General features: G+C 67.9%; 212 protein-coding genes, 1 tRNA gene and 1 riboswitch (2 of these 214 running past the window's edge). Of the genes, 95 read left to right on the forward strand and 118 right to left on the reverse strand.

What is annotated here, in order from left to right; translation table 11 throughout:
* The 6 genes from F9288_RS17810 to metE all read left to right on the forward strand — a co-directional run.
* Window positions 1–118, forward strand: the 3' end of a protein-coding gene (locus F9288_RS17810) for a hypothetical protein (protein ID WP_174838023.1). The gene continues 173 nt to the left of window position 1, outside the view; 118 of the gene's 291 nt are visible here — the last part of the coding sequence; its start codon lies off the left edge, out of view; the stop codon is at window positions 116–118.
* Complete coding sequence (gene acnD, locus F9288_RS17815; RefSeq protein ID WP_174838024.1) at window positions 115–2,736, forward strand: Fe/S-dependent 2-methylisocitrate dehydratase AcnD; 2,622 nt, start codon at window positions 115–117, stop codon at window positions 2,734–2,736. The genes F9288_RS17810 and acnD overlap by 4 nt, the downstream gene beginning before the upstream one ends.
* Window positions 2,733–3,920: a 2-methylaconitate cis-trans isomerase PrpF gene (prpF, locus tag F9288_RS17820; RefSeq protein ID WP_174838025.1), complete on the forward strand. Its 1,188-nt coding sequence runs from the start codon at window positions 2,733–2,735 to the stop codon at window positions 3,918–3,920. Before acnD ends, prpF begins: the two co-directional genes overlap by 4 nt.
* A gap of 24 nt (window positions 3,921–3,944) precedes the next feature.
* Window positions 3,945–5,105: a 2-methylcitrate synthase gene (gene prpC / locus F9288_RS17825; protein WP_174838026.1), complete on the forward strand. Its 1,161-nt coding sequence runs from the start codon at window positions 3,945–3,947 to the stop codon at window positions 5,103–5,105.
* 9 nt (window positions 5,106–5,114) lie between these two features.
* Window positions 5,115–6,035 (forward strand): methylisocitrate lyase, encoded by a 921-nt coding sequence (prpB, locus tag F9288_RS17830; protein WP_174838027.1) that lies wholly within the window; start codon window positions 5,115–5,117, stop codon window positions 6,033–6,035.
* Between the two features lie 135 nt (window positions 6,036–6,170).
* Window positions 6,171–6,394: riboswitch (cobalamin riboswitch) on the forward strand.
* Between the two features lie 134 nt (window positions 6,395–6,528).
* Window positions 6,529–8,853 (forward strand): 5-methyltetrahydropteroyltriglutamate--homocysteine S-methyltransferase, encoded by a 2,325-nt coding sequence (gene metE / locus F9288_RS17835; RefSeq protein ID WP_368076165.1) that lies wholly within the window; start codon window positions 6,529–6,531, stop codon window positions 8,851–8,853.
* Window positions 8,854–8,974: 121 nt separating this feature from the next.
* Here metE and F9288_RS17840 read toward each other — a convergent pair whose 3' ends face one another.
* Window positions 8,975–9,277 (reverse strand): hypothetical protein, encoded by a 303-nt coding sequence (locus F9288_RS17840; RefSeq protein ID WP_174838028.1) that lies wholly within the window; start codon window positions 9,275–9,277, stop codon window positions 8,975–8,977.
* A 115-nt stretch (window positions 9,278–9,392) separates the two neighbouring features.
* Window positions 9,393–11,501 (reverse strand): TonB-dependent siderophore receptor, encoded by a 2,109-nt coding sequence (locus F9288_RS17845; protein WP_174838029.1) that lies wholly within the window; start codon window positions 11,499–11,501, stop codon window positions 9,393–9,395.
* Window positions 11,502–11,606: 105 nt separating this feature from the next.
* Here F9288_RS17845 and F9288_RS17850 point away from each other — a divergent pair, with 105 nt between their 5' ends.
* Together F9288_RS17850 and F9288_RS17855 are read left to right on the forward strand one after the other, a co-directional pair.
* The gene (locus tag F9288_RS17850) at window positions 11,607–12,137 is read left to right on the forward strand and encodes a homogentisate 1,2-dioxygenase (protein ID WP_254620937.1); all 531 of its coding nucleotides are present in this window, start codon (window positions 11,607–11,609) and stop codon (window positions 12,135–12,137) included.
* 7 nt (window positions 12,138–12,144) lie between these two features.
* Window positions 12,145–13,110, forward strand: a complete 966-nt coding sequence (locus F9288_RS17855; protein WP_254620938.1) for a cytochrome-c peroxidase — start codon at window positions 12,145–12,147, stop codon at window positions 13,108–13,110.
* A gap of 54 nt (window positions 13,111–13,164) precedes the next feature.
* On the opposite strand, the gene F9288_RS17860 is transcribed toward F9288_RS17855, so the two are convergent.
* The 4 genes from F9288_RS17860 to lon form a co-directional block, all read right to left on the reverse strand.
* Window positions 13,165–13,542, reverse strand: coding sequence for a winged helix-turn-helix domain-containing protein (locus F9288_RS17860; protein ID WP_174838031.1), 378 nt, complete (start codon window positions 13,540–13,542; stop codon window positions 13,165–13,167).
* A 181-nt stretch (window positions 13,543–13,723) separates the two neighbouring features.
* A tRNA-Val gene (locus tag F9288_RS17865) sits at window positions 13,724–13,798 on the reverse strand.
* Window positions 13,799–13,870: 72 nt separating this feature from the next.
* Window positions 13,871–14,143 carry an HU family DNA-binding protein gene (locus F9288_RS17870; protein ID WP_174838032.1) on the reverse strand — a complete coding sequence of 91 codons (273 nt, stop codon included), beginning with the start codon at window positions 14,141–14,143 and terminating at the stop codon, window positions 13,871–13,873.
* Between the two features lie 169 nt (window positions 14,144–14,312).
* On the reverse strand, window positions 14,313–16,709 hold the full coding sequence (gene lon, locus F9288_RS17875) for an endopeptidase La (RefSeq protein WP_174838033.1): 2,397 nt from the start codon (window positions 16,707–16,709) through the stop codon (window positions 14,313–14,315).
* Between the two features lie 99 nt (window positions 16,710–16,808).
* On the opposite strand from lon, the gene F9288_RS17880 reads away from it, so the two are divergent.
* Entirely contained in the window at window positions 16,809–18,488 is a 1,680-nt protein-coding gene (locus F9288_RS17880) for a M1 family metallopeptidase (RefSeq protein ID WP_174839162.1), read from the forward strand.
* Between the two features lie 25 nt (window positions 18,489–18,513).
* Here the strand turns inward: F9288_RS17880 and F9288_RS17885 are convergent, their stop codons facing one another.
* The 3 genes from F9288_RS17885 to F9288_RS17895 all read right to left on the reverse strand — a co-directional run bounded on the left by F9288_RS17885 (window position 18,514) and on the right by F9288_RS17895 (window position 21,426).
* Window positions 18,514–19,101, reverse strand: coding sequence for a GNAT family N-acetyltransferase (locus tag F9288_RS17885; protein ID WP_368076166.1), 588 nt, complete (start codon window positions 19,099–19,101; stop codon window positions 18,514–18,516).
* Entirely contained in the window at window positions 19,098–20,213 is a 1,116-nt protein-coding gene (locus tag F9288_RS17890; RefSeq protein ID WP_174838034.1) for a calcium:proton antiporter, read from the reverse strand. The genes F9288_RS17885 and F9288_RS17890 overlap by 4 nt, the downstream gene beginning before the upstream one ends.
* A gap of 79 nt (window positions 20,214–20,292) precedes the next feature.
* Entirely contained in the window at window positions 20,293–21,426 is a 1,134-nt protein-coding gene (locus F9288_RS17895; RefSeq protein WP_174838035.1) for a nitronate monooxygenase family protein, read from the reverse strand.
* Between the two features lie 260 nt (window positions 21,427–21,686).
* On the opposite strand from F9288_RS17895, the gene F9288_RS17900 reads away from it, so the two are divergent.
* Window positions 21,687–22,253: a murein L,D-transpeptidase catalytic domain family protein gene (locus tag F9288_RS17900; RefSeq protein WP_254621220.1), complete on the forward strand. Its 567-nt coding sequence runs from the start codon at window positions 21,687–21,689 to the stop codon at window positions 22,251–22,253.
* On the opposite strand, the gene F9288_RS17905 is transcribed toward F9288_RS17900, so the two are convergent.
* The 3 genes from F9288_RS17905 to F9288_RS17915 all read right to left on the reverse strand — a co-directional run bounded on the left by F9288_RS17905 (window position 22,235) and on the right by F9288_RS17915 (window position 26,150).
* The gene (locus F9288_RS17905) at window positions 22,235–23,290 is read right to left on the reverse strand and encodes a glycosyltransferase family A protein (RefSeq protein ID WP_174838037.1); all 1,056 of its coding nucleotides are present in this window, start codon (window positions 23,288–23,290) and stop codon (window positions 22,235–22,237) included. The genes F9288_RS17900 and F9288_RS17905 overlap by 19 nt on opposite strands.
* On the reverse strand, window positions 23,287–25,749 hold the full coding sequence (locus F9288_RS17910; RefSeq protein WP_174838038.1) for a DegT/DnrJ/EryC1/StrS family aminotransferase: 2,463 nt from the start codon (window positions 25,747–25,749) through the stop codon (window positions 23,287–23,289). Before F9288_RS17910 ends, F9288_RS17905 begins: the two co-directional genes overlap by 4 nt.
* A 101-nt stretch (window positions 25,750–25,850) precedes the next feature.
* A complete protein-coding gene (locus F9288_RS17915) occupies window positions 25,851–26,150 on the reverse strand; it encodes a chorismate mutase (RefSeq protein ID WP_174838039.1) in 300 nt (99 codons plus the stop codon).
* 181 nt (window positions 26,151–26,331) lie between these two features.
* Here F9288_RS17915 and rpsD point away from each other — a divergent pair, with 181 nt between their 5' ends.
* Together rpsD and F9288_RS17925 are read left to right on the forward strand one after the other, a co-directional pair.
* The gene (gene rpsD, locus F9288_RS17920; protein WP_174838040.1) at window positions 26,332–26,946 is read left to right on the forward strand and encodes a 30S ribosomal protein S4; all 615 of its coding nucleotides are present in this window, start codon (window positions 26,332–26,334) and stop codon (window positions 26,944–26,946) included.
* A gap of 92 nt (window positions 26,947–27,038) precedes the next feature.
* A complete protein-coding gene (locus F9288_RS17925; protein ID WP_174838041.1) occupies window positions 27,039–27,758 on the forward strand; it encodes an NAD-dependent deacylase in 720 nt (239 codons plus the stop codon).
* Here the strand turns inward: F9288_RS17925 and era are convergent.
* Genes era through lepB form a run of 3 tightly spaced genes read right to left on the reverse strand, consistent with a single transcriptional unit; the run spans window position 27,725 to window position 30,143 of the window.
* Window positions 27,725–28,618 carry a GTPase Era gene (era, locus tag F9288_RS17930; RefSeq protein ID WP_174838042.1) on the reverse strand — a complete coding sequence of 298 codons (894 nt, stop codon included), beginning with the start codon at window positions 28,616–28,618 and terminating at the stop codon, window positions 27,725–27,727. The two genes, F9288_RS17925 and era, sit on opposite strands and share 34 nt — an antisense overlap.
* Window positions 28,615–29,334: a ribonuclease III gene (rnc, locus tag F9288_RS17935; protein ID WP_174838043.1), complete on the reverse strand. Its 720-nt coding sequence runs from the start codon at window positions 29,332–29,334 to the stop codon at window positions 28,615–28,617. Before rnc ends, era begins: the two co-directional genes overlap by 4 nt.
* The gene (lepB, locus tag F9288_RS17940; RefSeq protein WP_174838044.1) at window positions 29,289–30,143 is read right to left on the reverse strand and encodes a signal peptidase I; all 855 of its coding nucleotides are present in this window, start codon (window positions 30,141–30,143) and stop codon (window positions 29,289–29,291) included. Before lepB ends, rnc begins: the two co-directional genes overlap by 46 nt.
* Window positions 30,144–30,254: 111 nt before the next feature.
* On the opposite strand from lepB, the gene pgi reads away from it, so the two are divergent.
* From pgi to lpdA, 3 genes are all read left to right on the forward strand, one after another.
* Entirely contained in the window at window positions 30,255–31,748 is a 1,494-nt protein-coding gene (pgi, locus tag F9288_RS17945; RefSeq protein ID WP_174838045.1) for a glucose-6-phosphate isomerase, read from the forward strand.
* Between the two features lie 95 nt (window positions 31,749–31,843).
* Window positions 31,844–33,193 carry a glutathione-disulfide reductase gene (gorA, locus tag F9288_RS17950; protein WP_174838046.1) on the forward strand — a complete coding sequence of 450 codons (1,350 nt, stop codon included), beginning with the start codon at window positions 31,844–31,846 and terminating at the stop codon, window positions 33,191–33,193.
* Between the two features lie 76 nt (window positions 33,194–33,269).
* Complete coding sequence (gene lpdA / locus F9288_RS17955; protein ID WP_174838047.1) at window positions 33,270–34,664, forward strand: dihydrolipoyl dehydrogenase; 1,395 nt, start codon at window positions 33,270–33,272, stop codon at window positions 34,662–34,664.
* A 213-nt stretch (window positions 34,665–34,877) separates the two neighbouring features.
* Here lpdA and F9288_RS17960 read toward each other — a convergent pair whose 3' ends face one another.
* A complete protein-coding gene (locus F9288_RS17960; protein WP_368076167.1) occupies window positions 34,878–35,129 on the reverse strand; it encodes a hypothetical protein in 252 nt (83 codons plus the stop codon).
* Entirely contained in the window at window positions 35,126–36,118 is a 993-nt protein-coding gene (locus tag F9288_RS17965; protein ID WP_174838048.1) for a glycerophosphodiester phosphodiesterase, read from the reverse strand. The genes F9288_RS17960 and F9288_RS17965 overlap by 4 nt, the downstream gene beginning before the upstream one ends.
* Window positions 36,119–36,307: 189 nt before the next feature.
* On the opposite strand from F9288_RS17965, the gene F9288_RS17970 reads away from it, so the two are divergent.
* Complete coding sequence (locus F9288_RS17970) at window positions 36,308–36,910, forward strand: nucleotidyltransferase family protein (RefSeq protein WP_174838049.1); 603 nt, start codon at window positions 36,308–36,310, stop codon at window positions 36,908–36,910.
* Window positions 36,911–36,916: 6 nt separating this feature from the next.
* Here the strand turns inward: F9288_RS17970 and F9288_RS17975 are convergent, their stop codons facing one another.
* The 8 genes from F9288_RS17975 to F9288_RS18010 all read right to left on the reverse strand — a co-directional run bounded on the left by F9288_RS17975 (window position 36,917) and on the right by F9288_RS18010 (window position 46,701).
* Window positions 36,917–38,896 carry an acetyl/propionyl/methylcrotonyl-CoA carboxylase subunit alpha gene (locus F9288_RS17975; RefSeq protein WP_174838050.1) on the reverse strand — a complete coding sequence of 660 codons (1,980 nt, stop codon included), beginning with the start codon at window positions 38,894–38,896 and terminating at the stop codon, window positions 36,917–36,919.
* Between the two features lie 78 nt (window positions 38,897–38,974).
* Window positions 38,975–39,979 (reverse strand): biotin synthase BioB, encoded by a 1,005-nt coding sequence (gene bioB, locus F9288_RS17980; RefSeq protein WP_174838051.1) that lies wholly within the window; start codon window positions 39,977–39,979, stop codon window positions 38,975–38,977.
* On the reverse strand, window positions 39,976–41,250 hold the full coding sequence (locus tag F9288_RS17985; protein ID WP_174838052.1) for an O-acetylhomoserine aminocarboxypropyltransferase: 1,275 nt from the start codon (window positions 41,248–41,250) through the stop codon (window positions 39,976–39,978). The genes bioB and F9288_RS17985 overlap by 4 nt, the downstream gene beginning before the upstream one ends.
* A complete protein-coding gene (gene scpA, locus F9288_RS17990) occupies window positions 41,247–43,388 on the reverse strand; it encodes a methylmalonyl-CoA mutase (protein WP_174838053.1) in 2,142 nt (713 codons plus the stop codon). Before scpA ends, F9288_RS17985 begins: the two co-directional genes overlap by 4 nt.
* 20 nt (window positions 43,389–43,408) lie before the next feature.
* Window positions 43,409–44,197, reverse strand: a complete 789-nt coding sequence (locus F9288_RS17995) for an enoyl-CoA hydratase-related protein (protein WP_174838054.1) — start codon at window positions 44,195–44,197, stop codon at window positions 43,409–43,411.
* Window positions 44,198–44,336: 139 nt separating this feature from the next.
* Window positions 44,337–44,756 (reverse strand): methylmalonyl-CoA epimerase, encoded by a 420-nt coding sequence (mce, locus tag F9288_RS18000; RefSeq protein ID WP_174838055.1) that lies wholly within the window; start codon window positions 44,754–44,756, stop codon window positions 44,337–44,339.
* Window positions 44,753–45,178, reverse strand: coding sequence for a hypothetical protein (locus F9288_RS18005; protein WP_174838056.1), 426 nt, complete (start codon window positions 45,176–45,178; stop codon window positions 44,753–44,755). The genes mce and F9288_RS18005 overlap by 4 nt, the downstream gene beginning before the upstream one ends.
* Window positions 45,175–46,701, reverse strand: coding sequence for an acyl-CoA carboxylase subunit beta (locus F9288_RS18010; RefSeq protein ID WP_174838057.1), 1,527 nt, complete (start codon window positions 46,699–46,701; stop codon window positions 45,175–45,177). The genes F9288_RS18005 and F9288_RS18010 overlap by 4 nt, the downstream gene beginning before the upstream one ends.
* Window positions 46,702–46,809: 108 nt before the next feature.
* On the opposite strand from F9288_RS18010, the gene F9288_RS18015 reads away from it, so the two are divergent.
* Complete coding sequence (locus F9288_RS18015) at window positions 46,810–48,168, forward strand: short-chain fatty acyl-CoA regulator family protein (RefSeq protein WP_174838058.1); 1,359 nt, start codon at window positions 46,810–46,812, stop codon at window positions 48,166–48,168.
* A 209-nt stretch (window positions 48,169–48,377) separates the two neighbouring features.
* Window positions 48,378–48,908 carry a M23 family metallopeptidase gene (locus F9288_RS18020; protein ID WP_174838059.1) on the forward strand — a complete coding sequence of 177 codons (531 nt, stop codon included), beginning with the start codon at window positions 48,378–48,380 and terminating at the stop codon, window positions 48,906–48,908.
* Between the two features lie 15 nt (window positions 48,909–48,923).
* On the opposite strand, the gene F9288_RS18025 is transcribed toward F9288_RS18020, so the two are convergent.
* On the reverse strand, window positions 48,924–49,940 hold the full coding sequence (locus F9288_RS18025; protein WP_174838060.1) for an aldehyde reductase: 1,017 nt from the start codon (window positions 49,938–49,940) through the stop codon (window positions 48,924–48,926).
* A gap of 105 nt (window positions 49,941–50,045) precedes the next feature.
* Here F9288_RS18025 and acs point away from each other — a divergent pair, with 105 nt between their 5' ends.
* From acs to ftsH, 8 genes are all read left to right on the forward strand, one after another.
* The gene (gene acs / locus F9288_RS18030) at window positions 50,046–51,983 is read left to right on the forward strand and encodes an acetate--CoA ligase (RefSeq protein WP_174838061.1); all 1,938 of its coding nucleotides are present in this window, start codon (window positions 50,046–50,048) and stop codon (window positions 51,981–51,983) included.
* Window positions 51,984–52,117: 134 nt separating this feature from the next.
* A complete protein-coding gene (locus F9288_RS18035; RefSeq protein ID WP_174838062.1) occupies window positions 52,118–52,351 on the forward strand; it encodes a hypothetical protein in 234 nt (77 codons plus the stop codon).
* 174 nt (window positions 52,352–52,525) lie between these two features.
* Window positions 52,526–54,805 carry a phosphoenolpyruvate--protein phosphotransferase gene (gene ptsP / locus F9288_RS18040; RefSeq protein WP_174839165.1) on the forward strand — a complete coding sequence of 760 codons (2,280 nt, stop codon included), beginning with the start codon at window positions 52,526–52,528 and terminating at the stop codon, window positions 54,803–54,805.
* A 116-nt stretch (window positions 54,806–54,921) separates the two neighbouring features.
* On the forward strand, window positions 54,922–55,857 hold the full coding sequence (locus tag F9288_RS18045; RefSeq protein WP_174838063.1) for a helix-turn-helix domain-containing protein: 936 nt from the start codon (window positions 54,922–54,924) through the stop codon (window positions 55,855–55,857).
* A 66-nt stretch (window positions 55,858–55,923) separates the two neighbouring features.
* Window positions 55,924–56,847 carry a YbgF trimerization domain-containing protein gene (locus F9288_RS18050; protein ID WP_174838064.1) on the forward strand — a complete coding sequence of 308 codons (924 nt, stop codon included), beginning with the start codon at window positions 55,924–55,926 and terminating at the stop codon, window positions 56,845–56,847.
* Window positions 56,848–56,922: 75 nt separating this feature from the next.
* Window positions 56,923–57,540 carry a trimeric intracellular cation channel family protein gene (locus tag F9288_RS18055; protein WP_174838065.1) on the forward strand — a complete coding sequence of 206 codons (618 nt, stop codon included), beginning with the start codon at window positions 56,923–56,925 and terminating at the stop codon, window positions 57,538–57,540.
* A complete protein-coding gene (tilS, locus tag F9288_RS18060) occupies window positions 57,540–58,511 on the forward strand; it encodes a tRNA lysidine(34) synthetase TilS (RefSeq protein ID WP_174838066.1) in 972 nt (323 codons plus the stop codon). The genes F9288_RS18055 and tilS overlap by 1 nt, the downstream gene beginning before the upstream one ends.
* Window positions 58,512–58,572: 61 nt before the next feature.
* Window positions 58,573–60,540, forward strand: a complete 1,968-nt coding sequence (gene ftsH, locus F9288_RS18065) for an ATP-dependent zinc metalloprotease FtsH (RefSeq protein ID WP_174838067.1) — start codon at window positions 58,573–58,575, stop codon at window positions 60,538–60,540.
* 103 nt (window positions 60,541–60,643) lie between these two features.
* On the opposite strand, the gene F9288_RS18070 is transcribed toward ftsH, so the two are convergent.
* The 4 genes from F9288_RS18070 to F9288_RS18085 are packed head-to-tail and all read right to left on the reverse strand — an operon-like array spanning window position 60,644 to window position 64,703.
* On the reverse strand, window positions 60,644–61,195 hold the full coding sequence (locus F9288_RS18070) for a hypothetical protein (protein WP_174838068.1): 552 nt from the start codon (window positions 61,193–61,195) through the stop codon (window positions 60,644–60,646).
* A gap of 52 nt (window positions 61,196–61,247) precedes the next feature.
* Window positions 61,248–62,492, reverse strand: a complete 1,245-nt coding sequence (locus F9288_RS18075) for a cytochrome P450 (protein ID WP_174838069.1) — start codon at window positions 62,490–62,492, stop codon at window positions 61,248–61,250.
* Between the two features lie 49 nt (window positions 62,493–62,541).
* Entirely contained in the window at window positions 62,542–63,789 is a 1,248-nt protein-coding gene (locus F9288_RS18080) for an ABC transporter permease (RefSeq protein ID WP_174838070.1), read from the reverse strand.
* On the reverse strand, window positions 63,786–64,703 hold the full coding sequence (locus tag F9288_RS18085) for an ABC transporter ATP-binding protein (protein ID WP_174838071.1): 918 nt from the start codon (window positions 64,701–64,703) through the stop codon (window positions 63,786–63,788). Before F9288_RS18085 ends, F9288_RS18080 begins: the two co-directional genes overlap by 4 nt.
* A 41-nt stretch (window positions 64,704–64,744) precedes the next feature.
* Here F9288_RS18085 and queG point away from each other — a divergent pair, with 41 nt between their 5' ends.
* Complete coding sequence (gene queG / locus F9288_RS18090) at window positions 64,745–65,782, forward strand: tRNA epoxyqueuosine(34) reductase QueG (RefSeq protein ID WP_174838072.1); 1,038 nt, start codon at window positions 64,745–64,747, stop codon at window positions 65,780–65,782.
* Here the strand turns inward: queG and hemA are convergent.
* Genes hemA through murI form a run of 3 tightly spaced genes read right to left on the reverse strand, consistent with a single transcriptional unit; the run spans window position 65,766 to window position 69,474 of the window.
* Complete coding sequence (gene hemA, locus F9288_RS18095) at window positions 65,766–67,010, reverse strand: 5-aminolevulinate synthase (RefSeq protein ID WP_174838073.1); 1,245 nt, start codon at window positions 67,008–67,010, stop codon at window positions 65,766–65,768. The genes queG and hemA overlap by 17 nt on opposite strands.
* A gap of 44 nt (window positions 67,011–67,054) precedes the next feature.
* The gene (locus F9288_RS18100; RefSeq protein ID WP_254620939.1) at window positions 67,055–68,680 is read right to left on the reverse strand and encodes a hypothetical protein; all 1,626 of its coding nucleotides are present in this window, start codon (window positions 68,678–68,680) and stop codon (window positions 67,055–67,057) included.
* A gap of 2 nt (window positions 68,681–68,682) precedes the next feature.
* A complete protein-coding gene (gene murI / locus F9288_RS18105; RefSeq protein WP_174838074.1) occupies window positions 68,683–69,474 on the reverse strand; it encodes a glutamate racemase in 792 nt (263 codons plus the stop codon).
* Between the two features lie 175 nt (window positions 69,475–69,649).
* On the opposite strand from murI, the gene plsY reads away from it, so the two are divergent.
* The 4 genes from plsY (at window position 69,650) to topA (ending at window position 74,225) form a co-directional block, all read left to right on the forward strand.
* Entirely contained in the window at window positions 69,650–70,216 is a 567-nt protein-coding gene (gene plsY / locus F9288_RS18110) for a glycerol-3-phosphate 1-O-acyltransferase PlsY (RefSeq protein ID WP_254620940.1), read from the forward strand.
* Entirely contained in the window at window positions 70,209–71,279 is a 1,071-nt protein-coding gene (gene dprA, locus F9288_RS18115) for a DNA-processing protein DprA (RefSeq protein WP_174838075.1), read from the forward strand. Before plsY ends, dprA begins: the two co-directional genes overlap by 8 nt.
* On the forward strand, window positions 71,276–71,644 hold the full coding sequence (locus tag F9288_RS18120) for a hypothetical protein (protein WP_217482552.1): 369 nt from the start codon (window positions 71,276–71,278) through the stop codon (window positions 71,642–71,644). Before dprA ends, F9288_RS18120 begins: the two co-directional genes overlap by 4 nt.
* 61 nt (window positions 71,645–71,705) lie before the next feature.
* Window positions 71,706–74,225, forward strand: coding sequence for a type I DNA topoisomerase (gene topA / locus F9288_RS18125; protein ID WP_174838076.1), 2,520 nt, complete (start codon window positions 71,706–71,708; stop codon window positions 74,223–74,225).
* A 30-nt stretch (window positions 74,226–74,255) separates the two neighbouring features.
* Here topA and F9288_RS18130 read toward each other — a convergent pair whose 3' ends face one another.
* Together F9288_RS18130 and panC are read right to left on the reverse strand one after the other, a co-directional pair.
* The gene (locus F9288_RS18130; RefSeq protein WP_174838077.1) at window positions 74,256–74,552 is read right to left on the reverse strand and encodes a hypothetical protein; all 297 of its coding nucleotides are present in this window, start codon (window positions 74,550–74,552) and stop codon (window positions 74,256–74,258) included.
* 84 nt (window positions 74,553–74,636) lie between these two features.
* On the reverse strand, window positions 74,637–75,482 hold the full coding sequence (gene panC, locus F9288_RS18135; RefSeq protein ID WP_174838078.1) for a pantoate--beta-alanine ligase: 846 nt from the start codon (window positions 75,480–75,482) through the stop codon (window positions 74,637–74,639).
* 42 nt (window positions 75,483–75,524) lie between these two features.
* Between panC and F9288_RS18140 the strand changes: the two genes are divergently transcribed.
* The 11 genes from F9288_RS18140 (at window position 75,525) to F9288_RS18190 (ending at window position 86,752) form a co-directional block, all read left to right on the forward strand.
* Window positions 75,525–76,355 carry a division plane positioning ATPase MipZ gene (locus F9288_RS18140; RefSeq protein ID WP_174838079.1) on the forward strand — a complete coding sequence of 277 codons (831 nt, stop codon included), beginning with the start codon at window positions 75,525–75,527 and terminating at the stop codon, window positions 76,353–76,355.
* Window positions 76,355–76,624, forward strand: coding sequence for a J domain-containing protein (locus F9288_RS18145; RefSeq protein WP_174838080.1), 270 nt, complete (start codon window positions 76,355–76,357; stop codon window positions 76,622–76,624). Before F9288_RS18140 ends, F9288_RS18145 begins: the two co-directional genes overlap by 1 nt.
* Before the next feature lie 11 nt (window positions 76,625–76,635).
* Window positions 76,636–78,021, forward strand: a complete 1,386-nt coding sequence (gene pgmG, locus F9288_RS18150; RefSeq protein WP_174838081.1) for a phosphoglucomutase/phosphomannomutase PgmG — start codon at window positions 76,636–76,638, stop codon at window positions 78,019–78,021.
* Window positions 78,022–78,025: 4 nt separating this feature from the next.
* The gene (locus tag F9288_RS18155; protein WP_174838082.1) at window positions 78,026–78,784 is read left to right on the forward strand and encodes an exonuclease domain-containing protein; all 759 of its coding nucleotides are present in this window, start codon (window positions 78,026–78,028) and stop codon (window positions 78,782–78,784) included.
* A gap of 199 nt (window positions 78,785–78,983) precedes the next feature.
* On the forward strand, window positions 78,984–80,678 hold the full coding sequence (locus tag F9288_RS18160; RefSeq protein WP_174838083.1) for a hypothetical protein: 1,695 nt from the start codon (window positions 78,984–78,986) through the stop codon (window positions 80,676–80,678).
* Between the two features lie 101 nt (window positions 80,679–80,779).
* Window positions 80,780–81,814 (forward strand): phosphate ABC transporter substrate-binding protein PstS, encoded by a 1,035-nt coding sequence (pstS, locus tag F9288_RS18165; RefSeq protein ID WP_174838084.1) that lies wholly within the window; start codon window positions 80,780–80,782, stop codon window positions 81,812–81,814.
* A 68-nt stretch (window positions 81,815–81,882) separates the two neighbouring features.
* Window positions 81,883–82,818, forward strand: coding sequence for a phosphate ABC transporter permease subunit PstC (pstC, locus tag F9288_RS18170; protein WP_174838085.1), 936 nt, complete (start codon window positions 81,883–81,885; stop codon window positions 82,816–82,818).
* A complete protein-coding gene (gene pstA, locus F9288_RS18175; protein ID WP_254620941.1) occupies window positions 82,815–83,666 on the forward strand; it encodes a phosphate ABC transporter permease PstA in 852 nt (283 codons plus the stop codon). Before pstC ends, pstA begins: the two co-directional genes overlap by 4 nt.
* Window positions 83,663–84,541, forward strand: coding sequence for a phosphate ABC transporter ATP-binding protein (locus tag F9288_RS18180; protein WP_174838086.1), 879 nt, complete (start codon window positions 83,663–83,665; stop codon window positions 84,539–84,541). The genes pstA and F9288_RS18180 overlap by 4 nt, the downstream gene beginning before the upstream one ends.
* Before the next feature lie 8 nt (window positions 84,542–84,549).
* Window positions 84,550–85,275 carry a phosphate signaling complex protein PhoU gene (gene phoU, locus F9288_RS18185; protein ID WP_174838087.1) on the forward strand — a complete coding sequence of 242 codons (726 nt, stop codon included), beginning with the start codon at window positions 84,550–84,552 and terminating at the stop codon, window positions 85,273–85,275.
* Window positions 85,276–85,417: 142 nt separating this feature from the next.
* A complete protein-coding gene (locus F9288_RS18190) occupies window positions 85,418–86,752 on the forward strand; it encodes a carbohydrate porin (protein WP_254620942.1) in 1,335 nt (444 codons plus the stop codon).
* Between the two features lie 141 nt (window positions 86,753–86,893).
* On the opposite strand, the gene F9288_RS18195 is transcribed toward F9288_RS18190, so the two are convergent.
* Both F9288_RS18195 and F9288_RS18200 read right to left on the reverse strand, forming a co-directional pair.
* Window positions 86,894–88,201, reverse strand: coding sequence for a S9 family peptidase (locus F9288_RS18195; RefSeq protein ID WP_254620943.1), 1,308 nt, complete (start codon window positions 88,199–88,201; stop codon window positions 86,894–86,896).
* Complete coding sequence (locus F9288_RS18200) at window positions 88,198–88,398, reverse strand: hypothetical protein (RefSeq protein ID WP_174838088.1); 201 nt, start codon at window positions 88,396–88,398, stop codon at window positions 88,198–88,200. The genes F9288_RS18195 and F9288_RS18200 overlap by 4 nt, the downstream gene beginning before the upstream one ends.
* A gap of 33 nt (window positions 88,399–88,431) precedes the next feature.
* On the opposite strand from F9288_RS18200, the gene F9288_RS18205 reads away from it, so the two are divergent.
* Window positions 88,432–88,674 (forward strand): hypothetical protein, encoded by a 243-nt coding sequence (locus tag F9288_RS18205; protein ID WP_174838089.1) that lies wholly within the window; start codon window positions 88,432–88,434, stop codon window positions 88,672–88,674.
* A 47-nt stretch (window positions 88,675–88,721) separates the two neighbouring features.
* Here F9288_RS18205 and F9288_RS18210 read toward each other — a convergent pair whose 3' ends face one another.
* The 10 genes from F9288_RS18210 to F9288_RS18250 are packed head-to-tail and all read right to left on the reverse strand — an operon-like array spanning window position 88,722 to window position 97,781.
* Complete coding sequence (locus F9288_RS18210) at window positions 88,722–90,383, reverse strand: AMP-binding protein (RefSeq protein WP_174838090.1); 1,662 nt, start codon at window positions 90,381–90,383, stop codon at window positions 88,722–88,724.
* The gene (locus tag F9288_RS18215; RefSeq protein WP_174838091.1) at window positions 90,380–91,783 is read right to left on the reverse strand and encodes an aldehyde dehydrogenase family protein; all 1,404 of its coding nucleotides are present in this window, start codon (window positions 91,781–91,783) and stop codon (window positions 90,380–90,382) included. The genes F9288_RS18210 and F9288_RS18215 overlap by 4 nt, the downstream gene beginning before the upstream one ends.
* A gap of 20 nt (window positions 91,784–91,803) precedes the next feature.
* Entirely contained in the window at window positions 91,804–93,282 is a 1,479-nt protein-coding gene (locus tag F9288_RS18220; RefSeq protein ID WP_254620944.1) for a TonB-dependent receptor, read from the reverse strand.
* Window positions 93,283–93,306: 24 nt separating this feature from the next.
* Window positions 93,307–94,026 (reverse strand): TonB-dependent receptor plug domain-containing protein, encoded by a 720-nt coding sequence (locus F9288_RS22235; RefSeq protein ID WP_254620945.1) that lies wholly within the window; start codon window positions 94,024–94,026, stop codon window positions 93,307–93,309.
* 15 nt (window positions 94,027–94,041) lie between these two features.
* Window positions 94,042–94,521: a cytochrome C gene (locus F9288_RS18225; RefSeq protein ID WP_254620946.1), complete on the reverse strand. Its 480-nt coding sequence runs from the start codon at window positions 94,519–94,521 to the stop codon at window positions 94,042–94,044.
* Complete coding sequence (locus F9288_RS18230) at window positions 94,518–94,967, reverse strand: cytochrome c (RefSeq protein ID WP_254620947.1); 450 nt, start codon at window positions 94,965–94,967, stop codon at window positions 94,518–94,520. The genes F9288_RS18225 and F9288_RS18230 overlap by 4 nt, the downstream gene beginning before the upstream one ends.
* Entirely contained in the window at window positions 94,964–95,512 is a 549-nt protein-coding gene (locus F9288_RS18235) for a methylamine dehydrogenase light chain (protein WP_174838092.1), read from the reverse strand. The genes F9288_RS18230 and F9288_RS18235 overlap by 4 nt, the downstream gene beginning before the upstream one ends.
* A 3-nt stretch (window positions 95,513–95,515) precedes the next feature.
* Window positions 95,516–96,106: a methylamine dehydrogenase gene (locus tag F9288_RS18240; RefSeq protein WP_254620948.1), complete on the reverse strand. Its 591-nt coding sequence runs from the start codon at window positions 96,104–96,106 to the stop codon at window positions 95,516–95,518.
* Window positions 96,106–96,603 (reverse strand): MauE/DoxX family redox-associated membrane protein, encoded by a 498-nt coding sequence (locus F9288_RS18245; protein ID WP_174838094.1) that lies wholly within the window; start codon window positions 96,601–96,603, stop codon window positions 96,106–96,108. The genes F9288_RS18240 and F9288_RS18245 overlap by 1 nt, the downstream gene beginning before the upstream one ends.
* Window positions 96,600–97,781, reverse strand: a complete 1,182-nt coding sequence (locus F9288_RS18250) for an amine dehydrogenase large subunit (protein WP_174838095.1) — start codon at window positions 97,779–97,781, stop codon at window positions 96,600–96,602. Before F9288_RS18250 ends, F9288_RS18245 begins: the two co-directional genes overlap by 4 nt.
* A gap of 151 nt (window positions 97,782–97,932) precedes the next feature.
* Here F9288_RS18250 and F9288_RS18255 point away from each other — a divergent pair, with 151 nt between their 5' ends.
* Window positions 97,933–98,592: a TetR/AcrR family transcriptional regulator gene (locus F9288_RS18255; protein WP_174838096.1), complete on the forward strand. Its 660-nt coding sequence runs from the start codon at window positions 97,933–97,935 to the stop codon at window positions 98,590–98,592.
* A gap of 9 nt (window positions 98,593–98,601) precedes the next feature.
* Here F9288_RS18255 and F9288_RS18260 read toward each other — a convergent pair whose 3' ends face one another.
* Entirely contained in the window at window positions 98,602–100,221 is a 1,620-nt protein-coding gene (locus F9288_RS18260; protein WP_174838097.1) for an acyl-CoA dehydrogenase family protein, read from the reverse strand.
* 126 nt (window positions 100,222–100,347) lie between these two features.
* Between F9288_RS18260 and F9288_RS18265 the strand changes: the two genes are divergently transcribed.
* Both F9288_RS18265 and F9288_RS18270 read left to right on the forward strand, forming a co-directional pair.
* Complete coding sequence (locus F9288_RS18265) at window positions 100,348–101,013, forward strand: NAD(P)H-dependent oxidoreductase (RefSeq protein WP_174838098.1); 666 nt, start codon at window positions 100,348–100,350, stop codon at window positions 101,011–101,013.
* Window positions 101,014–101,089: 76 nt separating this feature from the next.
* Window positions 101,090–102,259, forward strand: coding sequence for an aminotransferase (locus F9288_RS18270; protein WP_174838099.1), 1,170 nt, complete (start codon window positions 101,090–101,092; stop codon window positions 102,257–102,259).
* Between the two features lie 17 nt (window positions 102,260–102,276).
* On the opposite strand, the gene F9288_RS18275 is transcribed toward F9288_RS18270, so the two are convergent.
* The 4 genes from F9288_RS18275 to F9288_RS18290 all read right to left on the reverse strand — a co-directional run bounded on the left by F9288_RS18275 (window position 102,277) and on the right by F9288_RS18290 (window position 108,353).
* A complete protein-coding gene (locus tag F9288_RS18275) occupies window positions 102,277–102,543 on the reverse strand; it encodes a hypothetical protein (protein WP_174838100.1) in 267 nt (88 codons plus the stop codon).
* Window positions 102,544–102,612: 69 nt separating this feature from the next.
* Window positions 102,613–104,013 (reverse strand): efflux transporter outer membrane subunit, encoded by a 1,401-nt coding sequence (locus F9288_RS18280; RefSeq protein WP_174839174.1) that lies wholly within the window; start codon window positions 104,011–104,013, stop codon window positions 102,613–102,615.
* A gap of 23 nt (window positions 104,014–104,036) precedes the next feature.
* Window positions 104,037–107,183: an efflux RND transporter permease subunit gene (locus F9288_RS18285; RefSeq protein ID WP_174838101.1), complete on the reverse strand. Its 3,147-nt coding sequence runs from the start codon at window positions 107,181–107,183 to the stop codon at window positions 104,037–104,039.
* A gap of 6 nt (window positions 107,184–107,189) precedes the next feature.
* On the reverse strand, window positions 107,190–108,353 hold the full coding sequence (locus tag F9288_RS18290; protein ID WP_174838102.1) for an efflux RND transporter periplasmic adaptor subunit: 1,164 nt from the start codon (window positions 108,351–108,353) through the stop codon (window positions 107,190–107,192).
* Window positions 108,354–108,467: 114 nt separating this feature from the next.
* Here F9288_RS18290 and F9288_RS18295 point away from each other — a divergent pair, with 114 nt between their 5' ends.
* Both F9288_RS18295 and F9288_RS18300 read left to right on the forward strand, forming a co-directional pair.
* Window positions 108,468–109,181: a TetR/AcrR family transcriptional regulator gene (locus F9288_RS18295; protein ID WP_174838103.1), complete on the forward strand. Its 714-nt coding sequence runs from the start codon at window positions 108,468–108,470 to the stop codon at window positions 109,179–109,181.
* 105 nt (window positions 109,182–109,286) lie between these two features.
* Window positions 109,287–111,503, forward strand: a complete 2,217-nt coding sequence (locus F9288_RS18300; protein ID WP_174838104.1) for a TonB-dependent receptor — start codon at window positions 109,287–109,289, stop codon at window positions 111,501–111,503.
* 45 nt (window positions 111,504–111,548) lie between these two features.
* On the opposite strand, the gene F9288_RS18305 is transcribed toward F9288_RS18300, so the two are convergent.
* Entirely contained in the window at window positions 111,549–113,153 is a 1,605-nt protein-coding gene (locus tag F9288_RS18305; protein WP_174838105.1) for a S10 family peptidase, read from the reverse strand.
* A gap of 198 nt (window positions 113,154–113,351) precedes the next feature.
* Here F9288_RS18305 and F9288_RS18310 point away from each other — a divergent pair, with 198 nt between their 5' ends.
* The 5 genes from F9288_RS18310 to F9288_RS18330 are packed head-to-tail and all read left to right on the forward strand — an operon-like array spanning window position 113,352 to window position 119,651.
* Window positions 113,352–114,716, forward strand: coding sequence for a TolC family protein (locus F9288_RS18310; protein ID WP_174838106.1), 1,365 nt, complete (start codon window positions 113,352–113,354; stop codon window positions 114,714–114,716).
* Window positions 114,713–115,729: an HlyD family secretion protein gene (locus F9288_RS18315; RefSeq protein WP_174838107.1), complete on the forward strand. Its 1,017-nt coding sequence runs from the start codon at window positions 114,713–114,715 to the stop codon at window positions 115,727–115,729. Before F9288_RS18310 ends, F9288_RS18315 begins: the two co-directional genes overlap by 4 nt.
* A gap of 5 nt (window positions 115,730–115,734) precedes the next feature.
* Window positions 115,735–116,901: an ABC transporter permease gene (locus tag F9288_RS18320; RefSeq protein ID WP_174838108.1), complete on the forward strand. Its 1,167-nt coding sequence runs from the start codon at window positions 115,735–115,737 to the stop codon at window positions 116,899–116,901.
* The gene (locus F9288_RS18325; protein WP_174838109.1) at window positions 116,898–117,995 is read left to right on the forward strand and encodes an ABC transporter permease; all 1,098 of its coding nucleotides are present in this window, start codon (window positions 116,898–116,900) and stop codon (window positions 117,993–117,995) included. Before F9288_RS18320 ends, F9288_RS18325 begins: the two co-directional genes overlap by 4 nt.
* A 48-nt stretch (window positions 117,996–118,043) precedes the next feature.
* Complete coding sequence (locus F9288_RS18330) at window positions 118,044–119,651, forward strand: S10 family peptidase (RefSeq protein ID WP_174838110.1); 1,608 nt, start codon at window positions 118,044–118,046, stop codon at window positions 119,649–119,651.
* A gap of 17 nt (window positions 119,652–119,668) precedes the next feature.
* Here F9288_RS18330 and F9288_RS18335 read toward each other — a convergent pair whose 3' ends face one another.
* Complete coding sequence (locus F9288_RS18335; protein WP_217482669.1) at window positions 119,669–120,847, reverse strand: MFS transporter; 1,179 nt, start codon at window positions 120,845–120,847, stop codon at window positions 119,669–119,671.
* A gap of 128 nt (window positions 120,848–120,975) precedes the next feature.
* On the opposite strand from F9288_RS18335, the gene F9288_RS18340 reads away from it, so the two are divergent.
* The 3 genes from F9288_RS18340 to acpA all read left to right on the forward strand — a co-directional run bounded on the left by F9288_RS18340 (window position 120,976) and on the right by acpA (window position 124,436).
* Complete coding sequence (locus F9288_RS18340) at window positions 120,976–121,740, forward strand: helix-turn-helix domain-containing protein (protein ID WP_174838112.1); 765 nt, start codon at window positions 120,976–120,978, stop codon at window positions 121,738–121,740.
* A 77-nt stretch (window positions 121,741–121,817) separates the two neighbouring features.
* Window positions 121,818–122,717 (forward strand): haloalkane dehalogenase, encoded by a 900-nt coding sequence (locus F9288_RS18345; RefSeq protein WP_174838113.1) that lies wholly within the window; start codon window positions 121,818–121,820, stop codon window positions 122,715–122,717.
* A gap of 45 nt (window positions 122,718–122,762) precedes the next feature.
* Window positions 122,763–124,436 carry an acid phosphatase gene (gene acpA / locus F9288_RS18350; protein WP_174838114.1) on the forward strand — a complete coding sequence of 558 codons (1,674 nt, stop codon included), beginning with the start codon at window positions 122,763–122,765 and terminating at the stop codon, window positions 124,434–124,436.
* 3 nt (window positions 124,437–124,439) lie between these two features.
* On the opposite strand, the gene F9288_RS18355 is transcribed toward acpA, so the two are convergent.
* The 18 genes from F9288_RS18355 to F9288_RS18440 form a co-directional block, all read right to left on the reverse strand.
* Complete coding sequence (locus F9288_RS18355) at window positions 124,440–125,438, reverse strand: bile acid:sodium symporter family protein (RefSeq protein ID WP_174838115.1); 999 nt, start codon at window positions 125,436–125,438, stop codon at window positions 124,440–124,442.
* 12 nt (window positions 125,439–125,450) lie between these two features.
* Entirely contained in the window at window positions 125,451–126,356 is a 906-nt protein-coding gene (locus F9288_RS18360) for a discoidin domain-containing protein (RefSeq protein WP_174838116.1), read from the reverse strand.
* An 11-nt stretch (window positions 126,357–126,367) separates the two neighbouring features.
* Window positions 126,368–128,155 (reverse strand): hypothetical protein, encoded by a 1,788-nt coding sequence (locus F9288_RS18365; RefSeq protein ID WP_217482553.1) that lies wholly within the window; start codon window positions 128,153–128,155, stop codon window positions 126,368–126,370.
* Window positions 128,152–129,513, reverse strand: coding sequence for an amidohydrolase family protein (locus F9288_RS18370; RefSeq protein WP_217482554.1), 1,362 nt, complete (start codon window positions 129,511–129,513; stop codon window positions 128,152–128,154). The genes F9288_RS18365 and F9288_RS18370 overlap by 4 nt, the downstream gene beginning before the upstream one ends.
* A gap of 72 nt (window positions 129,514–129,585) precedes the next feature.
* Window positions 129,586–131,859 carry a TonB-dependent receptor gene (locus tag F9288_RS18375; RefSeq protein ID WP_174838117.1) on the reverse strand — a complete coding sequence of 758 codons (2,274 nt, stop codon included), beginning with the start codon at window positions 131,857–131,859 and terminating at the stop codon, window positions 129,586–129,588.
* 193 nt (window positions 131,860–132,052) lie between these two features.
* Complete coding sequence (locus tag F9288_RS18380; protein WP_174838118.1) at window positions 132,053–132,598, reverse strand: 3-hydroxyanthranilate 3,4-dioxygenase; 546 nt, start codon at window positions 132,596–132,598, stop codon at window positions 132,053–132,055.
* Window positions 132,595–133,026 (reverse strand): RidA family protein, encoded by a 432-nt coding sequence (locus tag F9288_RS18385; protein ID WP_174838119.1) that lies wholly within the window; start codon window positions 133,024–133,026, stop codon window positions 132,595–132,597. Before F9288_RS18385 ends, F9288_RS18380 begins: the two co-directional genes overlap by 4 nt.
* Window positions 133,023–133,802: a 2-keto-4-pentenoate hydratase gene (locus tag F9288_RS18390; RefSeq protein ID WP_174838120.1), complete on the reverse strand. Its 780-nt coding sequence runs from the start codon at window positions 133,800–133,802 to the stop codon at window positions 133,023–133,025. The genes F9288_RS18385 and F9288_RS18390 overlap by 4 nt, the downstream gene beginning before the upstream one ends.
* Window positions 133,799–134,833 (reverse strand): 4-hydroxy-2-oxovalerate aldolase, encoded by a 1,035-nt coding sequence (dmpG, locus tag F9288_RS18395; protein ID WP_174838121.1) that lies wholly within the window; start codon window positions 134,831–134,833, stop codon window positions 133,799–133,801. Before dmpG (F9288_RS18395) ends, F9288_RS18390 begins: the two co-directional genes overlap by 4 nt.
* Window positions 134,830–135,771, reverse strand: coding sequence for an acetaldehyde dehydrogenase (acetylating) (locus F9288_RS18400; protein WP_174839176.1), 942 nt, complete (start codon window positions 135,769–135,771; stop codon window positions 134,830–134,832). Before F9288_RS18400 ends, dmpG (F9288_RS18395) begins: the two co-directional genes overlap by 4 nt.
* 12 nt (window positions 135,772–135,783) lie before the next feature.
* Window positions 135,784–136,563: a 2-keto-4-pentenoate hydratase gene (locus tag F9288_RS18405; RefSeq protein ID WP_174838122.1), complete on the reverse strand. Its 780-nt coding sequence runs from the start codon at window positions 136,561–136,563 to the stop codon at window positions 135,784–135,786.
* Window positions 136,564–136,565: 2 nt separating this feature from the next.
* Window positions 136,566–138,044 (reverse strand): 2-hydroxymuconic semialdehyde dehydrogenase, encoded by a 1,479-nt coding sequence (locus tag F9288_RS18410; protein ID WP_174838123.1) that lies wholly within the window; start codon window positions 138,042–138,044, stop codon window positions 136,566–136,568.
* Window positions 138,045–138,118: 74 nt separating this feature from the next.
* Complete coding sequence (locus F9288_RS18415) at window positions 138,119–138,943, reverse strand: alpha/beta fold hydrolase (protein WP_254620949.1); 825 nt, start codon at window positions 138,941–138,943, stop codon at window positions 138,119–138,121.
* Window positions 138,940–139,719: an ABC transporter ATP-binding protein gene (locus tag F9288_RS18420; protein WP_254620950.1), complete on the reverse strand. Its 780-nt coding sequence runs from the start codon at window positions 139,717–139,719 to the stop codon at window positions 138,940–138,942. Before F9288_RS18420 ends, F9288_RS18415 begins: the two co-directional genes overlap by 4 nt.
* Window positions 139,686–140,432, reverse strand: a complete 747-nt coding sequence (locus F9288_RS18425; protein WP_174838124.1) for an ABC transporter permease — start codon at window positions 140,430–140,432, stop codon at window positions 139,686–139,688. Before F9288_RS18425 ends, F9288_RS18420 begins: the two co-directional genes overlap by 34 nt.
* Window positions 140,429–140,992 (reverse strand): VOC family protein, encoded by a 564-nt coding sequence (locus F9288_RS18430; protein WP_174838125.1) that lies wholly within the window; start codon window positions 140,990–140,992, stop codon window positions 140,429–140,431. The genes F9288_RS18425 and F9288_RS18430 overlap by 4 nt, the downstream gene beginning before the upstream one ends.
* A complete protein-coding gene (locus tag F9288_RS18435) occupies window positions 140,989–142,023 on the reverse strand; it encodes an ABC transporter substrate-binding protein (protein WP_174838126.1) in 1,035 nt (344 codons plus the stop codon). The genes F9288_RS18430 and F9288_RS18435 overlap by 4 nt, the downstream gene beginning before the upstream one ends.
* Window positions 142,020–142,919, reverse strand: coding sequence for a fumarylacetoacetate hydrolase family protein (locus F9288_RS18440; RefSeq protein WP_174838127.1), 900 nt, complete (start codon window positions 142,917–142,919; stop codon window positions 142,020–142,022). Before F9288_RS18440 ends, F9288_RS18435 begins: the two co-directional genes overlap by 4 nt.
* A gap of 181 nt (window positions 142,920–143,100) precedes the next feature.
* Between F9288_RS18440 and F9288_RS18445 the strand changes: the two genes are divergently transcribed.
* The gene (locus F9288_RS18445; RefSeq protein WP_174838128.1) at window positions 143,101–143,901 is read left to right on the forward strand and encodes an aspartate dehydrogenase; all 801 of its coding nucleotides are present in this window, start codon (window positions 143,101–143,103) and stop codon (window positions 143,899–143,901) included.
* A 12-nt stretch (window positions 143,902–143,913) separates the two neighbouring features.
* Complete coding sequence (locus tag F9288_RS18450) at window positions 143,914–144,360, forward strand: VOC family protein (protein ID WP_174838129.1); 447 nt, start codon at window positions 143,914–143,916, stop codon at window positions 144,358–144,360.
* Window positions 144,361–144,430: 70 nt separating this feature from the next.
* Here F9288_RS18450 and F9288_RS18455 read toward each other — a convergent pair whose 3' ends face one another.
* Together F9288_RS18455 and F9288_RS18460 are read right to left on the reverse strand one after the other, a co-directional pair.
* Window positions 144,431–144,571: a hypothetical protein gene (locus tag F9288_RS18455; RefSeq protein WP_174838130.1), complete on the reverse strand. Its 141-nt coding sequence runs from the start codon at window positions 144,569–144,571 to the stop codon at window positions 144,431–144,433.
* Window positions 144,572–144,752: 181 nt separating this feature from the next.
* Window positions 144,753–145,763 carry an amidohydrolase family protein gene (locus tag F9288_RS18460; protein ID WP_174838131.1) on the reverse strand — a complete coding sequence of 337 codons (1,011 nt, stop codon included), beginning with the start codon at window positions 145,761–145,763 and terminating at the stop codon, window positions 144,753–144,755.
* 143 nt (window positions 145,764–145,906) lie between these two features.
* On the opposite strand from F9288_RS18460, the gene F9288_RS18465 reads away from it, so the two are divergent.
* Entirely contained in the window at window positions 145,907–146,866 is a 960-nt protein-coding gene (locus F9288_RS18465) for a LysR substrate-binding domain-containing protein (RefSeq protein WP_174838132.1), read from the forward strand.
* Here F9288_RS18465 and F9288_RS18470 read toward each other — a convergent pair.
* From F9288_RS18470 to F9288_RS18485, 4 genes are read right to left on the reverse strand one after another with little or no spacing between them, the layout of a single operon-like run.
* A complete protein-coding gene (locus F9288_RS18470; RefSeq protein WP_254620951.1) occupies window positions 146,846–148,255 on the reverse strand; it encodes an amino acid permease in 1,410 nt (469 codons plus the stop codon). The genes F9288_RS18465 and F9288_RS18470 overlap by 21 nt on opposite strands.
* Window positions 148,252–149,505 (reverse strand): kynureninase, encoded by a 1,254-nt coding sequence (gene kynU, locus F9288_RS18475; RefSeq protein WP_174838133.1) that lies wholly within the window; start codon window positions 149,503–149,505, stop codon window positions 148,252–148,254. Before kynU ends, F9288_RS18470 begins: the two co-directional genes overlap by 4 nt.
* Window positions 149,495–150,925, reverse strand: coding sequence for an aldehyde dehydrogenase family protein (locus F9288_RS18480; RefSeq protein WP_174839180.1), 1,431 nt, complete (start codon window positions 150,923–150,925; stop codon window positions 149,495–149,497). The genes kynU and F9288_RS18480 overlap by 11 nt, the downstream gene beginning before the upstream one ends.
* Window positions 150,926–150,930: 5 nt before the next feature.
* Complete coding sequence (locus F9288_RS18485; protein WP_174838134.1) at window positions 150,931–152,556, reverse strand: thiamine pyrophosphate-binding protein; 1,626 nt, start codon at window positions 152,554–152,556, stop codon at window positions 150,931–150,933.
* A gap of 203 nt (window positions 152,557–152,759) precedes the next feature.
* Here F9288_RS18485 and F9288_RS18490 point away from each other — a divergent pair, with 203 nt between their 5' ends.
* The 4 genes from F9288_RS18490 (at window position 152,760) to egtD (ending at window position 158,395) form a co-directional block, all read left to right on the forward strand.
* Complete coding sequence (locus F9288_RS18490) at window positions 152,760–153,623, forward strand: Ku protein (RefSeq protein WP_174838135.1); 864 nt, start codon at window positions 152,760–152,762, stop codon at window positions 153,621–153,623.
* Between the two features lies 1 nt (window position 153,624).
* Window positions 153,625–156,069 carry a DNA ligase D gene (gene ligD, locus F9288_RS18495; RefSeq protein ID WP_174838136.1) on the forward strand — a complete coding sequence of 815 codons (2,445 nt, stop codon included), beginning with the start codon at window positions 153,625–153,627 and terminating at the stop codon, window positions 156,067–156,069.
* Between the two features lie 77 nt (window positions 156,070–156,146).
* A complete protein-coding gene (egtB, locus tag F9288_RS18500) occupies window positions 156,147–157,415 on the forward strand; it encodes an ergothioneine biosynthesis protein EgtB (protein ID WP_174839181.1) in 1,269 nt (422 codons plus the stop codon).
* Complete coding sequence (egtD, locus tag F9288_RS18505; protein WP_174838137.1) at window positions 157,415–158,395, forward strand: L-histidine N(alpha)-methyltransferase; 981 nt, start codon at window positions 157,415–157,417, stop codon at window positions 158,393–158,395. Before egtB ends, egtD begins: the two co-directional genes overlap by 1 nt.
* Before the next feature lie 3 nt (window positions 158,396–158,398).
* On the opposite strand, the gene F9288_RS18510 is transcribed toward egtD, so the two are convergent.
* Both F9288_RS18510 and F9288_RS18515 read right to left on the reverse strand, forming a co-directional pair.
* A complete protein-coding gene (locus F9288_RS18510) occupies window positions 158,399–159,934 on the reverse strand; it encodes an NAD(P)/FAD-dependent oxidoreductase (RefSeq protein ID WP_254620952.1) in 1,536 nt (511 codons plus the stop codon).
* 50 nt (window positions 159,935–159,984) lie between these two features.
* Window positions 159,985–160,152, reverse strand: a complete 168-nt coding sequence (locus F9288_RS18515) for a hypothetical protein (protein ID WP_174838138.1) — start codon at window positions 160,150–160,152, stop codon at window positions 159,985–159,987.
* Between F9288_RS18515 and F9288_RS18520 the strand changes: the two genes are divergently transcribed.
* A complete protein-coding gene (locus tag F9288_RS18520) occupies window positions 160,151–161,149 on the forward strand; it encodes an AraC family transcriptional regulator (RefSeq protein WP_174838139.1) in 999 nt (332 codons plus the stop codon). The genes F9288_RS18515 and F9288_RS18520 overlap by 2 nt on opposite strands.
* A 243-nt stretch (window positions 161,150–161,392) precedes the next feature.
* Entirely contained in the window at window positions 161,393–162,157 is a 765-nt protein-coding gene (locus tag F9288_RS18525; protein ID WP_254620953.1) for an SDR family NAD(P)-dependent oxidoreductase, read from the forward strand.
* Window positions 162,158–162,198: 41 nt separating this feature from the next.
* On the opposite strand, the gene F9288_RS18530 is transcribed toward F9288_RS18525, so the two are convergent.
* On the reverse strand, window positions 162,199–163,368 hold the full coding sequence (locus F9288_RS18530) for a sulfotransferase (RefSeq protein ID WP_254620954.1): 1,170 nt from the start codon (window positions 163,366–163,368) through the stop codon (window positions 162,199–162,201).
* A gap of 93 nt (window positions 163,369–163,461) precedes the next feature.
* The gene (locus F9288_RS18535) at window positions 163,462–164,550 is read right to left on the reverse strand and encodes a helix-turn-helix transcriptional regulator (protein WP_174838141.1); all 1,089 of its coding nucleotides are present in this window, start codon (window positions 164,548–164,550) and stop codon (window positions 163,462–163,464) included.
* A 43-nt stretch (window positions 164,551–164,593) separates the two neighbouring features.
* On the opposite strand from F9288_RS18535, the gene F9288_RS18540 reads away from it, so the two are divergent.
* Entirely contained in the window at window positions 164,594–165,505 is a 912-nt protein-coding gene (locus tag F9288_RS18540) for an alpha/beta hydrolase (RefSeq protein WP_254620955.1), read from the forward strand.
* Between the two features lie 22 nt (window positions 165,506–165,527).
* Here the strand turns inward: F9288_RS18540 and F9288_RS18545 are convergent, their stop codons facing one another.
* Entirely contained in the window at window positions 165,528–166,304 is a 777-nt protein-coding gene (locus tag F9288_RS18545) for an SDR family NAD(P)-dependent oxidoreductase (RefSeq protein WP_174838142.1), read from the reverse strand.
* Window positions 166,305–166,442: 138 nt separating this feature from the next.
* Here F9288_RS18545 and F9288_RS18550 point away from each other — a divergent pair, with 138 nt between their 5' ends.
* From F9288_RS18550 to F9288_RS18570, 5 genes are read left to right on the forward strand one after another with little or no spacing between them, the layout of a single operon-like run.
* Window positions 166,443–167,231, forward strand: coding sequence for an SDR family NAD(P)-dependent oxidoreductase (locus F9288_RS18550; RefSeq protein WP_174838143.1), 789 nt, complete (start codon window positions 166,443–166,445; stop codon window positions 167,229–167,231).
* A gap of 13 nt (window positions 167,232–167,244) precedes the next feature.
* Window positions 167,245–167,712: a nuclear transport factor 2 family protein gene (locus F9288_RS18555; RefSeq protein WP_174838144.1), complete on the forward strand. Its 468-nt coding sequence runs from the start codon at window positions 167,245–167,247 to the stop codon at window positions 167,710–167,712.
* Window positions 167,702–168,481, forward strand: coding sequence for an SDR family oxidoreductase (locus F9288_RS18560; RefSeq protein WP_174838145.1), 780 nt, complete (start codon window positions 167,702–167,704; stop codon window positions 168,479–168,481). Before F9288_RS18555 ends, F9288_RS18560 begins: the two co-directional genes overlap by 11 nt.
* The gene (locus tag F9288_RS18565) at window positions 168,478–169,566 is read left to right on the forward strand and encodes a DUF1214 domain-containing protein (RefSeq protein WP_174838146.1); all 1,089 of its coding nucleotides are present in this window, start codon (window positions 168,478–168,480) and stop codon (window positions 169,564–169,566) included. Before F9288_RS18560 ends, F9288_RS18565 begins: the two co-directional genes overlap by 4 nt.
* A complete protein-coding gene (locus F9288_RS18570; protein WP_174838147.1) occupies window positions 169,563–170,030 on the forward strand; it encodes a nuclear transport factor 2 family protein in 468 nt (155 codons plus the stop codon). The genes F9288_RS18565 and F9288_RS18570 overlap by 4 nt, the downstream gene beginning before the upstream one ends.
* Window positions 170,031–170,036: 6 nt before the next feature.
* Here F9288_RS18570 and F9288_RS18575 read toward each other — a convergent pair whose 3' ends face one another.
* The 5 genes from F9288_RS18575 to F9288_RS18595 form a co-directional block, all read right to left on the reverse strand.
* The gene (locus tag F9288_RS18575; RefSeq protein WP_174838148.1) at window positions 170,037–170,504 is read right to left on the reverse strand and encodes an Lrp/AsnC family transcriptional regulator; all 468 of its coding nucleotides are present in this window, start codon (window positions 170,502–170,504) and stop codon (window positions 170,037–170,039) included.
* The gene (locus tag F9288_RS18580) at window positions 170,501–170,935 is read right to left on the reverse strand and encodes an Lrp/AsnC family transcriptional regulator (RefSeq protein ID WP_174838149.1); all 435 of its coding nucleotides are present in this window, start codon (window positions 170,933–170,935) and stop codon (window positions 170,501–170,503) included. The genes F9288_RS18575 and F9288_RS18580 overlap by 4 nt, the downstream gene beginning before the upstream one ends.
* Before the next feature lie 136 nt (window positions 170,936–171,071).
* A complete protein-coding gene (locus F9288_RS18585; protein ID WP_174838150.1) occupies window positions 171,072–171,821 on the reverse strand; it encodes a glucose 1-dehydrogenase in 750 nt (249 codons plus the stop codon).
* A gap of 11 nt (window positions 171,822–171,832) precedes the next feature.
* Window positions 171,833–173,029, reverse strand: a complete 1,197-nt coding sequence (locus F9288_RS18590) for an acetyl-CoA C-acyltransferase (RefSeq protein WP_174838151.1) — start codon at window positions 173,027–173,029, stop codon at window positions 171,833–171,835.
* Between the two features lie 3 nt (window positions 173,030–173,032).
* Window positions 173,033–173,404: an SgcJ/EcaC family oxidoreductase gene (locus tag F9288_RS18595; protein ID WP_174838152.1), complete on the reverse strand. Its 372-nt coding sequence runs from the start codon at window positions 173,402–173,404 to the stop codon at window positions 173,033–173,035.
* Between the two features lie 302 nt (window positions 173,405–173,706).
* Between F9288_RS18595 and F9288_RS18600 the strand changes: the two genes are divergently transcribed.
* The 4 genes from F9288_RS18600 (at window position 173,707) to F9288_RS22325 (ending at window position 178,123) form a co-directional block, all read left to right on the forward strand.
* Window positions 173,707–174,312 carry an NADPH-dependent FMN reductase gene (locus tag F9288_RS18600; RefSeq protein ID WP_174838153.1) on the forward strand — a complete coding sequence of 202 codons (606 nt, stop codon included), beginning with the start codon at window positions 173,707–173,709 and terminating at the stop codon, window positions 174,310–174,312.
* Window positions 174,302–174,850, forward strand: coding sequence for a VOC family protein (locus tag F9288_RS18605; RefSeq protein ID WP_174838154.1), 549 nt, complete (start codon window positions 174,302–174,304; stop codon window positions 174,848–174,850). Before F9288_RS18600 ends, F9288_RS18605 begins: the two co-directional genes overlap by 11 nt.
* 208 nt (window positions 174,851–175,058) lie before the next feature.
* On the forward strand, window positions 175,059–175,565 hold the full coding sequence (locus tag F9288_RS18610; RefSeq protein ID WP_174838155.1) for an SRPBCC domain-containing protein: 507 nt from the start codon (window positions 175,059–175,061) through the stop codon (window positions 175,563–175,565).
* A 137-nt stretch (window positions 175,566–175,702) separates the two neighbouring features.
* Window positions 175,703–178,123, forward strand: coding sequence for a TonB-dependent receptor (locus tag F9288_RS22325; protein WP_174838156.1), 2,421 nt, complete (start codon window positions 175,703–175,705; stop codon window positions 178,121–178,123).
* 124 nt (window positions 178,124–178,247) lie between these two features.
* Here the strand turns inward: F9288_RS22325 and F9288_RS18620 are convergent, their stop codons facing one another.
* The 5 genes from F9288_RS18620 to F9288_RS18640 all read right to left on the reverse strand — a co-directional run bounded on the left by F9288_RS18620 (window position 178,248) and on the right by F9288_RS18640 (window position 182,495).
* Window positions 178,248–178,838, reverse strand: a complete 591-nt coding sequence (locus F9288_RS18620; RefSeq protein WP_174838157.1) for a Dabb family protein — start codon at window positions 178,836–178,838, stop codon at window positions 178,248–178,250.
* The gene (locus F9288_RS18625; RefSeq protein ID WP_174838158.1) at window positions 178,831–179,181 is read right to left on the reverse strand and encodes a hypothetical protein; all 351 of its coding nucleotides are present in this window, start codon (window positions 179,179–179,181) and stop codon (window positions 178,831–178,833) included. Before F9288_RS18625 ends, F9288_RS18620 begins: the two co-directional genes overlap by 8 nt.
* Complete coding sequence (locus tag F9288_RS18630) at window positions 179,178–180,173, reverse strand: NADP-dependent oxidoreductase (protein WP_174838159.1); 996 nt, start codon at window positions 180,171–180,173, stop codon at window positions 179,178–179,180. Before F9288_RS18630 ends, F9288_RS18625 begins: the two co-directional genes overlap by 4 nt.
* Window positions 180,174–180,231: 58 nt before the next feature.
* Window positions 180,232–181,386 carry an LLM class flavin-dependent oxidoreductase gene (locus F9288_RS18635; RefSeq protein ID WP_174838160.1) on the reverse strand — a complete coding sequence of 385 codons (1,155 nt, stop codon included), beginning with the start codon at window positions 181,384–181,386 and terminating at the stop codon, window positions 180,232–180,234.
* Window positions 181,387–181,727: 341 nt separating this feature from the next.
* Window positions 181,728–182,495, reverse strand: coding sequence for an SDR family NAD(P)-dependent oxidoreductase (locus F9288_RS18640; protein WP_217482555.1), 768 nt, complete (start codon window positions 182,493–182,495; stop codon window positions 181,728–181,730).
* Between the two features lie 148 nt (window positions 182,496–182,643).
* Here F9288_RS18640 and F9288_RS18645 point away from each other — a divergent pair, with 148 nt between their 5' ends.
* The 3 genes from F9288_RS18645 to F9288_RS18655 are packed head-to-tail and all read left to right on the forward strand — an operon-like array spanning window position 182,644 to window position 184,838.
* A complete protein-coding gene (locus F9288_RS18645) occupies window positions 182,644–183,477 on the forward strand; it encodes an SDR family NAD(P)-dependent oxidoreductase (protein ID WP_254620956.1) in 834 nt (277 codons plus the stop codon).
* 13 nt (window positions 183,478–183,490) lie between these two features.
* A complete protein-coding gene (locus tag F9288_RS18650; protein WP_174838162.1) occupies window positions 183,491–184,408 on the forward strand; it encodes an NAD-dependent epimerase/dehydratase family protein in 918 nt (305 codons plus the stop codon).
* The gene (locus tag F9288_RS18655; protein ID WP_254620957.1) at window positions 184,395–184,838 is read left to right on the forward strand and encodes a nuclear transport factor 2 family protein; all 444 of its coding nucleotides are present in this window, start codon (window positions 184,395–184,397) and stop codon (window positions 184,836–184,838) included. The genes F9288_RS18650 and F9288_RS18655 overlap by 14 nt, the downstream gene beginning before the upstream one ends.
* 10 nt (window positions 184,839–184,848) lie before the next feature.
* Here F9288_RS18655 and ribB read toward each other — a convergent pair whose 3' ends face one another.
* From ribB to F9288_RS18730, 15 genes are all read right to left on the reverse strand, one after another.
* The gene (gene ribB / locus F9288_RS18660; RefSeq protein ID WP_174838164.1) at window positions 184,849–185,979 is read right to left on the reverse strand and encodes a 3,4-dihydroxy-2-butanone-4-phosphate synthase; all 1,131 of its coding nucleotides are present in this window, start codon (window positions 185,977–185,979) and stop codon (window positions 184,849–184,851) included.
* Window positions 185,980–186,055: 76 nt separating this feature from the next.
* Complete coding sequence (locus tag F9288_RS18665; protein WP_174838165.1) at window positions 186,056–187,132, reverse strand: alkene reductase; 1,077 nt, start codon at window positions 187,130–187,132, stop codon at window positions 186,056–186,058.
* 90 nt (window positions 187,133–187,222) lie between these two features.
* Complete coding sequence (locus F9288_RS18670) at window positions 187,223–188,302, reverse strand: Rieske 2Fe-2S domain-containing protein (RefSeq protein WP_174838166.1); 1,080 nt, start codon at window positions 188,300–188,302, stop codon at window positions 187,223–187,225.
* Between the two features lie 129 nt (window positions 188,303–188,431).
* Window positions 188,432–188,932, reverse strand: a complete 501-nt coding sequence (locus F9288_RS18675; protein WP_174838167.1) for an Lrp/AsnC family transcriptional regulator — start codon at window positions 188,930–188,932, stop codon at window positions 188,432–188,434.
* The gene (locus tag F9288_RS18680) at window positions 188,929–189,480 is read right to left on the reverse strand and encodes an Lrp/AsnC family transcriptional regulator (protein ID WP_254620958.1); all 552 of its coding nucleotides are present in this window, start codon (window positions 189,478–189,480) and stop codon (window positions 188,929–188,931) included. The genes F9288_RS18675 and F9288_RS18680 overlap by 4 nt, the downstream gene beginning before the upstream one ends.
* A 139-nt stretch (window positions 189,481–189,619) precedes the next feature.
* Entirely contained in the window at window positions 189,620–190,894 is a 1,275-nt protein-coding gene (locus tag F9288_RS18685) for an MFS transporter (RefSeq protein ID WP_254620959.1), read from the reverse strand.
* Window positions 190,891–191,652: an SDR family NAD(P)-dependent oxidoreductase gene (locus tag F9288_RS18690; protein WP_254620960.1), complete on the reverse strand. Its 762-nt coding sequence runs from the start codon at window positions 191,650–191,652 to the stop codon at window positions 190,891–190,893. The genes F9288_RS18685 and F9288_RS18690 overlap by 4 nt, the downstream gene beginning before the upstream one ends.
* A 64-nt stretch (window positions 191,653–191,716) precedes the next feature.
* Window positions 191,717–194,269 (reverse strand): TonB-dependent receptor, encoded by a 2,553-nt coding sequence (locus F9288_RS18695; protein ID WP_174838169.1) that lies wholly within the window; start codon window positions 194,267–194,269, stop codon window positions 191,717–191,719.
* A gap of 170 nt (window positions 194,270–194,439) precedes the next feature.
* Entirely contained in the window at window positions 194,440–195,915 is a 1,476-nt protein-coding gene (locus F9288_RS18700) for an amidase (protein ID WP_254620961.1), read from the reverse strand.
* Between the two features lie 4 nt (window positions 195,916–195,919).
* Window positions 195,920–197,059 (reverse strand): Rieske 2Fe-2S domain-containing protein, encoded by a 1,140-nt coding sequence (locus F9288_RS18705; protein ID WP_174838170.1) that lies wholly within the window; start codon window positions 197,057–197,059, stop codon window positions 195,920–195,922.
* Between the two features lie 2 nt (window positions 197,060–197,061).
* The gene (locus F9288_RS18710; RefSeq protein ID WP_368076170.1) at window positions 197,062–197,928 is read right to left on the reverse strand and encodes an amidohydrolase family protein; all 867 of its coding nucleotides are present in this window, start codon (window positions 197,926–197,928) and stop codon (window positions 197,062–197,064) included.
* Between the two features lie 7 nt (window positions 197,929–197,935).
* Window positions 197,936–199,567 carry a class I adenylate-forming enzyme family protein gene (locus F9288_RS18715; protein WP_174838172.1) on the reverse strand — a complete coding sequence of 544 codons (1,632 nt, stop codon included), beginning with the start codon at window positions 199,565–199,567 and terminating at the stop codon, window positions 197,936–197,938.
* Complete coding sequence (locus F9288_RS18720) at window positions 199,564–201,156, reverse strand: AMP-binding protein (protein WP_174838173.1); 1,593 nt, start codon at window positions 201,154–201,156, stop codon at window positions 199,564–199,566. The genes F9288_RS18715 and F9288_RS18720 overlap by 4 nt, the downstream gene beginning before the upstream one ends.
* A gap of 113 nt (window positions 201,157–201,269) precedes the next feature.
* Window positions 201,270–202,142 carry an SDR family NAD(P)-dependent oxidoreductase gene (locus F9288_RS18725; protein WP_174838174.1) on the reverse strand — a complete coding sequence of 291 codons (873 nt, stop codon included), beginning with the start codon at window positions 202,140–202,142 and terminating at the stop codon, window positions 201,270–201,272.
* Window positions 202,143–202,160: 18 nt separating this feature from the next.
* Window positions 202,161–202,922 (reverse strand): SDR family NAD(P)-dependent oxidoreductase, encoded by a 762-nt coding sequence (locus F9288_RS18730; protein ID WP_174838175.1) that lies wholly within the window; start codon window positions 202,920–202,922, stop codon window positions 202,161–202,163.
* 107 nt (window positions 202,923–203,029) lie between these two features.
* Between F9288_RS18730 and F9288_RS18735 the strand changes: the two genes are divergently transcribed.
* Genes F9288_RS18735 through F9288_RS18745 form a run of 3 tightly spaced genes read left to right on the forward strand, consistent with a single transcriptional unit; the run spans window position 203,030 to window position 206,321 of the window.
* Window positions 203,030–203,800 carry an SDR family NAD(P)-dependent oxidoreductase gene (locus F9288_RS18735; protein WP_174838176.1) on the forward strand — a complete coding sequence of 257 codons (771 nt, stop codon included), beginning with the start codon at window positions 203,030–203,032 and terminating at the stop codon, window positions 203,798–203,800.
* A gap of 23 nt (window positions 203,801–203,823) precedes the next feature.
* The gene (locus tag F9288_RS18740) at window positions 203,824–205,509 is read left to right on the forward strand and encodes an FAD-dependent oxidoreductase (RefSeq protein WP_174838177.1); all 1,686 of its coding nucleotides are present in this window, start codon (window positions 203,824–203,826) and stop codon (window positions 205,507–205,509) included.
* Window positions 205,510–205,520: 11 nt separating this feature from the next.
* Entirely contained in the window at window positions 205,521–206,321 is an 801-nt protein-coding gene (locus tag F9288_RS18745; protein WP_174838178.1) for an SDR family NAD(P)-dependent oxidoreductase, read from the forward strand.
* 6 nt (window positions 206,322–206,327) lie between these two features.
* Here F9288_RS18745 and F9288_RS18750 read toward each other — a convergent pair whose 3' ends face one another.
* Genes F9288_RS18750 through F9288_RS18760 form a run of 3 tightly spaced genes read right to left on the reverse strand, consistent with a single transcriptional unit; the run spans window position 206,328 to window position 210,128 of the window.
* Window positions 206,328–207,335, reverse strand: a complete 1,008-nt coding sequence (locus F9288_RS18750) for an MBL fold metallo-hydrolase (RefSeq protein ID WP_254620962.1) — start codon at window positions 207,333–207,335, stop codon at window positions 206,328–206,330.
* Entirely contained in the window at window positions 207,332–209,488 is a 2,157-nt protein-coding gene (locus tag F9288_RS18755) for an FAD-dependent oxidoreductase (RefSeq protein WP_174838179.1), read from the reverse strand. Before F9288_RS18755 ends, F9288_RS18750 begins: the two co-directional genes overlap by 4 nt.
* A 16-nt stretch (window positions 209,489–209,504) precedes the next feature.
* A complete protein-coding gene (locus F9288_RS18760) occupies window positions 209,505–210,128 on the reverse strand; it encodes a nuclear transport factor 2 family protein (protein WP_174838180.1) in 624 nt (207 codons plus the stop codon).
* Between the two features lie 122 nt (window positions 210,129–210,250).
* Here F9288_RS18760 and F9288_RS18765 point away from each other — a divergent pair, with 122 nt between their 5' ends.
* Entirely contained in the window at window positions 210,251–210,991 is a 741-nt protein-coding gene (locus tag F9288_RS18765) for an SDR family NAD(P)-dependent oxidoreductase (protein ID WP_174838181.1), read from the forward strand.
* Here F9288_RS18765 and F9288_RS18770 read toward each other — a convergent pair.
* The 7 genes from F9288_RS18770 to F9288_RS18800 are packed head-to-tail and all read right to left on the reverse strand — an operon-like array spanning window position 210,988 to window position 218,042.
* Window positions 210,988–212,445, reverse strand: a complete 1,458-nt coding sequence (locus F9288_RS18770; protein ID WP_174838182.1) for an FAD-dependent oxidoreductase — start codon at window positions 212,443–212,445, stop codon at window positions 210,988–210,990. The genes F9288_RS18765 and F9288_RS18770 overlap by 4 nt on opposite strands.
* Window positions 212,438–213,271, reverse strand: coding sequence for a sugar phosphate isomerase/epimerase (locus tag F9288_RS18775; protein WP_174838183.1), 834 nt, complete (start codon window positions 213,269–213,271; stop codon window positions 212,438–212,440). Before F9288_RS18775 ends, F9288_RS18770 begins: the two co-directional genes overlap by 8 nt.
* On the reverse strand, window positions 213,268–214,305 hold the full coding sequence (gene dmpG / locus F9288_RS18780; RefSeq protein ID WP_174838184.1) for a 4-hydroxy-2-oxovalerate aldolase: 1,038 nt from the start codon (window positions 214,303–214,305) through the stop codon (window positions 213,268–213,270). The genes F9288_RS18775 and dmpG (F9288_RS18780) overlap by 4 nt, the downstream gene beginning before the upstream one ends.
* The gene (locus F9288_RS18785) at window positions 214,302–215,243 is read right to left on the reverse strand and encodes an acetaldehyde dehydrogenase (acetylating) (RefSeq protein ID WP_174839190.1); all 942 of its coding nucleotides are present in this window, start codon (window positions 215,241–215,243) and stop codon (window positions 214,302–214,304) included. The genes dmpG (F9288_RS18780) and F9288_RS18785 overlap by 4 nt, the downstream gene beginning before the upstream one ends.
* 12 nt (window positions 215,244–215,255) lie before the next feature.
* Window positions 215,256–216,032: a fumarylacetoacetate hydrolase family protein gene (locus tag F9288_RS18790; protein WP_174838185.1), complete on the reverse strand. Its 777-nt coding sequence runs from the start codon at window positions 216,030–216,032 to the stop codon at window positions 215,256–215,258.
* On the reverse strand, window positions 216,019–216,825 hold the full coding sequence (locus F9288_RS18795) for an alpha/beta fold hydrolase (protein ID WP_254620963.1): 807 nt from the start codon (window positions 216,823–216,825) through the stop codon (window positions 216,019–216,021). The genes F9288_RS18790 and F9288_RS18795 overlap by 14 nt, the downstream gene beginning before the upstream one ends.
* 11 nt (window positions 216,826–216,836) lie before the next feature.
* Window positions 216,837–218,042 (reverse strand): acyl-CoA dehydrogenase family protein, encoded by a 1,206-nt coding sequence (locus F9288_RS18800; protein ID WP_174838186.1) that lies wholly within the window; start codon window positions 218,040–218,042, stop codon window positions 216,837–216,839.
* A gap of 172 nt (window positions 218,043–218,214) precedes the next feature.
* Here F9288_RS18800 and F9288_RS18805 point away from each other — a divergent pair, with 172 nt between their 5' ends.
* The 13 genes in view from F9288_RS18805 to F9288_RS18865 are tightly spaced (at most 7 nt apart) and all read left to right on the forward strand, a layout consistent with a single transcriptional unit that may run on beyond the window.
* Window positions 218,215–218,982 carry an SDR family oxidoreductase gene (locus F9288_RS18805; protein WP_174838187.1) on the forward strand — a complete coding sequence of 256 codons (768 nt, stop codon included), beginning with the start codon at window positions 218,215–218,217 and terminating at the stop codon, window positions 218,980–218,982.
* A gap of 4 nt (window positions 218,983–218,986) precedes the next feature.
* Window positions 218,987–219,904, forward strand: coding sequence for a VOC family protein (locus F9288_RS18810; protein WP_174838188.1), 918 nt, complete (start codon window positions 218,987–218,989; stop codon window positions 219,902–219,904).
* A complete protein-coding gene (locus F9288_RS18815; RefSeq protein WP_174838189.1) occupies window positions 219,904–220,782 on the forward strand; it encodes a CoA transferase subunit A in 879 nt (292 codons plus the stop codon). Before F9288_RS18810 ends, F9288_RS18815 begins: the two co-directional genes overlap by 1 nt.
* Complete coding sequence (locus tag F9288_RS18820) at window positions 220,782–221,582, forward strand: CoA-transferase subunit beta (RefSeq protein ID WP_174838190.1); 801 nt, start codon at window positions 220,782–220,784, stop codon at window positions 221,580–221,582. Before F9288_RS18815 ends, F9288_RS18820 begins: the two co-directional genes overlap by 1 nt.
* Entirely contained in the window at window positions 221,579–222,478 is a 900-nt protein-coding gene (locus F9288_RS18825) for an enoyl-CoA hydratase (protein ID WP_174838191.1), read from the forward strand. Before F9288_RS18820 ends, F9288_RS18825 begins: the two co-directional genes overlap by 4 nt.
* Before the next feature lie 3 nt (window positions 222,479–222,481).
* Complete coding sequence (locus F9288_RS18830; RefSeq protein WP_174838192.1) at window positions 222,482–223,567, forward strand: nitronate monooxygenase family protein; 1,086 nt, start codon at window positions 222,482–222,484, stop codon at window positions 223,565–223,567.
* The gene (locus F9288_RS18835; protein WP_174838193.1) at window positions 223,567–224,316 is read left to right on the forward strand and encodes an enoyl-CoA hydratase family protein; all 750 of its coding nucleotides are present in this window, start codon (window positions 223,567–223,569) and stop codon (window positions 224,314–224,316) included. The genes F9288_RS18830 and F9288_RS18835 overlap by 1 nt, the downstream gene beginning before the upstream one ends.
* Complete coding sequence (locus F9288_RS18840; RefSeq protein ID WP_174838194.1) at window positions 224,316–225,476, forward strand: acyl-CoA dehydrogenase family protein; 1,161 nt, start codon at window positions 224,316–224,318, stop codon at window positions 225,474–225,476. Before F9288_RS18835 ends, F9288_RS18840 begins: the two co-directional genes overlap by 1 nt.
* Complete coding sequence (locus F9288_RS18845; RefSeq protein ID WP_174838195.1) at window positions 225,476–226,447, forward strand: acyl-CoA dehydrogenase family protein; 972 nt, start codon at window positions 225,476–225,478, stop codon at window positions 226,445–226,447. Before F9288_RS18840 ends, F9288_RS18845 begins: the two co-directional genes overlap by 1 nt.
* The gene (locus tag F9288_RS18850) at window positions 226,440–227,591 is read left to right on the forward strand and encodes an acetyl-CoA C-acetyltransferase (protein WP_174838196.1); all 1,152 of its coding nucleotides are present in this window, start codon (window positions 226,440–226,442) and stop codon (window positions 227,589–227,591) included. Before F9288_RS18845 ends, F9288_RS18850 begins: the two co-directional genes overlap by 8 nt.
* 7 nt (window positions 227,592–227,598) lie before the next feature.
* Complete coding sequence (locus tag F9288_RS18855; RefSeq protein ID WP_174838197.1) at window positions 227,599–228,051, forward strand: nuclear transport factor 2 family protein; 453 nt, start codon at window positions 227,599–227,601, stop codon at window positions 228,049–228,051.
* 2 nt (window positions 228,052–228,053) lie between these two features.
* Window positions 228,054–228,959: an SDR family oxidoreductase gene (locus F9288_RS18860; RefSeq protein WP_174838198.1), complete on the forward strand. Its 906-nt coding sequence runs from the start codon at window positions 228,054–228,056 to the stop codon at window positions 228,957–228,959.
* On the forward strand, window positions 228,959–229,185 hold the beginning of the coding sequence (locus F9288_RS18865) for an acyl-CoA dehydrogenase family protein (protein ID WP_174838199.1). 832 nt of this gene lie beyond the right edge of the window; only the first 227 of its 1,059 coding nucleotides appear in the window; its start codon is at window positions 228,959–228,961; its stop codon lies beyond the right edge, outside the window. The genes F9288_RS18860 and F9288_RS18865 overlap by 1 nt, the downstream gene beginning before the upstream one ends.

The raw sequence follows: 229,185 nt of genomic DNA on the forward strand, positions 1-229,185 counted from the left end.
AGGCGACGGGCTGGCGACGATCACCGCACTGGCCACCAGCCGCGACGGGCAAGGACAGGAGCGGATGGCCGCCGCCGGGCGCTTCACCTTCGGCGTCGATCGGGAAGGATTGGAATGAACAGCACCTATCGCAAGCCGTTGCCCGGCACCGCGCTCGATTATTTCGACGCCCGCGCGGCGATCGAGACGATCCGGCCGGGCGCCTATGACGGCCTGCCCTATGTTTCGCGCGTGCTGGCCGAGCAGCTCGTGCGGCGCTGCGATCCGGCGCTGCTGGACGATGCGCTGCGGCAGATCGTGGAGCGTCGGCGCGACATGGATTTCCCCTGGTATCCCGCCCGCGTCGTCTGCCACGACATCCTCGGCCAGACGGCCTTGGTCGATCTCGCCGGGCTGCGTGATGCGATCGCGGATCAGGGTGGCGATCCGGCCAAGGTCAACCCCGTGGTGCCGACGCAGCTCATCGTCGATCACAGCCTCGCGGTGGAATATGCCGGGTTCGATCCCGAAGCCTTCGCGAAGAACCGCGCGGTGGAGGATCGCCGCAACGAGGATCGCTTCGACTTCATCGAATGGACCAGGAAGGCGTTCGAGAATGTCGACGTGATCCCCGCCGGCAACGGCATCATGCACCAGATCAACCTGGAGAAGATGTCCCCGGTGGTGCAGGCGCGCGACGGGGTGGCCTTCCCGGACACCTGCGTCGGCACGGACAGCCACACCCCGCATGTCGATGCCTTGGGCGTGATCGCGGTCGGCGTCGGCGGGCTGGAGGCGGAGACGGTGATGCTCGGCCGCCCGTCGATGATGCGGCTGCCCGATATCGTCGGCGTCAAGCTCACCGGCAGGCGCCGGCCTGGCATCACCGCCACCGACATCGTGCTGGCGCTCACCGAGTTCCTGCGCCGGGAGCGCGTGGTCGGCGCGTGGGTGGAGTTCTTCGGCGAGGGCGCGGACAGCCTGACGATCGGCGACCGCGCGACCATCTCGAACATGTGCCCCGAATATGGCGCGACCGCCGCGATGTTCCACATCGACCGGCAGACGATCGACTATCTGAAGCTGACCGGCCGCGCGCCGGAGCAGGTCGCATTGGTCGAGACCTATGCCAAGGTCACCGGCCTGTGGGCGGAGGCGCTGAGGAGCGCCGAATATGAGCGCGTGCTGACGTTCGACCTCTCCACGGTCGTCCGCAACATGGCCGGCCCGTCCAACCCGCACCGCCGCCTGCCGACCTCGGCGCTGGAGGAACGCGGCATCGCCGTCAATCTCGACGCCGCGATGGCAGAAGAGCGCGAGGGGCTGCTGCCGGACGGCGCGGTCATCATCGCCGCGATCACGAGCTGCACCAACACCTCCAACCCGCGCAACGTGGTCGCCGCCGGGCTGGTCGCGAAGAAGGCCAATGCGTTGGGCCTGACGCGCAAGCCGTGGGTCAAGACCAGCTTCGCGCCGGGGTCGAAGGTGGCGCGGCTCTATCTCAAGGAAGCTGGTCTGCTGCCGGAGCTGGAGACGCTCGGCTTCGGCATCGTCGCCTACGCCTGCACCACCTGCAACGGCATGTCCGGCGCGCTCGATCCGGCGATCCAGCGGGAGATCATCGAGCGCGATCTCTATGCCACCGCCGTCCTCTCCGGGAACCGCAATTTCGACGGGCGCATCCATCCTTATGCCAAGCAGGCGTTCCTCGCCTCGCCGCCTCTGGTGGTCGCCTATGCGATCGCGGGAACGGTGCGCTTCGATATCGAGCGCGACGTGCTGGGCGTGGCGGACGGCAAGGAAATCCGCCTGAAGGATCTGTGGCCGAGCGATGAGGAGATCGACGCGATCGTCGAATCCTCGGTGAAGCCGGAGCAGTTCCATCAGGTCTATGACCCGATGTTCGCCCGCACCGGCGCGACGGAGAAGGCCAGCCCGCTCTACGACTGGCGACCGCGATCCACCTATATCCGCTGCCCGCCTTATTGGGATACCGAAGGCGTCGGCGCGCTCGCGGCCAGCCCGCGCACGCTGACGGGGATGCGCCCGCTGGCGATCCTGCCGGACAATATCACCACCGACCACCTCTCGCCCTCGAACGCGATCCTCGCGAGCTCGGCGGCGGGCGAATATCTGACGCGGATGGGCGTGCCTGAGGAGGACTTCAACTCCTATGCCACCCATCGCGGCGATCACCTGACCGCGATGCGCGCCACCTTCGCCAACCCGCAGCTCGTCAACGAGATGGCGGTGGTGGACGGCGCGGTGCGGAAAGGCTCGCTCGCCCGCGTCGAGCCGGACGGCAAGGTGATGCGGATGTGGGAGGCGATCGAGATCTATCTCGATCGCCGCCAGCCGCTCATCATCATCGCCGGGGCCGATTACGGCCAAGGCTCGTCGCGCGACTGGGCGGCGAAGGGCGTGCGGCTCGCGGGCGTGGAGGCGATCGTGGCGGAGGGCTTCGAGCGCATCCACCGCACCAACCTGATCGGCATGGGCGTGCTGCCGCTGGAGTTCAAGCCGGGCACCACGCGGCTCAACCTCGCGCTCGACGGCACCGAGACCTATGACGTGACCGGCGCGCGCGAGCCGGGGGCGGACCTGACGCTCATCATCCACCGCGCCAACGGCGTCGTCACGCGGGTGCCGGTGACGTGCCGGCTCGATACGGCCGAGGAAGTCTCGATCTACGAGGCGGGCGGCGTGCTGCAACGCTTCGCGCAGGATTTCCTCGCCTCCGAGTTGGAGGCGGCGTGATAGGACAGGCGCAGGTCCGCATCCCCGCCACCTTTATGCGCGGCGGCACGAGCAAGGGCGTGTTCTTCCGGCTGGAGGATTTGCCGGAGCGCTGCCGCGTGCCGGGCCGCGCGCGCGACCGGCTGTTCCAGCGCGTGATCGGCAGCCCCGATCCCTATGGCGCGCAGATCGACGGCATGGGCGGGGCGACCTCCAGCACCAGCAAATGCGTGATCGTCTCGCCCAGTGCGCGGGCCGATCATGACGTCGACTATCTCTACGGACAGATCGCGATCGACAGCGATTTCGTCGACTCGTCGAGCAATTGCGGCAACCTTTCCACCGCCGCCGGCGCGTTCGCGATCCACGCGGGTTACGTCGATCCGGCCCGCGCGACGGACGGCATCTGCACCGTGCGCATCTGGCAGGCGAATATCGGCAAGACGATCATCGCGCATGTGCCGGTGGCGGATGGCGCGGCGCAGGAAACTGGCGATTTCATGCTGGACGGTGTGACCTTCCCGGCGGCCGAGATCGTGCTCGAATTCCTCGATCCGGCCGATGACGGAGGGGCGATGTTCCCAACCGGCAACCTCATCGACGAACTCGACGTGCCGGAGGATATCGTCCCCGGCGGCAAGCTCCGCGCCACGCTTATCAACGCGGGCATTCCCGCCATCTTCGTCAACGCGGCCGACATTGGCTATACGGGCGCGGAACTACGCGAGGCGATCAATAGCGATCCAGCGGCGCTCGAACGCTTCGAGGCGCTGCGCACGATCGGCGCGCTGCGCATGGGCGTCATCAAGGCGCCCGAGGAGGCCGCGACGTCGCTGCGCGCTCCGGCGATCGCCTTTGTCGCGCCACCCGCCAGCTACATCGCATCGAGCGGCAGATTGGTGCGAGCCGAGGAGATCGACCTGCTCGCCCGCGCGCTGTCGATGGGCAAGCTCCACCACGCGATGATGGGCACCGCCTCGGTCGCGATCGCAGCGGCGGCGGCTGTGCCCGGCACGCTGGTGAACCTCGCGGCCGGCGGCGGCGAGCGCCGCGCCGTCCGCTTCGGCCACCCCTCCGGCACGCTCCGCGTCGGCGCGGAGGCGCGTCGGGTCGGCAACCAATGGACCATCACCAAGGCGATCATGAGCCGCAGCGCGCGCATCCTGATGGAGGGCGATGTGCGCGTGCCCGGCGATTCCTTCTGACACCCCGATCCAGGCGAGGGCTTTGTGAACGACCAACCCAGCTTCAGGCCGAAGAAATCGGTGGCGCTTTCGGGCATCACCGCCGGCAACACCGCGCTGTGCACCGTGGGGCGCACCGGCAACGACCTGCATTATCGCGGCTACGACATCCTCGATTTCGCCGAGACGAGCGAGTTCGAGGAGATCGCACACCTCCTCGTCCACGGCGAACTGCCGACCGCGACGCAGCTCGCCACCTACAAGCGCAAGCTCAGGGGCCTGCGCGGCCTGCCGCGATCGGTGAAGGGGGCGCTGGAAGCGATCCCGGCGGCGGCGCATCCGATGGACGTGATGCGCTCCGGCGTGTCGGCGCTCGGCTGCGTGCTGCCCGAGGCGCATGACCATAACCTGCCCGACGCGCGCGATATCGCCGACCGGCTGATGGCCTCGCTCGGCTCGATCCTGCTCTACTGGTATCATTTCGCGCACCACGGCCGGCGGATCGAGGTGGAGACGGACGACGACAGCATCGGCGGCCATTTCCTCCACCTGCTCCACGGCACGGCGCCGTCGGAAAGCTTCGTGCGCGCGATGCACGTCTCGCTGATCCTCTATGCCGAGCATGAGTTCAACGCCTCCACCTTCACCGCGCGGGTGATCGCGGGGACGGGATCGGACATGTATTCAGCCGTCGCCGGCGCGATCGGCGCGCTGCGCGGACCGAAGCATGGCGGCGCGAACGAGGTCGCCTATGAGATCCAGAAGCGCTACGCCACCGCCGACGAGGCGGAGGCCGATATCCGCCGCCGCGTCGAGGCGAAGGAGGTGGTGATCGGCTTCGGCCACCCGGTCTATACCGTGTCCGATCCGCGCAACGTCGTCATCAAGCGCGTCGCCAGGAGCCTCGCCGACGAGGCCGGGGCGCAGCGCCAGTTCGCGGTCGCCGAGCGGATCGAGAGCGTGATGTGGGAGGTGAAGCGGATGTTCCCCAACCTCGACTGGTTCTCCGCCGTCTCGTACAATCTGATGGGCGTGCCGACCGCGATGTTCACGCCCCTGTTCGTGATCGCGCGCACCTCCGGCTGGGCGGCGCATGTGATCGAGCAGCGACAGGACAATAAGATCATCCGCCCCTCCGCCAATTATACCGGACCCGAAAATCTCAAGTTCGTGTCACTAGCGGAGCGCGGCGAAGCGCACGCCTGAGGAGTCCACATGCCCTATCTCGTTGCCGACGACCTGCCGACCGAACCCGCCGGCAAACGCTTCCGCGCCGCGCTCGCCCGGCCCGGCATCTATCGCCTGCCCGGCGCGCATAACGGACAGGCCGCGATCCAGGCACGTAACGCCGGATTCGATGGCCTCTACCTGTCCGGCGCGGCGATGACCGCCTCGATGGGGCTGCCCGATCTCGGCATCATCACGGTGGACGAGGTGGCGTTCTTCATCCGCCAGATCGTGCGCTCGTCCGGCCTGCCGCTGCTGGTCGACGGCGACACGGGATACGGCGAGGCGCTCAACGTGATGCACATGGTCCGCACCTTCGAGGATGCGGGCGCGGGCGCGCTGCATCTGGAGGACCAGATACTGCCGAAGAAATGCGGCCACCTGAACGGCAAGAAGCTCGCCGACGCGCACGACATGGCGGCCAAGGTGGCGGCAGCGCGGAAGGCGGCGCGTGATATCGTCGTCGTCGCGCGCACCGACGCGGCGGGCGTCGAGGGCTTCGATGCGGCGGTCGAGCGCGCGAAGCTCTATGTCGCGGCGGGCGCGGACGCGATCTTCCCCGAAGCGCTCGTGACGCGCGAGATGTTCGAGAAATTCGCCGCTGCCATGCCCGGCGTGCCGCTACTCGCCAACATGACCGAGTTCGGAAAGACGCCCTTCTACACCGCGCGGGAATTCGAGGAGATGGGCTACAAGATGGTGATCTGGCCCGTCTCCTCGCTGCGCGTCGCCAACAAGGCGCAGGCGGACCTCTATGCCGCGATCGCCCGCGACGGCGGCGCGCACAACATGGTCGACCGGATGCAGACCCGCGCCGAGCTTTACGACACGATCGGCCTGCATGATTACGAGGCGCTCGACGCCTCGATCGTCCGAACGATCGTGCCGGAGGGCATCCCGCAGGGCTGAAGCGATCACCGCTCGCGGTGACGGCGGGTCGCGACGGCTGGGGAGCCTTCGCGGCCCGTTCTTTTTGCGCACGACACATGAAATAACGACATAAAGATATCTTTATATCATTGTTGACAGGCGCAACGATATGCGCGATCAGATGCGGGTCGAGGTTCCCCGTTCCACTCGTGGCGACGGGGCTAAGACGGGAAGCCGGTGGCGTCTTTCGGGGCGGAATCCGGCGCTGCCCCCCGCAACTGTGAGCGGCGAGCGGCGGCCCCATGACGTGTCACTGGTGCCCGCGCGGGCATCGGGAAGGCCGGGGCCGACGTGCTGACCCGTGAGCCAGGAGACCTGCCTTCGACGCGATAACGTTCCTCGGACGGGGGTTCCTCCGGTGGATCGCGCCAGACGCCGAAGCGTCGCGCGTCCGCCGTCGAGCGCGGGCCGCGTCCGTTCGTCCTCTCGCGCGCGCCATCCTGGTCCTTCCTTCCGGCAAGATCAGGAGTGCATGATGTCCGTTTCCGCCGCCAATCTCGGTTTCCCCCGCATCGGCCCGCGCCGCGAGCTGAAGACCGCCACCGAAGCCTATTGGGCCGGCAGGATCGATCAGGTCACGCTGCTCGACACCGCCCGCGCCCTGCGCGCCGCGACATGGGACCGACAGAAGGCGGCCGGGATCGAGGTGATCCCGAGCAACGATTTCTCCTTCTACGATCAGGTGCTGGACACCAGCGTGATGCTCGGCGCGATTCCCGACATCTATCGCGGGCTGGGCGCGGCGGATTCGCTCGACGTCTATTTCGCGATGGCGCGCGGCACGCGGACCGAGGCGCATGACGAAGGCTGCGCGCACGGCCACGGCGCGGGCGCGGACGTGCCGGCGCAGGAAATGACGAAGTGGTTCGACACCAATTACCACTACATGGTGCCGGAGGTCGCGCCGGATCAAATCTTCGCGCTCTCCACCACCAAGCCAATCGAGCATTTCAGGGAAGCCAAGGCGCTAGGTTACCATACCCGCCCGGTGATTCTCGGCCCGGTGACGTGGCTGCTGCTCGCCAAGTCCCGCGTCGAGGGCTTCGATCCATTATCGCTGCTGCCGGCGCTGCTGCCGGTCTATACCGAACTGCTCGAGCGGCTCCGTTACGCCGGCGCGGACTGGGTGCAGATCGACGAGCCGGCGCTGGTGCTCGATCTCTCCGACGAAGCGCGCGACGCCTATCGAGCGGCTTATGCCGAGCTGGGCAAGGTAAGCGGTATCAGGCTGATGCTCGCCACCTATTTCGGCGCGCTGGGCGACAATCTCGCCACCGCGCTGGCGCTGCCGGTCGCGGGGCTGCACGTCGATCTGGTCCGCGCGCCCGGACAACTCGACGCGGTGCTGTCCGACGCGCGCGAGGATCTTGTCCTGTCGCTCGGCGTGATCGACGGCCGCAACATCTGGAAGGCGGACCTCACCGCCCTGCTCGATCGCTATGAGTCGGTGGCGAAGCGGCGCGCGGCGGTGCAGATCGCGCCGTCCTGCTCCTTGCTCCACACGCCGGTCGATCTCGCGCTGGAGACGAAGCTCGATCCGGAGATCAGGGACTGGCTCGCCTTCGCGACGCAGAAGCTGGAGGAGATCGCCGTCCTGCGGCACGGGCTGGCGGAAGGCCGCTACATCATCTCCGCCGAGCTTGCCGCCAATGCGGATTCGATCGCGCGCCGCCGCCGCTCGCCCCTCACCAACAACCGCGCGGTGCGCGAGCGGCTGGCCGGGGTGGATGCCGAATGGGCGCGCCGCGAACAGCCGTTCGCCCAGCGCATCAAGCGCCAGCAGGCGATCCTCAACCTGCCCCTGCTGCCGACCACTACCATCGGCTCCTTCCCGCAGACCGCCGAGGTGCGCAAGGCGCGCGCCGCGCACGACAAGGGCGCGCTGGACACCGCCGGCTACGAGGCGTTCCTGCGCGAGGAGACCGAACGCGCGGTGCGCTGGCAGGAGGAGATCGGCCTCGACGTGCTGGTCCACGGCGAGTTCGAGCGCAACGACATGGTGCAATATTTCGGCGAGCAGCTCGCGGGTTTCGCCTTCAGCCGCGCCGGCTGGGTGCAGAGCTACGGCTCGCGTTGCGTCCGTCCGCCGATCATCTACGGCGACGTGTCGCGGCCGAAGCCGATGACGGTCGCATGGTGGCGCTATGCCCAGTCGCTGACGGACAGGCCGATGAAGGGGATGCTCACCGGCCCGGTAACGATCCTGCAATGGTCGTTCGTGCGCGACGACCAGCCGCGCGCCGACACCTGCCGCCAGATCGCGCTGGCGATCCGCGACGAGGTGCTCGATCTCGAAAAGGCCGGCGCGAGGATCATCCAGATCGACGAAGCCGCGCTGCGCGAGGGCCTGCCGCTGCGCCGCGCGGACTGGCGGCAATATCTCGACTGGGCGGTGGAATGTTTCCGCATCTCCGCCTCAGGTGTCGCGCCGGAGACGCAGATCCACACGCATATGTGCTATTCGGAGTTCAACGACATCATCACGGCGATCGGCGCGATGGACGCGGATGTGATCTCGATCGAGACCTCGCGATCGAAGATGGAGCTGCTGGACGCCTTCATCAGCTACCAATATCCCAACGAGATCGGGCCGGGCGTGTACGATATCCATTCCCCCCGCATCCCTTCGAGCGCCGAAATGGAGCGGTTGCTCATCAAGGCGGGCGAGCGGCTGTCCGCCGCGCAGATCTGGGTGAACCCGGATTGCGGCCTCAAGACCCGAAAATGGGAGGACGTGAAACCCGCGCTGGTCAATATGGTCGATGCGGCCAGGGACGCGCGGGCGGCCCTCGCCTAGAATCGATCGCGGGCCGGGATGAAGCGCGACCATATCGCGCTCCATCCCGGTTCCTTCCGGTCACCCGCATTGCTCCTGACGGCCGATCGACAGCCGCGAGGAAGCAGCGGGATTTCGCCACTCAGCAGCCATTGCGGCGATTTTGCGCGGCGTCGTGCTTCTTATCGAGGTGACGCCCCAGCAACGCGCCGCCGACGCCGCCCGCGACGGTCCCGAGCACGCCGCCGCCCACCGCATTGCCGACAAGCGCGCCGCCCGCCCCGCCCGCCAGAAGGCCGGTAGTGCCGCTGCTGCGCTTGCAACGGTGATGATAATGGCGATGTGAACCCCGGTTATAGCTGCTTTGCGCGTCCGCCGCCGTAGGGACGGCGACCGGCACCATCAGCGATGCCATTACCGTGGACATGATCAGGGTCTTACGCATGACTTGGCCTCCTGTGATGATCCGGGATAGTGACTGCTCGACCGGTGACGGATGCTGAACATGACATGCAGCCCTTGTTCAGGAACTTCCTCGACGCGATCGCCCGAACCACGGATCAATAGCGCATTCGCGCGCTCAGGAAATAGCTGCGCCCGGCTTCGGGATAACCGTCCACGAGCTGATAGTTCCGGTCGAACAGGTTACGGACCCCCAATCCCAGCTCCAACCCATCGGACGGCTGGTAATTGAGCCGGAGCGCGGCGTTGGCGTAGCTCCCGGTTCGATAATAGACGATCGGCGCGATATCGGTGACCGTCCAGCGATCGGATGCGATGTCGATGCTGGGAATGACGTGAAAGCGCGTCAGCGGCATCCACTCCGCATAGACGAACGCCTTGTGCGTCGGCACGTCCGTGGGCCGGAACGCCAGGTTCGACGGATCGTGCAGGTCGCGATGCGTATAGGTGTAGTTGCCGCCGAGGCTCAGCACGCTGCCCAGCCGCGCTTCCAGCGAGAGTTCGCCGCCGTAATAGGTTCCGTGACCAAGGTTGCGACTCTGCGTCAGCGCCGCCGGCGCGCAGGGGCCGGGGGTGGTGCTGGCGGTGCAACTGTAGCCGATCGTCGGATAGGAGACGATCGCGTCGGTGACGTCGCTGTAGAAGGCCGCCGCCTCCGCCCGCACCGCGCCGAACAGGCGGTGCGCGCCGATCTCGTAGTTCGTGGCGCGCTCCGGCTTCAGGCCGGGATTGGGGATCGAGGTGCCGAACCGCTGGCTGAACCGTTCGAAGATCGTCGGGAAACGGCCGCGCGAGGAGATCAGCGCATAGAGGCCCGACCCGCCGTCCGCCGAGGTCCAGTCCAGCCGGCCCTGCGCGTTCCAGATGCTGCTGTTGGCCATCGGATAATCGTATATCCGGCTCGGCGTGGTCTTGGGATTGGTGCCGAGCGGCGCGCCATATTCCTCCGCCTTGATGAGGTTGCGCCAGTCATAGCCGAAGCCGGCGGTAAGGATCAGGCCGGGTCGCAGCGTCAGCTTGTTTTCCGCCGCCACGCTGAACGTATCCTCGAGATCCTCCTGCTTCGGCTCGGTGACGCCGCCGGGGAAGCTCTGCTGCGCCTCGACATGCTGGTCGCGCCGCCAATGGGCCGAGAACGCGAGCGCATCGCCCTCGAACGGCTTCACGCCCAGCTCCGCCGAGGCGCCATAGCCCTTGTCCCAATAGGGGCTGTTGAACGCGCGCGGCAGCGTCTGGCTGTTCTCATCCCGCGTGTCGAACGAGCGCAGCATGTTGTAGAAGGTGTTGTAGAATACGCGGGTCTTGAGGGTCGCCCCGGCCGGCAGCGCGGTGGTCGACAGGAAATAGAGGCTGTCGGTGTTCCATTCGGGCCACGTCCAGAAGCGCGAGCTGGTCAGCGGATCGACCGTGCTGATCGGCGCGAGCTTCGAACCCTGCTGGCGCGTGTAGCTGATCGCATATTCGTCGCTATCGTTCGGGGTGAAGCCGATCCTGGCGTTCACCCGCCAGTCGCTGGTGCGCGACAGGTCACGGTGGCCGCCGTCCTCGGTCGCGGTCGGCACGAAGCCGCCGGCGAGATCCCAGTGATCCTGGAAGTTCCGCGCATAGCTCGCCTGCGCATACCATTTGTCGTGCCGCGTACCGAGCAGGCCCGACAGATTATATCCCTGATATTCCCCCTCCCGGCCGAGGCCGAGCGTCCCGCGCACCTCCGCCTCCAGCGGGCGGACCGGCTTGCGCGTTACCAGATTGATCGCCCCGCCCATCCCGTCCGGGCCGTCGAGCACCGAGACATAGCCTTTCGCGACCTGGATCTCGGCGATATCCGGCGTCAGGAAGCGGCCGAAATCGATGCGGTTGTCGGCCGGCAGATATACGCGGATGCCGTCGATCGACAGCGGCACCTCGAACCGGTTGAAACCCCGGACGTAGATCAACCGCTCGTTGCGCGATCCGCCGGTGTTGGCCGCGTTCACGCCGGGAATGAGGTTCGCGGCATCGTCGAGCGTGTTGCGATCGAAGGTGTAGATCGCCTCCGACGACAATGTGGCGCTGCCGATCGCCGCGCCATCCACTCGCGGTGCGGTGACCACGATCTCGCCGAGGTTGAAATTCCCGTCCTGTCCGCCGGCCTTCGCCTCCTGCGCATGGGCAGCGGGGATCGCCACGATCGCGGCGGCGATCGCCGGAAAGGATGTGCAGCGCATGTTGGTTTCCCCTGAAGGCGACGACGGTTATGGTCCGCCGACTCACTATATTTCGCGATATATAGCGGTCCGACGAAGGGGAACCCCATGTTTCGATATAACCCCATGTTTCGATATCTGGCAGCGGCATTGATCGTCGCTGCAACGCCCGCGCTGGCCGCTCAGGAGGCCATGCCGATGCCGGCGCGGGATTGCCCCGCGACGCCGGTCCCGCCGCCCGCCGAGCTGGCCGGCTGGCAGGGGCGGACGGCGCTGTCGGCCGCGTCCGATCCGGCCGGCGCGGACGCGGCGCGCATCGTTCCCGGCAAGGGCGTGGACGCGGCCCTGCTGCCGACGCCGGCGATCCGATATCCCGTGCGGCCGGCGCATCCCGGCGGCAGCGTCAGCCACGGCGGTATCTTCGCGTTCGAGATAACCGAGGCGGGCACCTATCGAGTCGCGATCGGCTCCGGCGCGTGGATCGAGGTGGTGCGGGGCGGCCAGCCGGCGACATCGACCGCGCACCAGCCCGGCCCCGCTTGCAGCGGTGTCCGCAAGATGGTCGATTTCACGCTCGAACCGGGCAGCTACCTGCTGGAGATCGCCGGCAACGGCGCGCCGCGTCTGCCGATCCTGATCGCCCGTCTTCCGCGTTAGCGCGCAATTGCGGCGCCTGCTCATCCTCATGGCGGCGATCGCGGTCGCCGCCGCAGCGCCGGCCGGGTGGATCGGCAGGCTGCCCGGCTCCGTCCCCGCGCCCGCCGTCCCAGTCGACAATCCGATGACGGCGGCGAAGATCGAGCTGGGCCGGCGACTGTTCTACGACGCGGACCTTTCGGTCGACGGCACCATGTCGTGCGCGAGTTGCCATGAACAGCGGCACGGCTTCACTGACGGCAACGCCGGGCATCCCGGCGTCCACGGCGATCCGGCGCGACGCAACGTGCCGGGGCTGGCCAATGTCGCGTGGCTACCGAGCTACACTTGGGGCAATCCGCGCATCCGGTCGCTGGAGGCGCAGGCGATGGTGCCGATATTCGGCACCAATCCGGTCGAGATGGGGATGCGGGGCATGGAGACGGAGCTGGTTCGCCGCCTTGCCGCCGACGATTGCTATCGCCGGATGTTCGCCGCCGCCTTCCCCGCCAGCGGCGGACGGATCGACATCCGCGCGGTGACACGGGCGCTGGCCGCGTTCGAGCGGACGCTGGTGAGCTTCGGCGCGCGGTATGACCAGGAAGGGTCGCTCGATCCGCAAGCGCGGCGCGGCGCGGCGTTGTTCCGCGCGGCCTGCGCGTCATGCCATTCCGGGCGGGATTTCACCGACGGCCGGTTTCATCGCATCCTCCCGCCCGCCGCATCAGATCGCGGGCTGGGCGAGATCACCGGCCGCAAGGACGACGACGGGAAATTCCGCACGCCCGGCCTGCGCAACGTCGCGGTGACGCAGCCCTATTTCCATGACGGTTCGGCGAAGACCATCGCCGACGCGATCGCGCGGCACCCCGGCCGCCGTCCCCCGGCGGACATCGCGGCGCTGACGGCGTTCCTCGCGACGCTCACCGACGAGAAATTCCTGACCGACCCGCGCTTCGGCCTGCCCGATCGTGCCTGCGGGAAGGCGCTTTAGCGGGCGAAGAACGGGGGAGCGGGGCCGGTCTCGAACATCGCCGGGCACGTTGGCCTAGCGCCTCGCCGGCCGGGGAGCATCGAGCAGGATGGCGAGCAGGTCCGTGCCGCTACGCGCTTCCACCTGCCCCGCCATCAGGTCCTGCATCGATCGATAGAGGCGCAGGACCTCGGCGCCGCCGGGCGTGAGGCGCGCGCCGCGTTCCCGCACGCCCCCCGGTGTCGTCGCGACGAGCGGCTCGGCCCAGCATCGGTTCATGATATCGACCAGCAGCCACGCCCGCCGGTAGCTCATCCCCAGCGCCCGCGCGGCCGCCGAGATCGATCCGTGAGCCGTGATCGCATCGAGCAGATCGGCCTTTCCGGGACCCATCGCGATTTCGTCTCCACAGAATAGCTGGAGCTTGATCCTGAAGGCGCGCCGATCGGCCATGTCGAGATCCTGCGGTGAACCGGATTGACGTTCAAGCGCGAAATATCGGGCGGAATTCGCGGCTTCCTCCCTTTCAGGCAGGCCGCGCAGGCTTGCGCTCAGCATCGGGCCGGAGCCTCGGCGCGCGTCTTTTCATCGCTTTTCTGAAAAACGCCATACATCAAGCTAAGCGCTTGAAATATGGTGGGCGCGACAGGGATTGAACCTGTGACCCCACCCGTGTGAAGGGTGTGCTCTACCGCTGAGCTACGCGCCCGATCGCCGCTGGGGCGAAACTGGAAGCGGGCCTTTAGGCGCGCGAATGGCGCCTGTCCAGCCCGCTGTCACCTCAGTTGAGTGAATCCTTCAGGACCTTGCCCGCCTTGAACTTGGGCTGGCTGGAGGCCTTGATCGTCATCGGCTCGCCGGTGCGCGGGTTGCGCCCGGTCGACGCCTTGCGCTTCGACACCGCGAAGGTGCCGAAACCGACCAGACGGACCTCGTCGCCCTTTTTCAGGCTGGCCGAGATGGTGTCGAACACCGCTTCGACGGCCCGGCTGGCATCGCCCTTGCCGAGACCGGAGGCATTCGCCACCGCCGCGATCAGTTCCTGCTTGTTCATGTCCAGTGACCCCCAAATGCTGGATAGTGGGATAAAAGAATGGATTCGCGGCTTTCCAGCCGATCAGGACAGTAAGGCGCGTGGCGTCGCGGCTGTCAAACGAATCCGCCACGAACGCGACAAAGCGCATCCGTGGCGGACCATCACGGTTCGCCGCACACGATTCGAATCAATGATGCAACTCGCCGCCGGCCGGCGCAATAGGCGCCGGCGGCAAGGCAGCCAGTTCGTCCGCGTCGGTCCAGTCGATCGCCTCCAGCGGCTCGGTCAGCGCGAGTCGCAGCACCTCGTCGACATGCGCCACCGGCACGATCTTCAGCCCCTCGCGGATGTTCTGCGGGATTTCGGCGAGATCCTTCTCATTCTCCTGCGGGATCAGCACCGTCTCGATCCCGCCGCGCAGCGCCGCGAGCAGCTTCTCCTTCAGCCCGCCGATCGGCAGCACGCGCCCGCGCAGCGTGACCTCGCCGGTCATCGCCACCTCGCGCCGCACCGGCACGCCGGTCAGCGTCGAGACGATCGAGGTGACGATCCCGATGCCGGCCGAGGGGCCGTCCTTGGGCACCGCGCCCTCGGGCAGGTGGATGTGGATGTCCTTGCGGTTGAACAGGCTCGGCTTGATCCCGAACGACGGCGCGCGGGCCTGGACGAAGCTGAAGGCGGCCTGCACCGATTCCTTCATCACGTCACCGAGCTTGCCGGTGGTCTTGACCGCGCCCTTGCCCGGCACCGTCACGCTCTCGATCGTCAGCAGCTCGCCACCCACTTCGGTCCAGGCGAGGCCGGTGACGGCGCCGATCTGGTTCTCCTGCTCCGACAGGCCGTGGCGGAACTTCTGCACGCCGGCGAACTCGTGGAGATTGTCCGGCGTGATCGTCACCGATTCGGCCTTGCCCTCCAGGATGCGGCGCAGCGCCTTGCGGACCAGCTTGGCGATCTCGCGCTCCAGCGTGCGCACGCCCGCCTCGCGGGTGTAGCGCTGGATCAGCGCGCGCAACCCCTCGTTGGTGAGCGTGAACTCGCCTTCCTTGAGGCCGTGCGCCTCGACCTGCTTGGCGATCAGGTGCCGTTCGGCGATCTCGACCTTCTCGTCCTCGGTATAGCCCTCCAGACGGATGATCTCCATGCGGTCGAGCAGCGGCTGCGGCAAGTTCAGCGTGTTCGCCGTGGTGACGAACATCACGTCCGACAGATCGATGTCGATCTCCAGATAATGATCGTTGAACTTGTTGTTCTGCTCCGGATCGAGCACCTCGAGCAGCGCCGACGCCGGGTCGCCCCGGAAATCCTGCCCGAGCTTGTCGATCTCATCGAGCAGGAATAACGGGTTCGACGCGCCGGCCTTGCGCAGGTTGGTCACGATCTTGCCCGGCAGCGAGCCGATATAGGTGCGCCGGTGGCCCCTGATCTCCGCCTCGTCGCGCACGCCGCCCAGCGACTGGCGGATGAACTCGCGCCCGGTCGCCTTGGCGATCGACTTGCCGAGACTGGTCTTGCCTACGCCCGGCGGGCCGACAAGGCACAGGATCGGCCCCTTCAGCTTGTTGGTCCGCGCCTGCACCGCGAGATATTCGACGATGCGGTCCTTCACCTTCTCCAGCGCGTAATGATCCTCGTCGAGGATCGCCTGCGCGGCGGCGATGTCCTTCTTGAGCTTGGACTTCTTGCCCCACGGCAGGCCCAGCAGCACATCGAGATAGTTGCGCACCACCGTCGCCTCGGCGCTCATCGGCGCCATCGTCTTGAGCTTCTTCAGCTCGGCGGTCGCCTTGGTGCGCGCTTCCTTGGAGAGCTTGAGCGTGGCGATCTTCTGGGTCAGCTCGGCGATCTCGTCGCCCTCGCCTTCCTCGCCCTCGTTGCCCAGCTCGCGCTGGATCGCCTTGAGCTGCTCGTTGAGGTAATATTCGCGCTGCGTCTTCTCCATCTGGCGCTTGACGCGGCTCTTGATCTTGCGCTCGACCTGCAGGACGCCGAGCTCGCCCTCCATGAAGGCATAGACCATCTCCAGCCGCTTGGTCGGATCGGTCTCCACCAGCAGCGACTGCTTGTCGGCCACCTTGATCGCGATGTTGCCGGCCACCGCGTCGGCAAGCCGCGCGGCGTCCTCGATCTCGGCGAGCTGGACGGAGGTTTCCGCCGGCAGCTTGCGGTTGAGCTTGGCGTAATTATCGAACTGCTCGACCACCGAGCGCATCAGCGCGCTGGTTTCCGGGCCGTCGGCGGCCTGCTCCTCGACCGGGGTCGGCTCGGTCGAGAGATAGCCGTCGGCTTCCACCAGCCCGCCGAGCCGGCCGCGCGCCTTGCCCTCCACCAGCACGCGGACGGTGCCGTCGGGCAGCTTCAGCAGCTGGAGCACGGTGGCGGTGACGCCGATGTCGTAGAGGTCGTCTTCCTTCGGGTCGTCCTGCGCCGGATCGAGCTGGGCGACGAGGAAAATCTCCTTGTCGCCGGCCATCGCCGCTTCCAGCGCCGCGACCGACTTGTCGCGGCCGACGAACAGCGGCACGATCATTTGCGGAAATACGACGATGTCACGCAGCGGAAGAACGGGAAAGGTCTGGGTCATGGATACTCCACAGCCGCCCGGACGGAGCGGCGAACGCGGCTTATATGGTGAGCCGGCCCGCCGCATCAATCACCGCTTTGGGTCAACGCCGCGGTGACGATGTTGCTGGCGCTGGCGCTGGCCGCCGATCTTCCCGCGAAAGGCATGCCGCCGCTCACCACGCAGACCCAGCGTTCGGGCGGCCCGATCGACCCCGATCAGGCAAAACTCGGCTTCGACCACGCCGATCTGTCGTTCGAGGTCTATCCCGAAAGGCACGCGCTGAGCGGCATCGCGGTGCTGGACTTCACCGCCCGCGCGCCGCTGGAACGGATCGTGCTGGACCTCGACCGCAACCTGCCCGTCTCCGCGATCGCGGTCGATGGCGCGCCGCTCGCGAAGGACGCATGGCGCAACCCGGAGGGGCGGCTGACTATCACCCTGCCCCATATGGTCGCGGCGAGCGGCAAGGTCCGCGTGGCGATCACCTATGGCGGCACGCCGCACGTCGCCGCCAACCCGCCATGGGACGACGGCATGGTCTGGTCGCAGACGCCCGACAAGCGCCCGTGGATCGCCTCCACCGACGAGGGCTATGGCTGCGACCTGCTATGGCCGTGCCTCGATTTCCCGACCGGCGAGCCGGCGCTGGTCGATCTGCATATCACCGTGCCCAGGGGGCTGAAGGCGCCCGCCAATGGCGTGCTGCTCGGCGTCGATGCGCTTCCCGACGGCCGCACCCGCTGGAACTGGCGCGCGCGCCAGCCCAACACCTATGCGATCGCGCTCAACATCGCCCCCTATGAGGAGATTTCCGGCAGCTACCGCAGCCGCTTCGGCAACACGATCGCGCTGCATTACTGGTATCTGCCCGGCGAGGAGCAGCAGGCCCGCGCGCTGTTCGCCGAATTCGCGCCGACGCTGGATTTCTTCGAGAGCGTGATCGGCCCCTACCCGTTCGCCGACGAGAAGGTCGGCGTGGTCGAGACGCCGCACAAGGGCATGGAGCACCAGACGATCAACGCCTATGGCAACGGCTATGCCAAGGCGCCGGAAGGGTTCGACTGGCTGTTCCACCATGAATTCGCCCACGAATGGTTCGGCAACCAGATGACCGCCGCCGACTGGGACGATTACTGGCTGCACGAGGGCTTCGCGAGCTACATGCAGCCACTCTACGGCCGCTGGCGCGAGGGCGAGGCTCGCTACATCGTCATGCTCGACCAGCAGCGCAACCTGATCCTCAACCGCGCGCCGCTCGTGTCCGGCCGGTCGCGCACCGAGGAGGAGGTCTATGAGCCGACAAAGGGCGGGCCGGCGACCGACATCTATTACAAGGCGTCGTGGATGCTCCACAGCTTGCGCTGGCTGATCGGGGACAATGCCTTCTTCGACGCGACGCGCCGGCTGGTCTATGGCCGGCCCGATCCGAAGCCGGGCAATTTTACGCCCCGCTACGGCTCGACCGCCGATTTCGAGCAAGCGGTGAAGCTGGCGAGCGGGCGTGATCTCGGCTGGTTCTTCGACGGCTATCTGCGCCGCGCCGCGCTGCCCGAACTGATCGAGACGCGGCAGGGGAACATGCTGACGCTGGAATGGAAGGCCGGCGGCCCCTTCCCCATGCCGATCGAGCTGTCGGTGGACGGCGCGGTGCGGCGCGTCGATCTGCCGGACGGGCATGCGACGCTGGCCGTTCCCGCCGCCGCGCATGTCGTGATCGATCCGATGGCCCGCGTGCTGAGACGCTCGATCGCGGTCGAGCAATATCAGGCGTGGCGCTATCGCCAGCCACAGCCGTGAGGCGCGGCCTTCCGGCGATGCGCCTTCATCCCTGCTGCGCTGGCCGCGTCATCGACCAGAAGCGCGGGCCGCCCTTCGGCACATGCCATTCGTCCACCACCTCGAACCCCAGCCCGCGATAGAAGCCGAGGTTCCGTTCGGTCGCCGTCTCCAGATAGGCCGGAAAGCGCGGCGGGATATGCGCAAGGCCCGCCCGCACCGCCGCACCGCCCAGCCCCCTGCCCTGCGCCGCCGGATCGCAGCCTGCGATGTGCAGATACCAATATTCGCCCGCCGGATGATGCGCCGCGATCGCATCCGACACACGCAGCGCCCGCCCGATTCCGCCGCCGAGCGCATGGAGCAGCGCCGGTGCGCGCCGCACGATCTCCCATGTCGGGACATGTGCGTTCCCCGGCTCACGCCACAGGGTCGCCGCCTCGCCGCCCGGCATCACCAGCCGCATCCCGCCGGCGTCGCTGTCGTAGAGCAGGCGGAACAGGCGCGGCAGCCGCCGCGCGCGATCGGCGGGATCGGGGAGGATATAGGAGGTCGCCGGATCGTCCTGGAACGCGCGCGCCAGCATTACCGCCACCGCGTCGCGATCCGCCGCCCCCGCCCGCCGCGCGGTCACGGCACGACCGTCACGAACAGATAGACCGCGAAGATCACCAGATGCACCACGCCGCCGAGGATCGTCGTCCGCCCGGTGCCGAGCGACAGCGTGATCGAGAACAGCGACAGGATCAGCAGCGTCAAGCTCTTGGCGCCGATCCCCAGCGCGAGCGGCAGGCCGAGCAGCAGCGACACCACCGCGACGCTGGGGATCGTCAGCCCGATCGAGGCCAGCGCCGATCCCAGCGCGAGGTTGAGGCTGGTCTGCAACCGGTCGCGCCGCGCCGCGCGGAACGCCGCGACGCTCTCCGGCGCCAGCACCAGCGCCGCGATCACCACGCCGACCACGGCGAGCGGCAGCCCGGCGCCGAGCACCGCGCGCTCGACCGTCGCCGCCAGCCCCTTGGCGAGCAGCACCACGCCGATCAGCGCGACGAGCAGGATCGCCAGCGCCACCCATGTCGTGCGCGCGCTCGGCGCGTCGGCATGCTCGTCCTCGCCGCCGTCTTCCGGCAGGAAATAGCTGCGATGCCGCACCGTCTGCACCAGCACGAACGTGCCGTAGAGGATCAGCGAGACGATCGCGACGAACACCAGTTGCGACGGCGCATAGACCGGGCCGGGCGCGCTCTCGACGAAATTGGGCAGCACCAGCGTCAGCACCGACATCGCCACCAGCACGTTGAGCGCGGCGGACACGCCGGTCTGCGTGAAGCTCTGCTCGCGGAATTCCACCCCGCCCGCCAGCAGGCAGATTCCGACGATGCCGTTGAGGATGATCATGATCGCCGCGAACACCGTGTCGCGCGCCAGCGTCGATGCGTCCCCGGCATCGGACAGCATCAGGCTGACGATCAGCGACACCTCGATCACCGTCACCGCGACGGCGAGCACGAGCGTGCCGAACGGCTCGCCCACCTTGTGCGCCACCACCTCGGCATGATGCACCGCCGCCAGCACGCTGCCGATCAGCATCACCGCGGCCACGATCACCCCGATCGTGCCCATCTTCGCCAGCCCGACCAGCACCGCGACCAGCGCCAGCAGCGGAAAGGCGATCGACCACCACGGCAGGCCGATGCCCTCGGCAGATGCGGCGCCCGGCGGCCCGGCGGTGTCGTCTGCGGCCATCGTTCCTCCCGTTTCGTTCAAGGAACGGAATGCACGAACCGGCGGTTTCTTTCCATCATTTTGGGAAGCGACGCCGGCGTTATTCCACCAGCCCGGTCATCCGTTCCAGCGCCTCGGCGAACTCCAGCTTGAAATCCTGCACCACCTGCCCCGCGCCGCGCACCTGATCGACCAGGCCAACGCCCTGCCCGACGAAATAGGTCACCATCTCGCGCGCCGCCGCGTCGCCCGTTTCCGCCGCGCGGGTCGCGGCGCGGATCGCCGGCTCGCTGATCAGCGACTGGAACGGCATCGGCAGCGCGCCCGGCGAGTCCGGCCCCTCCCACGCATCGGTCCATGCCGAGCGGAGCTGGCGCGAGGGCTTGCCGGTGCGCCCCTTCGACCGGACGGTGTCGCGCGAGGTGGCGGCGACCATCTTCTCGCGGAACACGTCGGAACATTCGCTCTCGGGCGTCGCCAGCCAGACCGATCCGGTCCACGCGCCCGCCGCGCCCATCGCCATCGCGGCCGCCATCTGCGCCCCGGTCATGATCCCGCCCGCCGCCAGCACCGGGACATGGCCGTAGCCTGCGCGGTCGAGCGCGCGCACCACCTCCGGGATCAGCACCATCGTCGAGACTTCGCCGCAATGGCCGCCCGCCTCGCCGCCCTGCGCGACGACGATATCGACGCCGGCCTCCACCTGCCGCAGCGCATGTTCCTTCGCGCCGACCAACGCGGCGACCGGCACGCCATGCGCCCGCCCCAGCTCGATCATCGCCCTGGGCGGCACGCCGAGCGCATTGGCGATCAGCCGGATCGGATGGCGGAACGCGACCTCCAGCATCTCCAGCGCGACATTGGGGTCGAACGGCGCGGGCGCGTTATCGTCGCGCCGCTCCTCCGGCAGCGCGACGTGGTGCCGCGCCGCGAGATCGCGGACGAAGGCGCGATGCCGCTCCGGCACCTGCTCCGCGAGCGAGCCGCGCGTGATGCCCTTCGCCCCGCCGGTGACGAGATTCTCCGGGATCAGCACGTCGAGGCCATAAGGCCTGCCGTCGACATGCGCGTCGATCCACGCCAGCTCCGCCTCCAGGCTCTCCAGCGTATGCGCGGTCGCGCCCAGCACGCCGAACCCGCCCGCGCGGCTGACGGCGGCCACCACGTCGCGGCAATGGCTGAAGGCGAGCAGCGGGAATTCGATCCCCAGCATCGCGCAGATCGGTGAACGCATCGCGATTCCTCTCGTTGATTTTTGCGCCCAGTCTCGCGGCGGCGGAGCGAAAAGGAAAGAGCTTCCGCCCCTTCGATCGCGCGACGGATCAAGCAAATAACGGGCCAAATCGTGCGCGAGGGTGATGAAATCGCAACCCCGCTCGCTTATAATCGGTGAAAGCGGGTATGGGGTATGACCGACCGATGAGCGTTATCGACCGCGCGGCGCGGACGCGTCGCGGATTGCTGAAAGCCGGTGGCCTGATGGTCGCCGGCACCATGTTGCCCAAGGCTCTTACCGCCGCGACGGTGCCGGCGACGCCGGCCACCTCGCCGCGCGTCGTGCGGCCGGAACTGTTGCGCCGCGCGCTCGCCGCGCTGGAGCGACACGGCGGCCGCCTGCAACGCGACCGGATGGCGATCGTCGATTTCGCCGCCGCCTCGTCTCAGCCGCGTTTCCATTTCATCGATCTCGCCAGCGGGGCGAGCAGTTCCAAGCTCGTCGCGCACGGCAGCGGATCGGACCCGGCGCATACCGGCTTCCTGCACCGTTTCTCGAACGCCGGCGGATCGAACGCCTCGTCGGAAGGCGCTTTCCTCGCGGCGGATTATTATGTCGGCAAGCACGGCCGGTCGCAGCGGCTGATCGGGCTGGACCCGACGAACGACAACGCGCTCGCCCGCGCGATCGTCGTCCACGGCGCCTGGTATGCCAATCCCGACATGATCCGCACGCGCGGGATGCTCGGGCGCAGCCAGGGCTGTTTCGCGGTCGGCGAGCATGAACTGGCCGAGGTGTTCGAGCGGCTCGGGACCGGCCGGATGATCTACGCCGCGAAGGTCTGACGCAGCTTCCGCGCCCCGCCGACGAGGCGCGAGACGATCAGCTCCTCGAATCCGGCATAGCCCAGCCCCATGTGCGCCGGGCGGACGGCGAGCGCGTCGCCCAAAGTAAGCGTTCCCGCGCGCAGCCCGGCGCGCGCCACGCCGGCCCAGCGCCGCGCCGTCTCCCAGCGGATCAGCCGCACGTCATGCGCGCCGCAATCGTGCCGCGTGAGGAAATCCTCCTGTAGCGCGACCAGCACCTCGCCCAGCCGGCGCAGCGTCGCGCGGTCGGGCGGCGCGGCGCGACCCATCAGGTTGCGCGCCACCAGCGCGGCTGCTTCCTCCGCGCCGTCGCCGAACACGCCGGCATAGGCTCCGGCCAGCACCCGCGTCGCGCTCGCCCGCATGGTCTCGACGAAGCGCTGCGAGGCGCCGCCGCCGTGCTGGCGATAGATCAGCAGGTCCGCGTCGACCCGCGCGACGCGCCCGAGCCGCGCGATGCGGTGATAGAGGTCGAAATCCTCGGCGTAGAGCAATTCCGGGCGAGTGAACGGCTCCAGTCGCCGCGCCACGTCCGCGCGGATCATCACCGACGACCAGACCAGGGGATTCTCGATCCTCAGCAGCCATTCGGTGAGGCGCGGCGTGGTGTTGGCGGGGTGGCGCGGCGGCCGGATCGCGCCGTCCACCAGCACCGCCGTATCGCTGCCGACCAGCGCGACATCGGGATTGGCTTCCAGGTACGCGACCTGCCGCGCGAACCGCTCGGGGCGGCACAGGTCGTCCTGGTCCAGCCCGGCGATGTAGCGTCCCCGCGCCTCCGCGAAGGCACGGTTGCGCGCGCGGACCGGGCCGCCATTCTCCTCCAGCGCGATCGCGCGGACGCGCCCGTCGGGCCAGCCGCGCAGCACCGCCAGCGTGTCGTCGGTCGAGCGGTCATCGACCACGATCGCCTCGAATTCGCCGAGGGTCTGCGTGGCGAGGCTCTCCAGCGTCTCGCCGATCAGCGCCGCGCCGTTATAGGCGGCCATGACGACGCTGACGACGGGCGCGCTCACGCCGCGCGCCGCCCCTGCGTCGCCAGCAACTGATCGACGATCATCATGCCGACGTCGTTCTGCCACAGCCACAGGCCGTTGGCCTGGCCGACGAAGCTCGCCTCGCCGCCCAGCCGGCCCCACGGCACGAAGCCCGCCGCCAGCCCGATGCCATAGAGGCCGGGGACCGCCGCGCCGCCGGCATCGAGCACGCGGCAATGGCGATCGACCATCGCCCGCCCCTCGTCCGCCGCCAGCGCGAGCGGCGTGCCGTCGAACCGCTCGACCGGCAGCGCGCGGGGGCGATAGCCTAGCGCGGCGATCGCGAGGTCCGCGCCCGCGATGATCTCCCGCGCGCGCGCCTCATCGTCGCCGATGCGATGGAGCGCGACGCGCGGGTCCGGCGTGCGCCCGTCCACGCCCAGCATCCGCAGCACCAGGTCGCGCGCCTCCAGCCGGAAGCCGGCGAGGCGATAGACGAAGCCGGAGACGGGGCAGATGTCGTCCGGCCCGAAATCGGTGAAATTCTCCGCCGCCGCCGCCTCGACCGAATGGTAGAAGGGGCGCAGCGGCCGGCGATGCAGCAAGGTGATCGCGCCGGCGCCGAGCGGCAGCGCCGGCTGCTTCTTGAGCAGCAGCGCGACGGTGGCGAGCGCGCTGGTCGATCCGCCGATCACCGCGATGCGCGGCGCGCGGACGTCGCCGATGAGATCGGCCACCTTCTCGAAGCCGCCAGTGGAGAGCACGTCGTCGGACTGGACGAGCCGGTGCCGCGCCAGTTCCGGCAGCGGCGCGCCGGCGACACGCTGCGCCACCAGCCGATCGAGCGGCTGATGCCCACCGGTGGCGATCACCACGTTGCGCGCGATCCGCTCATGCTCCATGCCGCTCGCCACGTCGCGGACGCGCGCGCGCCACAGCCCGTCGCCATCGCGGCGGATCGCGATCACCTCATGCCCGGTCAGCACCGTCCCGCCATGTTCGGCGACAAGGCGGTGAAGCCGGTCCCCCGTGGCGCGGAGCAACGGGCCTACCTCGGCAAGCGGCACGCCGAGTGCGTCGCGATAGCCGTCCACGGTGCGCGCCGCGGGATGGCCGGCGAGCGCGGCGATTTCGGGATAAGGATTGTCGACCACCGCGCTGAGGAAGGTCTGCGCGGTCGAATCCGAGGTGATGGCATAGCGGCCGAGCTGCCCGCCGCCGATCGCCCGGTCGCGTTCGACCAGCACCAGGCCCGGCGCCAGCGTCGCGAGCAGGCCCTGTTTGCTGGCTGCGGTAAGCAAGGCGGTGCCGGCCGGGCCGCCGCCGACCACCAAGGTCTCGGCGATGCGCGGCGGTTCCGAGACGGAAACGACGTGCGGGGCGGCGCAGGCGCGATCGAGCGCCGCGATCACTCGCTCCGCATCCGCCGCCGTCATCGCATCGTGGAGCGGCAGCGAGAGGATGCGTCCGGCGATATCGTCGGCGACCGGCGTCGGCTCGATCGTCGCCACCTGCCGCACCCACGGCTGCTGGCCAATATGCGGGCTGAAATATTGCCCGGTGCCGATTCCCTCCGCGTCCAGGGCCGCCGCGACGCGCGCGCGATCCGCGCCGCGCGGCAGCAATAACTGGAAGAAGCCCAGAGCCTGCCGCCCCGCCGGCGCGGGCTGGGTCGCATAGCGCCCGCCGATCGCTGTGCGATAGGCGGCGGCGACCCGCTCGCGCGCGGCGCAGGTCGCCCCGAACGTCTCCAGCTTGGCATTGGCGATCGCGGCGAGCACTTCGGGCAGCTTGGCGTTGAGGCCGGGGACGCTGGCGCTGCGCGCGCCGGCGAAGCCGAAATTGGCCATCGCGCGCAGCCGCTCGATCGTGTCACGGTCGCCGCAATGGATCAGCCCACCCTCGGCCACCGCGAAGGGCTTGGTCGCGTGCATCGAGAACACCACCGGGAAAGGCGCGCCCGCGCCGAACGCCCGCCCATCCGCATCGCTCGTGCCGAGCGAGGCGGCGGCGTCGATCACCACCTTCACCTCATGTCGCTTCGCCAACCAGGCATAGCGTTCAAGGTCGATCGCACGGCCGAACGCGGCATAGGGCACCAGCGCCGCGATCCGATCGCCATGCTGGTGCAGCAGCCGCTCCTCCGCCGCCGCGCAGGCGGTCCAGTCGGTCGGGTCGATATCGCACACCAAAGGTGTCAGCCCCGCCCACCATGCCGCCTGCGCGGTGGCGGCGAAGGTCAGCGCGGGCATCACCGCATAGCGGCCGTTCGCCTCCCCCACCGCATCCTTGAGCGCGAGCATCAGCCCCAGCGTCGCGTTGGTGACGGTGAGGCACGCGCCCTCTCCGCCGAACAGCCGCGCCGCCGCTTCCTGCTCGAAGCGGCGCGCCTCCGGGCCGAAATTGCTGTAGATGCCGGAAGCCTCGATCCGCTCCAGCGCGGGCTTGTAGTCCGCCAGGCGCGGCGGATTGGGCACGATCAGGGGTAGGCGCTGCATCGGTCGGGCGAATCCTTTCGCCCCGCTGATGCAACGACCCGTCCTAAGGAGCGGTTAGCGGAAGATCATTTCCCGATCATTCGCATCCGCGCCGGAGGTTTTCACCGCCGGTCGAACGCTTCCAGCTCATAGGCGATCGATGCCTCGACCAGCGCATCCCACAACGCCGCGATCGCGTCGCCCGGCATCCCGGCGGCGACTGCGGCGGCGCGGGCGTTGGCGATCACCTGCGCCTTGCGCGCCTCGTCGCGCACCGCGCCGCGCGCCGGCTTGATCCGCGCGGCGGCGTCCATATAGTCGAAACGGCGGCGCAGCAGCGCGACAAGCTCGCGATCGACCTGATCGACGCCCGCGCGCACCTCGGCCATCGTGTTGCATTGCGATCCGGGAAGGATGGTCATGGCGCGTGCTGTGGCGAGGGCGAGCGCTCCTGTCCAGCTTGACTCGCGTGCCCCGCCCCGCTAGGCGCGCGCCTTCGCAATCGGCCCCGTATCCCCGGTGAAGCGGTGGCCCTGCGTTTCCATGAGCGAAGCGTCAGAGCGATACCGGGATGAACGTCGTTCGCAGATTGAAGGAAAGATCATGTCGAAGCGCAGCAGCGCCAAGTACAAGCTCGACCGCCGGATGGGCGAGAACATCTGGGGTCGCCCGAAGAGCCCGGTCAACAAGCGCGAATACGGCCCCGGCCAGCACGGCCAGCGCCGCAAGGGCAAGATGTCCGACTATGGCATCCAGCTTCGCGCCAAGCAGAAGCTGAAGGGCTATTACGGCGACGTGACGGAAAAGCAGTTCCGCCACGCCTATGACGAGGCCGCCCGCATGAAGGGTGACACCTCGCAGAACCTGATCGGCTTGCTCGAGCGCCGTCTGGACATGATCGTCTATCGCGCCAAGTTCGCGCCGACGATCTTCGCCGCGCGCCAGCTCGTCAGCCACGGGCACATCTACGTCAACGGCGTGAAGTGCAACATCGCCTCGCGCCGCGTGTCGCTCAACGACGAGATCACGCTGGGCAAGAAGGCGCAGGAAATGGCGCTGGTGATGGAGGCGCAGGGCCTCGCCGAGCGCGAAGTGCCCGATTACGTCGCGCAGGACGGCACCGCCAAGGTGACCTTCATCCGCGTGCCGACGCTGGACGAGGTGCCCTATCCGGTGAAGATGGAGCCGAACCTGGTCGTCGAGTTCTACTCGCGCTGACCGATCGGCTCACGGGCAAGCGAAAGGGCGGCTCCGGCGACGGGGCCGCCCTTTTCGTATCTACATGCCGCCCGATCGGATAAGGCGGCGCGATGGACAATATCGTCATCCTCACCGGCGCGGGCATCTCGGCGGAGAGTGGGCTCGCCACCTTTCGCGGGCCGGGCGGCTTGTGGGAAGGGCATCGTGTCGAGGACGTCTGCACGCCCGAGGCGCTGGCGCGCGACGCGGCACTGGTGCATCGCTTCTATGACGAGCGGCGCGCGGCGCTGGGGCGGGTTGCGCCCAATCCGGCGCATGTGGCGCTGGCGCGGCTCGATCGCGAATGGCCGGGCGGGCTGCTGATCGTCACCCAGAATGTCGACGACCTGCACGAGCGCGCCGGGGCACGGCGGATGCTGCACATGCACGGCGAGCTGAACTCGGCGCTATGCGCTTCGTGCGGCACGAGGCGGGCATGGGAAGGAAGCCTGCCGCCGGGGACGACATGCGGCGATTGCGGTTCCCCAACGCTGCGGCCGGACATCGTGTTCTTCGGCGAGATGCCCTATCGCATGGACGCGATCGAGCGAGCGCTGTCGGATTGCGACCTGTTCGTGTCGATCGGCACCTCGGGCGCGGTCTATCCGGCGGCCGGCTTCGTGCGGACCGCGCGCTATCACGGCGCGGCGACGCTGGAGCTGAACCTCGAACGCTCCGCCGGCAGCGCGTGGTTCGGCGAGACGCGGCTCGGGCCGGCATCCGAACTGGTGCCGGCGTGGGTGGACGAGGTGCTTGCTCAATCCACCCAGTCGAGCCCGATGTCGCGATAGACGCCGCGATCCTCGTCCCAGCCCGGCTTTACCTTTACGTGCAGGTAAAGATGCACCGGCCGGTCGAGCAACGCCGCCAGCTCCAGCCGTGCCTTCGCGCCGATCTCGCGGATGCGGCTACCGCCCTTGCCGAGCACGATCGCCCGCTGGCTGGCGCGCTCGACGAGGATCTGCTGGTGAATCTCGGCCGAGCCGTCCTCGCGATCGACGAATTTCTCCGTCTCGATCGTGCTGGCATAGGGCAGTTCGGCATGGAGCTGGAGATAGAGCTGCTCGCGCGTCACCTCCGCCGCCAGCGCGCGCTCGGTCGCGTCGGAAACCTGATCCTCGGGATAATGCCACGGCCCCTTCGGCATCGCGCGGGCCAGCGCGCGCTTCAGTTCGGGCACCCCGTCACCCGTGGCGGCGCTGACGAAGAAGGTCTCCGCGAAATCGGCGAGCGCGTTGAGCTTCTCGGCATGGGCGAGCAGGCGCGGCTTGTCCGCCAGATCGACCTTGTTGAGGATCAGGAACTTCGGCTCGCGCCGCTCGGCGAGCCGCTCCGCGATCTCGACCACCTTGGGCGCGAGGCCGCCCTTGGCGTCCACCACGAAGGCGAGCACGTCCGCCCCCTCCGCCCCGCCCCATGCGGCGGCGACCATCGCGCGGTCGAGCCGGCGCTTGGGATCGAAGATGCCCGGAGTATCGACCAGCAGGAGCTGCGTGTCGCCCTCGATCGCGACGCCCATCAGCCGCGTGCGCGTGGTCTGCGCCTTGGGGCTGACGATCGCCACCTTCTGCCCGACCAGCGCGTTGACGAGCGTCGACTTGCCCGCGTTGGGCGCGCCGACCACGGCGATCAGGCCGCAGGACTGGGTCATCGCGATTTCACCTTCTCCAGCAGCATCCGCGCCGCCGCCGTCTCGGCCTCCTGCTTGCTCCCGCCTTCGGCCAGCGCCTCCACCAGCTTGGGGATCATCGCCTTCACCGTGAAGCGCGGGGCATGACCGGGCCCGGAACGGTCGACGATCTCATAGACCGGCGGCTTGCGCTGGTGCGCGGCGGCCCATTCCTGCAACGCCGATTTGGGATGCTGAGGCGCGGAAGTGTCGGCGGTGATGCGTGCCGCCCACAAGCGGCGGATCGCGCCGCACGCCGCTTCCAGCCCGGCATCGCGATAGAGCGCGCCGAGCAGCCCCTCCATCACGTCGCCCAGCACGTTGTCGCTGTCGCTCGCGCCGTCGTCACGCGCCTGCTTGCCGAGCCGTAGCCGTGCCGGCACGCCCAGCCCGCGCGCCACCTCCGCGCAGACCGCGCCCGTCACCAGCGCGTTATAGCGTTTCGACAGGGCGCCTTCCGGCTCGCCGGGAAAACGCTCGTAAAGCCATTCCGCCATCACGAGGCCGAGCACGCGATCGCCGAGGAACTCCAGCCGCTCGTAATTGGCGTCGGAGCGGCTGCCGTGCGTCAGCGCGCGCTCGTAATCGGCAAGGTCGGCCGGGCGATGGCCGAGCGTATCGGCGATCCAGCCGGCGAGATCGTCGGAAACGCTCAGAATCCGCCCCCGATCCGGCTCCAGCGCGCCGCCGTCACCCATGTCCACGGCAGGAACCAGTTGGCCGAGCCATCGGTCGACCAGAAGATCACCACGGCCTTGCCCTCGATATTCTCCATCGGGACATAGCCGAAGCCGCCCGACGCCTGACTGAAGCGGCTGTCCTCCGAATTGTCGCGATTGTCGCCCATCAGGAAGACACGGCCGGCGGGCACGGTGAACAGCTCGGTATCGTCGGCGATCGTCTGCCCCATGTCGAGCACCTCATAGGAGCGCCCGCCCGGCAACGTCTCGCGGAAGCGCGGATAGCGGCACACTGGCTTACCGTTCGCCACATCTTGGAACTGCGCCATGCACTTGTCCGCGCCGTAATTGGGGGTGAGCGGCACGACGAAATCGGCGATGCGCTGCTTCGGCACCGCCCGCCCGTTGAGGATCAGCACGCCGCCCTTCATCTGGATCGTGTCGCCGGGCAGGCCGATCACCCGTTTGATGACGTCATGGTCATTGACCGGCGGGCCACGGAACACCACCGTGTCGCCGCGTGTCGGCGTGCCGCCGAACACCCGCCCCGGAATCGGTGGGAAGCCGAACGGGAAGGACCAGCGCGAATAGCCGAAGTTCCACTTCGAGACGAACAGATAGTCGCCGATCAGCAGGCGCGGCAGCATCGATTCCGAGGGGATCGAATAAGGCGCGAACAGGAAGCTGCGGAACAGCCATACGATGATCGCCAGCTTGACGAGGAAGCGGAGCGTGTCGCCCGTCTCCGATCTCTTCGCCGGCGGGGCGGTGGACGCCTTGCCGATCGGCTGCGGGATATCGTCGGGCGGGGTGTCCTGTTCGGCCATGAAGCGCGGCGTCGCCCAAGCCCGCCTCCACGTCAAGCCGCTGGCGCGCGGAACACGGGGGCGGTAACGGCTGTTCGCTTCTTTTCGGAACGTTCACACAGGAAACGGAACATGGCGGACTGGTCGACGATCGAGGCATTGCCGCAGACGAAGCTCATGCAGTTGTTCGCCAGCGACGCCGGGCGGCTGAAGCGCTTCTCGCTCGACGTGGCGGGCATCCATTTCGATTTCTCCAAGACGCACCTGACGGCCGAGATGGTGAAAGCGTTCGAGGCGCTGGCCAAGGCGAGCGACCTTGCCGGCAAGCGCGAGGCGATGTTCGGCGGCGCCAACATCAACGTCACCGAGGATCGTCCGGTCGAGCATACCGCCGAGCGCGGGGAAGGCACGCCGGAGAGCGTCAACCGCGCGCGCGGCTATCACGCGCGGATGCGGGCGCTGATCGACGCGATCGAGGCCGATGCCTTCGGCCCGATTCGGCACATCCTGCACGTCGGCATCGGCGGATCGGCGCTGGGGCCGCACCTGCTGGTCGATGCCCTGGGGCGCGATTCGGACCGGTATGACGTGGCGATCGTCTCCAATGTCGACGGCATGGCGCTGGAGGACGTGTTCAACCGCTTCGATCCCGGCGCGACCCTGCTGGTCGTCGCCTCCAAGACCTTCACCACCACCGAGACGATGATGAACGCCGACAGCGTGATCGGCTGGATGACCGAGCACGGCGTCGAAGACCCCTATGGCCGCGTCGTCGCGCTGACCGCCAGCCCGGACAAGGCGATCGAATGGGGCGTGGACGAGACGCGCGTGCTGCCGTTCAGCGAGGGCGTCGGCGGGCGTTATTCATTATGGTCGTCGATCGGCTTCCCGGCGGCGATCAAGCTCGGCTGGGACCAGTTCGAGGAGTTGCTGGAAGGCGCGGCGGAGATGGACCGCCACTTCCGCCTCTCGGCCCTCCACGAGAACGCCCCCGCCCTCGCCGCCTTCGCCGACCTTTACTACACGCAGGTCCGCCGCGCCGAGACCCGCGCGCCCTTCGCCTATGACGAGCGGCTGCGGCTGCTGCCGAGCTATCTCCAGCAGCTCGAGATGGAGTCGAACGGCAAGGGCGTGACGCGTCAGGGCAAGCCGGTGACATACCCCACCGCCGCGATCACCTGGGGCGGGGTCGGCACCGACGCGCAGCACGCGGTGTTCCAGCTCCTGCATCAGGGCACGCACCTCGTCCCGGTCGAGTTCCTCTGCGTGATCGAGCAGGGCGACACCCTGCCGGAGGATCATCACCGGATGCTGCTGCTCAACGCCTTCGCGCAGGGCGCGGCGTTGATGAAGGGCAAGGAGAACCCGGACGATCCGGCGCGCGCCTATCCCGGCGACCGGCCTTCCTCGACATTGCTGCTCGATCAGCTCGACGCGCGGACGCTTGGCGCGCTGATCGCCTTCTACGAGCATCGCGTGTTCGTGAACGGCGTGCTGCTCGACATCAATTCCTTCGACCAGTTCGGCGTCGAGCTGGGCAAGGAAATGGCGAAGGCGGCCGCCAAGGGCGGCGGGGAGTTCGATCCGTCCACCGACGACCTGATCCGCCGCGCCGGGCTGGGCTGAACGACCGGGCGTCTCACTGTAATCGGCATTTCCGCACTTCCGCGCGGCGCCTCGCCCCCATATTGCGGCGGCAGGCATCGCGCGGAGTGAGATACATGGCCGATTACGACTACGACCTCATCACCATCGGCGCCGGCAGCGGCGGCACGCGCGCCAGCCGGGTCGCGGCGGCGCATGGCGCGCGGGTGATGGTGGCGGAGGAATATCGCGTCGGCGGCACCTGCGTCATCCGCGGCTGCGTGCCCAAGAAGCTGCTCGTCTATGGCGCGCATTTCGCCGAGGACCTGAAGGACGCGCGCCGCTTCGGCTGGCAGGTGCCGGGCGACTGCGCGTTCGACTGGAAGACGTTGCAGGCCAATGTCCTCGCCGAGGTCGACAGGATCAACGGCGCCTATACCAGCACGCTCGAAACCAACGGCGTGGAGATCGTCCACCAGCGGGTCACCGTCACCGGCCCGAATGAGGTTACGCTGGCCGACGGCACGAAGAAGACCGCCGGAACGATCCTGATCGCCACCGGCGCGCGGCCGCACGTTCCCGATTGCCCCGGCCATGAGCATGGCATCACCTCCAACGAGGTGTTCCATCTGGAGGCGATCCCGAAGCGCGTGCTGATCGCCGGCGCGGGCTATATCGCCAATGAGTTCGCGGGCATCTTCCACCAGTTCGGCGCGCATGTGATCGTGATGAACCGCAGCAAGGAGATCCTGCGCGGCTACGACCAGCAGATCCGCGACCGGCTGCTCCAGATCAGCCTGATGAAGGGAATGGAATTCCGCTTCGACGCGAAATTCGAGAAGATCGTGAAGAACGACGACGGATCGCTCACCGTCCACATGTCCGGCCACGAGCCGGCGACGGTGGATTGCGTGATGTTCGCCACCGGCCGCCTGCCCAACACCGAGGGGCTGGGGCTGGAGAATGCGGGCGTTGAGCTGGACGACAACGGCGCGGTGAAGGTCGATGCGGACAACCGCACCACCTGCCCCTCGATCTACGCGGTGGGCGACGTCATCAACCGCATCCAGCTCACCCCGGTGGCGATCCGCGAGGGACAGGCGTTCGCCGAGAACCTGTTCGGCGGCGGCCACGTGACGGTCGAATACGATAACGTCCCCAACGCCTGCTTCAGCCACCCGCCGATCGCCGGCGTCGGCATGACCGAGGCGGAGGCACGGCGGAAGCTGGGTTCGGTGAAGATCTATTCCTCCGATTTCCGCCCGATGAAGAACGTCCTCGCCGGCCGCGACGAGCGCGCGCTCTACAAGATGGTGTGCGAGGCGGAGACCGATCGCGTGGTCGGCATCCACATGATCGGGCCGGACGTGGCGGAGATCATCCAGACGGCGGCGGTGGCGGTGAAGGCCGGGCTGACCAAGGCGCAGTTCGATGCGACCGTCGCGCTCCACCCGACGATGGCCGAGGAGCTGGTGCTGCTGAAATAGGGCACGCGGGCTTGTCTCCATGCCCCAACGGTCTATTGCGCACCGCAACCCCCGATAGCGAAGAAGCGAGCGATTCATGGCTGACGAATTCGACTTTGACGTGCTGGTGATCGGCGCAGGCCCCGGCGGCTATGTCGCGGCGATCCGCGCGGCGCAGCTCGGCCTGAAGACCGCCTGCGCCGAATCGCGCGAGACGCTCGGCGGCACCTGCCTCAACGTCGGCTGCATCCCGTCGAAGGCGATGCTCCATGCGTCGGAATATTATGACGCGGCGGCCAATGGCGCCTTCGCCAAGCTCGGCATCAAGGTGACGCCGGAGCTGGACCTCGATACGATGCACGGCCAGCGCAAGGACGCCGTGAAGCAGCTCACCGGCGGGATCGAATTCCTGTTCAAGAAGAACAAGGTGACGTGGCTCAAGGGCCGCGCCTCGTTCGAGGACGCGCATCGCGTGAAGGTCGGCGACCAGACCGTCACCGCGAAGAACGTCATCATCGCCACCGGCTCGTCCGTCACGCCGCTGCCGGGCGTGGAGATCGACCAGAAGGTCGTGGTGGATTCGACCGGCGCGCTGGAGCTGCCGAAGGTGCCGGAGCATATGGTCGTCATCGGCGGCGGCGTGATCGGGCTGGAGCTTGGCAGCGTGTGGCGGCGGCTTGGCGCGAAGGTCACCTGCGTCGAGTTCCTCGACCAGATCCTGCCCGGCTTCGACGGGGAAGTGCGCAAGGAAGCCAACAAGATATTCAAGAAGCAGGGCATCGAGTTCCGCCTCGGCACCAAGGTGACCGGCGTAAAGGTCGATGGCGGCAAGGCCACGCTGACGCTGGAGCCGGCCGCCGGCGGCGCGGCGACCACGCTGGAGGCGGATTGCGTGCTGGTGTCGATCGGCCGCAAGCCGAACACCGATGGCCTCGGGCTGGACAGGATCGGCCTCGCCACCAACCAGCGCGGCCAGATCGAGACCGATCACGACTTCCGCACGGCGGTTGCCGGCGTGTGGGCGATCGGCGACGTCATCCCCGGCCCGATGCTGGCGCACAAGGCGGAGGACGAGGGCATCGCCGTCGCGGAGAATATCGCGGGCCAGCACGGCATCGTGAACCACGACGTGATCCCGTCAGTGGTCTATACGTGGCCGGAGATCGCCGGCGTCGGCCTCACCGAGGAAGCGGCGAAGCAGCGCGGTGAGGTGAAGGTCGGCAAGTTCCCGATGCTCGCCAACAGCCGCGCCAAGACCAACCACGAGCCTGACGGCTTCGTGAAGGTGATCGCGGACGCCAGGACCGACCGCGTGCTCGGCGTGTGGATCATCGCTTCGGTCGCCGGCACGATGATCGCGCAGGCCGCGCAGGCGATGGAGTTCGGCGCGACCAGCGAGGATATCGCCTACACCTGCCACGCCCACCCCACTCACAGCGAGGCGATCAAGGAAGCGGCGATGGCGGTGACGGGCAAGCCGATCCACATCTGACCGCGCCAAGCCGCAGCCAAAAGCTGCGGCGCCGCCCTGTCGGGGCCGGATCGACCGTCCGACGACGCGGCTCGGCGGCGGCGGGCCTCACTCTCCGTCACCCTGGCCTTATGCGGGGTGACATCCAGGCATAGCGCGGCGATTCCTTGCCCACGTTCCGACAGGAATCAGCGCTCCGACAGGCTCGGGACGAACGGGAAAAGCGCCGCCGGCTTAACGCGGGCGCTCCCCATATTCCCGCTCGCACTCCGCCGCGTCCGGGTACTTGCGGCAATATTCCTCACGCTTGCGCATCTTGCGCGCATATTTCCGATCCGCCTCGGACGGGCTGGTCGTGCTCCAGTCGACCACCTTGCCGGCGGCTTTCACCGGGGCGGTGGCGACCGTGGCGACGGTGCGCACGCAGCCCGCCGTCGCCATCAGCGCGGCCGCCGCCAGCGCCATCCCCGCAACGCGACGCATCATTTCTTGCTCCGCTCCGCCTGCACCCGGTTGCGCGCGGCGACGCCGATCGCGGGGAAATCGGTGAAGAAGCCGTCCAGCCCACGATACAGCGCGTCGGAAATCTCACCGTCCAGATCGCCATGCCCGCGCGGGTTCAACCCGTCGCGATAGCCGGACGGCAGGAAATAATTCTCCGCGCGATAGGTCCAGGGATGGACGCGCAGCCCCGCCGCATGGGCGGCGCGGATCAGCCCGGTCGGCACTTTCCCGTCCCACAGCATCGCCTTGTTCGGCCCGATGCCGAAGGCATAGGTGGCGATGCCGCGCATCCCCTCCGGCGTCAGCATCTCGGCATAGCTCTGCGTGGCGCCGTCGGCAGGACCGCCCTCCTTGTCGACGAGCTGGATCAGCCGGATGCCGGTCAGCTTGTGGATGCGCTTCAGGTTGTCGACCTCGAACGACTGGATGAACACCGGCGCGTCAGGCGTGTTCCATCCCGCCGCCTGCAACTGGCGCACCAGCAATTCGTCGGTGGGGTGGCCGATCGAGGCGAAATAGGTCGGGTGCTTGGTCTCGGGATAGATGCCGACATGATGCCGTTTGGCCAGCGCGATGATCTCCGCCAGCGTGGGAATCTCAAACTTGCCGTCATATTGCCGATTGTCGGGGCGCAGGATCGGCAGGCGCTCCTTCGCGCGCAGCGTCTTCAACTCGGCCAGCGTGAAATCCTCGACGAACCAGCCGCTCACCTTCTGCCCGTCGATCGTCCTGGTCGTCCGCCGCGCGGCGAACTCCGGGTGGTCCGCGACATCGGTCGTCCCGGAAATCTCATTCTCGTGCCGCGCGACGAGCACATTGTCCTTCGTCGGCACGAGATCCGGCTCGATGAAGTCCGCCCCCTCCGCGATGGCAAACTCATAGGCGGCGAGCGTATGTTCCGGCCGCTCCCCGCTGGCGCCGCGATGGGCGATGACGATGGGGTCGGACAGCGGCGCGATCGACTCGGGCATCCGCCGATCCTGCCCGGTTCCACACGCCGACGCCAGCAAGGCCAGCGGGATTGCTATGGTTCGCATGGACACCAACATGACAAGCCGCGTTACCCTGTCGGCAGACGGAGAGCGAGCCATGTATTTTACGATCAACGGGGCGCGATACGGGGCGAACGGCCCTTCGCCCGATATTCGATGGAGCGATCGATGATCGCGGTCGAGAAGACTGTCCTCGTGCTGCTTGCCGCCGGAAAATCCAGGCGGTTCGGCGACGTCGGCAGCAAGCTGGACGAGATGTTCCTGTCCCGTCCGCTCGGCCTGCATGTCGCCGTGACGCTGGAGGATATCCCGTTCATGGAGCGGATCGCGATCGTCGACGGGCTGAAGATCGATTACGCGCGGCATAACTTCACCGTCATCCACGACGAAAACCCGGAACGCGACATGGCCTCCGCCGTCCGGCTCGGCGTGGAAGCCGCCAGGTCGCACGGCGCGGAAGCTGTCATCATCGCGCTGGCGGACATGCCACGCGTGACGGCGACGCATATCTATCGTTTGCTCGACGCGGCGGACGGGCCGGAGGCGGTGGTCGCCTCCAGCAACGGGCGCCACCCCTCCCCGCCCGTCCTGTTCGGCGCGGCGCGGTTCGGCGAGGTGCTGGCGATCAGGGATGACAATGACGCACGTGACATGATCCGCGCCGGCGTCCATGTCGTGGCCAACGAGCAGGAATTGATCGACGTGGACACGCGGGAGGAGCTGGAACAGCTCCGCGCGCTGGTCCACGCGCCGGAAGCGCGGCGGCGCTGAGGCCGCTTATTCCAGCTCCAGGATCACCTGATCGACCGCGAGGCTTTCGCCGGTCGCTGCATTGACCGCCTTCACCACCGCCGATTTCTCGGCGCGCAGGATGTTCTCCATCTTCATCGCCTCGACCACCGCGAGCGGCTGGCCCGCCTCCACCTTGTCGCCTTCCTTCACGTCGAGCCGGACGAGCAGGCCGGGCATCGGCGCGATCAGGAACTTCGACAGGTCCGGCGGCACCTTTTCCAGCAGGTGCCTCGCAAAAGGCGCGATCCGCGCGGGCAGCACGCGCGCCTTGTGGCTCGCCCCGCGCGTGTTGAGCGTGAAGCCGGTGCGGGTGCGCGCGATCTTCACGGTCAGCGGCTTTTTGCCGTCGACGATCGCGGTGCGGTCGCCCGGCGCATAGTCGATCGCGCCGTCGAGCGGCTTGCCGTCGACCGTCACCTCGTCGCCATCCACCGTCACCGCATGGTCGCGCTTGTCGATCCGCACCACCCAGTCGGCCGGCGGATCGAGCGGACCGCCGAGCTGGCCGTCCACCGAGCGCGCGCGCTCCGCCCATGCCACCGCCGCAAAGGCCGCGACGCCCGCCAGCGTGCGCACCAGTTCCTGCGATGCCGGCGCGCCGTGGAAGCCTTCGGGATATTCCTCCGCGATGAACCCGGTGGTGATGTTGCCCGAGCGGAAGCGCGGATGCTGCATCAGCGCCGAGACGAAATCGAGGTTGGTCCCCGGCCCCTCGATCTCGAACGCGTCGAGCGCGTCGATCTGGCGGTCGATCGCCTCCTCGCGCGTCTTGCCGTGGGTGATGAGCTTGGCGATCATCGGATCATAGAACATGCTCACCTCGCCACCCTCGCGCACGCCGTCGTCGACGCGCACGCCGTCGCTCTCCGCCGGCGGATTGTAGCGCACGAGGCGGCCGATCGAGGGCAGGAAGCCGCGATACGGGTCTTCAGCATAGACGCGGTTCTCGACCGACCAGCCGTTGATCTTCACGTCCTTCTGGCCGAACGACAGCTTCTCGCCCGCCGCGACGCGGATCATCTGCTCGACCAGATCGAGGCCAGTGATCTCCTCCGTCACCGGATGCTCCACCTGAAGGCGGGTGTTCATCTCGAGGAAGTAGAAGCTCTCGCCCGTCTTGTCCGCGCCGGAGACGATCAGCTCCACCGTGCCCGCGCTGTAATAGCCGACCGCCCGCGCCAGCGCGACCGCCTGCTCGCCCATCGCCTTGCGCATCTTCGGCGTGACGAACGGCGAGGGCGCTTCCTCCACCACCTTCTGGTGACGGCGTTGCACCGAGCATTCGCGCTCGTTGAGATAGACGATATTGCCGTGCTGGTCGCCCAGCACCTGGATCTCGATATGGCGCGGGCTTTCGATGAACTTCTCGATGAACACGCGATCGTCGCCGAAGGAGGCCAGCCCCTCGCGCTTGGTCGCCTCGAAGCCCTCGCGCACGTCCTGCTCGCTCCACGCGAGGCGCATCCCCTTGCCGCCGCCGCCCGCGCTCGCCTTCATCATCACCGGGAAGCCGATGTCCTTCGCGATCTTCACCGCCTCCTCGGTATCCGCGATCTCGCCGAGATAGCCGGGGACGACATTGACGCCCGCCGCCTTGGCGAGCTTCTTCGATTCGATCTTGTCGCCCATCGCGGCGATCGCTTTCGGGGGAGGTCCGACGAAGGCGATGCCCGCCTCGGCGCAGGCCCTGGCGAAGCTCTCGCGCTCGGAGAGGAAGCCATAGCCGGGGTGGATACAGTCCGCGCCGGTCGCCTTGGCGGCTTCGAGGATCAGGCCCGCCTTGAGATAGCTCTCCGCCGCCGGCGCCGGCCCGAGCCGCACCGCCTCGTCCGCCATCAGCACATGCGGCGCGCGCGCATCGGCGTCGGAATAGACCGCGACCGTCTTGAGGCCCATCTTCTTCGCCGTGCGGAACACCCGGCAAGCGATCTCGCCACGATTGGCGACAAGGATTTTCTTGAACATCAGCTTCCTCAATTCAATCGCCGGGCGCGAACACGCCGGAACAGAATGTAATCAATCGTTATGCCGGGTCCGGCGTGCTTACTCAGCCGCCTCGCACACCGTCTGCCGCATCGGCTCCTCCGCCTCCATCGGCCGCACGCCGAGCTTCTCGAACAGCGCCGCGTCCGCGCTGTCGCCGCGGTTGCCGGTGGTCAGCAGCTTGTCGCCGGTGAAGATCGAGTTCGCGCCCGCCATGAAGCAGAGCGCCTGCGTCGCCTCCGACATGCTCTCGCGCCCCGCCGACAGCCGCACCATGCTCATCGGCATGGCGATGCGCGCCGCCGCCACGGTGCGGACGAACTCGATGTCGTCGATCTTGGCGAGCGGCGTGTCGGCGAGCATGTCGCCCAGCACCGTGCCCTTCACCGGCACGAGCGCGTTGACCGGCACGCTCTCCGGGTGGCGCGGCAAGGTGGCGAGCGCGTGGATGAAGCCGACGCGATCCTCGCGCGTCTCGCCCATGCCGACGATCCCGCCGCAGCACACGTTGATCCCCGCCTCCCGCACATGCCCCAGCGTGTCGAGCCGCTCGGCGAAGGTGCGGGTGGTGATGACCTCGCCGTAACGCTCCGGCGAGGTGTCGATGTTGTGGTTGTAGTAATCGAGGCCCGCGTCGGCGAGCTGGCGCGCCTGATCGGGGGTGAGCATCCCCAGCGTCATGCAGGTTTCCATGCCCATCTCGCGCACGCCCCTCACCATCTCGACGATGGCGGGCATGTCGCGGTCCTTGGGGTTGCGCCACGCCGCGCCCATGCAGAAGCGCTGCGAGCCGCTGTCCTTCGCCTGCGCCGCCATCTGGAGCACGGCCCGCACGTCCATCAGCCTGGTCGCCTTCACGCCGGTTTCGGCATGGGCGGATTGCGAGCAATAGCCGCAATCCTCCGGGCAGCCGCCGGTCTTGATCGACAGCAGGGTGCACATCTGCACCTCGTTCGCGGCGTGATGCGCGCGATGCACCGTCTGCGCCTGATACATCAGTTCGCCGAACGGCAGGTCGAACAGTTCCGCGATCTCGGCGCGGGTCCAGTCGTTGCGGGTGGTCATGCGGCCTCCAGTGCCTGTTCGAGATCGGCGATGATGTCGGCAATATTCTCGATCCCGACCGACACCCGCACCACGTCCGGCCCCGCGCCCGCTGCCGCGCGCTCGGCGTCCGGCAACTGGCGATGGGTGGTCGAGGCGGGATGGATGATGAGCGAGCGCGTGTCGCCGAGATTGGCGAGGTGGCTGAACAGCTTGACCTTCGAGACGAGCGCGATGCCGGCGTCATATCCGCCCTTCAGGCCGAAGGTGAACACCGCCCCGCCCTTGCCGCCGAGATAGCGCTGCGCCAGCGCATGATATTTGTCCCCCGGTAGCCCGGCATAGGACACCCACGCCACCCTAGGATGGTTCGACAGCCACTCCGCCAGTTTCAGCGCATTGTCGCAATGCCGCTCCATCCTGAGCGCCAGCGTCTCCATGCCGGTCAGCGCGAGGAAGGCGTTCATCGGCGCCAGCGCCGGGCCGAGATCGCGCAGGCCGAGCGTGCGCGCGGCGAGGATGAAGGCGAGGTTGCCGAACGCCTCGGTAAACACCTTGCCGTGATAGGAATCGTTCGGCTGGCTGAGATAGGGATATTTCCCGCCCTTCGCCCAGTCGAAGCTCCCCGCATCCACGATCACCCCGCCGATCGAATTGCCGTGCCCGTTGAGGAACTTGGTGAGCGAGTGGACGACGATGTCCGCGCCATGCTCGATCGGGCGGCACAGGATCGGCGTCGCCATCGTATTGTCGACGATCAGCGGCACGCCCGCGTCATGCGCGACCTTCGCGATCGCCTCGATATCCTGCACCACGCCGCCGGGGTTGGCGAGGCTCTCGATGAACACCGCGCGAGTATCCCCGGTGATCGCGGCGGCGACATTGGCGGGATCGTCGGCGTCGACGAAGGTCGAATCCCACGCCATCTTCTTGAAGCTCGACCCGATCTGGTTGAGCGATCCGCCGTAGAGCCGCTTCGACGCGACGATATGCTTCCCCGGCTCCATCAGCGTGTGGAACGTCAGGAACTGCGCGGCATGGCCCGAGGCGACCGCGAGCGCCGCCGCGCCGCCCTCCAGCGCCGCGACCTTCCCCTCGACCGCGCCGTTGGTGGGGTTCATGATGCGGGTGTAGATGTTGCCGAACGCATCGAGGTTGAACAGGCTCGCCGCGTGATCGACCGAATCGAACACATAGGACGCGGTCTGGTAGATCGGCGTGATCCGCGCCTTGGTGGTGGGGTCCGGCTCCGTTCCGGCGTGGACGGTGAGCGTCTCGATCGATTGGGTCATTCGGCTGCCTCCTGTTCGGGGGGCATATTATGGCCGAGCAATCGCAGCACGTCTTCCGCCGCCTTGATGAGGTTGGTGCCGGGGCCGAAGATCGCCTGCACGCCCGCGTCGTACAGCGCCTGATAGTCCTGCGCCGGGATCACCCCGCCCGCGACCACCTTGATATCGGCACGGCCGGCATCCTTCAGGTGGCCGATCAGTTCGGGAATCAGCGTCTTGTGCCCCGCCGCGAGGCTGGAGGCGCCCACCACGTCGACATCCTTCTCCAGCGCCAGCGCGGCGGCCTCCTGCGGCGTCTGGAACAGCGGCCCCGCGACCACCTCGAACCCCAGATCGCCGAACATCGAGGAAACGAGGTTCGCGCCGCGATCATGCCCGTCCTGCCCCATCTTGGCGACGAAGATACGGGGCTTGCGGCCGAGCCGGCGCTCGGTCGCCTCGACGCCGCCGAGCAACCGTTCCCAGCGCCCGTCGTCCTTGTACGCGCCGCCGTAGATGCCCTTCACCGGTGTCGGGAAGGTGCCGAAGCGGCCGAACACATCCTCCATCGCGGAGGAAATCTCGCCCAGCGTCGCCCGCGCCCGCGCGGCATCCACCGCGAGTTCGAGCAGATTGCCCTTGCCCTTCGCGCCCTCACGCAGCGCATCGAGCGCGGCGCGGCACGCCGCCTCGTCACGCTCCGCCTTCACCTTGTTGATGCGGCGGATCTGCGCCTCGCGCACGGCGTGGTTGTCCACGTCGAGGATCTCGATCTCGTCCTCGTTGGCGAGGCGGTATTTGTTGACGCCGACGATCACGTCCTCGCCGCGATCGACCCGCGCGGCGCGGGCGGCCGACGCCTCCTCGATCATCGCCTTGGGCCAGCCCGCGGCGACCGCCTTGGCCATGCCGCCCTCGCGCTCGACGCGCTCGATGATCTCCCATGCGCCGTCGACGAGCTGCTGCGTCAGGCTCTCGATATAATAAGAGCCGCCGAGGGGATCGACCACCTTGGTCATCCCCGTCTCCTCCTGGATCACGATCTGCGTGTTGCGCGCGATGCGGGCGGAGAAATCGGTCGGCAGCGCGATCGCCTCGTCCAGCGCGTTGGTGTGGAGCGACTGGGTGCCGCCCAGCATCGCCGCCATCGCCTCGATCGTGGTGCGGATGACGTTGTTGTACGGGTCCTGCTCGGTCAGCGACACGCCGCTGGTCTGGCAATGCGTGCGCAGCATCTTGCTGCGCTCGTCCTTCGCGCCGAGCTTCGTCATCACGCGGTGCCACAGCACGCGCGCCGCGCGCAGCTTCGCCACCTCCATGAAGAAGTTCATGCCGATCGCGAAGAAGAAGCTGAGCCGCCCCGCGAACTTGTCGATATCGAGGCCCGAGGCGACGCCGTATTTCACATATTCCGCGCCATCGGCGATGGTGAACGCCAGCTCCTGAAGCTGCGTCGCGCCCGCTTCCTGCATGTGATAGCCGGAGATCGAGATGCTGTTGAACTTCGGCATCTCGCGGCTGGTGTAGCCGAAGATGTCCGAGATGATCCGCATGCTCGGCTCGGGCGGGTAGATATAGGTGTTGCGGACCATGAACTCCTTGAGGATGTCGTTCTGGATGGTCCCGTCGAGCAACTTGCGCTCGACCCCCTGCTCCTCGCCCGCGACGATGAAGAAGGCGAGGATCGGGATCACCGCGCCGTTCATCGTCATCGACACGCTCATCTGGTCGAGCGGGATGCCGTCGAACAGGATCTTCATGTCCTCGACGCTGTCGATCGCCACGCCCGCCTTGCCGACATCGCCCACCACGCGCGGGTGATCGCTGTCGTAACCGCGATGCGTCGCGAGATCGAAGGCGACCGACAGGCCCTTCTGCCCCGCCGCGAGGTTGCGGCGATAGAAAGCGTTCGATTCCTCGGCGGTGGAGAAGCCCGCATATTGCCGGATCGTCCACGGGCGGCCCGCATACATCGACGCGCGCACGCCGCGCGTGAACGGCGCGAAGCCCGGCAGGCCGGGGTCCACCGCCACGTCACCGGCGGTGTAGAGCGGCTTGACCGCGATCCCCTCCGGCGTGTGCCAGGTTAGGTCCTTGCCCTTCACCTCCTTCGCGGCGGCCGCGGACCAGTCTTCGAGCGTGGGTTTGATATCGGTCATGTCACTCTACTCCGAAGGCTTCACGCCCCCTTGAACACCGGTTTGCGCTTTTCGAGGAAAGCGAGGCCGCCTTCGCGCGCGTCCTGCGTGCCGCCGGCGAGGCGCTGGCCCTCGGCCTCGGCGCGCAGCACCTGCTCGAACGAGCCGTCGAGCGCGGTCAGGATGTTGCGGCGCATCGCCGACAGCGCGACGGTCGGACCGCCCGCCAGCCGAGTCGCCAGCGCCAGCGCCTCGTCCATTAGCGCGACATCGTCCACCGCCTTGTAGATCAGGCCCCAGCCTTCCGCCTGCTCCGCGCCGATCCGCTCGCCGAGCATCATCATCCGCGTCGCGCGCGGCTTGCCGAGCGCCCGCGTGAGCAGCCAGGTCGAGCCGCCGTCCGGCACCAGCCCGATGTTGACGAACGCCTGGAGGAAATAGGCCGACTTGCCCGCGAGCACGAAATCGCCCGCCAGCCCGATCGAGCAGCCGACGCCGGCCGCCGCGCCGTTCACCGCCGTCACCACCGGCACGTCGAGCCGCATGATCTGACTGAGCGCGGGGTTGTAATGGTTCATCAGCGCGCGATGGCTGGCGTCCCCGCCGCTCACCGCGCTCGCGCCGCCGCGCGCCTGAAGGTCCGCGCCCGAGCAGAACGCCCGCCCCGCGCCGGTGATGAGCACCGCGCGCGCGCCCTGAAGATCGTAGAGAGCGGCGCACAAATCCTCCGCCATCTGCAGCGAGGCGGCGTTGAGCCGATCCGGCCGGTTGAGCGTGATGACGAGGACGTCGCCCTTCTTCTCGGTCAGGATCGTTTCATATTCGGCCATATCGTGCGCTTCCTCTCTCTCGCCATTCACCGTCGTGCCGGGCTTGACCCGGCATCCAGAGCCGCAAATCCCGCCACCTGTCGCTCCGGATGCCGGATCAAGCCCGGCATGACGACAAAGAACAAGGCGGCGCGGCCCTTCAATGCGCCTCTTTCGGCGTTTCCATCAGTTCCACCAGCATCCCGCCGAAATCCTTCGGGTGGACGAAGACGATCGGCGTGCCGTGCGCGCCGATGCGCGGTTCGCCGAGCACGGTGGCGCCGCTCGCCTTCATATGCGCGACTGCCGCGTGGATATCCGGCACCTCGAAGCAGACGTGATGCTGCCCGCCGGCCGGGTTCTTCCTCAGGAACCCCGCGATCGGCGAGCTTTCGTCATACGGCTCGATCAGCTCGATCTGCGTGTTGGGCGCGTCAACGAAGCACACCTTCACCCCCTGCGCGGGCAGATCGAACGGCTCCCCGATCTTCTCCGCGCCGAGCAGCAGGCGGTAGGTCTCGACCGATTTCGCGATCGATGGCGTCGCGACGCCGATGTGGTTGAGGCGGCCCAGTTTCATAGATCATCCTTAGAGGAACGAAACATAACTGCTTTCAAAATTGCGGGATCAATTACGCGATCGACTTCACCTACGTCGCGACGCATCGCACGTAACGCCGCCGCCATCGCTTCCTGCGCGGCATCCGTTTTCAAATCCCGATAGCGGAATACTTCTGCGACACTTTCGATCACATCATGTGTCCCAACAAGCGCAATTCGAGCACGGATTTGCGCCATCGATGCCAGCGCAGCAGTGTGAGTGGAAGTCTCACGCGCATAAAAACTCAATTCACCCAAAGAAACAAAAAAGGCCGAATATAAATCCCACTTTGCCTGACGACTAAATCGCAGTCGCTCGAATGATCGCGTTGCCCGAGCTTGCATGAAACCGCCCAGGACAGCGGAAACAAGTCCAACCAAGGCAACGACGACGCCGTTCACAACGGAATGTTATCATGCTTCTTCCACGGATTCTCCAGCGCCTTGCTCCGGAGCTTTCGCAGACCCAGCGCGATGCGGCGGCGGGTGGAGTGCGGCTGGATCACCTCGTCGATGAAACCCTTCGACGCCGCCACGAACGGGTTGGCGAAGCGCGCTTCATATTCGCGGGTCTTCTCCGCGATGCCTTCCTCGTTAAGGCCACGGAAGATGATCTCCACCGCGCCCTTCGCGCCCATCACCGCGATCTCGGCGGTCGGCCATGCATAATTGAGGTCGCCGCGCAGATGCTTCGACGCCATCACGTCATAGGCCCCGCCATAGGCTTTCCGCGTGATGACGGTGATCTTCGGCACGGTCGCCTCGGCATAGGCGAACAGCAGCTTCGCGCCGTGCTTGATGATGCCGTTATGCTCCTGCGCGGTGCCGGGGAGGAAGCCGGGCACGTCCACGAACGTCACGATCGGGATGTCGAAGGCGTCGCAGAAGCGCACGAAGCGCGCCGCCTTCTTCGAGGAATTGATGTCGAGCACGCCCGCCAGCACCATCGGCTGGTTGGCGACGAAGCCCACCGTCCTGCCCTCGATCCGCCCGAAACCGCAGATGATGTTGCCGGCATGGCCCGGCTGGATCTCGAAGAAATCGCCCTCGTCCACCGTCTTACGAATTAGCTCGTGCATGTCGTAAGGCTGGTTGGCGCTCGGCGGGATCAGCGTGTCGAGGCCCGCCTCCAGCCGGTCCCACGGATCGTCGGTCGGGCGCTCGGGCACGGCGGCGCGGTTCGATTCCGGCAGGTAATCGACGAAATCGCGCACCGCGAGCAGCGCCTCGATATCGTCCTCGAAGGCATTGTCGGCCACGCTCGTCCTGGTGGTGTGGGTGACGGCGCCGCCCAGCGCCTCCTGCGTCACCACCTCGTTCGTCACCGTCTTCACCACGTCCGGGCCGGTGACGAACATGTAGCTCGAATCCTTCACCATGAAGATGAAGTCGGTCATCGCCGGGGAATAGACCGCGCCGCCCGCGCACGGCCCCATAATGACGCTGATCTGCGGCACCACGCCCGACGCTAGCACGTTCCTCTGGAACACCTCGGCATAGCCGCCGAGCGAGGCCACGCCCTCCTGGATGCGCGCGCCGCCCGAATCGTTCAGGCCGATGACGGGCGCGCCGACCTTCATCGCCATGTCCATCACCTTGCAAATCTTCTGCGCGTGCCGCTCGGACAGCGATCCGCCGAAGACGGTGAAGTCCTGGCTGAACACGAAGACGAGGCGGCCATTGACCGTGCCGGAACCCGTCACCACGCCGTCGCCGGGATAGACCTGGTCCTGCATCCCGAAATCGACGCAATTATGCTCGACGAACATGTCGAGTTCCTCGAACGAACCTTCGTCGAGCAGCACGTCGATCCGCTCGCGCGCGGTGAGCTTGCCCTTGGCGTGCTGCGCGTCGATGCGCTTCTGCCCGCCGCCAAGCCGCGCGGCGGCGCGCTTGCGTTCCAGTTCCTCGATCGTCGACGACATGCGTTTCTCCGGAATACGAGGTTTCTCCCTGACGCGCGCGGCGGCGAAGCGCAAATGCGAACTTGCGAAATTGCGAAGACAGCATTTGCGAATTAGAACGGGCGCACGATGGCGAGACTCTATGCCGGCCAGCAATTGCGCGCATTGCGCCTCTCCGCGGGGCTGAACCAGCGCGCGATGGCGGCGCGGCTGGGGCTGTCGGTGAGCTATCTCTCGCAGCTCGAAACCGGCGAGCGCCCGCTGACCGCCGCCGTCACCACCGCGCTCGCCCGCCACTATCCGCAGGCGCTGGCGGCGATCGAGGGCGAGGCGCCCGCGCGGCGGCTGGCGGCGCTGGGCGAGGCGCTGGCGGACCCGGCGGTCGCGCTGCTCGACGCGGACGAGGCGGCGCGGCTGGCGGAAGAGCGGCCAGAGATCGCCGACCGCCTCATCGCGCTGCACGCCGCCAAGCGCGCCGCCGAGGAACGGCTCGCCATCGCCGAGGAATCGATGACCGCCGGCACCGGCGCGCGCTTGCCGTGGGAGGCGGTGCGCGACTGGTTCCACGAGGCGGGCAATTACGTCGATCCGCTCGATCGCGCGGCGGAGGAACTGGCGGCGACCGCCGCGCCCGATTGGGATGCCGCCCTCACCCGCCACGGCATCGCCCTCGCCATCGACGCCGACGAGGACGCCCCCCTCGCCCGCTTCGACGGTGCGACGCTCACGCTCAAGGCCGCGCTGCCGCCGGAGAGCCGCCGCTTCCTGATCGCGCATCGCCTCGCCGCCACCGCCTTCGCGCGGGAGATCGAGACGATCGTCGCCGGCGCCGACGTGCCCGGCGCGGAGGCGCGGCGGCTGCTCGCGGTGGGCCTCGCCAATTATGCCGCCGGCGCGCTGGTGATGCCCTATGCCGCGTTCCGCGCGGAGGCGCGGCGGCTGCGCCACGATATCGACCGGCTCTCGCGCCGCTTCGGGGTGAGCTTCGAGCAGGCCTGCCACCGGCTCTCGACGCTCCAGCGCGCGGGGGCAGAAGGTGTGCCCTTCTATTTCTGCCGCGTCGACATGGCGGGCAACATCACCAAGCGCCATTCCGCCACCCGGCTGCAATTCGCGCGGTTCGGCGGGGCGTGCCCGCTGTGGCATGTCCATGAGGCGGTCGCGATCCCCGACCGTATCCTCGTCCAGCACGCCGAGACGCCCGACGGCGTGCATTACATCTCGATGGCGAAGGGGCTGGTGAAGCCCTCCGGCAGCTTCGCGCGTGCGCCGCGCCGCTACGCCGTGGTGCTGGGCTGCGAGGCGACCCACGCCGCCGATTTCGTCTATGCCGACGCGGTGGACCGCACCCGCGCGCCGACGCCGATCGGCATCTCCTGCCGCCTGTGCCCGCGCGACGATTGCGACCAGCGCGCCTTCCCGCCCACGGATCGCGCGATCGCGGTGGAGCCATCGGTGCGCCGGGTGGTGCCGTATCGGGTGGTGTGAGACGGGGGGGCTGATTTACGATGCCTGGCCGCCGTTTCCGGCCGCCGCAATTGCTGACGCTCGGGGCGCGTGTTAGCGTGGGCGCCTTCGCCTTGATGGCTGGAACGGCTTTCTCTCCAGTCGCTTGACGCTGCTGCGGAGTATCAACGATGAGCCTTGTATTGTTTGCTTTGGCGGCGGCCACGAGCGCCCCTTCCAGAAGCGCCGCCGTGTACCGGCTGCCCTTCGCCGATGGAACGGCGGTGAAGGTCTTCGACGATTTTCGGAGTCATCGTCCGCGCGGGCGGATCGATCTCTATGCCGTCGACGGCGAGAAGCCCTATCGCGTGGTCGCCGCGCGGGCGGGCAGGATCGTGGCGATCCAGGACGATTACGCCGAGCAGCAGAGCGGCCGTCCCGCCGCCGAATGCCACAACAACTACGTCTGGATCGCCCATGAAGACGGCGAATGGAGCAATTATTCGCACCTCGCCCACCATTCCGTGACCGGCAAGGCCGGGCTGAAAGTCGGCGATCGGGTGAAAGCGGGCGCCTATCTCGGGGATGAAGGCGCGGTCGGCTGCGCCATGCTCGATCATGTCCACTTCGAGGTGGTCCGCCCGCCAAGCGGCCCCGGCATCGACGCGGGCGGCTTCCTCCTCGACAATGCCGATAGCAAGCGGGAACTGGAGCCGCGCTTCTGCGGCGTTCCCCGGCAAACGGTCGTCAAGGACGGGACATATATCGCGCGGCCGTGCTGAAGCGCGCGGGTCCAGCTAGACCTTCACGATCCCCCGCTCGATCAGGCTCTCCGCCGTGTCGACGATCGAATCCCCCTCGTCGCGCGTCTTCCAGCCGAGCACGCGCTCCGCATGGCTTGCGTCGGTCGCCCGCACGCGACCGAGTTCGCCGACGATCTGCCCCACGCCGCCGTCGAACAGGCCGATCAGCCGCACGACGAAATCGGGGATGCGGCGCTTCGGCACCTTGCGCGCCTTCTCGCCCAGCCGCGCGCGCAGGATCGCGCCGCCCTCCTCGATCATCATGAAGCGCCCCGAGCCGATGAACCGCTCGCCATCCAGCCCCGGCGTCTCCAGCGCGCGCAGGTGAAGCTCGGCTAGATCGCGCACGTCGACCACGCCGAAGCCGATGCGCGGGAAACCGGGCAGCGATCCGTCAAGCATCCGCTGCACGAGCTGGATCGAGGTGGAGAAATCCGCGCTCATCACCGGCCCCAGCACCGCCGCCGGATTGACCGAGCAGAATTCCATCCCCGCGCCGTTCTCCGCCATCCAGTCCCGCGCGGCGCGCTCCGCGATCGTCTTGGATTTGACATAGGCCGAGATGCCCGGCGCGGTAACGTCGGTCCAGTCCGCCTCGGTGTAGAGGCCGCCATCGAGCGGTTCGTGGCCATAGGCCACCGCCGCCACCGACGAGGTGAGGACGAACCTTTTCACCCCCGCTTCCTTCGCGAATCGCAAGGCGCGCAGCGCCCCGTCGCGCGCGGGGCGGATCAACGCCTCGTCCGGCATCTTCGCCGCCGGGAAGGGCGAGGCGACATGCGCGACGTGAGTGCATCCGGCCATCGCCGCCGCCCAGCCGTCGTCGCGCTCCAGATCGGCGGCGAAGAAGCGCAGCCGCTCCGCCGGCACGCCCAGCGCGGCGCGCACCTCCGGCTCCCTGGCGAGGTTGCGGATCGTGGCGTTGACGGTCCAGCCACGCTCGACGAGCAGGCGGATCAGGAAGCCGGCGATATAGCCGCTGCCTCCTGTCACGAGCACGGTGCCGCCCATCGCCAATCCTCCAGAATGTCGCATCGGGTTTTATAGCGAAACCGATGCACTGCCAAGTTGTCCGGCGGCGGCGGCGGAGCTACGGGAATCGCAAAGGAGAGTTCGATGGCCGAGCAGGAGCTGTACCCCGTCCCCGCCGAATGGAGCGCCGCCGCGAAGGTCGATCACGCGCGCTACGACGCGATGTATCGCGCGAGCATCGGCGACCCGGACGGCTTCTGGCTGGAGCAGGCGAAGCGGCTCGACTGGGTGACGGCGCCGACCAGGGCCGGCGACTGGTCGTTCGACGAGGACGATTTCCGCATCGAATGGTTCAGGGACGGCGTGCTCAACGTCGCCGCCAATTGCATCGACCGCCATCTCGCCGAGCGCGGCGATCAGGTCGCGATCATCTGGGAGCCGGACGATCCGAAGGAGGAGCCGCGCCGCTACACCTATCGCCAGCTCCACGAGGAAGTGTGCCGCTTCGCCAACGTGCTGAAGGCGCAGGGCGTGCGGAAGGGCGATCGCGTCACCGTCTATCTGCCGATGATCCCGGAGGCGGCGTTCGCGGTGCTGGCCTGCGCGCGGATCGGGGCGATCCATTCGGTCGTGTTCGGCGGCTTCTCGCCCGACGCGCTGGCGGGGCGCATCCAGGATTGCGATTCGAAGATCGTCGTCACCGCCGACGAGGGCCGGCGCGGCGGCAGGCGCGTGCCGCTCAAGGCCAATGTCGACGAGGCGGCCACGCGCACGCCGAGCCTCGAGAAGGTGATCGTCATCAAGGCGACCGGCGGCGATGTCGCGATGGGCGCGCGCGACGTCTGGTATCACGAGGCGGCGGAAGGCGTCTCGACCGATTGCCCCGCCGAGCCGATGGCGGCGGAGGACCCGCTGTTCATCCTCTACACCTCCGGCTCGACCGGCAAGCCGAAGGGCGTGCTGCACACCACCGGCGGCTATCTGCTATGGGCCGCCTTCACTCATGATCTCGTGTTCGATTACCGGCCGGGCAACGTCTTCTGGTGCGCGGCCGATATCGGCTGGGTCACGGGGCACACCTATATCCTCTACGGCCCGCTGGCGAACGGCGCGACGACGCTGATGTACGAGGGGCTGCCCAACTGGCCCGACGCCAGCCGCATCTGGCAGGTGATCGACCGGCATCAGGTCCATACCGTGTTCACCGCCCCCACCGCGCTGCGCGCGCTGATGAAGGAGGGCGACGAGCCGGTGCGCCGCACCAGCCGCGCCTCGCTCCGGCTGCTCGGCACGGTCGGCGAGCCGATCAACCCGGAGGCGTGGCGCTGGTATTACGACGTCGTCGGCGAGGGCCGCTCGCCGATCGTCGACACCTGGTGGCAGACCGAGACCGGCGGCGCGCTGATCGCCCCGCTCCCCGGCGCGACCGGCCTGAAGCCCGGCTCCGCCACGCTGCCGCTCCCCGGCGTGCAGCCGCAACTGGTGGACGAGGCCGGCAATGTGCTGGAAGGCGCGGCGAGCGGCAATCTGTGCATCGTCGCGAGCTGGCCCGGCCAGATGCGCACGGTGTGGAACGACCATGCGCGTTTCTTCCAGACCTATTTCACCACTTATCGCGGCAAATATTTCACCGGCGACGGCTGCCGCCGCGACGGGGACGGCTATTACTGGATCACCGGCCGGGTGGATGACGTCATCAACGTCTCCGGTCACCGCATGGGCACCGCCGAGGTGGAAAGCGCGCTGGTGCTCCACCCGCAGGTCGCCGAGGCGGCCGTGGTGGGGATGCCGCACGAGGTTAAGGGACAGGGCATCTACGCCTATGTCACGCTCAACGCGGGCGAGGCCGCGTCCTCCGATCTTAACGCGGCGCTCAAGCAATGGGTTCGCAAGGAGATCGGCCCGATCGCCACGCCCGACGCGATCCAGTTCGCGCCGGGCCTGCCCAAGACGCGCTCCGGCAAGATCATGCGCCGCATCCTGCGCAAGATCGCGGAGGGCGACACCTCGAACCTCGGCGACATCTCGACGCTGGCCGATCCTTCCGTGGTGGAGGATTTGGTCGCTAACAGAATCGGTTAATCCCCCGAATCCCCCGATTCACCTTTCCGTAACGGGATTCGTCCAGCGTGGCGCTTGACGAATCGGTTCGAATCGGACCGGAATAGCTTCGATCCATTCATAATCGCAGCTATTCCCGTGGGTCGGGGGGTCGCATGGCAAAGCACGGGTCCGGCACGCCATTACCGCCGGAAGAGATTGAACGCATCCTGTGGTCGGCGCGCCGCGCCGGCACGATCCTGATTCTCCCGCGCGAACAGCCCCAGCTTGCGATCGAGGCATTGACCGACCAGGGTCTGGTCCGCCGCCAGCTCGGCCATATCGTGCTGACGTTGCAGGGGCAGGAACGCCGCCGCAAGTGCGCGCATTACATGGCCGCCCTCGCCTGAGGCGAAACGCGGCGGCGATAGATCAACGGATTTCGCGGCAACCACTTCCATCATCCGGCCTCACGCGCGGCGCGGCGGGATGCCGCATCCGCCCGCCGGTTCCTTCCTCATCCGTCCTGCCCGCCAACATAATGTTGCGTGGCACCCAAGTCTCCGCTCTGATAGCTGATGACCATGCCGCTGTCCGCCGCCGCCTCCGCCCGCGAGATCCTCGTCCGCCTCCACGATGTCATGGCGGCGCGATCGAATGCGCAGGCCAAGCTCAATCAGGTGGTCGAGATCATCGGCGAGGCGCTGGATAGCGAGGTCTGCTCGATCTACCTGCTGCGCGAGGGCGTGCTGGAATTGTTCGCGACGCGCGGCCTCGATCCGGCGGCCGTGCACGTCACCAAGCTCGCGCTCGGCGAGGGGCTGGTCGGCACGATCGCGGCGGACGTGGAGGTGCTCAATCTCGACGAGGCGGCGAGTCATCCGCATTTCGTCTATCGCCCCGAAACCGGCGAGGATCGCTTCCAGAGCTTCGCCGGCGTCCCGATCATCCGCCGCGAGCGCGCGGTCGGCGTCCTCGCCGTCCAGCATCACGAAGCGCGCAAATATGCCGATGTCGAGATCGAGGCGCTTCAGACGGTGGCGATGGTGCTGTCCGAGCTGATCGCCAATGCCGGGCTGATCGACGGGCCCAGCGGCGCGGCCGACGGCACGCGCCCGCAATCCACCGCCAGCGTGCGCATCTCCGGCCAGAAGCTGGTGGACGGCATGGCGGCCGGCTATGCGGTGTTCCACCAGCCGCGCATCACGATCGAGCATACCGTCGCGGAGGATACCGAGGCGGAGCGTCACCGCGTCTATGCCGCGTTCGACAAGATGCGCGAGCAGATCGACCGCATGACGCGCGAGGCGGAGTTCGGCGTCGGCGGCGAGCATGAGGAGGTGCTCGCCACCTACAAGATGTTCGCTTACGACGAAGGCTGGGGCCGGCGCATCAACGAGGCGATCGACAGCGGTCTCACCGCCGAAGCGGCGATCGAGCGCGTCCAGCAGCGCACCCGCCAGCGGATGCGCCAGATCGACGATCCGCTGCTGGCGGACCGAATGCACGATCTGGAGGATCTCTCCAACCGCCTGCTGCGCATCGTCTCCGGCCAGATGGGCACCGCCGCGCAGCTTGGGCTGAGGCAGGATACGATCCTGATCGCGCGCAATCTCGGCCCGGCGGAACTTCTGGAATATGATCGCCGCCGGCTGAAGGGCGTGATCCTGGAGGAAGGCTCGCTCACCGCGCACGTCACGATCGTCGCGCGGGCGATGGGCGTCCCGGTGCTGGGCCGCGCGCGCGACGTGCGGCGGCTGATCGCGGATGGCGACCTGCTCCTGCTCGACGTCAGCGAAGGCTCGGTCGTCGTGCGCCCCTCCGCCGGGATGGAGGAGGCGTTCGACGCCAAGCTCGCGCTACGCCAGAAGCGCCGCGCCGCTTATGCCGCGCTGCGCGAGGTCGCGCCCGAGACGAAGGACGGGCACCGCCTGACGGTGATGGTCAACGCCGGCCTGCGCGACGACGTGGCCGCGCTGGACCTGACCGGCGCGGACGGGATCGGGCTGTTCCGCACCGAATTCCAGTTCCTCGTTTCCGCCACCCTGCCCTCGCGCGAGCGGCAGCAGCGGCTCTATCGCGAGGTGCTGGACGCCGCCGGCGACCGCCCGGTGGTGTTCCGCACGATCGATATCGGCGGCGACAAGGCGCTGCCCTATCTCAAGGACGATCCCGCCGGGGAGGAGAATCCCGCGATGGGCTGGCGCGCGCTGCGGCTCGGGCTGGAGCGCGACGGGCTGATGAAGGTGCAGGCCCGCGCGCTGCTGGAGGCGGCGGCCGGGCGCACGCTCAACGTGATGTTCCCGATGGTGTCGGAGGCGTGGGAGTTCGACGAGGCGCACGCGCTGTTCGAGGCGCAGCGCGACTGGCTCGCGGCGCGCGGCCGGCGGCTGCCGAACGAGATCCGCTACGGCGCGATGCTGGAGGTGCCGAGCCTCGCCTACCAGCTCGATCTCCTGCTGCCCAAGCTCCAGTTCCTGTCGATCGGCACCAACGACCTGACGCAGTTCCTGTTCGCCGCCGACCGCGCCAATCCCAAGCTGGCCGAGCGCTACGACTGGCTCTCCGCCGCGATCCTGCGCTTCGTGGCGAGCGTGATCGAGCCGGCGCGGGCGGCGGGCGTGACGCTCACCGTGTGCGGCGAGATGGGCGGGCGGCCGCTGGAGGCGATGGCGCTGATCGGCCTCGGCATCGAGCGGCTGTCGATCACCCCGGCTGCGGTCGGCCCGATCAAGGCGATGATCCGCTCGCTCGATCGCGGCGCGGTGATGAGCGAGATGCAGCGGCTGCTCGCCGCCCCGCCGCGCGATTTTCGCGGCGCGATCGCCGCTTTCGCCGCCGCGCAGGGCGTCGAATTGGGCTAGATGGTGGACCAGCGCCCGGCACGCGCGATTGACAGGCCAGTCCGGCTTTGGGACACGTCGCTGGAACAGCGGGCCGAGCAATATTCGAGGGTCGTGGTCCGCAGCCGGAGATTTCGATGACCGACGCCGCCCCCGGCGAACAGACGACGCTTTTTCCCCGCCCGGTCGGGGAGCGGTTGCGCAGCGCGCGCGAGGCGCAGGGCATGTCGCTGGCGGAGATCGCCGCGCGCACCCGTGTGCCGCAGCGCCATCTCGAGGCGATCGAGAACGGCAGCTACGATTCCCTCCCCTCGCCCACCTATGCGGTGGGGTTCGTGCGCGCCTATGCCCGCACCGTCGGCGAGGACGAGGTGGATCTGGCCCGCGCCACGCGCGAGGAAGTGGCGCGGATCGGCCGCCCGGTCGCGCAATATCAGCCCTATGAGATCGCCGATCCGTCGCGCGTGCCCTCGCGCGGGCTGGTGATCGTCGCCGCCGGCGTGGCGCTGGCGGTGGTGGTGCTCGCGGTCCTGTGGTTCGCGGTCGGCATGTGGCGGGGCAGTGGCGGCCCCGGCGCCGCGCCGGCCCCGGCGGTGAGCGTCCCGGTTCCCGCCAGCCATGCCTCCGCCACGCCGCAAGCCGGCCCCGGCCATGTCACGCTGACCGCCAGCGACAGCGTGTGGCTGCGCGTCTATGACGCCGACAACAAGACGCTGTACCTCGGCACGATGAAGGCCGGCGACCGCTATGACGTGCCGCCCGACGCCAGGGACCCCAAGATCAACGTCGGCCGCCCGGACAAGCTGACCGTGACGCTGAACGGCTCGGCGCTGCCGCCGCTCGGCGACGGATCGCATCCGATCAAGGACGTGCCGGTCAGCGCCGCCGCGCTCGCCGCGCGCGTATCGGCCGGCAGCAATGCGACGGCGGCTCCCGCGGCCGGGCCCTCCGCCACGCCGTCGCCGCGCGCCTCGGCCACGCCCGCCGCCGCCCGCCCGCCCGCTTTCGCCGATCCGGCTCCAGCCGCGCCGGCCGACGCCGGCAATGCGGCGGCGACCGACGCGCGGGATTGATCGCGATCACGGAATGATGTCTTGGTTGGCTGGAGGGCGCCTTTCGCGCTCCGAGGGATGACGGCGATGCGCAAGTTGGTGTTGTTGGCAGGTGCGGCGATGTGCTGGGCGGTTCCCGCCGCCGCGCAATCGGGGCTGGATGGCCGCGTCGGCAAGCTGGAGAGCGAGATGCGCGCGGTGCAGCGCAAGGTGTTCCCCGGCGGCACGCCCTCGATCGAGCCGCAGATCACCGGCGCGCCCGCGCCGGAGCGCGAGATCGGCGCCCCCGCCACGCCGGTGATCGCCGATCTCACCCAGCGCGTCGGCTCGCTCGAGCAGCAGATGGCCTCGATGACCGGGCAGATCGAGCAGGCGCAATATCGCGTGCGGCAGCTAGAGGAGCAGTTCGCCGCGTACCGCAAGGAAGTCGACGCGCGCTTCAACAGCGCCGGCCCCGCGCCGGGCACCGGCGGCCCGGTGGAGAGCACGGGCGCGACGACGCCCGCCCCGGCGGTGCCCGCGCCCGGCCGCAAGCCCGAAGCCTCCGCTCCCGCGCCCGCCGCCGGCAAGGACCCGGCGCGCGCGAAGCTGGTTGCCGCGATCGAGAAGCCCAGCACCGCGCAGCCCGACGAGGACGATTATATCTACGGCTACCGGCTGTGGGCCGCGAAGCTCTATCCGGAGGCCGAAGCGCAGTTCAGGAAGGTGGTCGCCGACTATCCACGCTCCCGCCGCGCCAGCTATGCGCAGAACCTGCTCGGCCGTTCCTATCTCGACGACGGCAAGCCGAGCCTCGCCTCGATCGCGTTCTACGACAATTACAAGAAGATGCCGGACGGCGAGCGCGCGCCCGAGAGCCTCTATTACCTCGGCCAGGCGCTGATGAAGCTCAACAAGCCGGCCGACGCCTGCAAGGTCTATGGCGAGCTGACCGACGTCTATGGCGCCAAGATCGACGCCGCGATGCAGGCCAACATCGCCCGCGCCCGCGTGGCGGCGAAGTGCAAGTGACGGACGCCATCTGACGGAGATCGCAGCCGCCGGCGGGCATGACGCGGGCGCCGGTTTGCCTTATGCGCGATCGCGATGGGCCTCCCGATCGAATCTTTCCTGCCGTGGCTGGATATCGCCGGGCTGTCGGTTTTCGCGGCGTCCGGCGCGCTCGCGGCGGCGCGCAAGCGGCTCGATTTCGTCGGCGCATGTTTCTTCGCGCTCATCACCGCGACCGGCGGCGGGACGCTGCGTGACATCCTGATCGGGGCGCCGATCTTCTGGATGCACGATCCCGCCCCGGCGATCCTCTGCGTCGTCATCGCCGTCGCCGCATGGCTGGTGCCGCTGCGCTGGTGGCCCGAACGCGCGCTCGACTGGTTCGACGCGGCTGGGCTGGCGGCCTATGCGGTCTATGGCGCGGGCAAGGCGCTCCATTTCGGCATTTCCCCGATCCCGGCCATTGCCGCCGGGATCATCACCGCCTGCATCGGCGGGGTGATCCGCGACATCACCGCCGGGGTGCCGTCGATCCTCATGCGACACGAGCTGTACGTAACCGCCGCATTGGCGGCGGCTTCGGTGTTCGTCGGCCTGACGCTGGCCGGCATGGCCGCGCCCTGGCCGGCGCTCATCGGATTCGGCCTCGGCTTCGCGATGCGCGGCGCCGCGATCCGCTGGAAGCTGGCCTTGCCGCCGCACCGGGGAAGCTGATGCCCTCACCCGCCGCCATCGACCGTTTCCGCGCCGATCTCGCCCGCGTCGCGCCGGGCACGGGCCGGCTCGCGCTCGCCGTGTCGGGCGGGCCGGACAGCATGGTGCTGCTCGCGCTCGCCCATGCGGCGCTGCCGGCCGGCGGGGTGATCGCCGCGACCGTCGATCACCGCCTGCGCCCCGCCGCCGCCGAAGAGGCCGCGATGGTCGCGCGGCATTGCGCGGCGCTTGGCGTTCCCCACACCATCCTCGCGCCGTCGGGGCCGATCGCGGGCGCGAGCATCCAGGCGCTGGCGCGGGAAGCGCGCTATGCGCTGCTGGCGGACTGGGCGCGCGAACATCGCGCCGACGCGCTCGCGACCGCCCACCATGCCGACGATCAGGCGGAAACCTTCGTGATGCGCGCCGCGCGCGGCTCGGGCGTCGCGGGGCTTTCCGGGGTGCGCGCGCGCGCGGTGATCGCCGGCTTCCCGGTGGCCCGCCCGCTGCTCGGCTGGCGACGGGCGGAACTGCGCGCGATCGCGGCGGCCGCCGCCGCGCCGTTCGTCGACGATCCCAGCAACGCCGATCCACGCCACGACCGCACGCGGTTCCGCGCATTGCTCGCCGCGACGCCGGCGCTCGATCCGCTCGCGCTCGCCCGGTCCGCCGCCGCGCTGGCCGAGGCGGAGGAGGCGCTGGCGTGGAATGTTGAGCGGCTATGGGCGGAGCGCGCGCGCGACGATTCGCCGCTTACCCTCGACGTCGCCGGCCTTCCGCGCGAATTGCGCCGCCGCCTCGCCCGCCGCGCGATCGCGGAGACGCGGGCGCGCCACGCCGTCACCGCCCCGCCGTGGAGCGAGGCCGCCAATATCGAGCCGTTGCTCGATTCGCTCGAGGCCGGCGCACGCGCGACCCAGGCCGGCGTGATGCTCACCCCGCGCGGCGATTCATGGACGGTCGCGAAGGCGCCGCCGCGTCGATCACACTGAACGCCGTTGTTCCATTGGCATTAACCTCTCGTCGCCTATATTAGGGCGTGAAAGGTAGCGCATGATCGACAAGGACAAGCAGCCCGGCTCCGACAACAACGGCGGCGGCCCGAACCCATGGATGAAAAGCCTGCTCATCTGGGTGGGCATTCTGCTGGCGCTCGCGCTGGTCGTCACGATGTTCGACAGCAAGACGCCGGCCGCGCAGGGCAACACGATCGCCTATTCGACCTTCCTCGACAAGGTCGATCAGGGCACGGTGAAGGACGTCAACGTCAGCCGTGACATGATCACCGGCACGTTCAAGTCGGGCGACAAGTTCAAGACCTATCCGGTCACCGATCCGCAGCTCACCGACCGGCTGCGCAAGGCGAGCGTCGCCATTTCCGGCAAGCCGGAGGACGGCCCGTCGATCTGGCAATATGTGCTGGTGCAGGCGCTACCGTTCATGCTGTTCCTCGGCATCGCCTTCCTCGTGATGCGCCAGATGCAGAAGGGCGGCGGATCGGGCGCGATGGGCTTCGGCAAGAGCCGCGCGCGGATGCTGACGCAGAAGGAAGGCAAGGTCACCTTCGATGACGTCGCCGGCATCGACGAGGCGCGCGAGGAATTGCAGGAGATCGTCGAGTTCCTGAAGGACCCGTCGAAATTCGCCCGCCTCGGCGGCAAGATCCCTAAGGGCGCTTTGCTGGTCGGCTCGCCCGGCACCGGCAAGACCCTGCTCGCCCGCGCCATCGCGGGCGAGGCGGGCGTGCCGTTCTTCACCATCTCCGGCTCGGACTTCGTGGAGATGTTCGTCGGCGTCGGCGCGTCCCGTGTGCGCGACATGTTCGAGCAGGCGAAGAAATCCGCCCCCTGCATCGTGTTCATCGACGAGATCGACGCGGTCGGCCGCCATCGCGGCGCGGGCCTCGGCAACGGCAACGACGAGCGCGAGCAGACGCTGAACCAGCTCCTCGTCGAGATGGACGGCTTCGAGGCGAACGAGGGCATCATCATCATCGCCGCGACCAACCGGCCTGACGTGCTCGATCCCGCGCTGCTGCGGCCGGGCCGTTTCGACCGGCAGGTGGTCGTGCCGCGCCCCGATATCGAGGGCCGCGTGAAGATCCTCGAAGTCCATATGAAGAAGGTGCCGCTGGCGCCCGACGTCGACAGCCGCACCATCGCGCGCGGCACGCCGGGCTTCTCCGGCGCAGACCTCGCCAACCTCGTCAACGAGGCGGCGCTGACGGCCGCGCGCAAGGGCAAGCGCCTCGTCGCCATGGCCGAGTTCGAGGAGGCCAAGGACAAGGTGATGATGGGCGCCGAGCGCCGCTCGATGGTGATGACCGAGGACGAGAAGCGGATGACCGCCTATCATGAGGCGGGCCATGCCATCGTCGCGCTGCACGAGCCGGCGTCGGACCCGATCCACAAGGCGACGATCATCCCGCGCGGCCGCGCGCTGGGCATGGTGATGCGCCTGCCGGAACGGGATTCGTACAGCTATCACCGCGACAAGATGTATGCGAACCTCGCCGTCTCGATGGGCGGGCGCGTCGCGGAGGAGATCATCTTCGGCTACGACAAGGTATCGTCCGGCGCGTCGGGCGACATCCAGTACGCCACGGGCCTCGCGCGCGACATGGTCACCAAATGGGGCATGTCGGACAAGGTCGGCCCGGTCGAATATTCGCAGCCGGAGGGAGAGAGCTTCCTGGGCTACTCCTCATCGCAGCCCGTGCGCATGTCGAACCAGACGCAGCAGCTGATCGACGACGAGATCCGCACGATCGTTGAGGGCGGACTCGCGCGCGCCAAGCAGGTGCTGGGCGAGCATATCGACCAGCTTCACTCGCTGGCCGGCGCGCTGCTCGAATATGAGACGCTGACCGGCGACGAGATCAAGAAGCTGATCGCCGGCGAGGAAATCGGCCGCGCCGATCACGGCCCGAAAGCGGCGGCGGTGCGTGCCGCCGGCACCTCGATCCCCAAGACGCGGCGGCCGACCGGACCGTTCGGGAATCCGTCGCCCGCCGGGGCGTGACGCCGGCGGGGGCCTACAGTTCGGTTTTTAAGGAAGCCCCGGCCGTCGCGTCGGGGCTTTTCCTTTGGCGGCTATTGGGTGGTGAATGCGGACAGCTCCGCGATCAGGGCGGAGTCTGCATGAGGCCGTCAGTCTCAATGATGCGGATCACATGAACCAAATGATCCGGCCCGAATCGATACCTCACCGCGCGCGTTTTATAACGCGGATCGAAGATTGCGTGGGAATCTTCTGGCAAGTCCGATCTGTCATCGTACCGGTCTATGACAAGGACGGAATCATATCCTTCGACATAGCCCAGGACGCGGCGGTCCACCTTGCCTAATCGATGGCGCTCCAGCGCGAGCCAGGTCGCTTTATCCGACGCGACTTCCTTGTCGTTTACCCACACCGTCAGGTCATTTGCCAGTTCCGCGGCGTATTGACCGAATGTCGCCGCCGTCTGTGTCGGGATGACCTGTCTGGCGGCATTGATGATATATTCTGGCGGCGGCGGTCCTGGCGATGCAAACGCAGTATTCGCCTGCGCCAGAGAGAAGGCAGTCGCCACTTGGAGCAGAATGCGCATCGGGGCGCATGGCAAAAGCCGGATATCGCGCAGCAACCGGAACGCGCTCATCGGCGAAAAGCCATCCGCATTCTTGCCTTCAGCCAACCGGCAGCAACCAACCGGAGGCGGGTTTTCCCGCCTCCGGGGCGCCCCCTTATCAATAGCGGCTCAGTTCCACCGGCAGCTTGCGATAGCCGTGGACGAAACAGGCGGAAACACGCTCCGGCGCGCCGGTGACGTTCACGCGCATCCGGCGCTTGGCCATTTCCTCCAGCAGGATGCCGACCTGCAATTCCGCCAGCCGCGCGCCGACGCAGCGGTGGATGCCGTGGCCGAACGCCAGATGCCGCCGGGCGTTGGCGCGATCGACCACGATGTCGTTCGCATCATCGCCGAACACCGTCTCGTCGCGGTTGGCGGAGATATACCATAGCGCCAGCTTGTCGCCGGCCTTGATCTGCTGCCCCATCAGCTCGGTATCCGCAGTCGCGGTCCGGCGCATGTGCGCAAGCGGGGTCTGCCAGCGGATCACCTCGCTCACCGCATTGGGGATCAGCGACGGATCGCCCTCCAGCTTCGCGCGCTGGTCGGGGAATTTATCGAGGCCATAGGCGATCGCCGACATGGTGTTGCGCGTCGTGTCGTTGCCGCCGACGATCAGCAGGATCAGGTTCCCGAGGAACTCGAAATGATCCATGTGGCTCATCGCATCGGAATGGATCATCATGCTGATGAGGTCCGGCGTCTGCGGCTTGCCGACCTTCTGGTTCCACAGGTTCTGGAAATAGGCGCCGCATTCGTACATATATTCCAGCCGCTGCTGGCGCAGTTCCTCGTTCTTGACGATCTCGATATCGCCGGCCCAGTCGGACCAGAAGGTCAGCTTGCGCCGGTCCTCCCACGGGAAATCGAACAGGATCGCCAGCATCTGCGTGGTCAGTTCGATCGAAACCTTGTCGACCCAGTCGAAGCCCTCGCCATAGGGCAGGCTGTCCAGCACCTCCGCCGTGCGGCGGCGGATGTCGCCGGACATGCGCGTCATCTCGGACGGGGTGAAGGCCGGCGCGACGGTGCGGCGCTGGCCGGTATGCACCGGGCGGTCGCGCGCGATGAACATCGGCATCCGCACGTCCGACGATTCCTCGATGAAATCGGCGAGCGTGATGCCGCCGGCTTCGGAGGAATAGAGATCGGGCAGCGATTCGACCTCGACGATCGGCTTGTAGGTAGAGACCGACCAATACGGCCCATATTCCGAATGCTCGACCCGATGCACCGGCGCGGTAGCGCGCAACGTCGCGAACGGCGCCTGCCAGGTATCGTCGCGGTAAAGCTCCGGTCGGCTGACGTCGAGCGGATCGACGGCACCGAATTCGCTCGCATCCTTCGCCAGCGTGGCCATGACTATCTCCTCATCCTTGTGATGAAGAAAGCCATAGCTGACACGAATGTCAATAGCCGACGCGATCGGGCGCCTGCTCCGCGCGGTTGAACAGCTTGCGCCACGCGCCCGCCGGGCTGCCGGACTGGAGCACGCCACGCCGGAACAGCCGCGCGCCGATCATGACGAACACCCCGACCCACAAGGCCTGCCAGCCAAGCGCGAGCAAATGCGGCCACAGTTCCGGCGCATTCACCGCGCGCGCGACCATCGCGAAGGGCGACGACAGCGGAAAGACCTCGGCGAAGGTCGCCATCCAGCTTCCCGGATGCGACGCGGCGGCGGAGGACAAGGCGAACATCCCGACCTGCGTCACGGTGATCGGCAGCGAGAGCATCTGAATCTCGCGCATCGTCGAAGCCTGCGCGCCGACGCCGAGGAACACCGATCCGAGCAGCAGATAGGCCATCGCGAAATAGGCCACGAACAGCAGGGCGAACGGCGCGGCCCCGACGGCGGGCGCCGCCATGCCGGCCAGCCCGCCGCCCGGCAGCAGCGCGCCGATCTGGCTCACCACCACGCCCCAGAAGGCGACGAACAGCGCCGCCACGCCGAACATGCCGATCAGCTTGCCGAGGAACACGCTTTCCAATGGCACGGCGGCGGCGAGCACCTCGATCACCTTGTTGTTGCGCTCCTCCGCCATCGTGCCGACCACCTGGCCGGAGAGGAACAGGGTAAGGAAGAACACGCCGAACACCGCGAAGAAGGCGGAGGCGCCGCGCGTGCGGGCGCTCGGGCGCTCGCGATCCACCACGGTGATCTGCGGGAGGGAGCGCGCCGCCGGATCGCGCGCGACGCGGGTCGCGCGGTCGGCAAGCGCGGCGAGATAGGCGCCCGCGCGCCGGGCGTCGGCCGCGCGCAGGATCTGCGGCCGATCGAGCGGCCCGGCAAGCGTCGCGGCAACGTCGACACCGGGCGTCGCGAGCGCGGCGCGCGCCTGCGAGAACGCATCGCCCGCCGGCGCGCGAATCTCCAGCGCGGGCGGACTGGCATCGCGCGGGAAGATCGGGCGCAGCGCGGCGTCCGCCTCGCGCAGCAGCGCCGCCTCGCGCGCGGGCACGATCGCCACGACGCGCGCCTTCTCGGCGGCGCCATCGGAGACGCTCTGCGCCCCCAGCCCGCCGATCGCGCCGAATGCCCCCATGACGACGGGCGCGAGCAGGAATAGCAGAAAGATCGGGGTGAACACCGTGGCGACGAAATCGCGCCGCGCGATGGTCAGCGCCTGGCGGACGGCGCGGGGGACCAGGCTCATGCCGCTTCCTCCCGATCCGCCTCGCCGACGATGCGGACGAATGCCTCGTGCAGCCCCGGTCGCTCGATCGACAGGCCGGAAATGCCGTGGCCAGCGTCGATCAACCGCTTGAGCAGCCCCTCGATACCCTCGCGCGGCAGTTCGAAGCGCCATCCCTCCCCCGCCGGCACGGCGTCCGGCGGCAGCAGCGCGCGGATCGCGCCATCGGGGAAATGCGGCGTGTAGAGCACCTGTTGCGGCAACAGCGCGCGCGCCTGCTCCACCGTCCCCTCGAAGCGGCGCTTGCCACGCGCGATGATCGCCAGCCGGTCGCACAGCCGCTGCGCGTGGGCCATCACATGCGTGGAGAACAGGATCGTCGCGCCGCGATCGCGCTCGGCGAGCACCAGCGCTTCCAGCCGCTCCTGATTGACCGGATCGAGGCCGGAGAAAGGCTCGTCGAGCACCAGCAGTTCGGGCCGATGCACCACCGAGCCGAGCAACTGGACGAGCTGCGCCATGCCCTTGGACAATTTGCGAATCTTCTGGTCGGCGGCATGACCCAGGCCGTTCTGCTCGAGCAGCGCGACCGCCCGCTCGCGCCCCTCCGCCCACGGCAGGCCGCGCAGCGCGCCCATGAAGGCGATCGCCTCGCGCGCCTTCATCGCCGGATAGAGGCCGCGCTCCTCCGGCAGATAGCCGACCAGATCGCTCGCATCGCGCGGATGGCTGAAGCCGAGCAAGGTGCGGCTGCCCTCGTCCGGCTCGATGATGCCGAGCAGCGTGCGCAACGTGGTCGTCTTGCCCGCGCCGTTCGGGCCGAGCACGCCATAGACCGTGCCACGCGGCACGATCAGATCGAGCCCGTCCACCACGCGCCGTCCGCCGAAACGCTTGACGAGGCCGCTGGCGGTGATCGCTGGATTATCGCTCATGGTCTCCGGCATGTGCTAGCGGATAGCCGGTGGAAGTAAACATGCCCTTCGAATCCCGCCTCAAGACGAAGGCGGCCGAACTCGGCTTCGCGGCCTGCGGCATCGCGCGCGCCGACGCCGCCCCGCGCGCGGCGGAGCGGCTGCGGGCATGGCTGGCGGAGGGCGCACACGGCGACATGCTGTGGATGGAATCGCGCGCGCATCATCGCGAAAGCCCCGCCGGGCTGTGGCCCGAGGCGCGGAGCGTGATCGCGCTCGGCATGAGCTACGCCCCGCGCGAGGACCCGATGCGGCTGGCGGCGGAGCCGACGCGGGCGCGCATCTCGGTCTATGCGCAGGGGCAGGATTATCACGATATCGTCAAGAAGGCGCTGAAGGCGCTCGCCCGCTGGATGGTGGCGGAGGCGGGCGGCGATCTCAAGGTGTTCGTCGATACCGCGCCCGTCATGGAAAAGCCGCTGTCGGAGGCGGCGGGCCTCGGCTGGCAGGGCAAGCACACCAATCTCGTCAGCCGGTCGGATGGAAGCTGGCTGTTCCTCGGCGCGATCTACACCACGCTGGCGCTGGAGCCGGACGAGGCCGGGCGGGACACATGCGGCTCGTGCGATGCCTGCCAGCGCGCCTGCCCGACCGACGCCTTCCCCGCGCCCTATCGCCTCGATGCGCGGCGCTGCATCTCCTATCTGACGATCGAGCACGCCGGGCCGATCCCGGAGGAGTTCCGGGCGGCGATCGGCAACCGCATCTACGGCTGCGACGATTGCCTCGCCGCCTGCCCGTGGAACAAGTTCGCGAACGCCGCGCACGCCAACATGGCCTTCGCGCCGCGCGCGGAACTCGTCGCGCCGCATATCGACGAATTGCTCGGGCTGGACGACGCAGGCTTCCGGCAGGTGTTCGCCGGCTCCCCGATCAAGCGCATCGGCCGTGACCGGATGGTGCGCAACTGCCTGATCGCGGCGGGAAACAGCGGAGACATCGCGCTGGCGAGCGCGGTGACGCCGCTGCTCGACGATCCGAACGAGGTGGTGCGGGAAGCGGCGCGCTGGGCGATGGCCCGGCTTACGCCGCCTTCCTGATCTCCAGCCGGTCCCAGATCTCGGCCAGCGCGTCGGTCAGCTCCTGCATCATCGCTTCATTGTGCGTCGGGCCGGGGGTGAAGCGCAGCCGCTCGGTGCCGCGCGGCACGGTGGGATAGTTGATCGGCTGGACGTAGATGCCGTATTCCGCCAGCAGGATATCGCTGATCTTCTTGGCCTTCACCGGATCGCCGACCATCAGCGGCACGATGTGCGTCTCGCCCATCATCACCGGCAGCCCGGCCTCGGCGAACATCGCCTTCAGCTTCGCCGCCGACGCCTGCTGCCCTTCGCGCTCCACGCTGCTCGCCTTGAGGTGACGGACGCTCGCCAGCACGCCGGCGACCAGCACCGGCGACAGCGAGGTCGTGAAGATGAACCCCGGCGCATAGGAGCGGATCACGTCGATGATCACCTTGTCGGCCGCGATATAGCCGCCCATCACGCCGAACGCCTTGCCCAGCGTGCCCTCGATGATCGTCAGCCGCTCCGCCACCGCGTCGCGCTCGGAGATGCCGCCGCCGCGCGGGCCGTACATGCCCACCGCATGCACCTCGTCGAGATAGGTCAGCGCGTTATACTTGTCCGCAAGGTCGCAGATCGCCGCGATCGGCGCGACATCGCCCTCCATCGAATAGACGCTCTCGAACGCGATCAGCTTCGGCAGCGAGGGATCGGCCGCCGCCAGCAATTCCTCCAGATGCGCGAGGTCGTTGTGGCGGAAGACGTATTTCTCGCAGCCCGAATTGCGGATGCCCGCGATCATGCTGGCGTGGTTCAGCTCGTCGGAGAAGATGATGCAGCCCGGCAGCACCTTCGCCACCGTCGCCAGCGTCGCCTCGTTCGAGACATAGCCGGAGGTGAACAGCAAGGCGCCTTCCTTGCCGTGCAGGTCGGCAAGCTCGGCCTCGAGGTCGATATGGTAATGGGTGTTGCCGCCGATGTTGCGCGTGCCGCCGGAACCTGCGCCGACATCGTGCAGCGCCTCCTCCATCGCCGCGATCACCTTCGGATGCTGGCCCATCGAGAGATAGTCGTTCGAGCACCACACGGTGATCGGCTTCGGCCCGTTATGTCCGGCGAAGCACCGCGCGTTGGGGAACATGCCCTTGTTGCGCAGGATGTCGATGAACACGCGATAACGGCCCTCGGCGTGAAGCCGGTCGATCGCCTGGTTGAAGACCCGTCCGTAATCCACCGGACGCGCCTCGTGATGCTCGATGCTCATGTCCCGGCCGCTTACCGCGATGTCAGCAACTTCGCCAGCGGAAACTATGGCGCCGCCATCGACCACGGCCGTCTTTCGCGCACGTCGAGCCGGCAGAGGCCATGGAGATCGTGGATGTGCGCGTAAAAGGCCACGCGGCGCTCGTAATCCTGGTCGAGCGGGCGGGCGAAGCTCCAGTCGGGCGGGGTGAAGGTCGCCCAGCCGTTGATCGTCGGCACCCGCCAATGCTCGGCAAGCAGCATCGCATCGACATTGTGCGCGAATTGCGCGTGCTCCGCCGGTGTGCGGAAGACCGGCTCGCCCACGCGCGCGGCGACGACGTAGAAGCTGCGGCAGGCGGGCGGCGGCGCCGGGATCGACCACAAGGCGGCGCGCTGCTCGCGCGCGTCGAGCGCGGCGGCGGCGGGATCGAGGTTGATCTGCTCGGCGACCAGCAGGAACACGATCGCGCCCGCGCGCCACGGCCGGCCGCGCGCCAGCGCCGCCAGCCGCTCCCGCCACACCGCCGCCGTCAGGAGCAGCAGCGGCAGGATCAGGAAAAGCTGGAAACGCAGCACGACCCGCAGCCCCGACGCGCCGGGCACGAGCCGGACCACCAGCCCCCATGGCGACAGCAGCCACAATTGCAGCGTCAACGCCCAGCCGACGACGATCGCCAGGGCATAGGTCCGCAGCATCGACGGGAACGATTCGCCGTGCCGCAGGACACGCCACGTCGCCACGGCCGCCAGCGCGAACAGCAGCGGGGGGAAACCGCTGACATGCTCGTCGCCCGGCACGGCCGGCCCGCGCCACAGCCAGCCCCACGCCAGATTGCCCGGCCCGACGTCGATCATGTCGACCAGCGGCGTGACGAGATAGGCCGTCACCGCCGCATAGCCGTGCTCCCCCGTCTCATGCGCCTTGGGCAGATAGACGGTGAGGAACGGGATAGCCGCGATCGCGAACACCGCCGCGCCCGCCGCCAGCGGCACCGCATGGCGGCGCAGCAGCACGGAGCCAGCGTCAGGCAGCGACTGCCGCTCGCGCCATGCCCAACAAGCAACGAACAGGCAGCCGAACCAGATGGTGAACCACGCCATGTAATAAGCGGTAATGAGCCACGCCGCCATCAGCAGCGCCAGCGCCGCCGCAAGTGCGGCGGCGCGGATCGTCCCGTCCCGCGCCGAGGCGCGCGCCGCCGTGATCGCCAGCGCGAAGGCGACCGGCACCAGCGCCACCGTCTGGAGCTGCGCATGGACCGCCTGCACCGCCATGCCGTTGGCGATGGTGAGCATCACCGCGACGAGGATCGCCATCCCCCGCCCCCAGCGCAGCACCTTCGCGACGAGCACATAGCTCGCGAAGAAGCCGATCGTCTTCCAGGTCGCGGCGGTCAGCGTATCGGCCAGGAACGGGTCGGCCATCGTCCGCCAGCCCGAATAGAACAGCCCCGACAGCAGATAGCCGTCGTTATAGCCGAGCACGGCCGGATGCGGATGGAAATAGAACGGTGCGTTCCATGCCGCCGCGCCGGTCAGCACGTTGCGCCAATGTTCGAGCAGACTGATCTCGATCAGCGCGTCGACGCGGTCGCCGAAGCCGAGCGCGAAGCCGCTGGCGATCGGTTGCGCGAAGGCGATGCCCATCGCCAGCAGCCAGGCCGCGATGACGAGCAGCCGGCCGCGCACGATCAGAGGCCTTCGATCCGGGGAAAGCCGTAGCGCGCCAGCGCGGGGGCGAGCGCCTCCCCGCCCGCGCCGGTGAACACCGCGACATCCTCCGCCCCTCGCGCGAAATCCTGCCCCTCGGTGAGATGGGCGATGCGCCGCGCGATCCCCGCGCCGCCGTCGACGAAGCGCACCCGATGCGATCCGGCGGCGGCGGCGAGTTCCGCCTCGACCAGCGGGAAATGCGTGCAGGCGTTGACGATCACGTCGATCGCCTCGCCCCCCGGCTGGTCGAACAGCCCGGCCAGCACGGCCGCATAGCGCGCGGGATCGGTCGGCTCGCCGCGCAATTTGGCTTCGGCGAGCCGCACCAGTTCGGCCGAGCCGTGGCGGATCACCCGGCAGTCCCCGGCGAAACGCGCGGCGAGATCGTCGACATAGGCTTGCCGCACCGTCGCCTCCGTGCCGAGCACGCCGATCGCGCGCGTCCCGCTCATCGCCCCCGCCGGCTTGATCGCGGGCACCGTCCCGACGATCGGCAGGTCCAGCGCCTGCCGGACGGCGGCGAGCGCGATGGTGGAGGCGGTGTTGCAGGCGATCACGATCAGGCGCGGCCGGTAACGCTCCGCCAGCCGCCCGAGCAGCGCGGGAACGCGCGCCGCGATCTCCGCCTCGCTCCGGGTGCCGTAGGGGAAGCCGGCCGAATCCGCGACATAGACGAACCGCGCATCGGGCACCGCCAGGCGCGCCGGCGCGACTATCGACAGGCCGCCCACTCCCGAATCGAAGAACAGGATCGGCCGGGCGTCGCTCATGCTCCCGACCTAGGGGTCAAAGCCGATCGGAACAACGTCGCGATCGCATCGGATATTTGATCGGGATTGATGCAGGTCAGTGGCACAGACCGATTCTATCAGCTAAATATGTGCTAAGCTAAAACAGGGGGCAGGTCTGGAAACCGGAATTATCTGGCTTGCGCCGTGCGCGGCGTTGCTGATCGGCTATCTTCTCGGCTCGATCCCCTTCGGCGTGATCCTTACGCGCATGTTTGGCGCGGGGGATCTGCGCGCTATCGGTTCCGGCAATATCGGCGCCACCAACGTGCTGCGCACCGGGCGCAAGGGGCTGGCCGCCGCCACCCTGCTGCTCGACATGGCCAAGGGTTTCGCCGCCGTCACGCTCGTCGATCGACTGTTTCCCGGCAATGCCGCGCTCGCCGCCGCGGGCGCGTTCTTCGGCCATTGCTATCCGGTGTGGCTCGCCTTCCGTGGCGGCAAGGGCGTAGCGACGCTGATGGGCATCGTGCTGGCGCTGCATTGGGAGCTCGGCCTCGTCTATGCGATCGTCTGGCTCGGGCTGCTCGCGGTATTGCGCGTCTCGTCGCTCGCGGGGATGGCCGCAGCGATCGCCGCGCCGGTCGCGGCGGCAGCATTCGGCTGGTTCGACATCGTGCCGTTGCTGATCGCTTTGACCCTGATCGTGCTGTGGAAGCATCGCGCCAATATCGCCCGGCTGATCGAGGGAACGGAACCGAGGGTCGGCGGCCAGCGTGAGTGAGATCGACCGGCTGCGGCTGATCCGCACGCCCGGCATCGGCCCGATCACCTGGCGGCAGCTCATCGCCCGCTTCGGCGACGCGGCGCGGGCGCTGGAGGCCTTGCCGGACCTCGCGCGGCGCGGCGGCGGCAAGGCCCCCACCCTGCCCGACCCGCGCACGATCGAGCGTGAGATGAAACAGGTCGCCAGTCTGGGCGCGCGCTACCTGTTCCTCGGCGACGCGGATTATCCGCCACTGCTCGCCGAGCTGGAGAATGCGCCGCCCGCGATCGTCGTGCGCGGCGACGGCGCGCTGGCCCGCCGCCCGACGGTCGCCATCGTTGGCGCGCGCAACGCCTCCGCCGCCGCCTGCCGCTTCGCGCGGGAACTGGCGCACGATCTGGCGCGCGAGGGCGCGGCGGTCGTCTCAGGTCTCGCGCGCGGAATCGACACCGCCGCGCACATGGGCGCCGGCCCCGCCACTATCGCGGTGATCGCCGGCGGGATCGACGTCGCCTATCCCCCGGAGAATGCCGCGCTTCAGGAGCGGATCGCGGAGGAGGCGCTGCTGATCGCCGAGATGCCGCCCGGCACCGAGCCACGCGCGCGGCACTTTCCGCACCGCAATCGCATCATCGCCGGTATCGCCGCAGGGACCGTGATCGTGGAAGCCGCCCCGAAATCCGGCTCGCTGATCACCGCGCGGCTCGCGAACGAGGCCGGGCGCGAGGTGATGGCGGTGCCGGGCAGCCCGCTCGATCCACGCGCACAGGGCTGCAACCTGCTGATCCGCGAGGGTGCGATCCTGGTGCAGAACGCCGCCGACGTGCTGGAGCAAATCCGGCCGATCGATCCCCGCGCCGTCCGCGCACCCGGCGCCTCATTCGGCAGTGCGCCGCCAGCCGATGCGGACGATGCCGCCCGGCTCGCGCTCACCGGATTGCTCGGTCCGGTGCCGGTGATGGTGGACGAACTGGTCCGCCAGTCCGGCCTCGCCCCGGCGGTGGTGCAGATCGTGCTGCTGGAACTGGAACTGGCCGGGCGGCTGGAGCGTCATGCCGGAGCGCGGGTGAGCCTGATATGACGGGGATCGGGATGACGGCGCCGAAATGGATATCGCGATGGTTCCGGGGCGCGGCGATCTACGGCCTGATCGTCCTGCTCCCGCAATATCTCTTGCCCCAGCCCGTGGGTGCGGAAGCAGTGGCCTATGGCTTCATTGGCACGGCCAGCGCGTTCCAGCTCATCTTCTGGATCATCGGCGGCGATCCGCCGCGCTATCGCGCGCTGATGCCGGTCTGCGTGCTGGAGAAGCTGGTGTTCGGCGTGCCGGTCGCGATCCTCTACGCCGGGGGCCGCGCGCCGGCCTTCCTGCTGCCGTTCGGGCTGATAGATCTGGCGCTCGGCGTCGGATTCCTGCTTGCATGGCGCGCGACGCCGCGCTCTTGACGGCCACCGCGACACCTCTCCACCCTCGCGCGTACACGTAAGGGACAGCGTTCAGACCACAATGCAGCTTGTCATCGTCGAATCGCCGGCCAAGGCGAAAACCATCGAGAAATATCTCGGCGCCGATTATCGCGTCCTCGCGAGCTACGGCCATGTCCGCGATCTGCCGCCGAAGGACGGATCGGTCGATCCCGACGACGGCTTCGCGATGGAATGGGAGAATTACGCCGACAAGGCCAGGCAGCTAAAGGCGATCGCGGACGAGGCGAAGAAGGCCGATCGCCTGATCCTCGCCACCGACCCCGATCGCGAGGGTGAGGCGATCTCATGGCACGTCCGCGAGGTGCTGCGCAGCCGCAAGGCGCTGCCGGACAAGGTGGAGCGCGTCACCTTCAACGCGATCACCAAGCCCGCCGTGACGGCGGCGATGGCCGCGCCGCGCGATCTCGATACCGATCTGATCGACGCCTATAAGGCGCGGCGCGCGCTCGATTATCTGGTCGGCTTCACGCTCTCTCCAGTGCTGTGGCGCAAGCTGCCGGGAGCGAAATCGGCGGGGCGCGTGCAATCGGTCGCGCTCAGGCTGATCGTCGATCGCGAGCGCGAGATCGAGGCGTTCAGGTCGCAGGAATATTGGTCCGTCACCGCGGCGATGGAGCAGGACGGCACGCAATTCGCCGCCCGCCTCGTCCAGTGGGAGGGCAAGAAGCTCGATCGCCTGTCGATCGGCGACGAGGGTACCGCGAGCCGCGCCAAGGCCGATGTCGAGGCCGGGCGCTTCACCGTCCAGTCGGTCGAGACGAAGCCCGCGACGCGCAACCCGCCGCCGCCCTTCACCACCTCGACGCTCCAGCAGGAAGCGGCACGCAAGCTCGGCTTCTCCGCCAGCCACACCATGCGGATCGCGCAGGCGCTCTACGAGGACGGCGCGATCACCTATATGCGGACGGACGGCGTGCAGATGGACGGCTCCGCCATCTCGGCGGCGCGCAAGGCGGTCGCCGACCGTTACGACGCCAGCTATGTGCCGGACAAGCCGCGCCAGTATCAGACCAAGGCGAAGAACGCGCAGGAAGCGCACGAGGCGATCCGTCCGACCGATTTCTCGCGCGATCGCGCGGGCTCGGGCGACCACGCCCGCCTCTACGAGCTGATCTGGAAGCGCGCGCTGGCGAGCCAGATGGCATCCGCGCGGATGGAGCGCACCACCGTCGAGCTGGCGGACGGCACCGGCCGCCACATCCTGCGCGCGACCGGACAAGTCGTCCTGTTCCCCGGCTATCTCGCGCTCTACGAGGAGGGCGTGGACGATGCCGAGGGCGACGACGCCCGCCGCCTACCCCGGATGCGCGAGGGCGATGCGCCGGCGAAGAAGGCGGTCGAGGCCGAACAGCATTTCACCCAGCCGCCGCCGCGCTTCTCCGAAGCGTCGCTGGTCAAGCGCATGGAGGAACTGGGCATCGGCCGCCCCTCCACCTACGCATCGATCATCCAGACGCTTAAGGACCGCTCCTACGTCCACATCGAGAAGAATCGCTTCTTCGCGGAGGAGAGCGGGCGCCTGGTGACGGCCTTCCTCGAACGCTTTTTCGAGCGTTACGTGGGCTATGATTACACTGCCGAGCTGGAGGAGGAGCTGGACGACGTATCCGGCGGCCGCGCGCAATGGCAGGCGGTGCTGGAGGCGTTCTGGCGCGATTTCAAGCCGCGCACGACCGAGGTGATGGAGCAGAAGCCCTCCGACATCACCGCCGCGCTCGACCAGTTCCTCGCACCCTTCCTGTTCCCGGAGCGGGCGGACGGCGGTGATCCGCGCGCATGCCCCAATTGCGGCGACGGCAAGCTTGCCCTTCGAGGTGGCCGGTTCGGCGCGTTCATCGCCTGCTCCAATTATCCGGAATGCAAATACACCCGCCGCTTCGCCCAGCCGGGCGGCGAGAACGGCGAAAGCACCGGCCCGGAATCGCTCGGCCGCGATCCGGAGACCGGGCTGGAGGTGGAGCGCAAGTCCGGGCGCTTCGGCCCCTATATACAGCTCGGCGAGGGCAAGGAGGCGAAGCGCGCCTCGATCCCCAAGGATATCGGCGAGCTCGATCTCGAATGGGCGCTCAAGCTGCTCAGCCTGCCGCGCACGATCGGCGATCACCCGGGAACGGGCAAGCCGATCACCGCTTCGATCGGACGTTACGGGCCATATCTGGCACATGATGGCAAATATGCCCGGCTCCAGTCCACCGCCGAGGTGTTCGAGACGGGGATGAACGCCGCCGTGGTGAAACTGGCGGAGGCGGCGGCCGGCGGCGGTCGTCCGCAGCGCGGCGCGAGCAGGGAGCCGCTCAAGGTGCTCGGCCCGCATCCGCGTACCGAGGTTGAGATCAGGCTGATGGAGGGGCGTTACGGCCCTTACGTCACCGACGGCACCACCAACGCCACGATGCCCAAGACGATCGCCCCGGACCAGCTCACGCTGGAAGAAGCCGCGCAACTGATCGACGCCCGCGCGACAGCTCCGGCAAAGGGAAAGAAGAAAGCCGCGCCGAAGAAAAAGGCGGCCGCGAAGAAACCGGCGGCGAAGAAGTAGCGCGCCTTCTCCAGCGGTAAATTGCCCCGCCTAAGCCGCCCGTGCCCGGTGCGCGCCCATCCAATCGCGCGCGGCGCGCTGGGCGGTGGCGATTTCGCGGGCGGTCATATCGCCGGCGATTTCGGCGCGAGCAGCCTGCGCCGCCTCGTCGCCGGCGATCGCGGCGAGGTTGAACCATTTGTGCGCCTCGATCAGGTCGAAGACCACGCCGGACGTGCCGGTCGAATAAGCCACGCCAAGATCGTAACACGCCATCGAATCCCCCCGCGCGGCATCGCGCAGGCGGCTTTCGATCAGAAAATTCGCGCTCTTGAGACTGTTCCCCATCCCTTTGCCCCCGGTTTCATGATGAACCGATCGCAAGGTCTGCGGCAGATGGTCTTCAAAAATGGTTAACGGCGTTAAGCCTGCCTATTGGCCATCATCGACCGCGATATTGTCGATGAGCCGCGTCGCGCCCATCCGCGCCGCCGCCAGCAGCCGGCGGGGGCGCCCCGCCTCAGGCTCGGTGCCGAGTGTCTCCGCATCGACCAGCGCGACATAGTCCACCGCGAAGCCGGCCGTCTCCAGACTCGACTCCGCCTCGGCCAGCGCGGCCGCCGGATCGTCGCCGCGCCCGATCGCGCGCGCCGCGATCCCCAGCACACGGGGCAGTGCCACCGCTTTCTGGCGCTCGGTCTCATCGAGATAGATGTTGCGCGAGGAAAGCGCGAGGCCGTCGTCGTCGCGCTGCGTCGGCACGCCGACGATCTCGATATCGAAATCCATGTCCGCCACCATGCGGCGGATCACCTGGAGCTGCTGGTAGTCCTTCTCGCCGAAATAGGCGGCATCCGGCGTCACCTGATTGAAAAGCTTGGAAACCACCGTCGCCACGCCATCGAAGTGTCCGGGCCGGGCCGCGCCGTCCAGCCCTTCGGTCACGCCGGACACATGCACCCCGGTCGCAAAGCCATCCGGGTACATCGTCTCGACCGCCGGCAGCCATGCGAGGTCGCAGCCGGCCTCCTCCAGCATCCTGAGGTCCGCCATCTCGCGGCGGGGATAGCGGGAAAGGTCCTCGTTCGGCCCGAACTGCTTCGGATTGACGAAGATCGACGCGACCACTTTCGTGCCCGGCCGCCTGGCCGCCTCGACCAGCGCGATATGCCCGGCATGCAGCGCACCCATCGTCGGCACCAGCGCGACGCGCATGCCCTCAGCACGAAACTCCCTCACCGCATCACGCAATGCGGCAAGGTCACGAACGATCAACACGCGATCTTACCCCCTCGTCCTTGACGGACCGGGCTTCTATGGATGCCTATCCAGGGGATCAACAAGGGATTCGACGAATTGCCCAGCGGTAACGGACAGACCCACGTCATCGTCTTCGCGAACGAGAAGGGCGGGACGGGAAAATCGACCACGGCGGTGCATGTCGCGATCGCGCTGGCGGCGCAGGGGGCGCGAGTCGCGTGTCTCGATCTCGATCATCGCCAGCGCACGATGGGGCGGTATCTCGACAATCGCGCCGAAACGGTGCGGCGGACGGGCGCTGAGCTGGCGGTGCCGCGCCACGCCACCGGAGACGGCGAGGAGGGCGGCAATTTCGAATCGCTGTTCGCGGACCTCGCGGACGGCAGCGACTATCTGGTGGTCGACACGCCGGGCCGCGACGACCCGCTGGCGCGACTCGCCGCCGCGCGCGCCGACACGCTGGTCACGCCGATGAACGACAGCTTCGTCGATTTCGACCTGATCGGGCAGGTCCACCCCGAAACCTTCAAGGTGACTCGCCCCAGCTTCTATTCCGAGCTGATCTGGGACGCGCGCAAGGCCCGAGCGAAGGCGGACGGCACGACGATCGACTGGGTGGTGCTCAGGAACCGCCTCCAGCATATCGAGGCGCGCAACATGCGCCGCGTGTCGGACGCGCTGGACCAGCTTTCCAAGCGCGTCGGCTTCCGTATCATTCCGGGGCTGGGCGAGCGCGTGATCTACCGCGAATTGTTCCCCGCCGGCCTCACCATGCTGGACGCGAAGGAATTTGGCGCGATGGGCCTCAGCCATGTCGCGGCACGACAGGAATTGCGCGAGATGATGGCAGGGCTGGCGCTTCCAGAACCGGCGCTGCCGCTGTTCGCCTGATGGCGAAGCTCGTCCTCGCACTGCTCGTCGCCTATGCCGGCTGGCGGCTGTGGAAGGATGCGCTGGGCACGGAGCCGAAGCGCCCTGAAACGGCGGAGCGGAAAGCGGCGCGCGATCTGCTCGGCGTCGGGCCGCGCGCGAATGCGGAGGCGATCCGCGCGGCGCACCGCCGGCTGATGGCGGAGGCGCATCCCGACCATGGCGGCTCGGACAACCGCGCGCGGGCGCTGAATGCCGCGCGCGATCTGCTGCTGGGCCGCGCGGCGTAACGGGAGGATCGATGACGCATCGTTTCGCCCCCTCGATCCTGCGCGATTACGATATCCGCGGCGTGGTCGGGCGGACGCTGCACACGGCGGACGCCGCCGCGCTGGGGCGGAGCTTCGGCACGCTGGTCCGGCGAGCGGGCGGCTCGGCGGTCGCGGTCGGCTATGACGGGCGACTGACCTCCCCCGCGTTGGAGGCGGCCCTCGTTGAGGGGCTGACCGCCAGCGGCGTGGACGTGGTGCGGATCGGCCTCGGCCCCTCGCCGATGCTCTATCACGCCGCAGCGACCCTAGCCGTGGATGGCGGGATACAGGTAACAGGCAGTCACAATCCCGGCGATCACAACGGCTTCAAGATGCTCCACCAATGCCGCCCGGTGTTCGGCGCGGCGATCCGCGATCTCGCGCGGATGGCGGAGGCCGGGGATTGGGAAGCGGGCGCCGGTCGCGTCTCCACCGCCGACGTGCTCGATTCCTATGTCCGCCGTGTCGCCGAAGGCTGCGCGGGCAGCTTGCGAATCGGCTGGGACGCGGGGAACGGGGCCGCCGGCCCGGCGATCGAGCAGCTCGTCAAGCTGCTGCCGGGTGAGCATCATCTGCTGTTCACCGAAGTCGACGGCAATTTCCCGCATCATCATCCCGATCCCACCGACGACGCCAATCTCGCCGACCTGCGCGCACTGGTCGCCGCGAAGAAGCTCCATTTCGGCGTGGCCTTCGACGGTGACGGGGACCGGATCGGCGCGATCGACGGCGAAGGCCGCGTGCTGCGCGGCGATCAGATCCTGTCCATTCTGGTCGAGCCTGTGCTGCGCGCTTCGCCCGGCGCGGCGATCGTCGCCGACGTCAAGTCGAGCAGCGCGCTGTTCGATCGCATCGCCGCGCTCGGCGGGCGACCGGTGATGTGGAAATCCGGCCATAGCAACATCAAGGCGATGATGCGCGAACTGGACGCGCCGATCGCCGGCGAGATGAGCGGCCATATCTTCTTCGGCGGCGACTGGCTTGGGTTCGACGACGCGCTCCACGCGGCGGTGCGGCTGATCGGCGCGGTCCATGCCTCGGGCCGGACGCTGGCGGCGCTGCGCGACGCGATGCCGCCGCTGGTCAGCACGCCGGAGCTGCGTTTCGCGGTCGATCCGGCGCGCAAGGAGAAGGTGGTGGCAGAAGTCGTAGCGCGGCTGCGCGCGGCGGGCGCGGCGGTGGACACCACGGACGGCGCGCGCGTCTCCACGCCGGACGGCTGGTGGCTGCTGCGCGCCTCCAATACCGAGGACATGCTGACCGCGCGCGCCGAGGCGGGCAACGACAACGCGCTCGCGCGCACGGTGGCGACGATCGACGCGCAACTCGCGCTCAGCGGCGTCGCTCGACATGACGCGCCGAAGGCCCCACATTAGGGCGATGCGTCCCACGCCAAGCATCATCCGCGTCATCGATCTCGAAACCACCGGCCCCGCCCCGCCCCAGCATGGGGTGTGCGAAATCGGCTGGCAGGACGTGGCGCTCGGTGCCGACGGTCGATGGGAACTGTCGGGCGATGGCGGCAACCGCATGGTCAATCCCGGCCGTCTCATGCCGCCGATCACGCAGGCGATCCATCACATCCGCGACGAGGATGTCGCCGACGCGCCATGGTGGCATGACGTCGCGCGGCAGGTGCTCGATCCATGGCCACGCCGCGTCGCGCTCGCCGCGCATCGGGCGGATTTCGAGCAGGTGTTCTGCACCCCCGCGCTGACCCACGGCGCGGAATGGATCTGCACCTGGAAATGTGCGCTCAGGCTATGGCCGGATTCGCCGAGCTTCTCCAATCAGGTGCTGCGCTACTGGCGCAAGCCGGAAGGGCTGGTCCATGAACGCGGGCTACCCGCGCACCGCGCCTTCCCCGACGCCTATGTCACCGCCTTCCACCTGCGCGACATGCTGAACGAGGCGAGCCTTGCGCAGCTCCTCGAATGGTCGCGCCTGCCGGGGCTGCTGCCGCGCGTGCGCTACGGGCCGGATCGCGGCAAGGACTGGCGCGAGATCGACGAGGACAGCCTGATCGGTTTCCTCACCGATCGCGATCCCGACATCCGCTTCACCGCCGAGACCGAGATGGCGCGGCGGCACGGCGGCGGCAATGTCGGTCGCCCCAGCCCGCAGGACCTGCTGCTGTAGTTACTGCCGCGCGAATCCCAGCCCGATTGAGCACCATACGACACGGCAGCGATGGCGAGGCCGCTCGCCGGCCATCTGCCATGGAGCGCGCCGCGTGCTGTTGCGCCGCACAAGATTCCGCGACGGGCGTCGCAAATCCGTCATAAAACGCTCCTATTGCCGCCGCACCGGGAGAAGCCAAAGACGAAAGGGCGGAATAGTGAAACGGGCCTTCATCCTGGGCGTGTCGGCGATGGCGCTGACATGCAGCACAAACGCGTGGGCTGATCCGGCGGGAGCGCATCGTTGCGCCGCGCACGGCGCGAAAAGCCGGCAGCACAATTGCCCCCGTCCACGCCGCGCCGCCGCGAGTGACGATGTGCATGAGGAGATCGCGCAGCTTCGCGCCGAGATCGCGGAGCTGCGCCAGCAGCTTGCCGAGCAATCGGCCGCCGCCCGCGTCCTCGCCGCGGCGCCGCCGGCCGCCGCTCCAGCGCCCGCGCCGGCGGTCGACACCGCCAGCGCCGCCGCGATCGCCTCGCTCACGCAGCGGAACGAGGAACTGACGCGCCGCGTCGACAAGATGGAGAAGCCCGGTCACCTGCCCTTCAAGGGCATCAGGATCACGCCGGGCGGCTTTGTCGAGATGACCTCGATCTACCGCAGCAACAACACCGGCGCGGATATCGCGTCGAGCTTCAACAACATCCCCTTCCCGCAGAGCCGCGTGGCCAACACCCACGAATATCGCATGACGGCGCGCCAGAGCCGCCTGTCGCTGCTGGCGGAGGGCGATCCCGGCAAGCAGACGCATCTCGCGATGTACGGCGAGTTCGATTTCCAGGCCGCCGGCGTCACCGCCAATTCGAACCAGACCAATTCGTACAGCCCACGCATCCGCCATCTCTACGGCACGGTCGACCAGAAGCTGAACGACGACGTCACCGCGCATCTGCTGTTCGGCCAGAACTGGTCGCTCGCCACACTGAACGGCAAGGGCATCACGCCGCGCAACGAGGTCACCCCGCCGGTGGTCGAGGCGCAATACGTCCCCGGTTTCGTCTTCACCCGCCAGCCGCAGCTTCGCCTGACGCTGGATCTGGACAAGAAATGGTGGTTCGCGCTCTCGCTCGAAAATCCGCAAACCACCTTCGGCGGCACGGTTCCGGCGATTGCGAGCCTCGTCACCACGGTGCCGGCGGGCAGCGGCTTCGGCGGCAACGGCATCAGCGAGAACGCACTGTCGATCAACCACTATCCCGACGTGATCGGCAAGGTCGCCTATGAAGGCGCCTATGCCGGCGGCCGCACACTGCATGTCGAGGCGTTCGGCATGGTGCGCGACTTCTATGAGCGGCTGGACGGCGCGAACCGGAACTTCCGCGGCTGGGGCGTAGGCGGCGGCATCGCCACCCAGATCGTGCCGGGCCTGCTGGACGTGCAATTCAGCGGGATCGTCGGCCGGGGCATCGGCCGTTACGGCGCGAGCGGTCTGCCGGACGTCACGTTCAATCCGGACGGCACCCTGGCGCCGGTGCGCGAATATATGCTGCTCGGCGGCCTGACCGCGCATCCGACCAGCGCGCTCGACATCTACGTGTTCGGTGGCGAGGAAAGCCAGGATGCGCATTACACCACCGTCGGCGGGATCAACTATGGCCTCGGCAACCCGAACTTCATCGGCACCGGCTGTCTGATCGAAGGTTCGCCGCTGCCCTGCACCGTGCAGACCAAGGCGGTGAAGCAGATCACCGCCGGCTTCTGGCAGCGGATGATGCAGGGGTCTTGGGGCCGCGTGCAGGCCGGCATCCAATACAGCCACACCCTGCGCGACACGTTTGAGGTCACGCAGGGCGGCGCGCCCACGGCCAAGGAGGACATCGGCTTCTTCAGCCTCCGTTACTACCCGTTCTGAATTGTCACAAACCTGTCATCGAACGCGCGCAGAGCACCCGAAGCAACGTGGGGCATCCTGCGCGAATCAGGCTGCGCGCGTTCGGATCTGAGGAGCATCCAATGTTCAAGAAGTTCGTGATTGGCGCGGCGGCGGTTGCCGTTGGGGGCGCCGCGATCGCTGCCGACATTTCCGGCGCGGGAGCGACCTTCCCCGCCCCGATCTACGCCCGCTGGGCGGAGATCTATAGCAAGCAGACCGGCCAGCGCATGAATTACCAGGCGATCGGTTCCGGCGGCGGTATCAAGCAGATCAAGGCCGGCACCGTCGATTTCGGCGCGAGCGACAAGCCGCTGAAGCCGCAGGAACTGAGCGAGGCCGGGCTGTACCAGTTCCCGACCGTCGTGGGCGGCGTCGTGCCGGTGGTGAATTTCAACGGCCTGCGCGCCGGACGCCTGCACCTGACCGGCGAGGTGCTCGGCGATATCTTCCTCGGCAAGATCCGCCGCTGGAACGATCCGGCGATCACGAAGCTGAATCCCGAGCTGCGCATCCCGCCGGCGGCGATCACCGTCGTCCACCGTTCGGACGGTTCGGGCACCTCGTTCCTGTTCACCTCCTATCTGTCGATGAAGAACGCCGAATGGGCGAAGAAGGTCGGCGCGAGCGACGCGGTGGAATGGCCGACCGGCCTCGGCGGCAAGGGCAATGACGGCGTGACCGCCTTCGTCAAGCAGACCGCCGGTTCGATCGGCTATGTCGAATATGCCTACGCCAAGCAGAACAACCTCCCCTACGTGGCGGTGCAGAACAAGGCCGGCAAGTTCGTTCCGGCCAATGCGGCGAACTTCGCGGCGGCGGCGGCCGGCGCGCGCTGGACCAGCGCGCCGGGCAACTACCTGCTGCTGCTCGACCAGCCGGGCGCGGCAACGTGGCCGATCACCGGCGCGACCTTCATCCTGATGCGCCGCAACCAGACCAATGCCGCCAACGGGCAGGCGGTGCTGAAGTTCTTCGACTGGGCGTACAAGAACGGCGACGCCGAGGCGGCGAAGCTGGACTTCGTGCCGCTGCCGCTGGCGGTGAAGGCCGCGATCCGCAAGCAATGGGCGACGAACGTCACGGCGGGCGGCAAGCCGGTCTACGTCTCGCGCTGATCCTTTGCCCCCGGGGCGGCGCGCCGGCATCGCGGGCGCGCCGCCCCTCCCCAATCCAAGGAATCGGGATGAGCGATCCCACCGCCGCCGGCCGCAGCCCGCTCGGCGAAGACATTTTCCGCTACCTGTGCCTGTCGGCGGCGACCCTGCTGCTCGTGATCCTCGCGGGCGTTGTGGTCAGCCTGGCGATCGGCGGGTGGCCGGCGTTCGCCAAGTTCGGCTTCGGCTTCCTCACCGCCGAGCGCTGGAACCCAGTGGACGACATCTATGGCGCGGCGGGGCCGATCGTCGGCACGCTCGTCACCTCCTTCCTGTCGCTCGCGATCGCGCTGCCGCTGGCAATCGGCGTGGCGGTGTTCCTTACCGAATTCGCGCCGGAGCGGCTCGCGCGGCCGATCGCGGTGGCGGTGGAACTGCTCGCCGGAATCCCCTCGATTGTCTACGGTATGTGGGGGCTGTTCGTGTTCGCGCCGTGGTTCGCGCAGACCGTGCAGCAGCCGATCGCCATGTCCGTCACGCCCGGATCGTGGCTCGACACGCTGACGCAGGGCGTGCCCAACGGCGCCAATATCTTCACCGCCTCGATCATCCTCGCGATCATGATCCTGCCCTATATGGCGGCGGTGTTCCGCGAGCTGCTGCTCACCGTGCCGGCGCAGGTACGCGAGGCCGGGTTCGGCATCGGCTGCACCTCGTTCGAGGTGACGTGGCGGATCTGCATCCCCTATGTCCGCACCGGCGTGCTCGGCGTCATCATGCTCGGGCTGGGCCGCGCGCTGGGCGAGACGATGGCGGTGACGTTCATCATCGGCAACTCGCACGGCTTCCCCAAGAGCCTGTTCGATTCCGGCTCCACCATTGCCTCCACCATCGCCAACGAGTTCGCGGAGGCCAGCACCGACATGCACAGCGCCGCGCTGATCGCGCTCGGGCTGGTGCTGTTCCTCATCACCTTCGGCGTGCTGGCGCTCGCCCGCCTGCTGCTCGCGAGGACGACGCGATGACCCGGATGACCGCACGCGCGCGCCGCCGCTCGATCGTCAACCTGATTTTCGTCGCCGCCTGCGGGATGACGGCGGTGATCGCGCTCGGGGCGCTGGCGCTGATCGGCTGGTCGCTGCTGTCGAAGGGCGTCGGCGGGATCAACGCCGATCTGTTCACCATGTCCCAGCCCGCGCCGGGGTCGCGCGGCGGCCTGCTCAACGCGATCGTCGGGTCGGTGATCCTGTGCGGGCTGGCGATGGTGTTCGCCGTGGTCGTGGGCGTGCTCGCGGGGACCTGGCTCTCCGAATATGGCGGACGCACGAAGCTCGGCCATGCGGTGCGCTTCCTCAACGACGTGCTGCTCTCCGCGCCGTCGATCCTGATCGGCCTGTTCGTATCGGAGCTGCTGGTCCGCAACGTCATCGGCCACTTCTCCGCCCTCGCCGGCTCGATCGCGCTCGCCATCCTCGCGGTGCCGATCGTCACGCGGACGACGGAGGACATATTGCTGCTGCAACCCACCGCCTTGCGCGAGGCGGGCATGGCGCTGGGCGCGACGCGCGCCTTCGTCGTGCGCAAGATCGTATGGCGATCGGCGGCGACCGGCCTGCTCACCGCCGGGCTGCTCGGTTTCGCGCGCATTTCGGGCGAGACGGCGCCGCTGCTCTTCACCTCGCTCGGCAACCAGTTCTTCAGCGTCAACCTGCTGCAACCGATCGCCAGCCTGCCCACCACCATCTTCCAGTTCGCGCTCAGCGCCTATGACGACTGGCAGCGCCTCGCCTGGGCCGGCGCCTTGCTGATCGCGGCGTCGGTGCTGGCCATCAACATCGCGGGACGCGCGATCATCCACAGGAAAACATCATGAGCCTCATCGACAACGAGGCGGGCGAGACGTTCGAGTGCTCGATCACCGCGCCGCCGGCGGAAAGCCTCATCCTGGAAGCGCGCAACCTCGATTTCTTCTACGGCAAGAAGCAGACCCTGTTCGGCGTCGACCTGCCGGTGGAGCGCAACAAGATCACCGCGCTGATCGGCCCGTCCGGCTGCGGCAAGTCGACGCTGCTACGCACGCTGAACCGCATCTACGAGCTGTATTCCGGTCAGCATGCGGTGGGCCGCATCATCCTCGACGGACATGACGTGCTGGGCGACAAGGTCAATGTCGCCCGCCTGCGCGCGCGCGACGGCGACGCGGCGGAAATCACGCCGAACCGCATGGACCTCGCCACGTTGCGTTCGCGCGTCGGCATGGTCTTCCAGAAGCCGACGCCCTTCCCCATGTCGATCTACGAGAACATCGCGTTCGGCGTGCGCCTCTACAAGAAGGTGCGGGGCGGGGAGATGGACGAGATCGTCGAACGCTCGCTGCGCCGCGCCGCCTTGTGGGACGAGGTGAAGGACAAGCTCAGGGAATCCGGCCTCGGCCTGTCGGGCGGGCAGCAGCAGCGGCTGTGCGTCGCGCGCGGGCTGGCGATCGACCCGGAGGTGCTGCTGCTCGACGAGCCGGCCTCGGCGCTCGATCCGATCTCCACCGCGAAGCTGGAAGACACGCTCAACGAGCTGAGCGACAATGTGACGATCGTGATCGTCACGCACAATCTGCATCAGGCCGCGCGGCTGGCGCAGCATACCGGCTTCATGTTCCTCGGCCGGATGGTCGAGTTCGGGCCGACCGAGGAATTCTTCGCCGCACCGAAGCTGCGGCGGACACGCGACTATGTCACCGGCCGATTTGGGTGAGGCGAGAGATGAACGACACTACCGGCAGCGGCGATCGCCATACCGTCGCGGCATTCGATGCGGAGCTGGGCGGACTGCGCACCACCGTGATGGAGATGGGCGGGCTGGCCGAATATGCCCTCGCCAACGCGCTCTCCGCCTTGTCCGACGCCGATGACGAACGCGCGCGCAAGGTGGTGGAGGGCGACGCGGCGATCGACGCGCTCGAACGGCGGATCGACCAGCAGGTGATCCAGACGCTGATGCGCCGCTCCCCCTTCGCGGACGATCTGCGCGAGGTGCTGATGGCGCATCGCGTCTCCGGCTATCTGGAGCGCGTCGGGGATTATGCCAAGGGCGTCGCGCGCCGGGTGCCGTCGATGCGCTCGCCGACCGAACGCCGCGCGGCCAAGGTGCTGAGCGAGCTTGGCTCCCGCGCCTATGACATGCTGGTCGGCGTGCTCAACGCCTATGCCGCGCGCGACCCGGAAAAGGCCAAGGCGGTCTATGAGGGCGACGCGCGCATCGACGAGGAATATCAGCGCGTGTTCCTCGCGCTGCTCGCCCAGATGGCGAACGACGCCTCGACCATCCCGGCGGTCGGCCAGCTCCTGCTCGCGGCCAAGAGCCTTGAGCGGACCGGCGATCAGGCGACCAATATCGCCGAGCTGATCTATTCGACCTATACCTCCTCGAAACTGTCCTCTCGCGGGGAGCGGGGCATCGACGAGGGCGGAGCCAACGAACCGGGGTGAACCGAGGTCCGGGGAGAGACGTTTCTCCCTCAGCGTTGCGCTTTGCCGGTCGCCGGGAAGCGATCCGACACATATATCGCCGCGGGAACCGTGTGAGCCGCCGGGGGCTTCGCGCACGATCCCGTCTTTGAAGGAAATCTTCTTGGCCGACCGGCGTCCTTTTCCCCCTCACCCCGCCCTGCTCGCCGGCGCGCTGCTCTCCGTCCCGGCGCTGGCGCAGGATGCCGGACCGGACACGGGTAGCGCGCCTTGGGCGGTCCACGCGCAGGCGACGCTGGTGACGCAGGGGGTGTTCGGCTTCCGCTCGCCCTATTCCGGGCCGAACAGCCTCGCGTCGCGTCAGGCGAAGGAGACGTTCGACGCGACGCTCTACGCCGGTGTGCGGCCGTGGGACGGCGCCGAGCTGTGGATCAACCCGGAGGTCGATCAGGGCTTTGGCCTGTCCGATACGTTGGGCGTCGCGGGCTTTCCCAGCGCGGAGGCGTATAAGGTCGGCAAGAGCGCGCCCTATGTCCGGCTGCAACGCCTGTTCTTCCGCCAGACGATCGGACTGGGCGGGGAGAGCGAGGCGATCGAGGCCGCCGCCAACCAGTTCGCCGGGCGTCGGCGCACCGACCGGCTGGTGCTGACGATCGGCAAGTTCGGCGTCGGCGACGTGTTCGACACCAATCGCTACGCCCATGATCCGCGCGGCGATTTCCTCAACTGGACGATCGTCGACGCGGGCACGTTCGATTATGCGGCGGATGCGTGGGGCTACAGCACCGGGGCGGCGGCCGAATGGTATCGGGGCGCATGGACGCTGCGGCTCGGTGTATTCAACCTGTCCAAAGTGCCGAACGGGGAGACGCTGGAACGCGATTTCAGCCAGAACCAGCTCGATCTGGAAATAGAGCATCGCCATTTGCTCGCCGGCCACTCCGGCGCGGTGCGGGTGACATTGTTCCGCAACCACGGCCGCTTCGGCCGGTTCGACGATGCGCTCGCGCTGGCGGCGGGCAACGGCAAAGCTCCCGACACGGCGCTGGTGCGGCGGGCGATGGACCGGCCCGGCGTGGACGTGAACCTGGAGCAGGAACTGACCGCCACGCTCGGCCTGTTCGCGCGCGCCGGCCTGGCCGACGGCGCGATCGAGCCCTACGACTTCACCGATGTCGATCGCAGCGCCGCGATCGGCGGAGCGCTGAAGGGCGCGCATTGGGGCCGCGCCGACGACACGGTCGGGCTGGCGATGGTGGTCAACGGCATCACGGCGGAGCACCGGCGGTACCTCGACGCGGGCGGGATCGGCGTGCTGGTCGGCGACGGGCGGCTGCCCCATCCCGGCGCGGAGGCGATCGCCGAAGCCTATTACGACTGGCAACCGCGCAAGGGCATCGACGTGACGATCGACTATCAGTTCATCGCCAACCCCGGCTACAACCGCGATCGCGGCCCCGCCAACGTCGTCGCGCTGCGCCTGCACGGCGGGTTCTGAACCGCATGCCGGCGCCTCATGACAAGACTCTCCGTCGCGCCGCCCTCGCGATGCATGTCGGACTCAAATCTCCGATCCTTGGCCCGACGATCGAGGCGAGGACGACGGCGACGGGCCAGCCCGCTTCCCGCCCTGGCCGCATCATCCCGCCGGCCCGGCGATCCGCGCCGTACCATAGCCCGCGCCGATCCGGCCGTTGCGGATGAAATCGACCATCATGCGGAAATAGCCGTCTGGCTGGCGCGTCGAGAGCCGCTTGCCGTCGGGGCCGATTTCATATTCGTAGATGCCGTGCTCGGTGTGCGGGAACATGACGGTCGTGATGGGACGGCCGTTCGCCGCCAGCGCCTTCAATCGGCGCGCAGTCTCCGCGCTTGGGGCGTCCATGTCGTTCTCGGCCAATATCCAGAGCTGCGGGACGGCGAGGTTGCGCAGCACCGGCATCGGATCATATTGCCACGGGATGCCGGCCAGCAGCGCGGGCCCCAGTTCCCGCAATTCCGCCGCATCCTTCTCCAGCAGGACGTAGCTCACATCACCCCGAACATGGCGAAACCACGGCTCCTGCCCGTATTTCCGCCGCACCGCCGCGATCCCGTCATAGCCTTCGCGGAAATCGCTGAGCAGCACCGCGGCGGTCGCGTCCGCGACCTCCATCGCCTTCGCCCCGATGTCCGCGCCATAACCGCGATCGCGCATGTTGAGCGCGATCGCCTCGCGATCCTCCTCCAGCGGCGACACCGCCAGCCCGAAGCCGACGATGACGAAATCGACCGGCTCGATCCGCGCGGCAAGCGGCGCGACCCAGCCTCCCTGGCTGCCGGCCTGATAGCCCACCTTCCCCGCCCGCGCGCCGGCCAGCCGCTTCGCCTCATGCACCGCCGCGATCGCATCGTCGGCGAGCAGCAGATAGTCCTGCGTATATCGGCCACCCGACGCGCCGCTGCCGCGCTTGTCATAGACGAAAACGCCAATTCCCCGCGCGGCGAACTGTCGCTGCAAGGCGAAGTTGACGATGCCCGACTCATGCTCCGAGCCGTGGATCAGGACGACGATCGGCACCTTGCCCGCGCCCTTGGGCAGAATGAGCCGCCCGGCGAGATCGACGCCAGCGCCTCTGAACCTCGTATCGGTGACGTCGAACGGAATGCGCTTGCCGGCAACTTCGGCGAAACGGACCGCCCCCTGGTCGCAATCGAAGGTGACGGTCTTGCCATCCGGGCGATCGGTCCAGCCGAGCGTGCTGGTCCATTGCCCCGATCCGGCGGGAGTGAGCTTGCCGGTGGTGCCGTCCTCCAGCCGCCAGCGCCACGCGGTTCCTTCAGACGGCCCGATATCGAGATTGCGGCCATCGGCAAGAGCATAGGAGCCGATCCGGCAGTCCGGCCCGGCCGCCAGCGACGGCGTGGCGACCATGGCCGCCAGCAGGATGAGGGAGAAGCGTTTCACGCCAGCATCCTGAGCCGGGCGGCGCAATCGCGCAACGGCTGGCCGCTCTGCTCGACCTTGGCGAGCGACATCGCTCCGGTGAACAGCGCGACCGCTATCACCGCAAAGCCTTCGGGATCGGCCATGTCCGATCCGTTCGCGCGCAGCTTCTCGACGATCGCCGTCCGCCATTTGCGATATTCGGCGCCGATCAGCATGCGCAATTTCTGGTCGGAAGCGGAGAGCTGCCGGTGATCGGCGCCTATGTGCCTGAAGAACAGGCCAATTTTCCGCGCCTGCCGGTGCGTCAGGGTGAAAAGCTATTCGTCTGGTTCTCCCGCGCCAGCGACCGCGTGACATTCGATCGCGCGATGCGGCGGCTCGTCCGCAGCAAGGTCTGGACGGAAGACGTCGCGGGCGGCCTCAGGGACGCGGAGGAACGGGTGCCGCAGCCATTGTATCTGGCGCCCACCCCTCGTTCGATCCTGCGATAAAGGCAGGCCGCCGGCGACGGCGACCGGCCAGCGTTGCGCGAGGGCATCTATGGTCGCGAGAGCCGACGTTCCGTCCGCAAGTCCCGCGCTTCCAGCTCCGCCTCCATGACGCGGCGCATCTCGAACTTCTGCGCCTTGCCGGTGACGGTCATCGCGAACGCCTCGACGATGCGGATGTAGCGCGGCACCTTGTAGTGCGCGATGCGGCCCTTGCAGTGCGCCAGCACCTCCTCGGCGGTCAGCGCCGCATCGGGGCGCGGGATGATCCAGGCGCAGACCTCCTCGCCATAGGTCTCGTCCGCCACGCCGAACACCTGCGCGTCGGCGACCGCATCGTGGCCGAGCAGGAACTCCTCGATCTCGCGCGGGTAGATGTTCTCGCCGCCGCGGATGATCATGTCCTTGATGCGGCCGGTGATGCGGACATAGCCGCGCTCGTCCATCGTCGCGAGGTCGCCGGAATGCATCCAGCCGTCGGCATCAATCGCCTCGGCGGTCTTTTCGGGGTCGTCCCAATAGCCGCGCATTACCGCATAGCCGCGCGAGCAATATTCACCCTGCTCGCCATAAGGCAGCGTCGCGCCGTCGGGGCCGACGATCTTCGCCTGCGCATGGGGATGCACGCGGCCGACCGAGCCGACCCGCTCCTCGATCGGATCGTCGGTGGCGGTCTGGGTGGTGAGCGGGCTGGTCTCGGTCATGCCGTAGCCGATCGTCACCTCGCGCATGTTGAGACGCTCCATCACCTCGCGCATCGTGGCGAGCGGACACGGCGAGCCGGCAAGGATGCCGGTGCGCAGCGAGGATGTGTCGGTGACCGCCAGAATGGGGTGGTTGAGGATGGTGATGAACATCGTCGGCACGCCGTAGAGCGCGGTGCAGCGTTCCGCCGCCACGGCCTCCAGCACGCGGACGGGTTCGAAGCTTTCCGCCGGATAGATCAACGCCGCGCCGCTCGTCACCGCCGCGAGATTGCCCAGCACCATGCCGAAGCAATGATAAAGCGGCACCGGCACGCAGATGCGGTCCGCCGGGGTGAGGTGCAGGGTGCGAGCGGTGAAATAACCGTTGTTGAGGATGTTGCGATGGGTGAGCGTCGCGCCTTTGGGCAGGCCGGTGGTGCCGCTGGTGAACTGGATGTTGATAGCGTCGTTCGGATCGAGCGCGGCTTCCGCCGCCGCCAGCGCGGGCGCATCGGGCGCGGCGCGAAGCGCGCTCCACGGCAGGAAGCCGTCGTGCGCTTCATCGCCGAGCGTGACGATCAGCCGCAGCCCCGGCACCTTCGCCGGCCAGATCTCGCGCAGCATGGCGAGATAGTCGCTGCTCTTGAAGCTCGCCGCCGTCACCAGCATGGCGCAGCCGACCTTGTTCAGCGCATATTCGACCTCCGTCACGCGATAGGCCGGGTTGATGTTGACGAGGATCGCGCCGATCCGCGCGGTGGCGAACTGGATCACCGCCCATTCGGCGCAATTGGGCGCCCAAATGCCGACCCGGTCGCCCTTCCCCACGCCGCGCGCCAGCAGGCCCGTGGCGACGCGATCGACCTCCGCGTCGAACGCGCGCCACGTCCAGCGGATCGCCTGATGACGCGAGACGAGCGCCAGATCGTCGCCCCACCGCGCGGCGGCCTGGCGCAGCGCCGCGCCGATGGTGATCTCCAGCAGCGGCGTATCGGTCGGCCCGCTGGCGATGGAAAGCCCGTTCATCGTTTGACGTTCACCACCTTGAGCTGCGTATATTCGGCCAGTCCCTCGACAGACTGCTCCGCGCCGAGGCCGGATTGCTTGAAGCCGGCCATCGGGATGTGCGGGCCGATCGCGACATGCTGGTTGACCCATACCTGCCCGGCGTCGATCCGCCCGGCGATATCGGTGGCGCGGGCGATATCCTTGCTCCACACCGATCCGCCGAGGCCGTAATCAGAGGCATTGGCGCGGGCGATCACATCCTCCACGTCGTCGAAGCGGATCACCGGCAGGATCGGGCCGAACTGTTCCTCGTCGACGATCTTCGCGCCATCGGTCACATCGCGGACGATGGTCGGCTCGATGAAATAGCCGGCGCGCTCCATCGCCTTGCCGCCGGCGATGATATTACCCTCCGCGCGTGCGGCGTCGAGGAAGCCCTTCACCTTCTCGAACTGCATCCGGTTCTGGATCGGGCCGATACGCGCTCCCTGCTCCAGCCCGTCGCCGACCACCGCCTCCTCGGCGAGCCGGGCAAGCTCCGCGCACATCGCGTCATAGATGTCGGCGTGAACATAGGCGCGCTTCACCGCGAGGCACACCTGCCCGCAATTGAGGAAGGCGCTGTCGAAGATCGCCCGCGCCGTCTCGCGCACGTCCACGTCGTCCAGCACGATCGCGGCGTCGTTGCCGCCAAGCTCCAGCGTGATGCGCTTGAGCGTGTCGGCGCTGTTGGCGGCAATCCGCTTGCCGGTGGCGGTGGAGCCGGTGAAGCCGACCTTGGCGACATCGGGATGCGCCGTCAGGTGCGAGCCGAGATCGTTGGCGTCGGTGATGATGTTGACCACGCCGGCCGGGAAGATGTCCTTCGCCAGCTCGCCCAGCCGGAGCGCGGTGACGGGCGTGGTCGGCGCGGGCTTGAGCACGATGGCGTTGCCCGCCAGCACGGCCGGGCCGATCTTCCAGCAGGCGACCAGCAGCGGGAAGTTCCACGCGATGATGCCGACCACCACGCCGAGCGGTTGGTGCCGGACGGCGATATAGCCGTTCTCGTCATCCTGGATGACGCGATCCGGCAGCTCCAGCGTGGCATAATGGCGCAGATAGCCCTCCGTCCACGCGATCTCGCCCTTCGCCTCGGCGAGCGGCTTGCCCTGCTCCATCGTCAGCAGCCGGGCGAGTTCGTCGCCGTTCGCGGCGATCGCGTCCGCCAGCGCGACGATCGCCGCGCGGCGCTCCGCGATCGGCCGCGCGGCCCATGCCGACTGCGCGGCGCGGGCGGCGGCGATCGCGGCATCGGCGTCAGTGGTGTCGGCGCGGGGCACGGTGGCGAACGCCTCCCCTGTCGCCGGGTTGACGACCTCCATATGCTCGCCCGCGTCGACGAGCTTGCCTCCAATCAGCATCCGATAGTCGGTCATTATCCTCTCCAGCGCGTTCGTCAGATCTTGTAGCCCAGCGTGATGCCATAGGTACGCGGGTTGCCGATATGGTTATAGATGAAGCCGAAGCCCGCGAGCAGATCGACCCGCGAGGTGAAGTAGAATTGCTGCGCAGCATTCTTCACCCACGCCGAGGCGGTGATGTGCCCGTCCGCGCTTTCGTAATCGAGGTGCGCGTCGAGCAGCGCATAGCCCTTCTGCTTCAGGATCGCCTCGTTGATGACCTCGAAATATTGGCTCGATTGGTAAGCCAGCGACGGATGCAGGCTGATCGTGCCGAAGCCGCCGCGCGCCAGCGTGATATCCGGCCCGATGTTGAAGGTGAAGGAGGGCGCGTTCGCCAGCTTGTGCTCGGCGACGTCCGCGCCGCTGACAGTGCCCTCGATGATCTTGGTGGACAGCAGGCCGAGTCCGCCGTGGAGCTGGAAACCGTCCACGATGCGCGCGCTCAGTTCGGCCTCGCCGCCGAAGATGCGCGACTTGGGGATGTTGAGCAACGTCTGCGCGGCGGTGGCCGGATCGACGTTGATGAACTGCTGGTTGCGGTAATCGTAATAGAAGGCGGCGAGGTTCAGCGTGACGCGCCGGTCGAACATGCGCGTCTTGGCGCCGATCTCATAAGAGGTGACCTGTTCCGCCTTGGCGACGGAAACCTCGTCCGGCTGGAAGAATGCCTGCGCGTTGAAGCTCGGCGCGCGATAGCCGCGGCTGATGCTGGCATAGAGCAGGTTGCCGTCGGCCAGCTTGTAGTCCAGCCCGATCTTGCCGGAGAGATTGTCCGTCTTGAACGAGGCGGAGGTGAGCGGGATCAGGTTCGCCACCAGCACGTCGTCCACCCCGAACGCGTCTGAGCGGAACCCGGTCTGCCGGCCGATATCGTGGGTGTAGCGCAGGCCGCCGCGCAGCGTGATGGCGTCGCTCACCCGGAACTTGAGATCGGTATAGGCCGCGAAGCTCTTCTTCACCTGATCGAAGCGGTTCTTCACCTTGCAGGCAACGAAGGTGCCTTCCTCCACCCCGGCGGCGCAATCGGCTGCGTCGCTGCGGCCGTCGTCATTGAGATCGACATCGTTGAAGATCTGGAACGAGGTGGTGTTGAACACCTTCTCGCGGTTGAAATAGAGGCCGAAGATGAAATCGAACGGCCCGGACATGTTGCTGGTCAGGCGCAGGTCCTGCGCGAACTGGCTGGCGCGGTCGCCATAAGGGATTTCCAGCGTCTTGTTCGCCTGGCCGTCCGTATCCTCGGTGAAGAACAGGGTGCCGTGGTCATAGGAGGTGATGCTGGTCAGCGTCAGCGCATCGGTCAGCTCGTAATTGGCGGTCAGCGCCACCGATTGCGTGCGGGCGATGCGGCGCGTCGCGATGTCGGAGGCGATGTGATAGCGGTCGAGGCCGTCGACGCGCGTCTGGTCGGCGTTCTGCGCATAGATGCCGTAATTGTGCGGCGTCTGCTCGCTGACCGAGCCGCGCAACACCAGCTTCAGCCGATCCGTCGGCTCTCAGTGCAAGGTGGCGCGAAAGGCGAACTCGCGCGTTTCGGCGAGGTCGGGCATGCCGGGCAGGACGTTCCTGAACCAGCCGTCGGCATGGCTGTAGGTGCCCGCGACGCGCAGCGCGGCCTTGTCGCCCAGCGCGAGGTTGATCGCGCCGTTCACATCGACGCGGTTGTAATTGCCATAGCCCGCGTTGATGTAGCCGCCGGTCTCGCCGAGCGCGGCGTCGCGGCTGATGATATTGACCGCGCCGCCGGTGGTGTTCTTGCCGTAGAGCGTGCCCTGCGGCCCGCGCAGCACCTCCACCCGCTCAAGATCGTACATGGCGACGCCGAGGAAGGCGAAATTGCCTTTATAGACCTCGTCATAATAGGTCGCGACCGGGCTGGACTGGTTGAGCGAATAATCCGACATCGACACGCCGCGCAGGCTGAAGATCGGCGTATTGTCGCCGACGATGCCGGTCATCTGGAGGTTGGCGACCTTGCTTGTCAGGTCATCGACGCTGGTTGTGCGCGATTTGGAAAGATCGTCCCCGCCGATCGCCGAGACCGAGATCGGCACCGACTGGAGGCTTTCCGAACGCTTGGTCGCAGTGACGATGATCTCACCCGGCGCATTGGTTTCCGGCGTATCGGCCGCCTGGGCCAGAACCGGCGGCGCCACTAGCGCGATTGCGACGGCCAGCGCCGCCCCGCTCGTCCGCAACAACAAAAGATCCTTCATTGCCCGAGACCTCCCCTAATTTTTGATGTGCCGGTCTTTTCCTGCCCGTATGAAGCCCGCCACCAGACGCGCTCTCGTTGCGGCGCGCTCAAGGCGGAGGGGGCTTTGTCGCAGCGCGCCGATCTCCGCCGCCGTATAGGGGCGGAAGCCGGCCGGCATGTGCTGCGGATCGAACGTGTAGAGCGTCCAGTTGACAAGATTGGCGAGACGCGCGTCGTCCAGATCCGCCGTCGCCACGCCCGGCACCCGCCCGATGAACTCGCGCCCCCCCGGCACCGTCAGGAACAGCGCGAGCGTGCCCCGCATCGGCGGGTTGCTGAAATCGTCGCCGCTGCCGTCGATACGGTGGCATCCCTGGCATTTCAGCTTGTAATCGACATGCGCCTGCGCCGGATTGCTGACGCCGGGCATCGCGCCGGGCTGTTGCGCCACGCCGCCCGCCGCGATCAGGCCCGCAGTAAGGCCGGAGAGCAGCAGGACGAGCGCCGGTTTCATTTGCCTTCCGCCGCGTCGTGCAGCCTGGCGACATCCGCGCCGGTCATCGATCCGGCGCCGGCCTTGTAGCCGGAGACCTCCGCCGCGGTGAACGGCTTGAACGCAGGTCCCGTCCTGGCGATCGTAGTGCCGACGTGGTTGAGCACCGCCGCCACCGCCGCCTCGTCCAGTCCGCCCTGCGCCGGCATGACGTTGCGATAGGTCTTGCCCTCCACCGTCAACGGGCCGGACAGGCCCTTCAGCACCGCCAGCGCGAGATAGCGCCGCCCGCCCGGCTTCGTCGCGAGCGCGCGGAAATCGGCGCCCAGCGGCGGATAGGCGCCCGGCACGCCGGCTCCGGTCCTGGTGTGGCAGGCGGCGCAGCGGGTGAAGACCGTCGCTCCGTCCGGCCCCGCCGCCAGCGCCGTCGCCGGCATCAGCAGCGCAAGGATCGCCAGCGCTCTCACTGTGGCTGGTCCAGCGCGACGCCCACGATCACCGCCGTCGAGCAATTATAGATGCTGCTCTCGGTGCCGAGGCACCAGTTATAGTCGTTGTTCGATTGCGTGCGGACCTGCGGCCGGTCACCCTCGTTGCGGTTGCACAGGCACTGGCCGCACGACGAAGCGCCACAGCAATCGTTGTAGCTGATGATATAAGCGCGCTTGTCGGCCGGGTTGGTGCAGGTGCCGATCCAGGTGATCGGCGACATCTCCGTCCCCGGCGGACAGGTGTTCACCGTGCCGCCGCAACAGGTGCACAGGAAGCCGTCGATCGCGCAGTAACGCCAGTAATCGCAGGTCGTGCGGTCGCCCGGATCCTGCGCGACGCCGGAGGTGACGGGCGGATGCGCGACCCCGCCGGGATGGGTGGAAGCGCGCGCCACCGGCAGCACCGGGAAAACGGCCGCGCCGGTCATCCCCATCCCCAGCGTCGCCAGCAGGCTGCGCCGCGAGGTGCCGCGCGCGATCGAGCGGGTGAAGCGTTCGGCTATCTTGTCGAAACCGGCCATGGATCAGGCCTCCTTCTGGCGGCGGGCAAGGAAGTCCTGGATCGAGGCGACCCCATGCTCCTTGGCGGCGAACAGGCTTTCGAGATGCTCGCGGCTGTTGACGAGGCCGAGCGAGGCGACCCGCCCCTCCTCGTCGAGCAGCACGGCATAAGGCAGCTTGGAGACGCCGAACGCGCGGCCCAATGCCTCGGACAGCACCAGCGGCAGATCGCCCAACCCATGTTCGCTCGCGAGTTTGCGATAGGCGGGCTGCGTGCCGTCCCCGGCAATCACCACGTCCAGCCAATTCCCCTCCGCCTTCGCCGCCGAGCGCACCACCGGCAGCAGCGACTTGCACACGGGGCAATCGGGCGAGGCGAAGAACAGGAGCTGGCTGCGCCCGTCGCGTTTGCCCCCCACCTCCAGCGGCACGCCGTCGATCGTCACGACCGTCATCGGCGTCGCCACCTCGCCCACCGTCACCTTTTGGTGCAGCGTCAGCGCGCCCGCCGGCGCGATGCGCTCGTGCAGGATGCCGATCTGGCGCGCGAGCGCGGCGATCAACAGGCCCTCGACGATCACCGCCGTCCACAACAGCAATTGCGATACCAGCATCAGGATTTCCTCCATGCGGGGCGGGGAATGGCGAGAATTTCCGACGCCCCGAGGTAGAGTGCGAAAAGGCCAAGCGCGGCGAGCAACGCTTCCGCCGAGAAGCCCGAAGCGGCCGCCGGCAACGCTGCGAGTGCGAGCGCAAGGCCGGCAAGCAGCGCCGCGCGCAATATCTGCCCCGGCCCGACCGGGCGCGGCCGATCGACGAGATCGCAGCCGCAATCGAGCACCTCGCCCCGTCGTCGCCACAGCGCCAGCGCATAAGCGCTCCACAAGGCGGCGGCGGTCGTCGCGCCCGCCGTCGTGGCAACGGGGAGGACGAGGCATAGCGCGGCGACCGCCTCCGCGCCGCCGGTCAGCACCAGCAGCAACTGACCGGCCGGCAGGGATACGCCCGCCAGCCGCGCAGCAGCGGCGCCGAGGCGCGTCGGGGAATGCGCCTTGTGCGCGGCGGACACGCCGAGCACCAGCGCGAGGAACAGAGCCAGCGGCGTCATCATTGCACCGGGGTGATGACGATCGGGTTGAACGCCACCGTCGCCCCCAGCGTCCGCACGAAAGCGCCGCTGGCCGCGTCATAGACGTCGATCACGCCGTCGGCGCGCGCCAGCACCATATGTGGCTGGTCCTCGCGCGTGACGGCGACGGCCACCGACTGGGCCTTGAGCGGATAGCGCGCGACACGGGCCTTCTTCGCAGGATCGATCACCCACACTTCGGTGCCGCCGTCCTTGTGGCTGCCTTCCTTGCCGGCCGGGTTCATCAGCACGTAGAGTCGCCCGGCGGCATCGGCGTTGATCACCTGCCAGCCGCTTGGCCGCCATTCCGGCGCGCCGCCCTCCGCCGTGCCGACGCTGAACGCGCCGGGGATCGGCCGTGCGATCTCGCCGGAGAGATCGAAGCCCTGCAACATGCCGTGCTGGCTGACGAACCAGGCGGCGCGACCGACCATCGCCGGCGCGCTGAACAGCGGCTGCCTGTCGATGTCCTGCACAGCCTTGATCGTCCTGGACGTCGCCACCTTGCCCTGATCGTCGAGCGTCGCGCTGAAGATCGAGCCGTCGGCGCACAGGCTGGAGAAGCCGCGCTGTCCGGTGGGATAGATCTGCGCGCAGCCCGGCAGGTCGATCTCGTTGAGCACCTTGCGTCCGTCCAGATCGACCACGGTGACCGACTGCGCCGGGGTGAAATTGGCGACCAGCGCCCATTTCTCGCCATTGGTGAACTGGAACAGGTTTGGATAGGTGACGGAAAGCTGCCGCTTGCCGCCGGGCAACACGATCTCGCCCTTTGGCTTGAGGTCGGCCATGTCCCAGATGGTGATCGCGTCGGTGCGCTCGCCGCGCGTCAGGCGGGAGTAGAAGGTCTCGCTGGTCAGTATCTCGCCGCGCCTGGTGGAGACGAGCGAATTGGCGAATTGCGCCGCGCGGACGATCCCTTTCAGCGGCTGATTGGCCGAGGCAGTGTCGACTACGACCACCCGCCCGTCGACGATCGCGTTGAAGTGGAAATCGTTGATGAGCACCCAGCTTTTCGGCCATTGCGCCGGCAGCGCCGTGACGCTCGGGATCGCTTCCTCCGGCAGCGGCTTGGCATAAGACTCGGCCGGCGTGGCGGCGTGAGCAGGCAGCACCGCGAGGCCGAGCGCGGTCGACAACAGCCGGACGAACAACCTCATCCGTTTCCCTCTCCTGACAATGCCGATCGAAACGGCTTGCCTCGAATCATGATCGATGAGAGGTAAATCTGTCAATTGACCTAAATTTGTCTTATGACCTATTTTTGATTATTTGTTATAGGAAATCATCCGAATGGAGAGGATAATTACGATGAATCAATCGGATGATATCCCCGCCCTCATCACCGACCTGATCGTGCCGGAGCGCGACGGCGGCTATTCGAAGGGCCGGGAGACGCGGGAAATGATCCTGCGCGCGGCGCTTTCGATCCTGATCGACGAGGGTTACCGCGCCATGTCGATGCGCCGAGTCGCGGCGGCCTGCGGGATGAAATTCGGCAATCTCACCTACCATTATCGCACGCGCGAGGATCTGGTGCGCGAGTTGCTCGATGCGGTGATCCGCAGCTACGAGCAGGAGTTCGACGCGATCGTCCACGGCGCCGGCCTCAGCCCGGAACAGCGGCTGGAACGCTATTGCCTGCTGGTGCTCAACGACATCACCACCAGGAAGACGACGCGGCTGTTCCCCGAACTTTGGGCTTTGTCGAACCACGACCCCTTCGTGTACGACCGGATGCACGAGCTATACGCCCGCGCCCGGCGGCCGCTGCTGGAAGTGGTGGCCGAGATGCGCCCCGATCTCACCGCGGCCGAACAGGAGATGCTGACCCTGTTCATCTCCTATTCGATGGAAGGCTCGACGATCTTCGCCGGCCACGACAAGCCGTTCACGCCGCGAATGGGCTGTCTGATGGAAGTCTCGATACAGGCATTCAAAGCCCTGGTGCGCGATTTCAAGAGGCAGTGACCAGCCGTATCAGCCGGGGCTGGCGCGCGCGATGATCGCGCGCGGGTCGATCGCGGCGTCATAGGCGCCATAAGCCGAGCCGCGCTGCCCGAACCGCAGCGCGCAGAACGCCTCGGCGATCGGGCTGTCCCATCCGATCAGCACCGCCGCCTGCGCCGCGAGCGCCAGCCGCTCGACCAGCAGCCGCGCATTGGCCTCGTTCGCGGACCTGAGGTCGATCGCGTCGAGCCATGCGTCATAGGCGCCGATCCGTCCCCGCGCGCCGGCAAGGAAATCCCGCAGCGCCTCCACGCCCTCCGGCTCGCGGGCCAGCGCGCGCAGCAGGTCCAGCGCGATGACGTTGCCCGACCCTTCCCAGATCGCGTTCAATGGCGATTGGCGGAACAGGCGCGGCATCGGGCCGGTCTCGATATAGCCCGCGCCGCCGAGGCACTCCATCGCCTCGTTGACCACGCCGGGCGTGCGCTTGCACACCCAATATTTGGCGAGCGGGGTGAGCAGCCGCGCGACCGCATCGTCCTCGTCGAACGCCTGCGCCAGCCGGAAGCCGAGCATCGCCGCCGCCTCGCTCTCCACCGCGAGATCGGCGAGCACGGCGGCCATCGCGGGCTGGTCGATCAGGCGGCGCTGGAAGGCGGAGCGGTGCGCGGTATGCCACAGCGCCTGCGCCACCGCCCCGCGCATCTGTTGCGCGGAACCGATCACGCAATCGAGCCGGGTATGCTGCACCATCTGGATGATCGTCGCGACGCCGCGCCCCTCCGGCCCGAGCCGCTCGGCGAGCGCGCCGTGATATTCGATCTCCGACGAAGCGTTGGAGCGGTCGCCCATCTTGTCCTTCAGCCGCATCACGCGGAAACCGGCGTTGCGCTCCCCGTCCGGCAGCCAGCGCGGCACGAGGAAGCAGGTCAGCCCGCCCTCGGCGTAAGCGAGCGTCAGGAAGGCGTCGCACATCGGCGCGGAGCAGAACCATTTGTGGCCGGTCAGGCGATACCAATGACCCTCACCCGTCGGCTCGGCGCGGGTGGTGTTGGCGCGCACATCCGATCCGCCCTGCTTCTCGGTCATCGCCATGCCGATCGTGACGCCGGCCTTCTCCGCCGCCGGCCGCGCCGCCGGATCGTAGCGCCCGGCGGTGATGCGTGGCACCCATGTCGCGGCGACCTCCGGCGTGGCGGCGAGCGCGGGCACCGCCGCATAGGTCATCGTCATCGGGCAGCTCGTGCCCGAATCCGCCTGCCCGGTGAGGTAGAGGATCGCGGCATGGGCGAGGTGCCCCGCCCCCGTCCCGTCCCATGCGACCGAGGCGAAGCCGCTCTCCAGCCCAAGCCGCATCAATTCGTGATAGGCGGGATGGAAGCGCACTTCGTCCACGCGCCGGCCGTAGCGGTCGAACGTGTCCAGCACCGGCACGTTGCGATTGGCCTCGACGCCCCAGTCGATCACCTCGGCGGAGCCGCAACGCGCGCCCAGTGCCGCCAGCCGCCCGGCATGCGCGGCGCCGCCCGCCTTCGCCACCGCCTCGACCAATGCGCGATCGCCGGTGAACAGGTTCACGTCCTCCAGCGGCGGCGGCTGGTTGAACACCTCATGCGTGTCGAGCCGGTCGATCGGGCGGATCGCGGTCATCTGGTCGCTCCGTGATTGTCGGCCGTCAGCATAGGACGGCCCTCGCCGTCGCGCCATGCTTCGGAACCGCGGCGGCGCGGCGGTGTTCCATCATCGTGCCGGCTTCCGCCGGGCGGAGGGAACCCGATGCGCAACGTCACGCCAGCCGATCTTCATCATCTGGTCATCCTCGGCCATCCGGCGAGCGACAGCTTCAACCATGCCGTCGCCGCCGCTTATGCCGATGCGGTGCGCGAATGCGGTCAGGCAGCGACGGTCCACGACCTCTACGCGCGGAACTTCGATCCGCTGCTGCGCGCGGAGGAGCGCCCGGAGGCGAGCGATTTCCGCCTCTCCCCCGATGTCGAGCGCGAGCTCGAGCTGGTGCATGACGCGAGCGTCATCGTGCTCGTCTATCCGATCTGGTTCGGGATGCCGCCGGCGATCATCACCGGCTATATCGATCGCGTGCTGGGCGCGGGGCTGACCGCCACCGCGATCCGCCACAACAAGCAGCATACGATCCTCCACGACAAGCGTTTCGTGCTGCTGACGACCTCCGGCTCGACGCTTCCCTGGCTGGCCGAGCGCGGGCAATGGGAGGGGATGCGGGAGGCGTTCGATTCCTATCTCGAGACGATCTTCTCCTTCACCAGCGTCGAGCATGAGCATCTTGATTCGATCGTATCGCCGCTCGCGCCCGATTACGCCGCGCAATGCCTGGAGCGCGTCACGGAGCGCGCGCGGCTGGTGTGCAGCGCGGTGCTCAGCACGGCGCACGAGCGGCAGAAGATCGACAAGCTAACGCATTGAGGCGCGCGGCGGCATAGCGCGGCGTCTTCCATCCCCGTGGCCGGTGCGGCAGACAGGTTCACCGGCCGGTTAGAGGATGGATCGCGTGAACCCTGTCTATGCCACGATGGCGACCACCATCTTCGAGGAGATGTCCGGACTGGCGCGCGAGACCGGGGCGATCAATCTCGGGCAGGGCTTTCCCGATACGGCCGAACCGGAGGAGTTGCTCCGCGCGGCGGCGGATGCGGTGTTGGCCGGGCCGAACCAATATCCGCCCTCCGCCGGCCTGCCGGTGCTGCGCGAAGCAGTGGCGGGCTGGTACGGCCGGTTCCAGTCGCTCGACATCACGGCCGGCGACGTGCTCATCACCTCCGGCGCGACCGAGGCGATCGCCGCCGCGCTGCTCGCCATCGTCTCCGCCGGCGATGAGGTGATCCTGCTGGAGCCGATGTACGACGCCTATCGCCCGCTGGTGGAGCGCGCCGGCGGCGTGGCGCGGGCGGTGACGATGCGACCGCCGGACTGGCGCCTGCCGATCGGGGAGGTGGCGGCGGCGATCGGCCCGCGCACGCGCGCGATCGTGCTCAACAATCCGAACAATCCCACCGGGCGCGTGTTCTCCCGCCCGGAACTGGCCGCGCTCGCGGAGCTGTGCGTCGCGCACGATCTGATCGCGATCTGCGACGAGGTGTGGGAGCATATCGTGTTCGACGGCGCGCGCCATGTGCCGATGATCGCGCTGCCAGGCATGGCGGAACGGGCGGTGAAGATCGGTTCGGCGGGCAAGATCTTCGGCCTGACGGGGTGGAAGGTCGGCTTCGTGGTCGCCGCGCCCCGGCTGCTGCAACCGATCGCCCGCGCGCATCAGTTCCTCACCTTCACGACGCCGCCCAATCTACAGATCGCGGTGGCGCACGGCCTTGGCCTGGATGACGATTTCTTCGCCCGGTCGCGCATCGGGCTTGAGCGTTCGCGCAATTACCTGAGCGCGCTGCTGACGGCGGCCGGCTTCGCCGTCCTGCCGGGGGAGGGAACCTATTTCCTCACCGTGGATCTCGCCACATCGGGCATGCGCGAGGATGACGCCGCCCTCGCCCGCCGGCTGGTGCGCGAGGCCGGGGTGGCCAGCATTCCGCTGTCGCCTTTCTATATGAGCGATGCCGCGCCACGCGGCCTTCTCCGCCTGTGCTTCGCCAAGCCGGACGATATCCTGGCCGAAGCCGCCGGGCGGCTCGGGCAATGGTTGGCCGGTCGATCAGCCTGACCGGCAAGGCGGGACGATCAGATGCGGCGATGCTTCCCGCCGTAGCGACTCCCGATATACTGACCCAGCTTCTTCATCTCGTTCGCGGCAGCGGCCGCTTCCTCGACGCAACAGGGCAACGGGTCTTGCGCGTGATCGCTGGCGCGGGCCTGCACCTTCTCGCACAAATCCTCGATATCCGCGCGCGTCAGGAGGTTCTTCTCGCGCAGCAGGCAAAGCAGGCTCTGCAAGATCACCATGCTCTTGTCGCCAGCCTGATGCGCGACAAGCTCGATTCGATCCATTACTCCTCTCCTTTCGTTAAGAAGAGGATATGTACGTTACGCAAAAAGGCAAGCTATCGAATAGATATTTCAATCCAGCCCGCCGCCGAGCGCGCGATACAGCTCCACCAGATTGCTCGCGCGGGCGAGCCGCGTCGTCTGGAGCTGCTGTTGCGCGGCATAAGCGATGCGCTGCGCATCGAGCGCGGTGAGGAACGAATCGACTCCAGCGCGATAGCGCGCGTCGGAAAGCCTCGCCGCCACTCGTGCCGCCTCGACCCGCGCGCCCTGCGCCGCGACCTGCTCACCGATCGTGCCGCGCAGCGCCAGCGCATCGGCGACCTCGCGGAACGCCGACTGGATCGACTTTTCGTAAGTCGCGACCGCCGCGTCCCGCGATGCCTTAGCATAAGCGAGGTTGCCCGCGTTGCGCCCGCCGTCGAACAACGGCAGCGTCGCGGTCGGCGCGCCGGTGTAGGTGAAGCTGCCCCCGGCGAACAGGCCGGACAGCGCGGTGGAGACCGTCCCCAGCGTCGCGGTGAGCGAGATCGTCGGGAAGAAGGCCGCGCGCGCCGCGCCGATATTGGCGTTCTCCGCGATGAGCTGATGCTCCGCCTGCAACACATCGGGGCGGCGCAGCAGCACCTGCGAGGAAAGGCCGCCCGGCAGGGCGTCCAGCGTCACCTGCCCTTCGCCCAGCCCGGCCGGCAACAGATCGGCGGCGACGGGCGCGCCGGCCAGCAGGTCCAGCGCATTCTGGTCCTGCGCAATCCGCGTGCGCAGCGCGGCGATGTCGTTGCGCGCGCCCTGATAGTTCGTCTCCGCCTGCCGCGCTTCCAGCTCCGACGCGACGCCGATGCGGAATTGCGCGCGCGTCAGCTCCAGCGTCTGCTCGAACGTCTTGAGCGTGTCCTGCGCCAGCGCGAGCTGGTCCCGGTCGGAGGCGAGCGTCAGCCAGGCGGTCGCGATCTCCGCGATCAGGCTGATGCGCGCGGAGCGCTGCGCTTCCTCGCTGGCGAAATAACGCTCCAGCGCGGCGCGGCTGAGGTTGCGGGTACGGCCGAACAGGTCAAGCTCGAACGACGAGAAGCCGGCGTTGACCGAATAGATGTCGAAATTGTTCGACGTGGCCCCGCCCGCCCCCGCGCCGCCGCCGAGGCTGGCGGTATTGTTGGTATAGGTCGCGCCGGCGCTCACCGTGGTGGAGGGCACCAGATCGGCGCGCTGCACGCGATATTGCGCGCGCGCCTGAAGCACATTCGCGGCGGCGACGCGCAGGTCGCGGTTGTTGGCCAGCCCCGTCTCGATCACCTGCCGCAGCCGCGCGTCGAGGAAGAAATCGCGCCAGCCGACCCTGGTGACGTCCGGCGCGTCGGTCGCCGCCGCCGGATAGGGGCCGCCCTGCGGCAGCTCCGCCGGGACGGCGCCGACGGGGCGGACGTATTTCGGGGCGAGGTTGCACGCCGTCAGCGCGGTCGCGCCGGCGAGCATGACGAGGGTACGGAAACGGCTGGTCACGCGGAAACTCCCTGCGCGGCGTCATGGCCGGGCGCGTCGTCGCGATGGCCGAACAGGCGCAGCACGAGGACGAAGAACATCGGCACGAAGAAGATCGCCAGCACGGTGGCGGAGAGCATGCCGCCGACCACCGACCGGCCGATCGCATTCTGCCCGCCCGCCCCGGCGCCGGTGGTGATCGCCAGCGGCAGCACGCCGAACACGAAGGCAAAGCTGGTCATCAGGATCGGGCGCAGGCGCAGCCGGGCGGCTTCGACTGCGGCCTCGAACGGCCGCATCCCCTCCGCGATCCGCTCCTCGGCGAATTCCACGATGAGGATCGCGTTCTTGGCCGAGACGCCGATCGTCGTGATGAGGCCGACCTGCAGATAGATGTCGTTGTTCAACCCCGTCAGCGTCGCGGCGAGCAGCGCGCCGACGATGCCGAGCGGCACCACGAGGATCACCGAAACCGGCACCGACCAGCTTTCGTACAGCGCGGCAAGGCACAGGAAGACGATCAGCAACGACAGCGCATAGAGCGCCGGCGCCTGCCCGCTCGACAGGCGCTCCTCATAGGAAAGGCCGGTCCATTCCAGCCCCGTGCCGGGTGGCAGCTTGGCCTGGATCTCCTCCATCGCCTTCATCGCGTCGCCGGTGCTGACGCCCGATCCTGCGCCGCCCTGTATCTCGGTCGCGGGCAAGCCGTTGTAGCGGGTGAGCTGCACCGGCCCGGTAGCCCATTCGAGCGTCGAGAAGGCGCTGAACGGCACCATCTGTCCGCTCGCGCCGCGGACGTAGAAGCTCGCGAGGTCCTCCGGGCGCAGCCGGTATGGCTCGTCGGCCTGGATATAGACGCGCTTCACCCGCCCGCGATCGATGAAATCGTTGACATAGGCGCCGCCCCAGGCGGTCGAGATGGTCGAATTGATCGATTCGAGATCGAGGCCCAGCGCGCGCGCCTTGTCCTGATCGACGTTGATCTTGAGCTGCGGCGCGTCATCGAGGCTCATCGGCCGCACCTGCGCGAGCCGCTTGTCCTGCATCGCCATGCCGAGCAGCATGTTGCGCGCCTGCGTCAGCCGCTCATGCCCGACGTTGCCGGTATCGACGAGCTGGAGGTCGAAGCCGGTGGCATTGCCCAGCTCCGACACCGCCGGCGGCACCAGCGCGAAGATCATGCCGTCCTTATATTGCGCGAAGGCCCCCATCGCGCGGGCGGCGATCGCCTGCGCCTTGTTCCTGGCGCCCGGCCGCTCGCCCCACGGCTTCAGGTGGATGAACGCGATGCCGGCGTTCTGCCCCTGCCCCGCGAAGCTGAAGCCGTTGATCGTGAACACCGCCTCCACGGCCGGATCGCTCAGGAAATGGCTGCGCACCAGTTCGAGCCCCTTCTCCGTGCGCGCGGTGGTGGCGCCGGACGGTCCCTGAACCATCGCCATAACCGCGCCCTGATCCTCATCGGGCAGGAAGGCCGTGGGCAGCCGCCAGAACAGCAGCCCCATGCCGAGCACGATCACCAGATAGACGACGACCGAGCGCTTCCAGTGCCGCGTCGTGCCGCGCACGCCCTGCTCATATTTCTCGCGCCCGCGATCGAATCTGTCGTTGAACCAGCGGAAGAAGCGCGCCAGCAGGCCGTCGCCCTCATGCTTCGCCGGGTCGTGCGGCTTGAGGATCGTCGCGCACAGCGCCGGAGTCAGGATCAACGCGACCAGCACCGACAGCACCATCGCCGAGACGATGGTGATCGAGAACTGGCGGTAGATCACGCCCGTCGAGCCACCGAAGAACGCCATCGGCAGGAACACCGCCGACAGCACCAGCCCGATGCCGATCAGCGCGCCGCTGATCTCGTCCATCGATTTGCGCGCTGCGGCCTTCGGGCTCAGTCCCTCGGTGACGATCAGGCGCTCGACATTCTCGACCACGACGATCGCGTCGTCGACCAGCAGGCCGATCGCCAGCACCATGCCGAACAGGGTGAGCGTGTTGATCGTGAAACCGGCCACCGCCATCACCGCGAAGGTACCCAGGAGCACCACCGGCACGGCGATCGTCGGCACCAGCGTCGCCCGCCAGTTCTGCAGGAACAGGAACATGACGAGGAAGACGAGCACCACCGCTTCGAACAGCGTCTCGACCACCTGCTTCACCGACAGGCGAACGAACGGCGTGGTGTCGTAAGGATAGACCACCGCGACATCCGCCGGCAGCCCCTTGGCGATCTCCGTCACGCGCGCCTTCACCGCATCGACCGTGGCGAGCGCGTTCGCGCCCGACGCGAGCTTCACCGCGAAACCCGACGCCGGCTGGCCGTTGTAGCGCGTGTCGAAGCCGTAATTCTCCGCGCCCAGTTCCGTGCGGGCGACGTCGGACAGGCGCACGACCGAGCCGTCCGCGCCGTTCTTCAGGCGGATCGCGCCGAACTGCTCGGGCGTCTGGAGCCGCGACTGGACGGAGACGGTGGCGTTGAGCATCTGCTCCTTCGGCGCCGGCTGCGCGCCGATCTGACCGGCGGAAACCTGCGCGTTCTGCCCCTGGATCGCGGCCGTCACGTCCGCGATCGTAAGCTGATAGGCGTTGAGCTTCAGCGGATCGACCCAGATGCGCATCGCATATTGGCCGCCGAACACCTGCACCTCGCCCACGCCGTTGACCCGGCTCACCGGGTCCTGGAAGCGCGAGACGATCATGTCCGACAGATCGGTCGCGCTATGCGATCCGTCCTTCGAATAGAGGCCGATGATGGCGAGGAAGTTGGCCGCCGACTTCTGCACCTGCAACCCCTGCTGCTGCACCTCGCGGGGGAGCAGCGGCGTGGCGGCCTGGAGCTTGTTCTGCACCTGAACCTGGGCGATGTCCGGGTTGGTGCCTTGCTCGAACGTCAGCGTGATCGTCACCATCCCCGCCGAGGAGGACGAGGACGAGAAATAGCGCAGGTGATCGATGCCCTTGAGCTGCTGCTCGATGATCTGCGTCGTGGTCCGCTCCAGCGTCTCGGCGTCGGCGCCGGGATACATGGCGGAGATCGACACCGTCGGCGGCGCGATCTCCGGGAATTGCGCGACCGGCAGCGAGCGGATCGCCAGCCCGCCCGCGAGCATCAGGATGATCGCGATGACCCATGCGAAGATGGGCCGGTCGATGAAATAGCGTGACATACGGGCTTACTTCGCCTGCGCCTGCGCCGCCGGCTTCGCGGCGGCGGCGGCGTTCTCCGGCGACCAGGGCGTGGCCTTCACCGGCATCCCCGGCTGGATCATCATCCCGCCCTCGACAATCACGCGCTCGCCGTCCTTCAGGCCGCCCGTGACCAGCCACGAATCGCCGACCGTGCGGGTCGCCTGGATCACGCGCTGCTCGACCTTGTCGCCCTTGCCGACGACCATGACGGTCGCCTGCCCGCGCTCGTCGCGGCTGACGGCGCGCTGGGGAACGAGCAGGCCCCGCGCCTGCGTGCCCTCGACCAGTTGCGCGCGGACATACATGCCCGGCAGCAGCAGGCCGCGCGGGTTGGCGAAGCGGATGCGGATCGCCTGGCTGCCCGTCGTCGGATCGACCGAGACGTCGGTGAACTTCATCTCGCCCTCGATCGGATAGGTCGATCCGTCCTCCAGCTTCAGCCGGACGCGCGCCGCCCCGCCATCGCGCGAGAGCTGACCCGCGAGAATCTGTTGGCGCAGCTTGAGCACCTCGGCGCTCGATTGCTGCACGTCGACATAGATCGGATCGAGCCGCTGGATCGTGGTCAGCGCGTTCGCCTGCGCCGCCGTCACCAGCGCGCCGGTGGTGAAGTCCGAGCGGCCGATCCGCCCCGAGATCGGCGCGCGGATCGTGGTGCGCGCAAGGTCGATCCGCGCCGAGCGCAGCGCGGCCTCCTGCGCGGCGACATCGGCGTGCGCCTGCTCCGCCTGCGTCTGCGCATTCTCGTAATCCTGCCGCGCGATGGCGTTGATCTTGACCAGTTCGCCATAGCGCCGCGCGAGCGCGCCGGTCGAGGCGATCGCCGCGCGGGCGCGCGTCAGCGCGGCGGCCGCGCTCGCCTCGCTCGCCTTATAGGGCTGCGGATCGATGCGGTAGAGCGGCTGCCCCTGCCGGACCGAATCCCCCTCCTCGAACAGGCGCGCGAGGATCAGGCCGTTCACCTGCGGGCGAACCTCGGACGTTTCATAGGCGACCGTTCGGCCGGGAAGCTCCGTCGTCAGCGTCACCGGTTGCGAGCGCACCGTGACGACGCCGACCTGCGCGGGGCCGCGCTGCTGATCCGGCGCACCCTGCCCACAGGCCGGGAGGAGCAGCGCCAGCGCGAGCGCGGGTGCGAATTTTCTCATGAACGTTCCCGACTTTTATGCTAATACGTGAGTGATCGTTCACTCACGTTTTGCGCGAATTACGCCCGAGCCGGAGCCAAGACAAGCCAGAAGATGATGGAGAGAGTTGATTTTTTGCATTGCAGCAAGGAGGACCGCGCATCGCGTGCCGCCCGGCGTCGCGAGCATATCCTCGAAACGTCACGCCGCCTGTTCATCGAGAACGGCTTCCACGGCACCGGCGTCGCGCAGATCGCCGGCGCGAACGGGGTCAAGGTCGGCCAGATCTACCGGGACTTCGCCTCCAAGGAGGATATCATCGCCGCCATCGCGCGCCGCGATTTCCTGCAATTCCTTGACGAGGCGTCGCTGAACGCGGCGATCCTCACCAGCAACCGGGCCGCGGTGCGCGAGTGGATATTGACCTTCACCAGCTATGACGAGGATGTCGACGGCTATCGCCTGATGCCGGAGATCATGGCCGAATCCGCGCGCAATCCCCGCATCGCGAAGCTGCAGGAGGAGATGCGCGACCGGGTCCGCGCCGCGCTGGTCGCCGCGCTCACCGCTTATGTGCCGGGCGAGCGCAGGGAGGAGGCACGCTGCGATCTCGCCGACCTGATCGCCACGCTTGGCAGCGGATTGTGCCAATGGGTCATCATGGCCGAGCAGGGCGGACGCGGCCACAGCACTCTGTGCGCGCAGCTACGCTCGATCGTCGAACGGGAACTGGATGCGCTCGAACGATGCGAGACATGCGACACGCCGCTGTCGAACCGGCGGATCTTCCAGGTGACCGTCCCGACCTGCGGCTGCGGCATGATCGCCGATCGCGAGTTTCACGGATAACTCGTCGAACCGCGCCGGGATGCGCGGAAATCAATCACTTGCCACTGCTTCGGGAAGTATTATAGTTAGGCAACTAACAAAATTACTTCCGGGAGAGGATTGAAAATGGCGAAAATGGCCGATCTGCGGCGGTGGGTCATCGTGTCGAGCGCGCTAACCCCGGCGCTTGTCATGCCGGCGACGGCGTGGGCGCAGGAAGCGCCCGCCGCCGCATCGCAGGATTCCCAGGAGGCGCAGGCCGCCGGCGACATCATCGTCACCGCGCAGCGTCGTGAGCAGCGGCTTCAGGACGTGCCGGTCGCGGTGTCGGCGTTCAACGCCGAGCAGCTCAAGAGCAACAATATCGAGTCCGTGCAGGATATCGCCGCCCGCACCCCCGGCCTCAGCATCGGCCAGGTCGATCCGATCAACCAGAATTTCTCGATGCGCGGCATCGGCAGCGCCTCCGGGATCAGCCAGAATGCCGGCGGCGACGCGTCGGTGGTGGTCTTCGTCGACGGCGTCTATGCCGGACGCGGCGGCATTCCCGATATCGACGCCATGGATCTGGAGCGCGTCGAGGTGCTGCGAGGCCCGCAAGGCACGTTGTTCGGCAAGAATGCGATCGGCGGCATCGTCCAGTTCATCAGCCGCAAGCCTTCGGCCGATCCCTCGTTCCACATCGAGGGCACCTACGGCAACTACAACCGCTACAGCATCGTCGCCTACGGCAACACGCCGATCAACGACACCACCTTCCTGTCAGTGGGCTTCTCGCACAAGCAGCGGGACGGGTTCGAATATAACGAGACCACCGGCAACCGGGTGAACAACGAGAATCTGACGACCGGGCGGATCGCGCTGCGCTTCGTGCCGACCGACGCGCTCGACATCACGTTGCGCGCCGATCTGTCGAATCAGGACCAGCTCGGCAACCCGCGCCACAATATCTGCAATACCGCCTTCGCGGGCGGCGTCCATTGCGTGGGGATCAATCCCGATCCGCGCACCGTGAACGCCTATACGGACGGCTATATCAAGCGCTTCATCCAGACCTACAGCGCGGAGATCAATCTCGACACGCCGCTCGGCAAGGTCACCTCGCTCACGGCGGTGCGCAAGGTCGATTTCCGTTTCCTGACGCCGTTCTTCAGCAATCCGGTGAACCCTCCCAACCAGATCGAATCGACCGATTTCGGGCATGAGTGGGACAATCAGCTCAGCCAGGAACTGCGGCTGGCGTTCAATGCCTTTGACGACAAGCTGCACGGCCAGACCGGCATCTATTACCTGCGCGAGCGCAATAACCGTATCGAAGGGCAGATTCAGGATTTCCCCACGCCGGCTTCGAGCGGCACGGCGATCTACCCGCAATATGCGCGCGCGCGCAGCTTCGCGGTGTTCGGCCAGGTCGATTACGAATTGACGCCGACCGTCACCGCCACGGTGGGCGCGCGGATGACGTGGGAGCATAAGGAAGGCGAGTTCGCCGGCTACAAGGTCAGCGGCCCCGGCCTGCCGCCGCCGCTCGGCTCGCTCGACGGATACGACGTCCACGGCGCGAAAAGCTGGAAGGCCTTCACACCGCGCTTCGCGCTCAACTGGAAGGCGACGCCGGACATGATGTTCTACGGCTCGGTCGCGCGCGGCTACAAGAGCGGCGGCTTCCAGGGCCTGTCGGGGACGGCCGCCGGCGCGGCGACGCCATACGATCCTGAATTCGCCTGGGGCTATGAGGTCGGCGCCAAGACGCAATGGCTCGATCGCCGCGTGACCTTCAACGTCGCGCTGTTCCGTACCGATTACAAGGACTTGCAGGTCTCGCAGCTCATCCCGCTGTGCTGCGTCGTGGTGAGCAACGCCGCCAAGGCGCGGTTGCAGGGCGTCGAGGTCGAGGGCATCGTCCGCCCGTTCGAGGGTTTCCAGCTCGACGGCAGCTATTCCTATCTCGATGCGAAGTTCACCGCCTATACGATCCCCGGCCAGAACTATACCGGCAACCAGCTCCCGCGTTCGCCGAAGAACAAGTTCAACATCGGCGCGCAATATGACATGCCGCTGGGCGACTGGAGCGCGAAGGCGCGGGTCGATTACGCATGGGTCGGCGACGCCTATTTCGAGGCGTCGAACATCCCGCAGCAATTGTGGCCGGCGCATGAGAATGTCGACGCGCGCATCTCGCTGCGCGCGCCCGGCAAGGCGTGGGAGCTGTCGGTGTGGGGCAAGAACCTCACCGATGCGCTGGTGCCGACCTATGTCACCTATTTCGGGCCGTATCAGCAGACGCTGGTGCCCTATGCCCCGCCCCGCACCTATGGCGTGACGCTCGCCTTCGACATGTGAGCCGGGCGGTCGGGCGGGGAAACCGTTCCCCGCCCGACCGCCCGTTCAGCCGCCGCGGCTGGCCATGTCGATGAACTCGTCCATGTCGCGCGTGAATTGCGGATGCACCTCCGGGTTCACATAGACCATGTGGCCGGATTCATAATATCTGAACGTCAGGTTCTTCCGCAACTCGGGCGGCAGATCCATGTGCTTCAGGTCATATTCCGCGCCGAAGAACGGCGTCGCCATGTCATAATAGCCGTTGAGCGAGAGCACCTTGAGATTGGGGTTCTCGCGCATCGCCTGGCTCAGATCGAGCGCAGTGTCGGCCAGCGCCATCGGCCCATAGCCGCCGCGACCCGGCGCGCGATGCTTCTGGTCCCAGTTCGATCCGCCGATCTTGGCGTAATAGTTCGGTCGATAGCTGAGCTTCGTCTTGTAACCCAATGTATCGAAAAGATAGGAGTTGAGCGCGCCGATATAGGGGCCACTGAGCGAACGGTCGGCGGGGTCGTATTCCGGCCCCTCGCCCGCATCGTCGGCGTCATAACCGGTGAAGCGCGCGTCGAGCCGGCCGATCGTCTTGCCCTGATCGCGCAGCAGCTCCTTGCGGAAACGCGACAGGTCCACGCGCAGGTTGCTCTGGAGGATATATTTCACCGGCAGGCCGGTATAGGCGCTCATCTGCTGCGCAATGGCGTTCTTCTCCTCGGGCGTGATGTCCGATCCCTTGAGCAGCGCGGAGGCATAGGCGCCGCGCGTCCATTCGCGCACCTGCGTCAGCCACGGCTCCAGCGTCGCCGGGCGGTTGGCGATGCGGTTGTGATACCAGGCGTCGGCGGCATAGCTCGGCAGGTAGCTCAGGTGGATCATGTCGTAACCGGGCTGGCGCACCCCGTAGTTCATGATCGAGGAAAGCAGGATCACCCCGTTCATCTGCACGCCGCGATCCTGCAACGCATAGACGAGGCCGCCCGAACGCAAGGTGCCATAGCTTTCGCCGAACAGGAATTTCGGGCTGTTCCACCGCCCGTATCTGGTGAGGAAGCGCATGATCCCGCGCGCGAAGGCGTCGATGTCTGGATCGACGCCCCAGAACTCCGGCCCCTTCGACTTGCCGATCGGCCGCGACAGCCCGGTGCCGATCGCGTCGATGAACACCACGTCGCTACGGTCGAGGATGGTGTGCGGGTTCGAAACCACACGGAACGGCGCATTGGGTTGCGCGCCGGGCGCTGGCGTCTCGACATGCACCGGCGCGACCGATCCCATGTGCAGCCACATCGATGACGAGCCGGGGCCGCCGTTATAGGCGAAGGTGATCGGCCGCTCCGGCGCGCCCTTCGCGCGATCGGCGATATAGGCGACGTAGAACATGCTGGCGACCGGCTCGCCGTCGTCGTTGCGGATCGTCAGCGTGCCGGGCGTGACGGTGTAGTTCACCACCTTGCCGTTCACGGCGACACTGCCGCGCTTCGGCTGCGCATCCTCCACGGCGGAAGCGAGCGCCGCATCATCGTCCTTGTCGGCGGCCTTGCCCGGCTGGCCGCCCTTGCCCGGCTCGTCGGCGGCGGCGCGTGGCGCCTTCTCGTCGGCCGGGCGCGCCTGCAACGGGGTGACGGCGATGCCGGCGACGGCGACTGAAAGCAGCAGATGCCTGATATTCATTGTTCCTGCCTGTCCCTTGTATCTTGTTGTGGCGGTTACGAATGATGGACGGTCGGGGAACGATTCCCCTCCCCTGCCCCCACGATACATTGATCGGGCCGCCGTTCGAGCCTGTTCCGCCCCGATGGACGAAATCGCCCTTTACACGGGCGGAACGATCGGCATCACTTCGCCTTGCCATGGCGGGAGATGCTGTCGATGCGCGTTACGTCATTGCCGCTGCTCTGCGCCGCCGCCTTCGCCGCACCCGCGATCGCGCAGGATGTCGCGCCGCTGACGCTCGATTATCGCGCGGCGCAGGAGCGGCTGCTCCAGCGCTCCGACGCGATAGAGGCGTCCGCCGCCGCGCTGCGCGGCAAGCAGGCGCAGGAAGGCGCGACGCGCACGCTCGGCCGCCCGGACGTGGATGTCGAGGCGCAGCTGCTCGAATATCAGAAGACGCTCTATCTCCCGCTGGGGTCGCTCGCGCCGGTGGCGGAATCGTTCGGCATCCGCGATCCGCTGACGTTCCGGCAGGAGCGCACCGCGACGCGGCCGATCGTCACCGCCACCCTGCCGCTCTATGCCGGCGGGCAGATTTCGGGAACGCAGGCCGGCGCGCGCGCGCAGGTCGCGCAGGCCCGCGCCGATCGCGACATCGCGGTGGAGAATGCGCTCGTCCAGCTCGTGCAGGCCTATTACGGCCAGCAGCTCGCCGAGCGGGCGTTGGGCATCCGCCGCGACGTGCTCGACGGCCTGAATCGCCACGTCGCCGATGCGGAGAAGCTGGAGCAGGCGCGCTTCATCAGCCGCGCGCAACGGCTTCAGGCGGAGGTGGCGCGCGACGATGCGGCGCGGGAATATGAGAAGGCGATCTCGGACCTCGCCACCGCCAATGCCGCGCTGGCCGGGATGCTGCGCGCGCCGGCGGGGGTGCGTCCGGTCAGCCCGCTGGGCGTCAACTCGCGGCCGCTGGAGCCGCTCGACAATTTCAGGGCCGCCGCGCTCGACGCGCATCCGCAGCTCGCGCGGCTGAAGGCGCTGGAGGATCAGGCGCAGGCCGGGGTGACGATCCAGCAATCGAAGCTCCGGCCGACGATCTACGGCTTCGGCCAGTATAATTTCGACCGGCGCAACTCCTTGCTCACCGATCCCGACTGGTCGGTCGGCGTCGGCCTCAAATACAAGCTGATGTCCGGCGCGGGCCGCCGCCAGCAGGTCGACGCCGCGCGCGAGACGGTGGCACAGGCGGAGGCCGGGCTGCGCGAGGCGCGCACCCAGCTCGAGATCGGCGTGAGCAAGGCGTGGGGCGAGACGGAGGCGGCGCGCAAGCGCTTCCTGCTGCTCGACAGCGCGCTCGCCTCGGCGGAGGAGAATCTGCGGCTCCAGACGCTTTCCTATCGCGAGCAGCAGGCGACCTCGCTCGACGTGATCGACGCGCAGCTCGGGCTGGGCCGCGCCCGCATCCAGCGCGCGCAGGCGGCGAACGACTATGTGCAGGCGCTCGCGCAATTGCTCAGCATGAGCGGCCAGATGTCCCGCATGCCCGACTATCTCGCGCGGGCGGACAAGGTGATCCCATGACCGATACCGCGATCGACGACGAAGCCCCCGCCCCCGCGCGCCGCCGCCCGATCGGGCTGATCGCGGCGCTGGTCGTCGCGGCGCTGCTCGCGCTTGGCCTGTGGCTCGCCTATCGCCCCGCGCCCGACCAGATCCAGGGCATGGCGGACGCGCGCGAGATGCGCATCACCAGCAAGGTGACGGGCCGCATCGCCGCCTTCCACGTCGAGGAGGGGCAGGCGGTGAAGGCGGGGCAGTTGCTCTACACGCTCGACAGCCCGGAGGTCGCCGCCAAATCCGAACAGGCCGGCGGCGCGCTGGCGGCGGCGCGGGCGGTGGAGAGCAAGGCGGACGAAGGCGCGCGGCCGGAGGATATCCGCGCGGCAGAGGCGCAATGGCGCCGCGCGCAGGCCGCCGCCGATCTGGCGCGGACCACTTCCGCGCGCACTCAGCGGCTCTATCAGCAGGGCGTGATCGCCGGGCAGAAGGCGGACGAGGCGCGCACCAACGCGGTCGCCGCCGCCGAGCAGGCCAAGGCGGCGCGCGCGCAATATGATCTCGCGCTGGCCGGCGCGCGGCGGCAGGACAAGGCGGCGGCGAGCGGCCAGGTGCAGCAGGCGCGCGGCGCGGTGGCGGAGGTAAAGGCCGCCGCCGACGAGACGCGCGTGCTCGCGCCGACGGACGGCGAGGTCGGCAAACGGCTCGCCCAGCCCGGCGAGCTGGTGCCGCAGGGCTTTCCGGTGTTCATGCTCACCGACACCGCGCATCCCTGGGTGACGCTCAACGTGCGCGAGGATCAGCTCCACGGCCTCGCGCGCGGCAAGGAGATCGGCGGCACGATCCCGGCATTGAACAACAGGCGGGCGCGCTTCCGCGTGATCTACACCGCGCCCGCCGGCGACTTCGCGACATGGCGCGCGACGCGGCAATCGAGCGGGTTCGACATCAAGAGCTTCGAGGTGCGCGTCGTGCCCGTCGCGCCGGTCGAGGGATTGCGACCGGGCATGACCGTGCTGTTCGACTGGCCGGCATAACCGGCGTGGCAAGCGCCTTCGCCAGCGCGTTGCGCCGGGAGGTGCGGTTCCTCGCCGCCCATTTCTGGGATCTGGCGCTGGTGACATGGGTGCCGCTGCTGCTGATGGCGGTGGTGTCGGTCCAGCTTTCCTCGGGCGTGATGCGCGACCTGCCGATCGCGGTGGTCGATCAGGACGGCACCGCCGTCTCGCGCGAGCTGACCCGGCGGCTGGATGCCGCGCCGGGCCTCCGCGTCGCGGCGCGGCCGACGGACATGCGCGCGGCGGAGGCGCTGGTGCGGTCGAACCGCGCCTATGCCGTGGTGCTGATCCCGGCGGACACCGAGCGTGCGGTGCTGCGCGGCGAAACCGGGAGCATCACCACCTTCTACAACGCGAGCTATTCCACGCCGTCCGGCGCGGCGCTGCGCGAGGTGGGCAATGTCGTGCAGGGCTATGCCGCGACGCTCGCCGTCGAGCAGACCGCCGCCGTCGCTGGGCCGGGCAGGGTGCGCCACCCGCCGGTCGCGGCGCAGAGCGCGATGCTGTTCAACCCGCAGGGCAGCTATGAGCTGCAACTCGTCACGCTGATCCACCCGGCGCTGCTCCACCTGATCTTCATGGTCGCGGTGGTGAGCGCCCTGGGACGCGAATTGCGCGACGGCACGATCGGCGCGTGGATCGGCGCGGACCCGCCCGCGCGGGCGGTGGCGGCGGTGGCGGGCAAGCTCGCGCCCTATCTCGCGATCTTCATCGGCTGGGGGCTGCTGGCGATCGGCTATGTCGCGGGCTTGCGCGGCTGGCCGGTCGCGGGGAGCGTGGCGATGCTGCTCGCGGGCTATGCCGCGATGTATCTCGCTTATGTTGGTGTAAGCCTGCTGGTGATCGGGTTGTCGCTGTCGATGGGCAAGGCGTTGTCGGCGGTGGGGCTCTATGCCGGCGCATCCTTCGCCTTCGCGGGCGCGATCTTCCCGGTCGAATCCGCGTCGGCCTTCGCCCGGCTGTGGAGCGCGCTGCTGCCCTATTCGGCCTTCGCCAAATTGCTGGCGGAGCAATGGATCATGGGCGCGCCGGCCAGCCAGTCGATGTGGCAGGTGCTGGCGATGCTCGCCTTCCTGCTGGTCAGCGGCGCGATCGGCCTGCCGCGTTACCTCGCGGCGGCGCGGCGGCCCGACACATGGGGACGGCGATGACCGGACGCGCCTTCCTCGCCGCCTTCCGTGCGATCTTCGCGGACAGTTCGGCGCTGATGCTGCTGATCGGCTCGTGCCTCCTCTACGCCTTCTTCTACCCATCGGCCTATTCCGGCGAGGTGCCGGTGCGGATGCCGGTGGCGGTAGTCGATATGGACCACAGCGGCACCAGCCGCGCGCTGGAGAGCCGCCTCGCCGCGCTGCAACAGGCGGAAGTGGTGGCGCGCCCGCCCTCCCCCGTCGCCGCGCTCCGCCAGCTCCGCGAGCGGCGGGTGAGCGCGATCGTGGTGATCCCGGAGGGGTTCGAGCGGCGCATCCTCTCCGGCGGTCAGGGCGTGGTCGCGCTCTACGGCAACGGCGCTTATCTCCTGCGCACCTCGACCGCGCTGGCCGGGGTCGGCGCGGCGCTCGGCGCGGCCGGGCGCGCGGCGGCGGTCGATCAGGCGATGGCGCTGGGCGCGCCCGCCCCGCCCGCGCTGGCGATGATCCAGCGCCCGCTGTTCAACACGCGCGAGGGCTATGGCGCCACGATCTTCCCCGGCGTCGCGTTCCTCATCATCCAGCAGACGTTGCTGATGGGCCTCGCCATGCTCGCCGCGACGATGCGGGAGCATGACGGGCCGCTCAGCTTCTCGCGCCGGGGATTGCTCGGCATCACGCTCGCTTTCTTCGTCGTCGGCTGCGCCAATGTCGCGTGGTTCACCGGCTTCGTCTTCTGGTTCCAGGATTATCCGCGCGCGCAGGCGCAGCCGTTCGCGCTGGTCGCGGCGGCCGCGCTGTTCGTGTCGGCGACGGTCGCCGCGGCGCTGGCGCTCGGCAGCTTCTTCCGCACGCGCGAGCGGCCGATCCAGCTCTGGATCGTCACCTCGGTGCCGATCTTCTTCCTCTCGGGCCTGTCATGGCCGGTCGAGGCGACGCCGCACTGGCTGACGCTCGTCGCGCGCCTGCTGCCGACCACGCCGGGCATCCGCCTGATGGTCGGCGTCAACCAGATGGGCGCGACGCTCGCCGAGCAGCGCGGCGAGGTGATCAATCTCGCGCTGCTGGCGTTGCTCTACGGCGCGATCGCGGTGCTGCGCTATCGCCCGCGCTGAAATCGAAGCCGGTTTACAGCGGCGGCGCGCGTCGGCAGGAAAGCGCCGATGAAAGCCACCCTCCTCCCGCTCCTTACAGCGCTCGCCGCATCCACCGCCGCGCAGGCCGCCGACACGCCCGCCAGGGATGATGCCGCCCCCGCCCCGGCGCTGTTCCAGCCCGGCGAGATCACCTCGAACGGCAGCGTGACGGTCGGCGGCGCGCGCATCGCCTATCGCGCGGTGGCGGGGACTTTGGTGGTGCATCCGAAGGGGTGGAGCGACACCGACGCGATCGACGCGGGCGCGGACAAGGATGCCAGGGACGCGAAGAAGCCCAAGGCCGAAGCGTCGATGTTCTACACCGCCTATTTCAGGACCGGCGCGCCCGCGGCGGGGCGGCCGATCACCTTCCTGTTCAACGGCGGCCCCGGATCGTCGAGCATCTGGCTGCACATGGGCGCGTTCGGCCCGGTCCGCGTGCAGACCCCGGATCGCGAGCATACGCCCGCCGCGCCTTATGCCACGGTCAACAACGCCGAGAGCCTGCTCGACGTGTCCGATCTCGTCTTCATCGACGCGCCGGGCACGGGCTTCAGCCGCATCGCGGGGCCGGACAAGGAGGCCGCCTTCTACGGCGTCGATCAGGACATCCACGCCTTCACCAAATTCATCGTCCAGTTCCTGTCGCGCTACCAGCGCTGGAACTCGCCGAAATACCTGCTCGGCGAAAGCTACGGCACGATGCGCGCGGCGGGGCTGACGCTGGCGTTGCAGAAGGAGGGAATCGACCTCAACGGCGTCGTCCTGCTCTCCGACATCCTCAACTGGGACCTGATCCCGGACGATCCGCAACTCAATCCGGGGGTCGACCTGCCCTATGTCGTCTCGCTGCCGACCTATGCGGCGACCGCCTGGTATCACCGGAAGGTCGCCGACCGGCCGGCGGACCTGCGCGCCTTCCTCGACGAGGTGGAGCGGTTCGCGACCGGCGACTATGCCGCCGCGCTGATGCAGGGCAGCGCGCTGCCCGCCGACAGGAAGCGGGAGATCGCGGGCCGCCTCTCCGCCTATACCGGGCTGCCCGTGCCCTATCTGCTCAGGTCGGACCTGCGGATCGAATATGGCGCGTTCCAGAAGGAGCTGCTGGCGGATCAGGCGCTGACCACCGGCACGCTCGACACGCGCTTCACCGGCGCGACGCTCGATCCGCTCAGCAAGGTCTCGGGCTACGATCCGCAGAGCGCGGCGCTCGAGGGCGCCTATGTCGCCGCGTTCAACGATTATGCCCGCGATACCCTGGGATACGGCAAGGGTGTGGAGCACAAGCCGAGCGTCGGCATCTACGGAAGCTGGGACTACAAGCACCAGCCGCCCGGCGCGGACAAGGCGCTGATCGCGCTGCCCAACGTGCTGCCGGACCTTGCCGTGGCGATGAAGCAGAACCCGACGCTGAAGGTGATGGTCAGCGGCGGCTATTTCGACGTCTCCACCCCCTATTTCTCCGGGGTGTACGAGATGCGCCATCTGCCGGTGCCGGAGAGCATCCGCGCCAATATCGAATATCGCTACTACCAGTCCGGCCACATGGTCTATGTCAATCCGGCGGTGCTGAAGGCGTTCCACGCCGACGTGGCGGACTTCATCCGCCGCACCGACAATAGCCGCCAGAACTGAATGTCGACCGGTCCGTCCTAGGCCCGGCGGCGCTCGATGTTCGGCAGGAAGGCGGTGAGCAGCCCGATCGCCGGCAGGAACGCGCAAAGCTGATAGACCGCCTCGATTCCCGTGCGGTCGGCCATCCAGCCGAGCACCGCCGCGCCGAGGCCGCCCATGCCGAAGGAGAAGCCGAAGAACAGGCCGGAGATCATGCCGACCTTGCCCGGCACCAGTTCCTGCGCGAACACCACGATCGCCGGGAAGGCGGAGGCGAGGATCAGGCCGATCGCCACGGTGAGCGGCCCGGTCCAGAACAGCCCGACATGCGGCAGCACCAGCGTGAAGGGCAAGGCGCCGAGGATCGAGAACCAGATCACATACTTCCGCCCGAAACGGTCGCCCAGCGGCCCGCCCAGCACCGTGCCGACCGCCACCGCCGTCAGGAAGGCGAACAGGTGGAGCTGCGCATTCTCCACCGACACGCCGAAACGGTGGATCAGGTAGAAGGTGTAATAGCTCGTCAGGCTGGCGAGATAGACGTATTTGGAGAAGATCAGCGCCAGCAGGATGAGAATGCCGCGCCGCGCATGGCCGGCGGGCAGGTCGGCGGCCGACGCGCCCTTCCCGCCCGCGCGCAGCCGCACCAGCCCGTGATGGCGATACCAGACCGCGACGTTCCACAGCACCGCCCCCGAAAGCAGCGCCAGCAGCGCGAACAAAGCAAGGCTCGACTGGCCCCAGCGCACCACCACCAGCGCCGCCGCGAGCGGGCCGAGCGCCTGCCCGGCATTGCCGCCGACCTGGAACAGCGACTGCGCGAGGCCATGCCGCCCGCCCGCCGCCATCCGCGCCACGCGCGAGGATTCGGGGTGGAACACCGACGAGCCGACACCGAGCAGCGCCGCACCCGCCAGCACCAGCCCATAGCTGTGCGCCACCGACAGCACGCTGAGGCCGGCGAGCGAGAACAACGTGCCGCCCGGCAGCGCCATCGGCGTCGGCCTCTTGTCGGCATAAAGCCCGACGAGCGGCTGGAGGATCGAGGCGGTGATCTGATAGGCCAGAGTCACCAGCCCGATCTGGCCGAAGGTGAGGTGAAGATCGGTCTTCAACCCCGGATAGATCGCCGGGAGCAGCGACTGCATCATGTCATTCAGCATGTGGCAGAAACTGATCGCCACGATCACGCCGAACACCGTGCCGCTGTCTGCCATCGCGCCGGGCCGCGCCGTCGCCACCGTCGAATCGCTCATCTGGAATCCTTTTCGAATGGGGCGAATAGCCGCTCGCTTCGCGTCCCGCCTGCGCATATGGGTCATTCGTTTTCGATAGAGGGACAATCATGCCATATCGCAGCGCCGCCGAGCATGAGGACGTGCCGCGCCCGGTGGTCGGTATCGGCAACGATTATCCGCCTTCTTTCGAGCTTGCCGAGCATCGCCATCGGCGCGGGCAGCTCCTCTATGCCGCGAACGGCGTGGTCGCGGTCAGCACGCCGCAGGGCGCGTGGGTTGCCCCGCCGGAGCGCGCGGTGTGGATCCCCGGCGGCACGCCACATGCCGTGCGCATGGTCGGGGCGGTGCAGACACGCAGCGTGCTGATCGAGCCGAGCGCCTGCCCGGCGCTGGGGGGCGCCTGCCGCGTCGTCGCGGTCTCGCCGCTGCTGCGCCAGCTCCTGCTGTCGGCGGCGGAAATCCCGGTGGAATATGACGAGGGCGGGCGTGACGGGCTGGTGATGCGGCTGCTGGTGGCGGAGATCGATCGCGCGCCGGTGATCCCGATCGCGGTGCCCTTCCCGCGCCATGCCGCGCTCGCCGCGCGCTGCCACGCCTTCCTCGAACGGCCGCGCGCGACCGCGACGATCGACCAATGGGCCGATGCGCTGGCGATGAACCGCCGCCGCTTCACCCGCCTGTTCCGGCGCGAGACCGGGATGAGCTTCGCCGAATGGCGGCAGCAGGCGTGCCTGTCGGTCGCGCTGCCCCGGCTCGCGGCGGGCGAGCCGATCACCACCATCGCGCTGGACCTCGGCTATGACGGACCGGCCAGCTTCTCCACCATGTTCAAGCGCGCCCTGGGCGTGCCTCCGAGCCGCTACCGGCCATAACGCCACGCGGATTGACCGGCAGGCAATAAATAGGCACTATCAATGCCAATAGATGACCGTCGGCATGGGAGAGCCGCTTGAAAGTCCTGCGCACCCCGGATGCGGCCTTCGCCGGCATCGGCGACTTCCTGTTCGCGCCGCATTATGCCGAGATCGCCGACACCCACGACGGCACCCGGCTGCGCGTCCATTATATCGACGAAGGGCCGCGCGACGCGCCGGTTGTGCTGATGATGCACGGCGAGCCGAGCTGGTGCTATCTCTATCGCCACATGATCGGGCCGGTGGTGGAGGCCGGCTTCCGCGTGGTCGCGCCGGACCTGATCGGCTTCGGCCGGTCGGACAAGCCGGCCGCGAAGAGCGATTACAGCTACGCCCGCCATGTCGCGTGGATGCGAAGCTGGATCGAGCGGCTCGACCTTTCCGGCATCACGCTCGCCTGTCAGGACTGGGGTTCGCTGGTCGGCCTCCGACTGGTCGCGGCGATGCCGGAGCGGTTCGCCGGGATCGTGCTCGCCAATGGCGGACTGCCGGAGGGCGGCGCCGCGCCGCGCGCCTTCCGCATCTGGCGCGCCTTCTCGCGCTACAGCCCGGTATTTCCGATCGGCCGGATCATCAACGCGGGCACGAAGCGGCGTCTGTCCGACGCGGAGATCGCCGCTTATGATGCGCCCTTTCCGCGCCGCGCCCACAAGGCGGGCGCGCGCATCTTCCCCTCGCTGGTGCCGTTCGGCGACGACCCGGCGGTGCCCGACCAGATCGAGGCGTGGAAGGTGCTGGACCAATGGGAGAAGCCCTTCCTGTGCTGCTTCAGCGACGGCGATCCGGTGACGCGCGGCGGCGAGACGCGCTTCATCGGCCGCGTCCCCGGCACGGCGGGGCAGCCGCACGCCACGCTGCACGGCGGGCATTTCGTGCAGGAGGACGATCCGCGAGGCTTCGTCCGCTGCATCCTCACGGTGGCGCGGGAAAGCTGACCGGCACGGATTGTCACATATCGGCCGGCAAGGCTACGAGGGGACATGACCGACAACGCATCCAAGCCGCCCGCCCCCGGCCGCCCCGAGAACCCGGAGCGCCGCCTGCTGCTCGAAGGGATCGCCACCGCGATCGGCGCGGCGGCGGTGGGGTTGCCGGCGGAGGCGTCGGCCGCGAAGCCGGCCCGGCGCCCCGCGCCGTCCTCGCCCGGCGACGTGGCGCTGCGCGCGCATATCGACACGGTCGTGGTGATCTATGCGGAGAATCGCAGCTTCAACAATCTGTTCGCCGATTTCCCCGGCCTCCGGAACCCGCTCTCCAGCGTGCCGGCCGAACGCACGCGCCAGCGCGACCGCGACGGGCGGGTGCTGGAGAGGCTACCGAAAATCTGGGAGGGCCTCGTCCCGAACAAGCAGGTGGTCGAGCATCGCGAATATCAGATCGGGCCGGACGACCTGCCGCCGCTGCCCAACGCGCCCTTCGCGCTCTCGACGCCGGAGGGCGATCCGCTGCCGCACGGCGTGGTGACGCGCGATCTGATCCACGCCTTCTACAACAACCAGTTGCAGATCAACGGCGGGAAGAACGACGGCTTCGTCGCCTGGGGCGACAGCGGCGCGCTGGTGATGGGCCATTACGGCGACAATTCCGCCAACCTGCGGCTGTGGCAGGTCGCGCGGGAGTTCACGCTGTGCGACAATTTCTTCATGGGCGCGTTCGGCGGCTCCTATCTCAACCACCAGTATCTGATCGCGGCGCGCCCACCCTTCTATCCCGATGCGGACAAAAGCCCGGCGAAGGGTCGCATCGCGATCACCGAGGACGGCGATCCCAAAAGCATCCGCCTCAGGCAGAAGGACAATTCGCCCAAGAGCGCGATGGACGGGCCGGTGCAGTTCGTGCCCAATTCGATCACGCCGGATTTCTGGGCGGTCAACACACTGATGCCGCCCTATGCGCCGACCTATGATCTCGATCCGGCGCGGCCCGGCTACGCCAACTGGAACAGCGCGCATACGCTCGTGCCGCAAAGCCACAAGACGATCGGCGACATGCTGAGCGCGAAGGGCGTGGACTGGGCGTGGTACGGCGGCGGCTGGGCGGCGGCGCTGGCGGGGCACGGCACCGACGGCTCCTTCCCGACGCGGCCGAATTTCCAGCCGCATCACCAGCCGTTCAACTATTTCACGCAATTCGCCCCCGGCACCGCCGCACGCGAACGCCATCTGCGCGATGGCGGCATGGGCGAGACGGCGCGGACCAACAAGTTCCTCGCCGACGCGGCGGCGGGCAAGCTGCCACCCGTCACCTTCTACAAGCCGCAGGGCAACCTCAACATGCACGCCGGCTATTCCGACGTGGATGCCGGCGACCGACATATCGCTGGCGTGATCGACGCGCTCAGGAAAAGCCCGCAATGGGAGAAGATGCTGGTCGTCGTCACCTTCGACGAGAACGGCGGCTGGTGGGATCATGTCGCCCCGCCGAAGGGGGACCGTTGGGGGCCGGGAACGCGCATCCCGGCGATCGTGATCTCGCCCCACGCGCGGCGCGGCGAGGTCGATCACACGATCTACGACACCGGCTCGATCGCGCGTTTCATCACGCGCCGCTGGGGGCTGGAGAAGCTGCCCGGCCTGATCGAGCGCGAGCACGCGATGGTTGCGGCCGGCGGGCCGCCGCCGGGCGATCTCACGCAGGCGCTGCGGCTGGGATAACGGTCAGGAGACCGCGACGGTCTCCGCCGCCGCCGTCGCGGCAACCTCCGCCCGCGCGGCATAGCGCCGCGCCAGCATCGAGCAGACGATGAGCTGCAACTGGTGATAGAGGATGATCGGCAGCATGATCATCCCCATCGCCGGATCGCCCGCGAACAGGATCTTGGCGATCGGCGCGCCGTTGGCGAGGCTCTTCTTCGATCCGCAGAACACCGTCGTCACCTCGTCCGGCAGCGAGAAGCCCCAGACGCGCGACAGCATCGTCGTCAGCCACAGGATCAGCGCCAGCAGCGCGCCGGCGATCACCGCGATCTCCGCGATCACCCACGGCGAATAGTTCCACCACAGGCCGGAAGCGGTGGATTCGCAGAAGGCCGAATAGACGATCAGGATGATAACCCCGCGATCGAGCTTGTTGATGATCGGCTTGCGCGCCGCCAGCCAGCGCGCGATTAGCGGCCGCGCGAGCTGCCCGGCGGCGAAGGGCAGCAGCAGCGTCATCGCCACGTCGGCGATCGCCGGCAGGATCGGGAACGGCTGGCCGCTCACCGCCCGCACCATCGCGATCAGCATCGGCGTGATGACCATGCCGACGACCCCGGAAAGCGACGCGTCGAACACCGCCGCCGGGACGTTGCCGCGCGCGAGGCTGGTCATCGCCACCGACGAGGAGATGGTCGAGGACAGCGCGCACAGGAAGAACACGCCGAGCCGCACCTCCTCGCTCAGCACCGGGCGCAGGCCGAAGAAGATCGCGAAGCCGATCAACGGGAACACGATGAAGGTGGTCGCCTGCACCGCGACATGGATGCGCCAGTTCGTCGCGCCCGCCTTCAGCGCCTCGGGCGACAGGTTCGCGCCGTGCAGGAAGAAGACGAGCGCGATCCCCAGGGTGGTCACCAGCCCCATGTGGAGCGGCCCGTCCGGCGTCCCCAGGTGCGGCGCGACGAACGCCAGCACCACCGCGCAGAGCATCGCCAGCAGGAAACCGTCGATCTTCATGTCCGCGCCCGCTTAACGAGGAAGCAGCGAACCGCAAGGCCCGCGATCCGACTTGTCGGAAGCCGGCACCTTCACGGCGTTCCACGGGCTGCCCATGCGATCCTGATCGCGATACCAGAAGCCGTAGAGCTGGTTCCCGTCCGCCACCAGCGTCGCCATCCCGATGCTCTTTTCCTTCGGCATGTACCACGCCAGCCGCATCACCCGGCCGAGGATCATCCCTTCGAGCTGTCCGTCGCCGTTATTGTAGCAGCCGTGGATCAGATGGCCGTCCTGCCGCAGCACGATCGGGCCATATTCGTGCATATAATAACCGGTGACATCGGGCACCGCCCCGCCGTCCTTCGCCGCCAGCTCGCCCATCACCTCGAATTCGGACAGGCGCACCGGCGCGCCGCCGGCCCAGCTATCGTTGACGGTGAGCTTCAGCCACCGCGCCTCCACCGGGCGATCGAGCGTGAAGGCGGTGCGCTGGTCGGCTTTCGCCTCGCCCTGATAGAGCTTCGTCCACGGGCCGGCGCGCGACGCGGTGGACCCCCACAAGGTGAAATGACGCACCGGCGATCCCGACGGGCTGTTCGAGGCGCTGCCGTCCTCCCGCCGGACCGGCGCGAAGGTCGAATCGAGCGCGAAGCCGGTGATCTTCCCGTTCCCGGCCAGCTCGAAGAACAGATCGTGCGGCAGCGCCGCCTTGTCCTCCGAGGTCCAGCCATAAGCCTGGCTGCCGTCGATCAGGTTGATCGTATAGTTCGACCAGTGCCGCTTCAGCTCGTCCCCGTCGGGATAGGCGATTCCGCCGTGGCTGATGTGGAGGATGTTCGCCGGCTCGGCCTTCGGCGCTTCCGGCGATTGCTCCGCCTGCCGCGTGGAACAACCAGCGACGGCAAGCGCCGCCGCCGCGATAATCAATGCACGCATGTGGATTCCTTTCAGCGTGGCGGCCACGCCTTTGCCGGGGCCTTCAACACGGGCGCGCCGAGCAAGGGCGAGGACAATGCATAGGCGCCGTTCTCGGTGAAGGCCCAGATGATGTTGCGGTCATATTCGGTGAAGATCGCCAGCACGCCCTTGCCGAGCGTATATTCCGGCAGCTCGCTCGCGTTGGCGAGGCGCGGGACGTAATAGCCCGCGATCTTCGGATCGGCCGGGTTGCTGACGTCGAACAATTGCACGCCGGCGTTGTAGAAGGAATAAGGGATGATCCCCTGCCGCCACGTCCCCGGCTGGCCGATGGAGTTGGAGCGCTTCGGCCCGAAATTGCCGCCGCGCTGGCAGAAGTGGGTGAAGGGCGCGCCGGGCGGCACCTGCGGCTGGGGCAGCTTGCCCGCCACCTTCAGATGCGCCGGATCGCGCGCGTCGACCACGAAGACGTCCTTGTACGGCTCGTAGCAGTCGCGGTTCATCGGATAGCCGCTGGTCAGCACATAGCCGGTGCGCTCATACTGGCTGACGTCGGCGTTATCGAACTCCGTGCCCGCGAAGGCCGGCGGCGTGTTGACGCTGCCGAGAATGCGCGGATTGGCCGGATCGCTGAGGTCGAACGACCACAGCCCCAGCCCACCCATCGCGCCGAACCCGATCTTGCCGCCGTCCTCCAGCGGCTTCGGCAGGAAGATCGGCATCCGCGAGCCCATCCACGAGGTGCGGTTGCCCGCGCGCGGATTCATCAGATAGGCGTTCTCATGCTCCTTGTTGCCCATGATCTGGCCGGGCACCGCGATCTGCGACACGAATTTCGGGTCGGCGGGATCGGACATGTCCCACACCTGATAGCCGGGCGAATAGAGATAGTTGGGATATTCGGTCAGCGCATAGGAATCGTCCGGCGCGGACGACAGGATCATATACTTCCCGCCATAATATTCCGGCGAGTCGAGCGAGCCGGAGCCTTGCTGCTGGCCGATCGGCGCGTCGGGATGCTTGTAGTCGGTGGTGCGCGTCGCGATCAGCCGCCACTGGCTCGGCAGCGGCCCGTCCATCGCGAACACCCTGAAACCCTTGAGCGAGTTGTAATGGCGCTGCGCCGCGACCTTGTCGGGCTGCTCCATCTTCTCGGTCATCAGGCCATAGCGGCCGATCTCGAACGAGGCGACGATGATCGGCTTGCCGAGCTTCGCGCTCCACACGATCGTCGCGCCGCCGAGATAGTCATGGACGTTGTTGGCGTCGAACTTCTCGCTGCCGCCCTTCGGCCCCCACACCGCGCCTCTGGAATAGACGATCTTGCCGTGACGCGGATCGGTCACGTCGAGGATGCGCAGATAGTCGCGATCGTGGATGTAGAGATAACGCTTGCCGCCGAAGTCGGCGATGTTCGCCCAGGCATGGAACGGCGAATCCACGCCGGGATAGAAGCCGAGCACGTCGACATTCTTGGCGTAGCTCTTCTGGTCCCACGTCTTCAGCTCGCCGGGGAAGGGCTGGCCCTCATGCACCTCGGGGGTCGCCTTGGGCCAGATGAACTGGCCCGTCTTCTCGTCCATCCCATAATCGCGGCCGGCGACCAGCGGCCTGGGCCTGCGATCGGGGGTGAGGCGCAGCCATTCGGCGAGCCACGGGTCCCGGATCTCCGGCCCCGGCGCGCCGGGCGTGGCGCTGGCGGCACCGGCCGGTTCCGCCGGCTTCGGCGGATTCGGATCAGACTGGCCGAAACCCGCCTGCGAGGTGAGCAGCAGCGCCCCCGCGATGCCGCACAACCAGATCGGACGCTTGCTCATTCCACTACCTTTCCCTGGCGCCGGTCGACCACGACCACGCCGCCCTTCATCACGAAGCCTATGTGCTGCAACAGGCCGATATCGGTGAGCGGATCGCCGCGGACCGCGACGATATCGGCATATCGGCCGGCGCGAACGGAGCCGATGTCGTCCGTCGCGCCGAGCAGATCGGCGGCATTGCCCGTCGCCGCCATGATGGCGTCGATCGGGGCCACGCCGGCCTGTTGCACCATGATCTGGAACTCGCGCGCCTGATTGGGGCCGTGCGGCCCCATATCGGTGCCGAACGCGATCTTCACCCCGGCGCGATAGGCGGCGGCAAGGTTATGCACCATCACCGGCGCGACCGCCTTGGCCTTGGCGACGCTGGCCGGCTCGAACACCCCAGGATGGCTGTCCATGAACTCCACGCCGGCGACGCCCGCCAGCAAGGTCGGCACCAGATAGGTGCCGTGCGCCTTCATCAGCGCATAGCTTTCCGCGTCGGCGAAACTGCCATGCTCGATCGAATCGACGCCCGACCGGATCGCCGCGTCGATCGCGCGCTTGCCGTGCGCGTGCACCGCCACCTTCATGCCCAGCTCGTGCGCGGTATGCACGGCCGCCGCCATCTCGTCGTCGTCCATCAATTGCGCATTGGGATCGTCGCCGAGGCTGATCACCCCGCCGCTGGCCATCAGCTTGATGACGTTCGCGCCCCGCATGTGCTGCACGCGCACGGCGCGGCGCGCGCTGTCCGGCCCGTCGATCACCGCCTCGCGCTCGAACGCGCCGGTCATGTCGGGGCGCGCCAGCTCCGGGATCAGCCCACCGGCGGGATCGGCATGTCCCCCGGTGGCGCTGAGGGCCATGCCCGAAACCCACATGCGCGGCCCCGGAATGACGCCGTCGTCGATCGCCTTCCGGAGCGCGATGTCGATTCCCGCCGGGGCCATCAGGTTGCGTACCGAGGTGAAACCCGCCTCCAGCTCGTGCCGCGCCTCGGGAACCGCGCGCAGCACCATGTCGAGCGGCGTCATGGTCACGCTCTTGGCGATACGATTGCCGCCGCCGCCGGTTTCGGTGAGATGGACGTGCGCGTCGATCAGGCCCGGCAGCACCGTCGCATCCGAAAGATCGATGATGGCCGCGCCGGGCGTGCCGACGAAACCAGGCTGGACCGCGAGGATGCGACCGTTCCTGATGACGATCGACACCTTGTCCCGCACGTTCCTGGAAACGCCGTCGATCAGGTGGCCGGCGTGGATGATCGTGTCCGGAGCCGGCGTCTCTGCGATCGCCTGCCCCGCCGGCAACGCGATCAGGAGGACGGCGGAGGCGAGAACCGCCCAGCGCATACGCAATCGTCCTGCCGGCATTTCGCCCTCCTTCCTCAACCTGTGCCGGAAGGCCCCTCGCCGCCGGTCGCGGCGAAGGGCCTTCTCACCCGCTCAATATTTGAAGCGCACCGTCACGCCCCAGGTGCGCGGCACCCCGAGCTTGGCATAGGACGCATTGAAGATCTGGAACATCTGCGTGATATTCAGCTTGTTTTCCAGATTCTTGCCCCACAATTCAACATTCCAGCGGCTGTCGCGCGGCTGGAACAGGATTGAGGCCGTCAGGTCCGATTGCGGCGGCACCAGCTCCAGCGGATTGTTGGTGATATAGCCGTAATAGGATGCGGTCTTGCTATAGGCCGCGCGCACGGTGGTATCGAGCGCCTCGCCCATCGGGAAGGTATAGGCCCCGCCGATCATCCACTTCGTCTTGGGCACCAGCGGCAGCTTGTTCCCCGCCTGGTTGAGCTGCACGCCGCTCACCACCATCGAAAGCTGATCGACCTTCGAATCCTGGTAGCTGAAGTTGCCGTAGAACTGGAGGTTGCTGACCGGGAAGATCTGGAACTCCGTCTCGATGCCCTGGTTGTGCGTCTTGCCGGCGTTGGCGATGACGACGAGGTTCGGGCCGCCCGCATAGGCCGGCACGACTTCCGAGACCTGCAGGTTGGTATAATCGAGCCGGAAGGCGGAAACGTTCAGGCGCGCGTGGCGATCGAACAGATCGGCCTTGAAGCCGGCTTCGTAATTCCACACCTTTTCCGGCAGATAGGCGGTCTCCGCCGCGAACTTCTCGTCCGAGACATCGTTGAAGCCGCCGCTCTTGAAGCCTTTCGACACGGTGGCATAGAGGAACACCGTCGGCGTCGCCTGATAGTTGACCGTGAAGCTGGGCGTCGCGGCCTGGAAGGTCTTCGCGCCGTTGGCGGTGAAGCCGCCCGGCGCGGAAACGCCGTTGATCTTGAACCCCGCGCCATAGCTCTGGCCCGACGCCGTCTCGGTCGATTCCTTGTGATCGTTGCTCCAGCGCAGGCCCGCCTGCACCTTCAGCTTGTCGGTGATGTTGTAGCTGAGGTTGCCGAACAGCGCGAAGGCGTCGGTCGTGCCGACCGAATCGTAGCGGGCGCGGCCGGTGTAGCCGTAATAATTGTTGAACTGGAAATCCACGATGCCGGTGTGATAGGATTTCTCGTGGAAATAATAGGCGCCGAGCAGCCATTTGAACGGCGAATCATTGTTCGACGCCAGCCGGAACTCCTGCGAATATTGCCGCGTGCGATAATCGTCCTCCTGCGTGAACAGGATGTTGCTGAGATCGGAATTGACCGCCGGCGGCCCCGGAGGCGCCGGCATCGTCCCCGTCGAGGGCGAGCGTGAATCGAGCTTGCCCTCGCGATAGGCGGTGACGGAGGTGAAGTCGCCGATCGGCGTCGCCCAGCCGATATTCAGGCTGCCGCCGGTGTTGTTGATGTTGCCGAAGCCGTTGTCGTTGGCCCCGTTGCCGGAGCGCGGATTGGCGTAGGGCGCGCCGGAATACGGCCCGCGCACCCAGTCGATCCACCACGAGCCGAAACCGCGCCGGATGGTGGTGTCCACGTTGAGCGTGATGTCGAGGTTGCTGGTCGGCGTGAAGCGCAGCGCGGCGCTCACCCCCGTCATCCGCTGATCGTCCACCGCCGTGTGCGTGGTGGTGTTGTAGTTATAGCCGTCGTGGTTGCGCGTCGTCACCGCCACCTTGGCATAGACGTTCTCCGCGATCTGGCCGGAGATGAACGCGCCGGCGTCGCGCTGGTTGTAGTTGCCGATCGTCACCTCGCCGCCGGCGCGCGTCTCCGGCCCCGGTTTGGTGCTGTAGAAGGAGATCGCGCCGCCGATCGTATTACGGCCGAACAGGGTGCCCTGCGGACCGCGCAGCACCTCGACGCGCTCCATGTCCATGAAATCGGTGTTCACGAGGAACGGGCGGCCGATATAGGCCTCGTTGACGAACACGCCGACCGCGCCGTCCGCCGTCGACGAGCGGTTGTTGGCGTTGCCGAGGCCCCGGATCGTATAGTTGGTGATACCGACCTGCGTGGAATAGATCTGGAGGCCCGGCACCTGGAATTGCAGGTCGTTGGTGCCCGAAATCCCGCGCGCCTGGAGATCGCTGGCGGAAAGCGCGGTGATCGCGACCGGCACGCGCTGCGCGCTTTCCTCGCGCCGGGTGGCGGTGACGATGATGTCGCTCACCTGCCCGTCCTTCGCGGCCGGCGCCTCGTCGGCCTGCGCCTGCGCGGCGGCCGGTTGATCCTCAGCCCAGGCCGGCGTCGCCGCCAGCGCGCCCAGCCCCGAAATGATCGCGGTGGACACCAGCCACATCGATCGCGTCCTCTGTTCCTTCATAATCCCTCCCCGACCCCGCATTGGTCCCGCAAAGCCTGAGTGGAATCTGAAAGACCAGCCTATTATCAGCAAATAATAGATCGAATCGCTGGTATAACGAATTTGTCATACTTGCCCCGCGCATCGGGGCGACGCGCGAAACGCCGCCGGAGCCTTGCCCCGGCGACGCTGGAAACAGAGCAGGAATAAAGGCTTAGGCGGCCGGAACCGTCGCTCGTCCCGGATGCACCGCCCCACATTGGCCGCAGGTCCGCAATGCCTCGCTGGCATAGAAGGCCTCGAACAGCGGCGGCAGGTCCGCGACGATGCTCTTCAGTTGCACCTCGACGCGGTGGACCACCGCCCCGCAATCGTCGCAATACCATTGGAAGGCGTCGAGCATCCCCTCCGGCCGCTGGCGCTCGATTACCAGCCCCACGCTGCCCGGCACCGGGCGCTGCGGCGAGTGCGGCACATTCGGCGGCAGCAGGAATATCTCGCCCTCGCGGATCGGCATGTCCTCCGGCTTGCCGTCGATCCACAGCCGCAGGATCATGTCGCCCTGCATCTGGTAGAAGAACTCCTCCAGCGGATCGACGTGATAGTCGGTGCGCTGGTTGGGGCCGCCGACCACGGTGACGATGAAGTCGCTATCCTGCCAGATCTGGGCGTTGCCGACCGGCGGCTTGAGCCGGTCGCGATGCGCCTCGATCCAGCCCTTGAAGTCGAACGGACGACCGTAACGCAGAACCTCGCTCATTGGGCTTCCCCCTGTCGCGGCGCATAGGCGACCGCCTTGATCTCGATCAGCAGATGCGGATGCGGCAATTGATGCACCGCCACCGTGGTGCGTGCCGGGCCGCTCTCGTCGAAATATTCGCCATAGATTTCGTTGTAGCCGCCGAAATCGTTCATGCTGACGAGATAGGCGCTCACCTCCACCACATCGGCCAGCGTCGCATCCGCGTCCGCCAGGATATCGCGGATATTCTCGATCACCGCGCGGGTCTGCGCGCGTATGTCGAGCGAGACGGTGCCCATCTCGTCCGCCTCCGCCCCCGCGAAGCTGTTGTCCGGCCGCCGCGAGCTGGTGCCGGAGACGAAGACGAAATCCCCCGCCCGCCGGAAATGCGGGAATCGGCCGCGCGGCTTGGCCTTGCCGGGGATGACGCGCCCTTCCCCGCTCATGCCGCCGCCCCGCCGAGCGCGATATCGACCGTCGCCATGCCCTGCGTCTCCAGCCGCACGCGGCTCCCGGCGCGGATCGCCTCGGCCGGCGTGGCGGAGCCGAGCAGCACCGTCCACCCCGCCTCCAGCGCGAAGCCGGCCTCCCCCGCCAGCCGCGCGGCGGCGACCAGCGAGCGCTGCGGATGGCCGAGAATCGCGGCGCTCGACCCGAATTGCACGGGCGCGCCGTCGATGCTCATCACCATGCCGAGATTGGCGACGTCCAGATCGGGCCGCTGCCACCCGCCCACGACGAAGGCGGAGGAGGAGGCATTGTCCGCCACCACATCCGCCAGCGAGAAGCGGAAATCGCGATAGCGGCTGTCGATGATCTCCAGCGCGGGCGCGACGGCTTCCACAGCCGCCCATGCCTCCAGCGCGGTGACCTGGCCGACGAGCGGAGCCTTCAGCCGCACCGCCAGTTCCGGCTCGATGCGCGGGTGGATGAAGCGGGTGGCGGGCGCGTCACCGCCGTCCGCCAGCATCATCGCATCGGTCAGCCAGCCCCAGATCAGGTCGTCCACCCCCATCTGCGCCATCTTGGCGCGGCTGGTGAAGCCCATCTTCATGCCGACGATCCGCTCGCCGCGCGCGATGCGCCGGTCGATCGCGGCGCGCGCGATGCGATAGGCGTCGGCCACGCCGAGCGCGGGATGGTCGGTCGAAAGCTGGGCGATCGCGGCCGATCGCACGGCGGCGTCGTCCAGCGTGGCGGCCAGCGCGGCGATATCGGTCATGCTTCCCCCCGCTGCTTCACGATATCGAGCGCGACATCGGTGATCATGTCTTCCTGTCCGCCGACCATCTTGCGGCGTCCGAGCTCGACGAGGATGGCGCGGGTGTCGAGGCCATAGGTTTCGGCGGCCTTCTCGGCATGGCGCAGGAAGCTTGAGTAGACCCCCGCGTATCCAAGCGCGAGCGTCTCGCGATCGACGCGCACCGGGCGGTCCTGCAACGGCCGCACGAGGTCCTCCGCCGCGTCCATCAGCGCCATCACGTCGCAGCCGTGGTTCCAGCCCTTGCGATCGGCGGCGGCGACGAACACCTCCAGCGGCGCGTTGCCAGCGCCCGCGCCCATCCCGGCAAGACTGGCGTCGATGCGCACCGCCCCCTCCTGCGCCGCGACGATCGAGTTCGCCACCCCGAGCGACAGGTTGTGGTGCGCGTGGATGCCGCGCTGCGTCTCCGGCCTGAGCACCTTGTCATAGGCGCGCAGCCGATCGCGCACCCCGTCCATGTCGAGCGCGCCCCCTGAATCGGTCACATAGACGCACTGCGCGCCGTAACTCTCCATCAGGGCTGCCTGCCGCGCGAGCGCCTCGGGTTCGATCATATGGCTCATCATCAGGAAGCCCGCGACATCCATGCCGAGATCGCGCGCGATGCCGATATGCTGCCTCGACACGTCCGCCTCGGTGCAATGCGTCGCCACCCTGACCGAGCGCACCCCGAGGTCACAGGCGCGGCGCAGTTCCTCCACCGTGCCGACCCCCGGCAGGATCAAGGTGGTCAGCACCGAACGCGTCAGCACGTCCGCGACGGCCTCCAGCCATTCCCAGTCGGTATGCGCGCCGAAGCCATAGTTGAAGCTCGCGCCCGAGAGGCCGTCGCCATGCGCCACCTCGATCGCGTCCACCCCGGCGGCATCGAGCGCGCTCGCGATCGCGCGGACATGATCGAGCCCGTACATGTGGCGGATCGCGTGCATCCCGTCGCGCAGCGTCACGTCCTGGATGTAGAGCTTCTGCGTGTCGACGTCGAAGGTCATGCCGCCGCCCTCCGCTCGAGGATGCGCCGGGCGAGCAACTCTCCGGTCGCCCTGGCCGCCGCCGTCATGATGTCGAGGTTGCCCGAATAGCTCGGCAGATAATCGCCCGCCCCTTCCACCTCGAGGAAGATCGAGGTCCTGATCCCGGTGAACTCGCCCATGCCGGGGATCCTGAGGCGGTTGTTGTCGCCGTAGCGCTCGAACTGCACTTCCTGCTTCAGCCGATAGCCGGGGACATAGGCCTGCACCTTCGCCACCATCGCCTCGACCGAGGCGCGGATCGCCGCCTCGTCGCCGCCTTCGGACAGCGTGAACACCGTGTCGCGCATGATCATCGGCGGCTCGGCCGGGTTGAGAATGATGATCGCCTTGCCCTTCGCCGCCCCGCCGACTTCCTCGATCGCGCGCGCGGTGGTGCGGGTGAACTCGTCGATGTTGGCGCGCGTCCCCGGCCCCGCCGAGCGCGACGACACCGACGCCACGATCTCGGCGTAATGCACCTTCGCCACCTGGCTCACCGCCGCGACCATCGGGATCGTCGCCTGCCCGCCGCACGTCACCATGTTGACGTTCGGCTGGTCGAGATGCGCCTCCATGTTGACCGGCGGCACCGTGAACGGACCGATCGCCGCCGGGGTCAGGTCCACCACCTGGATGCCGTCCGCGCGCAGCGCCGCGTCATGCGCCTTGTGCGCATAAGCCGAGGTCGCGTCGAACGCGATGCCGATCTCGCCATAGCAGGCGAGCTTCCTCAACCCCTCGATCCCCTCATGCGTCGTCGCCACCCCGCGCGCCCGCGCCATCGCCAGACCTTCCGACGCCGGGTCGATCCCCACCACCGCCGCCAACTCCATATGCTCCGATCCGCGAAGCATCTTCACCATCAGGTCCGTCCCGATGTTCCCCGATCCAATGATCGCAGCCTTCACCTTGCACACCACTCATTACTCCTAGACGAAGCGCGCCGCGACCGAGCCGAGGCCGTTGATTCGCGCCTCGACCAGATCGCCCGCCGCCACCGGCGTCATCGGCCCCAGGGCGCCGGACAGGATCACGTCGCCCGCGCGCAGCGGCCGACCCGCGCGCGCCATCACGTCGGCGAGCCAGCGCGCGGCGTTGAGCGGGTTGCCGAGGCACGCCTGCCCCACGCCGGTCGAGGCCGGCTCGCCGTTCTTCTCCAGCACCATCCCGCACATCCTGAGATCGAGCGCCGACAGCGGGCGCGGCGTCGCGCCGAGCACGAACGCGCCGGACGAGGCGTTGTCCGCGATCGTATCGACGATGCCGATCTTCCACTCCGCGATCCGGCTGCCGACCACCTCCAGACAGGGCAGCGCGAAGGCGGTCGCGGCGATCACGTCGGCGAGGCTGTTGCGCTCGCTCGTCAGGTCCGCGGCCAGCACCAGCGCCACCTCCGCCTCGATGCGCGGCTGGAGCACCGCGTCGGCGGGGATGTCGGCGCGGTCATCATAGCCCATGTCGGCGAACAGCATCCCGTAATCGGGCTGGTCCACCCCCAATTGCCGCTGCACGGCGGCGGAGGTGAGGCCGATCTTGCGCCCCACGAGCCGCCGCCCGGACGCCAGCGCGGCGCGGGTATTGACCTCCTGCACGGCATAGGCCGCGTCGAGATCGCCCGCCGGCAGCAGCGGCGCCACCGGGGCGACCGGCGTCCGCGTTTCCGTCGCCTCGCGCAGCATCGCCGCGACTGTTTCGATCGCATCGCCCATCGTCAGAAACTCACGCAGATGTTGGTCGGCTCGGAATAGAAATTGAGCGAATGTTCGCCCCCCTCGCGCCCGATGCCGGAGAGTTTCACGCCGCCGAACGGCGTGCGCAGGTCGCGCAGGAACCAGTCGTTGACCCAGACGATCCCCGCCTCGATCTGCCCCGCGACGCGATGCGCACGGCTCACATCCCGCGTCCACACCGCCGCCGCCAGCCCGTAGGCGGAGTCGTTGGCGTATCCGATCGCCTGCTCCTCGCTGTCGAACGGGGCGACGTGGCAGACCGGGCCGAAAATCTCCTCACGCACCGCGCGAGCGGTTTCCGGGAGGCCGGTCATCACGGTCGGCGCGACGAAATAGCCGCCCGCGAGCGCGCCCTCCATCGCGGGGGCGTCGCCGCCCGCATGGAAATGCGCGCCCTCCTCCGCCGCCAGCCTGTAATAGCCGAGCACCTTGTCGCGCTGCTGCGCGGAGATCACCGGGCCGATCGCGGCGCCGCTCCACGGATCGCCGATCGAAAGCGCGCGCGCCTTCTCCGCCAGCGCCGCGACGAAGCGATCGAAGATCGGCCGCTCGACATAGACGCGCTCGGTGCACAGGCACACCTGCCCGCAATTGGAGAAGACCGAGCGCACCGTCCCCGCCAGCGCCGCCTCGAAATCGCAATCGGCGAAGATCAGCGCGGGGTTCTTGCCGCCCAGCTCGAACGAGATCGGCTTCACCCCCGCAGCCGCCGCGCGCATGATCGTCGAGCCGGTGGAGGATTCGCCGGTGAAGGTGATCGCGTCCACGTCCGGGTGCGACACCAGCCATTCGCCGGGAGCATTCGCCCCCGCGCCGTGGATCAGGTTGAACACGCCGGGCGGGATGCCCGCCGCCTCGATCACCTCCGCCAGCAGCGTCGCGGTGGAGGGGGTTTCCTCCGACGGCTTGGCGACGATCGCATTGCCGCAGGCGAGCGCGGGCGCGACCTTCCAGCTCATCAGCAGCAGCGGCAGGTTCCACGGCGAGATCACCGCCACCACGCCGAGCGGGCGCGGGATGCTGTAGTTGATCGCGGTGCGCCCGTCGGCGGTGCGCGTCTGGAAGCTCGGCATCGCGCGCGCCTCGGCCAGCGCGGCGAAGCTGCGGAAATTGGCCGCGCCGCGCGGGATGTCGACCGCGCGGGCATGGGCGAGCGGCTTGCCGGTGTCGGCCACCTCCGCCGCGACGAAATCGTCGAACCGCGCCTCGATCCCCTCCGCCACGCGGACGAGCAGGCGGCAGCGCTCGGCCTGCGCCATGCGGCCCCAGTCACCCTTCAGCGCGGCGCGTGCCGCGGTCACGGCCTGATCCACCATCGCGCGGTCGGCGGCGGTCACGTCCGCCAGCTTCGCGCCCGTGACGGGATCGAGATTGGGGAAACGCGTCGGCCCCTCGACGAACCGCCCGTCGATGAAATTGCGCAGCGCGCCGCCCGCGAAGGGATAGGGATGCCTGTTCATGCTGCCGGCCTATCGGGGGCGGACGCGCGGGAAAAATATCATCTCCCGCCGCCCTTATGACGGGTTCGTTATAGTCACGCGGGCGTATAGCCCGCCGCGTTGGAATGCGCGGCGACGCGCCCCGCATGGCCAGCCATCTGCGCCAGCGTCAGCAAGGTGTCGTTGAACTCGGTCGGCCGTTCGAGGAAGGCGGAATGGCCCGCATCGCTCACCTCGACCATGAACGATCCCGGCACGCGCGCCTGCACGCGGCGGATCGCCTCGATCGGGAACAGCGCGTCCTCAACGCCAGCGATGAACAGGATCGGGAAACGCCCGCCGCCGATCTCCTCCGGCGCGTGGGCCGGGAAGGCTCCGGCGAGATTGTGCCGGTCGGTCGCGTTGAAGCTGTTGATCTGCGCATAGAGCATCGCCAGCGCCGGGTCTTCGGCCCGCGCCTTCGCGCCCAGCACGCGCTCGATCTGGCCGAGGTCGCGCGTCGCGGCGCGGGCCTCGTCCATCAGCGGGCGCACGTCGTCCGGCTCGGCGATGGCGTGGAGGCTGTCGGCGATCGCCAGCGCCGCGACGCGCTCCGGCCAGCGGCAGGCGAAATCCACGCAGGTGCCGCCGCCCATCGACTGGCCGACCAGCAACGCCTTCTCTACTCCGAGATGATCGAGCAACGCGCGCAGGTCCTCCGCGAACGCCGCCCGCCCGCGCCCGTCGCGATCCGCCGACCGGCCGAAGCCGCGATGGTCGAAGGTGATGACGCGGTTCGCGCGCGCGAGCGGCCCGATCTGCCGGAACCAGATCGCGTGATTGCCGCCGACGCCATGCGCCAGCACGATCGCCGGCCCCTCGCCATGCGCTTCCCAATAGAGGTCCGCCCCCTCGGCGGCGAGCACGCCCGACTGCATCATTCCACTCCCATCAATCGGCTGAGGCGCACGACATGATCGCCGAACGCCGGGTCTTCGCGCGTGCGCGAGGGGTCGCGCGGGCGCGGCAGGTCGATCGTCACCTCTTCCAGCACGCGGCTCGGGCGTTCGGACATCACGATCACGCGATCGGACAGCAGCACCGCCTCCGCGATGCTGTGCGTCACCAGCACCACCGTCTTGCGGTCGCGCTGCCAGATGCGCAGCAATTCCATGTTGAGCCGGTCCCGCGTCAGCGCATCGAGCGCGCCGAACGGCTCGTCCATCAGCAGCACGCGCGGGTTGCGCACCAGCGCCTGCCCGATCGCGACGCGATGCCGCATCCCGCCGGAAAGCTGGTGCGGGAAGCTCTCCTCGAAACCCGCCAGGCCGAGCGTATCGATCAGTTCGGCAAGCTCGCTCTCCGATGGCCGCCGCGCCGCGCGATCGAGATCGACGCCGAGCAGCAGGTTGCCGCGCACGTCGAGCCACGGCAGCAGGTTGGAGGTCTGGAACACGAATCCCACATCCCCGGCGGGCGCGGTGACGGCCGTGTCGAACAGCCGTATCTCCCCGCCGTCGATCGGCTCCAGCCCGGCGATCAGGCGCAGCAGGGTGCTCTTGCCGCAACCGGACGGGCCGAGCACCGAGACGAACTCATGGTCGCGCACGCTCGCGCATACCTCGGCGATGACGGAGCGCCCGCCGAACGTCTTGGCGACGCGGTCGATCTCGATCGCCGCCGTCATGCCGCGCGCCACCACACGAACTTCTCCCAATATTCGACGCCGTAGAACAGCAGCAGCGACAGGACCGTCACCGTCAGCAGCGCGGCGAAGGTGAGCGCGGTGTTGCCCGATCCCGACGCGGTGAGGATCAGGTTGCCGAGGCCGTCGTTCGACCCCACGAACTCGCCGACGATCGCCCCGATCACCGCCAGCGGCATCGCCACCTTGCACCCGTCGATGAACGCCGGCAGCGCGCACGGCAGGCGCAGCCGCCAGAAGGTCTGCCAGCGCGTCGCCCGGAGCGCGCGGAAATGCTCCTCCAGATGCGCCGGCGTGCTGGCGAGGCCGCCCATCCCGGCGACGACGATCGGGAAGAAAGCGAACAGGAACGCCATCGTCAGCTTGGAGGACAGGCCGTAGCCGAGCCAGGCGACGAGGATCGGCGCCAGCCCGACCTTGGGGATGCTCTGGAGCGCGACGAGCAGCGGATAGACCGTCCGCCGCGCGCCGTTCGAGAAGAACACGAATGCCGACACCGGCACCCCCACCGCCAGCGCGATGACGAAGCCCCAGAACACCTCGGTCAGCGTCTTGAGCGTGCCGTCCGCCAGCGCCGCGCGCGATCGCCACAATTCCCCGACGATCGCGCTGGGCGGCGCGAGCAGATAGGATTTCGCGCCCGACCAGCGCACCCCCAGCTCCCACGCCAGCAGCAGCCCAGCGAAGAACAGGATCGTGATGCCGATATCCCGTGCCCGGCTCACTCCTTGTCCCCGTCCTTGTCTATGAGCGGCAGGATGCGCGCGGGCGGCGGCACGACGAACTTGTCGAGCCGCCACTGGTCGAACGTCTCCAGCGTGCCGCCGTCCCACACCGACGGCTCATAGGGCGCGTCGGGGGTGATCTGCGTCATGTCCGAATAGAATTCGACATTGTTGCCGTCCGGATCCTTGAACACGATGAAGGTGTTCGCCCCTGGCCCATGCCGCCCCAGCCCGCGATCGATCTCGATCCCGCGCGCGACCAGCATCGCGGTGATCCGCTCCATCTCCGCGATCGATTCGACGCGATAGGAGAAATGCTCGACCGACGGGTAGAAGCCCTCCGGCGCGGCCCGATGCCCCGGCGGCAGTTGCAGCAGCGCGAGGTCGTGATGGTCCTGGCCGCAGCGCAGGAACACCATATGGTCGCCGATCCAGTCGGAGACGGTGAGTCCCACCACCTCGGTATAGAAGGCCAGCGAGCGCTGGATGTCGCGCACCTTGAGCACGAGATGGCCCAGCTTGGTCGGACGCGGCCGGTAATGGATCGCATCATCCGTCATTGCGCTGCCTTTCCGTCAAGAAATTCGTTGGTGAACAAGGCGTCCGCCGGCAGGTCGCCGCCGGGCCGGCCGGCCGCCTTGAGGAAATCGGTGGTGCGCGCGATCCGGGCGGGATCGAAGCGGTGCGTGCCCGCCATCAATCGCGCGGTCTCGACGATCTGCTGCCGCGTCACGCCGGCGTCGAGCAGCGGGAAATGCCGCCGGATGATCGCCAGCGCCGCATCCGGGTCGCGCGCCGCGTCGGCATAGCCGCGATAGGTGGCGGCGAGGAAACGGCGCACCAGATCGGGATCGCGCGCGATCAGCGCGTCGCGCGTGGCGATGCCGCTGCCGTACACGTCGAAGCCGAAATCGGCATAGTCGAGCCGCCCGATCGTGACGCCCGCCGCCTTCGCGCGCTTCTGGAACAGCGCCATGGAATTGCCGAGCCAGCATTCGGCGGCATCGACCTTGCCCTCGATCAGCGCGGCGACGACCACCGCCGGATCGAGCTGGATCTGCCGCACCCGCGCCGGGTCCACCCCGTTGCGGCGCAGCCATGCCGGCAGCAACGTCTGCACCGCGCTGTTCAGCCCCGCGCCGAAGGTGAGGCCGGCAAGATCGGCCGGCGTGTCGATACGATGCCGCTCGCGCACGAAGCACGCCCCGGCCGGGAAGCGCATGTTGATCCCGCCGACCAGCCGCGCGTGGCCGCCGCTCGCGCGGTTCATCGCGACACTGAGCGGATCGACATAGCCGAACTCGAACATGCCGCGATCCAGCTCGTTCACCGTCCGCGTGCCGCCGAAGCCGCGCATCGCCTCCACGCGCAGGCCCGCATCGGCGTAATAGCCCCGGTCCATCGCGACGAACACGCCGGCCATGCTGCCCTGCGGCAACCAGCTCATGTTGAAGCGCACCGGCGTCAGCGCCCCGCCTCCCGCCGCGCGCGCCACCGGCTCCGGCCGCAACGCGGAGAACAGGGTGACGACGGCGATCGCTAGGATCACCGCCAGCCCCGGCATCATCCGCAGGAGCGTCGCGCGTCTCATCCGGCGCGCACCGGGTTGCGCAGCTGGCCGATCCCGTCGACCCAGGCGGTCATCACGTCCCCGTCCTTCAGGAACACGCCGCGCCCCATGCCGACGCCCGCCGGGGTGCCGGTGGCGATCAGGTCGCCCGCCTTCAGCTCCAGGATGGTCGAGAGATAGGCGATCTGCTCGAAGCAATCGAAGATCATCTCGGCCGTATTGCCGTCCTGCATCGCCTCATCGTTGACCTTCAGGCCGAGCCGGATGTCGTGCGGATCGCCCAGGCAGTCGCGCGGCACGAACCACGGGCCGACCGGCGTGAAGGTGTCGAAGCTCTTGCCCCGGAACCAGTCGTGCGAGAACGGGAAGTCGCCGCGCCGCGTCTTGTCGCGCGCGGACACGTCGTTGACGATCGTATAGCCGGCGATGTGGTCGAAGGCGTCGGCGGCGGCGATGTTGCGCCCGGCGCGGCCGATCACCACGCCCAGCTCCACCTCCCAGTCCGGGCGCTTGACCTGCGGCGGCACCACCACCGTCTCGTCCGGGCCGATCACGCTCTCGACGGTCTTGAGGAAGATATATGGCTCGCTCTCCGCCTTGGCGGCGAGCTTGGTCTGCATCTCTTCGGCGTGCTCGATATAGTTGGAGGCCGCCCCGAACACCCGGCGCGGCACGAACGGCGCGGCGAGATCGGCGCGCGACACATCCGCCGTGCGCCCAGCCAGCGCCTCGGCCAGCGCGGCGACCGCCGGGCCGGCGTTCGCCCAGTCCGCGATCAGGTCGGTGACGCTCCGCCCCGCCAGCGCGGGCGCATGGGCCGCCGCGACGGTATCAAGGTCATGGATCGCGTCCCCCACGACGATCGCCGCGCGCTCCGTCCCGTCGCGTCGCCAGGTCGCCAGCGCGTGCCAGATCATCTTCCTCTCCCCATCGTGTCGAGGCGGGAAGGTGACGGGCGCCGCGCGTCAGGTCCAATATGGCTTCCGCATAGGCGACGCGGATTTCATTATAGCCCGCCGTACCAATATAGCGGCCTGACTATAGCGACAGTCGCAAACGATATTTCCGACGCGCGCGCGCCGATCCTAATCCGGCGCGATGAAGATAGGCATCGCCGGGCTGGGAACCATCGGCCGCGTCGTCGCGCGCCGGCTGGTCGAGAAGGAGGACTCGCTCGTCCTCGATTGCGTCGCGGCGGGCGACGAGGACAAGGCGCGACGCTATCTGGCGGAGGCCGGATGGGACGTGCCGGTCGTCAGCATCGCGGAGATGGCGCGGCGCGCGGACGTGATCGTCGATTGCGCCCCCACCGCCGCGTTCCGCGAGATCGCCGAAGCGGCGGCCGACAACGGCAGGATCCTCGTCACGGTCAGCGGCGCCGCGCTGATGACCGCCGACGATCTCGTCGCGCGCGCCGCGAAGGGCGGCGGGCGGATCATCCTCGCCACCGGCGCGCTGCTCGGGCTGGACGCGGTGCGCGCGGCCGCACTCGGCACGATCCATTCGGTGACGATGGTGACGCGCAAGCCGCCGAAGTCGCTGGTCAAGGCCGAGCATGTCGTGCGCAACAGGATCGACCTCACCGCGCTCGACGCGCCGTTGAAGATATTCGAGGGCAGCGCGCGCGAGGGCGCAACCGCCTTCCCCGCGAACGTCAACGTCGCCGCCGCCTTGGGGCTGGCGGGCGTCGGCCCGGATCGCACCCGGCTCGAAATCTGGGCGGACCCGGCGCTGGAGCGCAACACGCATTTCATCACCGTCGATGCCGACAGCGCGCGCTTCACGCTGAGCATCGAGAACGTGCCCACCGACGAGAATCCCGGCACCGGCCGGATCACCGCATTGAGCGTGATCGCCACGCTGCGCGCGCTCGTCACCCCGCTCCACATCGGAACCTGAAGGAAAAGAGACATGCCCGTTCGCCTGCGCCACGTCGCCATCGCCGCCGCCGACCCGGACAATTCGGTGCGCTTCTTCACCGACGTGCTCGGCTGGGAGATCGCCGGACGCGTCGATAGCCGCAACGCGCGCGGCTATTACGTCACCGACGGCCACATCAACATCGCGCTGCTCGCTTTCAAGAACCGCCCGGCGGCGGGGATGGAATTCCCCGAAGGCTATGCCGGGCTGCACCACGTCGGCTTCCAGTGCGACGACATCAACGACATCGTCGAGCGGTTCGAGAACAGCGGCTTCGCGCCGCGCCACGACGTCAATCTCGCGCAGGGGCTGGGCAAGAACCCGGCCAAGGACAATGCCGAATACAAGATGACCGGGCCGGAGAACGTGATGGTCGACGTGTCGGAGCGCGGCTGGGTCGGCACCGAAAGCTATCGCGCGCCGCAAAGCGCGGGCTGAGCCGCCCCGCCTCCCCTCACCGCCCGCCGCCCGGCTTGCCTTTTTGCCCGGCGGCGGGCGGTTTTTGCGTTCAATCGGGGTCGCGGTTCCTGCGCCTGCGCCAGATTCTTTCATGCTCGCGGCGGCGGCGGCGGACGACCAGCGCGACCACCACGCCGATCGCGGCGACCAGGATGGCCAACAGCGTGTAAGCAATAACAAGACGCAACATCAACGGCTTCCACACAATAGCTTGCGCCGGATGTTGACAGATCGGGTTAACGAAACCTTGCCGGAGAGGCGGGCCGAGCCGCCAACGGGACGAGCATCGCGACGCGCCCGATCATCCGAAGGACGACGCAAAAAGGGCGGCCCGCCGATCGCGCGCCGCCCTTCCCCCGTCGAGCCGCAGTTCAGGCCGCCGCCACTTCCTCCAGCGCCAGCCAGCGCGCCGCATTGCCGCCGAGGATCTTGGCCTTGGCGGCGCCGCTCAGCCGGTCGTGCGTGCCGACGAGCTGGCCGATCGCCTCCTCCCCCAGCGGGAAGGGATGGTCGGAGCCGAGCATCACGCGATCCTCGCCCAGCACGTCCACCACCAGTTGCAGCGAATCCGGGCTGAACACGGCGGAATCGACGTAGAAGCGGTCGAGATAGGACGAGGGCGGATTGGGGCAATCGACCCGCACGATATCGCGCTGCGCCCAGGCGTTCTCCACCCGGCCGAGCAGGAAGGCGAAGCTGCCGCCGCCGTGCGCGAAACAGAGCCGCAGCGATTTGGGCAGCCGCTCGAACGCGCCGGACAGGATCAGCGACAGGATCGAAAGCTGCGTCTCCGCCGGCATCGCCACCAGCCACGGCAGCATGTATTTCGGCATCCGCTCGCGCGCCATCATGTCCCACGGATGGACCAGCACCGCCGCGCCGATCTCCGCGCAATGGGTGAGGAAGGTCAGCAGCCGCTCGTCGTCGAGATAGGCGTTGCCGAGATGGTTGCCGATCTGCACGCCGAGATGCCCGGTCGCCATCGCGCGGCTCGCCTCGGCGCAGGCGAGGTCGACATCCTGCAATGGCACCTGCGCCAGCGCCTTCAGCCGCCGGGAATCGTGCGCCGCCATCTCGACCGCCTGGTCGTTGAAGCGCTTCGCCGTCTCGGCCGCGTCCCTGGCCGGCCGCGCATAGCCGAACATCACCGGCGTCGCGCAGATCACCTGCATGTCGATGCCGTTGCGATCGAGATCCTCGATCCGCGCCGCCGGGTTCCACAGCGCCTCGCGCACCGGGCGGAACTCGCGCCCGCCGACCATGATCATGCCCTCGCCCGCGCCGGTCGGCTTCAACCAGGGCAGCCCGTCCCGTTCCGCCGCCTCGGCATGCGCCGCGTCGGACATGGGGAAGAAATGGCTGTGCATGTCGATGATGGTCACGCCCGGCGCGCTCCTGAAAACTTCTATGGTCCCTTCCCCAATAAGGACGGCAGATATCGCGGAATAATTCCGATGCGCCCGGCTGTTATTACCAAAAAATTATAGTAGTGACGGCGCTGCAAACGGGGGAGGGATGACCGGCCGTGTCGCGTTTCCATGAGAATTTCCTGCTCAGCCGGCTGAAGCTGCGCCAGCTCAAGCTGCTCGCGGCGGTGGCGCAGGAGGGGAATATCCTGCGCGGGTCGCAGATCCTCAACATCGCCCAGCCGGCCGCGACCAAGAGCATCAAGGAGCTTGAGGAGGCGCTGGGCGTCCAGCTTTTCGAGCGTTCCTCGCGCGGGGTGACGCCGACGCTGTACGGCGATGTCATCATCAAGCACGCCAAGCTGATCCTCACCCAGCTCCGCCACGCTAGCGAGGAATTGCAGTCGATCGAATCCGGCCTGTCAGGCCGCGTGTTCGTCGGCACCCTGCTCGCCGCTTCCCCGACGCTGCTGCCGCGCAGCCTCGCGCTGCTGCGCGCGCGGCGGCCGGGGATCGCCGTCACGGTGATCGAGGGGACGATCGACAAGCTGATGCCCGCGCTGCGCACCGGCGACCTCGACGTGGTGCTCGGCCGCCTGCCCGACTTCCGCGAGCGCGAGGGGCTGGAGCAGGAGGTGCTCTACGACGAGCCGATCGCGATCGTCGCGCGCGAGGGGCATCCGCTGGCGGGAAAGCGCGCGCTGGCGCTGGCCGACCTCGCCGACCAGTCGTGGATTCTCCCGCCGCCGGAAACCTCGCTGCGCCGGCAGCTCATGTTCGCCTTCCGCCGCGCCGGGATCGAGCCGCCGGTGGACGCGATCGAATCCGTCTCGATCCTCACCAACCATTCGCTGCTGCTGGAGACGGACCTGCTCGCCGCCATCCCCTATCAGGTGGCGACGGTGCAGCCGGGGCTGGCGATCCTGCCGATCAGCATGGAGGCGACCGCCTCGCGCATCGGGGCGACGACGCGGGCCAGCGTCACGCCGTCCGCCGCCGTATCGTGCTTCATGGACATGGTGCGCGAGGTGGCGGCGACGATCCGCGCCGACATGCCCTCAGCCGAGGGTGGAGGCTGACGCCGCCGCCCGCCCGCGCCGCGCGGCCCACAACCGATAGACGATCGCGACGAACACGCACCAGGGCGCGCCGGCCAGCACCGCCACGTCCCAGAAGTCGCGATCGAACGCCATCGTCGCGGTGATCGCGGCGAGCAACCCCAGCCCGAGTATCTGCGCCGCCGGGAAGAACGGCATCCTGACCGGCAGCGCGGCCGCGGCGTGGCGGCGGCGGAACACGATATGGCTGGCAAGGATGCTCGCCCAGGTGAGGATGCCGCCGAACAGCGCGATGCCGAACAGGTAATTGTATGCGAGCGGCGTCAGCATCGCGAGCGATCCCGCCAGCAGCACGCACGCGCCCGACAGCAATGTCGCGGCCAGCGGCACGCCGCCCGCGCTGAGCTTGCCGAACAATGCCGGCGCATAGCCGCCGCGCGACAGCGAGAACAGCATCCGCGAGGCGAGATAGAGGCTGGTGTTCATCGCCGACAGCGCGGCGATGGCGACGACGAAATTCATCGCATCGGCGGCATAGGGGATGCCCGCCGCGCCGAACATGCGGACGAACGGGCTTTGCGTCACCACCTTCGCCCCGGCCTCGGTCCATGGCATGAAGGCGAGGATGATGAACAGGGCGAGGATGTAGAACAGGAACAGCCGCGCCGCCATCGTGCGCAGCGCGGCGGGGATCGCCTCGCGCGGGTTCTCCGCCTCGCCGGCGGTGGCGACCACGAACTCCAGCCCGAGGAACGAGAACAGCGCCATCAGCACGCCCATCCACACGCCGCCGAAGCCGTTCGGCATGAAGCCGCCGGGCAGGCCGATGACGTTGTGCAACCCGGTCGACGGCCCGGTGAGGCCGAGGATGCGGCTGCCCCCGACGATGATGAACAGCATGATCGCCGTCACCTTGATGACGGTCAGCCAATATTCGACCGAGGCGAAATTGCGCACCGGCCGCGAGTTGAGCCAGATCAGCGCGCCCGAGAAGCCGATCGCCGACAGCCACACCGGCACCTCCGGGAACCAGAAGCGCATATAGGTGCCGATCGCGATCGCCTCGCTGCCGATCAGCAGCACCTGCTGGATCCAGTAGGTGTAGCGGATCAGGAAGCCCGCGAACGGGCCGAGATAGATTTCGGCATAGGTGCCGAACGACCCCGCCGTGGGATGCACCACCGCCATCTCGGACAGGCTGAACACCATGATGACCGCGATCAGCGCGGCGATCAGGTAGCTCAGCAGCACCGCCGGGCCGGCATAGCCGATCGCGATGCCGCTGCCCATGAACAGGCCGGTGCCGATCGCGCCGCCCAGCCCGATCATCGTGATCTGCCGCTTGCCCAGCGTGCGGTGCAGCCCGCCCTCGCGCGCGATCGCTTCGTTGTCGGAAGGGCCGGCCGTCACGTCACCGCCTCGCGCTCGGCATAGCGCGGATCGCGCCACGCGCCGCTGTCCATCACGTCGGCGAGCACGTCCACCGCGTCCCACACGTCGGCATGGCGCACGTAGAGCGGCGTGAAGCCGAAGCGGACGATATCGGGCGCGCGGAAATCGCCGATCACCCCGCGATCGATCAACGCACGCATGATCTCATAGCCGTTCGCATGGGTGAAGGAGACCTGGCTGCCCCGCTCCGCCGCGTCGCGCGGCGAGGCGAGCGCGAAGCCGTGGCGGCCGCAGCGCTGCTCGACCAGCGCGATGAACGTCTCGGTCAGCGCGACCGACTTGGCGCGGAGCTGCGTCATGTCGGCGGCGCGCATCAGCTCCAGCCCGACGCCGGTCAGCGACAGGCTGACGATCGGCTGCGTGCCGGTGAGGAACTGGCGGATGTCGGGCGCTGGGGTATAGCCGGGATCGAAGGCGAAGGGCGCGTCATGCCCCCACCAGCCGGTGATCGGCTGCCGCGCCGCGCCCAGATGCCGCTTCGCCACGAACAGGAAGCCGGGCGAGCCGGGGCCGCCGTTGAGATATTTGTACGTGCACCCCACCGCCAGATCGACGCCGCAGCCGTTGAGGTCCACCGGCATCGCGCCCGCGCTGTGGCACAGGTCCCAGATCGCCAGCGCGCCCGCTTCGTGCGCCTTGGCGGTAAGGGCCGCCATGTCGTTGATATGCCCGGTCTTGTAATGGACGTGGGTGATGCAGATCGCCAGCGTGTCGGCGTCGATCGCATCGGCGATCTCGTGCCGCTCGCGCAGCACCACCTCCAGCCCGCGCGCCTTCGCGACGCCCTGCGCGACATAATTGTCCGTGGGGAAGTTGCTGCCCTCCAGGATGATCCTGCGCCGGCCGGGGCGCATGTCGGCGGCGGCCCACAACAGCTTGAACAGGTTCACGCTGACCGAATCCGTCACGATCACCTCGCCCGCGTCCGCCCCGATCAGCGGCGCGAGCATGTCGCCCAGCGTCACCGGCAGATCGAACCAGCCGGCGCTGTTCCAGCTACGGATCAGGTCGCCGCCCCATTCGCGCTCCACGACATGCGCGACGTGCGCGGGCGCGGCGTTGGCCATCGCGCCGAGCGAATTGCCGTCGAGGTAGATCAACCCGTCGGGGATGAGGAAGGCATCGCGGAAATGACCCAGCGGGTCGCCGCGATCCTGCTCCACGCACCATTCGCGCGTGATCGTTCCACCCTGTTCTTCAAGCCGCATTGAAACACACCGTTTTTGTCTGAGACATTTCGCGGATAGCGAAGCGCACGCCTTCGCGCCCCATATTCCCGCCCTTCGCCCCGCCGAAAGGCATCGCATCGAGCCGATAGTCGGTCGAATCGTTGACCATCACCCCCGCCGCCTCCAGCCGCCGCGCGGCGTGAAGCGCGTCGCGCAGGCTTTCGGTGAAGATCGCCGCGTGGATCGCGTGATGCGGCGCATTGGCGCGCGCGATCGCGTCGTCGAGATCGGTGAAGGGGAACAGGCTGACGACCGGGCCGAACGCCTCCTCGCACACCAAAGCGGCGGTGTCGGGCGCGTTCTCGATCACGGTCGGCGCGAACAGGGCGCCGTCGCGCGTGCCGCCGGCCAGCACCCGCGCGCCGGCCGCCCGCGCCTCCTCGACGCGGCGTTCGAGCCGCGCCGCCTCCGCCACGCCGATCATCGGGCCGATCCGCGTTCCCGGCAGCGCCGGATCGCCGACCGCCAGCGCCCCGGTCGCGGCGACGAAGCGTGCGCGGAAATCGTCATAGCGATCGGCGTGGACGTAGATGCGCTGCACCCCGATGCAATTCTGCCCCGCCGCCGAGAAGGCGCCGGAAACGCAGGCCGCCGCCGCCTTGTCGAGATCGGCGTCGGCGGCGACGATCACCGGGGAATTGGCGCCAAGCTCCATCGCCAGCCGCTTCGCCCCCGCGACGGTGGCGATCCGCTCGCCGGTGCGCGCGCCGCCGGTGAAGGACACCATCGCCACGCCGGGATGCGCGACGAGCGTGTCGCCGAACACCTCGCCGCGCCCGGTGAGCAGGTTGAGCGCCTCCGCCGGCAGCCCCGCCTCCAGCAGCAGCGCGGCGAGCATCACGCCGACGAACGGCGCCTGCTCGGCCGGCTTCAGGATCACCGCATTGCCCGCCGCGAAGGCCGGGCCGAGCTTGTGGCAGATGAGGTTGAGCGGATCGTTGAACGGCGTGATCGCGGCGATCACCCCGACCGGCTCGTAAAGCCAGAAGCCGCTGCGCCCTTCCCCGCCCGGCACGCTGTCGAATGCGAGCGTCTCGCCCGCCAGCCGCACCGCCTCCTCGGCGGAGAGGCGCAGGGTGTTGACCGCGCGCGCCACCTCGCGCGTGGCATGGGCGATCGGCTTGCCGGTCTCCGCCGTGATCGCCCGCGCGAACCGCGCCGCGTCGCGCGCCAGCGCGTCGGCGGCGCGGTGGAGGATCGCGGAGCGCGCGCCGCTGCCCAGCGCCCGCATCGCCGCCGCCCCGCGCGTCGCGCTCTTCACCGCCGCCAGCGCGTCCGGCACGTCGGCGCAGGCGGCGCGGCCGATCGGCGCGCCGGTGAAGGGGTTGGCGATCGCCATCGTCTCCGCCGCCGCGCGCCATTCGCCGCCGATCAGCAGGGTGCGCGCATCCGCCCCCATGGCGCTCACGGCTTGTCCTTGCGCAGCACCAGCCCGTCATATTCGCGGCTGTCGACCAGCGCCTCCACGATGCGCGGCCCGTCCGCCGCGAACGCCTCCACCAGCGCGGCGCGCAGCGCCTCGGGCGTCGCGGCGGTGGTGACGGGCACGCCGAACAGCGACGGGCCGCCGATCGTCCCCTCCTCGCGCACCGGCGTGCCGTAGATCGGGTTCTGCTTGCGCTGCTGCTTGATGCGGATCAGCGCGAGGTCGTTGTCGGTCAGCACCAGCACGACGATCGGCAATTTCTCGCGCACCGCCGTCGCCAACTCGCCCACCGTCATAAGGAAGCCGCCGTCGCCGACCACCGCGCAGACCTTCTGCTCCGGCCGGCACAGCTTCGCGGCGATCGCGGCGGGCAGGCCGAAGCCCATCGCCGACCAGCCGTTGGTCATGATCTGGAGGCCCGGCGCGGGGGTCGGCCATTTCTGCCCGATCAGATGGGTGTGCGCGCCGACGTCGCAGGTCATGATCCCGTCCTCGGGCAGCACGTCGCGCAGCACCTCCAGCGCGGCGCACGGCCCCATCCGGCCGGCCTGCGGGCGCATCCGCTGGAACATCGCCGCCTTGCGCGCCGCGACCGCGTCCAGCGCCCAATCCTTGCGCGGGGCCTGCACCGCCTCCAGCGCGGCGAGGCCGGCGGCGATGTCGCCGACCACCTCCGCCACCACCGGATGCCGCGCGCGATCCACGTCCACCGGCGCCACGTCCACGCTGGCGAGCGGCAGGCCGTCGCGCATCCACGATTCGTAGTTGAACTCGACCGGGTCGTAGCCGATCGCCACCACCAGATCGGCCTCGGCATGGGTCTTGCCGACCTCGTCGCTCAGCGCGTGGAACAGCACGCCGGCGTAGCTGGCATGGCTCTCCGGCAGCATCCCCTTGGCCATCGGCGTCAGCACCACGGGCAGCGCGAACCGTTCGGCGAGCGCGGCGATCCGCCCCTCGATCCCCAGCCGGGTCGCGCTCAGGCCGACCGCCAGCACCGGCTTCCTCGCCGCGCGGAACGCCGCGACCAGCGCATCGAGCTGCGCGGCATCGGGCGCGGGCGGCGTGGGGGCGACCGCCGCCGCCCCCTCCCCGCCCGCGATCTCCGCGCTCAGCCCGACCGGCAGGCCGACATGCACCGGCCCGGCCCGGCCCTCCAGCGCCACCGCCGCCGCATCGGCGAGGATCGCGTCCATGTTCGCCGCGTCGAGCCGCACCGTCTTCTTGGTGATCGGGGCGAACAGCGCCTGATGGTCGATCCCCATCTGCGTCACCCGGCCGCGCATCGCCGCCGGCATCTCGTCGGTCAGCGCGATCATCGGCGAGCGATCGAGCAACGCGCCACCCACGCCGGTCGAAAGGTTGGTCGCGCCCGGCCCGAACGTGCCGAAGCACACGCCCGGCGCGCCGGTCAGCCGGCCGCACACATCGGCCATGAAGCTCGCCCCGCCCTCGTGGCTGGTCAGCACGAAATCGATCCCGTCGGTCTCGCGCAGCGCCTCCATGTAATCGACCCAGCCGCCGCTCGGCACGCCGAAGACATGGCGCACGCCCATGTCGCGCAACCCGCGCACCAGTCTTAGCGCAACCGTCTCGCCGCTCATCACCCCTCCAGCATCCTGTGGCGATGCCGCGCTAGCCGCTCCGGCGCGCCGGCGAAAATACCTCTCTCCCATCGCCCTATGACAATTCGATTATAGTGGCGCGCCCGCTGCGCCGCGCCGCGACATGGCATATCGTTGCGGTGAGGGAACAGACTCCCCTTCGCGGAATTGAAGCTGCATCCTCCACTCAAGGGAGTCCCTTGATGCCCGCACGCGCTTATTGGCAGGGCCAGATTCGCCTGGCGCTCGTTTCGATCCCGGTGGAGATCTATTCCGCCACGAGGAGCGGCGCGACCGTCTCGTTCCGCCAGATCCACGAGCCGTCCGGCAAGCGCGTGCATTACGAGAAGGTGGTGGACGGCATCGGCCCGGTCGATCCCGACGAGATCATGAAGGGGTTCGAGATTTCGAAAGGCGAATATGTGCTGCTCGACGACGAGGAGATCGCCGGGGTGAAGCTGGAGAGCAAGCGCACGCTGGAGCTGACCCAGTTCGTCGACATGACCGAGATCGACGCCATCTATTACGACCGCCCTTATTATGTCGTCCCCGCCGACGATCTGGCCGACGAGGCGTTCGTCGTGCTGCGCGAGGCGCTGCGCCGCGCGAAGAAGGTCGGGCTGGGGCAGCTCGCGCTGCGCGGGCGCGAATATGTCGTCGCGCTGAAGCCGTGCGGGCGCGGCATGGTGCTGGAGACGTTGCGCTACGCCGACGAGGTGAACAAGGCGGCGGGCTTCTTCCGCGACATCCCCGATGCGAAGCCGGACGAGGACCTGCTCGATCTCGCCACCACGCTGATCGAGAAGAAGACCGGCAGGTTCGACGCCTCCGAATTCCACGACCGCTATGTCGACGCGCTGCGCGAGCTGATCGCGCGCAAGCGCAAGTCGAAGAGCGGCAAGGTCGCGCTCGACGAGGAGGAGCGCGCGCCCGCGCGCGGATCGAACGTCGTCGACCTGATGGCCGCGCTCAAGAAATCGCTCGACCGGCCGGCTTCGGCGCCGAAGCCGGCGGCGGCGCCGAAGCCGGCCGCGAAGAAGCCCGCCACCCGCCGCAAGAGCGCCTGACATGGCGACGCGCGACGATCCGCTCGAAACATACAATCGCAAGCGCGATTTCTCGAAAACCCGCGAGCCGAAGGGGGAGCGCGGCACGCGGGGCGGCAACCTGTTCATCGTCCAGAAGCATGACGCGACGCGGCTCCACTGGGATTTCCGGCTGGAGATGGACGGCGTGCTGAAAAGCTGGGCGGTGACGCGCGGGCCGAGCCTCGATCCCGAGGACAAGCGCCTCGCGGTGCGCACCGAGGATCACCCGATGTCCTATGCCCGGTTCGAGGGCACGATCCCGAAGGGCGAATATGGCGGCGGCACCGTCATGCTGTGGGACGAGGGGACGTGGGAGCCGGTCGGCGGCAAGGACCCGGCGAAGACGATCAAGCAGGGCCACCTCCATTTCATCCTCCACGGGCAGCGGATGAAGGGCGAATGGCTGCTGGTGCGGATGAAGGGCAAGCCGGGCGAACGCCATGAGAACTGGCTGCTCCGCAAGGTGGAGGACGCCCATGCCGGCGCATCGGGCGATCTGGTCGACAAGGCGCTGACCAGCGTCTCCAGCGGGCGGACGATGCTGGAGATCGCCGGGGGGAAGGACGCTCCCCCGGAGAAGAAGGGCAAGAGCCGCCGGAAGGGCAAGCTGCCCGCGTTCCGCGATGTGCAGCTCGCCACGCTGGTCGATCATGTCCCGGCCGGATCGGGCTGGCTGCACGAGGTGAAATATGACGGCTATCGCGCGCTGATCGCCGTCTCCGGCGCGGAAGCGCGCGCCTATACCCGGCACGGGCTGGACTGGTCGGACCGGTTCGCGCCGATCGTTGAGGCCTTCGCCGGACTCGGCATCGGCGCCGCGCTGGTCGACGGCGAGGTGGTGGCGTTCGACGGCGAGGGGCGGCCCAGCTTCTCCGCGCTGCAAAACGCGCTGAAGCACGGCGGCGAGCTGCATTATTTCGCCTTCGACCTGCTGGAGCAGGACAGCGAGGACCTGACGAAGCTGGGCAATGCGGAGCGCAAGGAACGGCTCGCCGCGCTGCTCGGGGGCGCCCGCCCGCCGATCCATTATGCCGAGCATCTCTCCTCCGGCGGGGAGGAATTGTTCGCCCGGCTGTGCCGCGAGGGATATGAGGGCGTCGTCTCCAAGCGCGCCGCCGCGCCCTATCGCGGCACGCGCACGCGCGACTGGCTGAAGGTGAAATGCACCCGGCGGCAGGAGTTCGTCATCATCGGCCATATCGAGAGCGACCGGCCGGGGCGCGACCTGCGCAGCCTCGCGCTCGGTCTCTATGACGGCGCGGCGCTGCGCTACGCCGGGCGGGTCGGCACCGGCTTCGACGCCGACACGCGCGAGATGCTGCTGGCGAAGCTGAAGCCGCTCGCGCGCAAGACCGCGCCGACCGACGTGCCGCGCGCCGCCGCGCGCGGGGTGAAATGGGTCGATCCGGTGCTGGTGGCGGAGGTCGCCTTCGCCGAATTCACCGCCGATCATGTCGTCCGCCACGCCAGCTTCCTCGGGCTGCGCGAGGACAAGGAGGCGCGCGAGGTGGTGCCGGAAAGCCCCGCCGCCGCTCCCGGCGACGATCCGCCCGGCAAGGCGCCCTTCGGCGTCACCATCACCCACCCGGAGCGCGTGATCTATCCCGGCACCGGCGTCACCAAGGGCGACCTCGCGGCCTATTACGCCCGCCTTGCCGAGCCGATGCTGCAATGGCTGGCGGGCCGCCCGGTCAGCCTTGTCCGCTGCCCGCAGGGGCGCGCGAAGCAATGTTTCTTCCAGAAGCACGATTCCGGCGCGTTCGGCGACAAGGTCGATCACGTCCCGATCCGCGAGAAGGACGGCGACGTGGAGGATTATATCGTGGTGAACCACGGCGCGGGGCTGCTCACCTGCGTGCAGATGAACACGATCGAGTTCCACGGCTGGGGGGCGAAGGCGAGCGACGTCGAGCATCCCGACCGCATGGTGTTCGATCTCGATCCCGAGGAGGGGCTGGACTTCGCCGAGGTGCGCCGCGCGGCGGTGCAGCTCCGCGACCTGCTCGGCGAGATGGGGCTGGCGAGCTTCCCGATGGCGACCGGCGGCAAGGGCGTCCACGTCATCGTCCCGCTGGACGCCACCGCCGACTGGCCGACCGTGAAGGACTTCGCCAGCCGCTTCGCCCGCGCCGTGGCCGAGGCGCACCCCAGGCGCTTCACCGCCAACATGCGCAAGGCGGAACGGCGAGATCGGATATTCCTCGACTGGCTACGCAACGAACGCGCCGCGACCGCCGTCCTCCCCTATTCCGCCCGCGCGCGGGAGATCGCCAGCGTCGCCGCGCCGATCACCTGGCGCGAGCTGGAGACGCTGGAAAACGCCCGCCCCTTCACCATCGCCGACGCCGCCCATCTCTTGGAGCGCGCGCAGGGCCGCGACCTGCGCGATTGGTGCGTCGCGGCGCAGCACCTTCCCGACGTATAGGGCGCGGTGAACAAATCACGCCCCGGCCGCGTTCTCGATAACATCCACTTCTGATCCGGCCGGGGCTACACTTCATGATGATCGAAAGCAGCGCAAGGGAAAGCCGCGTCACACACGACGCGTTGTCGCTCGCCGAACGATATGTGGCGGTGCGCGCGTTGACCGCCGCACTGGCGGAGCCGCTGTCCGACGCCGACGCCACCGTCCAGTCGATGGAGGATGCCTCCCCCGCCAAATGGCATCTCGCCCATACGACGTGGTTCTTCGAGACGTTCGTGCTGCGTGATTTCGTCCCCGGCCATCGGCTGTACGACGAGCGTTTCCCCTTCCTGTTCAACAGCTATTACGAGGCCGAGGGGCAGCGCCACCAGCGCGCGCGGCGCGGGATGCTAACGCGCCCGACGCTCGACGGGATACGCGCCTATCGCGCGGCGATCGACGAAGCGCTGCTCGACGCGCTGCCTGATCTCCCCCCGAAGGCGCAAGACCTCGTGCGGCTTGGCTGCCAGCATGAGGAGCAGCATCAGGAACTGTTGCTGACCGATATTCTCCACCTGTTCTCCGAAAACCCGATCGAGCCGGCGCTATGGCCGTCGAGCCATCGTCGGCCCGCCGCGCTGCCCGCGCCCATCGGCTGGATCGAGCACCCCGACGGCGAGGCGTGGATCGGGCATGACGGCGACGGTTTCTCCTTCGATTGCGAAGGCCCGCGTCACCGCACCTTGCTCGCACCGCACGCGATCGCCGACCGTCCCGTCACCAATGGCGAATGGGCCGATTTCATCGCCGACGGCGGCTATGAGACGTCGGCGCACTGGCTGTCGGACGGCTGGGCGTGGGTCCGGCGGGAGGGAATCGCCGCGCCGCTCTATTGGGAGCGCAGCGACGGGATATGGACGCGCTTCGGGCTGGACGGACGCCAGCCGCTCGATCTCGCCGCGCCGGTGACGCACGTCAGCTTCTACGAGGCCGATGCCTATGCGAGTTGGGCCGGCGCGCGGCTGCCGACCGAGGCGGAATGGGAAGCCGCCGCGGGCCGGCACAATCCGTGTGGCGGCAATCTGCTCGATGCGCCGGGGCCTGTCGAGCCGCGTCCATCCGCCGGGCCGGCCTTCTTCGGCGACGTGTGGGAATGGACCGGCAGCGCCTATCGCCCCTATCCCGGCTTCAGGCCCGCCGCCGGCGCGGTCGGCGAATATAACGGCAAGTTCATGTCCGGGCAGTTCGTGCTGCGCGGGGGATCGTGCGCCACGCCACGCGGGCACGTCCGGGCGAGCTACCGCAATTTCTTCTATCCGCACCAACGCTGGCAATTCACCGGCGTCCGGCTGGCGAGCGACCGGTGATGCTGAAGCGCGACGACGATCTCGCGCCGGCACTGGCCGCCGCCGATCCGGCATTCCGCGCGGATGTGATCGCCGGGCTGACCCGCCGCCCGCGCGCCATCCCCGCGCGCTGGTTCTATGACCGACGCGGATCGGCGCTGTTCGAGGAGATCACGCGGCTCCCCGAATATTATCCGACGCGCACCGAAACGGCGCTGCTCCAGGCAATCAGCGGCGAGGTCGCGCATCTCGTCGGCGACGGCCGCGCGGTGATCGAGTTCGGCTCGGGCTCGTCGGGCAAGACGCCGATCCTCCTCGAAGCCGTCTCCGCCTCCGCTTATGTGCCGATCGACATATCGGCCGAGTTCCTGCGCGAATCCTCCCGCGCGCTCGCGATGCGCTTTCCCGACCTGCCGGTCCATCCGCTCGCGGCGGACTTCACCGGGCCGGTTGCACTACCGCCGATCGTGGGCGAGCGGCCGAAGCTGGGCTTCTTCCCCGGATCGACAATCGGTAATCTCGCCCCCTTCGCCGCCGTCGACCTGTTGCGCATGATGCGCCGGTCGCTCGGCGAGGGCGCGATGCTGCTGATCGGAATGGATCGGATCAAGGACCAGGCAACGCTGGAGCACGCCTATGACGACGCGGCCGGCGTCACCGCCGCGTTCAATCTCAACCTGCTGGAGCGCATCAACCGCGAGCTGCAAGGCAGCATCCCGGTCGACGCCTTCCGCCACCGCGCGAACTGGAACGCCGACCGCGCGCGCATCGAGATGCACCTCGCAGCGACGCGCGACATCGCCTTCACCGTCGCCGGCCGCCCCTTCACCATGGCGCAGGGCGAGACCATCCACACCGAGAACAGCCACAAATACGGTTCGCACGACGCGCGGTTGCTGCTGCGCGCGGGCGGCTGGACGCCGGTCGCGGAATGGACGGACCCCGATGACCTGTTCGCCGTCCATCTCGCGGAAGCGCAGCCCCCGCGACCTGCGCCATGACACCTATTCGGCGGCAACCGCCTCACGCGGCGCGGGTGCGCCGTCGTAAAGGAACGCCGCATCGTTCAGGTCGATATGCGGGAAGGCATCTTTTTCCGCCCAATAATCCTGATTGTGCCGCCATTCGGGCTTGTCGCCACGACGCGGCATCGCGTCGATCCCGCGCATCAGATAACCGGGATTGAAATTGTCCGCCTCGATCCACGGCAGGATCGCCATGCCACGATCCTCCGGCCGCAGCGCGATCTCGACCTTCCTCGCGCCGATCTCGTCCATATGGTTGAGCAGAGCGCAGACGAAATCGCCCATCATGTCGACGCGCAGCGTCCAGCTCGCGCGGAAATAGCCCATGACCCATACGAAATTGGGCACGCCGGTCATCATCATGCCGCGATAGGTGACCGTCTGCGCCCAATCGACGCGTTTTCCGTCCACCTCGAACGGGATGCCGCCCATCACTGACAGGTTGAAGCCGGTCGCCGCGACGATGATGTCCGCCTCGATCTCCTCGCCGCTGCTCGTCCGCACGCCCTTCTCGGTGAAGCGATCGATCGTGTCGGTGACGACCGTGACCTTGCCCGACACTGCCGCGCGGAAGATGTCGCCATCCGGGCAGAAGGCCAGCCGCTGCTGCCACACGCGATAGCGCGGGGTGAAATGCGGCTCGAACTGGAAATCCGGCTTGCCGGTGAAGGCGCGGACCAGTTCCTTCAGGTCCTCGAACACCTGCTCCGGCTCGGTCTGGCAACGGCGGGTGAGCTGGTCCTGGTCGAACATGACCTGCGCGCGCACGACGCGGTGGATCGTCGGTTCGTCCACCCCGATCTCGCGCAGCCGGTCGGCCAGTTCGTTCTTGTTCTCGCTGCAATAGAAATAGGTCGGCGAGCGCTGGAGCATCGTCACATGCGCGGCCTTTTCGGCGAAGGCGGGGATGACTGTCGCCGCCGTCGCGCCCGATCCGATCACCAGGATGCGCTTGCCCGCATAATCGATCGCCGGGTCCCAGAGCTGGGCATGGATGAAGCGCCCCTTGTAATCCGACAGCCCCGGCCAGTCGGGGACGTAGGGCTTCTCATGGTCGTAATAGCCCTGGCAACCCCACAGGAAGCCGGCCGTGAAGGTGACGGTGGCGCCGTCCGAGTTGCGCACCGCCTCGACCGTCCAGCGATCGTCTTCGCTCGACCAGTTGCACGAGACGATGCGGTGGCCGTAGCGGATATGCTCGCCGATGCCGTTCTCTTCGATCACCTCGCCGAGATATTTGAGGATTTCCGCCCCGCTCGCGATCGGCGCGCCGACCCAAGGCTTGAAGCGATAGCCGAAAGTGTAGAGATCGGAATCGGAACGGACGCCGGGATATTTGTGCGTTTCCCAGGTGCCCCCGAACGTGTCCTTCATCTCGAGGATGACGTAGCTCTTGCCGGGGCACTGGTGTTGCAGGTGCCACGCCGAGCCGATGCCCGATATGCCCGCGCCGATGATCAGCACGTCGACATGCGGGGCCGCCGCGCGCGCCGATCCGGTTGCCTCAACCATCATCTGTCCTTCCGCCTCTCCTTGGGACGAGCTTGTGCCACCCCTCCTCATCATCATCGAAAGATGGGGCCGGATCGCGCGGGAGGGAAGATCGAATCGCGCCACATTTTTGACATGGCGCGCCAAACATGCTCGTCTACGTCGCGCTGGGCCGGGATGGTGGAAATGATACCGCAATCGCTCTCCGCGGTGCGCTTGCCGACGCAAAGCGCGAGGATCATGCGAAGCTCGCTGCTGCGGCACGATGTCTCGTGGAACGACATCTGCAAGGACGCGCGCGTCGAGGCGCTGGCGATCGAGCACCCCGGCGCCAAGATCTACGCCCGCGATGAATGGCGCCTCCAGACCAGCGTGGCGAACGCGACCGCCGGCGATGCGCGGGCATGGTATGAGATGGGCAACCGCTATTGCCTGACGGCCTATGGCACATGGGGGCTGGCGCTGCTCTCCGCCGAGACAGTGGCGGATGCGGTGATGATCGCCACTTCCTATCAGGAGCTGACGTATTCGCTGTTGAGCTATAATCCGCTTCGCGACGGCGGCGGGACGATCCGCGGCCTCGTCGTCGATGAGAGCAACGTGCCGGAATCCCTGCGCGAATTCTGCCTGGTGCGCGATCTCGGCGCGCTGCGACGGATGCACGACGGCATGATATCCGGTCCCTTCCCGTTCGAATCCGTCAGCCTGACGATCCCGAAGCCGGCCGGATGGGACGAGTTCGGGCGCGATTACGGCTGCCGTGTCGACTTCGGCGCGGAGCGGACGATGTGGACCTTCGCCAGGGGCGCCGAAAGCCGTCGCCTGCCGATGGCCGATGCGATGTCCGCCGAAACCTACGTTGAGCAGTGCCGGCAGGAGGTCAATCGCGGCCGGCTCGCGCGCGATATCGGCGGCGCGCTGGCGGAGTTCCTGCGCGGCTGCAAGGGGCCGCAGCCATCCGTCGAGGAAGCGGCGCGCCATCTCGGCCTGTCGAAGCGCACGCTGAACCGCCGGCTCGCCGAGCAGAACCTCAACTTCAGCCTGATCCTCGACCAAAGCCGCCGGCAGCGTGCCGAAAAGCTGCTGCTGATGCGCGAAGGCATGTCGATCGAGACGATCGGCGAGATGCTGGGATATGCTGAAACGGCAAGCTTCACGCGCGCCTTCAAGCGATGGAACGGCACCGCGCCGCTCCGCTTCCGCAAGCTGCGTCTGGCGGATCTCCACGCCGCGCACTGAGGACGGCGATATCCGGGCGACAGGGAGGGGAAAGGCTCGACAGGAATCGTCTCGTTATTCCGAAATTGTTACAAGCGCCGGCCATTCGCGACGTCCGGCGAGATGTTCCTCGCGCCGGTCGCCACCTATCCTGTCGCCAAGATGGAAGGATCCGGGCCCGCATCACGACCTCCTCCATTTGGAGCAGGTGCGCGACACGCGGCGACGTTACGCTCTCGCTCCTTAACGAGAGGATGGGCATCGATGGGCATGTTCGAAGGCAAGGTGGCGCTGGTCACGGGCGCCGCGTCAGGGATCGGGGCGGCCACGGCGCAGCGCTTCGCGCAAGAGGGCGCGGCGGTGATCGTCGTCGATATGAACCGCGACGGCGCGGAAGCGGTCGCCGAACTGATCCGCGCGAGCGGCGCCCAGGCACACGGTGTCTCGGCGGACATCTCGCGCGCGGAAGACAATACGGCGATGGTGCGCGCGGCGATCGACACATTCGGCGCGCTCGACGTCGCCTATCTCAACGCCGGCGCCTATGCCCAACTTTCCTTCGAGGAACATGACGAGGCGACGTTCGACCGCATGGTCGCGATCAACCTCAAGGGCGCGTATCTCGGGCTGAAGGCGGTGCAACCCGCGCTGTCGCGCGGCGGGGCGGCGGTCGTCACCGCATCGACCTCCGGCGTGATCGGGCTGAGCGTCGCCGCCGCCTATAGCGCGGCCAAGCATGGGGTGATCGGGCTGGTGCGATCCGCATCGCAAGCCTTTGCCGCAAGCGGCGCGCGCGTCAACGCGATCTGCCCCGGTCCGGTCGCCACCGCGATCCTGGGCGTGGAGGGGGTGCCGACCATCACCCCGGCGGATACGCTCGAAACGGTGCCCTATGCCGGGATGCTGTCGCCGCAGCATATCGCCGAGCTGGCGCTGTTCCTCGCCAGCCCGCGCTCGGGCGGGATCAACGGCCAGTATATGATCGCCGACGCCGGCTTCCTGGCCAGCTACCCGCCGATGCCGCAATAAGGGAGATAGCCGGGCCGCCGGACAGGAATATGCAGGCCGCTTCAGGCTCCCGGTTCGATAAACCGCGCGCGATAGGTCGCGAAGGGCCGGGCGACCTCGGCCTCGTCCAGCCCGAAATCCGCGAGTGTGTATCTGTGCGGCGCGCGATCCTCGCGCCTGTTGTGCTCGATCCATTGCGCCATGCCCGCGCGAACGTCCGGCGTGACCGCCACCCCGGCGGCGGCGAGCACGCGCTCGCCCTGACCGATCGGATCGGTGAGCAGATCGGGATAGCGCACGTCGATGAAATTGCGCCCGTCCACCGCGTCGCGCACCCGCATGAAGCCATCGAGCAATTGCGCCAGCCGCGGCACCCAGAAACGCGCGACGCTCTCGCGGTCGATCGTGTTCGACACCATGCGGTACAGACTGTATTCCATGCTGCAATAGGACGGCACCGTGGCGACCGGATCGCGGTGCGTCATGACGATGCGGGCTTCGGGGAACACCTCGATCACCGCATCGAGCGTCATCAGGTGCCCCGGCGTCTTGAGCACCCAGCGGGCGCCCTTGCGCGCCGGGTCCTGCCATTGCAGCGCTTGCAGTATCTGCTTCAGATCACGATAGCATTGCGCGCGGTCATGCTCCGTCAGCCAGTGCGCGAAGCCGGGGACATGGTATGTCCCTTCGATCATCGTGCTCGAATAGAGCTGGCCGAGAATGATGAGTTCCTCGTCCGGCTGGTCGAGGCTCATCGGGTGGATCGACATCAGGTCCGGGATATTGGCGACCATATAGTCGAGCAGCCCTTGTGCCGCCTGCCGCCGCGCTTCGGGACGTCCGCGCTCCTCACCGGGAAACGGTGCATAATTCTGCGCCTCGAACCAGCGCACGCCGGTCATCCCCGGCGCGGCGGCGAGCATCCGGTGGAGCATCGTGCTGCCGGTGCGCGGCAGGCCGACCACCACCGCCGCCGCCTCGACCTGCTCGTCGAGGATCTCGGGATGGCGCTTGACCAGATCGACATGGCGCAGGCGATTGACGAGGCCGTTGACGATCATCCCCCTCGCCACCGCCACGCCAGCAGCACTGAGTTGGGCTTCTCCGTTCAGCGACGGCACCAGTGCGTCGATATTGGCGAAGAACCAAGTGTCGCCAAAATCGTCCAGCCCGGTCTGCGCCCGCGCCTCGGCGACCAGCGCCTCACGATCGGGAACCCGCTCCTGACCCACACCACCTCTCCTTCGCATATCAATAGAATATCAGCTATACATTCGTGATATTCGTATGAATACATGGTATCAGCAGCGCAAGGACATGCAACCTTATTGGACTCCGCCATGCAGCAGGTGAACGAGTTGCGACTGGCGGCGGGCACCGGTCTTGGCGAAGATCGAGCGCAGGTGCGACCGCGCGGTATTGTGCGCGATGCCCAACGCGTCCGCCGCATCGACCAGCGAACGGCCGCTGGCGAGCGCCACCGCGAGGTTCGCCTCCATGCGGGTAAGCTGGAACAGGTCGCGGATGGCTTCGGGATCGAACTGCGCCTCCTGCCCCGGATCGCTGACGAACAGGGCGAGCGCCGCGCCGCCGCGCATGAAGGCGGGCGCGGCGATTGGCTTGGCGATCGCCGCGAGGTCATGGCCCGAGGCGCGCGCGATGCGGAAACGCTGCGGGGCGGGATCGGCGTCGAGCGATCGCAGCAGCGCGTCCAGCCCCTTGCGCTGCGCCGCGTCCTTGAGTCGCAAGCGGCAATCGGCGACCGCAAGCCCATCTCCCGCCGCCAGCAGCCGGTCCGCGACCGCGTTCGTCCGCACCACCCGGCCGTCGCGGTTGAGGATGATCGCGGCTACCCCCATCTGCTCCACCGTGCCGCGATAGACGCCCTGTTCCGCGCCGGAAACCTGCAGTCGCTCGAACAGGCCGATCGCGTGGCGGAGGTGCGGGACGATCGCCTGGAACGCCGTGCGCTCGGCCTGGCCGAAATCGGGGCGGCTGCGATCGCGGGTCGCGCGCAATCGCGCCTCGAACCCGCTGTCGAAGCGAAGGTCGACGCCGAGAATCTGGTCGCCCCCCGCCGCCGCGAGGAAGTCGCGATAGAAATCGCTGTCGCGCGCCATCTCGCCGCCGAGGAATTCGGCGAAGGCCGTCACCTTGCCTTCGGGAAGCCCCGTGAACGGATCGCTCGCGAAGAAGCTCTCGGCATATTCCTCGCTCCGCTCAGCCGGCGCGCCCGGCGTCAGGATCGCGCCCGGCGTCGTCATGCCCGGCGCGGTCAGGATCAGCGTGGCATAGGTCGCATCGAGCCAAGCCGCGAAATCGCGCAGGAAACGCTCCCACGGCGTCGCCTCCAGCAGCCCTCCATAGAGCGCCAAAAGCAGATCGGAGAATGCGCCTTGATCAGGTTTTGCCATCCCGGCCCTCTATGCTCCCCACAAGCCCTCTGACCAACGGAGAATGACCATGCCCCTCCATCCCGCCGCTGCACAGATCCTGGAGATGATGAAGCGGCTTCCCTCCACCGCCGCACCGTTCTCGGTCGAGGCGTTCCGGCTCGGGGATGTGCAACCCCTCCCCTTCCCCAAAATGGAAGTGGCCGAGGTGCGTGACCTCGTGCTCGCAGGCACACCCGCGCGGCTCTATCATCCGCGGCCCGGCGAGACGTTGCCCGTGGTGCTCTTCCTCCACGGCGGCGGCTGGGTGTGCGGGAGCATCGAAACGCACGACGTCACCTGCCGCGCGCTCGCCGCCAAGGCGCAGGTTGCGGTCGTCTCGCTCGATTATCCCCGCGCGCCGGAACATCCGTTCCCCGCCCCGCTGGAGGCGAGCTATGGCGCGCTTCAGGCGCTGGGCGATGCCGGGCCGGGCATCGACACCGGCCGGATCGCGGTCGCCGGCGACAGCGCGGGCGGCAACCTCGCGGCGGCGCTGTGCCTGCTGACGAAGGAACGCGGCGGGCGCGCGATCGCGCACCAGTTGCTGATCTATCCAGTGACGGACGCCGATTTCACCCGCGAATCCTATCGCGCCAACGGCGCGGACTATTTCCTCACCGCCCCGATGATGCGCTGGTTCTGGGAGCAATATGTCGGCGAAGCAGTGGCGAATCCGCCCGCGCTCGCGGCACCATTGCGCGCGAAGGATCTTTCCGGCCTCCCCTCCGCGACCATCATCACGGCCGAATATGATCCGCTGCGCGACGAGGGCGAAGCCTATGCCGCTCGCCTGAAGGCGGCGGGCGTGCTCGTCAGGCTGGAGCGCGTGGCGGGCGTGTTCCACGGCTTCGCCAGCATGCCGGGCGTCCTGCCGCCCGCCGACGCGGCACTGGACCTTGCCGCCGCCGATCTGCGCAGCGCCTTCGATATGTGAGCCGACGCACGGGCGGGCACGGTCAGATGCCGTACCCGCCCGCCACCGCGATCTGCTGGCCGGTGACATAGGCGGCGTTCGACGAGGCCAGGAACACGGCGGCGTAACCGATCTCCTCCGGCTTGCCCCAGCGTTTGAGCGCTAGGTTCTTGTGCACCTCGCGCGTCCATTCCTCGTCGAACACCCCTTGCCGGGTCAGTTCGAGGAACATCCCCGCCTCGATCACCCCGACCAGCACGGTGTTGGCGCGGATGCCGTATCGCCCTTCCTCGCGCGCGAAGCCCTTCACCAGCGCCTCGTTCGCCGCCTTGGGCGCGACCGACAGGCCGTCCTTGTCCGGCCAGCGCAGGTCGCCCGCCGAGCCGAGATGGATGATCGAGCCGCCTCCCGCGCCGCGCATGTGCGCGATCACCGCGCGCCCGGCGTTGAAGAAACCATGCACCTCCACATCGATCGCGCGCCGCCATTGCGCGTCGCTCGTTTCGGCGAGATAGACCTGATCGGCGAGCGGCCCCGCACCCCATACCATCGTATGCACGCGCCCATGCGCAGCCACGGCCGCCGCGACGGTCGCGTCCACCGCCGCCGTATCGGTGACGTCGCAGGCATGGACACTGGCGCGCCGCCCGAGCGATTGGATCTCGCGTGCAAGTGACTCGGCAGCCTCGCGCTTCGATCGCCACACGACCGCGACGTCACTGCCCGAGCGCGCGAATTCGAGTGCGACGGCGCGCCCGATCCCGCCCGTCGCGCCGAAGATCAGCGCCGCGCCCTCGGGGAAAAGCAGTTTCTCGTCCATTTCGCTCTCCCTCACCCGGATCACCTTGCATGCCGTGTATATTCGTGGAAATATACATCGAAATGCGCAATTGTTAAGCTATAATATAACGCATATCGCGCCCAACAAGATTAATAGCGACAATGGTAGGAGGATGACTTGGGACGGTTGAACGGCAAGGTGGCGATCGTCACCGGGGGCGCGCAGGGCATGGGCGCGGCGACCGCGCGGCTGTTCGCCGCCGAGGGCGCGCGCGTGGTGATCGGCGACGTGATCGAGGACAAGGGCGCGGCCGTCGCGGCGGAGATCGGCGGCAACGCACGGTTCCGCAAGCTCGACGTGCGCTCGGAGCAGGATTGGGCCGCCGCCGTCTCCACCGCGATCGAGGCGTTCGGCACGGTCGATATCCTGGTCAACAACGCCGCCGTGGTCCACTTCACGCCGATCGAGATGCTCGACGCGGGCGAGGCGGAGCGCGTGCTGGCGATCAACGTGCTCGGTGCGATGCTCGGCGCGAAGCATGTCGCGCCGGTGATGACAAAGGCCGGGCGCGGCGTGATCGTCAACATCTCGTCGGTGGACGGGCTGCGCGGCTGCAACGGCCTGTCGGTCTATAGCGCAAGCAAATGGGCGGTGCGCGGGCTGAGCAAATCGCTGGCGATGGAGCTGGGGCCGCGCGGCATCCGCGTCTGCTCGGTCCATCCGGGCGGCGTCAACACGCAGATGGGCAATCCGATGGGGCTGGCCGGTGACGCGCTCAACAAGGATTACAGGCGCGTGCCCTTGCAACGCATCGGCGAGCCGGAGGAGATCGCGCGCGCCAGCCTGTTCATCGCCTCCGACGAGGCGAGCTATATCACCGGGGCTGAGCTGGCGGTGGATGGCGGCTGGTCGGCGGGCTATTACCAGCCGATGCTGCCCGGCGCGCCCGACGGGCTGGGCGCCTGACGGAGCGGCAGGCATGGACCCGCGCGCCGTCGCCGATATCGTCGCGATCCAGCAGCTTCTCGCCATCTATGTCTATGCGATCGACGCGAAGGATTTCGACGCGCTCGATCGCGTTTTCACGCCCGACGCGACCTTCGATTACGCGGTGACGGGCGGCGAGACCGGCGATTACGCGAAGATCAAGCCGTGGCTGGCGAAGGCGCTCGCCGCCTTCCCCCTCACCCAGCATCTGATCGGCCCGCCGCTGATCCGGCTCGATGGCGACGGGGCGAGCGCGCGGACGATGCTGTTCAATCCGATGCGGCTCGCGCGGCCGGGCGGCGACCATCTGTTCTTCGTCGGCGCGACCTATGTCGACGATCTCGTGCGCACGCCCGAGGGCTGGCGCATCACGCACCGCGCCGAAGCCGATCCGTGGATGAAGGACGCGCCTCCGGATCTGGTGCCGGTGATGGCGGAGGACGAATATCATGCTGCTTGAGGGCAAGGTCATCATCGTCAGCGGCGTCGGGCCGGGCATGGGTCAGTCGCTCGCCCGGATCGCCGCGCGGGAGGGCGCGAAGGTCGCGATCGGTGCGCGCAACCAGGCGTTCCTCGATCGGGTCGCGGACGACATCGTCGCGGGCGGCGGCGAGGTGGTCGCCCGCGCGACCGACGTGACCGACGCGGGCCAATGCGCGGCGCTGGCGAAGGCGACGCTCGACGCATTCGGCCGCATCGATGGCCTCGTCAACAGCGCCTATATCCACGGCAACTGGACGACCGTCGATCAGGCCGATCCGGCCGACTGGCTGAAGGTGCTCGACGTGAACTGCCTCGGCGCGCTGCGCATGGCGCAGGCGGTATTCCCGGCGATGAAGGCGCAAAGCGGCGGGGCGATCGTCAACGTCTCCACCATGTCCACCGTCAACCCCTTCCCCGGCGAGGGCGGCTATGCCTCGGGCAAGGGCGCGCTCAACGTGCTCACCCGGCACATGGCGAAGGATTTCGGCCCGCACGGCATCCGCGTCAACACGACGCGCATGGGCTGGATCGGCGGCAAGCCGGTGCACGACTGGATCGACCGCGAGGTCGCCGCCGGCCGTGACCGCGACGCGGTGGTGGGCGAGGTCACCGCGCGCATCCCGCTCGGCATCATCCCGCCGGAGGAGGATTGCGCGAAAACCGTCCTCTTCTTCCTCTCCGATTATGCGAAGGTGGTCACCGGTGCGTCGCTCGACGTGAACGGCGGCCAGTATATGGCGCCATGAGCGGGGGCGTGGAACAGCGCGTCGCCTCGGGCGAGGTGTGGCGCGATTTCTGCCGCAAGCTGGAGGCGATCGGCGAGGTGGTGCTGGGCGCGCCGATCGCGCACACGCCGATCGACCGGGCGGAGGGCTATCGCTACCTGACGCGCCTGACCCGCATCGCGCTCGACATGCATCTGGAGAATGCCGACAGCGATTTCCCCGGCTTTTACGCCGCCTCGCACCCGACCGCGAAGATCGGGGCGGACAATCCCGACAATATCTACATGAACGCCGCGATCAGCGGCGCGCGAACCTATCGCCTCACCGGCAATCGCGGGTCGGTGCCGATCCTGAGCTTCGGCACCAAGGCGAACCGCTATGCGGTCGACGGCACGATGGCCTCCACCGGCGAGCTGGATTCGGCGGACATGGCGTTCGGCCCGGACGGCGGCTTCGAGATCGTCGTGAGCAGGGAGCGCGCGTCCGGCAACTGGCTGCCGCTGGCGGATGACAGCTCGATGTTGATCGTGCGCCAGACCTTCCTCGATCATGACAATGAGATTCCGGCCACGGTGAGGATCGAGGCAATCGACCGCCCACGCGCGACGCCCGAACCGCTCACCGCCGCGATGCTGGAGCAGGGCCTGCACCGCGCCGCCGCCTTCGTGGAGGGCACCGCGCGCACCTTCCTGCGCTGGACCGACATGCTGCTGGCGGACGCCAACCGGCTCGCCACGATCGATCAGACGATGTTCCAGAAGGCGGGTGGCGATCCCACGATCTTCTACCTGCACGGCTATTGGAAGCTCGCGCCGGACGAGATGCTGGTGATCGAGACGCCGATCCCGAATTGCACCTTCTGGAACTTCCAGGTGGACAATGTCTGGTTCGAATCGCTCGATTACCGGCATCACAAGATCCATGTGAACGCGCACGGGGCGAAACCGAATCCCGACGGCACGGTGACGATCGTGATCGCCGCGCGCGATTCCGGCTTCGGCAACTGGCTCGATACGGCGGGGCACGCCCACGGCACGATGCTGCTGCGCTGGACGGGGGCGAAGGATCATCCGGTGCCGGCCACGCGCGTGGAGAAGTTGCCATGAACGACCTCGAGTCCCGCATCGCCCGGCTGGAGGCGGAGAGCGACATCCGCCGCCTCAAGGCGCGCTATCTCAACGCCTGCGACGCGAAGGACGTGGCGGCGATCCGCGCGTGCTTCACCCCCGATGCGGAGATCGACTTCCCGCCGCTCGGCAGCTTCGGCGTCGACGGGCTGATCGACGTGTTCATGCGGATGGCGGCGACCACGCCGATCGTCGACGTGCATCAGGGACATAACGGCGAGATCGAGGTGGACGGCGACGAGGCTCGCGCCCGCTGGAACCTCGGCTATGCCACCTACGATCCGCGCAGCGGCGCCTTTCGGATGCTCGCGAATTTCTATCACGACCGCTACCGCAAGACGCCGGACGGCTGGCGAATCAGCTATTCGCGATCCGAGCCGCGCGCGATCGTGGACGGCACGATCGGGCCGGCGGGCGTGACGGCCGGCTGGGTCAACGGCTGATCCCGCTCAATCGACTAGCGAGCACCAGCGATAGTCGTGCTTGATGAAATTCTGGCCGAGGCTGTAGCGCACGCGGTGGACGCCGGGAATCTTGTCCACCGTCTGGTGGAGGAAATCGGTCAGCTCCGCCCCATTCTCGACCAATGTCATCGCCAGCACGTCGGCCCGCCCAAGGATCGTCGCGACGAAGGTGATCTCGGGAAGCGCGCCCAGCGCCCGCGCGACACGCTCGATATCCGAGGCGCTGTCCGCCTCCACCCACAGATAGGCGAGGATCGGATTGCGCAGCCGGTTGGCGTTGGTGACGGCCGCGACGCGGATCACCTTGTTGTCGAGCAGCCGCTTCACGCGCGCGCGGATCGTGCCTTCGGTCAGGCCGAACTCGCGCCCGATCTCACGGTTGGAGACGCGCGCGTCATGCCCTAGCCGCTCGATGATCCGCTCGTCCAGTTCGTCAAGCGCGATACGGGTCATAAAGGCGCCCATTCCGGATTGTATTTGAGCACCTTGAGCGCGAGGCTGGGGAACAGTCGCGCCACGCCGTCGACCTTGGCGATCACCTCCGTCAGCAATTCCTGCATCTCCGAAAGGCTGGTGGCGACCACCTGGATTTCCAGATCGTGCGTGCCGATCGCGACGTTGACGGTGATGACCCGCTCGATCCGCGCAAGGTCTTCCCCCACCGCCGCCGCCGAGCGGCCCTTCACCTGCACGCCCACCGGCGCGAGATATTCGAAGCCCATCGCCGACAGATCGCGCATCGCCACGACGCGCAGCATGTCCGCATCCTCCAGCCGGCGCAGACGGGTGCGGACGGTCGCCTCGTTCACCCCCAGATCGCGGGCGAGGTCGCGATTGGCGATCCGCCCGTTCTGGCGCAGCGCGGCGATGATCCGCTCGTCCATATCGTCGGTATCATATTCGGCCGGCTTTCGGCCGCGTCCGCGCCGATCCCCCTTGCCCTCTGGTCGCAACGCATGTCTCCAAATCGCGGCGCAGGTGTAGCTACCCGCGCCGGGCCGTCAACACGCTTCGCCGCCGTCAGCGCGCGGCAAAGCCGCCGTCGACCGCAAGCGGGTGGCCGGTGATGAAGCTCGCCTTGTCGGAGCAGAGGAAGATCACCGCATCGGCGATCTCGCGCGCCTCGCCCATCCGGCCGATCGGCATCATCTGGTCGAGCACGGCCTTGCCCTGCGGATCGGCCGCGATCGGCGCGGTCATCGCCGTGGCGATCACGCCGGGGCAGACCGCGTTGACGCGGATGCCTTCCGCCGCGAAGCGCAGCGCGGCCGAGCGGGTGAGGCCGATCACCGCATGCTTGCTGGCGCAATAGGCCGCGCCACCCGCGCCGGACAGGCCCGCGATCGACGAGGTGTTGACGATCGCCCCGCTTTTCCGCGCCGCCATGTGGCGCAACTCCGCCGCCATGCACAACACCACGCCGCGCTGGTTGATCGCGACGGTGCGGTCATAGGCATCGAGGTCGCCCCACGGCGTGCCGAGCATCTCCAGCGTCACGCCGGCATTGTTGAAGGCGCAATCGAGGCGCCCCCAGCGCGCCACCACAGCATCGACCGCAGCGTTCACCGCCGCCTCGTCGGTCACGTCCAGCTCTATCGCGAACGCCTCGCCGCCGGCCGCGATGATCTCGGCGGCGACCGCCTCCGCGCCCTTCAGATCGGCGACGGCGACCTTCGCTCCTTCCGCCGCGAAGGCGAGCGCGGTGGCGCGACCGATACCAGCACCCCCGCCAGTGACGAATGCGGTCTTCCCTTCGAACAATCCTGCCATCGCGTTTTCCTTCAGACGATCTCGAACAATCCGGCCGCACCCATGCCGCCCGCGACGCACATCGACACGACGACATAGCGCGCGCCGCGCCGCTTTCCTTCGATCAGCGCGTGGCCGGTCAGGCGGCTGCCGGTCATGCCGAATGGATGGCCGATCGCGATCGCGCCACCGTTGACATTGAGCTTGCCCGGGTCGATCCCGAGCCGGTCGCGGCAATAGAGCGCCTGGCTGGCGAACGCCTCGTTCAGTTCCCACAGCCCGATATCGTCCACCGTGAGGCCTGCGCGCTCAAGCAGCTTCGGCACCGCGAAGACCGGGCCGATGCCCATCTCGTCAGGCCGGCAGCCGGCGACCTGGAAGCCGCGATAGACGCCGAGGATCGGCAGCACCTCGCGCTCCGCCGTCGCGCGGTCCATCACGATCTGCGCCGATGCGCCATCGGAAAGCTGGCTGGCGTTGCCGGCGGTGACGAACCGGCCCTCCTTCACGAACTCGCCGTCCTTCCACACCGGCTTCAGCGCGGCGAGCGCCTCATAGGTGGTGCCGGCGCGCACGCCCTCGTCGCGGTCAAGCGTCACCGTCTCGGTGCCGGCCTTGCTGCCGTCCCTCTCGTAGAGCTGCTTCTCCACCGTGATCGGCACGATCTCCTCGGCGAAGCGGCCGGCGGCCTGCCCGGCGGCGGCGCGCTGCTGGCTGAGCGCGCCGAACTCGTCCTGCGCCTCGCGGCTGACGCTATAGCGTTCGGCGACGATCTCCGCCGTCTCGATCATCTGGATGTAGATCGCGGGGTCCGCCGCCTTGGCCGACTGGTTCTGGTAGCGCGGCGCATCCTTGGTGATCGTCATCGAGATGCTCTCGACCCCGCCCGCCAGCACCACGTCGTTGTCACCCGCGATGATCGACCGCGCGGCGAGCGCGATCGCGTTCAGCCCGGAGGAGCATTTGCGATCAAGCGACATGCCCGCCACCGTGTTCGGGATGCCCGCGACGAGCGGGGTGAGTCGCCCGACATTGGCCGCCTGCGTCAGCCACTGGTTGCCGACGCCCATGATGACATCGTCGATTCGCGCCGGGTCGATCCCCGCACGCTCGACCGCCGCCTTCGCGACATGGCCGGCGAGCGCGGGCGCCTCGGTCATGTTGAAGGCGCCGCGATAGGCCTTGCCGATACCCGTGCGGGCGGTGGAGACGATGACGGCTTCGCGCATTCCTTAAAATCCTTGCATGTTGGCCGGGCCGAAATAGGCGCGCATCTCGATCACCTTGCCCGCGTCGTCGAAGCGGAAGGTGTCGATCACGTCCACGCGCTTCTCGCCGCCGTAATTCAACGTCACCGAAAATGCGAAGGCGGCATAATCGGCGGCTGTGCGCACCGGCCCTTCGAGCGTCAGCTTCGCGCCGGTCGCCATCGACGCGACATAGAAAGCGCGGATCGCATCGCGCCCATGACGCGCGGGCGAACCGACCGGGTCCTCCACCGTCGCATCCTCGGCGAACAGGGCGACGACCGCTTCCGGGTCCCCCTTGGCGAACGCTGCGATATAGGTTTCGACGACGCGGACCTTGTCCTCATGGCTCGGCATGGCTTCTCCTGCTCCGGGGACGACGGCGAACGGCTTACCGGGCCGACTCATATTTCAAGATAGATGCGTATATTTACAGCGATAATTATACGCAAATATAAAACATATGACGATATTATCATTATATCTCGCTCAAAAAATCGCAAAAAAAGGTGCGCACTAGTCCAACTGGAGGATTTCACCCGCCCACGACCTCGATACGAAACCTGCCATGATAAACGGAGGGGCAGTCGCTCGATGAGCGTTAGATCGACGCGAATGCCGCACCGCGGCGCTGAACCCGCAAGCGGAAAGGCTCGTCCATGACCGATTCCGGGCCGCGCCCCTTCGTCGTCGCGATCGGCGGCACGCTCAAACCCGATTCCTCTACCGAAAAGGCGCTGGTTCTCGCGCTCCGGGGCGCCGAAGCCGAGGGTGCGGAAGTAACGCTCATCGCGGGCGTGCAACTCGACATGCCGCTGTTCAATCCGTCCAGCCCGGATCGCAGCGATACCGCAGGCGCAATGGTCGATACGCTGCGCCGCGCCGATGGCGTCATCATCGGTTCGCCCGGCTATCACGGCAGCATCTCCGGGCTGGTCAAGAACGCCCTCGATTACACCGAGGACATGCGCGACGACCCGATGCCCTATTTTCACGGACGTCCGGTCGGCAGTCTCGCGACCGGCGCGGGCTGGCAAGGCGCGGTCAACACGCTGACCGCGCTGCGCAACATCGTCCACGCGCTGCGGGGATGGAACACGCCGATGGGCGTGGCGATCAACACCGCCGAACCGGTGTTCGCGGCGGACGGCACATGCCTGGATACGAAGATCGCGGCGATGCTGGAGCAAATGGGCCGGGAAATCGCGACGGCGGCGCGCGCCCGGAATATCCTCGAACTGGCGAAGGCCGATCATGACGCGTGACGGGCTGATCGCGACGCTCGGCCCGATCCGCCAGATCGCCTGGCTGACCGAGGATCTCGACGCCGCCACCGGTCGCTGGCGCACCTTCGCCGGCATCGGGCCGTGGACCGTCTATCGCAACGTCACGCTCGAAGGGCGCTATCGCGGCCGATCGGCGCGCGTCACGATCGATGTCGCGCTATCCTATCAGGACGGAACGCAGATCGAGATCATCCGCCCGCACGGGCGCGGCCCCTCGCCTTATCATGACGAAGGCGGGCGAGTGCGGGTCGGGATGCATCATGTCGCCTGGCTGGTGCAGAATGTCGCCGCCGCGAAGGAGACGGCGACGAAAGGCGGTCTCGACCTTCTGTTCGAGGCCGAAGCGGGCGGCGGCGCGACGCGCGTCGCCTATCTGCAAGCGCCGGACGATCCCGCCATGCTGCTCGAACTGATCGCGGCAACACCCGCGACGCTCGAAGGCTTCCATACCGGCGCCGAGGCCTCGCGGTACTGGGACGGCGTCAGCGCCGGACAGGAGCTTGATTTATCGGGATAAGCGCCGCCGCGAACCGGCTGTCCGCTGAATCGCCGATCTTGTGGCAAGAACGCATCACGCTTCCGCAAACACTGGCATTTTTACGAAACGCCTAACGAAATGCGTAGCTGCCACTTGACGCGATCCAGAACTTAGCGGCACAATCTTACGCAAAGCGATGGCATCATAGCCGTCCGACAACAGAATGCGGAACAGGAGGAGAGGGAAAATGCGGGAGGGTGAAAGCCGCCTCACTTGGTTCAATCCCGACGCGGTGGTGCGCTCCGACCGGATCGAGATTGACGCCCCCGCCGCCCTGATCTGGGAAATCCTGATCGACCTTCCCCGCTACGGCGAGTGGAATCCGTTCTGCGTCGCCGCCGACTCCACGCTGGAGATGGGCGCGCCGGTCAACATGGTGCTGAAAAGCTATACCGAGCCGGGCGTCACCTTCCCCAATTGCGAATATGTCTGCGCCTTCGATCCGGGGAGATTGCTATCGTGGCAGCTCCCGCATGACGATGCCTGGCCTTATCCGGCGCGGCGCGACCAGATCATCGAGACGCTGGGGCCGGAGCGATCAGCCTATCAATCGACCGACGCTTTCCTCGGCGAGAACGGCATCCACGTCATGCGCTTCTGCGGCCCGTGGGTGAAGCGGGCGTTCGACGATACCGCGTGGGCGCTCAAGGCGCGCGCCGAAACGATGCAAGCCGCGCGACGGGCGGCGCCATGACCACAAGTCTGGGAAGGATCGAACGGATCGGGCAGCCGTATCCACGATCCGGCCATCATCGCTCGCCCCATCCCGGTCGGCGCGCCTTCGACGCGGCCGCGGGCATCCCTTTTCCGATCTTCAGGGAGTTTTCGATAATGATACGCGCCAACCTCCGTTTCGCGGCCAGCCTCGCCGTCCTTTCCGCTGCGCTCGCCACCCCCGCTTGGGCGCAGGACGCCCCAGCGCAGAAGCCAGCCGTGGACGAGGGCCGCATCACCGATGTCGTCGTCACCGCGCGCCGGCAGGAGGAAAGTATTCAGTCGACCCCGGTCTCGGTCTCCGCGCTCGGCGCGCAGATGCTCGACCAGCTCAATTTCAGGAGCGTCGACAAGCTCACGCAGCTCGTGCCCAACGTCGCGATCTCCGAAGCCTCGGGCAGCATCACCGGCACCCAGCCCTATATCCGCGGCATCGGCTCGGCCGAGCCGCTGCTGACGATCGACAGCCCGGTCGGCATGTATCTCGACGGCGTGTATCTGGGCCGGCAGGCGGCGAACAATTTCGACCTGGTCGATCCCGAGCGGATCGAGGTGCTGCGCGGCCCGCAGGGCACTCTCTACGGCCGCAACACCACCGCCGGCGCGATCAACATCATCACCAAGAAGCCCCCGCAGGAATTCGGCGCCGAGCTGAAGGCGGGCTATGGCAGCTACAATGCGTGGTTCACCCGCGCATCGATCGACACCGGCGCGTGGGGCAATAGCGGCCTTTCGGCGAGCTTCGCGGTGACGCATAGCGAGCGCGACGGCTTCGTCGACAACCCCAACACCCCGCGCGATCGCGATCCCGGCGCGCGCAAGACCACCGCCGCATGGGGCAAGATCCATGGCGACTGGGGCAAGCTGACCGTCGACGTGTCGGCGGACTGGAGCTATTCCAAGGGCCAGCGCGGGCCGTTCGAGATCATCTCCGCCTATCAGCCCGCAGCGACCTATTTCGCGCGCTCGCCTTCCTATGGCGGCGATCCATTTGTCGTCAGCCCGCAATATCAGGACAAGCTGCCGACCGAATATGTCGGCCAGCAGACCGCCAAGACCTATGGCACGGCGATCACCGCCGCTTACGAGGTGAGCAAGGCGCTGACCTTCAAGTCGATCACCGCATGGCGCGGCTGGGATTCGAGCGAGCCGACCAATTATGCCGGCAACCTGATGGGCGAAGTGATCGATTTCACCTCGCCCACGCTCTATTCGGTGCAGCGCGTCTCGCCGTTCGTCGCCTATAATCAGGATCTGCGGCAGCGTCAGTTCAGCGAGGAATTCCAGGTCCTCGGTAAGACCGACACGTTGAGCTACGTCCTTGGCGCCTATTATTTCAACGAGCGCGCGAGCGAGCTGAACGACAATTACTACACGGTCGTCCTGCCGCCGGCCTATCTTGCCGCACTCGGCTATCCGAGCGCCGTGGGCGACGCGCTGACGGGTCAGGGCATCGACCTGATCGGCGTCAACCTCGGCCAGACAATGGCCTATCACACGCGCAGCGAATCCGTGGCCGGCTTCGGACAGGTGAGCTGGAAGCCGATGATCCTCGGCCAGCGGCTCGAGCTGACCGGCGGCCTCCGTTACACCCATGACAGCCGCTCGATCGACGAGACGAGCATCCCGACGCCTCAGCCCTTCGCCGGACAGCTTCCCAATCCCGGCGCCACGCCGGGGCCGTCGCGCACCGGCGACCTGTCGTTCAGCAACTGGTCGTACCTCGGGTCGATCAGCTTCCAGTGGACCCCGGACATCCTCACCTATGCGCGCTTCTCGACCGGCTACAAGTCCGGCGGGTTCGACGCGCGCGCCGGCGTGGACCTGACAACCGGCGTCACCTTCCCGTTCACCTTCAAGCCGGAAAAGGCGACCTCCTATGAAGTCGGCTTCAAGAGCGAGTTCCTCGATCACCGCCTGCGGCTGAACGGCTCGCTGTTCCGCACCGACTACGACGACCTCCAAGTGCCGCAATATGCCGGCGGCAACGGCTTCATCCCGAACGCCAACGCGCGCTACCAGGGCTTCGAGCTTGAGCTGCTGGCGATACCGATCAGGCGCGTCCAGTTCGATGCCAGCCTCGGCTATGTAGATCCGACCTATACCGAGTTCCTGCTCGCCGATCCCAATACCGGCATCGTCGGCGATTACGCGAAGCAGGCGAAATTCCCCTATGTCCCCAATTGGACGGTGCATGTCGGCGCGCAGGCATCGCACCGGCTGGACTTCGCCGACCTGATGCTGCGCGTCGATTACGCCCATACCAGCAAGCGCTATTTCCACACCATCGACCTGCTCAACCCGGCGAACGACGCGATCGCCGATCCGGGGCAGGATCTGCTCAGCGCGCGGATCAGCCTTTCGGATATCGATCTGGGCGGCGGGCGCACGAAGCTGCGCGTGAGCGTCTATGCCGACAACCTGCTGAACGACCACACGCGGCAGGCGGGCATCGATTTCGGCCCGTCGATCGGCATCGCCGGCGTCAATTACGGCCCGCCGCGCACCTTCGGGGTCGATGCGACGTTGAAGTTCTGACGCGGGCTACGGGGACCGGCGCCGGGGGGCGCCGGTTCCCGTTTCGCGAGGAAATGGCGATGACCGGCGCGACGCCGACGATCAGCGCGCCTTTCTCCGCAAGCGTCGCATCCGTTCCTCTCCGTTATGCGCCATGCCCCCGGAGCACGCTCCGTCCGATCGCACAGAAGCTGTGGCACAGGCGCGTGTCTACGATATGTTCCGGACATTCCGGATCGAACCAGCGATCGACGCGTGCCCAATGATAGGGATTGGTCATATAGGGGCCGAGCAGGCCGCCGGGATCGGCATATTCCTGTTCCCACGCATGGGTCCACGCCCGCGCGCCCATCGCTTTGGTCACACGGCTCAGCCGCCAGTTGCGGATCGCGCCGATATAGCGCGGCATCGCCAGCGTCTCCGCCTCGAACTGGCGGACGATATGGTCCGGCGTGCCCGGCGCGACCGCGAGCAGCAGGATGCGATAGACGCCGTCGCGCAGCCCCGGCTCCGCCCCGCTCTCCGCAATGGTTTCGTAAACCGCGCCGTCGATATGCGCGACCGCCGGGTCGGCCGGCAGGCCAGTGCCGCCGCCACGATGGTGGACGATCAGGTCGCCGCCCTCGAACACCCCCGGCAAGGTCGGCGCGACGAGTGTCGCATCGGCGAACTTCCGCGCGACCGCCGCGCGATCCGCATCCGCCCGCAGCGTGAGCAACGCGGTGAAATCAGCCATGGCCGAGCGCCTCCACGTCGCCGGGCGCGGCGGCGAAACGACGCGCACGGCCAAGGAGCCGGTCGCTCACCGCCTCCCAGAAGGCAGTCGTGCCGGGATCGGCGCCGGCGGCGTGCCGCATCGCCCACCAGCCCGCCGCCCCCGCGACGCTCCAGGTGATGCTGATCGTATTCGGCTGGTCGTCCATCCACAGCGGCGGGCTGACCAGCACATGCTCCAGCGTCATGCCCCGCGCCCGCGCGCCCGGCGCATAATCGGCCATATAGGCATCGAGCAGCGCGCGCCCCTCGCCCGGCTTGGCGATCAGATCGTCGAGGACGTACACGCGCGGCGCGCCGTTCACGACCTTGCCTCCGTATCGTCCACGCGCAACACGATCTTGCCGCGAACATGACCGCCTTCGACACGGCGGTGCGCCTCGGCGGCATCCGCCAGCGGCAGCACCTCGATCGGCGCGGGCTTGACCCGCCCCTGCGCGCATAATTCGGCGAGCATGGCCAGATGCTCCGGCTGTCGCGCCACGGCGATCATATTGGAAAGGATACGCACTCCCCGCGTCGCGGCGGTGGCGATGTCCGCCTCGCTCACATGCGAGATCAGCGTCTCTATCTCGACAAAGGCGCCGCCGGGTTTCACCAGATCCGTCGCGGACCCAGGCAACGTGCCAAGCCCCACCGCGTCCAGCACCAGATCGACGCCGCCTTCCGACCAGTCGCGCGCGGCTGCCACCACATCCTCACCGGCATAATCGATCGCGCGTTCCGCCCCGAGCGACCGCACATAATCGGCGTTGCGCGCGCTGCATGTCGCGGCGACGCGCGCACCGGCTGCGCGGGCGATCTGGATCGCGAGGCTGCCGATCCCGCCCGCGCCGCCGTTGACCAGCACGGCCTGGCCGGTCTTCAGCCCGCCGGCATCGACCAGCGCGCCATAAGCGGTCGCCCCCGCCGTCGGCAGCCCGGCGGCTTCGGCGAGGCTCATCCCCTGCGGCACCGGCGCGAGCATCGTGGGCCAGGCGAGGCAATATTCGGCATAGGCGCCATTCTCGCCCTGCCCTTGCCGCGACATGCCGAACACTCGATCGCCCGGCGTCAGACTCTCGACGCCCAGCCCCATCTCCGCGACGGTGCCCGACAGATCGAAGCCCAGTACGAACGGAAAATGATAATCGAAATAGCGCGCCAGCTTGCCCTCGCGCGCTTTCCAGTCCGCTGGATTGACGCCCGCATAAGCCACCCTGACCAGCACCTCGCCCGGTCTCGGCGCCGGTCGGGGCAGATCGGTCAGGCGGAGAACTTCAGGGCCGCCAAAGCCATCGATCGCGATCGCGTGCATTCCTCTCTCCCGATATTAAAAAATCGGCCCGCCGGTGAAGGCGGGCCGAGTGGGGAGACTATTCGGCGGCGGCCTGCCTGACCGCCTCCTGCGCGCGGAAGTGCGGGATGACCTTCTCGCCGATGTTGCGGATCGTCTCCAGGATCGCGGCGTGCGGCACGCCGCCCATCTGGAACAGGAACAGGATTTCGTCCGCCCCCGAATCGAACAGCCGCTGCACGTAGCGGATGCAGTCATCGGCGGTGCCATAGGCGTCCTGCACCTCCCCGTAGCTGCCGATATGCTCGCTGCCGATCGTGATCTTCTCCTCGGAAAGATAGGCGACCACCGCCTCCTTCTCCTGCTGGAGGATCGCCACTTGTTCGTCGGCGGTCAGTTCCTCGTCGACCGTCGGCTTCGGCCCGCCCTGATACCAATGCGCGAGGCTCTCGACGAAGAAGCGCTGGCCGCGCAGCCCGATCTTGCGCGCCTTCTCGCGATCGTCGAGCACGATCGACGGGCACAGCGCGGCGAGATGCTCGGTCGGGCGGAAGCCAACCTGGTCCCCCACCTTGCGGTTGCGGAAATTCTCGCGATAGACGGCGTTCTTCTTCGCGATATCCTCCGGCCCGGCGAAGCCGAGCACCAGCGCGCCGATGCCGCGCGATCCGGCCTGCACCAAAGTCGTCTCGCGAGTACAGGCCATGTAGATCGGCGGATGCGGGTTCTGGAACGGCTTGGGGTGGATCGGCCGGCGCGGGATCTTGATATATTCGCCGTCGTGCTCGATCTCCTCCTGCACCATGATCTTGGGGATCAGGTACATGGATTCGTCGATCATCGGCTGGAGCGTGTTGAGATCGTAGCCGAAGGTGCCCGATTCCTGCTGCGTGCCGCCCTTGCCCATGCCGAAATGGACGCGGCCGTTCGACAGGATATCGAGCGTCGCGATCCGCTCCGCCACTTTCACCGGATGGTTCATCGCCGGCGGCAGGCACACCACGCCATGCCCGATGCCGAGCCGCGTCGTCTTACCCGCAAGGAACGCGAGGAAGGTCTCGGGCGCGGACATGTGCGCATATTGCGTCAGCGCGGTATGCTCGACCGCCCAGACATTGTCGAAGCCCATCTCCTCCGCGAGCAGCGCCTGCTCGATCGTCTCATGGAACGTCCGCGCCTCGTTCTCGCGCGAGGTGTCCACCATCTGGGCTTCGTAAATGATCGAGAATTTCATCGCTCTCCACCTTATGACCTGATTTACAGAATCGATTAGACGGAGAGCGGAAGGTGCGCTTGGTCCGTTTGGATTAGGGTCTAAACTCAATCCAAACGGCATCATGACGGAGCGGATTTTTGTGTCAGGCTAGGAGCCAAGGCGGGAGCGATGGATTTCCATCGTGACCGACGCGCGACGCCGCGTGACGCCAAAAGACGCCCGCCCCAAGGGGTCGCCCGGAGAAGCCCGCTGGACGGCGTCGCTTGCTTGCGCGTAGCTTCAGCTACGCGGCTGCGCTACGCTCCTTGCCAGCGGGCTTCTCCGGGCGATCACGATGTCGTTTGGATTGAGTTTAGACCCTAAACCCGCTGCGACGAGATGTTGCCGCCATCCACCACCAGCTCGGCGGCGGTGACGTAGCTCGCCTCGTCGGACAGCAGGAAGCGCACCACGCTGCCGATCTCCTCCGGTGTGCCGAGCCGTTCGAGCAGGATGCGCTTCTCGAAGAAGCCGGGCATGGCATCGACCGCCGGCTGCATCATCGGCGTCAGGATCTGGCCGGGCGACACCGCGTTGACCCGCACCCCATCGCGCGCCAGCCGGTCGGCCAGCGAGCGGACGAGCGACAGCATCCCGCCCTTGGCAGCGGTGTAGATCGGGTTGAGCGCATTCCCCAGTGTCGCGTTGATCGAGACGATGGCGACGATCGCCGAACCATTGTTCATGGCGAGATCGGGCTGGAGCTTCTGCGCGAGGAAGGCGAGCGGGCGCAGGTGCGTGTTGATCCCCGCCTCCCAGCCTTCCGGCGTCATCCCGTCGATCGAGGCGGTATCGACTACTCCGGCGGCGTGGACGAAGCCGCCGATTGGGCCCATGCCCGCGCTGCTCCGCGCGATGGCCGCGTCATAGGCATCGAGATCGCGCATATCGACGCCGAGGCCGATCGCCTTCACACCCGTCTCGCGCGCGATGGCTTCGGCCGCTTCCCGCGCCTTCTCGCCGGCAATATCCCACAGCGCGACCGGGCGCCCCACATCGGCAAGCGCGCGGGCCGAGGCGAGCCCGATCCCCGATGCGCCGCCAGTGACGATCACGCCGGTGGCCGGCAGGTTGAGTCTCGGCGTCATCACCTCTCCCTTTCGTTGAGCGCCACATTCGCTCGGCACCATGCGTATATTCGTAATATATTCGATTAAATTCTACGCTATGAATTGACATATTGACCATCAGAACGTCAATTGCGTTGATATAAGCGATCGGAGAGGGTCGGCTGACATGGATATGCTCGATTTTTCCGGCAAGGTCGTGCTGGTCACCGGGGGTGGACGCGGAATCGGCGGCGCCTGCGCGGAGGCGTTCGCCGCCGCGGGAGCGTCGGTCGTCATTGCCGAGGTGAGCGAGGAGTTGCGCGCGGATTTCACCGCCCGCCAACCGACAGCTTTGGCGATCCGGTGCGACGTGACGAACAGCGCCGATGTCGCCGCGCTGGCCGATCGGGTACGCGAACGGTTCGGCAGGCTCGACGTGCTGGTCAACAATGTCGGCGATTTCCTGCACGCCGCTCCCTTCGACGCGATGAGCGACGATCAGGTAGCGGCGATCGTCGAGATCAACTTCGGGCAGGTGATGCGCGTCACCCGCGCGATGATGCCGCTGCTGCGCGCGGCGGCGCCCGGATCGAGTATCGTCAGCGTCACCTCGATCGAGGCGTTTCGCGGCATCCCCAATTGCGCCGTCTATGGCGCGTGCAAGGCGGCCGTCACCGGCCTCACCAAATGCCTCGCACTCGAGCTGGCCCCCGCCGGCATCCGCATCAACGACATCGCGCCCGAGACGACCGACACCCCGCAGGTCGCGCTCGATCATATGATCCCGCCCGAGAATCGCGCGCATATGGATAAATGGATTCCGCTCGGTCGCTTCGGCAGGCCGGAGGATATCGCGGGCGCGGCGCTCTATCTCGCCAGCCCGCTGGCGAGCTGGGTTACGGGGACGACGATCCATGTCGACGGGGGCGCACTCGCCGCCGCCGGCTGGACGCGCACGCCTGACGGCCAGTGGACGGTCGTGCCGATGGTCAGCGGCAACGGCCTGCGGATTCCCGCCTGAGGAGAATGGAAGCATGAAGATCCTTGTCGTCGGCGGCACCGGTGGGCTGGGCGGCCACGCCGCGATCCATCTCGCCGCGAAGGGCCATGACGTATCGGTCGCCGCGCGCAATCCAGCGCCGGCCGGTACCGCGATGGCGAACATGCCCTTCCTCCGGGGCGATTATGTCGCAGGCGACTTCACGCCCGAACGGCTGAAGGGTTTCGACGCGATCGTCTTCGCCGCCGGCAACGATCCGCGCCACATCCCGCCCGCCACCGACGCGCAGGGGCATCTCCACCGCGCCAATGCCGAGGCCGTCCCCGCCTTCATGCGCGCCGCGCGCGAAGCCGGGGTGAAGCGCGTCGTCCAGCTCGGCAGCTTCTATCCGCAGGCCGCGCCCGAGCTGGAGAAGGACAATTTCTACATCCGCTCACGCCGCCTCGCGTGCGAGGGCGCGCGAGCGGAGACGCGGCCGGGCTTCGCCGTCATCAGCGTCAACGCGCCCTTCATGGTCGGATCGGTGCCGGGCCTGCCCAGCATGATCTTCGAGCCTTACGTCGCATGGGCGCAGGGCAAGCTGCCGATCCCGGCATTCGCCCCGGCGGGCGGCACCAACTTCATGTCCTATCGCTCGCTAAGTCAGGCGTTAGAGGGAGCGTTGCTGCGCGGCGAGCCGGGCAAGGCCTATCTGGTCGGCGACGAGAATCTGAGCTTCGCCGATTATTTCAGCCTGTTCTTCAAGGCGGTGGGCAACCCGGTGACGCTCGAAGCGCGCGACGAGGCGCACCCCTTGCTGCCTGACGTGGCGATCCCGCAAGGACGCGGCAACTGGATCTGCTACGAGCCGGATGCCGCCGAGACGGCGCTGCTCGGCTATGCGCGCGGCGACGTCGCCAATGCCGTCGCCGAGGTGGTCGCACAATATGGCAGGGCCGATGTCGCGGCTTGAGGATGAGGCGGCGCTGCGCCGCACCGCCGAGCTTTACGCCGCCGGGGCGGATCGCCGCGACAAGGCAATATGGGCACGCATTCTCACCGCGGGTTGCGTGATCGAGGGTCCGGGCTTCCGCACCGAGGGGCGCGAAGCCAATCTCGGCAGCATCGACCTGCTCGCGCGCCTGTTCCTCAAGACCCGGCACCGCGTCCACAACCAGCTCGTGACGATCGACGGCGACCGCGCCGACGGCGAAACCTATTCCACCGCCGACCATCTTTCCGAGCGCGACGGCGGGCGCGCCTTGCTGTGCTGGGCGATCCGCTATCAGGACAAGTGGCGGCGCGAGGATGGCGAATGGCGTTTCAGCCACCGCACGCTGATCGTCGATTGGGAGGAGACGCGCATGCTCCCCGCCCTTACGGCCGCGTCCGCAATCGCCTGAGCAGCCAACCTCATTCTGCCGGGATCGGGCGCTCCTCGATCACGTTCAGGCCATAGCCTTCGATCCCGATGATGTTGCGGTGCGAGCCGGTCAGCAGGATCATCTCCTGCACACCGAGATCGGCGAGGATCTGCGCGCCGATGCCATAGTCGCGCAATTCCTCCGCCGGCGCCTGCGCCCCGGCATGCGAGCGCATCTGGTTGCGCAGATAATCGTTGCGGACCGGGTTGAGCACTACGATCACCCCTGTCCCCGCCTCGCCGATCATCGTCATCGCGCGGTGCAGCAAAGTCGCGCGATTGCCGGCCTCGGCGAGCATGTCGCTGAACACCGAAAAAGCGTGCATCCGCACCAATGTCGGCTGGTCGGGCGTGATGCGGCCCTTGATCAGCACCAGGTTTTCGGTGCCCTCGACCTTGTTGAAATAGGTCCTGGCCACCCAGTCGCCGCCGAAATTGCTGGTGAGGCGCGTTTCCGCCACGCATTCGACCAGATGGTCGTGGCGTCGGCGATAGGCGATGAGGTCGCGGATCGTGCCGATCTTGAGGTTGTGGAGCTGGGCGAAGGCGACGAGATCGTCCATCCGCGCCATCGTGCCGTCCTCGTTCATGATCTCGCAGATCACGCCCGAGGGGTTGAGGCCGGCGAGCCGCGCCACGTCCACCGCCGCCTCGGTATGCCCCGCGCGCACCAGCACGCCCCCGTCGCGCGCGACCAGCGGGAAGACATGGCCCGGCGTCACGATCTCCCCACGCCCCTTCGACGCGTCGATCGCCACCGCCACGGTGCGCGCGCGGTCCGCCGCCGAGATGCCGGTCGTCACCCCCTCGCACGCCTCGATCGAGACGGTGAAGGCGGTCTCGTGCCGCGTGCCGTTGTTGCGGCTCATCAGGTCCAGCCCGAGCTGGTCGACCCGCGCCTTGCCCAGCGCCAGGCAGATCAGCCCGCGACCGTGCTTCGCCATGAAGTTGATCTTCTCCGGCGTCGCCATCTGCGCCGGAATGACGAGATCGCCCTCGTTCTCGCGATCCTCGTCGTCGACGAGGATGAACATCCGACCGTTCTTCGCCTCCTCGATGATCTCCTCCGGCGAGGAAAGGAATGCGTGCCGGATACGGCTGAGCTGGATGTTCGGTTTCATGGTGAACGCATCGCCCAGTTCGGGCGACGTTACTTCCTCCGTTTGGAGGAAATCGGCCGCGAGAGGGCCGCGATTCTCACGAAACCGGCCTCGCCTCCATGACGGGGTAGTCGATATATCCCGCCGCTTCCCCGGTATAGAGCAAGGTGTAATCCGGGTTCGCCAGCGCCGCGTCGGCGCGGATGCGCGCCACCAGATCAGGATTGGCGATGAAGGCGCGGCCGAACGATATGGCGTGCGCCCGCCCCGCCACGATCACTTCACGCGCGCTTTCGGCCTTCAGCATGTTGTTGGCGATGATCGCGCCGGACCAATGGTCGCGCACCATGGCCAGCGTATCGAGATCGGGCAGATTCATGTCCACGACATGGATATAGGCCAGCCCCAGCCCGTTCGACATGCGGAGAAAGGGAACGAATGTTTCCGCCGGATCGGCTGGGTCCATGCCGTTATAGGGATTGCCCGGCGAGATGCGGAAGCCTACCCGGTCTCCGCCGATCGCGTCCGCCATCGCCGCCAGCACCGCCACCGGGAAACGCGCGCGATTCTCCGCGCTGCCGCCCCATTTGTCGGTGCGAAGGTTGCTCGCGGGGTTGAGGAACTGGTTGATGAGATAGCCGCTTGAACAATGCAGCTCCACGCCGTCCATCCCTGCAAGGCAGGCGTTGCGGGCGGCCTGCGCGAACTCCGCGGCAATCGCCGGAAGCTCCGCCGCATCGAGCGCGCGCGGCATATCGGTCGCGACCGGAACGCCGTCCGGCCCCGGCACAAGAGCGGGGCAGGGAATAGCCGATGGCGCGATGACGTCCGCCGCGAAGCCGCGATTGGCCGCCACCACCACGCGCCCGCAATGCATGATCTGCATCACGATGCGGCCGCCCTCGGCATGAACCGCATCGGCCACGCGCCGCCAGCCCTCGATCTGCGCCGCGCTGTGAATGCCGGGCGTCCGCCAATAGCCCTTGCCGATCGCGCTGGGCTGGACGCCCTCGGTCACGATCAGCCCGGCAGTGGCGCGCTGGCGATAATATTCCACCATGATGTCGCCGGGCACGTCATCCGGCCCGGCGCGATCACGCGTCATCGGCGCCATGACGATGCGGTTCCTCAGGTGGAGGGCACCTAGCGCCACCGGCTCGAACAGCACGTCCATTATCCCAATACCCTGCTCATGCCGCGCTCGATCGCGAGCGGCGCCAGCACGACGCCGACACCGCCAGCTCAACCATTCCGAAAGCCGACCCTATGCAGCCTCCGTCCACGGATCCTGCTGCGTGCCCTTCGTGACCATCCGGCCGTTGACGCGGCCCTGGAACTCGGCCGCCCGCTCACGCGGGTTGTAGAATTGCTTGTACCAGATGCGGACCTTGTGGAACGGGCCATCGCCCTGCACCATCATCGGGTGGATACACGCGCGCTTGTTGCCCCAGATCTCGAAATCCTGCGCGAAGGCGTCGACCCCCGCTTGTTCATAGCCGGCGGCGATCGCACGATCCGCCTCGGTGGGCGTGTCGTTCGGCACCTTCACCAACAGGCCATACCACACCTTCACCACGCCATCGTCGACCGGCGTGTGGGCGATCAGCATGTGCGAGGGATATTCGCCGATCATCACCGATTGCAGGATGCCGGGGCCGGCATACCAGGTGTCGTTGGTCATCGGCTCGCTGCCGTCGCCCGCCAGCGTCTTGTGCCCGGCGGTGAGTATCTGACGGCAGGTAACGCCGTCGAACTCGTTCTCGAACAGCACCATGTCGATCGAGCCGTGGACCGGCCCGAGGTGGGCCTTGTCCGCCATATTGTCGACGATCTCCTGCGGGTGTGAAGCCAGTTCGCCAAGCGCGCGGACGTTCCAGTTCACCCAGCCCGGCGCACCATAATTCTCGAACGCGGGCAGATCGTAATCCGGCTCGCCGCCTTCGGGATCGTACCACGTCCAGATGCAACCGGCGCGCTCGATCAGCTTCCAGGACTTGAGGCAGGCGGCCTTGGGAATGGCGGCGGGGGAATAGGGGATGTCATCGCACTTGCCGTCCGGCCCGAAGCGCCAGCCGTGATAGGGGCAGCGGATCGATTCGCCTTCGACGTGCTCCTTGTCCTTGACGATATAGCTGGTGTGGTTGTTCGCCAGATGCGTGCCCATGTGCGGACAATAGGCCTCGACCATATAGGCCCGGCCGGACTGGCCGCGATACAGCACCCAATCCTCGCCGAAATAGCGGACGCCGACCGGTACGCTGGTGACTTCCTCCGACGTCGCAACCATGAACCAGCCTCGCGGGAACGTGAACTCGCCGAGGCGGTATTCGGCCGTGGTAGCCATCTGCCCTCTCCTGTGCTCCTGTTGCCGCCATGCTTACTTCATAGCGCAGGAAAAAGGCAAGAGATACGCCGCGATCAGCGGAAATTATCCGATAATACGATCAATTTGCGTAATTCATCAAAATCATACCTACGCATCAGGCAGAGCGGGTCTCTCCGAAAGGGCGTCGTTGGTGATGCGCACGATGCGCGGATCATATTTCACCGTGCGCACCGCGATCGAGGTTTCGACATGGTGAACGCCGGGCATGCTGAGGATCAGGTCGGACGCCACTTCATACAGCCGGTCCAGCTCGCTGAAGAGGCAGATGGCGAGGATGTTGAACCGCCCCATCATAATCATCGCGCTGCTCACCTGCGGCAGATCGGCGATGTTCCGCGCGATCTCGCGGACGTTCATCACGTCGGCCTGAATGGCGATGAAGGCGAGCTTGGTGGTCTCGACCAGATCGAAGCTCGTGATCGCGGTGAAGGCGATCAGATTGTCCTGCTGCAACCGTTTGATCCGGCCGCGCACGGTGCCTTCGGTGACACCGAGATCGACGGCGATCTTGCGGTTGCTGACGCGGGCGTCGCACGACAGCAGGTCGATCAGCTTGCGATCGAGGTCGTCCAGTTGAGGCAGGGTCATCGTGACACTCGCTCCTCGATGGGGGCAACGTCGAACTGGTATTTCAGCACATCGACCGCGATCGCGGGCACCATCGAGCGGATACCGCTGACCTGAGAGAACTTTTCCAGCAGCAGATGCGGCAGATCGTCGAACTCCCGCAACGCGACGAGAATGTCGATGTCATAGCGTCCGGAGACGAGATGCGCGGCGAACACTTCCGGGAATTTCGCCAGTTCGGCGGCAACGTCGGAGGCGGGGCGCCCGTCCACCTCGATCGCGACCTCCATCAGCAGATTATAGCCGTGCGCCGCGAAATCGGAGACCGCGACGACTCGCAGGAGGTTCGCCTCCTCCATCCGCCGGATCCGCGAGGAAACGGTCGCGGCGGTCAGCCCCAAGCTGTCGGCGATCTGCTGGTTGGTGCAGCGCCCGTTTTCGCGCAGCAGCTCAACGATATTGCGATCGACGTCATCAATCGCGACCGAATTCGCCATCAATCCCCTTTCCAAGCCATTGCCGTCTCCTGCGGCCTTCCGGTGTTTCGGGTCAAGCACGGCGCCGGTCAAGCTCCCGGCGGCCACGGTCACGCCCGGCGGCGCGCAAACTCATCGTGTGGGCGAAAGGCCGGGCGGTCGCGCTCACGCCGTCGGCAAGCTCGGGACCGACGCGCCGTGAAACGCCGTTGCGGTCGCGCGGCACGCCTTCTCAGCCGTCCAGATCCACCAGCTTTTCCCGATCGGTGACGAGCGAATTGCGCGCGCGCCAGATCAGCCACGCCCCGACGAAACCCAGCGGCATCACGATGCTCAGGCCGATCCTGAGGCTGTGCGTGGGATCGCCGCCGACCGCATCGCTCAGCGCGCCCGCGAGCCACGGCCCGCCGACCGCGCCGAGCAGGTTGACCGCGAGCATCCCCAGCGCCGTGCCGGTCGCGCGGATACGGTCCGGCAGCAGGTGCTGGAGCGCCACCACCACACCGACCGACCAGCCGCCGCCGAGCAGCCCGCACGGCACCGCCAGCCAGCGCGCGACGCCCAACCCAGGCGTCCAGGTGACGATCACGATCAGCGCGGTCGCCGCGGCTAGCGCGAGCGCGGCGAGGCGGAGCGGCGCGGTGGCGTCGCGCTTAGAGGAGCGGTCCGCGAGCGCGCCGAAGAACAGCATGCCGACCAGCCCCGCGATGCCGAACGCCAGCCCGAACAGCGTGCTCGCCTGCTTGATCGGCAGCGCATAGGCGCGCGCGAACAGCGTCGGCCCCCATAGCCCGAATGAAAGCCCGGACAGCACGCCCAGCGCCATCCCCGCCATCATCGCGCGATAGCTCGATATTCGCAGCAATTGCGCGGAGAGGGCGCCCAGCCGGGGCGGCTTCGTCTCCGCATGCAGGACGATGCGGCGCGGCTCGCGGATCAGCAGCAACGCGACCAGCCCGATCGCCAGCCCGCTCGCGCCCATCACGATGAAGGGGTAGCGCCACGTCGCGTTCGCCGCGAGCGCGGGGCCGGCGACATAGCCCAGAGTCTGCCCGATATAGGTGTTCAGTCCCATGATCGCGAAGGCGCGGCCACGCTGCTCGGGCACGAAATAGGCCGCGATCAGCGCATAGGCCGGCGCCTGGAACGCCGCCTCGCCGATCCCGACGCCGACGCGCGCGCCGGCCAGCGTCCACGGCCCTTGCGCCAGTCCGGAAGCGGCGGTGAACGCGCTCCACACCATGCAGCCGACGACGATGATCACGATACGCGACATGCGATCCGCCGCGCGCGCGATCGGGATCGCCAGCAATGAGTAGAGCAAGGCGAACGCCGGCCCCATGAGCAGCCCCATGAAGCCGTCGCCGACCCTGAATTCCGCCTTGATCGGCTCGACCAGCCCCGCGAGCAGGAACCGGTCGCCCTGATTGAACAGGCCGATGCCCAGCAACAGGAACAGCACGACCCATTTGTTGCTGAGCCGGGGAGCGGCCACGACGCGCGTCAATCGCGCATCTGCATCCCCCCGTTGACGTGCCATACCTGCCCGTTGACCCATTCGCCGTCCTCCGATGCGAGAAACGTCACCGCCGCAGCGATATCGTCCGGTTTGCCCAGCCGCCGATGCGGCACCCGGCGGAGGCTCTGCTCCACCTGCTCCGCCGTCAGATGTTCCTTGACCGCTTCGGTCAGCACCACGCCGGGGCAGATCACATTGGCGCGGATGCCCTGCTTGCCCCAGCGCGTCGCGACATGCCGCGCGAGCGCGTGGATGCTGCTCTTTGCCATCGGATAGGCGACCTGCCACGCGCTGCCGCCCGATGCCGCACCTGACGAGGTGTAGATCATCGCGCCGCCGCCGCGCTCCAGAAGCGCCGGCAGCGCCGCCTGCGTCGCGATCAGATGGCTTCTGGAGTTGATCGCGACTGATTTGTCGAACACCTCCAGCGGGCAATCGAGCGCATCGACGTCGCCCTGTGTCCCGCCGGCGAGATTGGAGTGATAGAAATCCAGCCCGCCGAATTCGGAGACCGCCGCCGCCACGATCGCGGCTTGCGATTCCGGCGAGGTGCCGTCGAGCGGCACGCCGATCGCCTTGCCGCCGTGCGCGCGGATATCGGCGGCCACTTCCTCCGCCCATTCGCCGGCGATATCGCCGATCACGACCGACGCCCCCTCCGCGCCGAGCCGTCGTGCCGTCGCCGCGCCGATCCCGCGACCGCCACCGGCGACGATACCGACCTTGCCCGTCAATCCGCGCATCATGTCATGCCTTCAAAAAACGGGGCGCGATCCGTGAGGGATCGGCGGATCGCGCCCCTGGCCCACCTCAAAAATTGAACCCTAGCGTCGCACCGTAGGTGCGCGGCTGGCCCCAATAGCCGGCCGCGTAGCCGAGCTGGCCGAAATCGATGGAGCGCACCATGTTATGCTCGTTGGTGAGGTTCTTGCCCCAGAACTTGAGCTGCGCCTTCATCCCGCCGATCGAAACCTTGTCTATGACGATCTGGGCATCGACCAGATGCTGCGGATCGCTCTGGATCAGGTTGTTGAACGGCGCGGACAGCACGTTGACGAAATTATACTGCGACGAAAGATAGGTATAGCCCACGCGCGCGACGAGCTTCGCTCCGTCGTTGCCGATCGGGAATTGCGCGTTGAGCGCGACGTTCCCGGTATATTTCGACACATAGCTCGCGTTCGTGATCGAGGCCGCATCGATCGGCACGCCGCCCAGCGTGGTCGCGTAGGTATTGAACTTCTTGTAGTCGACATCGACGTAGCCGAAATTGCCGTCGATCGAGAAATTGTCGGTGAGGATAGCCTGGCCCTCAACCTCGATGCCGGCATAATCGACACTGCCTGCGTTGACGATATGGGTGTTGAACGCGCCGCCCATGCTGCTCGCCGGAACCGGGACGACGACCGCCAGATCCTTGTATTTGTTGTAATAGCCGGCAACGTTGAACCGCAGGTGGCGGTTGAACAGCTCGCTCTTGAGGCCCAGCTCGAAGGACGTCAGCTTCTCCGGCTTGAACGCGGCGAGCGGCGGCGTGTCCGACGGGTTGAACCCGCCGGAGCGATAGCCGCTCGCGGCGCGGGCATACACGCTGATGTCATGCGTGAAGGCGTAGCGCGCCATCGCGTTCCACGTCAGCCGCTGGAAGTTCGCATGCGCGCTGTCCGGCGTGGGGAGCGGGGCCGCGCCATTCTGGAACAGGATGATGTTCTTGTTGTCCCATGTGTAGCGCAGGCCGCCCGTCAGGCTAAGCTTGCCGTCGCGCCCGTCGACATACCAGGTTCCCTGCCCATAGACCGCGACCGATTCCGCGCTGGTCTGGTAATTCACCAGCGAGTTGGTCACGACCAGCCGGTATTGCGCGGGGTTGGCCGCCACGAACGCCGGCCCGAGCGCGCCGAAATTGCCGAGGAACACCGAGTTGGTATCGAGTACGTAACCCGAATTCTGCGGGTTGTATTCCGAACCCTTCTCATAGAAATAGAAGCCGCCGACGACCCAGTCGAGATGATCGGTATCGCCGGAAACCTCGACCTCCTCGCTGAACTGCTTCTGCTTGCGGAAATCCTGCGTCGTGAACAGGTCCTGCGTCGTCGTCGGCACGGGCGATGCGGAGATATAGGGAATCGCCGCGGCCGGGATCGACGGAATATATTGCAGCAGCGAGGCCGGCATCCCGTTGAACAGTGAGGCCGACGTGTACAGCGGCCCCTTGATCTGCCCCAGCCCGTCCATGTCGGAGCCGTAATTGTCGCTGTGCCAGATGCGATACCCGGTGGTGGACTTCACCTTGAAGCCGCCGAAATCGTTCTGGATCTGGAGGTTATGGCCCCAGATCTGGTCGCGCGCGCCATTGTCGCTGTTGAGGCATATGCGATCGCGATAGACACGGCCCGGCGCGGCGAGCGCCGCGCACGCCGGATTGGTGAACGTCGCCTCGTTCAAATAGCCCGTCACCGGCGCCTGCGCGATCATCGGCACCGATTTGCCGTCCACCTGCACCGGCGGCAGCGCCGAGCCGTTCGCCTCCTCCAGCATCGTGAAGGCATAGGACGAGCCGCGCACGTTCGAATAATCGAAGATATATTTGATGCTGCCGGTGCCACCGATATCGGCCTTCAGCGCTGCGCGGAACGCATCCTGCTGGCGCGCGCCCGGATCCTTCAGGCGGCTGGGCTGGAGGATGTTGTCGACATAGCCGAAATGCTGGCTGTGCGAGTAGCTGAAGGTCGAGCTGATCCCCATGATCTCGCCCGGATCGATCGAGCCGCGCGCGTTCCACTGGCCGTAATTGCCGGCGCCCGCCTCCACGCTGCCCCGGAAGGTCTTCGACGGATCGCGCGTGATGAAGGAGATCGCGCCGCCGGTGGTGTTGCGGCCGAACAGCGTGCCCTGCGGGCCGCGCAGCACCTCGACCCGCTCGATATCCGACACGTCCAGCGACGCGGCGCCGGAACGCGCGATATAGACGCCGTCGACATACAGGCCGTTGGCCTGATCGAGGCTCAGCGATTCCACCGCGCCGCTGGGGATGCCGCGGATCGAGATGACGCCGGCCACCATGCTGTTCGCGGGCAACGAAATGGTCAGGTTCGGCGCGAGGCCGGTGATGTCCTGCGCGTCCTTGATGCCGAGCTGCGCGACCTTCGCCTCGGGAATGGCGCTGATCGCGATCGGCACCGCCTGGAGGTTCTGCTCGCGCTTCTGCGCGGTGACGACGATGTCGGCCAGCCCCGAGCCGGATTCGTTCGCGGCAGGCGCCTGCTGCGATTGCGCCTGCGTCTGCGCGAAAGCCGGCGTGGCGATGGCGAGCGCGCTGGCGCCCCCCACGAGCCACAGCGCACGATTCCTCCCCTTCAGCATCTGTTCTCTCCTAAGCAAGGCGCGGACCCGCCGCGCCATTGATCGGCGCGCACTTTCTCGATTTGCGTAATCAATGTCAATATGAATTACGAAAATAGCATAATACTATGACATTTCTGCCCCAGTTGCGTTCCGTACCCGTCGTCAGTCGAGCAACTTGCGCCTTTCGCTCAGACAGTCGCGCGGCGAGCCGCCCAGGGCGCGGCCAGCTCCAGTTGCGCGGCAAGGCGCAACAGCAGCGCCTCCTCCGCGTAGCGCGCGGTGAACATCACCCCGATCGGCAGACCGCTCGCCGACATGCCGAGCGGCACCGACATGCTCGGCTGGCCGGTGCCGTTATAGACGCCGGTGAAGGCGGCGAAGGTGCTCGCCACCCTGCCCCAGGTCTCGAAATCGGTGGTCGGCGTCAGGCTGATCGCGCCGATCTCCAGCGGCAGGGTGCCGATCGTGGGGGACAGGATCACGTCGTAATCCGCCATGAAGCCGGCCAGCCTCACCGCGATTTCCTGCACCGTCGCATTGGCGCGGGCGAAATCCACGCCGGTGGTGCTCCGCCCGTAATCGACGAAACGGAGCGTGATCGGCTCCACCAGGTCCGTCCCGAGCGTCTTGCCGAGCGCGGCGGCGCGCTGCTCGCAATCGGCGGCGACCGAGGCGGCGATCAGCACGAACGAGGCTTGCCCGTAAGCGGCGGCGTCGATCGGCGGCGCGGCTTCCTCGACGATATGGCCGAGACTCTCGCACAGGCGCGCGGCGGCGCGCGTCGCCTCGACGCATTCGGGATCGACCGGCGTGCCGGACGGCGCCGTGGTCGTCAGTGCGATGCGCAGCCGCCCCGGATCGCGCCCGACCTGCGAGAGGAAGGTTTCGGCCGGCGCCGGCGCGCCGTAGCGCGAGCCGGGTTCGATGCCGTGCGTCGCATCGAGGATCGCCGCGGAGTCGCGCACGCTCCGCGTTACCGCATGATGCGCCGAGAGACCGCCCCACCCCTCGGTGCGCGCCGGCCCCATCGGCACGCGGCCCCGGCTCGGCTTTAGCCCGAACAGGCCGCAGCAGGAAGCGGGAATGCGGATCGAGCCGCCGCCATCGGTGGCGTGCGCCGCCGGGACCACGCCGGCCGCCACCGCCGCCGCCGCGCCGCCCGACGAGCCGCCGGCGATATGCACCGGGCTCCACGGATTGCGCGTCACGCCGCACAGGGCGGATTCGGTCGTACCGGTCAGGCCGAACTCAGGCGTGGTGGTCTTGCCGAAGATCACCATGCCCGCGCGCTCGATCCGGTGCACCAGCTCCGACGTCCGCGTCGCGCGATTGCCGCGCCAGAGGCGGCTGCCGTTCTCGGTCAGTTCGCCCTCGATATAGGTGTTGAGGTCCTTGAGCAGCCACGGCACGCCCGCCAGCGGCCCATCCGGCACGCCACGCACGACCGTCGCGCGGGCGTAGTTGTAATGACGCTGCGCCATGAAGTTGAACTGCGGATCGCGCGCCTCGGCGCGGGAAATCGCGGCCTCCAGCAGCTCGGCCGGGGAAACCTCCCTGGCCTTCACCAGCGCCGCGAGGCCGAGCGCGTCCTGCTCGTCGAGCAGGCGCTCGATACCAACGGGCGACGGCGCGCCCGCCCCGGATTGCGGCATGTCGTCCGCCACGCGCCTAGCTCGCGACCTTCAGCGGCTCGACCTTGCCCGCATCCGGGCCGCCGTCGGGCTTGGCGTAGAAGCGGCTGTAATGGCGCCGGAATTGCGGGATCGGGCCGTCGCCGTCGCAGATGATCGGATTCGGCTCGAACCGCTGCCGGTCCCACACCACCTTGTCCTGATCGAACTGCTTGCAGATGTCCTTTATCATCGCGCGGGCGAGGCCGGCCATCGGCCCCTCGGTCTGCGACTTAGGCTGCGTGAAGCAGAAGCGCGCATGGATATGGTCCTGCTCCACCGGCGTCAGGCAGGCGACCAGCAGCGTCTCGGAAATGCCGGTAAAACGCGTCCAGTTCTGGCCCGGCCCGACCGTGTCGAACGAGATGCAGCCGTCAACCTCGCCCTGCGGCGTGCCCATCTTGGCGCGGACATCGGCGCCGCGTCCCCAGTCGCTCCAGCGCATCTCCGCCTTGGGCATGTTGGCGGTGCCGTGGATGAACTGGAAATGCGCGAAATCGACTCCGTTCTCCGCCATGTTTTGCAAGCTGCCCCAGACGTTCCACTCATAGACCTCGAAATCGGTCCACTCGGGATTGCTCGCCTCGGGCAATTCGACGACTTCCCACAGCGGCGCGACGTCCTGCGGGTGATACCACATCCAGACCCAGCGATTGGCTTCCTTGACGTGCCATGTGCGCGTGCACTTGCGCTTCACCTGCGGCGGGATCGCGCGGGCATACGGGATTTCCTTCACCACGCCTTCCTCACCGTCATAGCGCCAGGCGTGGAACGGGCATTCCAGCAGGTTGCCGCTCACCCGCCCGCCATGACCGAGATGCGCGCCGAGATGCTTGCAATAAGCGTCGAGCATCCGCACCCGGCCGTCCATGCCGCGCCAGATCGCGAGATCGGTCGAGAAATAGCGTAGCGGCTTGGCGACGCCCGCCTCCAGCTCGCTCGACAGCATCACCGGATACCAGCCGAACGGGAAGCCCATGTCGAGGTTGCGCTCCTTGACCGACGGGCGGTTCTTCACTTCCGCCACGCGCCAGTCGATCAGTTCCTGCCCCTTCAGCTTCTCCAGCACCTGCCACACCGCGACGGGGGGGACGCGCGCATCGACGGGGGCGCTTTTTTCCTTTTCGGCATCGGACATCGTCATTCTCCCAAACCAAAGACCTTGATGGCGTTCTCGCGCAGGAATTTCGGCCACACCTCGTCCTTGAACGGCACGTTCGGCATGTCGGCGAAGATGCGATCGAGGCTCATCCCCATCGGGAAATATCCGGCGTAGATGATCTTGTCGGCGCCGCGCGTGTTGGCGTAGTCGATGATCGCCTTCGGATAATGTTTCGGCGCGAAGGCGCTGGTCGAATAATAAAGGTTCGGCCATTTCAGCATCAGCTTCACCGCCAATGCTTCCCACGGCTCCGCGCCGTGGCGCATCACCACCTTGAGGTCCGGGAAGAACCAGCACACCTCGTCGAGATGCTCGACCTTCTGCGTCTCCATCGGAATGCGCGGGCCGGGGATACCCGCGTTGAGCAGGATCGGCAGGCCGAGCTCCGCCGCGCAAGTATAGAGCGGGAACATATATTTGTGGTTGATCGCCACCTGCGGCAGCGTGCCCGAGGGGAACACGCTGATCGCGGACAGACCCACCTCCTGATGGATGCGCTTGATCCGCCGCACCTCGTCCACCCCGTTATTGGGGTTGCACGGCAGGTCGAAGAAGAAGCGATCGGGATAGCGTTCCTTAGCGCGGCGCGAGGTGTCGTTGTCGTTCCAGCCGACCAGCGCCTTCTCGATGTTGAAACGGTCCATCTGGTCGACCGTCCATTTGACGAAATCGTCGACCTTGCCGGTCTCCGGGATGTCCTTGAACATATATTGCGCGGGCATCGCGAACTGGTCGCGCGACTGCGCGTCCTTCAACAACGGGCGGAAGCTGTCGAACCAGTCGCCGCGATCCTCCGCGTGAGGGATGCCGAGCATACAGTCGATGATCTTAATATCGTTGGGCATGGGCATGTCATCGGTCTCCCGCGAGTTGCGGCCAGAGTGAACGGAGTTGTGCCTTGTCGACCTTGCCGAGGCCGTTGCGCGGCAGGGTCACGGTGGAGATACCGACGCGGACGGGCGCCTTGTAGCGCGCGAGATGCTCGCCGACGTGATGGCGGACCTTGTCCTCGTCCAGCCCCTCGCCCACCACCACCGCGACGAGCCGCTCGCCGAGCCGCTCGTCGGGCAGGCCGAAGGCGGCGCATTCGACAAGCTCGGGGATCAGGCTCAGCACCCGCTCCACCTCGGCGCAATAGATGTTCTCGCCGCCGGAGATCACCATGTCCTTCTTGCGGTCGACGATGAACAGGTAGTTCTCGTCATCGACGTAACCGATGTCGCCGGTGCGCAGCCAGCCGTCCGGGCCGAGCACGGCGGCGGTTTCCTCCGGGCGGTTCCAATAGCCCTGCATCACGGTCGGCCCGCGCACGACGATCTCGCCCGCCTCGCCCGGCGGCAGCGCCGCGCCGTCCGGCCCTTCGATGCGCACTTCGTAGAGGTCGAGGACGCGGCCGGTCGCGGCGCGGCGGCGGATGAAATCCTCGCCCACCGCCATCGCCACGGTGCCGGACGTCTCGGTCATGCCATAGCCGGTGCCCATCGCCGCGTTGGGACAACGCTCACGGATCGCATCGAGCAGGTTGATCGGCAGCGCCTGCCCGCCCGACGCGATATTGGTCAGCGAGGACAGGTCAGCGTCCGCCAGCCGCGCGCGGTGCAGCACGTCCCACAACATCGTCGGCACGCCGCTGAACATCGAGATGCGCTCCGCCTCGATCAGCCGCAGCGCCTCCTCCGCATCCCAGCGGCGCATGATGACCACCTTGCCGCCCGTGAGCAGCGGCGTGAGGAAATTGGCGACCAGCCCCGAGATGTGGAACAGGGGATAGACCAGCAGCACCGCCGCCTGCGGCCGCCCGACCATCAGAGCCTCGGGCGCGACGCCCATCTTCCGCGCGACATCGTGGAGCACCATCAGCCCGGAAAGCTGCACGCCCATCAGCGCCGTCACCATATTGCCGTGGGTCAGCACCGCGCCCTTCACCCGGCCGGTGGTGCCGGAGGTGAACAGCACCGTCGCCGGATCGTCCCGCCCGCGCGCCGGCGGCACGAAATCCGCGCCGCCTTCGAGCGGAAAATCCTTCGCCTCCAGGATATCGCCGTCATAACCGGACTGGCGCAGCAGCTCCGCCCGCTCGCGATCGGCGAGCACGAGGGGCGGCGCGAAATCCTCCACCGCCGCGCGCAATTCGGCCGGCGCGCCGCGGCTGTTGACCAGCACGGCCACGCCGCCCGCGCGCATCACCGCGAGGAAGGCGACCATCCACGCCGCGCGGTTGCGCATGCAGATCACGACATGCTCGCCCGGCGTGACCGGCAGTGCCGCCGCCAGCGCGTCGCGCCGCGCGAACACGTCGTCGAAGCTCAGCCGCGCGTCGCCCTCGACCACGAAGGTCGCAGCCCCATGGCGCCGCCCGCTCTCGATCAGCATGTCGAGGCTGGCGGGCGCGTTGACGAAGCGGCGCATCCCGTCCTGCTCGCCGATCGCGAAGGGTGTGCCGGGGGCGGTGAGTTGCGCGACGGTTGGATCAATAGTGCTCATGCGGTGCCTGCAAGCTCCTTCGCCCAGCGATAATCCTGTTTGCCGGCGGGCGAGCGCTTCACCGCATCGACCCACACCAGCGCCTTGGGCACCTTGTAGCCGGCGAGCCGCCGCTTCAGGTGCGCCGAAACCTCCTCAAACGACGGCTGCGCCACGCCCGCGCGGCGCGAGACGATCCCCACCACGCGCTCGCCCCAGCGCGCGTCCTTCTGCCCGGCAACCACCGCGTCGAGGATCGCGGGATGGGTGCGCAGCGCGGTCTCCACCTCCTCGGGAAAGACCTTCTCGCCGCCGGTGTTGATGCAGGTCGATCCACGGCCGAGCATGGTGATCTTCCCGTCGGAGTCGAGCCGGCCGCTGTCGCCGCTCACCGCCCACAGCCGCCCGCCGATCATGCGGAATGTTTCCGCCGTCTTCACCGGATCGCCGTAATAGCCGACCGGCGTGTGGCCGCTGCGCGCGATCAGCCCGGTCTCGCCCGTGCTCGCAAGGCGATCGCCGACCACCACCTGCTGGTTCTCGTTGGCGGGCAGACGCATCATGCCCTCGCCGCTCGCCTCCGCCATGCCGGAGATGCCCGTCTCGCTCGATCCCATGCCGTCGGTGATCGTGGCGTGCGGCGGCAGCTTCGCCCTGATATCTGCCTTGACGTGCGCGGAGAACACCGCGCCGCCCGATCCGAAATTCACGATATGCGCGAGGTTCCAGCGATCGGGGTGCGCGTAGAGCGCATCGCGCAGCGGCACCGCCATCGCGTCGCCGACGATCGCGATGATGTTGACCTGCTCGCGCTCCACCTTGTCCCAGATCGCCTCGGGGTCGAAGTGGCGGACCGGATCGAGCACGATGGTCAGCCCGCCGAGCAGCGCCGACCAGCTTCCCCAGGTCGCCGCCCCGTGCATCAATGGCGCGATCGGGAAGAAGCGCAGGGGATGCCCCTCGCGCGCGCGGACGGCGATATCCTCCGGCGCGGCGATCGGCCCGGCGGGGTGGAAATGCCCTCCACCGCCCAGGCAGCCGAACAGGAACGCCTTGTGCGGCCACATCACGCCCTTCGGCATCCCCGTTGTGCCGCCGGTGTAGATCAGGACGATATCGTCCTCGCTCCGCTCGAAACCCGTGCGCGGCGCGGTGCGGAGCAGGTCGTCGTAACGCTCCGATCCGGCGATATCCTCGCCCGACCCGTCCTCCACAGCGACCGTCGCCTTGAGCTTCGGCAGGTCGCCGCGAATCGCGCGCAATACGGGCGCGAACTCCGCGCCGTGGATCACCGCCGCCGCATCGGCATTGTCGAGCAGGTAGCGCAGTTCCTCGGCGCGATAGCGATAGTTGATGTTGAACGGCACCGCCCCGCATTTCATCGCCGCGAGGAACGCTTCCAGATATTCCGGCCCGTTCATCAGATAGAGGCCGACCGTCGCCCCCCGCCCGATCCCGCGATCGGCCAGCGCCGTGGCGAGCCGGTCGGCGCGATCGTTCAGCCCGGCATAGCTGATCGCGCCGCCGTCATGCCGGATCGCGATCCGGTCGCCCACCGCGCCGGCGACGATCTCGAACAGATCGGCTAGGTGGAATTGCGCGGCCATCATCCTCTCTCGTTTGACGCGATCGGCGGGTTTCGCCGATGAAATTCTTTATTTGCGTAACATTACTTCTCATACATTACGCATTTATGCAAGCGCCCCGCGACCGGCCGGCGGTTTCAATAAACCGCCGCCGGATTCGGCGCGGGCGGGCTGCCCAGCATCTCGCGATAGGAGGGCCGCTCCTTGCCGCGATCGGTGACGCCAAGCTCGCGCGCGATCTCCGCCGCGATCAACGTGCGGCCGGAAAGCTCCGCCCCGCGCGGGTCGCTCGCCAGCGCGTATAGGATATGCGCGGTGAACTCCGGATTCTCGGCGGTGGCGATGAAGCCCTCATATTGCTCCGGGTTGGTCTTGCTGGCGATCGCCGAACGCTCGGTGACGAGCGGCCCCATCCAGATCGAGACGGTGCGCACGCCGGTGCCGCGCAGATCATGCTCCATGTCGTGCGCGAACTTGTCGATCCCCGCCTTCTGCGCGCCATAGGCCGGGCCGTGCATGTAGCAGCTCGCGCCGAACGACGAGCCGAAGGCGATCAGCCCGCTTCCCTGCTCCACCATCATCCGCGCCGCGTGCCAGCTCGCGACATAGGCCGAGCGCAGCCCGACATCGAGGATGCGCGCCGCGTCCAGCTCCTTCTCCCAGAAGGGCTTCTTCTCGATGAGCTGATGGTGAATATAGGTGGCGTTGTTGACGAGGATATCGAGCCGCCCGGCCTCCGCCGCGATCCGCGCGAACAACGCGGCGACCTGCGCGTCGTCGGCATGATCGCACATCACCGGCACGCCCTTGCCGCCCGCCTTCGTCACTTCCGCCGCCGTCTCGGCGACCGTGCCGGGCAGCACCGTGCCGTCCCAGCCGCGCGCGTCGCCCGGCGTCACAGTGCGGCCGGTGACGTAAACGGTCATGCCCTTCTCGCCCAGCCCGCGCGCGATCCCGCGCCCGGCCCCGCGACTGGCCCCGGTGACGAGCGCGATCTTCGGTTCCGTCATGTCATTCTCTCCCTAAATTCAGCCGAAATTGGCTTGCCCACCGTCGAGCGGCACCACCGCCCCCGTGAGATAGGCCATGTCGGACGAGCACAAGGCCACCACCGCGCGGCCGATATCCTCCTCCAGCCGGCCCACACGGCCGAGCGGGATGGTGCGGAAGAACGCTTCCGCCTCCTCCGGGTTGTTCTTCATCCACCATTTGAGTCCGGGCGATTCGGCATGCGGCGCGATCGACAGCGCACGGATGCCCTGCCGCCCCCATTCCGCCGCCGCCGCGCGGGTGAGCGCGTGGATTGCTTTCTTGACCGCCGCGTAAGCGCCATAGCCCGTCATGTCCCAGCGCACCGTGACGGAGGAGATGAGGTTGACGATGACCCCGCCGCCCCGCGCCACCAGATGCGGATGGACCAGCTTCATCAGCCGGTGCGCCGCGAGCGGGCCGGATTCGAAACCCGCGAGGAACGCCTCGTCGGTGACCTCCATCAGCTTGCCGTTGGGCACTTCCTGCGCATTGTTGACGAGGATGTCGATTCCGCCGAGTCGCGCCGCCGTCTCCTCCACGATCCGCGCGAGGTCGGCCGGCCGCTTCACGTCGCAGGCGAGCGGGATCGCGGCGCCGCCGCGCGCCGCGATCAGCGCGCAGGTGCGATCGAGCTTCTCGATCGTGCGGCCCGTGACGGCGACCGCCGCGCCCTCGCTCGCCAATGCCAGCGCAATGCCCTCACCGACGCCTTGCCCAGCGCCCGTGACCAGTGCGACCTTGCCGGTCATCATCCCCACACACCCTCTCCATATTCGTAATACAATCCACTATCACCTACGCACAACGTTGACAATTTACCAAATATAGCCACAGAATGCGTTAAATTTATCGAGAGGATGCCTCAATGAGCCAGGATTTCACCGGGCGCGTCGCGATCATCACGGGGGGCAGCGACGGGATCGGCCGCGCCACCGCCCGGCTGCTCGCGGAGCGGGGCGCCAGCGTCGTCATCTGCGCCCGCCGCCCCGAGAAACTGGAGGAAGCCCGCGCCGAGATCGCGAAGGTCGGCAAGGTCGAGGCGGTGCAGCTCGACGTGTCGGACGACGCGGCCTTCACGAAAGTGATCGAGGACGTCGCCGCGCGGCACGGCCGGCTCGACATGCTGGTGAACAACGCCATGTCGGTCCATTACGCGCCGATCGGCAAGCTGACGCTGGATCACTGGCGCAAGGATTTCGCGGTCAACGCCGACGCCGTGTTCGTCGGCACCAAGGCGGCGATGAAGGTGATGATGGCGGCGGGTCGCGGCTCGATCGTCAACATCTCCTCCTCCTGCGGCATCCGCGCCGCGCCTTACATGGCGAGCTATTCCGCGTCCAAGGCGGCGCTGATCCAGTTCACCGCCGTCGCCGCGATGGAGGCGGCGCGCTCGGGCGTGCGCGTCAACGCGATCGTGCCGGGGCAGGTGCAGACCCCGAGCACCGAGGATTTCGCGTCCAAGGCCCCCGACACCGCCGCCAAGACCGCCGACGCCATCCCGATGGGGCGCGGCGGCGAGCCGGACGAGCTGGCGGAGGCGATCATCTTCATGCTCTCCGACGCGGCGAGCTATATCACCGGCACCGCGCTTCCGGTCGACGGCGGCAAGGCGGCGCAACTCTATCTTCCTTCCTGACCGAATCGAAAGGCGCGCGAAAAATGGGGTGGGACAAGGAAGTCGACGTCCTGGTCGTCGGGTCCGGCGCGGGCGGGCTGCTTTCCGCATTGGTGGCGGCGGATGCCCATGCCGACGTGCTGGTGATCGAGAAGGAGCCGCTTTGGGGCGGCACCTCCGCCACTTCCGGCGCGGGCATCTGGATTCCCGCGAGCGATCAGGCGGCGGCGGTCGGCTTCCATGACAAGGTGGAGGACGCCTTCGCCTATGTCCGCGCGCTGTCGGCGGACAATGTGCCGGACGCGAACATCCGCGCCTATGTCTCGAACGCCGCTCCGATGCTGCGCTGGCTGACGCAGCATACGCCGATCGAATACCACGCCTTTCCCTATCCCGATTATCACGCCGAGAACCCCGGCGGCAGCCCGACCGGCTATCGCACGCACATGCCGCTGCCGATCGACGGGCGGCAGCTCGGCCGCGACGTGGAGACGTTGCGCTTCGCCTCTCCCGCCGCGAGCCTGTTCGGCTATCTCAACTGGCATTTCGACGAAACCTATATGCTGCTGTTCCGCGCGAAGGGCTGGCAGATGCATCTCGCGAAATCGCTCGCGCGCTACTGGTTCGACCTCCCCTTCCGCCTGCGCTCGCGCAAGGATCGGCGGCTGACGCTCGGCAACGCGCTGCTCGGCGGCCTGCGCATCGCGCTCAACAGGCAAAACGTGCCGGTGTGGCTGGAGACGCCGATGCGCGAGCTGGTCGAGAAGGACGGGCGCATCGCCGGCGTCGTCGTCGAGCATCGGGGGCGGCCGATGCGCATCGGCGCGCGGCGCGGCGTGGTGCTGGCGGCTGGCGGATTCGACAAGAACCAGGCGATGCGCGACGCCTATGCGCCAAGCTATCCGCGCGCGCTCTACAGCGGCGGCACCTCGGGCAATACCGGCGATTCGATCCGCGCCGGCATGGCGGTCGGCGCGGCGACGATGAACATGCAGTCCGCCTGGGCCGCGCCGGTTTTCTACGTGCCGGGCGAGGATCGCGGGCGGCTCTGCACGATCGAGCGTGCGCTGCCGGGCTGCATCATGGTCAACCAGTCGGGCGCGCGTTATCTCAACGAGGCGGCATCCTATCATATCGTCGGGCAGCAGATGGCGGCGCGGCAGCGCGAGCATCGGGACGCCGATCCGAGCTGGATGATCTTCGACCATGATTTCCGCCATAAGTATCCGATGGGACCGCTGCTGCCTTTGGTGCCGGATGCGCTCCAGTCGAGGGGCGTGCGCAAGATCCTGCGCAAGGGCCGCACGATCGAGGAACTCGCCGCGAAGATCGGGGCGGACGCGGCTACGCTCGCCGCCACGGTCGCGCGCTTCAACGCTGGTGCCGTGAAGGGCGAGGACCCCGATTTCCATCGCGGCGAGGCGGCCTATGACAAGATGTACGGCGATCCGCGCGTCACGCCCAATCCGTCGCTCGCGCCGATGGTGAAAGGGCCGTTCTACGCCATGCCGATCCACCCCGGCGACATCGGCACCAACGGCGGCCTCGTCACCGACGAGCGCGCGCGGGTGATCGACGGCGCGGGCAAGCCGATCGCCGGCCTCTATGCGGTGGGCAACAACGCGGCCTCCGCGATGGGCGAGAGCTATCCGGGCGCGGGCGTTACGATCGGGCCGGCGCTGACTTTCGGCTATCTCGCCGCGCGCGACCTGACCGGCACCAACGAGTGAGGATATCAGGCATGGGAAGGCTTGAGGGACGCGGCGCGATCGTCACCGGCGCGGGGCGCGGCATCGGCCGCGCGATCGTCGAGCGGCTGGCGGCGGAAGGCGCACGGGTCGCGGCGCTGGACCTCAAGGTGGAGGATTCGCCCGCCGCGCTCGCGATCCGCTGCGACGTGAGCGACAGCACCTCCGTCGCCGCCGCCGTGCGTGAGGCGCGCGCGGCGTTCGGACGGCTCGACATCGCGGTCAGCAACGCCGGGATCGGCGCGGCCCCCGGCGACGGCAGCGAGCGATTCCACGCCGGCATGGGCGAGCGCAACGCGCAGATCGCGGCGGGCGAGACACCCACTGCCTTCGCCGACCAGCTCATCCATATGGAGGACGCCGGCTGGCACGGGGTGATGGCGGTCAACCTCGACGGCGCGTTCTTCCTGGCGCGCGAGTTCGTCCGCGTACTGGCCGAGGACGGAAGCGGCGGCGCGATCGTCAACATCAGCTCGACCAGCGCGCAATCGGGCGAAGGCTCGCCGCATTATGTCGCGTCCAAGGCGGCGGTGATCGGGTTGACCCGGCAGCTTGCGAGGGAGCTCGCACCGCGCGGCATCCGCGTCAACGCCGTCGCGCCGGGGCCGACCGACACGCCGATCATGCAGGGCATACCGGCGGAGTGGATCTCCTCGATGGAGGCCGCCGTGCCGCTCGGCCGCCTCGCCCGGCCGGAGGAGATCGCGGCGGCGGTCGCCTATCTCGCCAGCGACGACGCCAGCTTCACTACCGGATCGGTGGTAGTGGCGAACGGCGGCAGCTATTTCTTCTAGGACCGATCAGGCAGCGACGAACCAGCACACGCCGTCCCGCGTCTCGCGCGTCGCGCGGCCGTCCAGCTCCAGCCGGCGCAGGTGCGACAGCGTCTCGCCGGTCGCCATGCTCACCATCTCCCGCACGATCGCACGGCGGAACAGCGCCGGGAAGCAATCGATCACGCGGCGCGGCGCGGCGAGCAGCGCGTGGAGCCGCTCCAGCCGGCGCTCGTACACCAGCGCCATCGCGTCCAGCCGCTCGTGCAATCCATAGAAAGGCTCGCCATGCCCCGGCAGCACGAGCAGGTCCGCATCGAGCAGCCGCAACCTCGCGATCGAGGCGAGCCAGTCGCCCAGCGGATCGCCCTCCGGCTCGGCCAGCGTGACCGACACGTTGGGGCTGACCCCCGGCAGCACCTGATCGCCCGCGATCAGCACCCGGCCGCACTCATCGAGCAGGCAGGCATGTTCGGGGCTGTGCCCGCTGCCGGTCACCACGCGCCACTCCGCGCCGTCCAGCGCGAGCCGGTCGCCGTCGGCGATGCGGCGGAAGCTTTGCGGCGGCGCGCCGACCAGTTGTGCGTAGCCGCTCCACCCGCGAATCGATTGCGCGATCTGATCGTCGTCCCAGCCGGCCGCGCGCCAGTAATCGACGATCTCCGCCGGCACGCCGTCAGCGCCCGAGGCGAAGCGGTGCAGTTCCAGCCACTCGACCCGCGTCATCACCAGCGGCGCGCGATATTCGCGGCACAGCCAGCCGGCCGAACCGCTGTGATCGGGATGGTAATGCGTGCAGATCACCTGCGTCACCCGCTCCCCCGCGAGCGCCGCCGCCCAGCCGTCGCGGGTCGCGTCATTGTGGTAACCGGTATCGACGATCGCCACGCCGCCGTCGTCATCGACCAGCCAGCAATTCACGTCGCCGAGCGGACCGGGAACGGGCACGCTGCGCCAGCGGATGCCCGGCGCGACCGTGACCATCTCATGTGGCGCGGGGGTGCGGCCCGCGAAAGGCTGGCGGAGCCCAGTCACTCCGCCATCGCCACCGCCGGCTGCGGCGAGAGGATCGCCTCCACCGCCCCGGCCGCGCCGCGCATCGCGCCCTCGATATAGGAGATGCCGGTGCAATCGCCGATCGCATGGACCGCGAAGCCCTCGGCGCGCAACGCGTCGGCCAGCGCCTCGTCCGCCGTCGCGCCCTTGGCGACGATGACGTGATCGGCGCGCGGTCGTTGCGTCGTGCCGCCCGCGTCGGTGAAGGATACGAAACCCGGCTCGATGCGGATATCCGAGGCGGAGGGGAACAGCGCGACATTATGCTCGCGCAATTCGTCGAGCAGCCGCATCCGCCGCACCACCGTCAGCCCCGCGCCGAAGCGCGGCGCCTCGTCCACCACCGTCACCGTGCGCCCGCGTTCCAGCAGGAACTCCGCCAGCTCCAGCCCGACCAGCTCGCCGCCGACGATCACGACATGATCGCCCAGCGGCATCCACTGGCGCGTCGCCTTGCGCACGAAATCGAGGTTGGCATTGAGGCCTGTCGCCGCGCCCAGCCTGGTCGCGAGTCGCGTGGCGAGGCTGGTCTTGCGCTTCAGCTCCTCGGAGCTCTCGCCGAGCATCATCTTGCGCATGTCGTCGCCCGACAGGACGTTGGGCAGGTCGCCGCCGGGGATCAGCGGCATCCCGCGCCGCGCGCCGGTCGCGACGATCACCGCATCGGGCTTCAGCGAGCGCAGCAATTCGGGCGTCGCGGGCGTGTTGAGCCGCACCTCCGCGCCCGACGCCGCCACTTCCCGCTGGAGCCAGTCGAGCAGCCGCTCATTGGCCGGATAGGCGAGCGAGGCGAAGCGCAACGTGCCGCCGAGCCGCGCACCCGCCTCCAGCAGGATCACCTCCTGCCCCTTCGCGCGCAGCCGCCGCGCCGCTTCCATCCCCGCCGGGCCGCCGCCGATCACCACCACGCGCTTCGGCGGCGCGACCGGAGCCTCGCGGCGGAGATATTCGAACCCCGTCTCCGGATTCACCGCGCAGCGCAGCGGATCGCAGACGTAGATCGCGCTGATGCAGGTGTAGCAATAGATGCAGGGCAACACGTCCTCGGGCCGCCCTGCCGCCAGCTTGTTCGGCAGGTGCGGATCGGCGAGCAGCTTGCGCCCCATCGACACGAAATCGAGCGAGCCGTCGGCGATCGCCGCATCCCCTACTTCAGGCTCGATCCGGCCGGAGGCGATGATCGGCACGTTCACCGCCGCCTTGATCCGCCGCGCGAAGGGGACGTTCAGCCCCGGCTCGTGCGGGGTGTGCGATCCCGAATGCAGCTTCGGCTGGCCGACGTCGTGATAAGCGGTGACGGTGATCGCATCGACCCCGGCGGCCTCCACCATCCGCGCCGTCTCGACCGCGTCCTCGATCGTGATGCCGCCATCCTTGCCGACCTCGCGCGAATCGAGCTTGCACCACACGGGGAAATCCGGCCCGACCGCCGCGCGCACCGCCGCGATCACCTCCAGCAGGAAGCGTACGCGATTCTCCAGCGGGCCGCCGTAATCGTCGGTGCGCTTGTTCGATTTGGGCGAGATGAAGGAGGAGATGAGGTAGCCGTGGCCGCCGTGGATCTCCACGCCGTCGAAGCCCGCGCGCTTCACCCGCTCCGCCGCCGCAGCGAACTGGCCGACGACGTGGCGGATGTCCTCCACCGTCATCACCTTCAACTCGACGCCCTTGATGCGCCCGAACGGCGCGCGCATGATCTCCTCGATCAGGAAGGCGGCGGTGAAATCGCCACCCCGCGCGTCCGGCACCGAAGGCGTCCAGATCGGCCGCCCCGCGAGCAAATCCTCCATCGCCGCCGCGCCGCCGTGATGGAGCTGCGGCACGATCTTCGCGCCATGCGCATGCACCGCATCGACCAAGGCCGCGAGGCCGGGCAGGAAGCGATCGTCGGAAATCGCAATCTGCCCCTCCTGATTGGCGCCGACCGGCCATGCCACCCCCGCCACCCCGGTGATGATGAGGCCGACGCCGCCACGCGCCTGCTCCGCGTGATAGGCGATGATGCGTTCGCCGCATTGGCCGTCCTGCTCGGCGAGGCTCGCGCCCATCGCGGTGACGGCGATGCGGTTGCGCGTTTCCATCCGCCCGATGCGGCCGGGGGAAAGCAGATGCGGGAATTTCCTGACGGTCATCGTGTTTCCTGTCCTCTCAATCCGCCCGCACCTTCACGCGCGGCGCGGCTTGCCCCCGGCGCATCGCGTTGAGGAAACCCTCCAGCGGTGCCGGCTCGGTGACCGGGCCGCCGTGGTCTCCCTCGCGCGCCCAATATTCGTCGTAGCTCGGAAAGAGCTTGTGGAAATTGCCCTCGACCCATTCCGCCCCCGGCCAGCGCATCTTGTTCGCGCCGACCGGCGGCTTGTTGAGATCGGTCGCGTACCAGTAGAGCGGCAGCCGGCGCGCGAAATGCCAGCGCCCCTCCGCGCGGACGTAATCGTCGACATACATCATCTGCATGATGACCCATTCGTCGCCCGTCTCATGCTCGTTCTTCGAATAGACCACGCCATGCGCGTGATCGGCATCGTCGAACTCGATGACATGGCCGCCGATATGGTGCGAGGTGCCGGTGAAGGGCGAGCGCAAGGTGCGGTCCATATAGGCGCGCAGCGCGGCGCGCCCGCTCGCCTCCTTGCCGACGCGCACGTCCGCCGGGAACAGCGAGACCATCGCGTCCATGTCGCGCATGTCGAGCGCGAGCGCATATTTAGCGGGGAGTTGGCGAATCTGGTCCAGCGATTCGAGCCGATAGATGCGTGCTTCGAGATTCGACAAGAGCGATTTCCTCTCCGTTTCACGGCATTTGAGCGCATATTGTTATTAGCTATCGCGTATTTTTCTATTATTGCGTAGATTAATGCCGGTATAGTCTACGCAAATCAAGAGTGGAGGAGTGGATGCGTTTTGCGGGCAAGAAGGTGCTGGTGACGGGCGCCGCATCGGGAATCGGGCGCGCGACGGCGCTACGTCTCGCGAGCGAAGGCGCGGAGCTGACGCTGGGCGACGTCAACGAGGCGGGCCTCGCCGACACCGCCGCAGTGATCGGGCGGCCGGTGCGCGTCCGCCCCTATGACGCGACAGACACGATATCCTGCCAGGCGCTGGTCGCGGCCGCAGCCGAAAATGGGCTGGACGTGCTGTGCAACATCGGCGGGATGCTCGACTGGGGGCCGACGATAGATTTCGACGAAGCGCGATTCGAGCGCGTGCTGCGCGTCAACCTGTTCAGCGTCTATGTGCTGTGCCGCGCCGCGCTGCCGCACCTCGTCCGCTCGAAGGGGAATATCGTCAACATGGCGTCGGCCGCCGGGCTTTCCGGCGTCCCCTTCACCCTCGCCTATGCCGCATCCAAGCATGGCGTGGTGGGGATCACCAAGTCGCTCGCGGTGGAGTTCGCCGCGCGGGGCGTGCGCGTCAACGCGATCTGCCCCGGACAGGTCAACACCGCCATGACGCGCACCCCGCCGCCCGAGGGCGACATCGACTGGCCGCTGATGATGCGCAACGCCCCCAAGCTGGAAGGCGGCGGCGCGGAGCCGGAGGATATCGCCGCCTCGGTCGCCTTCCTCGCCTCGGACGACGCGCGGAAGATCAGCGGCGCGGCGCTGCCGGTGGATTGCGCGCAGCTCGCGGGTTAGCCCGCCGCCGCGCGCCCGGCCCGCCGCCCGAAGAAGGTGCAGTCGGCAAGGCTCAGCCCCGAGCTGTAGCCATGTCCCCACGCCGGCAGCCCGGACGTGCAGCGCCCGGCGGCGAACAGGCCCGGAATCACCTGCCCGCCGCGATCGAGCACAGCGCCGTCGATCGACGTGCGCAGGCCGCCGAGCGTGAAGTGCGAGAAATAGCTCGACCGGAAGTTCAGCTCCAGCGCGATGAACGGCCCCTGATCGAGCGGCCTCAGGATCGGCGGCTGCTTGTCGAACAACGGGTCGCGCCTCTCGCGCGCGTGGCGGTTGTAGAAGGCCATCGTCGCGGCGAGCATGCCTTCCGGCATTTCCAGCTCGCGTTCGACCTCTTCCCACGTCTCGCCGGTCGCGGCGATGGTCATGCGGGCGAACTCGGCAGGCCGGTCGAAATGCGCGTTGTCGAGCAAGAGATAGACGCGATCCCCCGGCTGGTCGATCATGAAGCGGCTGACGCGGCCGTGATAGCAATCCTCGTTGATGAAGCGCTGGCCGTGGATGTTGACGAACACGCCATGCGCATGCGGCTCGGGCATCGTCCACGGACAGGTGACGAAGAACTGGTCCATGTGGATCGCGTCGCCGCCCGCCGCCATGCCGAGGTTGATGCCCGAGCCGTCATCCTTGTCGCCGATCGGATCGGCGACCTTCGTGGTGAGCGGGGCGTAACGCTTCAGCATGTCCGGGTTGAGCACGAAGCCGCCGGTCGCCAGCACCACGCCGCTGCGCGCCCGGATGAAGCGCGGGCGGTTGTCGATCCGCATCACCGCGCCGACCACCCGGTCGCCATCGCGCACCAGCGCCAGCGCGCGCGCGTCAGTGACGACCGTCACGCCGAGTGCGCGCGTCCGCGCCTCCAGCACGTCCATCAATTTGCGCCCGCCACCCCAGCCGGTGAACTGGATCACATGCCCGCGCGGCGCCGGCTTCGCGGCGTGGCGGAACGGCGCCGCCGCCTCGCTGCCGGACCAGATAAGGGTGTCGTCGGTTTCCGGCTCGATCACCTTGCCGGGGAGGTAGGTGCCTTTGTACGGTACGCCCTGCGCCTTCAGCCACGCATAATGATCGAGCGCGCCGGCGGCATAAGCGTCGCACTTCGCCGCGTCGGCGCACGGGCCGCCGGCCATCGTGAGATAGGTCGCGAAGTCCTCCGTGCTGTCCGCGAAACCGTTGGCGCGCTGGACGTCGGTGCCCCCGCCGCCGCCGATATAGATTTCCCCACCCGACAGGCCGGACGCGCCGCCGCTGCCCGAATTACGCTCGAACAGTATCACCGACGCGCCCGCCTCCGCCGCACCGATCGCCGCGCACGCGCCCGCCGCGCCGAAGCCGATGACGATCACATCGGCCTCATCGTCCCATTGCGGCACCTCGGCTGCGGGGACCGTGCGGTGCAGCGAGAATTCAGCCATGAAACGTCTCTCCCAATGCGGCCCGTGTCGCCTCCACCGCCCTGCGCGCGCGATCGAGCATCGAGCGCCCGGCATCGAGCGCGGATTGGCGCGGCACCTCGACGCTGACCGGGCATTCCGGCGCGAGCGCCGCGACGAACCCGTCAATGTCGAATGCCCCCTCGCCCGGCAGCAGGCGCTCGCTCCCCGCTTCCCATTCGATCCTGTCGGGCGCGATGGCGAGCGGGCCGTCGCTCACCTGCGCGATGCGGATGCGCGGATCGGCGAGCAGCGGGAGCGCGCCCGGCATCTCGCCGGCGCGGTGGAGATGAAGCAGGTCCAGCGTCACACCGATATCATCGCGCCCCGTCGCCTCGATCAGCGCCAGCGCCTCATGCAGAGAGCGCACCTGCGACGGCGGATAGAATTCCACCGCCAGCCCGATGCCGTAACCGCCCGCCAGCTCGGCGAGCGCGGCGAGCTTCCCGATCCGCCGCGCTGGCTCGCGATCGTAGCACAGCACATTGGCGAGCCGTCCGCCAAGCCATGCCGCCGTCTCCAGCACCGGTTCGAACACGACCACGTCGGTTCGTCCGGCCAGTGTGAAGGGATAGGCCAGATCGAGCGCCACTCCACCCGCGCGCATCGCATCGCGGGTAGCGCGGCGTTCGGGCGTATCCCCGATCAGCGCGAAGTCCGGCATCCCGGGCAGCACCGCCATCGGATGCAGGAACAGGCACATCCCCGCGCATCCCGTCTCCGCCGCCAGACCCGCGAGCTGCGACGGCGTGGCGTCCACGACCGTGATGTGATCGAGCGACAGCGGGCGCACGGCCCCTCCCCTCATGCGCTCCCGACGCGCGCCTTGAGCATATCGAGAGCGACATCGGTGATCATGTCTTCCTGTCCGCCGACCATCTTGCGGCGTCCGAGCTCGACGAGGATGGCGCGGGTGTCGAGGCCATAGGTTTCGGCGGCCTTCTCGGCATGGCGCAGGAAGCTTGAGTAGACCCCCGCGTATCCAAGCGCGAGCGTCTCGCGATCGACGCGCACCGGGCGGTCCTGCAACGGCCGCACGAGGTCCTCCGCCGCGTCCATCAGCGCCATCACGTCGCAGCCGTGGTTCCAGCCCTTGCGATCGGCGGCGGCGACGAACACCTCCAGCGGCGCGTTGCCAGCGCCCGCGCCCATCCCGGCAAGACTGGCGTCGATGCGCACCGCCCCCTCCTGCGCCGCGACGATCGAGTTCGCCACCCCGAGCGACAGGTTGTGGTGCGCGTGGATGCCGCGCTGCGTCTCCGGCCTGAGCACCTTGTCATAGGCGCGCAGCCGATCGCGCACCCCGTCCATGTCGAGCGCGCCCCCTGAATCGGTCACATAGACGCACTGCGCGCCGTAACTCTCCATCAGGGCTGCCTGCCGCGCGAGCGCCTCGGGTTCGATCATATGGCTCATCATCAGGAAGCCCGCGACATCCATGCCGAGATCGCGCGCGATGCCGATATGCTGCCTCGACACGTCCGCCTCGGTGCAATGCGTCGCCACCCTGACCGAGCGCACCCCGAGGTCACAGGCGCGGCGCAGTTCCTCCACCGTGCCGACCCCCGGCAGGATCAAGGTGGTCAGCACCGAACGCGTCAGCACGTCCGCGACGGCCTCCAGCCATTCCCAGTCGGTATGCGCGCCGAAGCCATAGTTGAAGCTCGCGCCCGAGAGGCCGTCGCCATGCGCCACCTCGATCGCGTCCACCCCGGCGGCATCGAGCGCGCTCGCGATCGCGCGGACATGATCGAGCCCGTACATGTGGCGGATCGCGTGCATCCCGTCGCGCAGCGTCACGTCCTGGATGTAGAGCTTCTGCGTGTCGACGTCGAAGGTCATGCCGCCGCCCTCCGCTCGAGGATGCGCCGGGCGAGCAACTCTCCGGTCGCCCTGGCCGCCGCCGTCATGATGTCGAGGTTGCCCGAATAGCTCGGCAGATAATCGCCCGCCCCTTCCACCTCGAGGAAGATCGAGGTCCTGATCCCGGTGAACTCGCCCATGCCGGGGATCCTGAGGCGGTTGTTGTCGCCGTAGCGCTCGAACTGCACTTCCTGCTTCAGCCGATAGCCGGGGACATAGGCCTGCACCTTCGCCACCATCGCCTCGACCGAGGCGCGGATCGCCGCCTCGTCGCCGCCTTCGGACAGCGTGAACACCGTGTCGCGCATGATCATCGGCGGCTCGGCCGGGTTGAGGATGATGATCGCCTTGCCCTTCGCCGCCCCGCCGACTTCCTCGATCGCGCGCGCGGTGGTGCGGGTGAACTCGTCGATGTTGGCGCGCGTCCCCGGCCCCGCCGAGCGCGACGACACCGACGCCACGATCTCGGCGTAATGCACCCTCGCCACCTGGCTCACCGCCGCGACCATCGGGATCGTCGCCTGCCCGCCGCACGTCACCATGTTGACGTTGGGCTGGTCGAGATGCGCCTCCATGTTGACCGGCGGCACGGTGAACGGACCGATCGCCGCCGGGGTCAGGTCCACCACCTGGATGCCGTCCGCGCGCAGCGCCGCGTCATGCGCCTTGTGCGCATAAGCCGAGGTCGCGTCGAAGGCGATGCCGATCTCGCCATAGCAGGCGAGCTTCCGCAGCCCCTCGATCCCCTCGTGCGTCGTCGCCACCCCGCGCGCCCGCGCCATCGCCAGACCTTCCGACGCCGGATCGATTCCCACCACCGCCGCCAGTTCCATATGCTCCGACCCACGAAGCATCTTCACCATCAGGTCCGTCCCGATGTTCCCCGATCCAATGATCGCCGCCTTCACCTTGCACACCACTCATTACTCCTAGACGAAGCGCGCAGTGCAACTGCCCACGCCCTCCAGCGTCATCTCGAACTGATCCCCGGCCACCGCCGGGGCCAGCGGCACCAGCGAGCCGGACAGGATCACGTCACCCGCCTCAAGCGTCACGCCGTAGCGCCCCAAAGTGTTGGCGAGCCATGCCACCGCCGCCGCCGGATCGCCCTGCACCGCATGACCATAGCCTTCGGACAGGGGCGCGCCGTTCTTCGTCACCGTCACATGCAGGGCGGGCATGTCATGTTCGCGCGGATCGGCCCGCGCCTCGCCCAGCACGAACACCCCGCAGGAGGCATTGTCCGCCACCGTATCGACGATGCCGATCTTCCATTCGTCGATCCGGCTGTCGACGATCTCGAAACACGGCGCGATGCTTTCCGTCGCGGCCATCACGTCGGCCGCCGTCACGCCGGGGCCTTTCAGCGCATCGCGCAGGATGAAGGCGATCTCCGCCTCCGCGCGCGGCTGGATCAGCCCGGTGGCGGCGATGTCGATATCGCCCTCGATCCACATCCGATCGGTGAGGAAACCGAAGTCGGGCTGGTGGACACCCAGCATGTCCTGCACCGCCTTGCTGGTGACGCCGATCTTCTTGCCGATCACCCGTTCCCCCTCTCGCGTGCGGCGGGCGAGGAAATCGAGCGAGATGGCGTAGGCGTCGTCCACCGTCAGCGCCGGATCGCGGGCGATCAGCGGCGGCACCGTGCGGCGCGTGCGCAAGGCGGCGTGCAGCTCCGCGCCGTAGCGCTCAGCGATGCTCATCGAGGAAGCCGATCGAATAGCGGTTGAACTCGCCCGCGCGCTCCACCTGCACCCAATGGCCGACGCGGGTGAAGCTCATGAAGCGCACGTCCTCGCAAGCTTCGAGGAAATAGCGCGCGCCGCTCGCCGGGCAGAAATCGTCCTCCAGCCCCCAGAAGCCGAGGATCGGCTGCTTCACCTCGCCGAGCCGGGGCGCGAGGTTCGGCGTGCGCATCCGCACCAGCACGTCCTTCGGCTGGGTGCGGGCGACGGCATAGCGTTCCGCGACCAGCGCGTCGGTGACGGCCGACGCGTCATAGACGAGGTTGCAGATCAGCCGCCGCTGCTCCTCGATCGTGAAATCCGGGCCGCCGAAGTTCGACACCATCTTCGCAATGCCGGGCATGGCGAAATAGGTCTCGCGCTCCTCGATGCAGCCCGGCGCCATCAGCACGAGGCTGGAGACGAATTCCGGGTGGTCCAGTGTCATCTGCAGGGCGACGCCGCCGCCCAGCGAGTTGCCGACCAGCGCCGCGCGGGTGATGCCGTGGGCGATCAGCGCGTCGTAGAGCGTGTCGGTGAAAAGCTGGAGCGTGTAATCCAGCCCCTCCGGCTTGGAGGACGCGCCATAGCCGATCATGTCGGGCAGGATCACGCGATAGCCCGCCGCGACGAAGGCGTCCGCGTTCTGCCGGAAGTTCGACGCGCCGGACGCCCCCGGCCCGCTGCCGTGGATGAACACCACCGCCGGGCCGCTGCCCATCTCGGCGATATGGATCTCATGGCCGCCGACGACGACATGCCGCTTGCTCACCAGCGCCTCCATCACAGGAACATCATCGCGGGCGGCTGGCCCATCAGGCCGCCGATCATGTCCGCCGTCCAGTTATTCGGATCGTTGGCGACATGCGCGCGCGCCGCGTTGAGATCGAGCCACGGCTGGACGATCGGGCTGGACATATAGATCGCCCGCCCGCCGAGCAGCGGCAGAATATCCCCGATCAGCTCCGCACAGCGCCGCACCACGGTGGACGACTGGTATCGATAGGCCGATCTCTTCTCCAGCGGGATCGCCTCGCCGCGTTCGGCATAACCCATCAGGTCGTCGAAGGTCGCGCGCAGCGCCAGCTCCATCTCGCCGACCTGCGCATGCGCGCGCGCGATCGCGGCGTGAAGGATCGGGTCGGTCCTGGATGCCTTGCCGGTGTTGGTGGAGACGCGATCGGCGGCGATCGCCAGCGCCGCCTCGATCCCCGCCCGCGCGCCGCCCAGCGCCGCCGAGGAAACCGAGCGGACGAAGATCTGCGCCCACGGCAGGGTATAGAGGATGCCGTCATTCTCCTTCTGTCCCGGATTGCGGCAGTTGAAGCCGTCGACCGAGCGGTGCGTGCGATATTCCGGGACGAAGGCGCGCTCCACCACGATATCCTGGCTGCCCGTGCCCTGAAGGCCGAACACGTCCCAGTTGCGCTCGATCCGGTAATCCCCGCGCGGCAGCAGGAAGGTCCGCATGTCCGGCGGCCCGCCCGGCTCGCCGGGCGGCACCAGCGCGCCGAGCAGCACCCATTGGCAATGCTCCGACCCGCTGGAGAAACCCCAACGCCCGGTCAGGTAGAAACCGCCGTCGGCATGCTCCACCTTGCCGACCGGCTGATAGGAGGAGGAGGCGAGCGCGCCGTCATCCTCGCCCCACACTTCCCGTTGCGCGCGATCGTCGAACAGCGCCAGCTCATAGGGATGGCAGCCGACCACGCCATAGACCCAGCCGGTCGACATGCAGCCTTCCGCCAGCAGCTTCTGCACGTCGAAGAAGGTGTTGGGGTGCATCTCATAGCCGCCCCAGCGCCTGGGCTGGAGGATGCGGAAGAACCCCGCCGCCCGCATCTCCGCGATCGTCTCGTCGGGCACCTTGCCCTCCGCGACGCATCGCTTCGCGCGCTCCTTGAGCGTCGGAATCATCGCACGCGCGCGCTCGACCAGCTCGGCCGCGGTGGGCTCGACCTGAGTCGTGAGCGGAACTGTGGCAGCCATTACAGCCCCTCCTTTATGCGGCCGGCGGTTATCACCGGCTCAAAATCACAATCTTCGTAATTTCTCTTGCGCTATGATACGCAAATCGTCAATAGAAAAGCGAGACCACGCGATTTGGTGATGGTTCAAGAACGATTTCACACCCTTTATCGGGGAAGGCGGGAGGGAAGGCTTGGCGAGCGGCGCGCATCTCGATCTGACCGGCAAGGCCGCGATCGTGACCGGGGGCACGCGCGGCCTTGGCCGGACGATCGCGACCCGGCTGGTCGAGGCCGGCTGCGCCGTCACCGTCTGCGGCCGCGCCATGCCGGACGAGCTTCCCGCTGGCATCGCCTTCCATCAGGCGGACGTGCGCGATCCCGATCAGGCGCGCGCGCTGGTCGAGGCGGCGGTGGCGGCGCACGGGCGGCTCGACATATTGGTCAACAACGCCGGCGGATCGCCGCAGGCCGATGCCGCAAGCGTCTCGCCGCGATTCGTCGATGCGATCCTGAAGCTCAACCTCGTCGCCCCGCTCTACATGGCGCAGGCGGCGTATCCGCACATGGTGGCGGGCGGCGGCGGGAGCATCGTCAACATCGCCAGCGTCTCCGGCGCGCGCCCTTCCCCCGGCACCGCCATCTACGGCGCGGCCAAGGCGGGGCTGCTCAACCTGACGCAGAGCCTCGCGCAGGAATGGGGCGCGGCGAACATTCGCGTCAACGCGATCATCGCCGGGCTGATGCATACCGAGAACGCCGAGGCGACCTATGGCGACGCCGAGGCGCAGGCGGCGGTCGGCCGCTCGATGCCGCTCGGCCGGATGGGCAACGGCGACGATATCGCGGGCGCGGTGCTCTACCTCTCCTCCCCGCTGGCGAGTTGGGTGAGCGGCGCGCGGCTCGAAGTCGATGGCGGCGGCGAGCGTCCGTATTTCCTCGATCTGGTGAAGGGAGCCTGATGTCATGGGCGTGAAGTCGCTTGGCTATGCGGTGGTGGAGACCATGCAGCCGGACCGCTGGGACCATTTCCTGACGCAAGTCGCGGGCGCGATGCGCGGCGCGCCCGCGAGCGATGGCGCGGCGTTATACCGCGTTGACGAGCGGCCGTTCCGCTTCCGCATCGAAACCGGCTCCGCCGACCGGCTCGCGGCCTCGGGTTACGAGGTGGAGGACAAGGCCGCGCTCGACGCGCTGGCGGAGAAGGTTCGCGCCGCCGGCCGCCCGGTCGAGATGGGCACGCCGGAACTGGCCGCCTCGCGCTGCGTCGCCGGGCTGTTCCGCACGACCGATCCCGCCGGCAACGGGCTGGAATTCTATCATGGCGACCAACGCGCGGAGACGCCGTTCGTCTCCCCCGTCGGCGTGCCGCACTTCGTCACCGGCATCTATGGCATGGGCCATTCGGTGCTCGCCGCGCCCGATTTCGAGGCGAGCCATGCCTTCTATCGCGACGTGCTCGGCTTCCACGACACCGACCTGCCGCACTTCTTCCTGATGGGCGGCGACCACGATCCGGGAATGCGCTTCGCCTTCATGCACGCCGACAACGGCCGCCACCACAGCGTCGCGCTGGCCGAGATGCCGGTGCCGCCCTCGCAGAGCATCCACCTGATGCTCGAACTGCCCTCGCTGGAGGAGGTGGAGAAGGCGCACGCGCGGATGGTCGCGGGCGGCTACAAGGAATCCGCGACGCTCGGTGAGCACGTCAATGACGAGATGACCAGCTTCTACGTCCAGACGCCGGGCGGTTTCGATCTGGAGATCGGCTGCAACGGGCTGGTGATCGATCCCGCCACCTGGGAAGTCACCGCGCACGACAAGGTCAGCAAATGGGGCCACGTCTGGGCATGGCAGACCGAAGCCGCCGAGGGAGCCGCCTGATGCTCGACAAACGCATGACCGCGGCGGAGATCGTCGCCAATCTCCATGACGGGATGACGCTCGGCATCGGCGGCTGGGGGCCAAGGCGCAAGCCGATGGCGCTGGTGCGCGAGATAATGCGCTCGCCGCTGAAGGACCTGACGATCGTCGCTTATGGCGGCGCGGACGTGGGGATGCTGTGCGCGGCGGGGAAGGTGAAGAAACTCGTCTTCGCCTTCGTCTCGCTCGACGCGATCCCGCTGGAGCCGTGGTTCCGCAAGGCGCGCGAGGCGGGGTCGATCGAGGTGCTCGAGCTCGACGAGGGGATGCTGCAATGGGGGCTGAAGGCCGCCGCCTTCGGCCTGCCCTTCCTGCCGACGCGCGTCGGCCTCGGCACCGATCTCGCCGAACTGGGCGGGCTGAAGCTGGTCCAGTCCCCCTATGAGGACGGCGAGACGCTGATCGCGATGCCGGCGCTGAAGCTCGACGCGGCGCTGATCCACGTCAACCGCGCGGACTGGCGCGGCAACGTCCAGCTTTTCGGGCCGGACACCTATTACGACCAATGGTTCGCCCGCGCGGCGGCGCGCAGCTTCGTCTCATGCGAGGAACTGGTCGACCGGATGGAGGATCATTATCCCGATGACGCGCGGTTCAACGAATTCGAGCGCTGCTTCGTGAGCAGCGTGGTCGAGATGAAGGGCGGCGCGCATCCCGGCTCGATGCCCCCCGCCTATGGCTGGGACATGAAGGCGTTCCGCGACTATGCGGCGGCCGCGAAGGAACCCGGCGACTGGGCGCAGGTGGCCGACCGCTTCGTCGGCGCGGACGAGCAGGGCTATATGGATTCGGTGGGCGGCATGGAATCGGTGGCGAAGCTGCCGATGCCGGTGTTCTGATGAGCAGCGCCACCCTCGCCGAACTGTGCATCTTCGCCGCGTCGGAAGCATTCCGCGACACGCGCGAGATCATCGCCACCGGGGTCGGCCCGGTGCCCCGGCTTGGCGCGAGCCTCGCCAAGCTCACCCACTCGCCCAGCCTGATGATGACCGACGGCGAGGCGTTCCTGGTCGAGCAGCCGGTGCCGATCGGCCCGCGCGGCTATGACGATCGGCCGAAATCGGCGGGCTACCTCCCCTTCTCGCGCTTCTTCGACGCGGCGGTGTGGACCGGACGGCGGCACGCGATGGTGACGCCGACGCAGATCGACCGTTTCGGGCAGACCAACCTGTCCTATCTCGGCGGCACCCATCGCCAGCCGAAGACGCAGATGCTGGGCGTGCGCGGTTTCCCCGGCAATTCGGTCTATCACCCCAATTCGATGTTCGTGCCCGTGCATTCGCCGCGCGTGTTCGTCGCTGGCGAGGTCGATATGGTGTCGAGCGCGGGCTATAATCCGGCGAAGCGCGTGGCGGGCGGCAACTACGGCGGGATCGACCTCCGGCGCATCATCACCAACCTGTGCGTGATGGATTTCGGCGGCAAGGATCACGCGGTCCGCGTCATCTCGCTCCATCCCGGCGTGACGTTCGCGGAAGTGCAGGCCGCGACCGGCTTCCCGCTGGAACAGGGCGCGCTGGCCGAAACACCGCTTCCCGATGCCGAGGCGCTGGCGATCATCGCGCGGCTCGATCCGCACAACGTCCGCGCGACCGTCATCGCGGGCAATCCCGATGCGGTGAAGGAGAAAGCAGCATGAGCGACGAGATCGTCCCCCGCCAGCCGCAATCGCCGGTCTATGAGACCGACACGCCGGTCCGCTACGAAACCGACGGTCCTGTCGCGTGGATCACGATGGACCGGCCGCAGTTCAACAACGCGCAGAACAGCCAGATGACCTATGCGCTCGACGCCGCCTTCGGGCGCGCGACCGACGACGATGCGATCAAGGTCATCGTGCTGGCGGGCGAAGGCAGGCATTTCAGCGCCGGCCACGACATCGGCACGCCGGGGCGCGACCACCTCGTGCCGTTCGACCGCAAATTGATGTTCGGCGACCACACCACCCGCCCGGCGGCGGAATTGCTCTACACGCGCGAGCATGAGGTCTATCTCGGCATGTGCCGCCGCTGGCGCGACATCCCGAAGCCGACCATCGCGATGGTGCAGGGCGCGTGCATCGCGGGCGGGCTGACGCTCGCCTGGGTGTGCGACCTGATCGTCGCGAGCGAGGACGCGTTCTTCCAGGACCCGGTGAACCGCATGGGCATCCCCGGCGTCGAATATTTCGCGCACGGCTTCGAGCTGCCGCCGCGCGTCGCCAAGGAGTTCCTGCTCCTCGGCGAGCGGCTGCCCGCCGCGCGCGCCTATCAGTTCGGCATGGTCAACCGCATGGTGCCGCGCGAGGAATTGCGCGCGGAGACCGCGAAGATGGCGCATGAGCTGGCGCAGCGCCCGCGCCTCGGCAACTGGCTGACCAAGCAGGCGTTCAACCATGTCGAGGACCTGCGCGGCAAGCGCACCGCGATGGACGCGGTGTTCCACATGCACCATTTCGCGCACGCCCAGAACGATCTGACCAGCGGCAACTCGCTCGGCGGGCTGGACGGCAAGGCGATGGCGTCCGCCAACAAGAAGGCGGCGGGCGAGGGCTAAGCGATGGGCGATCCGCTTGCCACGATTATGACCGAGCGGCTCGGCTGCCGCCTGCCGGTGATCCAGACCGCGATGGGCTGGGTCGCCGAGCCGCCGCTCGTCGCCGCCGCGTGCGAGGCGGGCGCGTTCGGCTTCCTCGGCGCGGCGGTGATGACGCCGGGCGAGGCGGCGGCGAAGATCGCCGACGTCCGCAAGCGCACGTCTAGGCCGTTTGGCGTCAACTTCCACATGTTCCAGCCCGGCGCGGGCGAGATCGTCGAGACGATCCTCGCCAATCGCGACCAGGTGCGCGCGGTGAGCTTCGGGCGCGGGCCGGACGCGAAGATGATCGGCCGCTTCAGGGATGCCGGCATCCTGTGCGTGCCGACCGTCGGCGCGGTGAAGCACGCCAAGAAGATAGTCGAGCTCGGCTGCGACATGGTGACGGTGCAGGGCGGCGAAGGCGGCGGGCATACCGGCGCGGTCGCCACCACCGTGCTGCTGCCGCAGGTGCTCGACGCGGTGAAGGTGCCGGTGATCGCGGCGGGCGGGTTCGCGGACGGGCGCGGGCTGGTGGCTGCGCTCGCCTATGGCGCGGTCGGCATCGCGATGGGCACCCGCTTCCTGCTTACCACCGAAAGCGCGCCGCCGGCCGCTGCCAAGCAGGTCTATCTCAAGGCCGGCACCGACGACATCCACGTCACCACGAAGATCGACGGCCTGCCGCAGCGCATGGTCCGCACCCCGATGTTCGACCGGATCGAGAAGTCCGGCCCGCTCGGCATGTGGCTGCGCGCGATCGAGGGTGGCCTCGCGATGAAGAAGCGCACTGGCGCGAACTGGGGCGAGCTGATCGCCGCCGCGCGGGGGATGACCAGCCACGGGGGCCTGAGCTTCATGCAGGCGATGCTCGCCGCCGCCGCCCCGACGCTGATCCAGAAGGCGGTGGTGGACGGCGACGTCGAGCATGGCGTGATGGCGACCGGCCTCGTCGCCGGGCGGATCACCTCGCTCCCCACCTGCGCCGACCTGCTCGCCGATATCGAGCGCGAGGCGCGCGTGCGCATCGCCGCGCTGACCGCGACCGCCGCCAACGAGAAAGCCGCCTGATGCCGATCCGCACCCACATCGCCGACAACATCGGCGAGGTCATCCTCGATCACCCGCCGGTCAACGCGCTCGACAGCGCGGGCTGGAACGAGCTGCCCGGCATCATCGAGACGCTCGGGCGCGATCCCGAAGTGCGCGGCGTGCTGATCCGCGCGGAGGGCAAGGGCTTCTGCGGCGGCGTCGACATCAAGGAGATGCAGGCGCACCCGGAGCGGATCGTCGATCTCAATCGCGGCAACTACCGCACCTTCCGCGCGGTGCGCGGCTGCGAGGTGCCGGTGGTGACGGCGGTGCATAATTTCGTGATCGGCGGCGGCATCGGCATCTGCGGCGCGTCCGACGTGGTGATCGCGGCGGAGGGCGCGTTCTTCTCGCTGCCCGAGGTCGATCGCGGCGCGATGGGCGGGGCGAGCCACCTCCAGCGCATGTTCCCGATCCAGAAGGTCCGCGCGGCCTTCTTCACCGGCGGGCGCATCCCGGCGGAGGAAGCTTATCGCATCGGCGCGATCGAGAAACTGGTGCCCGCCGACAGGCTCGTTGAAGAATCGCGCGCCTTCGCGGCGGTGATTGCGTCCAAGAGCCGCAAGGCGCTGGTGATCGCCAAGGAGGCGCTCAACGGGCTGGAGCCGCGCGACGTCGATCACGGCTATCGCTTCGAGCAGGGCTTCACGCTGGAAATGTACATGCACGAGGACAGCCAGAAATCGCGCGACGCCTTCGTGGAGAACAAGGGGGCGGCGAAGTTCTGATGGACCTTCTCTACACCCCCGAGCAGCAGGCGTTCCGCGCCGAGGTGCGCGCGTGGATGGAAGCGCATGTGCCCAAGGAGCCGCTGCCGACGCTCGAAGGGCGCGTGGGCTTCGACGCGCATGTCGCATGGGAGCGCACGCTGGCGTCGGGCAACTGGGGCATGGTGACATGGCCCGAGGTCTATGGCGGGCGCGGGCTGGACCTGATCCGCTGGCTGATCTTCGAGGAGGAATATTATCGCGCCGGGGCGCCGCTGCGCGCCAACCAGAACGGCATCTTCCTGCTCGGCCCGACGATCATGGAATTCGGCACCGACGAGCAGAAGGCGCGCTTCCTCACGCCGATGGCGAACGGCGAGGTGATGTGGGCGCAGGCGTGGTCTGAGCCGAACGCCGGGTCCGACATGGCGGCGATCCGCTCGCGCGCGGTGCGTGAAGGCGACGATTACGTCATCTCGGGGCAGAAGACCTGGTCGAGCCGCGCGGCCTTCGCCGATTGGGGCTTCGGCCTGTTCCGCACCGATCCCGAATCGAAGCGACACAAGGGGCTGAGCTTCATCCTCGTGCCCCTGGACGCGCCGGGCGTGACGATCCGCCCGATCCGCCAGCTCCACGGCGAGACCGGCTTCGCGGAAATCTTCTTCGACGAGGTGCGCGTCCCCGCCGCCAACCGCATCGCGGGCGAGGGCGAAGGCTGGAACGTCGCGATGGCGACCGCGGGCTTCGAGCGCGGGCTGATGCTGCGCAGCCCGGCGCGCTTCCAGGCGGCAGCGAAACGGCTGGTCGAACTGTATCGCGAGCGGGAGGCGGACGCCTCCCCCGCCGCGCGCGAGGCGGTGGTTAAGGCATGGGCGGAGGCGGAGGCCTATGCGCTCAACACCTACAAGGTCGCCTCAACCGTGATGGCGGGCGGGAAGATCGGCGCGGAGGCGAGCCTCAACAAGATTTTCTGGTCCGAGTTGGATCGCGCGCTGCACCGCACCGCGATGAGCCTGATGGGCGCCGCAGCGGAGCTGAAGGCGGTCGGCGGCCGCGTCAACCAATGGCTGGAGGGTTATATCTTCTCGCTCTCCGGCCCGATCTACGCCGGATCGAACGAGATCCAGCGCAACATCGTCGCCGAGCGGCTGCTCGGTCTGCCGCGGCTGGGGGCGGGCTGATGGAATTCTCGTTCACGCAGGACCAGATCGAGCTGCGCGACGGCGTGCGCGCCTTCCTCGACGGCACGCACGGCCCCGAGGTGCTGCGGCGGCTCGATGCCGAGGGCGGCCGCGATCCGGCGATCTGGCGCTCGCTGGTCGAGATGGGGTTGACCGGGCTGATCGTGCCGGAGGCGCAGGGCGGCCTCGGGCTGGGGCTGATCGAGGCGGTGCTGGTCGCGGTCGAGCTTGGCCGCGCCGACGTGTCGGAGCCGATCGTCGATACCGCCTTGGTCGCGCCGCGCCTGATCGCGGACGAGGCGCGGCTCGCGGCGATCGCTGTCGGCGAGTTGAAGGTCGCGCTGGCGCATCGGGTCAACCCGTGGGTGGCGGATGCCGATCAGGCCGGACTAGTGCTCGGCGGCGCTGCGACCGGCGAGCGGCTGGAGAGCGCCGATCCGCTGCGGCGGCTGTTCGCGGTCGAGCGGGCCGACGCCGATCCCGCCATGCTCGATCTTTCCGCGCTGACGGCGGCGGCACAACTCGTCGGCGCGAGCGAACGGATGCTGGCGCTCGCCACCGATTACGCCAAGGACCGCGAGCAGTTCGGCCAGCCGATCGGCGCGTTCCAGGCGATCAAGCACCACCTCGCCAGCGTCGCGGTGGCGCTGGAGTTCGCGCGGCCGGTGCTGTGGCGCGCGGCCTGGGCGCTCGATCACGGCCATGCCCGCGCGCCCGTCCACGTCAGCCACGCCAAGCTCGCCGCGACCGACGCCGCGATGCAGGCGGCGGAGACGGCGATCCAGGTCCATGGCGCGATGGGCTACACCTACGAGGTCGATCTCCATTACTGGATGAAGCGCGCATGGGCGCTCGCCGGGACATGGGGCGATCGCGCCTTCCACCTCCGCCGCCTCGACGCCGCCGTGATCGACGGCGCGATGGCGATCGGCCCGGACCAGACTTTCGAGACAGGAATGCAACATGGCTGAAGCCTATATCGTCGATGCGGTGCGCACCCCGATCGGGCGCAAGAAGGGCACGCTCGCGGGCGTCCATCCCACCGATCTCGGCGCGCGTCCGATCAAGACGCTGATCGCGCGCGCCGGCATCGATCCGAAGGCGGTGGACGACGTGGTGTGGGGCTGCTGCGACACGATCGGGCCGCAGGCGGGCGATATCGGCCGCACCGCATGGCTCGCCGCCGGGCTGCCGGAGGAAGTGCCGGGGGTGACGATCGATCGCCAGTGCGGCTCCTCGCAGCAGGCGGTGCATTTCGCCGCGCAGGGGGTGATGAGCGGCACGCAGGATCTGGTCGTCGCGGGCGGCAGCCAGGCGATGAACGCCATCCCGATCTCCGCCGCGATGTTCGCGGGCCAGCCGTACGGCTTCGACGATCCGTTCCGCGGCTCGATCGGCTGGCAGGCGCGCTACGGCGACGAGGAAGTGAACCAGATCAAGTCGGCCGAGATGATCGCCGACAAATGGGGCATCACCCGCGAGGCGATGGAGGCGTTCGCGGTCGAATCCCACACCCGCGCGCAGCGGGCGACCGAACAGGGCTGGTTCAGGGGCGAGATCGCCCCGCTCGCCGGTCTGGAGGTGGACGAGACGATCCGGCCGGCGACCAGCATGGAGGGTCTCGCCGCGCTGAAGCCGGTGCGCGAAGGCGGCGTCATCACCGCCGGCGTCGCCAGCCAGAATTGCGACGGCGCGGCCGCGCTCCTGATCGCGAGCGAGGCGGCGGTGAAGGCGCATAGGCTGAAGCCGCGCGCGCGCATCCACCACCTCTCCGTCCGCGCCGCCAATCCGGTGTGGATGCTCACCGGCCCGATCCCGGCCACGCAATACGCGCTGGCGAAGGCGGGCATGTCGGTCGCCGATATCGACCTGTTCGAGTGCAACGAGGCGTTCGCCTCCGTGCCGATGGCGTGGATGAAGGAACTCGGCGTGCCGCACGAGAAGGTCAACGTGGCTGGCGGCGCGATTGCGCTCGGCCATCCGATCGGCGCGACCGGCGCGCGGCTGATGACCACCCTGCTCAACGCGCTGGAGCGCACCGGCGGACGCTACGGCCTCCAGACCATGTGCGAGGGCGGCGGGCAGGCCAATGTCACCATCATCGAAAGGCTGTGAGCGGATCATGACGAACCCCGCCATCGACATCCCCAACCTGCTCTATCGCTACGCCGACGCGATCGATTCGGCTGACTTCCACCGCGCGGCACGGATGTTCCGCCACGGCTGCCTCGTAACCAGCGGGGGCGAGCTGCGCGGCGAGGACGCGATCGTCGCAATGTGGAAAAGCTGGGTGCATATCTATGCGGACGGCACGCCGCGCACCCGCCACATCATCACCAATCCGGTGATCGAGCTGTCGGCGGATGGCCAGAGCGCGACCTGCCGCTCGCAATGGACCATCATCCAGGCGACCGACGACCTGCCGCTCCAGGTGATCGCCGCCGGCCATTATGCCGACAAGCTCGCGATCATCGACGGCGAGTGGCATTACACCGAGCGCCAGTATCTCGCGCCAGAACTGACCGGCGACATGAGCGGCCACCTGCTCCGCACCATCGCGCGCCGGGAGGCTTGAGCATGGGTATCTGCGACGGACGCACCGTCATCATCACCGGCGCGGCGCGCGGGCTGGGGCGCGCCTATGCGCTCGCCTTCGCCGCCGAGGGCGCGAACGTGGTGGCGAACGATATCGGCACCTCGCTCGGCGGCGAGGGACGCGACACCAGCGCGGCCGATCAGGTGGTGGCGGAGATAAAGGCGGCGGGCGGCACGGCCATCGCCAATTACGAGGACATCACCGATTGGGACGCGGCGAAGCGGATCGTCGATGCCACCGTCGCCGCGTTCGGCGGACTGGACGTGGTGGTCAACAACGCCGGGATCGTGCGCGACCGCATGTTCGTCTCCGCGACGCCCGAGGAATGGGACGCGACGATGCACGTCCACCTGCGCGGCCATTTCTGCCTGTCGCGCCACGCGGTCGATCACTGGCGTGCGCGGCAGAAGGCGGGCGACGCGGTGGACGCGCGGATCATCAACACGACGAGCGGCGCGGGGCTGCAAGGCTCGATCGCGCAGGCGGCCTATTCCACCGCCAAGGGCGGAATCGCCGCGCTGACCCTGGTGCAGGCGGCGGAGCTCGGGCGCTACGGCATCACCGCCAACGCGCTCGCCCCCTCGGCGCGCACCCGCATGACCGAACAGGCGTTCGCGGAGAAGATGGCGACCGAGGGACAGACGTTCGACACGATGGACCCGGCCAATATCGCCCCCACCGTGGTGTGGCTGGGCAGCGCGCAGTCCGCGCACGTCACCGGCTGCGTGTTCGAGCTGGAGGGAGGCAGGATCATGCTGGAGGACGGCTGGCGCGAAGGCCCGGTGGTCGATGCGGGCAAGCGCTGGGCGCCCGCCGATGTCGGCGCGGCGGTGGACGGATTGCTCGCCGAACGGATCGCGCCGCGCAAGGTATGGGGGACGGCCTGATGCAATTCGCCTTCACAGAAGAACAGGCGATGATCGCGGAGACGGCCCGCGCCTTCTTCGCCGGGAACGCCACCAGCGAACGCACCCGCCGCGCGATGGAAGGCGACGGGATCGATCGGGACTTATGGGCGAGCTTCTGCACCGAGCTGGGCCTCGCCGGGATCGCGGTGCCGGAGGCGCATGGCGGCTCGGGCCTCGGGCTGGTCGAGTTCGCGACCATTGCCGA

This window comes from Sphingomonas sp. CL5.1, assembly GCF_013344685.1.
In the GTDB taxonomy this organism is placed as follows: Bacteria; Pseudomonadota; Alphaproteobacteria; order Sphingomonadales; family Sphingomonadaceae; genus Sphingomonas.

Bases quoted from the DNA above. Each gene is read 5' to 3' on its own strand.
- acnD (WP_174838024.1), top strand. From the start codon at position 115: ATGAACAGCACCTATCGCAAGCCGTTGCCCGGCACCGCGCTCGATTAT.
- prpB (WP_174838027.1), top strand. From the start codon at position 5,115: ATGCCCTATCTCGTTGCCGACGACCTGCCGACCGAACCCGCCGGCAAA.
- metE (WP_368076165.1), top strand. From the start codon at position 6,529: ATGATGTCCGTTTCCGCCGCCAATCTCGGTTTCCCCCGCATCGGCCCG.
- F9288_RS17840 (WP_174838028.1), bottom strand. From the start codon at position 9,277: ATGCGTAAGACCCTGATCATGTCCACGGTAATGGCATCGCTGATGGTG.
- F9288_RS17845 (WP_174838029.1), bottom strand. From the start codon at position 11,501: ATGCGCTGCACATCCTTTCCGGCGATCGCCGCCGCGATCGTGGCGATC.
- F9288_RS17850 (WP_254620937.1), top strand. From the start codon at position 11,607: ATGTTTCGATATCTGGCAGCGGCATTGATCGTCGCTGCAACGCCCGCG.
- F9288_RS17860 (WP_174838031.1), bottom strand. From the start codon at position 13,542: ATGGCCGATCGGCGCGCCTTCAGGATCAAGCTCCAGCTATTCTGTGGA.
- F9288_RS17870 (WP_174838032.1), bottom strand. From the start codon at position 14,143: ATGAACAAGCAGGAACTGATCGCGGCGGTGGCGAATGCCTCCGGTCTC.
- lon (WP_174838033.1), bottom strand. From the start codon at position 16,709: ATGACCCAGACCTTTCCCGTTCTTCCGCTGCGTGACATCGTCGTATTT.
- F9288_RS17880 (WP_174839162.1), top strand. From the start codon at position 16,809: ATGTTGCTGGCGCTGGCGCTGGCCGCCGATCTTCCCGCGAAAGGCATG.
- F9288_RS17890 (WP_174838034.1), bottom strand. From the start codon at position 20,213: ATGGCCGCAGACGACACCGCCGGGCCGCCGGGCGCCGCATCTGCCGAG.
- F9288_RS17895 (WP_174838035.1), bottom strand. From the start codon at position 21,426: ATGCGTTCACCGATCTGCGCGATGCTGGGGATCGAATTCCCGCTGCTC.
- F9288_RS17900 (WP_254621220.1), top strand. From the start codon at position 21,687: ATGTTGCCCAAGGCTCTTACCGCCGCGACGGTGCCGGCGACGCCGGCC.
- F9288_RS17910 (WP_174838038.1), bottom strand. From the start codon at position 25,749: ATGCAGCGCCTACCCCTGATCGTGCCCAATCCGCCGCGCCTGGCGGAC.
- F9288_RS17915 (WP_174838039.1), bottom strand. From the start codon at position 26,150: ATGACCATCCTTCCCGGATCGCAATGCAACACGATGGCCGAGGTGCGC.
- rpsD (WP_174838040.1), top strand. From the start codon at position 26,332: ATGTCGAAGCGCAGCAGCGCCAAGTACAAGCTCGACCGCCGGATGGGC.
- F9288_RS17925 (WP_174838041.1), top strand. From the start codon at position 27,039: ATGGACAATATCGTCATCCTCACCGGCGCGGGCATCTCGGCGGAGAGT.
- era (WP_174838042.1), bottom strand. From the start codon at position 28,618: ATGACCCAGTCCTGCGGCCTGATCGCCGTGGTCGGCGCGCCCAACGCG.
- rnc (WP_174838043.1), bottom strand. From the start codon at position 29,334: ATGGGTGACGGCGGCGCGCTGGAGCCGGATCGGGGGCGGATTCTGAGC.
- lepB (WP_174838044.1), bottom strand. From the start codon at position 30,143: ATGGCCGAACAGGACACCCCGCCCGACGATATCCCGCAGCCGATCGGC.
- pgi (WP_174838045.1), top strand. From the start codon at position 30,255: ATGGCGGACTGGTCGACGATCGAGGCATTGCCGCAGACGAAGCTCATG.
- gorA (WP_174838046.1), top strand. From the start codon at position 31,844: ATGGCCGATTACGACTACGACCTCATCACCATCGGCGCCGGCAGCGGC.
- lpdA (WP_174838047.1), top strand. From the start codon at position 33,270: ATGGCTGACGAATTCGACTTTGACGTGCTGGTGATCGGCGCAGGCCCC.
- F9288_RS17960 (WP_368076167.1), bottom strand. From the start codon at position 35,129: ATGATGCGTCGCGTTGCGGGGATGGCGCTGGCGGCGGCCGCGCTGATG.
- F9288_RS17965 (WP_174838048.1), bottom strand. From the start codon at position 36,118: ATGCCCGAGTCGATCGCGCCGCTGTCCGACCCCATCGTCATCGCCCAT.
- F9288_RS17970 (WP_174838049.1), top strand. From the start codon at position 36,308: ATGATCGCGGTCGAGAAGACTGTCCTCGTGCTGCTTGCCGCCGGAAAA.
- F9288_RS17975 (WP_174838050.1), bottom strand. From the start codon at position 38,896: ATGTTCAAGAAAATCCTTGTCGCCAATCGTGGCGAGATCGCTTGCCGG.
- bioB (WP_174838051.1), bottom strand. From the start codon at position 39,979: ATGACCACCCGCAACGACTGGACCCGCGCCGAGATCGCGGAACTGTTC.
- F9288_RS17985 (WP_174838052.1), bottom strand. From the start codon at position 41,250: ATGACCCAATCGATCGAGACGCTCACCGTCCACGCCGGAACGGAGCCG.
- scpA (WP_174838053.1), bottom strand. From the start codon at position 43,388: ATGACCGATATCAAACCCACGCTCGAAGACTGGTCCGCGGCCGCCGCG.
- F9288_RS17995 (WP_174838054.1), bottom strand. From the start codon at position 44,197: ATGGCCGAATATGAAACGATCCTGACCGAGAAGAAGGGCGACGTCCTC.
- mce (WP_174838055.1), bottom strand. From the start codon at position 44,756: ATGAAACTGGGCCGCCTCAACCACATCGGCGTCGCGACGCCATCGATC.
- F9288_RS18010 (WP_174838057.1), bottom strand. From the start codon at position 46,701: ATGTCGTCGACGATCGAGGAACTGGAACGCAAGCGCGCCGCCGCGCGG.
- F9288_RS18015 (WP_174838058.1), top strand. From the start codon at position 46,810: ATGGCGAGACTCTATGCCGGCCAGCAATTGCGCGCATTGCGCCTCTCC.
- F9288_RS18025 (WP_174838060.1), bottom strand. From the start codon at position 49,940: ATGGGCGGCACCGTGCTCGTGACAGGAGGCAGCGGCTATATCGCCGGC.
- acs (WP_174838061.1), top strand. From the start codon at position 50,046: ATGGCCGAGCAGGAGCTGTACCCCGTCCCCGCCGAATGGAGCGCCGCC.
- F9288_RS18035 (WP_174838062.1), top strand. From the start codon at position 52,118: ATGGCAAAGCACGGGTCCGGCACGCCATTACCGCCGGAAGAGATTGAA.
- ptsP (WP_174839165.1), top strand. From the start codon at position 52,526: ATGCCGCTGTCCGCCGCCGCCTCCGCCCGCGAGATCCTCGTCCGCCTC.
- F9288_RS18045 (WP_174838063.1), top strand. From the start codon at position 54,922: ATGACCGACGCCGCCCCCGGCGAACAGACGACGCTTTTTCCCCGCCCG.
- F9288_RS18050 (WP_174838064.1), top strand. From the start codon at position 55,924: ATGCGCAAGTTGGTGTTGTTGGCAGGTGCGGCGATGTGCTGGGCGGTT.
- F9288_RS18055 (WP_174838065.1), top strand. From the start codon at position 56,923: ATGGGCCTCCCGATCGAATCTTTCCTGCCGTGGCTGGATATCGCCGGG.
- tilS (WP_174838066.1), top strand. From the start codon at position 57,540: ATGCCCTCACCCGCCGCCATCGACCGTTTCCGCGCCGATCTCGCCCGC.
- ftsH (WP_174838067.1), top strand. From the start codon at position 58,573: ATGATCGACAAGGACAAGCAGCCCGGCTCCGACAACAACGGCGGCGGC.
- F9288_RS18075 (WP_174838069.1), bottom strand. From the start codon at position 62,492: ATGGCCACGCTGGCGAAGGATGCGAGCGAATTCGGTGCCGTCGATCCG.
- F9288_RS18080 (WP_174838070.1), bottom strand. From the start codon at position 63,789: ATGAGCCTGGTCCCCCGCGCCGTCCGCCAGGCGCTGACCATCGCGCGG.
- F9288_RS18085 (WP_174838071.1), bottom strand. From the start codon at position 64,703: ATGAGCGATAATCCAGCGATCACCGCCAGCGGCCTCGTCAAGCGTTTC.
- queG (WP_174838072.1), top strand. From the start codon at position 64,745: ATGCCCTTCGAATCCCGCCTCAAGACGAAGGCGGCCGAACTCGGCTTC.
- hemA (WP_174838073.1), bottom strand. From the start codon at position 67,010: ATGAGCATCGAGCATCACGAGGCGCGTCCGGTGGATTACGGACGGGTC.
- murI (WP_174838074.1), bottom strand. From the start codon at position 69,474: ATGAGCGACGCCCGGCCGATCCTGTTCTTCGATTCGGGAGTGGGCGGC.
- F9288_RS18120 (WP_217482552.1), top strand. From the start codon at position 71,276: ATGACGGGGATCGGGATGACGGCGCCGAAATGGATATCGCGATGGTTC.
- topA (WP_174838076.1), top strand. From the start codon at position 71,706: ATGCAGCTTGTCATCGTCGAATCGCCGGCCAAGGCGAAAACCATCGAG.
- F9288_RS18130 (WP_174838077.1), bottom strand. From the start codon at position 74,552: ATGGGGAACAGTCTCAAGAGCGCGAATTTTCTGATCGAAAGCCGCCTG.
- F9288_RS18140 (WP_174838079.1), top strand. From the start codon at position 75,525: ATGCCTATCCAGGGGATCAACAAGGGATTCGACGAATTGCCCAGCGGT.
- F9288_RS18145 (WP_174838080.1), top strand. From the start codon at position 76,355: ATGGCGAAGCTCGTCCTCGCACTGCTCGTCGCCTATGCCGGCTGGCGG.
- pgmG (WP_174838081.1), top strand. From the start codon at position 76,636: ATGACGCATCGTTTCGCCCCCTCGATCCTGCGCGATTACGATATCCGC.
- F9288_RS18155 (WP_174838082.1), top strand. From the start codon at position 78,026: ATGCGTCCCACGCCAAGCATCATCCGCGTCATCGATCTCGAAACCACC.
- pstS (WP_174838084.1), top strand. From the start codon at position 80,780: ATGTTCAAGAAGTTCGTGATTGGCGCGGCGGCGGTTGCCGTTGGGGGC.
- pstC (WP_174838085.1), top strand. From the start codon at position 81,883: ATGAGCGATCCCACCGCCGCCGGCCGCAGCCCGCTCGGCGAAGACATT.
- pstA (WP_254620941.1), top strand. From the start codon at position 82,815: ATGACCCGGATGACCGCACGCGCGCGCCGCCGCTCGATCGTCAACCTG.
- F9288_RS18180 (WP_174838086.1), top strand. From the start codon at position 83,663: ATGAGCCTCATCGACAACGAGGCGGGCGAGACGTTCGAGTGCTCGATC.
- phoU (WP_174838087.1), top strand. From the start codon at position 84,550: ATGAACGACACTACCGGCAGCGGCGATCGCCATACCGTCGCGGCATTC.
- F9288_RS18200 (WP_174838088.1), bottom strand. From the start codon at position 88,398: ATGCTGATCGGCGCCGAATATCGCAAATGGCGGACGGCGATCGTCGAG.
- F9288_RS18210 (WP_174838090.1), bottom strand. From the start codon at position 90,383: ATGAACGGGCTTTCCATCGCCAGCGGGCCGACCGATACGCCGCTGCTG.
- F9288_RS18215 (WP_174838091.1), bottom strand. From the start codon at position 91,783: ATGACCGACTATCGGATGCTGATTGGAGGCAAGCTCGTCGACGCGGGC.
- F9288_RS22235 (WP_254620945.1), bottom strand. From the start codon at position 94,026: ATGAAGGATCTTTTGTTGTTGCGGACGAGCGGGGCGGCGCTGGCCGTC.
- F9288_RS18225 (WP_254620946.1), bottom strand. From the start codon at position 94,521: ATGAAACCGGCGCTCGTCCTGCTGCTCTCCGGCCTTACTGCGGGCCTG.
- F9288_RS18235 (WP_174838092.1), bottom strand. From the start codon at position 95,512: ATGGCCGGTTTCGACAAGATAGCCGAACGCTTCACCCGCTCGATCGCG.
- F9288_RS18240 (WP_254620948.1), bottom strand. From the start codon at position 96,106: ATGCTGGTATCGCAATTGCTGTTGTGGACGGCGGTGATCGTCGAGGGC.
- F9288_RS18245 (WP_174838094.1), bottom strand. From the start codon at position 96,603: ATGATGACGCCGCTGGCTCTGTTCCTCGCGCTGGTGCTCGGCGTGTCC.
- F9288_RS18250 (WP_174838095.1), bottom strand. From the start codon at position 97,781: ATGAGGTTGTTCGTCCGGCTGTTGTCGACCGCGCTCGGCCTCGCGGTG.
- F9288_RS18255 (WP_174838096.1), top strand. From the start codon at position 97,933: ATGAATCAATCGGATGATATCCCCGCCCTCATCACCGACCTGATCGTG.
- F9288_RS18260 (WP_174838097.1), bottom strand. From the start codon at position 100,221: ATGACCGCGATCCGCCCGATCGACCGGCTCGACACGCATGAGGTGTTC.
- F9288_RS18265 (WP_174838098.1), top strand. From the start codon at position 100,348: ATGCGCAACGTCACGCCAGCCGATCTTCATCATCTGGTCATCCTCGGC.
- F9288_RS18270 (WP_174838099.1), top strand. From the start codon at position 101,090: ATGGATCGCGTGAACCCTGTCTATGCCACGATGGCGACCACCATCTTC.
- F9288_RS18275 (WP_174838100.1), bottom strand. From the start codon at position 102,543: ATGGATCGAATCGAGCTTGTCGCGCATCAGGCTGGCGACAAGAGCATG.
- F9288_RS18280 (WP_174839174.1), bottom strand. From the start codon at position 104,013: ATGCTCGCCGGCGCGACCGCGCTGACGGCGTGCAACCTCGCCCCGAAA.
- F9288_RS18285 (WP_174838101.1), bottom strand. From the start codon at position 107,183: ATGTCACGCTATTTCATCGACCGGCCCATCTTCGCATGGGTCATCGCG.
- F9288_RS18290 (WP_174838102.1), bottom strand. From the start codon at position 108,353: ATGAGAAAATTCGCACCCGCGCTCGCGCTGGCGCTGCTCCTCCCGGCC.
- F9288_RS18300 (WP_174838104.1), top strand. From the start codon at position 109,287: ATGGCGAAAATGGCCGATCTGCGGCGGTGGGTCATCGTGTCGAGCGCG.
- F9288_RS18305 (WP_174838105.1), bottom strand. From the start codon at position 113,153: ATGAATATCAGGCATCTGCTGCTTTCAGTCGCCGTCGCCGGCATCGCC.
- F9288_RS18310 (WP_174838106.1), top strand. From the start codon at position 113,352: ATGCGCGTTACGTCATTGCCGCTGCTCTGCGCCGCCGCCTTCGCCGCA.
- F9288_RS18315 (WP_174838107.1), top strand. From the start codon at position 114,713: ATGACCGATACCGCGATCGACGACGAAGCCCCCGCCCCCGCGCGCCGC.
- F9288_RS18325 (WP_174838109.1), top strand. From the start codon at position 116,898: ATGACCGGACGCGCCTTCCTCGCCGCCTTCCGTGCGATCTTCGCGGAC.
- F9288_RS18330 (WP_174838110.1), top strand. From the start codon at position 118,044: ATGAAAGCCACCCTCCTCCCGCTCCTTACAGCGCTCGCCGCATCCACC.
- F9288_RS18335 (WP_217482669.1), bottom strand. From the start codon at position 120,847: ATGGCAGACAGCGGCACGGTGTTCGGCGTGATCGTGGCGATCAGTTTC.
- F9288_RS18340 (WP_174838112.1), top strand. From the start codon at position 120,976: ATGCCATATCGCAGCGCCGCCGAGCATGAGGACGTGCCGCGCCCGGTG.
- acpA (WP_174838114.1), top strand. From the start codon at position 122,763: ATGACCGACAACGCATCCAAGCCGCCCGCCCCCGGCCGCCCCGAGAAC.
- F9288_RS18355 (WP_174838115.1), bottom strand. From the start codon at position 125,438: ATGAAGATCGACGGTTTCCTGCTGGCGATGCTCTGCGCGGTGGTGCTG.
- F9288_RS18360 (WP_174838116.1), bottom strand. From the start codon at position 126,356: ATGCGTGCATTGATTATCGCGGCGGCGGCGCTTGCCGTCGCTGGTTGT.
- F9288_RS18365 (WP_217482553.1), bottom strand. From the start codon at position 128,155: ATGAGCAAGCGTCCGATCTGGTTGTGCGGCATCGCGGGGGCGCTGCTG.
- F9288_RS18370 (WP_217482554.1), bottom strand. From the start codon at position 129,513: ATGCCGGCAGGACGATTGCGTATGCGCTGGGCGGTTCTCGCCTCCGCC.
- F9288_RS18375 (WP_174838117.1), bottom strand. From the start codon at position 131,859: ATGAAGGAACAGAGGACGCGATCGATGTGGCTGGTGTCCACCGCGATC.
- F9288_RS18380 (WP_174838118.1), bottom strand. From the start codon at position 132,598: ATGAGCGAGGTTCTGCGTTACGGTCGTCCGTTCGACTTCAAGGGCTGG.
- F9288_RS18385 (WP_174838119.1), bottom strand. From the start codon at position 133,026: ATGAGCGGGGAAGGGCGCGTCATCCCCGGCAAGGCCAAGCCGCGCGGC.
- F9288_RS18390 (WP_174838120.1), bottom strand. From the start codon at position 133,802: ATGACCGATATCGCCGCGCTGGCCGCCACGCTGGACGACGCCGCCGTG.
- dmpG (WP_174838121.1), bottom strand. From the start codon at position 134,833: ATGACCTTCGACGTCGACACGCAGAAGCTCTACATCCAGGACGTGACG.
- F9288_RS18405 (WP_174838122.1), bottom strand. From the start codon at position 136,563: ATGGGCGATGCGATCGAAACAGTCGCGGCGATGCTGCGCGAGGCGACG.
- F9288_RS18410 (WP_174838123.1), bottom strand. From the start codon at position 138,044: ATGAACAGGCATCCCTATCCCTTCGCGGGCGGCGCGCTGCGCAATTTC.
- F9288_RS18415 (WP_254620949.1), bottom strand. From the start codon at position 138,943: ATGATGCAGTCGGGCGTGCTCGCCGCCGAGGGGGCGGACCTCTATTGG.
- F9288_RS18430 (WP_174838125.1), bottom strand. From the start codon at position 140,992: ATGACGGATGATGCGATCCATTACCGGCCGCGTCCGACCAAGCTGGGC.
- F9288_RS18435 (WP_174838126.1), bottom strand. From the start codon at position 142,023: ATGAGACGCGCGACGCTCCTGCGGATGATGCCGGGGCTGGCGGTGATC.
- F9288_RS18440 (WP_174838127.1), bottom strand. From the start codon at position 142,919: ATGATCTGGCACGCGCTGGCGACCTGGCGACGCGACGGGACGGAGCGC.
- F9288_RS18445 (WP_174838128.1), top strand. From the start codon at position 143,101: ATGAAGATAGGCATCGCCGGGCTGGGAACCATCGGCCGCGTCGTCGCG.
- F9288_RS18450 (WP_174838129.1), top strand. From the start codon at position 143,914: ATGCCCGTTCGCCTGCGCCACGTCGCCATCGCCGCCGCCGACCCGGAC.
- F9288_RS18455 (WP_174838130.1), bottom strand. From the start codon at position 144,571: ATGTTGCGTCTTGTTATTGCTTACACGCTGTTGGCCATCCTGGTCGCC.
- kynU (WP_174838133.1), bottom strand. From the start codon at position 149,505: ATGCGGCTTGAAGAACAGGGTGGAACGATCACGCGCGAATGGTGCGTG.
- F9288_RS18480 (WP_174839180.1), bottom strand. From the start codon at position 150,925: ATGGGGGCGGATGCGCGCACCCTGCTGATCGGCGGCGAATGGCGCGCG.
- F9288_RS18485 (WP_174838134.1), bottom strand. From the start codon at position 152,556: ATGAGCGGCGAGACGGTTGCGCTAAGACTGGTGCGCGGGTTGCGCGAC.
- F9288_RS18490 (WP_174838135.1), top strand. From the start codon at position 152,760: ATGCCCGCACGCGCTTATTGGCAGGGCCAGATTCGCCTGGCGCTCGTT.
- ligD (WP_174838136.1), top strand. From the start codon at position 153,625: ATGGCGACGCGCGACGATCCGCTCGAAACATACAATCGCAAGCGCGAT.
- egtB (WP_174839181.1), top strand. From the start codon at position 156,147: ATGATCGAAAGCAGCGCAAGGGAAAGCCGCGTCACACACGACGCGTTG.
- egtD (WP_174838137.1), top strand. From the start codon at position 157,415: ATGCTGAAGCGCGACGACGATCTCGCGCCGGCACTGGCCGCCGCCGAT.
- F9288_RS18510 (WP_254620952.1), bottom strand. From the start codon at position 159,934: ATGATGGTTGAGGCAACCGGATCGGCGCGCGCGGCGGCCCCGCATGTC.
- F9288_RS18520 (WP_174838139.1), top strand. From the start codon at position 160,151: ATGCGAAGCTCGCTGCTGCGGCACGATGTCTCGTGGAACGACATCTGC.
- F9288_RS18515 (WP_174838138.1), bottom strand. From the start codon at position 160,152: ATGATCCTCGCGCTTTGCGTCGGCAAGCGCACCGCGGAGAGCGATTGC.
- F9288_RS18525 (WP_254620953.1), top strand. From the start codon at position 161,393: ATGGGCATGTTCGAAGGCAAGGTGGCGCTGGTCACGGGCGCCGCGTCA.
- F9288_RS18535 (WP_174838141.1), bottom strand. From the start codon at position 164,550: ATGGCAAAACCTGATCAAGGCGCATTCTCCGATCTGCTTTTGGCGCTC.
- F9288_RS18540 (WP_254620955.1), top strand. From the start codon at position 164,594: ATGACCATGCCCCTCCATCCCGCCGCTGCACAGATCCTGGAGATGATG.
- F9288_RS18545 (WP_174838142.1), bottom strand. From the start codon at position 166,304: ATGGACGAGAAACTGCTTTTCCCCGAGGGCGCGGCGCTGATCTTCGGC.
- F9288_RS18555 (WP_174838144.1), top strand. From the start codon at position 167,245: ATGGACCCGCGCGCCGTCGCCGATATCGTCGCGATCCAGCAGCTTCTC.
- F9288_RS18560 (WP_174838145.1), top strand. From the start codon at position 167,702: ATGCTGCTTGAGGGCAAGGTCATCATCGTCAGCGGCGTCGGGCCGGGC.
- F9288_RS18565 (WP_174838146.1), top strand. From the start codon at position 168,478: ATGAGCGGGGGCGTGGAACAGCGCGTCGCCTCGGGCGAGGTGTGGCGC.
- F9288_RS18570 (WP_174838147.1), top strand. From the start codon at position 169,563: ATGAACGACCTCGAGTCCCGCATCGCCCGGCTGGAGGCGGAGAGCGAC.
- F9288_RS18575 (WP_174838148.1), bottom strand. From the start codon at position 170,504: ATGACCCGTATCGCGCTTGACGAACTGGACGAGCGGATCATCGAGCGG.
- F9288_RS18580 (WP_174838149.1), bottom strand. From the start codon at position 170,935: ATGGACGAGCGGATCATCGCCGCGCTGCGCCAGAACGGGCGGATCGCC.
- F9288_RS18585 (WP_174838150.1), bottom strand. From the start codon at position 171,821: ATGGCAGGATTGTTCGAAGGGAAGACCGCATTCGTCACTGGCGGGGGT.
- F9288_RS18590 (WP_174838151.1), bottom strand. From the start codon at position 173,029: ATGCGCGAAGCCGTCATCGTCTCCACCGCCCGCACGGGTATCGGCAAG.
- F9288_RS18595 (WP_174838152.1), bottom strand. From the start codon at position 173,404: ATGCCGAGCCATGAGGACAAGGTCCGCGTCGTCGAAACCTATATCGCA.
- F9288_RS18600 (WP_174838153.1), top strand. From the start codon at position 173,707: ATGACCGATTCCGGGCCGCGCCCCTTCGTCGTCGCGATCGGCGGCACG.
- F9288_RS18605 (WP_174838154.1), top strand. From the start codon at position 174,302: ATGACGCGTGACGGGCTGATCGCGACGCTCGGCCCGATCCGCCAGATC.
- F9288_RS18610 (WP_174838155.1), top strand. From the start codon at position 175,059: ATGCGGGAGGGTGAAAGCCGCCTCACTTGGTTCAATCCCGACGCGGTG.
- F9288_RS22325 (WP_174838156.1), top strand. From the start codon at position 175,703: ATGATACGCGCCAACCTCCGTTTCGCGGCCAGCCTCGCCGTCCTTTCC.
- F9288_RS18620 (WP_174838157.1), bottom strand. From the start codon at position 178,838: ATGGCTGATTTCACCGCGTTGCTCACGCTGCGGGCGGATGCGGATCGC.
- F9288_RS18630 (WP_174838159.1), bottom strand. From the start codon at position 180,173: ATGCACGCGATCGCGATCGATGGCTTTGGCGGCCCTGAAGTTCTCCGC.
- F9288_RS18635 (WP_174838160.1), bottom strand. From the start codon at position 181,386: ATGAAATTCTCGATCATTTACGAAGCCCAGATGGTGGACACCTCGCGC.
- F9288_RS18640 (WP_217482555.1), bottom strand. From the start codon at position 182,495: ATGACGCCGAGACTCAACCTGCCGGCCACCGGCGTGATCGTCACTGGC.
- F9288_RS18645 (WP_254620956.1), top strand. From the start codon at position 182,644: ATGGATATGCTCGATTTTTCCGGCAAGGTCGTGCTGGTCACCGGGGGT.
- F9288_RS18650 (WP_174838162.1), top strand. From the start codon at position 183,491: ATGAAGATCCTTGTCGTCGGCGGCACCGGTGGGCTGGGCGGCCACGCC.
- F9288_RS18655 (WP_254620957.1), top strand. From the start codon at position 184,395: ATGTCGCGGCTTGAGGATGAGGCGGCGCTGCGCCGCACCGCCGAGCTT.
- ribB (WP_174838164.1), bottom strand. From the start codon at position 185,979: ATGAAACCGAACATCCAGCTCAGCCGTATCCGGCACGCATTCCTTTCC.
- F9288_RS18665 (WP_174838165.1), bottom strand. From the start codon at position 187,132: ATGGACGTGCTGTTCGAGCCGGTGGCGCTAGGTGCCCTCCACCTGAGG.
- F9288_RS18670 (WP_174838166.1), bottom strand. From the start codon at position 188,302: ATGGCTACCACGGCCGAATACCGCCTCGGCGAGTTCACGTTCCCGCGA.
- F9288_RS18675 (WP_174838167.1), bottom strand. From the start codon at position 188,932: ATGACCCTGCCTCAACTGGACGACCTCGATCGCAAGCTGATCGACCTG.
- F9288_RS18690 (WP_254620960.1), bottom strand. From the start codon at position 191,652: ATGATGCGCGGATTGACGGGCAAGGTCGGTATCGTCGCCGGTGGCGGT.
- F9288_RS18695 (WP_174838169.1), bottom strand. From the start codon at position 194,269: ATGCTGAAGGGGAGGAATCGTGCGCTGTGGCTCGTGGGGGGCGCCAGC.
- F9288_RS18705 (WP_174838170.1), bottom strand. From the start codon at position 197,059: ATGTCCGATGCCGAAAAGGAAAAAAGCGCCCCCGTCGATGCGCGCGTC.
- F9288_RS18710 (WP_368076170.1), bottom strand. From the start codon at position 197,928: ATGCCCAACGATATTAAGATCATCGACTGTATGCTCGGCATCCCTCAC.
- F9288_RS18715 (WP_174838172.1), bottom strand. From the start codon at position 199,567: ATGAGCACTATTGATCCAACCGTCGCGCAACTCACCGCCCCCGGCACA.
- F9288_RS18720 (WP_174838173.1), bottom strand. From the start codon at position 201,156: ATGATGGCCGCGCAATTCCACCTAGCCGATCTGTTCGAGATCGTCGCC.
- F9288_RS18725 (WP_174838174.1), bottom strand. From the start codon at position 202,142: ATGACGGAACCGAAGATCGCGCTCGTCACCGGGGCCAGTCGCGGGGCC.
- F9288_RS18735 (WP_174838176.1), top strand. From the start codon at position 203,030: ATGAGCCAGGATTTCACCGGGCGCGTCGCGATCATCACGGGGGGCAGC.
- F9288_RS18740 (WP_174838177.1), top strand. From the start codon at position 203,824: ATGGGGTGGGACAAGGAAGTCGACGTCCTGGTCGTCGGGTCCGGCGCG.
- F9288_RS18745 (WP_174838178.1), top strand. From the start codon at position 205,521: ATGGGAAGGCTTGAGGGACGCGGCGCGATCGTCACCGGCGCGGGGCGC.
- F9288_RS18755 (WP_174838179.1), bottom strand. From the start codon at position 209,488: ATGACCGTCAGGAAATTCCCGCATCTGCTTTCCCCCGGCCGCATCGGG.
- F9288_RS18765 (WP_174838181.1), top strand. From the start codon at position 210,251: ATGCGTTTTGCGGGCAAGAAGGTGCTGGTGACGGGCGCCGCATCGGGA.
- F9288_RS18770 (WP_174838182.1), bottom strand. From the start codon at position 212,445: ATGGCTGAATTCTCGCTGCACCGCACGGTCCCCGCAGCCGAGGTGCCG.
- F9288_RS18775 (WP_174838183.1), bottom strand. From the start codon at position 213,271: ATGAGGGGAGGGGCCGTGCGCCCGCTGTCGCTCGATCACATCACGGTC.
- dmpG (WP_174838184.1), bottom strand. From the start codon at position 214,305: ATGACCTTCGACGTCGACACGCAGAAGCTCTACATCCAGGACGTGACG.
- F9288_RS18790 (WP_174838185.1), bottom strand. From the start codon at position 216,032: ATGAGCATCGCTGAGCGCTACGGCGCGGAGCTGCACGCCGCCTTGCGC.
- F9288_RS18800 (WP_174838186.1), bottom strand. From the start codon at position 218,042: ATGGCTGCCACAGTTCCGCTCACGACTCAGGTCGAGCCCACCGCGGCC.
- F9288_RS18810 (WP_174838188.1), top strand. From the start codon at position 218,987: ATGGGCGTGAAGTCGCTTGGCTATGCGGTGGTGGAGACCATGCAGCCG.
- F9288_RS18815 (WP_174838189.1), top strand. From the start codon at position 219,904: ATGCTCGACAAACGCATGACCGCGGCGGAGATCGTCGCCAATCTCCAT.
- F9288_RS18820 (WP_174838190.1), top strand. From the start codon at position 220,782: ATGAGCAGCGCCACCCTCGCCGAACTGTGCATCTTCGCCGCGTCGGAA.
- F9288_RS18825 (WP_174838191.1), top strand. From the start codon at position 221,579: ATGAGCGACGAGATCGTCCCCCGCCAGCCGCAATCGCCGGTCTATGAG.
- F9288_RS18830 (WP_174838192.1), top strand. From the start codon at position 222,482: ATGGGCGATCCGCTTGCCACGATTATGACCGAGCGGCTCGGCTGCCGC.
- F9288_RS18835 (WP_174838193.1), top strand. From the start codon at position 223,567: ATGCCGATCCGCACCCACATCGCCGACAACATCGGCGAGGTCATCCTC.
- F9288_RS18840 (WP_174838194.1), top strand. From the start codon at position 224,316: ATGGACCTTCTCTACACCCCCGAGCAGCAGGCGTTCCGCGCCGAGGTG.
- F9288_RS18845 (WP_174838195.1), top strand. From the start codon at position 225,476: ATGGAATTCTCGTTCACGCAGGACCAGATCGAGCTGCGCGACGGCGTG.
- F9288_RS18850 (WP_174838196.1), top strand. From the start codon at position 226,440: ATGGCTGAAGCCTATATCGTCGATGCGGTGCGCACCCCGATCGGGCGC.
- F9288_RS18855 (WP_174838197.1), top strand. From the start codon at position 227,599: ATGACGAACCCCGCCATCGACATCCCCAACCTGCTCTATCGCTACGCC.
- F9288_RS18860 (WP_174838198.1), top strand. From the start codon at position 228,054: ATGGGTATCTGCGACGGACGCACCGTCATCATCACCGGCGCGGCGCGC.